Annotated in this window: 177 protein-coding genes, 1 rRNA gene and 1 pseudogene; 77 read left to right on the forward strand and 102 right to left on the reverse strand. The window is 71.4% G+C overall.

All coding sequences use genetic code 11. From position 1 onward, the window contains the following. Positions 1-142: 142 nt before the first annotated feature. From ACGFIB_RS03855 to ACGFIB_RS03900, 10 genes are all read right to left on the reverse strand, one after another. Positions 143-1,093: an ABC transporter substrate-binding protein gene (locus tag ACGFIB_RS03855; protein WP_142568164.1), complete on the reverse strand. Its 951-nt coding sequence runs from the start codon at positions 1,091-1,093 to the stop codon at positions 143-145. A 163-nt stretch (positions 1,094-1,256) separates the two neighbouring features. After that, entirely contained in the window at positions 1,257-2,237 is a 981-nt protein-coding gene (locus ACGFIB_RS03860) for an ABC transporter substrate-binding protein (RefSeq protein ID WP_357248649.1), read from the reverse strand. After that, on the reverse strand, positions 2,234-4,171 hold the full coding sequence (locus ACGFIB_RS03865) for an ABC transporter permease (protein ID WP_393368242.1): 1,938 nt from the start codon (positions 4,169-4,171) through the stop codon (positions 2,234-2,236). The genes ACGFIB_RS03860 and ACGFIB_RS03865 overlap by 4 nt, the downstream gene beginning before the upstream one ends. Then, complete coding sequence (locus tag ACGFIB_RS03870) at positions 4,172-5,287, reverse strand: quaternary amine ABC transporter ATP-binding protein (protein ID WP_393368244.1); 1,116 nt, start codon at positions 5,285-5,287, stop codon at positions 4,172-4,174. A 344-nt stretch (positions 5,288-5,631) separates the two neighbouring features. Further along, a complete protein-coding gene (locus ACGFIB_RS03875) occupies positions 5,632-6,393 on the reverse strand; it encodes an SDR family NAD(P)-dependent oxidoreductase (protein WP_229689956.1) in 762 nt (253 codons plus the stop codon). A gap of 69 nt (positions 6,394-6,462) precedes the next feature. Continuing rightward, a complete protein-coding gene (locus tag ACGFIB_RS03880) occupies positions 6,463-8,739 on the reverse strand; it encodes a tetratricopeptide repeat protein (protein WP_142568161.1) in 2,277 nt (758 codons plus the stop codon). Between the two features lie 74 nt (positions 8,740-8,813). Then, complete coding sequence (locus ACGFIB_RS03885) at positions 8,814-9,572, reverse strand: SCO6745 family protein (RefSeq protein WP_393368247.1); 759 nt, start codon at positions 9,570-9,572, stop codon at positions 8,814-8,816. A 72-nt stretch (positions 9,573-9,644) separates the two neighbouring features. After that, positions 9,645-10,457 (reverse strand): diaminopimelate epimerase, encoded by an 813-nt coding sequence (dapF, locus tag ACGFIB_RS03890; RefSeq protein ID WP_393368249.1) that lies wholly within the window; start codon positions 10,455-10,457, stop codon positions 9,645-9,647. Between the two features lie 9 nt (positions 10,458-10,466). Beyond that, positions 10,467-11,378, reverse strand: coding sequence for a tRNA (adenosine(37)-N6)-dimethylallyltransferase MiaA (gene miaA, locus ACGFIB_RS03895; protein ID WP_142568158.1), 912 nt, complete (start codon positions 11,376-11,378; stop codon positions 10,467-10,469). A gap of 28 nt (positions 11,379-11,406) precedes the next feature. After that, a complete protein-coding gene (locus ACGFIB_RS03900; RefSeq protein WP_142568157.1) occupies positions 11,407-11,940 on the reverse strand; it encodes a methylated-DNA--[protein]-cysteine S-methyltransferase in 534 nt (177 codons plus the stop codon). A gap of 42 nt (positions 11,941-11,982) precedes the next feature. On the opposite strand from ACGFIB_RS03900, the gene ACGFIB_RS03905 reads away from it, so the two are divergent. Continuing rightward, entirely contained in the window at positions 11,983-12,675 is a 693-nt protein-coding gene (locus ACGFIB_RS03905; protein WP_393368251.1) for a class III extradiol dioxygenase subunit B-like domain-containing protein, read from the forward strand. On the opposite strand, the gene ACGFIB_RS03910 is transcribed toward ACGFIB_RS03905, so the two are convergent. The 3 genes from ACGFIB_RS03910 to miaB all read right to left on the reverse strand — a co-directional run bounded on the left by ACGFIB_RS03910 (position 12,648) and on the right by miaB (position 16,250). Next, positions 12,648-13,598, reverse strand: a complete 951-nt coding sequence (locus tag ACGFIB_RS03910; protein ID WP_393368253.1) for a ribonuclease Z — start codon at positions 13,596-13,598, stop codon at positions 12,648-12,650. The two genes, ACGFIB_RS03905 and ACGFIB_RS03910, sit on opposite strands and share 28 nt — an antisense overlap. A 108-nt stretch (positions 13,599-13,706) precedes the next feature. Next, complete coding sequence (locus tag ACGFIB_RS03915) at positions 13,707-13,868, reverse strand: hypothetical protein (protein WP_357248622.1); 162 nt, start codon at positions 13,866-13,868, stop codon at positions 13,707-13,709. A 924-nt stretch (positions 13,869-14,792) separates the two neighbouring features. Beyond that, positions 14,793-16,250, reverse strand: a complete 1,458-nt coding sequence (miaB, locus tag ACGFIB_RS03920; protein WP_357258178.1) for a tRNA (N6-isopentenyl adenosine(37)-C2)-methylthiotransferase MiaB — start codon at positions 16,248-16,250, stop codon at positions 14,793-14,795. A gap of 401 nt (positions 16,251-16,651) precedes the next feature. Between miaB and ACGFIB_RS03925 the strand changes: the two genes are divergently transcribed. The 7 genes from ACGFIB_RS03925 (at position 16,652) to ACGFIB_RS03955 (ending at position 24,749) form a co-directional block, all read left to right on the forward strand. Next, a complete protein-coding gene (locus ACGFIB_RS03925; protein ID WP_357248619.1) occupies positions 16,652-18,067 on the forward strand; it encodes a sensor histidine kinase in 1,416 nt (471 codons plus the stop codon). A gap of 204 nt (positions 18,068-18,271) precedes the next feature. Beyond that, entirely contained in the window at positions 18,272-19,027 is a 756-nt protein-coding gene (locus ACGFIB_RS03930; RefSeq protein WP_142568151.1) for an amino acid ABC transporter ATP-binding protein, read from the forward strand. A 44-nt stretch (positions 19,028-19,071) separates the two neighbouring features. Continuing rightward, positions 19,072-19,905 (forward strand): glutamate ABC transporter substrate-binding protein, encoded by an 834-nt coding sequence (locus tag ACGFIB_RS03935; protein WP_357248616.1) that lies wholly within the window; start codon positions 19,072-19,074, stop codon positions 19,903-19,905. A 33-nt stretch (positions 19,906-19,938) separates the two neighbouring features. Continuing rightward, complete coding sequence (locus ACGFIB_RS03940) at positions 19,939-20,610, forward strand: amino acid ABC transporter permease (protein ID WP_142568149.1); 672 nt, start codon at positions 19,939-19,941, stop codon at positions 20,608-20,610. After that, the gene (locus ACGFIB_RS03945; protein ID WP_393368256.1) at positions 20,607-21,485 is read left to right on the forward strand and encodes an amino acid ABC transporter permease; all 879 of its coding nucleotides are present in this window, start codon (positions 20,607-20,609) and stop codon (positions 21,483-21,485) included. Before ACGFIB_RS03940 ends, ACGFIB_RS03945 begins: the two co-directional genes overlap by 4 nt. Before the next feature lie 85 nt (positions 21,486-21,570). Then, positions 21,571-22,308, forward strand: a complete 738-nt coding sequence (locus ACGFIB_RS03950; protein ID WP_167748119.1) for a transporter substrate-binding domain-containing protein — start codon at positions 21,571-21,573, stop codon at positions 22,306-22,308. 53 nt (positions 22,309-22,361) lie between these two features. Then, positions 22,362-24,749, forward strand: a complete 2,388-nt coding sequence (locus tag ACGFIB_RS03955) for a S9 family peptidase (RefSeq protein WP_393368259.1) — start codon at positions 22,362-22,364, stop codon at positions 24,747-24,749. 291 nt (positions 24,750-25,040) lie between these two features. On the opposite strand, the gene rny is transcribed toward ACGFIB_RS03955, so the two are convergent. From rny to recA, 3 genes are all read right to left on the reverse strand, one after another. Further along, the gene (gene rny, locus ACGFIB_RS03960) at positions 25,041-26,663 is read right to left on the reverse strand and encodes a ribonuclease Y (protein ID WP_142568146.1); all 1,623 of its coding nucleotides are present in this window, start codon (positions 26,661-26,663) and stop codon (positions 25,041-25,043) included. 280 nt (positions 26,664-26,943) lie between these two features. Further along, positions 26,944-27,585, reverse strand: coding sequence for a recombination regulator RecX (gene recX / locus ACGFIB_RS03965; RefSeq protein WP_393368454.1), 642 nt, complete (start codon positions 27,583-27,585; stop codon positions 26,944-26,946). 395 nt (positions 27,586-27,980) lie between these two features. Continuing rightward, complete coding sequence (gene recA / locus ACGFIB_RS03970) at positions 27,981-29,078, reverse strand: recombinase RecA (protein WP_142568144.1); 1,098 nt, start codon at positions 29,076-29,078, stop codon at positions 27,981-27,983. Positions 29,079-29,411: 333 nt separating this feature from the next. Here recA and ACGFIB_RS03975 point away from each other — a divergent pair, with 333 nt between their 5' ends. Next, positions 29,412-29,687 carry a hypothetical protein gene (locus ACGFIB_RS03975; protein ID WP_393368262.1) on the forward strand — a complete coding sequence of 92 codons (276 nt, stop codon included), beginning with the start codon at positions 29,412-29,414 and terminating at the stop codon, positions 29,685-29,687. A 22-nt stretch (positions 29,688-29,709) separates the two neighbouring features. Here the strand turns inward: ACGFIB_RS03975 and ACGFIB_RS03980 are convergent, their stop codons facing one another. From ACGFIB_RS03980 to ACGFIB_RS04005, 6 genes are all read right to left on the reverse strand, one after another. Beyond that, complete coding sequence (locus tag ACGFIB_RS03980) at positions 29,710-30,795, reverse strand: ABC transporter permease (protein WP_393368264.1); 1,086 nt, start codon at positions 30,793-30,795, stop codon at positions 29,710-29,712. Beyond that, positions 30,792-31,670, reverse strand: a complete 879-nt coding sequence (locus ACGFIB_RS03985) for an ABC transporter ATP-binding protein (protein WP_393368266.1) — start codon at positions 31,668-31,670, stop codon at positions 30,792-30,794. Before ACGFIB_RS03985 ends, ACGFIB_RS03980 begins: the two co-directional genes overlap by 4 nt. Further along, entirely contained in the window at positions 31,663-31,971 is a 309-nt protein-coding gene (locus tag ACGFIB_RS03990) for a winged helix-turn-helix domain-containing protein (protein WP_142568140.1), read from the reverse strand. Before ACGFIB_RS03990 ends, ACGFIB_RS03985 begins: the two co-directional genes overlap by 8 nt. Continuing rightward, positions 31,968-32,399: a hypothetical protein gene (locus ACGFIB_RS03995; protein WP_357248602.1), complete on the reverse strand. Its 432-nt coding sequence runs from the start codon at positions 32,397-32,399 to the stop codon at positions 31,968-31,970. The genes ACGFIB_RS03990 and ACGFIB_RS03995 overlap by 4 nt, the downstream gene beginning before the upstream one ends. 159 nt (positions 32,400-32,558) lie before the next feature. Continuing rightward, positions 32,559-32,753 carry a DUF3046 domain-containing protein gene (locus tag ACGFIB_RS04000; protein ID WP_142568138.1) on the reverse strand — a complete coding sequence of 65 codons (195 nt, stop codon included), beginning with the start codon at positions 32,751-32,753 and terminating at the stop codon, positions 32,559-32,561. Between the two features lie 80 nt (positions 32,754-32,833). Next, a complete protein-coding gene (locus tag ACGFIB_RS04005; protein ID WP_142568137.1) occupies positions 32,834-33,322 on the reverse strand; it encodes a VOC family protein in 489 nt (162 codons plus the stop codon). A gap of 197 nt (positions 33,323-33,519) precedes the next feature. Between ACGFIB_RS04005 and ACGFIB_RS04010 the strand changes: the two genes are divergently transcribed. Further along, positions 33,520-38,640 (forward strand): Lhr family helicase, encoded by a 5,121-nt coding sequence (locus tag ACGFIB_RS04010; RefSeq protein ID WP_393368269.1) that lies wholly within the window; start codon positions 33,520-33,522, stop codon positions 38,638-38,640. Positions 38,641-39,312: 672 nt separating this feature from the next. Beyond that, positions 39,313-41,520, forward strand: a complete 2,208-nt coding sequence (locus tag ACGFIB_RS04015; RefSeq protein WP_393368271.1) for a cellulose binding domain-containing protein — start codon at positions 39,313-39,315, stop codon at positions 41,518-41,520. 72 nt (positions 41,521-41,592) lie between these two features. Here the strand turns inward: ACGFIB_RS04015 and ACGFIB_RS04020 are convergent, their stop codons facing one another. Then, a complete protein-coding gene (locus tag ACGFIB_RS04020) occupies positions 41,593-42,276 on the reverse strand; it encodes a M15 family metallopeptidase (RefSeq protein WP_357248590.1) in 684 nt (227 codons plus the stop codon). Positions 42,277-42,292: 16 nt separating this feature from the next. Beyond that, positions 42,293-43,468: an ROK family transcriptional regulator gene (locus ACGFIB_RS04025; protein WP_142575246.1), complete on the reverse strand. Its 1,176-nt coding sequence runs from the start codon at positions 43,466-43,468 to the stop codon at positions 42,293-42,295. 111 nt (positions 43,469-43,579) lie between these two features. Between ACGFIB_RS04025 and ACGFIB_RS04030 the strand changes: the two genes are divergently transcribed. The 4 genes from ACGFIB_RS04030 to ACGFIB_RS04045 all read left to right on the forward strand — a co-directional run bounded on the left by ACGFIB_RS04030 (position 43,580) and on the right by ACGFIB_RS04045 (position 48,539). After that, positions 43,580-45,016: a sugar ABC transporter substrate-binding protein gene (locus ACGFIB_RS04030; RefSeq protein WP_357165204.1), complete on the forward strand. Its 1,437-nt coding sequence runs from the start codon at positions 43,580-43,582 to the stop codon at positions 45,014-45,016. A gap of 3 nt (positions 45,017-45,019) precedes the next feature. After that, positions 45,020-46,039 carry a carbohydrate ABC transporter permease gene (locus ACGFIB_RS04035; RefSeq protein WP_357248587.1) on the forward strand — a complete coding sequence of 340 codons (1,020 nt, stop codon included), beginning with the start codon at positions 45,020-45,022 and terminating at the stop codon, positions 46,037-46,039. Further along, positions 46,036-46,887 carry a carbohydrate ABC transporter permease gene (locus tag ACGFIB_RS04040; protein WP_191051881.1) on the forward strand — a complete coding sequence of 284 codons (852 nt, stop codon included), beginning with the start codon at positions 46,036-46,038 and terminating at the stop codon, positions 46,885-46,887. Before ACGFIB_RS04035 ends, ACGFIB_RS04040 begins: the two co-directional genes overlap by 4 nt. Before the next feature lie 122 nt (positions 46,888-47,009). Then, positions 47,010-48,539: a glycoside hydrolase family 3 protein gene (locus tag ACGFIB_RS04045; protein ID WP_393368275.1), complete on the forward strand. Its 1,530-nt coding sequence runs from the start codon at positions 47,010-47,012 to the stop codon at positions 48,537-48,539. Between the two features lie 92 nt (positions 48,540-48,631). Here ACGFIB_RS04045 and ACGFIB_RS04050 read toward each other — a convergent pair whose 3' ends face one another. Continuing rightward, a complete protein-coding gene (locus ACGFIB_RS04050; protein ID WP_393368277.1) occupies positions 48,632-49,912 on the reverse strand; it encodes an OmpL47-type beta-barrel domain-containing protein in 1,281 nt (426 codons plus the stop codon). Between the two features lie 764 nt (positions 49,913-50,676). Here ACGFIB_RS04050 and ACGFIB_RS04055 point away from each other — a divergent pair. Together ACGFIB_RS04055 and ACGFIB_RS04060 are read left to right on the forward strand one after the other, a co-directional pair. Beyond that, complete coding sequence (locus ACGFIB_RS04055; RefSeq protein ID WP_393368279.1) at positions 50,677-51,912, forward strand: multicopper oxidase domain-containing protein; 1,236 nt, start codon at positions 50,677-50,679, stop codon at positions 51,910-51,912. A 159-nt stretch (positions 51,913-52,071) separates the two neighbouring features. Continuing rightward, positions 52,072-53,133, forward strand: a complete 1,062-nt coding sequence (locus tag ACGFIB_RS04060; protein WP_393368281.1) for a multicopper oxidase domain-containing protein — start codon at positions 52,072-52,074, stop codon at positions 53,131-53,133. Positions 53,134-53,181: 48 nt separating this feature from the next. Here the strand turns inward: ACGFIB_RS04060 and ACGFIB_RS04065 are convergent, their stop codons facing one another. Continuing rightward, complete coding sequence (locus ACGFIB_RS04065) at positions 53,182-54,360, reverse strand: ROK family transcriptional regulator (protein ID WP_357248572.1); 1,179 nt, start codon at positions 54,358-54,360, stop codon at positions 53,182-53,184. A gap of 232 nt (positions 54,361-54,592) precedes the next feature. On the opposite strand from ACGFIB_RS04065, the gene ACGFIB_RS04070 reads away from it, so the two are divergent. The 4 genes from ACGFIB_RS04070 (at position 54,593) to ACGFIB_RS04085 (ending at position 58,384) form a co-directional block, all read left to right on the forward strand. Beyond that, positions 54,593-56,680 (forward strand): endonuclease/exonuclease/phosphatase family protein, encoded by a 2,088-nt coding sequence (locus ACGFIB_RS04070; RefSeq protein WP_393368284.1) that lies wholly within the window; start codon positions 54,593-54,595, stop codon positions 56,678-56,680. Positions 56,681-56,746: 66 nt separating this feature from the next. Then, a complete protein-coding gene (locus tag ACGFIB_RS04075) occupies positions 56,747-57,211 on the forward strand; it encodes an RrF2 family transcriptional regulator (protein WP_142575256.1) in 465 nt (154 codons plus the stop codon). Between the two features lie 34 nt (positions 57,212-57,245). Continuing rightward, positions 57,246-58,031 carry an Fpg/Nei family DNA glycosylase gene (locus ACGFIB_RS04080; RefSeq protein WP_191051874.1) on the forward strand — a complete coding sequence of 262 codons (786 nt, stop codon included), beginning with the start codon at positions 57,246-57,248 and terminating at the stop codon, positions 58,029-58,031. 65 nt (positions 58,032-58,096) lie between these two features. Next, positions 58,097-58,384, forward strand: coding sequence for a VOC family protein (locus tag ACGFIB_RS04085; protein ID WP_189105091.1), 288 nt, complete (start codon positions 58,097-58,099; stop codon positions 58,382-58,384). A gap of 361 nt (positions 58,385-58,745) precedes the next feature. On the opposite strand, the gene ACGFIB_RS04090 is transcribed toward ACGFIB_RS04085, so the two are convergent. The 7 genes from ACGFIB_RS04090 to ACGFIB_RS04120 all read right to left on the reverse strand — a co-directional run bounded on the left by ACGFIB_RS04090 (position 58,746) and on the right by ACGFIB_RS04120 (position 66,496). Next, the gene (locus ACGFIB_RS04090; protein WP_139576123.1) at positions 58,746-59,102 is read right to left on the reverse strand and encodes a helix-turn-helix domain-containing protein; all 357 of its coding nucleotides are present in this window, start codon (positions 59,100-59,102) and stop codon (positions 58,746-58,748) included. 253 nt (positions 59,103-59,355) lie between these two features. Further along, positions 59,356-59,850: a CinA family protein gene (locus ACGFIB_RS04095; protein WP_142575259.1), complete on the reverse strand. Its 495-nt coding sequence runs from the start codon at positions 59,848-59,850 to the stop codon at positions 59,356-59,358. Further along, positions 59,847-60,521: a CDP-diacylglycerol--glycerol-3-phosphate 3-phosphatidyltransferase gene (pgsA, locus tag ACGFIB_RS04100; RefSeq protein WP_393368286.1), complete on the reverse strand. Its 675-nt coding sequence runs from the start codon at positions 60,519-60,521 to the stop codon at positions 59,847-59,849. The genes ACGFIB_RS04095 and pgsA overlap by 4 nt, the downstream gene beginning before the upstream one ends. Beyond that, entirely contained in the window at positions 60,518-61,930 is a 1,413-nt protein-coding gene (gene rimO / locus ACGFIB_RS04105; RefSeq protein WP_142575261.1) for a 30S ribosomal protein S12 methylthiotransferase RimO, read from the reverse strand. The genes pgsA and rimO overlap by 4 nt, the downstream gene beginning before the upstream one ends. Before the next feature lie 30 nt (positions 61,931-61,960). Then, positions 61,961-62,674: a helix-turn-helix domain-containing protein gene (locus ACGFIB_RS04110; RefSeq protein WP_191051872.1), complete on the reverse strand. Its 714-nt coding sequence runs from the start codon at positions 62,672-62,674 to the stop codon at positions 61,961-61,963. A gap of 218 nt (positions 62,675-62,892) precedes the next feature. Next, positions 62,893-65,430 carry a DNA translocase FtsK gene (locus tag ACGFIB_RS04115; protein ID WP_357248559.1) on the reverse strand — a complete coding sequence of 846 codons (2,538 nt, stop codon included), beginning with the start codon at positions 65,428-65,430 and terminating at the stop codon, positions 62,893-62,895. 10 nt (positions 65,431-65,440) lie between these two features. Next, positions 65,441-66,496, reverse strand: coding sequence for a helix-turn-helix transcriptional regulator (locus ACGFIB_RS04120; RefSeq protein WP_357248557.1), 1,056 nt, complete (start codon positions 66,494-66,496; stop codon positions 65,441-65,443). Between the two features lie 32 nt (positions 66,497-66,528). Between ACGFIB_RS04120 and ACGFIB_RS04125 the strand changes: the two genes are divergently transcribed. After that, positions 66,529-67,404 (forward strand): NmrA/HSCARG family protein, encoded by an 876-nt coding sequence (locus ACGFIB_RS04125; protein ID WP_393368289.1) that lies wholly within the window; start codon positions 66,529-66,531, stop codon positions 67,402-67,404. 11 nt (positions 67,405-67,415) lie between these two features. Continuing rightward, positions 67,416-67,916 carry a cupin domain-containing protein gene (locus tag ACGFIB_RS04130; RefSeq protein ID WP_357248552.1) on the forward strand — a complete coding sequence of 167 codons (501 nt, stop codon included), beginning with the start codon at positions 67,416-67,418 and terminating at the stop codon, positions 67,914-67,916. Between the two features lie 107 nt (positions 67,917-68,023). Here ACGFIB_RS04130 and ACGFIB_RS04135 read toward each other — a convergent pair whose 3' ends face one another. From ACGFIB_RS04135 to ACGFIB_RS04170, 8 genes are all read right to left on the reverse strand, one after another. Then, complete coding sequence (locus ACGFIB_RS04135; protein ID WP_357248549.1) at positions 68,024-69,250, reverse strand: hypothetical protein; 1,227 nt, start codon at positions 69,248-69,250, stop codon at positions 68,024-68,026. Next, positions 69,247-69,813 carry a DUF6879 family protein gene (locus ACGFIB_RS04140; RefSeq protein ID WP_393368292.1) on the reverse strand — a complete coding sequence of 189 codons (567 nt, stop codon included), beginning with the start codon at positions 69,811-69,813 and terminating at the stop codon, positions 69,247-69,249. The genes ACGFIB_RS04135 and ACGFIB_RS04140 overlap by 4 nt, the downstream gene beginning before the upstream one ends. A 296-nt stretch (positions 69,814-70,109) precedes the next feature. Beyond that, positions 70,110-71,234, reverse strand: coding sequence for a HesA/MoeB/ThiF family protein (locus tag ACGFIB_RS04145; protein WP_393368294.1), 1,125 nt, complete (start codon positions 71,232-71,234; stop codon positions 70,110-70,112). 244 nt (positions 71,235-71,478) lie between these two features. Next, positions 71,479-72,252, reverse strand: a complete 774-nt coding sequence (locus ACGFIB_RS04150; protein WP_142575270.1) for an IclR family transcriptional regulator — start codon at positions 72,250-72,252, stop codon at positions 71,479-71,481. A gap of 34 nt (positions 72,253-72,286) precedes the next feature. Beyond that, positions 72,287-73,450, reverse strand: coding sequence for an enolase C-terminal domain-like protein (locus ACGFIB_RS04155; protein ID WP_357248541.1), 1,164 nt, complete (start codon positions 73,448-73,450; stop codon positions 72,287-72,289). Positions 73,451-73,541: 91 nt separating this feature from the next. Beyond that, positions 73,542-74,831 carry an ABC transporter substrate-binding protein gene (locus ACGFIB_RS04160; protein WP_357248538.1) on the reverse strand — a complete coding sequence of 430 codons (1,290 nt, stop codon included), beginning with the start codon at positions 74,829-74,831 and terminating at the stop codon, positions 73,542-73,544. Between the two features lie 48 nt (positions 74,832-74,879). After that, a complete protein-coding gene (locus tag ACGFIB_RS04165) occupies positions 74,880-75,758 on the reverse strand; it encodes a carbohydrate ABC transporter permease (RefSeq protein ID WP_357248535.1) in 879 nt (292 codons plus the stop codon). Between the two features lie 19 nt (positions 75,759-75,777). Continuing rightward, positions 75,778-76,635 (reverse strand): carbohydrate ABC transporter permease, encoded by an 858-nt coding sequence (locus ACGFIB_RS04170; protein ID WP_357248655.1) that lies wholly within the window; start codon positions 76,633-76,635, stop codon positions 75,778-75,780. 271 nt (positions 76,636-76,906) lie between these two features. Between ACGFIB_RS04170 and ACGFIB_RS04175 the strand changes: the two genes are divergently transcribed. Both ACGFIB_RS04175 and ACGFIB_RS04180 read left to right on the forward strand, forming a co-directional pair. Next, a complete protein-coding gene (locus ACGFIB_RS04175) occupies positions 76,907-77,824 on the forward strand; it encodes a 5-dehydro-4-deoxyglucarate dehydratase (RefSeq protein WP_357248532.1) in 918 nt (305 codons plus the stop codon). Between the two features lie 58 nt (positions 77,825-77,882). Continuing rightward, positions 77,883-79,169, forward strand: a complete 1,287-nt coding sequence (locus tag ACGFIB_RS04180) for a pectate lyase family protein (protein WP_357248529.1) — start codon at positions 77,883-77,885, stop codon at positions 79,167-79,169. A gap of 47 nt (positions 79,170-79,216) precedes the next feature. On the opposite strand, the gene ACGFIB_RS04185 is transcribed toward ACGFIB_RS04180, so the two are convergent. The 3 genes from ACGFIB_RS04185 to ACGFIB_RS04195 form a co-directional block, all read right to left on the reverse strand. Beyond that, a complete protein-coding gene (locus ACGFIB_RS04185) occupies positions 79,217-79,645 on the reverse strand; it encodes an ester cyclase (RefSeq protein ID WP_393368298.1) in 429 nt (142 codons plus the stop codon). Between the two features lie 136 nt (positions 79,646-79,781). Continuing rightward, complete coding sequence (locus ACGFIB_RS04190; protein WP_393368300.1) at positions 79,782-81,185, reverse strand: aldehyde dehydrogenase (NADP(+)); 1,404 nt, start codon at positions 81,183-81,185, stop codon at positions 79,782-79,784. 13 nt (positions 81,186-81,198) lie between these two features. Continuing rightward, positions 81,199-82,002, reverse strand: coding sequence for an NAD-dependent epimerase/dehydratase family protein (locus ACGFIB_RS04195; protein ID WP_393368302.1), 804 nt, complete (start codon positions 82,000-82,002; stop codon positions 81,199-81,201). A 310-nt stretch (positions 82,003-82,312) separates the two neighbouring features. On the opposite strand from ACGFIB_RS04195, the gene ACGFIB_RS04200 reads away from it, so the two are divergent. Genes ACGFIB_RS04200 through ACGFIB_RS04220 form a run of 5 tightly spaced genes read left to right on the forward strand, consistent with a single transcriptional unit; the run spans position 82,313 to position 90,583 of the window. After that, positions 82,313-83,215 carry a 5-dehydro-4-deoxyglucarate dehydratase gene (locus tag ACGFIB_RS04200; RefSeq protein WP_142575279.1) on the forward strand — a complete coding sequence of 301 codons (903 nt, stop codon included), beginning with the start codon at positions 82,313-82,315 and terminating at the stop codon, positions 83,213-83,215. An 8-nt stretch (positions 83,216-83,223) separates the two neighbouring features. After that, a complete protein-coding gene (locus tag ACGFIB_RS04205; protein WP_393368304.1) occupies positions 83,224-84,498 on the forward strand; it encodes a glucarate dehydratase family protein in 1,275 nt (424 codons plus the stop codon). Continuing rightward, positions 84,495-85,616, forward strand: a complete 1,122-nt coding sequence (locus ACGFIB_RS04210) for a hypothetical protein (RefSeq protein ID WP_393368306.1) — start codon at positions 84,495-84,497, stop codon at positions 85,614-85,616. Before ACGFIB_RS04205 ends, ACGFIB_RS04210 begins: the two co-directional genes overlap by 4 nt. A 52-nt stretch (positions 85,617-85,668) precedes the next feature. Then, positions 85,669-88,989 carry a BTAD domain-containing putative transcriptional regulator gene (locus ACGFIB_RS04215; protein ID WP_393368308.1) on the forward strand — a complete coding sequence of 1,107 codons (3,321 nt, stop codon included), beginning with the start codon at positions 85,669-85,671 and terminating at the stop codon, positions 88,987-88,989. 31 nt (positions 88,990-89,020) lie between these two features. After that, positions 89,021-90,583 (forward strand): DHA2 family efflux MFS transporter permease subunit, encoded by a 1,563-nt coding sequence (locus ACGFIB_RS04220; protein ID WP_393368310.1) that lies wholly within the window; start codon positions 89,021-89,023, stop codon positions 90,581-90,583. A gap of 66 nt (positions 90,584-90,649) precedes the next feature. On the opposite strand, the gene ACGFIB_RS04225 is transcribed toward ACGFIB_RS04220, so the two are convergent. The 4 genes from ACGFIB_RS04225 to ACGFIB_RS04240 all read right to left on the reverse strand — a co-directional run bounded on the left by ACGFIB_RS04225 (position 90,650) and on the right by ACGFIB_RS04240 (position 94,367). Then, on the reverse strand, positions 90,650-91,147 hold the full coding sequence (locus tag ACGFIB_RS04225; RefSeq protein ID WP_393368313.1) for a DUF402 domain-containing protein: 498 nt from the start codon (positions 91,145-91,147) through the stop codon (positions 90,650-90,652). Positions 91,148-91,196: 49 nt separating this feature from the next. Further along, positions 91,197-92,882, reverse strand: coding sequence for a ribonuclease J (locus ACGFIB_RS04230; protein ID WP_142575284.1), 1,686 nt, complete (start codon positions 92,880-92,882; stop codon positions 91,197-91,199). Between the two features lie 101 nt (positions 92,883-92,983). Continuing rightward, on the reverse strand, positions 92,984-93,898 hold the full coding sequence (gene dapA / locus ACGFIB_RS04235) for a 4-hydroxy-tetrahydrodipicolinate synthase (RefSeq protein WP_357248499.1): 915 nt from the start codon (positions 93,896-93,898) through the stop codon (positions 92,984-92,986). 256 nt (positions 93,899-94,154) lie between these two features. Continuing rightward, positions 94,155-94,367 carry a hypothetical protein gene (locus ACGFIB_RS04240; protein ID WP_223854196.1) on the reverse strand — a complete coding sequence of 71 codons (213 nt, stop codon included), beginning with the start codon at positions 94,365-94,367 and terminating at the stop codon, positions 94,155-94,157. Positions 94,368-94,588: 221 nt separating this feature from the next. Between ACGFIB_RS04240 and ACGFIB_RS04245 the strand changes: the two genes are divergently transcribed. The 5 genes and pseudogenes from ACGFIB_RS04245 to ACGFIB_RS04265 form a co-directional block, all read left to right on the forward strand. Beyond that, positions 94,589-95,326 (forward strand): GntR family transcriptional regulator, encoded by a 738-nt coding sequence (locus ACGFIB_RS04245; protein WP_142575286.1) that lies wholly within the window; start codon positions 94,589-94,591, stop codon positions 95,324-95,326. Positions 95,327-95,378: 52 nt separating this feature from the next. Next, positions 95,379-96,041, forward strand: a complete 663-nt coding sequence (locus ACGFIB_RS04250) for a JAB domain-containing protein (RefSeq protein ID WP_191051849.1) — start codon at positions 95,379-95,381, stop codon at positions 96,039-96,041. Between the two features lie 86 nt (positions 96,042-96,127). Next, entirely contained in the window at positions 96,128-96,634 is a 507-nt protein-coding gene (locus ACGFIB_RS04255) for a GntR family transcriptional regulator (RefSeq protein ID WP_393368316.1), read from the forward strand. A gap of 146 nt (positions 96,635-96,780) precedes the next feature. Beyond that, positions 96,781-97,170: a hypothetical protein gene (locus ACGFIB_RS04260; protein ID WP_357257513.1), complete on the forward strand. Its 390-nt coding sequence runs from the start codon at positions 96,781-96,783 to the stop codon at positions 97,168-97,170. A 193-nt stretch (positions 97,171-97,363) separates the two neighbouring features. Next, a pseudogene (locus tag ACGFIB_RS04265) lies at positions 97,364-97,699 on the forward strand (DUF2306 domain-containing protein); the annotation flags it as partial. A gap of 46 nt (positions 97,700-97,745) precedes the next feature. On the opposite strand, the gene ACGFIB_RS04270 reads toward ACGFIB_RS04265, so the two are convergent. After that, complete coding sequence (locus ACGFIB_RS04270) at positions 97,746-98,369, reverse strand: DJ-1/PfpI family protein (RefSeq protein ID WP_357257511.1); 624 nt, start codon at positions 98,367-98,369, stop codon at positions 97,746-97,748. Continuing rightward, positions 98,366-99,340: a GlxA family transcriptional regulator gene (locus tag ACGFIB_RS04275; RefSeq protein ID WP_393368319.1), complete on the reverse strand. Its 975-nt coding sequence runs from the start codon at positions 99,338-99,340 to the stop codon at positions 98,366-98,368. The genes ACGFIB_RS04270 and ACGFIB_RS04275 overlap by 4 nt, the downstream gene beginning before the upstream one ends. Before the next feature lie 174 nt (positions 99,341-99,514). On the opposite strand from ACGFIB_RS04275, the gene ACGFIB_RS04280 reads away from it, so the two are divergent. Further along, the gene (locus tag ACGFIB_RS04280) at positions 99,515-99,949 is read left to right on the forward strand and encodes an ester cyclase (RefSeq protein WP_142575292.1); all 435 of its coding nucleotides are present in this window, start codon (positions 99,515-99,517) and stop codon (positions 99,947-99,949) included. Positions 99,950-100,014: 65 nt separating this feature from the next. On the opposite strand, the gene ACGFIB_RS04285 is transcribed toward ACGFIB_RS04280, so the two are convergent. From ACGFIB_RS04285 to ACGFIB_RS04305, 5 genes are all read right to left on the reverse strand, one after another. Next, positions 100,015-100,380 (reverse strand): ClpX C4-type zinc finger protein, encoded by a 366-nt coding sequence (locus ACGFIB_RS04285; RefSeq protein WP_142575293.1) that lies wholly within the window; start codon positions 100,378-100,380, stop codon positions 100,015-100,017. 123 nt (positions 100,381-100,503) lie between these two features. Beyond that, a complete protein-coding gene (locus tag ACGFIB_RS04290) occupies positions 100,504-100,788 on the reverse strand; it encodes a hypothetical protein (protein ID WP_393368322.1) in 285 nt (94 codons plus the stop codon). A 205-nt stretch (positions 100,789-100,993) separates the two neighbouring features. Continuing rightward, positions 100,994-102,439, reverse strand: coding sequence for an MFS transporter (locus ACGFIB_RS04295; protein ID WP_393368324.1), 1,446 nt, complete (start codon positions 102,437-102,439; stop codon positions 100,994-100,996). A gap of 76 nt (positions 102,440-102,515) precedes the next feature. Next, positions 102,516-103,001, reverse strand: coding sequence for a MarR family winged helix-turn-helix transcriptional regulator (locus ACGFIB_RS04300; RefSeq protein WP_357248470.1), 486 nt, complete (start codon positions 102,999-103,001; stop codon positions 102,516-102,518). Between the two features lie 53 nt (positions 103,002-103,054). Continuing rightward, positions 103,055-103,921 carry a 4-hydroxy-tetrahydrodipicolinate synthase family protein gene (locus ACGFIB_RS04305; protein WP_393368327.1) on the reverse strand — a complete coding sequence of 289 codons (867 nt, stop codon included), beginning with the start codon at positions 103,919-103,921 and terminating at the stop codon, positions 103,055-103,057. A gap of 71 nt (positions 103,922-103,992) precedes the next feature. Between ACGFIB_RS04305 and ACGFIB_RS04310 the strand changes: the two genes are divergently transcribed. Next, a complete protein-coding gene (locus ACGFIB_RS04310) occupies positions 103,993-104,892 on the forward strand; it encodes a LysR family transcriptional regulator (protein WP_393368329.1) in 900 nt (299 codons plus the stop codon). Between the two features lie 26 nt (positions 104,893-104,918). On the opposite strand, the gene ACGFIB_RS04315 is transcribed toward ACGFIB_RS04310, so the two are convergent. Both ACGFIB_RS04315 and ACGFIB_RS04320 read right to left on the reverse strand, forming a co-directional pair. Next, positions 104,919-105,941 carry a hypothetical protein gene (locus ACGFIB_RS04315; RefSeq protein WP_357257503.1) on the reverse strand — a complete coding sequence of 341 codons (1,023 nt, stop codon included), beginning with the start codon at positions 105,939-105,941 and terminating at the stop codon, positions 104,919-104,921. 107 nt (positions 105,942-106,048) lie between these two features. Then, complete coding sequence (locus ACGFIB_RS04320; protein WP_393368332.1) at positions 106,049-107,002, reverse strand: DMT family transporter; 954 nt, start codon at positions 107,000-107,002, stop codon at positions 106,049-106,051. Here ACGFIB_RS04320 and ACGFIB_RS04325 point away from each other — a divergent pair. From ACGFIB_RS04325 to ACGFIB_RS04345, 5 genes are all read left to right on the forward strand, one after another. Further along, a complete protein-coding gene (locus ACGFIB_RS04325) occupies positions 107,001-108,416 on the forward strand; it encodes an aminotransferase-like domain-containing protein (RefSeq protein ID WP_393368334.1) in 1,416 nt (471 codons plus the stop codon). The genes ACGFIB_RS04320 and ACGFIB_RS04325 overlap by 2 nt on opposite strands. Before the next feature lie 63 nt (positions 108,417-108,479). Further along, complete coding sequence (locus ACGFIB_RS04330; RefSeq protein ID WP_393368336.1) at positions 108,480-109,268, forward strand: hypothetical protein; 789 nt, start codon at positions 108,480-108,482, stop codon at positions 109,266-109,268. 112 nt (positions 109,269-109,380) lie between these two features. After that, a complete protein-coding gene (locus ACGFIB_RS04335) occupies positions 109,381-109,926 on the forward strand; it encodes a CGNR zinc finger domain-containing protein (protein WP_393368338.1) in 546 nt (181 codons plus the stop codon). 38 nt (positions 109,927-109,964) lie between these two features. Continuing rightward, a complete protein-coding gene (locus ACGFIB_RS04340) occupies positions 109,965-110,567 on the forward strand; it encodes a GNAT family N-acetyltransferase (RefSeq protein WP_142575304.1) in 603 nt (200 codons plus the stop codon). A 143-nt stretch (positions 110,568-110,710) separates the two neighbouring features. Continuing rightward, the gene (locus ACGFIB_RS04345) at positions 110,711-111,583 is read left to right on the forward strand and encodes a 1,4-dihydroxy-2-naphthoate polyprenyltransferase (RefSeq protein WP_191051832.1); all 873 of its coding nucleotides are present in this window, start codon (positions 110,711-110,713) and stop codon (positions 111,581-111,583) included. Positions 111,584-111,762: 179 nt separating this feature from the next. On the opposite strand, the gene dapB is transcribed toward ACGFIB_RS04345, so the two are convergent. The 13 genes from dapB to rimP all read right to left on the reverse strand — a co-directional run bounded on the left by dapB (position 111,763) and on the right by rimP (position 126,095). Then, positions 111,763-112,503 carry a 4-hydroxy-tetrahydrodipicolinate reductase gene (dapB, locus tag ACGFIB_RS04350; protein WP_357024335.1) on the reverse strand — a complete coding sequence of 247 codons (741 nt, stop codon included), beginning with the start codon at positions 112,501-112,503 and terminating at the stop codon, positions 111,763-111,765. Between the two features lie 175 nt (positions 112,504-112,678). Beyond that, entirely contained in the window at positions 112,679-113,989 is a 1,311-nt protein-coding gene (locus ACGFIB_RS04355) for a M16 family metallopeptidase (RefSeq protein ID WP_142575307.1), read from the reverse strand. After that, complete coding sequence (locus tag ACGFIB_RS04360; RefSeq protein WP_142575308.1) at positions 113,986-116,319, reverse strand: polyribonucleotide nucleotidyltransferase; 2,334 nt, start codon at positions 116,317-116,319, stop codon at positions 113,986-113,988. The genes ACGFIB_RS04355 and ACGFIB_RS04360 overlap by 4 nt, the downstream gene beginning before the upstream one ends. Positions 116,320-116,601: 282 nt before the next feature. After that, the gene (gene rpsO, locus ACGFIB_RS04365; protein ID WP_142575309.1) at positions 116,602-116,871 is read right to left on the reverse strand and encodes a 30S ribosomal protein S15; all 270 of its coding nucleotides are present in this window, start codon (positions 116,869-116,871) and stop codon (positions 116,602-116,604) included. 167 nt (positions 116,872-117,038) lie between these two features. Then, positions 117,039-117,983: a bifunctional riboflavin kinase/FAD synthetase gene (locus ACGFIB_RS04370; RefSeq protein ID WP_357024344.1), complete on the reverse strand. Its 945-nt coding sequence runs from the start codon at positions 117,981-117,983 to the stop codon at positions 117,039-117,041. A 126-nt stretch (positions 117,984-118,109) separates the two neighbouring features. Continuing rightward, positions 118,110-119,024 (reverse strand): tRNA pseudouridine(55) synthase TruB, encoded by a 915-nt coding sequence (gene truB / locus ACGFIB_RS04375; RefSeq protein ID WP_393368342.1) that lies wholly within the window; start codon positions 119,022-119,024, stop codon positions 118,110-118,112. Then, positions 119,021-120,034, reverse strand: coding sequence for a DHH family phosphoesterase (locus ACGFIB_RS04380; protein WP_393368344.1), 1,014 nt, complete (start codon positions 120,032-120,034; stop codon positions 119,021-119,023). Before ACGFIB_RS04380 ends, truB begins: the two co-directional genes overlap by 4 nt. Further along, positions 120,031-120,546 (reverse strand): 30S ribosome-binding factor RbfA, encoded by a 516-nt coding sequence (gene rbfA, locus ACGFIB_RS04385; RefSeq protein WP_142575313.1) that lies wholly within the window; start codon positions 120,544-120,546, stop codon positions 120,031-120,033. Before rbfA ends, ACGFIB_RS04380 begins: the two co-directional genes overlap by 4 nt. 48 nt (positions 120,547-120,594) lie before the next feature. After that, positions 120,595-120,894: a DUF503 domain-containing protein gene (locus ACGFIB_RS04390; protein WP_142575314.1), complete on the reverse strand. Its 300-nt coding sequence runs from the start codon at positions 120,892-120,894 to the stop codon at positions 120,595-120,597. Positions 120,895-120,962: 68 nt separating this feature from the next. Next, complete coding sequence (gene infB, locus ACGFIB_RS04395) at positions 120,963-124,082, reverse strand: translation initiation factor IF-2 (protein ID WP_357248437.1); 3,120 nt, start codon at positions 124,080-124,082, stop codon at positions 120,963-120,965. Positions 124,083-124,269: 187 nt separating this feature from the next. Next, positions 124,270-124,572, reverse strand: coding sequence for a YlxR family protein (locus ACGFIB_RS04400; RefSeq protein WP_142575316.1), 303 nt, complete (start codon positions 124,570-124,572; stop codon positions 124,270-124,272). Continuing rightward, on the reverse strand, positions 124,556-125,545 hold the full coding sequence (nusA, locus tag ACGFIB_RS04405; protein ID WP_208762480.1) for a transcription termination factor NusA: 990 nt from the start codon (positions 125,543-125,545) through the stop codon (positions 124,556-124,558). Before nusA ends, ACGFIB_RS04400 begins: the two co-directional genes overlap by 17 nt. A gap of 22 nt (positions 125,546-125,567) precedes the next feature. After that, positions 125,568-126,095 (reverse strand): ribosome maturation factor RimP, encoded by a 528-nt coding sequence (gene rimP / locus ACGFIB_RS04410; protein ID WP_142575318.1) that lies wholly within the window; start codon positions 126,093-126,095, stop codon positions 125,568-125,570. A gap of 174 nt (positions 126,096-126,269) precedes the next feature. On the opposite strand from rimP, the gene ACGFIB_RS04415 reads away from it, so the two are divergent. Beyond that, positions 126,270-126,821: a hypothetical protein gene (locus tag ACGFIB_RS04415; RefSeq protein WP_208762481.1), complete on the forward strand. Its 552-nt coding sequence runs from the start codon at positions 126,270-126,272 to the stop codon at positions 126,819-126,821. After that, positions 126,814-127,407: a ferritin-like domain-containing protein gene (locus tag ACGFIB_RS04420; RefSeq protein ID WP_393368349.1), complete on the forward strand. Its 594-nt coding sequence runs from the start codon at positions 126,814-126,816 to the stop codon at positions 127,405-127,407. The genes ACGFIB_RS04415 and ACGFIB_RS04420 overlap by 8 nt, the downstream gene beginning before the upstream one ends. A gap of 16 nt (positions 127,408-127,423) precedes the next feature. Here the strand turns inward: ACGFIB_RS04420 and ACGFIB_RS04425 are convergent, their stop codons facing one another. Both ACGFIB_RS04425 and ACGFIB_RS04430 read right to left on the reverse strand, forming a co-directional pair. After that, a complete protein-coding gene (locus ACGFIB_RS04425; protein WP_393368351.1) occupies positions 127,424-129,166 on the reverse strand; it encodes a proline--tRNA ligase in 1,743 nt (580 codons plus the stop codon). 188 nt (positions 129,167-129,354) lie between these two features. Then, positions 129,355-129,885 carry a hypothetical protein gene (locus ACGFIB_RS04430; RefSeq protein WP_189105086.1) on the reverse strand — a complete coding sequence of 177 codons (531 nt, stop codon included), beginning with the start codon at positions 129,883-129,885 and terminating at the stop codon, positions 129,355-129,357. 224 nt (positions 129,886-130,109) lie between these two features. Between ACGFIB_RS04430 and ACGFIB_RS04435 the strand changes: the two genes are divergently transcribed. Next, positions 130,110-131,432 carry an FAD-dependent oxidoreductase gene (locus ACGFIB_RS04435; protein ID WP_357024379.1) on the forward strand — a complete coding sequence of 441 codons (1,323 nt, stop codon included), beginning with the start codon at positions 130,110-130,112 and terminating at the stop codon, positions 131,430-131,432. Positions 131,433-131,444: 12 nt separating this feature from the next. Here the strand turns inward: ACGFIB_RS04435 and ACGFIB_RS04440 are convergent, their stop codons facing one another. Then, entirely contained in the window at positions 131,445-132,089 is a 645-nt protein-coding gene (locus tag ACGFIB_RS04440; RefSeq protein ID WP_167748462.1) for an NYN domain-containing protein, read from the reverse strand. 198 nt (positions 132,090-132,287) lie between these two features. Between ACGFIB_RS04440 and ACGFIB_RS04445 the strand changes: the two genes are divergently transcribed. Both ACGFIB_RS04445 and ACGFIB_RS04450 read left to right on the forward strand, forming a co-directional pair. Further along, a complete protein-coding gene (locus ACGFIB_RS04445; RefSeq protein ID WP_393368354.1) occupies positions 132,288-133,469 on the forward strand; it encodes a DUF6986 family protein in 1,182 nt (393 codons plus the stop codon). Positions 133,470-133,576: 107 nt separating this feature from the next. After that, on the forward strand, positions 133,577-135,166 hold the full coding sequence (locus ACGFIB_RS04450) for an FAD-dependent oxidoreductase (RefSeq protein ID WP_393368356.1): 1,590 nt from the start codon (positions 133,577-133,579) through the stop codon (positions 135,164-135,166). 48 nt (positions 135,167-135,214) lie between these two features. Here the strand turns inward: ACGFIB_RS04450 and ACGFIB_RS04455 are convergent, their stop codons facing one another. From ACGFIB_RS04455 to ACGFIB_RS04465, 3 genes are all read right to left on the reverse strand, one after another. Further along, on the reverse strand, positions 135,215-135,895 hold the full coding sequence (locus tag ACGFIB_RS04455; protein WP_142575324.1) for a copper homeostasis protein CutC: 681 nt from the start codon (positions 135,893-135,895) through the stop codon (positions 135,215-135,217). A 51-nt stretch (positions 135,896-135,946) separates the two neighbouring features. Next, positions 135,947-136,609, reverse strand: coding sequence for a GNAT family N-acetyltransferase (locus ACGFIB_RS04460; RefSeq protein ID WP_393368358.1), 663 nt, complete (start codon positions 136,607-136,609; stop codon positions 135,947-135,949). 215 nt (positions 136,610-136,824) lie between these two features. After that, positions 136,825-137,577 (reverse strand): GntR family transcriptional regulator, encoded by a 753-nt coding sequence (locus tag ACGFIB_RS04465; protein ID WP_142558329.1) that lies wholly within the window; start codon positions 137,575-137,577, stop codon positions 136,825-136,827. A gap of 534 nt (positions 137,578-138,111) precedes the next feature. Here ACGFIB_RS04465 and ACGFIB_RS04470 point away from each other — a divergent pair. From ACGFIB_RS04470 to ACGFIB_RS04480, 3 genes are all read left to right on the forward strand, one after another. Then, positions 138,112-138,645: a flavin reductase family protein gene (locus ACGFIB_RS04470; RefSeq protein ID WP_357248418.1), complete on the forward strand. Its 534-nt coding sequence runs from the start codon at positions 138,112-138,114 to the stop codon at positions 138,643-138,645. 77 nt (positions 138,646-138,722) lie between these two features. Continuing rightward, positions 138,723-139,484 (forward strand): SDR family oxidoreductase, encoded by a 762-nt coding sequence (locus ACGFIB_RS04475; RefSeq protein WP_142575327.1) that lies wholly within the window; start codon positions 138,723-138,725, stop codon positions 139,482-139,484. Between the two features lie 9 nt (positions 139,485-139,493). Further along, on the forward strand, positions 139,494-140,003 hold the full coding sequence (locus ACGFIB_RS04480) for a TIGR00725 family protein (protein ID WP_393368361.1): 510 nt from the start codon (positions 139,494-139,496) through the stop codon (positions 140,001-140,003). Here ACGFIB_RS04480 and ACGFIB_RS04485 read toward each other — a convergent pair. The 3 genes from ACGFIB_RS04485 to ACGFIB_RS04495 all read right to left on the reverse strand — a co-directional run bounded on the left by ACGFIB_RS04485 (position 139,993) and on the right by ACGFIB_RS04495 (position 143,833). Continuing rightward, on the reverse strand, positions 139,993-140,829 hold the full coding sequence (locus ACGFIB_RS04485) for an ATP-grasp domain-containing protein (protein WP_393368363.1): 837 nt from the start codon (positions 140,827-140,829) through the stop codon (positions 139,993-139,995). The genes ACGFIB_RS04480 and ACGFIB_RS04485 overlap by 11 nt on opposite strands. Before the next feature lie 46 nt (positions 140,830-140,875). Beyond that, entirely contained in the window at positions 140,876-142,360 is a 1,485-nt protein-coding gene (locus ACGFIB_RS04490; RefSeq protein ID WP_393368365.1) for a glycoside hydrolase family 3 protein, read from the reverse strand. A gap of 96 nt (positions 142,361-142,456) precedes the next feature. Further along, on the reverse strand, positions 142,457-143,833 hold the full coding sequence (locus tag ACGFIB_RS04495; protein ID WP_393368367.1) for an alkaline phosphatase D family protein: 1,377 nt from the start codon (positions 143,831-143,833) through the stop codon (positions 142,457-142,459). 86 nt (positions 143,834-143,919) lie between these two features. Between ACGFIB_RS04495 and ACGFIB_RS04500 the strand changes: the two genes are divergently transcribed. Next, a complete protein-coding gene (locus ACGFIB_RS04500; protein WP_142575332.1) occupies positions 143,920-144,600 on the forward strand; it encodes a TetR/AcrR family transcriptional regulator in 681 nt (226 codons plus the stop codon). Next, positions 144,597-145,280 (forward strand): DNA alkylation repair protein, encoded by a 684-nt coding sequence (locus ACGFIB_RS04505; RefSeq protein WP_357248401.1) that lies wholly within the window; start codon positions 144,597-144,599, stop codon positions 145,278-145,280. The genes ACGFIB_RS04500 and ACGFIB_RS04505 overlap by 4 nt, the downstream gene beginning before the upstream one ends. An 8-nt stretch (positions 145,281-145,288) precedes the next feature. Here ACGFIB_RS04505 and ACGFIB_RS04510 read toward each other — a convergent pair whose 3' ends face one another. Further along, entirely contained in the window at positions 145,289-145,945 is a 657-nt protein-coding gene (locus ACGFIB_RS04510; protein ID WP_393368369.1) for a ThuA domain-containing protein, read from the reverse strand. A gap of 226 nt (positions 145,946-146,171) precedes the next feature. Here ACGFIB_RS04510 and ACGFIB_RS04515 point away from each other — a divergent pair, with 226 nt between their 5' ends. The 7 genes from ACGFIB_RS04515 (at position 146,172) to ACGFIB_RS04545 (ending at position 159,140) form a co-directional block, all read left to right on the forward strand. Beyond that, positions 146,172-148,427, forward strand: a complete 2,256-nt coding sequence (locus tag ACGFIB_RS04515) for a serine/threonine-protein kinase (protein ID WP_393368371.1) — start codon at positions 146,172-146,174, stop codon at positions 148,425-148,427. A gap of 240 nt (positions 148,428-148,667) precedes the next feature. Further along, a complete protein-coding gene (locus ACGFIB_RS04520; protein WP_393368373.1) occupies positions 148,668-150,002 on the forward strand; it encodes a cellulose binding domain-containing protein in 1,335 nt (444 codons plus the stop codon). A 398-nt stretch (positions 150,003-150,400) separates the two neighbouring features. After that, positions 150,401-153,007: an ATP-binding protein gene (locus ACGFIB_RS04525; protein ID WP_393368375.1), complete on the forward strand. Its 2,607-nt coding sequence runs from the start codon at positions 150,401-150,403 to the stop codon at positions 153,005-153,007. Between the two features lie 495 nt (positions 153,008-153,502). Next, on the forward strand, positions 153,503-156,400 hold the full coding sequence (locus ACGFIB_RS04530) for a DUF222 domain-containing protein (RefSeq protein WP_393368377.1): 2,898 nt from the start codon (positions 153,503-153,505) through the stop codon (positions 156,398-156,400). Positions 156,401-156,512: 112 nt separating this feature from the next. Further along, entirely contained in the window at positions 156,513-157,835 is a 1,323-nt protein-coding gene (locus ACGFIB_RS04535; protein ID WP_142575960.1) for an alkyl sulfatase dimerization domain-containing protein, read from the forward strand. A gap of 67 nt (positions 157,836-157,902) precedes the next feature. After that, the gene (locus ACGFIB_RS04540) at positions 157,903-158,742 is read left to right on the forward strand and encodes a HipA family kinase (RefSeq protein ID WP_357170617.1); all 840 of its coding nucleotides are present in this window, start codon (positions 157,903-157,905) and stop codon (positions 158,740-158,742) included. Next, positions 158,739-159,140: a DUF3037 domain-containing protein gene (locus tag ACGFIB_RS04545; protein ID WP_142575964.1), complete on the forward strand. Its 402-nt coding sequence runs from the start codon at positions 158,739-158,741 to the stop codon at positions 159,138-159,140. Before ACGFIB_RS04540 ends, ACGFIB_RS04545 begins: the two co-directional genes overlap by 4 nt. A 66-nt stretch (positions 159,141-159,206) precedes the next feature. Here the strand turns inward: ACGFIB_RS04545 and ACGFIB_RS04550 are convergent, their stop codons facing one another. From ACGFIB_RS04550 to ispG, 3 genes are all read right to left on the reverse strand, one after another. Further along, a complete protein-coding gene (locus ACGFIB_RS04550; RefSeq protein WP_142576020.1) occupies positions 159,207-160,049 on the reverse strand; it encodes a GNAT family N-acetyltransferase in 843 nt (280 codons plus the stop codon). Positions 160,050-160,105: 56 nt separating this feature from the next. Next, positions 160,106-161,776, reverse strand: coding sequence for an alpha/beta hydrolase (locus ACGFIB_RS04555; RefSeq protein WP_393368380.1), 1,671 nt, complete (start codon positions 161,774-161,776; stop codon positions 160,106-160,108). Positions 161,777-161,900: 124 nt separating this feature from the next. Then, a complete protein-coding gene (gene ispG, locus ACGFIB_RS04560) occupies positions 161,901-163,067 on the reverse strand; it encodes a flavodoxin-dependent (E)-4-hydroxy-3-methylbut-2-enyl-diphosphate synthase (RefSeq protein WP_357252674.1) in 1,167 nt (388 codons plus the stop codon). Between the two features lie 335 nt (positions 163,068-163,402). Here ispG and ACGFIB_RS04565 point away from each other — a divergent pair, with 335 nt between their 5' ends. Next, positions 163,403-164,554 carry a lytic polysaccharide monooxygenase gene (locus ACGFIB_RS04565; protein ID WP_357252671.1) on the forward strand — a complete coding sequence of 384 codons (1,152 nt, stop codon included), beginning with the start codon at positions 163,403-163,405 and terminating at the stop codon, positions 164,552-164,554. A gap of 51 nt (positions 164,555-164,605) precedes the next feature. Here ACGFIB_RS04565 and dxr read toward each other — a convergent pair whose 3' ends face one another. Next, positions 164,606-165,793, reverse strand: a complete 1,188-nt coding sequence (dxr, locus tag ACGFIB_RS04570) for a 1-deoxy-D-xylulose-5-phosphate reductoisomerase (protein ID WP_357170611.1) — start codon at positions 165,791-165,793, stop codon at positions 164,606-164,608. Positions 165,794-166,035: 242 nt separating this feature from the next. On the opposite strand from dxr, the gene ACGFIB_RS04575 reads away from it, so the two are divergent. Both ACGFIB_RS04575 and ACGFIB_RS04580 read left to right on the forward strand, forming a co-directional pair. Continuing rightward, positions 166,036-167,229 carry a trypsin-like serine peptidase gene (locus ACGFIB_RS04575; protein WP_393368383.1) on the forward strand — a complete coding sequence of 398 codons (1,194 nt, stop codon included), beginning with the start codon at positions 166,036-166,038 and terminating at the stop codon, positions 167,227-167,229. 51 nt (positions 167,230-167,280) lie between these two features. After that, positions 167,281-168,396 (forward strand): hypothetical protein, encoded by a 1,116-nt coding sequence (locus ACGFIB_RS04580; RefSeq protein WP_393368385.1) that lies wholly within the window; start codon positions 167,281-167,283, stop codon positions 168,394-168,396. Positions 168,397-168,417: 21 nt separating this feature from the next. Here ACGFIB_RS04580 and ACGFIB_RS04585 read toward each other — a convergent pair whose 3' ends face one another. Both ACGFIB_RS04585 and ACGFIB_RS04590 read right to left on the reverse strand, forming a co-directional pair. Continuing rightward, positions 168,418-169,359, reverse strand: a complete 942-nt coding sequence (locus tag ACGFIB_RS04585) for a cytochrome d ubiquinol oxidase subunit II (protein WP_393368387.1) — start codon at positions 169,357-169,359, stop codon at positions 168,418-168,420. 25 nt (positions 169,360-169,384) lie between these two features. Further along, on the reverse strand, positions 169,385-170,593 hold the full coding sequence (locus tag ACGFIB_RS04590; protein ID WP_393368389.1) for a cytochrome ubiquinol oxidase subunit I: 1,209 nt from the start codon (positions 170,591-170,593) through the stop codon (positions 169,385-169,387). Between the two features lie 197 nt (positions 170,594-170,790). Here ACGFIB_RS04590 and ACGFIB_RS04595 point away from each other — a divergent pair, with 197 nt between their 5' ends. Together ACGFIB_RS04595 and ACGFIB_RS04600 are read left to right on the forward strand one after the other, a co-directional pair. Next, a complete protein-coding gene (locus tag ACGFIB_RS04595; protein WP_393368391.1) occupies positions 170,791-171,933 on the forward strand; it encodes a sensor histidine kinase in 1,143 nt (380 codons plus the stop codon). Next, a complete protein-coding gene (locus tag ACGFIB_RS04600) occupies positions 171,930-172,598 on the forward strand; it encodes a response regulator (protein WP_393368393.1) in 669 nt (222 codons plus the stop codon). Before ACGFIB_RS04595 ends, ACGFIB_RS04600 begins: the two co-directional genes overlap by 4 nt. Before the next feature lie 4 nt (positions 172,599-172,602). On the opposite strand, the gene ppk2 is transcribed toward ACGFIB_RS04600, so the two are convergent. Next, positions 172,603-173,520: a polyphosphate kinase 2 gene (gene ppk2, locus ACGFIB_RS04605; protein WP_229689984.1), complete on the reverse strand. Its 918-nt coding sequence runs from the start codon at positions 173,518-173,520 to the stop codon at positions 172,603-172,605. Between the two features lie 116 nt (positions 173,521-173,636). Next, positions 173,637-174,602 carry an aldo/keto reductase gene (locus ACGFIB_RS04610; protein WP_393368396.1) on the reverse strand — a complete coding sequence of 322 codons (966 nt, stop codon included), beginning with the start codon at positions 174,600-174,602 and terminating at the stop codon, positions 173,637-173,639. A gap of 89 nt (positions 174,603-174,691) precedes the next feature. Here ACGFIB_RS04610 and ACGFIB_RS04615 point away from each other — a divergent pair, with 89 nt between their 5' ends. Continuing rightward, positions 174,692-175,258, forward strand: a complete 567-nt coding sequence (locus tag ACGFIB_RS04615; RefSeq protein WP_393368398.1) for a TetR/AcrR family transcriptional regulator — start codon at positions 174,692-174,694, stop codon at positions 175,256-175,258. A gap of 57 nt (positions 175,259-175,315) precedes the next feature. Here ACGFIB_RS04615 and ACGFIB_RS04620 read toward each other — a convergent pair whose 3' ends face one another. Beyond that, complete coding sequence (locus ACGFIB_RS04620) at positions 175,316-176,407, reverse strand: HAMP domain-containing sensor histidine kinase (RefSeq protein ID WP_393368400.1); 1,092 nt, start codon at positions 176,405-176,407, stop codon at positions 175,316-175,318. Then, positions 176,404-177,057 carry a response regulator transcription factor gene (locus ACGFIB_RS04625; protein WP_357252651.1) on the reverse strand — a complete coding sequence of 218 codons (654 nt, stop codon included), beginning with the start codon at positions 177,055-177,057 and terminating at the stop codon, positions 176,404-176,406. The genes ACGFIB_RS04620 and ACGFIB_RS04625 overlap by 4 nt, the downstream gene beginning before the upstream one ends. 87 nt (positions 177,058-177,144) lie before the next feature. On the opposite strand from ACGFIB_RS04625, the gene ACGFIB_RS04630 reads away from it, so the two are divergent. Beyond that, positions 177,145-178,467, forward strand: a complete 1,323-nt coding sequence (locus tag ACGFIB_RS04630; RefSeq protein WP_393368403.1) for a S41 family peptidase — start codon at positions 177,145-177,147, stop codon at positions 178,465-178,467. Positions 178,468-178,537: 70 nt separating this feature from the next. On the opposite strand, the gene ACGFIB_RS04635 is transcribed toward ACGFIB_RS04630, so the two are convergent. Further along, positions 178,538-179,983 (reverse strand): aldehyde dehydrogenase family protein, encoded by a 1,446-nt coding sequence (locus ACGFIB_RS04635; RefSeq protein ID WP_393368405.1) that lies wholly within the window; start codon positions 179,981-179,983, stop codon positions 178,538-178,540. Positions 179,984-180,201: 218 nt separating this feature from the next. On the opposite strand from ACGFIB_RS04635, the gene ACGFIB_RS04640 reads away from it, so the two are divergent. After that, complete coding sequence (locus ACGFIB_RS04640) at positions 180,202-180,831, forward strand: TetR/AcrR family transcriptional regulator (protein WP_142575988.1); 630 nt, start codon at positions 180,202-180,204, stop codon at positions 180,829-180,831. Between the two features lie 6 nt (positions 180,832-180,837). Here ACGFIB_RS04640 and ACGFIB_RS04645 read toward each other — a convergent pair whose 3' ends face one another. Next, positions 180,838-182,499 (reverse strand): PucR family transcriptional regulator, encoded by a 1,662-nt coding sequence (locus tag ACGFIB_RS04645; RefSeq protein ID WP_393368407.1) that lies wholly within the window; start codon positions 182,497-182,499, stop codon positions 180,838-180,840. A gap of 123 nt (positions 182,500-182,622) precedes the next feature. Here ACGFIB_RS04645 and gabT point away from each other — a divergent pair, with 123 nt between their 5' ends. Both gabT and ACGFIB_RS04655 read left to right on the forward strand, forming a co-directional pair. After that, positions 182,623-183,972 (forward strand): 4-aminobutyrate--2-oxoglutarate transaminase, encoded by a 1,350-nt coding sequence (gene gabT, locus ACGFIB_RS04650; protein ID WP_142576034.1) that lies wholly within the window; start codon positions 182,623-182,625, stop codon positions 183,970-183,972. A 170-nt stretch (positions 183,973-184,142) separates the two neighbouring features. After that, positions 184,143-184,391: a hypothetical protein gene (locus ACGFIB_RS04655; RefSeq protein WP_079318901.1), complete on the forward strand. Its 249-nt coding sequence runs from the start codon at positions 184,143-184,145 to the stop codon at positions 184,389-184,391. 94 nt (positions 184,392-184,485) lie between these two features. On the opposite strand, the gene ACGFIB_RS04660 is transcribed toward ACGFIB_RS04655, so the two are convergent. Together ACGFIB_RS04660 and ACGFIB_RS04665 are read right to left on the reverse strand one after the other, a co-directional pair. Beyond that, entirely contained in the window at positions 184,486-184,671 is a 186-nt protein-coding gene (locus tag ACGFIB_RS04660) for a hypothetical protein (RefSeq protein WP_357030940.1), read from the reverse strand. 557 nt (positions 184,672-185,228) lie between these two features. Further along, positions 185,229-185,372 carry a hypothetical protein gene (locus ACGFIB_RS04665; RefSeq protein ID WP_357266721.1) on the reverse strand — a complete coding sequence of 48 codons (144 nt, stop codon included), beginning with the start codon at positions 185,370-185,372 and terminating at the stop codon, positions 185,229-185,231. A gap of 147 nt (positions 185,373-185,519) precedes the next feature. Between ACGFIB_RS04665 and ACGFIB_RS04670 the strand changes: the two genes are divergently transcribed. Further along, positions 185,520-186,323 (forward strand): SEL1-like repeat protein, encoded by an 804-nt coding sequence (locus ACGFIB_RS04670; protein WP_357266718.1) that lies wholly within the window; start codon positions 185,520-185,522, stop codon positions 186,321-186,323. Between the two features lie 297 nt (positions 186,324-186,620). On the opposite strand, the gene ACGFIB_RS04675 is transcribed toward ACGFIB_RS04670, so the two are convergent. The 4 genes from ACGFIB_RS04675 to ACGFIB_RS04690 all read right to left on the reverse strand — a co-directional run bounded on the left by ACGFIB_RS04675 (position 186,621) and on the right by ACGFIB_RS04690 (position 192,205). After that, entirely contained in the window at positions 186,621-187,817 is a 1,197-nt protein-coding gene (locus tag ACGFIB_RS04675) for an extracellular solute-binding protein (protein ID WP_393368410.1), read from the reverse strand. Between the two features lie 73 nt (positions 187,818-187,890). Next, complete coding sequence (locus ACGFIB_RS04680; protein WP_393368412.1) at positions 187,891-189,384, reverse strand: CoA-acylating methylmalonate-semialdehyde dehydrogenase; 1,494 nt, start codon at positions 189,382-189,384, stop codon at positions 187,891-187,893. Further along, on the reverse strand, positions 189,371-190,666 hold the full coding sequence (locus ACGFIB_RS04685; protein ID WP_393368414.1) for an aspartate aminotransferase family protein: 1,296 nt from the start codon (positions 190,664-190,666) through the stop codon (positions 189,371-189,373). Before ACGFIB_RS04685 ends, ACGFIB_RS04680 begins: the two co-directional genes overlap by 14 nt. Positions 190,667-190,735: 69 nt before the next feature. Next, on the reverse strand, positions 190,736-192,205 hold the full coding sequence (locus ACGFIB_RS04690) for an MFS transporter (RefSeq protein WP_142575999.1): 1,470 nt from the start codon (positions 192,203-192,205) through the stop codon (positions 190,736-190,738). Between the two features lie 81 nt (positions 192,206-192,286). Between ACGFIB_RS04690 and ACGFIB_RS04695 the strand changes: the two genes are divergently transcribed. From ACGFIB_RS04695 to ACGFIB_RS04710, 4 genes are all read left to right on the forward strand, one after another. Beyond that, positions 192,287-192,997: a TetR/AcrR family transcriptional regulator C-terminal domain-containing protein gene (locus tag ACGFIB_RS04695; RefSeq protein ID WP_357266709.1), complete on the forward strand. Its 711-nt coding sequence runs from the start codon at positions 192,287-192,289 to the stop codon at positions 192,995-192,997. A 74-nt stretch (positions 192,998-193,071) separates the two neighbouring features. After that, complete coding sequence (locus tag ACGFIB_RS04700) at positions 193,072-194,682, forward strand: PucR family transcriptional regulator (RefSeq protein ID WP_142576003.1); 1,611 nt, start codon at positions 193,072-193,074, stop codon at positions 194,680-194,682. A 205-nt stretch (positions 194,683-194,887) separates the two neighbouring features. Beyond that, on the forward strand, positions 194,888-195,091 hold the full coding sequence (locus ACGFIB_RS04705; protein ID WP_142576005.1) for a hypothetical protein: 204 nt from the start codon (positions 194,888-194,890) through the stop codon (positions 195,089-195,091). Between the two features lie 132 nt (positions 195,092-195,223). After that, on the forward strand, positions 195,224-196,693 hold the full coding sequence (locus ACGFIB_RS04710) for a phosphodiester glycosidase family protein (protein ID WP_393368417.1): 1,470 nt from the start codon (positions 195,224-195,226) through the stop codon (positions 196,691-196,693). Positions 196,694-196,711: 18 nt separating this feature from the next. Here the strand turns inward: ACGFIB_RS04710 and ACGFIB_RS04715 are convergent, their stop codons facing one another. Continuing rightward, on the reverse strand, positions 196,712-197,572 hold the full coding sequence (locus ACGFIB_RS04715; RefSeq protein WP_357252620.1) for a phenylalanine 4-monooxygenase: 861 nt from the start codon (positions 197,570-197,572) through the stop codon (positions 196,712-196,714). 161 nt (positions 197,573-197,733) lie between these two features. Between ACGFIB_RS04715 and ACGFIB_RS04720 the strand changes: the two genes are divergently transcribed. After that, the gene (locus ACGFIB_RS04720; protein ID WP_142576011.1) at positions 197,734-198,207 is read left to right on the forward strand and encodes an Lrp/AsnC family transcriptional regulator; all 474 of its coding nucleotides are present in this window, start codon (positions 197,734-197,736) and stop codon (positions 198,205-198,207) included. A gap of 68 nt (positions 198,208-198,275) precedes the next feature. Here ACGFIB_RS04720 and ACGFIB_RS04725 read toward each other — a convergent pair whose 3' ends face one another. Continuing rightward, the gene (locus ACGFIB_RS04725; protein WP_393368420.1) at positions 198,276-199,349 is read right to left on the reverse strand and encodes a sensor histidine kinase; all 1,074 of its coding nucleotides are present in this window, start codon (positions 199,347-199,349) and stop codon (positions 198,276-198,278) included. Positions 199,350-199,359: 10 nt separating this feature from the next. Beyond that, positions 199,360-200,055, reverse strand: coding sequence for a response regulator transcription factor (locus tag ACGFIB_RS04730; RefSeq protein WP_142576015.1), 696 nt, complete (start codon positions 200,053-200,055; stop codon positions 199,360-199,362). A gap of 87 nt (positions 200,056-200,142) precedes the next feature. On the opposite strand from ACGFIB_RS04730, the gene ACGFIB_RS04735 reads away from it, so the two are divergent. Both ACGFIB_RS04735 and ACGFIB_RS04740 read left to right on the forward strand, forming a co-directional pair. After that, positions 200,143-200,871, forward strand: a complete 729-nt coding sequence (locus ACGFIB_RS04735) for an ABC transporter ATP-binding protein (RefSeq protein WP_357252612.1) — start codon at positions 200,143-200,145, stop codon at positions 200,869-200,871. After that, positions 200,871-203,282, forward strand: coding sequence for an ABC transporter permease (locus tag ACGFIB_RS04740; RefSeq protein WP_393368423.1), 2,412 nt, complete (start codon positions 200,871-200,873; stop codon positions 203,280-203,282). The genes ACGFIB_RS04735 and ACGFIB_RS04740 overlap by 1 nt, the downstream gene beginning before the upstream one ends. Before the next feature lie 228 nt (positions 203,283-203,510). Here the strand turns inward: ACGFIB_RS04740 and rrf are convergent. Further along, positions 203,511-203,627, reverse strand: a 5S ribosomal RNA gene (gene rrf, locus ACGFIB_RS04745). Positions 203,628-203,729 lie beyond the last annotated feature (102 nt).

The following is a 203,729-nucleotide window of genomic DNA, read 5'->3' on the forward strand; positions in this document are numbered from 1 at the left end:
TAATATTTAAAAATGAGGCCTAGGGGGGGGGGGGGGGGTGGGGGGCCCCCCCCCGGGGGGGCCCCCCCCCCCGGGGCCCCCGCCCCTCGAACGCGCCCGATGACGGGCCTGATCAACGGCCCGATGGATCAGATCCGGTGGATCAGGACGGGATCCAGTCCTGCCACACGATCTTGTTGGCGTCGACCCACTTCTTCGCGGCCGCCTCGGCGCTCATCTTGTTCACCGCCATGTCGTAGGCCACGGCGTTCTGGTCGTCGTTGGTCCACGTCCAGTTCTTGATGAACTCGTACGCCTTGCCACCGGTCTTGGAGAACTTCACGCTGACGATCTTGTCGAGCAGGTACGGCGGATAGTCGCACTTGATCGTCTTGACATCGCCGTCACACCCGATGGCGTACGGCGGAAGGTTGATCTTGACGAGCTTGAGCTGGTTGAACAGCCACTGCGGCTCGTAGAAGTACATCAGCAGCGGGGTCTCGTTCTCTGTGGCCTTGCGAGCCGCCGCGATCAGCGCGTCCTCGCTGCCGGAGTAGACCACCTTGTAGGGCAGGTTCAGGTTCTGGATGAGCGCCTCGTCGTTGGTGACGAAGGACTTGTCGCCGGCGAGGAACTGACCCAGGCCCTCACTCTTGTCGGTCTTGAACAGGTCCTTGTACTTGGGCAGGTTGTGCCAGTCCGTGATGTCCGGATATTTCTGGACCATCCACTCGGGGACATACCACCCGATGACGCCCTTGTTGCCGTCCTCGCCCGCAGTCATCGCGACCTTCTTGTCGTCGATGTACTCCTTCTTGAGCTCCGGGTGGCTCCAGTTCTCGAGGACGGCGTCGACCGTGCCCTTCTCGAAGCCCTTCCAGGAGTCCGCCTCGGCGCTCTCGATCGTCTCGACCTTGTAGCCGAGCTCGTGCTCGAGGAGATAGGCGACGACCGCGGCGCTGGCCTCGTAGCCGATCCAGGGGTTGATCGCGAGTCGTACGGTCTTCGTGCCGCCCCCGGCGCCTGCTCCGGCGGCGTCATCCGAACTCCCGCCACTGCAGGCGGTCATGGCCAGCGCGAGCGTCAGCACGCCGGCAAGGAGACGGATCCTCATATCTAGCCTCATCTGATGTCGTACGGGGCGGCGAACGCGAGCGGCGGGGCCGCCGCGACACCGGCAGAGTATTCCACAACAAGCGGGATCGGCCGCGATCACGGGGATCGCGGCCGACGAGTGCTCACGCCCAGGCGGGGCGCACGGCGTCGTGATCCTCAGATCACTTGGGCATCCAGGCCTGCCACTTGGCGGTGTTGGCCTCGATCCACTTCTTGGCCGCGTCCTCGGCCGACATTCCGTTGTTGGTGATGTCGTCGGCGACCGCGTTCTGGTCGTCGTTCGTCCACTGGAAGGCCTTGATCAGCTCGTACGCCTTGCCGCCGGTGTCGGCGAACTTCTTGCTCACGATCTTGTCAAGGTCGTACGGCGGGTAGTCGCAGTCGACCTTCTTGGGGTCGCTGTCGCAGCCCTCCGTGTACGCGGGGAGGTTGATCTTGACCAGCTTGACCTGGTTGAACAGCCACTGCGGCTCGTAGAAGTACATGAGCAGCGGCTTCTTCTGGTCGGTCGCCTGCTTGGCGGCCTTGATCAGCGCGGCCTCGCTGCCGGCGTAGACGACCTTGTAGTCCAGCTTCAGGTTCTTGACCAGCGCCTCGTCGTTGGTGACGAAGGACGGGTCGCCGTCGAGCATCTGGCCCTTGCCGTCCGACTCGGACGTCTTGAACAGGTCGGCGTACTTGTTGAGGTTCTTGTAGTCGGTGATGTCGGGGTACTTCTGGGCCATCCACTCGGGCACATACCAGCCGATGACGCCCTTGTTTCCGGTGCTGCCCGCCTCGACGGCGACGTTCTTCTCCTCGATGTACTTCTTCTTGAGGTCCGGGTGGCCCCAGTTCTCGAGCACGACGTCGACGTCGCCCGACTCCATGCCCTGCCAGGACGGCTCCTCGGCGAGCGTCACCTTCTCGACCTTGTAGCCGAGCTCGTGCTCCAGGAGGTACGACACGACCGCGGCGTCGGCCTCGTAGCCGACCCAGCCGTTGATGGCTATCTTGACCGTGCCCCCGGCGGACGCGGCCGCGGAGCCCGCGGCGCTCGCGCTGGGCGCCGCCGCGGAGTCGTCCTCTACCTTGGCGCCTCCGCAGGCGGCCGCACTCAGGCCGAGAACGAGAATCCCTGCGATTAGGCGTAACTTCTTCATGCGTTCCTCTTCTTGTGGGGAGAGCGGCGCCCGTTGGCGCCTTGCGTGATCCGGTCGAGCATGACTCCGAGCAGGACCAGGGCGACGCCGGCCGCGAGGCCCTTGCCGTAGTCCTCCTGCTGCGCGAAACCGGCCACGACGTCGTATCCGAGAGCTCCAGCGCCGACCAGCGCGCCGATCACCACCATTGCCAGCGTCATGACGATGCCCTGGTTCGCCGCCAGGAGCAGCGAGCCGCGGGCCATCGGCAGCTGCACCTTCCACAGCAGCTGCCGGTCCGTGGAGCCCGTCGACCTCGCCGCCTCCATGACGGTGCCGGGGACCGCCCGCAGGCCGTCCTCGACCACGCGCGCGACCACCGGCACCGCGTAGATGAACGCGGCCATGATCGCGGTGAAGCGGCCGTTGCCGAACAGCGCCACGGCGGGCAGCAGGTAGGAGAACGACGGCATCGTCTGCGCGGCGTCCAGGAGCGGCCGCAGCACGGCGGCGAACCATCGGGACCGCGCCGCCGCCACGCCCAGCGCGAGCCCGGCCGCGATCGTGATCACCGAGCCGACCAGCACCATCGTCAGCGTCTCCATGCCGTGCTCCCACAGGCCGAGCGCGGCGACGCCCAGAAGGCAGACGGCGGCCACCAGACCGGCCGCCGGCCCGCTCACCCGCCAGGCGAACACCAAAACCGCCACCGTGACCAGCCACCAGGGAGCGCTGGTCAGCAGGTCCTGCAGCGGGTTGAGGAAGCCGTACGCGACGGTGTCGTTGAGGAAGCCGGTGAAGGTGTACCAGTGCGCCTCGATCCAGTCGGCCACGTCGTTGATGGGCCTGATGACCTGCACCTGCCACTGCTCGGGAAACTCCTGCGCCAGCACGGGGGTCAGGGCGAGCCCGGCGGCCGTGAGGACGGCGAAGCCGCCCCAGCGGACGGTCCGCGCCCGGCTCCCGCCGTCGCGCCGCTGCGCCGCCGCCCGCGTCATGCGGTCCAGCACGATGGCGATCAGCACGATCGCGATCCCGGGCACGAGCGCGGCGCCCACGTTGACCCGGGCGAGCGCCCGGAGCAGGTCCTCGCCGAGGCCCGGCGCCGCGATCAGCGCCGTCAGCGGCACCATCGACAGAGCCGCGGCGATCGTCTGGTTGACGCCCAGCATGATCGTGTTCAGCGCCAGCGGCAGGCGGACCTTGCGCAGCGTCTGCCACCCGGTCGCGCCCAGCGACTCCGACGCCTCCACCGTCACACCGGAGACCCGCTCGATGGCCAGCGCGGTGATCCTGATGGCCGGCGGCATCGCGTAGATCATCGTCGCGATCGTCGACGACGCCGACCCGATGAGGAACAGCAGCACCATCGGCGACAGGTACGAGAACGTCGGCATGATCTGCATGACGTCGAGCACCGGCGTCACGATCCGCCGGACGCGGGGCGAGCGACCGGCCCAGATCCCCAGCGGGATGCCGAACAGCAGCGACAGCACCACCGCGGACAGCGTCAGCGCGAGCGTCTCGACGCTCGCCTCCCAGAACCCGAGCACGCCGAGGCCGGCGAAGCCCACGAGCGAGACGAGCGCGATCCGCCAGCCGCCCGCCAGCCAGCCGAGGCCGGCGGCCAGGCCGACGAGCCCCGGCCATCCCAGCGCGACCAGGGCGCCCTGAATGAGCGCGAAGACCTCCGAGGCGCCAAGGCGGAGGTAGTTGACGACGTACAGGAAGATCGGGTTGCTGTTGCGGTTGGCGTCGACCCAGTCGCGGGCGTCGTTGAGCCAGTGGAACAGGGTGGCGTCGTCGTCGTGCGGCAGCACGGCCCTGCCGCGGAAGAGCACGTAGAGGGCCACCCCCGCGACCACTCCGGCGACCGGCACAACCCATCGGGGCAGGCGCCGGGCCCGCGCCGGGGCCTGCACGGGCGGCGCCGCCTGAACGGGCGCGCTCACCATCTACGCCTCCCCTGACGCGCCGGCCGAGGCGACCGCCGCGCCCCCGCGAGTCCTCGCCTCTGCCGTCTCGGCGGGGGCGGTGACGACCACGCGCTCGGTTTCGGGCCGTACGGCGCCGAGGAGGTCGACGCGGCTCACCACGCCGACCAGTTCGCCGTCGGCGACGACCCGGATGGGCCGGTCGGACGCCATCGCGGCCGGGACCGCGTCGTGGATCACGGTGCCGGCCGGGAGTTCGGGACCGTCGAGCGGCTCGCCGGGCTCGGGGGCGCGGGAGATCCAGCGCAGCGACAGCACCTGCGCCCGGGGAACGTCCCGCACGAAGTCGGCCACGTACTCGTCGGCGGGCGCCCCGACCAGCTCCTCGGGGGTGCCCACCTGCACGATCGCGCCCGCACGCATGATCGCGATGCGCTCGCCGAGCTTGAGCGCCTCGGACAGGTCGTGGGTGATGAAGACCATGGTCTTGCCGACCTCTCGGTGCAGCCGGATGACCTCGGCCTGCATGTCGCGGCGGATCAGCGGGTCGAGCGCGCTGAACGGCTCGTCGAACAGCAGCACCTCGGGGTCGACGGCGAGAGCCCTGGCCAGCCCCACCCGCTGCTGCATGCCGCCCGACAGCTGCTCGGGATAGGAGTCCTCATGGCCCTCCAGCCCGACCAGCGACAGGATGCGCCGGGCCTTCTCGTGCCGCTCGGCCTTTCCGACGCCCTGGATCTCCAGGCCGTAGGCGATGTTGTCCACGACCTTCCGGTGCGGCAGCAGCCCGAAGTGCTGGAAGACCATGCTCACCCGGTGGCGGCGAAGCTCGCGCAGTTGCTTGGCCGACATGGCGCGCACGTCCTGGCCGTCGATGCGCAGCTCTCCCGCCGTCGGTTCGATCAGCCGGGTGAGACAGCGCACCAGCGTCGACTTGCCGCTGCCCGAAAGGCCCATGACGACGAAGACCTCGCCCGGGCGTACCTCGAAGCTGACGTCCCTGACGGCGGCGGTGCACCCCGTCTTCGCCCGCAGTTGCGCGGGCTCGAGCTCGGCGTCGGGGCTGCCGATGATCCGGTCGGCCTTGGGACCGAAGATCTTCCAGAGCCCGCGAACCTCGATCGCGGCTGTGCCCACTCTGATTCCCCTCACTTGGCGCTCGCCCGCGAGGCGGCGTGGACGCCCGGAAACGCCAAAGCACGGCGCGAGGGCTGCCGCTCGAACGCCGTGAATGAAGAGCGGGGGGCCAACGACTCCTCAGGGCACACGCACAGGCGTTGCGCTACGCGCAACACGGATCCTGTTTTGACAACAGGTCTGAGGCTAGGGCCCTGCTGCCCCTCATATGGTGAAAAATGCCACCTAAACTCCATATCGTGATCGTCCGGTGATCTTTCGCTCCGCGGGCAATACCGGGCGGTGAGGGCGCGGCGGCGCGGTGTGAGGACCGACTCCCGGGCGTGGTGGCAGCCGGGCCGGGATCAGGTGGCGAGAATGCCTCCGTCGACCGGGAGCACCGCCCCGGTGACGTACGAACCGGCGTCGGAGGCGAGGAAGACCGCGGCGGCGACGAGCTCCTCCGGATCGCCCGAGCGCTTCATCAGGACCCGCTGCTCCCGCACGCGGTCGAGGTAGCCGTCGGGATACTGCGCGGTCATCTCCGAGTCGAAGAAACCCGGCTCCAGGCAGTTGACCCGGATGCCCCGGCGCGAGGTCCACTGCTGGGCGAGGTCGCGGGTGAGGCCGGCGACGGCGGCCTTCGACGCGCTGTAGGCCGCCTGTGGCAGCCCGGCCGTGGTCTCGCCGAGCACGCTGCCGATGTTGACGATCGACGATCCCGGCCGCATGACCCGGGCGCAGGCCTGCGCCATCCAGTAGGTGCCGTTCAGGTTGACGTCGATCACGCGGCGGAACTCGCCGGGAGTCTCCCGCAGGGCGGGCACGGCTGTGCCGACGCCCGCGTTGTTGATCAGCACGTCGATCCGGCCGAACTCGCCCATGGCCGCGTCGGCGAGGGCCTGACACTCCTCGGGGTCCGACACGTCGGTCGGGACCGCCAGGCAGCGGCGGCCGGTCTCCTCGACCAGCCGCCGGGTCCGCTCCAGGCCCTCGGGACGGCGGGCCCCGATCACCACGTCGGCGCCCGCCTCCGCCAGGCCCCCGGCGAAGGCGACGCCGAGCCCCGACGAGGCCCCCGTCACGATGGCCACCTTGCCGTCAAGACGGAACCGGTCCAGGATCACGCCGCCTCCTCGCCCAAGAATCGAACCCGACTCTAGAGCAAGGTTTTGCCAGGGTGCGGGACGGGTGGATCAGAGGCCGTACTCCTTGGAGATCCGCTCGTGCCGCTCGGCCTCGATGCCGACCTCACGGGCGAGGTCGAGCCACGCCAGCGGGTGGGACCACTGCTCGGTGACGTCGTCGAGGACGGCGTCCAGCTCCGCCGGCCGCGCGGCGGGCGGGATCGCGATCCAGCCGAACACGCCGGGCAACTGCTCGCCGGTGGCCGGGTGGGTGACGCGGTAGTTCTCGTCGCTGTAGACCCACATCGGCCAGCCGCGCTCGGCGAGGACCTCGTTGAACTCGGCCCACTCGTCCTCCGACGGCGCCGCGCCGTCGAAGAACCAGCTCGTGTAGCCGCCCGGGCGCAGCATCGTCACCCCGGCGAACGGGATGACGAAGCTCTCCCGCTCCTGCTCGTTTTCGGGAATCGGCTCCAGCGGCCGGGGGTCGATCACGACGACGTCGCCCGCGTTGTAGTCCATGCCGCGGGGCTGCGGGATCGCCAGGCGCGCGGTGGCCGGGCCGGTCCGCACGGCGAGCACCTCCCGCTGGCTGCCGTCGGGGGCGGGGAGGATCACCCGGACCAGGTGCCACTCCTCCTCGATCGGGCCCTCGCCCGGCTCGATCGGCATGCCGAGCTTGGTGCCCGCGGCGCGGACGGTCGCCCAGTCCTCCACGGCGGTGGACAGGACGATGATCCGCCAGACGTCCTCCTCCTCGCCCTCGCCGGAGTCGAGCAGCGGCTTGAGGATCTCGGCCGCCTTGACGTTGTCGCCGAGCTGCTGCACGGCGCCCGACCACAGGCGGAGCGCCTCCAGCCCGCCCTCGTTGGCGGCCGCCTGCTCGGCCTCGGCCGCCGTCTCCTCCCAGCGCTCGCGCGCGCGGTGGAGCCGGGCGAGCGCGAGGTGCGAACGCGTCTGCGGCAGCCGGGCCGCCAGGGTCTCCACCCGCTCGTCCTGCCCGGCCTCGATGAGCAGGCCGGTGAGGTAGGAGATGTCCTCGTCGCCGGCGGCGGCCGGGTCGCCGTCCTCGACGACCGTCTTCCAGTAGACGTCGGCGCCCACCGGGGCGTAGCCGAGGAACCCGAGCGTCGTGGTGTGGCGCCGGGTGGCCTCGAGGTCGGTGCCGGACAACGGCCACAGCCAGCCCACCCACCGCTCGGGGTCGGCCGTGCGGCCGTCGGCGGCGTCGAAGTAGGCCACCAGCTCGTCGCGGGGGCCGGGCGGCGGAAGCTCCTTGGCGTCGTCCGCCGCGGCGCGCAGCTCGGCCACCCGCTCGGCGAGTCCCTCGGTGGCGCGCAGATCGGCGATCACGGCCTCGGCGTAGTCGGCCAGCAGGCGGGCCTGCCACAGACCCTGCCGGGCGACCGCCAGGTGCCCGGCCGTCAGGGCCAGCTCGAACCGGGCGCGGTGGCCGCCCACGCTTTCGAAGTAGGCCATCCACTGCCGCAGGATGCGGCCGAGCTGCCAGGTGTTGGCGATGCCCTCGGTGAGCATGCGGACCGTGCGGGCCCACTCCACCCATTCGCGCGCGTGGTCGCCCACCACGTCGAGGTCGGGCAGCGCGTCCACGGCCTCCTGCACACGGCCGAGGGTGGCCAGCACCTGCGACCTGAGCAGGGTCTCGCGGCGGCCCTTCGCGACCGGGTCGTCCGGCTTGAAGCCGGTCGAGGCGTCGAGCGCGGCCAGGGCGTCGTCCGGGCGGCCGGCGGCGAGCAGGGCCCGCACGGAGGCGGCGCCCAGCTCCCAGCTCGCCTCGCGCTCCTCGCCGCGCAGGCGCTCGACCGCCGCCTCGGCGTACGCGACGGCCTCGGCCGCCTGGCCCGCGTCGAGCAGGGCGGCGACGTACTGCGTGGCCAGGCCGGAGAAGGCGAGGGAGTCGGGGCCGACGCTGTTGAGGGCCGCGCCCAGGGTCGCCAGCCGGGTCTCGGCGTAGCCGGGGCCGTCGGTGTTGGCCTGGGTCATCGCCAGGACTTCCACGGCGCCGGGGGCGGCGGGACAGTCGCGGACGTCGTCACGCTGGGCGAAGTCCGCCAGTGCCACGGCGTCGTCGAGCGCGACCGCGCCGATCGCCCGGTCACCCGCCCGGCCGACCAGGTGCCAGTAGCGCGCGAAGAACTCCAGCCACGGCTTCTCCAGCGTCTCGGCGTGCTGCGCGATCGCCGGCGCCACGACGTCGAGCTGGGTGAAACGGCCCTCCAGCGCCTGCCCGGGCACGTCACCCAGCGCCATGGCCAGCCCCGTGTTGCCCGCCTCGTGCAGTTCACGCTGGGTGCTACCGACCCAGGCCCAGATGTCCACGTCCATGGGCAGTCAGTCTGCCAGGTCGCCGACCATGACCCAAACGAACGCGGCCTTATGCTCACCGGCGCGTCAGCGCGTCAGCGCACCCGGGACGCCTCCCGGAGGAGGGCGCAGAGTTCGGCGAGCTCCGCCGGGCCGAGCGCCGCGTACGCACGGGCGACGAGGTCGTCGGTCAGCTCCTCCACCCCGGCCCTGCGCTCCGCCGTCTCCGCCGACGGCTCCGGGTAGGGCTCGGGCCAGGCGAGGAAACGGGCGACGTCGGAGGCGCGGTCGTACGGGATCGGAGTCCCGGTGCCGTCCGCGCCCACGAGGGTGGCATCCAGCGGGTCGAGTCCGTGCGCCACCACGGCGGTCGCGTGCCGGCCGCCGCGCAGTTCCCGCACGACGTGCAGCAGGTGGGCCGCCAGAGCAGGCCCGCCGCCGGGCCGCGGCATGGCCCGCCATCCGGCGAACAGCGGCGCGCAGAACGGGTCGGCGCCGTCGGCGACGGCGGCGAGCAGCTCCGCCAGCCGGTCGGCGTTCCCGAGCCCGGCGAGCCGGCGCCGTCCCCAGTCGTGGCAGGCGCCGGCGTAGAGCGAGGCGGCCTCCTCGGCCGGGAGCTTGCGCCCGCCCTCCCACGACTCGCGGACGTGCCCGGCCGGGAAGAAGACGACCGCCGCGAGCACGACATCGGCGTCCACCTCGCCGAGGACGCCGCACCTGCCGCGGAAGTACATCTCCCGTGGGCCGAGGCCGTGACGCTCGCACAGCGCCTTGACCTCCCGCGAGATCATGAAGCCCCCGCCGAGGGCCCCGATCGCCGCCTTCGTCTCCACCACCGCGTCACGCGGATCCATGCGCCCTCCTCGATCCAATCTTCAGACCCAGGGTGGGGGGTTAGAACAATGTTCCGCAAGTCCCTTGGACGATCAGAGGACGGCGGGCCACTCCCCCGAGGCGACGAGGACGGCCGGCCCCGACAGGTAGCTCGTGTCCTCCTCCAGCGTGACGGTGACCGTGCCGCCGAGCACCCGGATCTCCCAGGTGCCGGTGGTCTCCCCGGCGGCGTGAGCGGCGGCGACGGCCGTCGCGACCGCCCCGGTGCCGCACGAGCGCGTCTCCCCCGAACCCCGCTCGTGCACCCGCATGGTCACCCTGTGGTCGCCCACGGTGTTGAAGATCTCGACGTTGACGCCCTCCGGGTAGTCCGCGCGGTCGAAGTCCGGCTCGCGGCCGAGGTCGAACCCGGCCACCGGCTCCTCCACGGCGCACGCCAGGTGGGGGTTGCCCATGTTCACGTTCACGCCGCGGCACTCGCGCCCGTCGACGACCGCGCGGCTGTCCCCCAGCACCCGCGGCCTGCCCATGTCCACGGTCACGTCGCCCGTCACCCCGAGCCGTACGCGCTTGAGGCCCCCGCGGGTGGCGAGGGCGAACTCGCCGGGCGCCGCGAGGCCCGCGTCGACCAGGTAGCGGGCGAAGACCCGGACACCGTTGCCGCACATCTCGGCGATGCTGCCGTCCGCGTTGCGGTAGTCCATGAACCACTCGGCCTCGCCGGCCGGCCCGGCCGCCTCGGGGCAGAGCTTGGTGCGCACGACGCGCAGCACCCCGTCGGCGCCGATGCCGGCGCGCCGGTCGCACAGCGCCGCGACGTCCGCCGCGGACAGGTCCAGCGTGGCGTCGGCGTCCGGCAGGATGACGAAGTCGTTCTCGGTGCCGTGGCCCTTCACAAAACGCATGGCAGCAGTCTAGGAGGCGCCGGTGATCACGGCGATCGCGCGACCGGCCAGGTCAGGCGCGTCGAACGGCAGCCACACCACGCGAGGGTCGCGGCGGAACCACGACTCCTGCCGCCGGGCGAACCTGCGGGTGGCCCGCACCGTCTCCTCCCGCGCCTGCTCCTCGGTCCACTCCCCCGACAGGAAGCGCAGCACCTGCGCGTACCCGAGCGCCCGGCCGGCGGTCCTGCCCTCCGCCAGGCCGCGCGCGGCGAGCGCGCGCACCTCGTCCACCAGCCCGGCCTCCCACATGAGGGCGACCCTGCGCTCGATCCGCTCGTCGAGAACCGGCCGCGGCACCTCGACGCCGATCTGCACGCTGTCGTAGACCGCGTCGTACGACGGCATCGTGGCGGAGAACGGCCGCCCGGACAGCTCGATGACCTCCAGGGCGCGGACGATCCTGCGGCCGTTGCTCGGCAGGATGTTCTCCGCGGCCACCGGGTCGAGGCCCTTGAGCCGCTCGTACAGGGGCGCCGGGCCGGTCGCGGCGAGCTCCTTGTCCAGCCGGGCGCGCACGTCCGGGTCGGTCCCCGGGAACTCCAGGTCGTCGATCGCGGCGCGCACGTAGAGCCCGGAGCCGCCCGCCAGCACGGGCACCCGGCCGCGGGAGCGCAGGCCCTCGATCAGGGGGCGGGCGAGCCGCTGGTATTCGGCCACGCTCGCGGTCCGCGTCACCGGCCAGATGTCCAGCAGGTGGTGGGGGACGCCGCGCCGCTCCTCCCGGGTCAGCTTGGCCGTGCCGATGTCCATGCCCTCGTAGAGCTGCATGGAGTCGGTGTTGATCACCTCGCCGTTCAGGCGGAGCGCGAGCTCGACGGCCAGATCGGACTTTCCCGCCGCGGTCGCGCCCACGACGGCGATCACAGGTAGCTGCCCCACACCCTCCAGTGTCCCAGCGGCGGGGAGGTCAGATGTCCCAGTCGAGAGTGGGAGGCAGGTGGCCTTCGAGGGTGAGCAGCCACCGCTTGGACTCCACTCCCTCGCCGCCGCTGAAGCCGCCGAGCCCGTTGCTCGCGACGACCCGGTGGCACGGCACGATGATCGGGATCGGGTTGGCGCCCATGATCGAGCCGATGGCCCGCGCCGGGACCCCTGTGCCGCTCCGCGCCGCCAGCTCCCCGTACGTCACCACCTCGCCGTACGGGACCGTGGCGGACAACGTGCCGAGGACCTGCCGCTGCAGTAGCGACATGAGCCGCCAGTCCACCGGCACGCGGAACTCCTTCAGCTCACCCCGGAAGTACGCCGCCAGTTCCTCGCCGGCCGCGGCCGTCCGGACCCGGTCGTCGGCGACGGCCATGCCGAGGCGATCGGCGATGCGCTCCCTGACCAGGGGGCCGTCCTGGAAATGCGTCGCGGCGACCCCGTCCTCGGTGACGGCGGCGAGCACGTCGCCCAGCCTGGTCGGTACGGTCGCGAACGCCACCGTGCTGCTGTCCATACATCCCATTCTGCGCGTGGTGCAGCGGGGTAGGGTGATCGGGTGCTGGTCGCCGCGGCCGTCTGCCCGCATCCTCCGCTGCTCGTCCCGCAGGTCGCCGGGGCCGCCGCGCCCGAACTCGACGACCTGCGCGTGGCCTGCGCCGCGGCGGCCGGGTCGCTCCTGGACGCCCGCCCCGACGTGCTGGCCGTGGTCGGCGGCGCGGAGACCACCGCGTCCTTCCCCGGGAACGCCGCGGGGACGCTGCGCCCGTGGGGCCCCGACGTCCGGGTCGGCCCGGGGGATCTCGTCCTGCCGCTGTCGCTCACCATCGGCCGCTGGCTGCTGGAGGGGACGGGGACGCTTCCCGTCCTGCGGTTCGAGGCGGTGGGCTTCGACGCGCCACCGGACGAGTGCGCCGCGCTGGGCCGCCGCCTGGCGACGTCGGCGCCGCGGGTGGCGCTGCTGGTCATGGGCGACGGCTCGGCCAGGCGCACCGAGAAGGCGCCGGGGTACATCCATCCCGGCGCCGTGCCGTACGACGAGACGCTCGCCGGCGCGCTCGCCTCGGGCGACGCCGGCCGGCTGCTCGGCCTCGACCCGGACGAGGCGCGGGAACAGTGGGCGGCGGGCCGGGCGGCCTTCCAGGTCCTCGGCGGCGCGGCGGAGGGAGCGCCCCCGCCGGCCGCCTCCGAGCTGCTGTACGACGACGCGCCGTACGGCGTGGGCTACTTCGCCGCCCGCTGGGCCTGGTAGTCCGCGCGCTTCGGCACGGGGACGCGCATGAGGTCGCGGGCCGTCACGACCTCCCCCGCGTAGGACGTGCGCACCTCGTCCACGAAGCGCGGCTCGTCGGCCGTGGTGTACCGCTCGGAGAAGTGGGTGAGCACCAGCCGCCGCACCCCGCAGTCGGCCGCGATCCGGCCCGCCTGGGCCGCCGTCAGGTGCCCGTACTGCGCGGCCAGCGCGCTCTCGTCCGACAGGAACGTCGACTCGATCACCAGCAGGTCGACGCCGTCGGCCAGGGCGAACGCCCCGTCGCACACCCGCGTGTCCATCACGAAGGCCGCGCTCTGCCCCGGCTTGGGGACGCTGCACTCCTCCAGCGTGACCGTCGAGCCGTCCGGCATCGTCAGCGAGCCGTGCCGCTGGAGCTCCCCGATCATCGGCCCGCGCACGCCCCGCCTGGCCAGCTCCCCGGGCAGCATGCGGCGCCCGCCCGGCTCGTCCACGCGATAGCCGTACGACTGGACGGGGTGCGACAGCGGCCGCGCGGTCAGCGTCACGGGCCCCGACGGCCACCGGACCACCTCGCCGGAGACCGGGCGAGGTGTGATCACATCGGTGTCGGCGAAGGCCGACGCGTTGCGCAGCCTCCCCCAGTACGTCTCGCCGCTCGCGGGGTAGGCCGCCCGCACCTCGTGGTTCACCCCGTCCCTGGCGATGCGCTGGACCACGCCGGGCACCCCCAGGCAGTGGTCGCCGTGAAAGTGGGTGACGCAGATCCAGGTGATGTCGTGCGCGCTCACCCCTGCGTGCAGCATCTGCCGCTGGGTGCCCTCTCCCGGATCGAACAGGAACCCCTCGCCATCCCAGCGGAGCAGGTAACCGTTGTGGTTGCGGTGACGGGTGGGCACCGCACTCGACGTGCCGAGGACGACCAGTTCACGAACGGACACACCGCGATGGTAGGACGTGTCCGGCGATCGGGCGCCGCCGCGCCGCGGCGCAAGCACCGCCATGGCGGCCTTTCACCTACCGTGGCGCAACTCAGCCAATATTCGCCATCATTCGGGATATTTCTCCGAATAATGGCCGGGCGGCGTATTTGGAGTTCCCGGAAATCGCCGGAACCGCCGCTGGAATTCGCGCGTGGCGGGCAGACTGAGAAATCCGATACGACCGACCGCCGCATGGAAGAATACGACCTTGCCGGATTTCTCCCCCATCCCTCGGCACCGGCGCGACGGCCATCCCGTCCTCGCCCTGACGGGTGTGGTCGGCGTGGCCGCGATCGCCGGACTCGGCGTCGTCCTGGCCGTCCTGCCCACGCGCGACCCCGCGCCCTCCACCGCCCGGCCGGCGGCCGCCGATCTGGGCGCCGCGGCCTCTCCTGCACGTCCGGCGCCGGGATTTCCCGCCGCCGGCCCTTTCTTCTCGCCGGCGCCCTCCCCATGGAAAACCGGATCCGGGCGACCGGAAACGGAACCGGAACGCGCGGCGGAGCACCGGAAGGAGGCGGAGGAAACGGCGCCGCGAGACACCACAGAAAGCCCAGAAAGCGGACAATCGGCGCGAGAATTAACAAAGGACGAACCGGCGGCACATCGACGCGACGCGCTGCCGCCCGGTCACGATGTCGGAGCGTCACGGTCGCCCGGGCACCCTCCCCGGACGGCGAACCCCTCCTCCCGGTCCCGACCGCCCTCGCCCGTCTCGTCGTCCCGGAGCGGCGCGGGCGGCACGAGCGGCTCCACCGGCACGTCAGGCCGCGCCGGGACGGAGGAGGCGCGCCAACCCCGGCCCGCCCGCATCGCTTCTCCGCACGCCTCGAAGCCGGCCGTTCGGAGCTCCGCGACCCGCGAATCGGCGGCAGAGGACACAGCGGCCAGGGACACAGCGGGCAAGGACGCGACGGCACGGAACTCCGCGACCCCGAGATCAGCCGGGGCGGACGGGGCGGACGGCGCGGCGCGCACCCGGATCCAGGACCCCTGCCTGCGATTCGACGACGACCTGCGCCGCGCCTACTGCTACGAGGTCCTGCGCCGCCTCAGTCAGTGACCTGGACCTCGCGGTCAGTGGCCCGGACGTCGCGGTCAGTAACCCGGACGCCTTGGGTCAGAGGCCTGGACGTCGCGGGGGCCGGCGCGTCAGACGGCCGAGCAGGCGGACGGTTCCACGGGCGGCGGAGCGGGACGGCCAACGGTGGGCATCCCCAAGCTGACCGCGCTGCCCCGCTGCGGGGCGGCCTGCCGGGCCTCCCACGCGTCGCCCGCGCGGGTCCGCCGCACGGACAGGACCTTGTCGGCCACCAGGTGGTGCGGCGCGGCGTAGGTCACCTCGACGGTGACCATGTCGCCGGGGCGCGCCTCGGCGGCGCCGGCGGCGGCGAGGTGGACGAGGCGGTTGTCGGCCGCGCGGCCGGACAGGCGGTGGGTGGCGTCGTCCTTGCGGCCCTCGCCCTCGGCGACCAGCACCTCCAGAGTGCGCCCGACCTGCTTCTTGTTCTCCTCCCAGGAGATCTCCTCCTGGAGGGCGACCAGGCGCTCGTACCGCTCCTGGACGACGGCCTTGGGCACCTGGTCCTCCATGGTCGCGGCCGGGGTGCCGGGGCGGATGGAGTACTGGAACGTGAACGCGTTGGCGAAGCGCGACTGCCGTACGACGTCGAGCGTCTCCTGGAAGTCCTCCTCGGTCTCGCCGGGGAAGCCCACGATGATGTCGGTCGAGATCGCGGCGTCCGGCATGGCCGCCCGGACCCGCTCGATGATCCCGAGGTAGCGCTCGGACCGGTACGACCGGCGCATGGCCTTGAGGACGCGGTCGGAGCCGGACTGCAGCGGCATGTGCAACTGGTGCATCACGTTCGGCGTCTCGGCCATGGCGGCGATCACGTCGTCGGTGAAGGCCGCCGGGTGGGGCGAGGTGAAGCGGACTCGCTCCAGGCCCTCGATGTCCCCGCAGGCCCGCAGCAGCTTGCCGAACGCGAGCCGGTCGCCGAACTCCACGCCGTAGGTGTTGACGTTCTGGCCCAGCAGGGTGATCTCCAGGACGCCCTGGTCGACCAGCGTGCGCACCTCGCCGAGGATGTCGCCGGGACGGCGGTCCTTCTCCTTGCCGCGCAGCGACGGCACGATGCAGAACGTGCAGGTGTTGTTGCACCCGACCGAGATCGCCACCCACGCCGCGTAGGCCGACTCGCGGCGGCTCGGCAACGTGGAGGGGAAGGTCTCCAGGGACTCCTTGATCTCGACCTGCGCCTCCTGCGCGATCCTGGCTCGCTCGAGCAGCACCGGCAGCGACCCGACGTTGTGGGTGCCGAAGACCACGTCCACCCAGGGGGCCCGGCGGACGATCTCGCCCTGGTCCTTCTGCGCCAGGCACCCGCCGACCGCGATCTGCATGCCCTCACGGGCCATCTTGATCGGCCGCAGGTGGCCCAGGTTGCCGTAGAGCCGGTTGTCGGCGTTCTCGCGTACGGCGCAGGTGTTGAACACGACGACGTCCGGCGTGTCCCCCTCGGCCGCGCGGACGTATCCCGCGTCCTCCAGCAGCCCGGACAGCCGCTCGGAGTCGTGCACGTTCATCTGGCAGCCGTAGGTCCGCACCTCGTAGGTCCGGGCCGCGCCCTCGGTGCCCGCCTGTATCGTCGTCACGCTTTCGGCGCCCTGGGTCGTCACAGTCTGTGTGGTCGCAGTCATCGCCCTACAAGGGTAGGCGCTTTCCCGCCCTCGCCCGTACCGGAACGTCGCGCACCCGATCGCCGGCACGGCCGGCCAGGCCGGCTCGCGGCCTCGGCCGCGGGGCCACGCACAGCGTCGCCGCCGCACGCCGCGCCCTCCCGGCGCGGACCGGATCGGGGGCGCGGATCCCGCTGTCATGACCAGGGCTCGCATCTGTCATTACCCAGGCTTGTGAAAAGCGAAAATATCGTTTTATTGAATCATTCATCTCTATGTGATGCCCTTGTGAGTGCATGGACCACGCTCCCCACGGATTGGCCAGAACCATGGTGAACTGGAAGCGATCATCCGTTCTCATCCGCAGGACGGTTGGTTACTCCACCGTCGCCGCATTGGTGTGCACCGGGGTCAGTCTGCTCTTCCTCGTCGTCGTCGGCAGCAAGGACGACGAGTCGTCCCGGGCTCGAGTCACCGGGGCGTGGGACCGAGTGGTGCCCCTCATCAGAGAGGGGTTCCTCCCCCCCGTGCTGCCGGCGGGCAAGGACATGGCGATCCAGGTCCTGAACACGCGGAACGAGGTCGTCGCGGCGACGCCGCAACTCGCCCACAAGCCCCCGATGGCCACCTTCCGCGCGGCCAGCGCGAGCGTGCACGCCGAACGGGTGCTGTGCCCTCCGGCCGGGCTGAAAGGCTGCATGACCGTCTTCTCCTACAAGGTCTATCAGCCGGACGGGCCCTGGCTCCTCTACGTCTCGGCGCCCACCATCCCCTGGTACGGGAACACGGCGGCGCTGTCCTTCGCGATCGGCATGTCCCTGCTGATGACCGCGATGACGGCGGCCGGAACCTTCCATGTGGCCAAGAGGGACATGACCGCGGTGGACGCCATCCGCACGGAACTGGCGGAGATCACCGCCACCCATCTCCACCGCCGGGTCCCGGTGGCGCACAACAACCAGGAAGAGATCAAGCTCCTGGCCGGAACGGTGAACGACACCCTGGACCGGCTCGAAGGCGCGTACAAGCAACTGCGGCAGTTCACCTCGGACGCCTCGCACGACCTGCGCAGCCCCCTCACCGCCATGCGGACCCAGCTCGAAGAGGCCCTCATGCATCCGGACGACACCCACTGGCCCACGATGACGGCGGCGGTGCTCTCCGGAGTGGACCGGCTTCAGGCGATCGTGACCGATCTGCTGACCCTGGCCAGGCTGGACGCCCGTGCCCCCCTCGATCTCAGTCCGACCGACCTCGGCCGGCTGCTCGGCGGCGAGCTCGACCGCCGCACCTACCGAATGAAGATCGTGAAAGATCTCCGGCAGAACGTCTTCGTCGACTGCGACCGGCTGCGGATCACCCGGCTCCTGGTGAACCTGCTCGACAACGCCGAACGGCACGCCACCTCGCAGATCACCGTCAGCGTGCGGGCCGACGGGCCGACGGCGACGCTGGAGGTCCTCGACGACGGCGCCGGAGTCGCCCCGGAGCACCGGGAGATCGTCTTCGACCGCTTCACCCGGCTGGACGCCTCCCGCGACCGGGACTCAGGGGGCACCGGGTTGGGTCTGGCGATCGCGCGGGAGATCGCGGAAGCGCATCAGGGCACCTTGACCATCCAGGACAGCGAACGGGGAGCACGGTTCGTCCTGCGCCTCCCCATCCGCGAAGCGCCTCATACCGCCGGCCGAAGCGAGCATCTTGCCGGTCACGCCGGATTTTTCAGTATGCCGGTCCCACGATGAGCCGTTTTCCGGCTCGGGATTTTTGTGTATCCGCGCTCCTGCGCGGCGCGAGGCCGGCCTGAGCCGACCGGGACCGCGTCCCGGGCCGCATGGGCCGGGACGTACGGACAAACCGGGACTGATGTCCTGAGCAGCCGGGATGTGATCTATTCGGTACCGGCCTGTTAGTGACTCGGCGACGTTGACCCCCCTACGTTGTTGACCATGACGGAGATCAGTGGTTCCGACCCGCTTGTCAGGCTGGAGGGAGTCAACAAGCATTTCGGTCCCCTGCATGTGCTCAAGGACATCGGCCTGAGCGTGGGCCGGGGCGAGGTGGTCGTCGTCATCGGCCCGTCCGGCAGCGGCAAGTCGACGCTGTGCCGGGTGATCAATCGTCTGGAGACGACCGACACCGGAACCATCGTCTTCGACGGGCGGGAGCTGCCCGCGGAGGGCAGGGCTCTGGCCCGCCTGCGATCCGAGGTCGGGATGGTGTTCCAGTCCTTCAACCTCTTCTCCCACAAGACGATCCTGGAGAACGTCACGCTCGGTCCGACCAGGGTGCGGAAGATCTCCCGGCAGCAGGCCGAGCAGCGGGGCATGGAACTGCTTGAACGGGTCGGCATCACCTCTCAGGCGGGCAAGTATCCCGCCCAGTTGTCCGGCGGCCAGCAGCAGCGCGCGGCCATCGCCCGCGCGCTGGCCATGGACCCCAAGATGATCCTTTTCGACGAGCCCACCTCGGCCCTCGACCCCGAGATGGTCCAGGAAGTGCTCGACGTGATGACCGGCCTGGCCAAGGACGGCATGACGATGATGGTCGTCACCCACGAGATGGGTTTCGCCCGCCGGGCGGCCAACCGGATCGTGTTCATGGCCGACGGCCAGATCGTCGAGGAGGGGTCGCCCTCGGAGTTCTTCACCCAGCCGAGCACCGAGCGCGCCCGCGACTTCCTCTCCAAGATCCTCACTCATTGATCCCAGCTCACGACAAGCTCCACAAGAAGCGAAAGGTGACGCGGATGCGATTCGGAGCCGGCCTGCTCGCGCTGGCCGCCCTGGCTACCGGCCTGACGGCCTGCGGCAACTCCGGGGCGGACTCGATCGCCGACAAGGCGAAGAACGACAAGAAGCTCGTCGTCGGCATCAAGATCGACCAGCCGGGCTGGGGCCTGAAGAAGCCCGACGGCACCTACGGCGGGTTCGACGTGGACGTGGCCAGGTACGTCGCCAAGGAACTCGGCGTGCCGGAGAGCGGGATCACCTTCAAGGAGGCCCAGTCGGCCAACCGGGAGCCGTTCATCCAGCAGGGCCAGGTGGACATGGTCGTCGCGACCTACTCCATCACCGACGAGCGCAAGAAGAAGATCTCCTTCGCCGGGCCGTACCTGATCACCGGCCAGGACATCCTCGTCCGCGCCGACGACACCTCGATCACCGGGGTCGAGTCCCTCAAGGACAAGAAGGTCTGCGGCGCGCAGGGCTCGTCGTCGCCGAAGCGGCTCGCCGACAAGTTCGGGGCCGAGTGGGAGTCCAAGAACCTCACTCAGCAGCAGGGGTACGGCGCGTGCCTGCCGCTGCTGGAGAACCAGCAGGTCGACGCGATCTCCACGGACGCAACGATCCTCGCCGGGTTCGCCGCCCAGTTCCCCGGCAAGTTCAAGCTGATCGGCCAGCCGTTCAGCGAGGAGAAGTACGGCATCGGCATCAAGATGGACGACAAGTCCGGCCGCGACGCGATCAACAACGCCATCGAGAAGTTCTTCAACGACGGCAGCTGGCGCAAGGCCCTCGACGCCAACCTCGGCGAGTTCGGCAAGTACTTCACCACGCCGCCGTCCGTCGAGCGGTACTAGGGCACCGATAGCGGCACTGGAAGGAGGCCGGCGGTGGAGGCCGTCGTCGACGAGCTTCCCGTCATCCTCGGCGCGTTCTGGCTGACGGTGAAGCTCACGGTGGTCAGCGGGGTGATCTCGCTGATCTGGGGGATCGTGCTGGCGGCCATGCGCGTCAGTCCGCTTCCGGTGCTGCGAGGGGCGGGTGCGCTGTACGTCAACGTGCTGCGCAATACGCCCCTCACACTGATCATCGTGTTCTGCGGCCTCGGCCTGGGCACGGTGATGAACGTCCAGTTCTCCCGGGACGACCTGTCGCTCAACAGCTTCTGGCTGTCGATCATCGGGTTGTCCGCCTACACCGCCGCCTTCGTGTGCGAGGTCGTGCGGTCGGGGATCAACACCGTGCCGCTCGGGCAGGCGGAGGCCGCCCGGGCGATCGGGCTGACGTTCCTGCAGACGCTCCGCCTGGTGATCCTCCCCCAGGCGGTGCGCACGGTCATCGCGCCGCTCGGGAGCCTGCTGAACGCGCTGGTCAAGAACACGACGGTCGCGGCCGCGATCGGCGTCATGGAGGCGGCGCTGCGGATGAAGAACCTGTTCGACGCCCACGGAGACGCGATCATCCCCATCTTCCTCGGCTTCGCCGCCGGGTTCGTCGTGCTGACCCTTCCCATGAACCTGCTGTCCGGCCGGCTGGCCCGCCGCCTGGCGGTGGTCCGATGACCGGGCGCGGCGCCGGCGTCCTCTACGACGTCCCGGGCCCGCGCGCCCGCCTGCGCAACAACGTGCTGACCCTCGCGTCCGGCCTCGTCCTGCTGCTCGTGGCGTACTTCGTCTGGACGAAGTTCGACGAGAAGGGCCAGTGGGACGGCAAGCTGTGGCAGCCGTTCCTGCGGGCCGAGACCTGGACCGAGCTGATCCTGCCCGGACTGCTCAACACGCTGACCGCCGCCGCGGTCGCCGCGGTGCTCGCGCTGCTGTTCGGGGCCGTGTTCGGCATCGCCCGCCTGTCGGACCACCGCTGGGTGCGGATCCCGGCCGCGGTGGTCGTCGAGGCCTTCCGCGCGGTCCCGGTGCTCATGCTGATCTTCTTCGCCCAGTACGGCGGGAGCCTGGCCGGGCTGGTCGTGACCGAGTTCGCGGCCGTGGTCTTCGGTCTCACGGTCTACAACGGGTCGGTCCTCGCGGAGATCGTGCGCGCGGGCATCCTCGCCGTGCCGCGGGGCCAGGCCGAGGCGGGATCCGCGATCGGCCTGCGCAAGAACCAGGTGATGCGGCTGATCCTGCTGCCGCAGGCGGTGACCGCGATGATGCCCGCGATCATCAGCCAGCTCGTGGTGCTGCTCAAGGACACCGCGCTCGGGTTCGTCGTGGCGTACGCCGACCTGCTGAACGCGGGCGCCCGCGTGGTGCCGGCCAACTACGCCAACCTGATCCCCTCGGTCATCGTCATCGCGGTGGTCTACATCGCGATCAACCTGGCGCTCGGCTACCTCGCCACCTGGCTGGAACGGCGCAGCAGGCACAGCCGGAAGATCACGGCCGACCCGGCCGCCGCCGAGGTGGCCGCGGGCGGCGAGGTCGCGCTGATGAGCTGACCCCTCCCTCCGCACGGCTCGGGTCAAGGGATCTTTGCCGTGTCGCTGCTGGCGGGCAGACGCACGCGACCTCGATATTGATCGCGTGTGGCGTGGCGTTGCCGTGGTCGGCGTCCTGGCGGCCACGTTCCTGACCGGTGGATGCGGGAACGGCGGCACGCTGGTGGTCGGCGTGCGTCCCGGGCAGCCGGGCCTGGTCACCAGGCTTCCCGACGGGCGCTACAGCGGCTTCGACATCGAGGTCGCGCAATACGTCGCCCGGGCGCTCGGCTACCGCGACGACCAGGTCGTCTACACGCTCGACACCGCGCGGGCCGATCTCGTCGTCGGCGCCACCGGCCCGCCCGGCTCCCGGTATGTCGCCGGCCCCTACCTCGTCACCAGCACCGACATCCTCGTCCGGGCCCACGACCTGTCCATCCGCCGGCCGCGCGACCTCGCCCGCAAACGCGTCTGCGCCACCCGGGAGTCCGCCGAGCCGCTCGTGCGGAAATTCGGCACCCGCTGGCGGCAGTTCTTCCTCGCGGAGGCGAACCTGCCCGCGGCCTGCGCCCCGCTGCTGGCCTCCGGCAGGACCGACGCGATCGTGGCCGACGCCCCCGTGCTCGCCGGGCTGTCGGCGCAGTATCCCGGCAGGTTCCGCTTCAGCGGCAAGGGGCTGTCCACCGAGAGGTACGGCATCGCCACCGGGACGGCCGCACTGCGCGATCAGGTCGAAGAGGCGCTGCGCCGGATGTTCGAGGACGGCACCTGGAAACGGACGGTCATCGACCAGCTCGGCGCGCTCGCCACCCGCTACACCACTCCTCCGTCCCTGGACTGATGCGTTGCCGCATTCGCCCTCCCGGGAGCGGGCTCGTCGGGCAGGATGCGGTCATGCCCCCCACGCCCGGCCCGAGGCCGTTCTCGCCACGGCCGTCGCCCATCTCCACGACCGACGTGGCACGTGCCGGTCGGCGGCTCGGGTTCCCGACCGTACTGGGCGGGGAGGCGTGGTGGGAGGAGGACCGCCCCGCCGAGGGCGGCCGCCGTACGGTCGTCCACCGGGCCGCCGACGGCACCCTCACCGACCTGCTTCCCGCGCCCTGGGACGCCCGTACGCGCGTCCACGAGTACGGCGGGCGGTCCTATGTCGTGGTCCCCGGTCACGGCCTCGTCTTCGCGCACCACCCCGACCAGCGGCTCTACCTCGCCCGGGCCCACGCCGGCGGCGAGCCGGGCACGGACCGGCCCCGCCCGGTCACCCCGGAGCCCGGCGAGCCGGGCGCACTGCGCTACGCCGACCTCCGCTACGCCGACCTGCGTTACGCCGACCTGCGGGTCCAGGACGGCCCGGATGGCGCAGGCAGCGCAGGCGGCCTCGGTGGCGCGGGGGGCCCCGGTGGCCCGGGTGGTGCGCGTGGCGTAGGTGGTGCAGGTGGCCCGGGTGGTGCGGGTGGTGCGGGTGGCGCGGGTGGCCCGGGGAGCGCGGGCGGGCCGCGGGTGTGGTGTGTCCGGGAACGCCACGACCAGGATGCCAAGGTCACCCGTTCGATCGTGGCCGTGGAGTTGACCGGGACCGGCGAGATCGCCGAACTGGTCACCGGCAGCGACTTCTACGCCTCTCCCACGCCGTCCCCCGACGGCCGGCACCTCGCCTACATCTGCTGGAATCACCCGAACATGCCCTGGACCGGCACCGAGCTGCGGGTCACGCGACTGTCCGACGGCGCCACGTGGACGGTGATGGGCGGGCCTGCCGAGTCTGTCCTCGCGCCGCTGTGGTCCGACGAGCGGCGCCTGTACGCGATCTCCGACCGGTCCGGCTGGTGGAATCTCTACCGAGCCGACATCTCCGGATCGTCGTGCGAGCCTGTCTTCCCGGCGGAGGAGGAGTTCGCCGGGCCGCTGTGGCAGCTCGGCGGCCTGCCTTACGCCATGCTGGGCGACGGGCGGCTCGCCGTGCTGCACGGGCGCGGCGACCTGCGCCTGGGCGTCCTCGACCCGGAGGCGGGCACGCTGACCGACCTCGACGTCCCCTTCGTGGGGTGGGCGCCCGTGCTGGACGCGGACGGCGACGTGCTCATCGGCCTCGGCTACCGGGAGGGCGCGCCGCGTTCGGTCGTCCGGATCCACGCCGCCGACACCGCCACCACCGCCGACACCGCCGACACCGCCGCCGACGACGCCATCGGACCCGGCCCCGGCCACGCCCTCGGCCCCGGTCAGGCTGACCGCAGGGGTCACGCCGGTCACGCAGGTCACGCAGGTCACGCAGGTCGCAGCCGTCAGGCCGGACGCTCCGATCGCGCCAGTCACGCCGATCGCGCCGATGAACTGCGGCGGGAGGTGGAGGGCGTCGCCGCCGGCGTCCTCCCGGCGCCCCGGGCCGTGCAGTTCGAGGCCGTGCAGTTCGAGGCCGTGGCGTCCGAGGCCGTGGCGTCCGAGGCCGTGGAGTTCGAGGCCATGCAGCAGGAGGCCATGAAGTTTGGGGCTGGGGGCTTCGGGGCCGGGGAGTTAGGAGCCGGGGAGTTAGGGGCCGGGGGGTTCGGTGCCGCGCCCGGCACGCGCCGCGTCCACGCGTACCTGCATCCACCGGAGCAGGCGGACGAGGGCGGCGCGCCCTACGTCGTCTTCGTGCACGGCGGGCCGACCGGACACGCGACGAGCGAGTTCAGCCTGGAGAAGGCGTTCTTCACCAGCCGCGGCATCGGCGTGATCGACGTCAACTACGGCGGATCCAGCGGGTACGGCCGGGCCTACCGGGAGCGCCTGCGCGGCCGGTGGGGTGTGACCGACGTGGCGGACGTGATCGCCGCGGCGAAGTGGCTGGTCGCCGAGGGCCTCGCCGACCCCGCCCGGATCGCCGTACGCGGGGCGAGCGCGGGCGGGTGGACGGTCATGGCCGCCTGCGCCGCGTCGGACGTCTTCGCGGGCGGCGTCTCCGTGGCGGGCGTCAGCACGCTCGGGCCGCTCGTCGCGGCCACCCACGACTTCGAGTCACGGTACGTGGAGTGGCTGGTCGGTCCCGAGGACCGGTACGGCGAGCGTGAGCCGCTGGCCCGGGCCGACCGGGTGAACTGTCCCATGCTGCTCATGCAGGGGCTCGCCGACCCGGTCGTGCCGCCGGCCCAGTCGCGGGCGTTCGCCGAGCGCCTGCTGGCGCGCGGCGTGCCCTGCACCTACCTGGCGTTCGAGGGCGAGGCCCACGGGTTCCGGCGGCTGGAGACCAGGGCGGCGGCCCTCGCCGCCGAGTTGTCGTTCTACCTGCAGATCTTCCGGTGAGCCGGACCGGTCGCCCGTCCGCCTCGACGAGTGGCGTGCGCATCCGGTCGATGCGATGCGCTGGTCCGCAGCGACGTGGGTGACGAACCGGACGGCGTGACGAAGGCGCTCGGCCTTGCCCCCTGATCTGATCAGGAGGCGTCCCACCGGGCGTCCTCGGACGGCCGAGTGCCCCCGCCCAGCAACGGACGGGGGCACTCGGCCGTGGCGGCCGGGCCGGCGTCGTACGCGAGACGCGGGGGCCGAGGCTCACCAGGCGAGACTCACCGGGCGAGGCTCATCGGCCGGGGCTTACCGGGCGAACTCCGTGGCGCGGGACTCGCGGACCACGGTGATCCGGATCTGGCCGGGGTAGGTCAGCTCCTCCTCGACCTGCTTGGCGACGTCCCTGGCGATGACCTGGGCCTGGATGTCGTCCACGTTCTCGGGCCTGACCATTACCCGGATCTCCCGGCCCGCCTGCATGGCGAAGACCTTGTCGACGCCGTCGTACGACTGGGCGATCTCCTCCAGGCGCTCCAGCCGCTTGACGTAGGCCTCCAGGGACTCGCGCCGGGCACCGGGGCGGCTGCCGCTGATCGCGTCCGCGGCCTGGGTGAGGACCGCCTCGACGGTCTTGACCTCCACCTCGTTGTGGTGCGCCTCGATGGCGTGGACGACGTCCTCGTGCTCGCCGTACCGCCGGGCGATCTCCGCGCCGATCATCGCGTGGCTGCCCTCCACCTCGTGGGTGAGCGCCTTGCCGATGTCGTGCAGCAGCGCACAGCGCTTGACGAGGTCACGGTCGAGCCGCAGCTCGGAGGCCATGATCCCGGCGATGTGCGCCGACTCGATCAGGTGCTTGAGCACGTTCTGGCCGTAGGAGGTGCGATAGCGGAGCTGGCCCAGCAGCGTGACCAGCTCGGGGTGCATCTCGGTGATGCCCAGCTCGACCAGCGCGTCCTCTCCCGCCCGCACGCACAGATCCCGCACCTCGGCCTTGCTGCGCTCGTACGCCTCCTCGATCCGCTGGGGATGGATCCGGCCGTCGAGCACCAGCTTCTCCAGCGTCAGCCTGGCCGTCTCCCGCCTGACCGGGTCGAAACACGACAGCAGCACCGCCTCCGGCGTGTCGTCGATGATCAGATTGACCCCGGTGGTGGACTCGAAAGCCCTGATGTTGCGGCCCTCGCGGCCGATGATGCGGCCCTTCATCTCGTCGCCTGGCAGGTGGAGGACGCTCACCACCGACTCGGCCGTCTGCTCGGTGGCGACCCGTTGGACGGCCAGCGTCACGATCTTGCAGGCGCGCTTCTCGCCCTCCTTCCGGGCCTCGCCCTCGATCTCCCGGACGATCAGCGCGGCCTCGCGCTTGGCCTGATTCTCGATCTCCTTGACCAGCTCCGTCTTGGCCTGCTCGGCAGTCAGTCCGGCGACCCGCTCCAGGATCTCCTGCCGCCGCTCGGCCACCCGCTCCAGCTCCTCGCGGCGGTCGGCCAGCTCGGTCTCGGTCTCGGCCAGCTTGCGGGCCCGCTCGGTCTGCCTGCGCGCCTCCTCGTCGAGCCGCTGCTCGCGCTCGGCCAGCCGGTTCTCGCGGCGTTCGAGGTCGGAGCGCAGCTCCTTGAGCTCCGTTTTGAGGATCCGCGTCTCCTCCTCGACCTCCTTGCGCATCAGCGCAGCGCTCTCGGCGAATGTCTCCGACTTCTTGAGAATCTCCCCTGCGTCATGCTCCGCTTTCGTGCGGATCTCCTCGGCCTCGCGTCTGGCGCGTTCGAGTTCCTCGTTGACCTCGGCCTTCACCCCGGCGAGCTGCTCGGGTGAGGGGCCAGGCGGTGCGACGGTTCCGGTGCGGCGCATGACTATGACGAGGGCGGCGATCATCACGAGAGCCAGCAGCACTACCGCAACCGCAAGAACGATCACGATCGTGTCCATGCGCGCTCACCCCTCACGACAACTCTTGGCAGGGGTCGCACGCGCAGCACGGCAGCGCCCGGTGGCGTCACCAGGACAAATATCGTCGCAATGCCCAGGCGCCCCGAGGGGCGACCCATATGGCCCGAGGGCCGGTCAATGTCTCTCGTCCGTCGTGGTTCACCGTTATGGCAATCCGCGCTGCGCGGAGCAACTCCTCACTGCGGTCGAGATTAAGCGTCAGAGAGGTAACGAGCAAGCAAAGATGCCCTGTCAAGTGACTTTTGCGTGGTGCTATGGCTCACTCGAAGGTATCCGGAAGTTCATCTGACGGGCTGCCCTCGGCCTCGATCGCCTCTCGGACCACACGGAAGGCCAGCCCCGGCGAGTAGCCCTTGCGGGCCAGCATGCCGGCCAATCTCCGCATGCGCGCCCGCGGCTCCACCCCGCGGGTGGCGGCCAGTTTCCGGTCCACCAGCCTGCGTGCGGTCTCGGCCTCCTCGTCCGGATCGAGCCGCCCGACGGCGTCCTTGACCGTCTCCTCGGCCACGCCGCGCTGCCGCAACTCCTGGGCGAGCGCGCGGCGGGCGAGCCCGCGACCGGTGTGCCGGGAGCTCACCCACGCGGCGGCGAACGCCTCGTCGTCGATGAGCCCGACCTCGGAGAACCGCTCCAGCACGGCGTTCGCCGCCTTCTCGGGCACGTCCCGCTTGCGCAGGGCCTCCGCGAGCTGGGCCCGGGTCTTGGGGGCCATCGTCAGCAGCCGCAGACAGATGGCTCTGGCCACCGCCTCGGGGTCGGCCGGTGGTCCCTCGCTTGCCGCCGTGCCCTCCTGCGGCCCGTCGGGAAGCCACCCGCCGGACCTCTCCCGCCTTCCCCGGCTCCGCGGCGCTCCACGTCCTCCCTGGCCCGCCCGGTTTCCCGGAGCCGCCCGTTCCCACAGGCCCGCCCGATCTTCCGGAGCTTCGTGTTCTCCCAGAGCTTGGTCTTCCGGAGCGTGTTCTCCCGGAGCGTGGTGTTCTCCCGGAGCGTGTTCTCCCAGGCCTGCCCGTGTACTCAGGCCGGCCCGTTCTCCCCGCCGGCCGCCACGTCCCTGACGGCGGCGTCCGGCCCGGCCGGCCTCCTGCCCGTTCTCCGCACGCCCGTTCTCCGCATGCCCGAATTCCGCATGCCCTGCCTCCGCACGCAGAATCTCCGCACGCAGAGCGGCGATCGTCGCGGAGGCGTCCTCAGCCGATCCGGGTAGATCTTCGGCCGGCCCCCAGGGTCCCGAGTTCCAGTCCCCCGGCCCGATCTCGTCGTACGGGCCGGAGGGCTCGTCGCGCCTCATGCCTGCGCTCAGACGTCACCCGGCTTGGGCGCACTGGCCGCCTTGCTGCCCCGGCCCGACGTGGGGGCCGGCGCCGCCGGGGCGGCGGGGGGCTCGCTCGGCGTGTCAAGCCGCGGCCCGACACCGAGCTTCTCCTTGATCTTCTTCTCGATCTCGTTGGCGATGTCGGGGTTGTTCTTCAGGAAGTTGCGGGCGTTCTCCTTGCCCTGCCCGAGCTGGTCGCCCTCGTACGTGTACCAGGCGCCGGCCTTGCGCACGAACCCGTGCTCGACGCCCATGTCGATCAGCCCGCCCTCGCGGGAGATGCCGATGCCGTACAGGATGTCGAAGTCGGCCTGGCGGAAGGGCGGGGCCATCTTGTTCTTGACGACCTTCACCCGGGTCCGGTTACCGACCGGCTCGGTGCCGTCCTTGAGCGTCTCGATCCTGCGCGCGTCCAGCCGCACCGACGCGTAGAACTTCAGCGCCTTGCCACCTGTGGTGGTCTCGGGGCTTCCGAACATGACGCCGATCTTCTCGCGGAGCTGGTTGATGAAGATGGCGGTGGTCCGGGTCTGGTTCAGCGCTCCGGCGATCTTGCGCAGTGCCTGCGACATGAGGCGGGCCTGGAGACCGACGTGGCTGTCGCCCATCTCGCCCTCGATCTCGGCCTTCGGCACGAGGGCCGCCACCGAGTCGATCACGATGATGTCGACGGCGCCGGAGCGGATCAGCATGTCCGCGATCTCCAGCGCCTGCTCACCGGTGTCCGGCTGGGAGACGAGCAACGCGTCGACGTCGACGCCCAGCTTCTTGGCGTACTCGGGGTCGAGGGCGTGCTCGGCGTCGATGAACGCCGCGATGCCGCCGCCCTTCTGGGCGTTGGCCACGGCGTGCAGGGCGACCGTCGTCTTACCGGAGGACTCGGGGCCGTACACCTCGACGATTCGGCCGCGGGGATAGCCACCGATGCCGAGGGCGACGTCGAGAGCGATGGAACCGGTGGGGATGACCTCGATCGGGGCACGCGCGTCGTCTCCGAGGCGCATGACGCTGCCCTTGCCGAACTGCCGCTCGATTTGTGCGAGGGCGGTCTCAAGGGCCTTCTCGCGGTCGTTGATTGCCATTGGGTGCCCCCTGAAGGGTGGTCGTCTGCTCGGTCACCGAAAAGCTACGGGGTGCCACCGACATTTTCCGGAGCTTCCCGCAGCCCGCCCCACGGAGGGCGGACCGGGAGCCTGTCGCGCCCCGGCGACCTGACGGCGCGCACCCCGGCGGCGACCAGTCCAATATAGCCGAACGACTGTTCGATCACATGCCAGAACCGCCACCGAGTCCGGGGACGAACGGTATCCCGACCGCACCGTTACATTCCCGGGCGTTACTCTGCCATGGTTGCCAGCGCGTTGACCTGGGACGATCCTTGTAGCAAAGCTGAATCTCCCCGCTGGAGGGGCCACGTGACGGGCACCGGCGACTACAGCGGACAGCGCCTGGCCCGGCTTGAGGCGCTCGCGGCGCGGCTCCGCGAGCACGGCATGTCCGCGCAACTGCTCGGGACGGACGATCCGGTCCTGTCCGTCCGGCACCCGGGCACCGGCAGGCAGACGGTCGTCTTCGCGACGCCTGCCAGGGAAGGCTGGATGTTCCTGTGGGCACCGGGCGGCCAGGAGAGCGCCGACGACCCCGGGCGTGCGGCCGAACTGATCGGCCGCACGCTCTCACCGCACCCCTGATCCTGCGCCGGCGCCCCCGCCGTCAGCGGACGACCTCACCCAGCCTGACCCGGGCGCCGGTGCGGAGCACCGCCCGCCGGTAGACCCGGGCCGCGCCCAGCAGGACGGCCACCACGGCCACGGCCATGAGCGCTCCGGCGACGAGGATCTCCCCGAGCGGCACGTCGACGGCCGCCGTGCGTACAGGCATGACCATCGAGGAGAACGGCGGCACGAACGACAGCACGCGCGCGACCGTGCCCGCCGGTTCGACGGCGGCGAAGTAGGCCGTCAGGTAGGTGAACATCATCAGCATGGTCATCGGCGTCAGGACGGTGTTGAGCTCCTCCTGCCGCGACACCAGCGAGCCGAAGGCGGCGGCGAGCGCCGAGAAGAAGGCGTAGCCCAGCACGAACCAGATGACCGCGCTGACCACGATTCCCCCCATTCCAGGCGGCAGGTCGGCCGTGAAGCCGGTCGCGGACGACGCCGCCAGGCCGGCGGCGATGACCACGACGAGGTTGACCAGCCCCAGCGCGCCCAGCCCGACGATCTTGCCGCCCAGGAGCTGCCAGGGGCGCACCGAGGTGAGCAGGATCTCCACGATGCGGCTGCCCTTCTCCTCCACCACACCCATGGCGACGAACATCGCGGAGTAGATGAGCAGGAAGAACAGCACCATCACGATCAGCGTGGCGATGCCGGTGCGCACGCCCTCGTAGCGGGCGTCGGCGCCGACCGACTCCACCGTCAGCGGCGTGATCGTGAGACCGGCCGCCCTGATCTGGGCGTCGCGGTGGACGCTCTCCAGGATCAGCCCCAGCCGCTGGTCGAGTTCGCCGTTCGCGAGGACCTTGTCCCCGTTGACGAGGGCCGCGTCGACGTCCCCGTCGACCACGGCCTTTCGGGCGGCCGCCTCGTCCGGCAGCCGGGAGTAGGCGAGCTGGGCCGCGGGCGGGGGCGCCTGGCCCACCACGCCGACGTCGTAGCTGTCGTCGCCGCCCAGGACCTTGGGCAGGAACGCGAGCGCGGCCACCAGGACCGCGCTGACCGCCAGGCTGATCAGGTAGGACTTCGTCCTGATGCGGGTGCGGATCTCCCGCTGGGCCACCAGCCACAGGCCGTTCATGCCACCGCCTCCCTGAAGATCTCCGCCAGCGTCGGCTGCCTGCGGCCGAAGTGCTCCACCTTGCCCGCGCCGATCGCCGTACGCAGGATGTCCTGATCGTCGCCCTCCTCGCACAGCAGCACGTCGCGGTCGCCCTCACGGGTGAGCTCGCCGGGCAGGCCGTTGGCCCAGCCGGGCGCGGCGTCCCTGACCACGACCCGCAGCGTCCCGCGGCCCTCCCGCTCGCGTAGCTCGCCGACCGGTCCGTACGCCACCATGCGGCCCGCCGAGATGATGCCGACCGAGTCGCAGAGCCGTTCGACCAGGTCGAGCTGGTGGCTGGAGAAGATCACCGGGACACCCTTGGCGGCGCGGTCCTTGAGCACCTCCGCGAGCGCGTCGACCGCCAGCGGGTCGAGGCCCGAGAACGGCTCGTCGAGGATCAGGACCGCCGGCTCGTGGACGAGCGCGACGGCGAGCTGCACCCGCTGCTGGTTGCCGAGCGACAGCGCCTCCACCGCGTCGCCGCTCCGCTCGACCAGGCCGAGCCGCTCGATCAGGGCGGCGGTGGCCGAGCGCGCGGCGGCCGGGGCGAGCCCGTGAAGCCGCCCGAAGTATTCGATCTGCTCGGCGACCTTCATCTTCTGGTAGAGGCCGCGCTCCTCCGGCATGTAGCCGAACGTGCGGCGGTCGTCGTACGTCACCGGGCGCCCGCCCAGGCGCACCTCGCCGGAGTCGGCGTCGAGCACGCCCATGACGATCCGCATCGTCGTCGTCTTGCCCGCGCCGTTGGCGCCGACGAACCCGAACATCTCGCCCGGCCGTACGGTGAGACCCACCCCGTCGAGGGCGGTCTTGTCTCCATAGCGTTTGCGTAGGCCATCGATCTCAAGCACGGGGGGTTGCCTCCACAATTCGTCGCAGAACGTCCATATATGTCTCGAAGGCCGTACGCCCCTGATCGGTCAGCGAGAGCCAGGTGCGACCACGCTTGCCGACGAAGGTCTTCTCCACCCGGACGTATCCGGCCTCTTCGAGCGTGAGGATGTGCTTGCTGAGCAGCGAGTCGCTGACCTCGATGGTGTCGCGGAGGAAGCGGAAGTCCGCCTTGTCCGCCGCGGCCAGGGCGCCCATGATCGACAGCCGCACCGGCGCGTGGATGGTCTCGTCGAGCTCGTGGCGCGGGTGGGCCGTCATCGGTTCCTCATCAGGCGGAGCCCGCCGTACACCAGGGGCAGCCCGGCGAGCACCGACAGCGCGGCGAGCGCCGCCGTCCAGCCCGCGGTGGGCCGATCGGGCATCAGCCAGACGCCGACGACGAACGGCACCATCATCGTCACCACGTACGCCGCCGAGACCGGCCCGTTGATGCGCTTCATCAGCCGGTCGTGCACCCGCAGCCGGGCCCAGTACACGCACAGGGCGACCGTGAGGACGATCCACCCGAGCCCGGCGAGCAACGGCAACGGATAACCGCCGAGGAACATCGCCGGCCAGTAGACCATCGTGGCCAGTCCCACGAACAGGTACGCCCGCCCGGGCCCGTGCGAGGAATGGCGGACCCGCCGCCCAACGCGCCCGATCTCCTGGAGAGCCTCATCGGGAGTGAAGTGATCTCTGGCCATGCGCTTCCTCCGTGTTCATCTGCTCAACACGCTAGCAAGCACTCAACTACCGTTCAAGTGGTTGCCGAAGACGACTTACGCCATGGGTCATGGACGGAGCGGCGCGCGACAGGATCAGCCCGCCGCGGTCACAGGATGGGTGGGTGGAAAGAGGGTCGGTCAGCGGAGCCTGGAGTCCACGTCGACCTCCTGACAGACGGCCTGCCAGATCTGCTTGGCCGCCACGCCCTCCGCGAGGGCCTGCTCGACCGTGCGCCCGCCGAGCCCGGCGATCACGTAGTCCTTCGCCCACGACTCCGCGTACGCCTCCCCGAAGTGGCGGCGCATCCTGTTCCAGAAGTCTGTGAGGCGCATGCGTTCAGTATGACGCCGCGGCCCGGATGTCCCGTCCCGGCCGCGGCGTCCGATCACCTGCCCACCGGCAGGAGACGGCGTCACATGACGCGGGTGCCGTACATCTCGCCGAGCGGGTCGGCGAGCAGCTCAAGGCGGGCGCCGTCCGGGTCCTGGAAGTAGATCGAGCTGCCGCTCTCCACCTGGTGGGGGACGCCGGCGGCGTCGAGCTTGCCGCGCAGACGCTCCCACGTCGCCGGCTCCACCGAGATCGCGATGTGGTGGAGCCCGCCGAGGACCTCCTTGTACGGCTCCAGGTCGAGGCCGGGGAGGTCGAAGAAGGCCAGCAGGTTGCCGTTGCCGATGTCGAAGAAGAAGTGGTTGGACCCGCGGTAGTCGCGGTTCTCGAATATCTCGGTCAACGGGAACTCGAGGAGCTCGTGGTAGAAGCGGATCGTCCGCTCGACGTCAGACGAGATCAGCGCGAAGTGGTGCAGGCCCCTCGCGCTGCTTGCGGCACGGCGCTCGCTCAGGTAGCGCTCACGGATCCGCGCGCGCTCCGCCTCGATGGCCGCGTAGTCGATTTCCATACTGAGGATGATTGTCCCGACGCCGGCATCTCATGCCACCGGGGGCCGGTGAGCAGCCGTCTTCCGTGTCGTACGGGATCAGCCCGCCTGGGCCGGCAGGCGTCCGGCCCGCCGCCCCCAGGCTCGCCCCGCACCTGCCCGGCACCTGCCTCACCTGGTGACGGGATGGCGGCGCGGCGTTTTCTGTCGGTGGGGAGATGCATGATGGGCAGGTGGGTGCGCTCGACGGCTTCAGCTCTGTGACCAGGGAGTGGTTCACCGGCGCCTTCGCGACGCCGACCGCGGCGCAGGAGGGCGCGTGGTCGTCGATCGCGCGGGGTGAGAACACGCTCGTGGTCGCTCCCACCGGGTCCGGCAAGACGCTCGCGGCCTTCCTGTGGGCCATCGATCGCCTCGCCGTCGAGCACACGACGCGCCCGGCCTCGCCGGGAGCCGAGGTGGAACGGCCCGGCGGCCGCCGCGGTGGGCGACGCGGCCGGAAGGACGACGGGGAGCCGCCCCGGCCCTGCCGGGTCGTGTACGTCTCCCCTCTGAAGGCCCTCGCGGTGGACGTCGAGCGGAACCTGCGGGCCCCGCTCACGGGCGTCCGGCAGACGGCGCTGCGGATGGGCCTGCCCGCGCCCGGCATATCGGTGGCGATCCGTTCGGGGGACACCGCGGCCGAGGAGCGGCGCCGTTTCGCCACCCGGCCCTCCGACATCCTGATCACGACGCCCGAGTCCCTGTTCCTGATCCTCACCTCGCAGGCGCGCGAGGCGCTGCGCGGCGTCGAGACCGTGATCGTGGACGAGGTCCACGCCGTCGCGGGGACCAAGCGCGGGGCGCACCTCGCGCTGACGCTGGAGCGGCTCGACGCCCTGCTGCCCGCCCCGGCCCAGCGCATCGGACTGTCGGCGACCGTGCGGCCGGTCGAGGAGGTGGCGACGTTCCTCGGCGGGTCCCGCCCGGCCACGGTCGTGCAGCCGCCCTCCGAGAAGGTCATCGAGGTCGACGTCGTGGTGCCGGTGGAGGACATGACCGAGCTGGCGCCGCCCCCGCCCGGCGCTGACGGCGGGTCGCCGGAGCACCGCAGGAGCATCTGGCCGCATGTCGAGGAGCACCTGCTCGACCTGATCGAAGCCCATCGGTCCACGATCGTCTTCGCCAACTCGCGACGTCTGTCGGAGCGCCTGTGCGCCCGGCTCAACGAGCTCGCCTGGGAACGGCGGACCGCGCCGCCGCCAGGCGAGGGCGCGAGCCCCGGCCCGGGAGATCCGGCCCACTGGTCGGATGCCTTCGAGGAGTTGCACGCGCAGTGGTCCGACCGGCACGAAGAACCTGACGCCGAACGCGCGGACAGCGCATACGGCGACAGCCCGCACTCAGACAGCCCACACTCAAACAGCGCACTCGGCGACATCGCGCACCGAGACGGCGGGTGGGCGGATGCCCTACGGCCTGATGTCCAGCGCGGTGATACCCGGCGGACCGGCCCGGCGGCCATGCCGGCGGAGATGACGGCCCAGGCGGGAGTCTCGGGCGGCGCGATCCCCGAGGTGGTGCGGGCGCATCACGGCTCCGTCTCCAAGGAGGAGCGGTCCCAGATCGAGGAGGCGCTGAAGTCGGGCCGCCTGCCCGCGGTGGTCGCCACCTCCAGCCTGGAGCTGGGCATCGACATGGGGTCGGTCGACCTGGTCGCCTGTGTCGAGGCGCCGCCCAGCGTGGCGAGCGGCCTGCAGCGCATCGGCCGCGCCGGGCACCAGGTCGGGGCCGTCTCCCGTGGCGTGATCTTCCCCAAGTATCGGGGCGACCTCGTTCAGACGGCCGTCGTGGCCGAGCGCATGCGTACGGGACAGATCGAGGCGCTCCGCTATCCGCGCAACCCCCTCGACGTGCTGGCCCAGCAGATCGTCGCGATGACCGCGCTCGACGAGTGGACGGTCGACGCGCTGGAGACGCTGGTTCGCCGTGCCGCGCCGTACGCCACGCTGCCGCGCAGCGCGCTGGAGGCGACGCTCGACATGCTCGCCGGGCGCTACCCGAGCGAGGAGTTCGCCGAACTGCGGCCGCGCATCGTCTGGGACCGGGTGACGGGCACCCTCCAGGGCCGTCCCGGGGCCCAGCGCCTGGCGGTGACCAACGGGGGCACCATCCCCGACCGCGGGCTGTTCGGCGTGTTCCTCGTGGGCGACAAGGCGTCGCGCGTGGGCGAGCTGGACGAGGAGATGGTCTACGAGTCCCGGGTCGGCGACGTGTTCGTGCTGGGCGCGACCTCGTGGCGGATCGAGGACATCACCGCCGACCGGGTCCTGGTCTCCCCCGCCCCCGGGCAGCCGGGCAAGCTGCCGTTCTGGCACGGAGACGCGCCGGGCCGGCCCGCCGAGCTCGGCCGGGCGATCGGCGCGTTCGTCCGTGAGCTGTCGGCCGCGGGGGCGGGTGGCCGGGGCGACACGGCGCCGGCGCGCGAGCGGATTCGCGCGGCGGGGCTCGACGACTACGCCGTCGGCAACCTGCTCGCCTATCTGACCGAGCAGCGGGAGGCCACGGGCTATGTGCCCGACGACCGCACGCTCGTGGTCGAGCGGTTCCACGACGAGCTGGGCGACTGGCGCGTGGTGATCCACTCCCCCTTCGGCGCGCGGGTCCACGCCCCCTGGGCGCTCGCCATCGGACGGCGGCTGCGCGAGCGGTACGGCGTCGACGTCCAGGCCATCCACTCCGACGACGGCATCGTGCTGCGCGTGCCCGACACCTTCGAGGACGCGCCCACCGACGTCGCGGTGTTCGACGCCGAGGAGATCGAGCAGGTCGTCATCGAGGAGCTGGGGGGCTCCACCCTGTTCGCCTCCCGGTTCCGGGAGTGCGCCGGGCGCTCCCTCCTGCTGCCCCGCCGCTCCCCCGGCAGGCGCACCCCCCTGTGGCAGCAGCGCCAGCGGGCGGCCCACCTGCTCGGCGTCGCGAGCAAGTACGCCGGGTTCCCGGTGGTGCTGGAGACGATGCGCGAGTGCCTGCAGGACGTCTTCGACGTGCCGGGCCTGGTGGATCTCATGCGGAACGTCGCCGCCCGCCGGGTGCGGGTGGTCGAGGTGGAGACCACCCAGGCGTCCCCGTTCGCGGCGTCGCTGCTGTTCGCCTACATCGGCGCGTTCATGTACGAGGGTGACGCGCCGATGGCCGAGCGGCGGGCGCAGGCGCTCGCCCTCGACACCGCGCTCCTCGCCGAGCTCATGGGGCAGGCCGACCTGCGGGAGCTGCTCGATCCGGATGTCGTCGCCGAGACCGAGCGGGAGCTGGCGCGGCTGGACAGGCCGTTGCGCGACGCCGAGGACCTCGCCGACCTGCTGCGCTCGCACGGCCCGCTGCTCGCCCAGGACGTCTCGATCCGCGAAGGAGACCCGGGCTGGCTCGCCGACCTGGAACGGGCACGCCGGGCCATCCGGGTGCGTGTGGCGGGCCACGAGCAGTGGGCCGCGGTGGAGGACGCCTGGCGCCTGCGCGACGCGCTCGGGGCGCCGTTGCCGGTGGGCGTCCCGCACGAGTTCCTCGAAGCGCCCCTCGCCGGTGGGTCCGGCGGGCCGGGCCGGGCCGCCGTCCCCGATCCGCTCGGTGACCTGGTCGCGCGGCACGCCCGCACCCGCGGGCCGTTCTCCTCCGGCACGGCCGCCGCGCGATTCGGCATGGGCGTCGCGGTGGTGGACGAGGCGCTGCGCCGTCTCGCGGCGGCGGGCAGGGTGGTCGCGGGCGAGTTCCGCCCGGGGGCCCGGGGCGAGGAGTGGTGCGACGCCGGGGTGCTGCGGCTGCTGCGGCGCCGGTCGCTGGCGCGGCTCCGCAAGGAGGTCGAACCGGTCCCCCCGGAGACGCTGGCGGCGTTCCTGCCCGCCTGGCACGGCATCGTCCCGCAGGGCGGCACGCCGACCGGCGGGGAGCAGGGCGGGAACGCCGGCCGGACCGGGCTCTCGGCGCTCGGCACCCAGAGCGGACAGGGCACCCAGAGCGGACAGGGCCACGGCCCGGCGCGGGCCATGGACGCTCTGATCACGGCGATCGAACGATTGCAGGGAGCAGCCGTCCCCGCTTCCGCGTTGGAGTCGCTGGTGCTCCCCGCCCGAGTGCCCGGATACTCCCCCGCCCTGCTCGACGAGCTGACCTCGTCCGGGGAGGTCGTCTGGGTGGGCCAGGGTTCCCTGCCCGGCGGCGACGGGTGGGTCGGTCTCTACTTCGCCGACACCGCACCCCTGCTGCTTCCCGCGCCGTCGGAGATCACCATGACGCCGCTGCACGAGCAGGTCCTGGAGATCCTGAGCGGGGGCGGCGCGCTGTTCTTCCGCGAGTTGTCCAACCGGATCGCGGCGGCGGCGCTCGGCGAGCAGGCGCCGCCCGATTCCGGCCAGGACGCCGCCTCGGCCCGCCGGGCCAGGATCCTCGGCCGCGCCCCGGATGAGGCGGCGGGTGCCGCGCGGGCGAGCGCGGTGCCGGACGACACGACACTCGCGGCAGCTTTGTGGGACCTCGTCTGGGCGGGCCGGGTCACCGGTGACACGCTCGCCCCGCTTCGCTCGACTCTGGGCACCGGGCGGCCCGCCCACCGGCCGGCGGCGACCAGGCGCCGCCGCGCGGTGCTGCCGACGAGAAGCGGCCCGCCGACCGTGAGCGGCCGATGGTGGCTGCTGCCCTCGCCGGCGGCCGACGGCACCCAGCGGGCCCACGCGCAGGCCGAAGTTCTGCTGGAGCGGCACGGCGTGCTGACGCGGGGCGGCATCTCGGCCGAGCGCCTGCCCGGTGGTTTCTCCGCCGTCTACCAGGTGCTGCGCGCCTTCGAGGAGAGCGGCCGGTGCCGCCGGGGCTACTTCGTCGAAGGTCTGGGCGGCGCCCAGTTCGCCCTGCCGGGCGCGGTCGACCGCATGCGCGCCCTGTCCTCCACGCGTCCCGCTCCGGCCGAGGACCTGTGGTCGATCCCCGCCCCGCCGCCGCCTCGCCGTGCGGTCGTGCTCGCGGCGACCGACCCGGCCAACCCCTACGGTGCGGCCCTGTCCTGGCCGGACCGCACCGACGACGTGACCCACAAGCCGGGCCGCAAGGCCGGTGCGCTGGTGGTGCTGGTGGAGGGTGCGCTGATCCTCTACGTGGAGCGCGGCGGCAAGACCCTGCTCTCGTTCGGGCCCGAGGAGGACCTGCGGTCCGCCGTGCTGGCCCTGGCGGTCGCCGTGAAGCGGGGAGCCCTGGGGAAGCTGACGGTCGAGCGCGCCGACGGCACCGCCATCGCCGACTCTCCGCTCGCGGCGGCGCTCGAAGCCGCGGGCTTCCACCCCACCCCCCGCGGTTTGCGCATCCGCGCCTGAGTCCTCCCTCCGCCCCCCGCGGCCTGCGCATCCGTGCCTGAATGCTCCCTCCGCCCCCGCTCAGCACGGGCGAGTCCCCCTCCCCGGCTGTCTTCCCCGGACATGTAATTTTCAGCCGATCCTGTGATCGCTCGAAGGCGCGACACCTCCCGTGGGCGGCACAGGAGCGGTGCCATACCGACAGTCCGGCCGCCCACCGCGGACGTGTCCGTTGACGCTTGACCCGCCCTCTGCGTACGGTCCGCCGGGAAACGCCCATTTTCCGAGAAGGAAATCGTTTGTCGGATTTACCGGGAGCGGCGGTGGCAGCGAGCACGGCAGGTGAAGTGCTTGAGAGCACACATGTCCGGCCTCCTGCCTTCTCATCGGCAACTGTCCGGCAATCGATGTCCCAGCCGTTGCCGACCCCGTCGGAGCCGCCCCGGCGGGTACCGTCCCGGCAGGCACCGGCGGAGCGGTCGGCGCCGGCACGCGTGCGAGCCGACCGCGGACGGCAGCCCGGCCGATCGCCTCCCGCCGACCTCGATCGCCGCCTCGCCCGGCGGCGTCGACCTCCGGACCAGAACGGCCGCTCAGCCGTGTCAGGCCACGGCCGTTCTCTGCTTCACGTCAGCGGCTCTCGCATGGGCTCCCTTCTCCCCCTCAATCCGCCCCCCGTCTCCGAGGACACAGATGCGACTCTTCTCCCACCGGTTAGGAGCGGCGCTGGCCGCCGTCGTCTGCGCCGGGACCGTAGGCGCCGTCACGCCGGCCCTGACCGCCCAGGCCGCGACCGGCTGTCAGGTCACCTACACGATCACCAATCAGTGGCCGGGCGGCTTCGGCGCGAATGTTAACGTTAACAACATCGGTGATCCAGTGAACGGCTGGACGTTGACCTGGTCATTCACCGCCGGGCAGACCATCACCCAGCTCTGGAACGGCAGCCACACGCAGTCGGGAGCGCAGGTCACCGTCACCGACGCCGGCTACAACGGCTCCATCCCCACCAACGGCACGGCCGGCTTCGGCTTCAACGGCTCCTGGGACGGTTCCAACCCCGTTCCCACCGATTTCACCCTGAACGGCACCCCGTGCACCGGCACCGTCGCCAGCCCGTCGGCGAGCCCGTCACCAAGCCCGTCACCAAGCCCGTCACCAAGCCCGTCCGCGAGCCCCTCAGCGAGCCCCTCAGCGAGCCCCTCAGCGAGCCCCTCGGTGAGCCCGTCGCCGTCCCCTTCGGCCAGCCCCTCCGGCGCCACGCCACCGACGAACCCCGTGGGGAAAGTGCTCACCGTCGCAGTCGGCTCCCCGTTCCGGCCGGTCACGCACGTCGCGGCCGGCGGCCTGTACGGCCTGGCGGAAAACAGCCGCCCGGCCGACTCCGCGCTGCTGCCGCTGAAGGTCAACTCGCTGACGCAGCCCGCCCCGGGCGTGGGGCAGCGGCCCAACGGCCAGCCGCCCGGCGGTGACTCGCTGCTGGTGGCCCCGCAGGCCACCCGGGTGGGGGCCGGGGAGTACGTCCGGATGCCGGACATCTACCCCAACTTCCCCTACCGGTGGGTGAGCTGGACCGACTGGCTGGCCAAGGTGAACACGATGGTCACCGCCCGCCGCAACGCGACCTCGGTGACCAACGTCATCGGCTGGGAGCTGTGGAACGAGCCCGACTGGACCTGGAACACCTCCGCCGCCGGGTCCTTCAACGACGGCTGGACGCGCACCTTCCGGGCCGTGCGGGCGCTGGACACCACGACGCCGATCGTCGGCCCGAGCATCTCCTACTACAACCGCTCCTGGTTGTCGTCGTTCCTGAGCAGCGCCAAGGCCGCGGGCACGCTGCCCGACGTCATCTGCTGGCACGAGCTGGGCGGCGACCCCAGTGGCATCGCCGCGCACATCGCCGACTACCGCGCGCTGGAGTCCTCGCTCGGCATCAGCCCCCGCCGCATCTCGATCAACGAGTACGCCGCGACCAGTGAGGTCGACGTCCCGGGCCGGATCGCCAGCTATGTGGCCAAGCTCGAACGCGGCGGGGTCGAGACGGCGCACCGGGCGTTCTGGTACGAATACGGCACCATGAACGGGCTTGTCGTCAACAACAGCCAGCCCACCGGCACCTGGTGGCTGTACAAGTGGTACGGCGACATGGCCGGCCGCATGGTCACCACCACCCCGCCCGCCCAGACCGGGCTGGACGGCTTCGCCTCCTACGACGCCACCCGCAAGATCGTCAACGTGGTCCTCGGCAACGAGTCCGGCACCAACACCGTCCGCGTCACCGGCATCGGCGCGCTGGGCTCCTCGGTCCGGGTCACGCTGGAGTCCACGCACACGCCGAACCGCTTCACCTCGGTTCCGGCGGCCACCGCCGTCTCCGACATCGTCTACCGGGTGACCGGCGATCAGCTACTGGTGACGGTGCCGAACATGGCCGCCTCGGACGCCTACCACGTGATCGTCCAGCCGGCCGGCGGGGTGCCGTCCTACCAGCAGCGCTACGAGGCGGAGAACGCGTCGGTCTTCCGCGCCCAGCGGCTGACCGGCTCCAGCGCGTCCGAGGGCGGCTACGTGGGCCGCATCGACAACAGCAACGGTGATCACAGCACCGACAGCTACGTCGACTTCGTGGTGAACGTGCCTGCCGCCCGGACCTACACGATGACCATCGGCTACGCCAACGGCACCGGCGCCACCGCCACCCAGGGCCTGGCCGTGAACGGCGGGTCGTGGAGCACCGTCGGCTACCCGGCCACTTCCGGGTGGGGCCAGTTCGGCGCCACGGTCAGCACCACCGTGAACCTGCGGGCGGGCTACAACGTCATCCGCCTGGCCAAGGGCTCCCCCGGCTTCTCCGGTGGCACCGGCTACGCCGAGCTGGACCACATCCAGCTCACCTGAGCCACGCCGCATCACACCCCCCGCGCCGAACCCGCCCGCACCGGCACCCCGGCGCGGGCGGCCGGGCCGTCCCTACAGCTCGACGGGGCCGTAAACGGCGGCGGGGGCGTGGCGGGTCATGGCCCAGTAGCGGTCGCCGTAGGACCAGTGCCACCACTCGGTCGGGTAGTTGACCAGCCCGGCCGCCTCCAGGGCGGCCCGCAGCACGTCGCGGTTGCGCCGCGCCTCGGCTCCCACGGGGGCGGCGGTGTAGCACGCGCCGCCGCTCTGCTCGGGGGTCGCGTTGACGGCCGTCCCCATGTCGAGCTCCACCCCGTCGCCGTCGCACAGCGTGAGGTCGACGGCCGCGCCCGCCGTGTGCGGGGCCACCTCGATCGGCGAGACGTACCGGCTCGCGGCGACGTGCAGCTCCGCGTCCGACAGCAGGGGGAACGTGGTGCGCAACTCGTCCTTGTAGTCCTCGAAGTACTTCGTCTGCAGCGCCGGCGGGCGGTAACCCTCGACCACCACCAGGTTGCATCCGGCGGGCAGCCGCTCCTGCGCCTCCTCCAGACGGGCGAGCAGGCCCTCGCGCAGGTGGGCGTAGGCCCCGGCGGGGTCGGCGAGCCGCCCGTCCACCCGCAGCCGCCCCCGTACGTCGCTCAGCTTCTCCCCGCACTCGCGCACGCCGATCGCGGTCACACGGGGGTCGGAGATGAGCACCGGACCTTCGGCGAGGCCGGGTACGGCGAAGCGATCATGTAGAGGTTCGGGCACGTGGATCAATTTACCGTCAAACAGTGTCCGAAAAGACCTCTTCGCGCGCTTGGTCCAGTGCCGCGACGATCGCACCCATGAGAACTGGATTGCCCTCCACGCTGGTCGCCACCACCGTGGGACTACTCGGGCACACCCTGGCCACCGCCTCCTCGACGCGCTCCGCGAGGTGAGCGCCGCCGGCCCTGCCCACGTCACCGCTGAGCACGACGAGCCCCGGGTCGAGGACCACGGAGACCGCCGCGACGCCGACCGCGAGCCGCCCGGCCAGGTCCTCGACGAAATCCTCGTTGCCGGCGTCGATGGCCGTACGGACCAGGTCGGCCACCTCGGCGTCCCGCATGTCCGGGGTGGCGAGGCCGTGCGAGCGGGCAAGGTTGCGCAGCGCCTCTCCTCCGACGAGGCGCTGGAAGGAACCGGTCTGCGGCGCGGTGACCGCGCTCGGCAACGGTTCCCCGGGGACGGGCAGCCAGCCGATCTCGCCCGCGCCGCCGGTGATGCCCCGGTGCAGCCTGCCGCCGAGCATGACGCCGAGGCCCTGGCCGACGCCGGTCCACAGGATCACGAAATCGTCGGCGCCCCGGGCGGCGCCGTACGTCTGCTCGGCGAGGGCCGCCAGGTTGACGTCGTTCTCGATGATCACGCATTCGCCGAGCAGGGTGCGCAGCCCGGCCAGGATGCCGACGTGCCAGGTGGGCAGGTCGACGGAGTAGCGCACGTCGCCGGTGAGCGGATCGACCACTCCGCGCGTGCCGATGACGAAGCAGCGCAGCCGGGCGAGTTCGATCCCGGCCGTCTCGCAGGCCCGCTGGACGGCCTCGTGGACGATGCCCACGGGATCGCGGGCCTCGCTCGGGTCCACGGTCACCTGGGCGACGACCGTGCCGGCGATGTCGGCGACGGCGGCCGTGACGCTGTCCGGCAGCACCTCCAGCCCGGCGACGTACGCGCTGGAGGGGTTGACCCCGTACAGCGCGGCGTTGGGGCCGCGGCCTCCGGAGCGCTCCCCCGCGGCCGTCACCAGCCCGCGCGTCTCCAGACGGGCCAGGAGCTGGCCGGATGTGACCTTGGACAGCCCGGTAAGCTCTCCCAACTCGGCTCTGGTCAGCGGGCCTCTGGAGATGAGGAGTTCCAATGCCGCGCGATCGTTGATCTGCCGAAGCAGCCGAGGCGTACCCGGTCGTTGAGCCACCGGCAGGTTCCCCTCTCGTCACGATCCGCTAACGCGGTCTTTTTTATAAGAAAGTTTCTTGTTAGTTTAGCGCCAGCCAGCCCGGAGGCAACCGATCAGCCTCGGGACGCCATGAGCGCCGACCGAAAGGAGAGCGCCTTCCAGCAGGTGAGCGGCCCGCCGACACCCCCCACGAGGCGCACCCCCGACGCGAAGCCGGGAAGGGAGAGACCCATCGTGAAGATCGTGAAGATCGCCGTCGCGACTACCGCGACCGCTGCCCTGGCCCTGGGACTCGCCGCTTGCGGAAGCGACGACTCCGGAAGCACGACCGCCCCGACGGCCTCCGCCGCCGCGAACGGTCCGAAGTTCGCCGGTCAGACTCTTACCGTGTGGCGACTCGGTGCCCCCACCGACGTCTTCACCAAATACATGGACGACCTGAACGCCAAGTTCAAGGAGCAGACAGGCGCCGAAGCGAAGGTCCAGTGGGTCCCCTGGCCCGACGCCCAGAAGAAGTGGACCACCGCGCTCGCCGGCGGCGAGGGCCCGGACGTCACCGAGTTCGGCAACGACCAGGTCGCCGCCTGGGTGGCGCAGGACGCGCTCGCCGACATCACCGACGCCGCGAAGGGCGACCCCGAGCTCCAGCAGATCCCGCAGAACCTGTGGAGCTACGAGACCATCGACGGCAAGATCTACGCCTTGCCGTGGGGAGGCGGCACCCGCGCCGTGCTCTACCGCAAGGACTGGTTCGACAAGCTCGGCATCGAGGTCCCCAAGACCTGGGACGACCTGGTCGCGGCGGCCAAGACGATCGTGGACAAGCAGGGCAAGGACGTCGACGGCTTCGCCTTCAACGGCGGCTCCGACGCGAACATGTCGCTGTCGCCGTTCGTCTGGTCCGCCGGTGGTGACTTCGCCACATTCGAAGGCGGCAAGTGGGTGGGCCAGCTCACCCAGCCGGCCTTCAAGGAGGGCTTCCAGTTCTACACGGACCTGGTCGCCAAGGACGGCGTGTCCGGCAAGGGCCGCCTGACGCAAAACTCCGTCGACATCGCCCAGCGCTTCGCCGCCGGCAAGGTCGGCATGTACGTCACCGGCGGCTGGGACATCGCCGCCATCAAGGAGCAGAGCAAGGGCAAGGTCGACGAGTCGAAGATGGGCTTCTTCTCGCTGCCCGCCAAGGACGGCTCCGGCCCGGCCCCGGCCTTCCAGGGCGGCAACGACATCGCCGTCTGGAAGGACAGCAAGAACCCCGAGCTCGCCCTCGAGTACGTCAAGCTCGCCGCGGGCAAGGAGTTCGGCGTCCGGTACGCCAAGGAGGGCGGCCTGCTCCCGCTCTACCCCGACGCGCTCGCGGAGATGGGCGGCGACCCCGCCCAGAAGCCGTTCACGGAGACCTTCAAGGTCGCCAAGGGCTTCCCGGCCAGCCCCAACTGGGCCGAGGCCAACGACACCAAGGCCGTGCTGCAGAACGCGGCGCGCGAGGTGATCGAGGGCAAGAAGAGCGTCGACCAGGCTCTGACGGACGCGAACACCGAGCTTGAGACGATTCTCAACCAGTAGATCATGACTGACACGTCAACCCTCGCCCGGGGCGGAGCCGACACCTCCGCCCCGTCGCGGCGCGGTCGCAAGCGGGCGCGCGGATCGGGGCTCCCCCCGAAGGCCGTCCCCTACGTCCTGCTCCTGCCGGGCTTCCTGGTCATCGCGGTGCTGCTGCTCTACCCGATGTACCAGATGGTCGAGATGTCCTTTCACAAGGTCGGACTCCGCCAGATCAAGGCCGTCAACCCCGCGCCGGCCGACTTCATCGGCGTGGACAACTACGAGAGCGTCCTGTCCTCGCCCCTGTTCTGGTCGTCGCTGCGCAACACGGTGGTCTTCGCCCTCGTCACCGTCGCGCTGACGCTCCTCCTCGGGACCCTGGTCGGCCTGCTGCTCAACAAGCTCGGCCCGAAGATGTCGACCTTCGTGGTCGTCGGCATCATGGCCGCGTGGGCGACCCCGCCCACCGCGCAGGCCATCGTGTGGAAGTGGCTGTTCGACTCCGACGCCGGCGTCGCCAACTGGATGCTGAACCTGCTGCCCGACGGGCTGTCGCGGCTGCTGTTCGGTCATTCGGACTGGAGCGGCCAGCCCTGGTTCAACGACACCTCCACGCTCTACTTCGTGCTGATCCTCGCCGTGGTGTGGGCGTCGTTCCCGTTCATCGCGGTGTCGGTGCTCGCCGGTCTGAAGAGCATCCCGTCGGAGCTGTACGAGGCGGCGAAGATGGACGGCTCGGGCGCGGTCACCACGTTCAGGAGGATCACCTTCCCGCTGCTCAAGCCGGTGTTCTCGGTGCTGGTCGTGCTGTCGATCATCTGGGACTTCAAGGTCTTCACCCAGCTCTACCTGCTGGCGGGCGGCACCACGAACCGGGACGCGTTCAACCTCTCGCTGTGGAGCTACGCCGAGGCGTTCGGCGGCAGCTCGCCGAAGCTGGGGCTCGGCGCCGCCATCGCGGTCGTGCTGACCGTGATCCTGCTGCTGATCACCCTCGTCTACGTCCGGCAGATCGTGAAGACGGAGGACGACATCCGATGAACCCGCTGGCGCGCAGGAGACTCGGACGGATCGCGCTGAACGCGGCCGGCGTCGCGGTGTTCCTCTTCGCGGTCTTCCCCGTCTACTGGATGGTCGCCACGGCCTTCAAGCCGAACGACCAGATCTTCACCACGAGTTTCATCCCCTTCCCCAGCCCGCCGTCGCTGGACCACGTGCAGCGGGTCTTCACCAAGGGCGTGGGCGAGCTCCCCATCTGGCAGTACCTGCTCAACAGCACGCTCGTGGCACTCAGCGCCGTCGTGCTCGGCGCGGTCTTCGCGCTGCTCGCGGCGACCGCGGTGGCCCGGTTCCGCTTCCGCTTCCGCACCTCGTTCCTGATCCTGCTGCTGATCGTGCAGATGGTGCCGGCGGAGGCGCTGCTGATCCCGCTGTTCACCATGGTCAAGCGGATCGGCCTGTACGACCAGCTGCTCGGCCTGATCGTCGTCAACGTCGGCCTGACGCTGCCGTTCTCCGTCTGGATGCTGCGCACGTTCGTCGCGGCCGTGCCCAAGGAGCTGGAGGAGGCGGCCTGGATCGACGGCGCCGGCCGGTTCACCACCTTCTGGCGGGTGCTGTTCCCGCTGGTCGCGCCGGGTCTGGTGGCGACGAGCATCTTCGCCTTCATCACCACCTGGAACGAGTTCGTCTTCGCCCTCACCCTGATCAACGACCAGGGCAAGTACACGATGCCGGTCGCCCTGAAGTTCTTCGTCGGCCAGCGGTCGACCGACTGGGGCGGCATCATGGCCGCCTCCACCCTGATGACCATCCCGGTCCTCGTCTTCTTCCTGCTGGTCCAGCGGCGGATGGTCTCCGGCCTCGTCGCGGGCGCGGTCAAGGGATAACCCCACCGCCACCGGCACCTCCCCCTCGAACGGCCACCCTCGTACGGCCACCGCGCCAGGTGGCCGTACGGGTCCTGCCCGCGCGCCCTCACTCCCACTGTCACCTAAGGAGCGCAGACACCATGTCCGCCAAACGCGACCCCCTGGCGGGGGGCGCCGACCTGTCCACGCGTACCGGCGACCCGGGCCTGCACCGGCTCGCGGCGGGCGCACTGCTGATCTCGTTCCGGGGCACCACCGCGCCGGACTGGGTCCTGCGCGGCCTGGAGGGCGGTCTGGGCGGCGTCTGCCTGTTCGGGTTCAACGTCGCGGGCGGCGAACAGGTCGCCGCGCTCAGCGCCCGCCTGAACGAGGCGGGCCGCCCCGTCGTCTCCCTGGACGAGGAGGGCGGGGACGTCACCCGGCTGGCCTACCACACCGGGAGCGCCTATCCGGGCAACGCCGCGCTCGGCGCGGTGGACGACGTGGCCCTCACCGAGCGGGTCTACCACGCGATGGCGGCGGACCTGGCGCGGTGCGGGGTGAACCTCGACATGGGCCCGGTGGCCGACGTCAACACCGCGGACGACAACCCGATCATCGGCACCCGGTCGTTCGGCCCGTCGCCGGACCTCGTGGCACGGCACACGGTCGCGGCCGTACGCGGCCTGCAGTCGGCGGGGATCGCCGCCTGCGTCAAGCACTTCCCCGGCCACGGCGCCACCCATCAGGACTCCCACCTGGAGATCCCGATCGTGGACGCCTCGCTCGACCTGCTGAGAGAGCGTGAGCTGGTCCCCTTCCTCGCGGCGATCGAGGCCGGAGCGAAGTCGATCATGACGGCGCACGTGGCCGTTCCCGAGCTGACCGGCGACCTGCCCGCCACGCTCAGCGCCCGGGCGCTCACCTGGCTGCTGCGCCGCGAGCTGGACTACGACGGCGTCGTGCTCACCGACGCCCTCGACATGCACGCGATCAGCGAGAACGTGGGGCTGGCGGAGGGCGCGGTGCTGGCCCTGGCCGCGGGCGCCGACCTGCTGTGCCTCGGGCCGCTGCCCACGGCGGAGGACGTACGGGGCATGGTGGACCACATCGTGGACGCCGTCGCCGAGGGCAGACTCCCGGCCGAGCGGCTGGAAGAGGCCGCCGGGCGGGTGGAGCGGCTGCGCGACTGGTTCGCCGGCGCGCACCTGTCGTCGGGGAACGGGCCGGCCGGAGAGGTCGCGGAGGGCGACGTCGTCGGCCTCCGCGCCGCCCGGCGCGCCGTGTCGCTGACGGGCTCGGCGGGGCCGCTGGCCGACCCGTTCGTGGTCGAGATCGACACACCGCCGACGATCGCGGTGGGCGAGGTGCCCTGGGGGGTCGCGCCGTGGCTGCCGGAGGCCGAGATCGTCCGGGTCAGGCCGGCGGAGGCCGACGCCGGGGCGCTGCTCGGCCGGGCCCGGGAGCGTTCGCTGATCGTGGTGGTCAAGGACGCCCACCGCCACCCGGGCAGCCGCCGGCTGATCTCGGAGCTGCTCGCCGCCCGCCCGGACGCCGTCGTGATGGAGATGGGCCTGCCGATCTGGCGGCCGGAGGCGGGGGCCTACATCGCGACGTACGGCGCGGCCCGCCCCAACGCCCAGGCCGCGGTGGAGCTGCTGAGCGATGGCCCCTCGGTGGCGGGGCTGTAGAAGACGGGGCCGACCGGCCCATCGGCCGGTCGGCCCCTGTTCACTACGGTGGCGTCACCGGTACACACACCGTGATCGCCACGCGGCCCCGGTCAGCCGCAACTGGTCGCGGTGTAGCCGGCCTCGTAGGACGTGGTGACCTTCTCGCCGTCGATGAGCGAGGTGCCCGTGACGGTGGCCTCGCCCGCGCCGATCTGCTTGGCCCGCGCGTTGAAGGACTGGTAGGCCTGCTTGCCCGGGGCCACGTCGGCCACGGTCTTGGAGCCGTACGGGGTGGTCAGCGTCACCGTCGCCGGCACGTCGCCGTCGTTGACGGCCGTGACCGCGACGTACACCGACGAGCCCACGCAGCGGGACGAGGCGGTGACGGTCAGCGGCGTCTCGGCGGGCGGCGGCGCCATGACGATCGTGAAGTCGGTGGTGGCGACGTCGGAGGTGTTGCCGGCCTTGTCGGTCGCCCGGTAGCTCACAGTGTGCGCCCCCGGCTGGTCGATCACGAGCGCCTTCGTGTACGACGCGAACGCCTGACCGTCGACCGAGTACTCCACCGTGTCCACACCGGACTCGGTGTCGGTCGCGGAGATGGTCACCGTGGCGGACTCCACGTAGTCGCCATCGGCGTTCTTGTCGCCCGACACATCCGCCGCCACCGTCGGCGGCGTGGTGTCCTTCGGCTGCGGGGCCACCACTGTGAACGTCACCGACTGCACCTCAGAGGTGTTGCCGGCCTTGTCGGTCGCCCGATAGCTCACGGTGTGCTCGCCGACCTGGTTCACCGGCACCGGAGCCGTGTAGGCCTGGAACGCGCCAGCGTCCAGGGCGTACTCCACCGTGTCCACACCGGACTCGGTGTCGGTCGCGGAGACGGTCACCGCGGCGGACTCCACGTAGTCGCCATCGGCGTTCTTCTCGCCCGACACATCCGCCGCCACCGTCGGCGGCGTCGTGTCGGCGCTGGTGACCACGAGCTCGCCGACCATTCCCGAGTGACCGGGGATCGCGCAGTAGAAGCGGTACGTTCCGGGGGTGAGGTTCACCTGAACCTCGTGCCTGCCCCCGCTCGCGTCGAAGGGGCTGGCGACGAAGTTGACGTTGACGTCGTGGTTGTAGCCGGGGCTGGAGACGTCGAACGTCAGCGTGTGCGTCAGCCCGGAGGTGTTGCCGGTCGACGCGTTGGTCTCGAAGACGATCGTCGTAAGGCCGGCCTTCGCCGTGGTCGGCGCGGACTTGTACTGGGTGTAACTGTTGTCGGCGGTCCAGACGAGCGTCTGCTCCGCCGCCTGGACGGCCTGCTGACCCTGGTCCTGCGCCGCGGCTCCGACTCCCGACAGCCACACCGTCGGCAGTGCCACTGCCGCGATCACCAGGACCATGCGTCCGAGCGTGGCAGGGGTTCTGAGCGCCCTCCGCAAATCACCGAGGAAGCCCGACAAAGATCTGATGCGCATATACCGTGTACCTCTCATGATCTGATGCGCCGGCCGGCGGACATCATGCTTTGGCCGACGTCACTCCGAGGGCGTGCCGGGCGGGAGTGCTCGCGCACGCGGGCGTCGCGAAACTCGGCCAGGCGGTGTCGGCCTCGGAGCGGTGGTAGGTCTGGCGGCCATAACGGGCGGCGTCGCCACGCCCAGAGTCAGGGCGACGTTCCCCTTATGATCACGGCGCGGCGCCAGGCGGGTGGCCGGGGTATGCGAAGAGGTCTCTTCGGCCCATCGTCCGCTCCTTCGGTTGTGGGGGGGCAACAGCAACCTTCGGAAGAACTACCTGATCGGCCGCAGTGGTCACTGGGCTCGCCGGCGACGACATCGGTGCCGTGACGTCCTCCATCCCTTCAGAGGCTGGTGGCCGCTCTTCAGGCGCTTCGGCTGGAAAACGTAACATTCTGGCTGCATTTAGTCCACAACCATTACTAAGTTGACTCGTTCGTTACCATACTTACTGAAGAAATCAGCAAAAGACCCCGTACGCATCGAGGAAAGTGCCCTCACACCTGCCCGAATTCCACCTCCGGATCGACACGGCCGACGCTCCGCGGACCGGCCTCGGGTCCCGACCCTCACGTCGTATCCGCCGGCATCACGGACCACCCCCCCGCTCGCCGCGCCCAGGCGAGCGCCGTCCTTGATTGGGAACCATGACCGAGAAAAGCACTGATGTGACGCGACACCTGCTGTCCCGTCGCGCCTTCGCCACCACCGCGGCGACAGCCGCCGCGATCGCGCCGTTCGCCGTGTCGAGTCAGGCCACCGCGGCGCCTGCGGACAAGACAGCGGGCAGGACCGCGGGCGAGCCGGGCGACGTCCGCCGCATCACCCTCTACGTGGACAACCTGCCGAACGGTCAGCTGGGCTACGGCCTGGAGCCCGGCAAGCCCACGATCCCCGGCCCCCTCATCGAGATGATCGAGGGCGAGACCCTCGAGATCGAGCTCGTCAACAACGCCGACGTGACCGCCAGCCTGCATGTGCACGGAGTGGATTACGAATGGGACAGTGACGGCACGCGGATGAACAGCAGCGTGGTGGAGCCGGGAGGCCGGTACGTCTACACCTGGCGCACCCACGCCCAGATCGACCGGACGGACGGCACCGTCGCACCGGGCAGCGCGGGCTACTGGCACTACCACGACCACGTCGTGGGAACCGACCACGGCACGGGCGGCATCCTGCGCGGACTCTACGGGCCGGTCGTGGTACGCCGCACAGGCGACACACTCCCGGACAAGACCTTCACCATCGTCTTCAACGACATGACGACCAACAACCTCACGCCCGCGCCCGACTTCACCGCCGGACTCGGCGAACGGGTGGAGTTCATCGTCATCGCCCACGGAAACGTCTTCCACACCTTCCACATCCACGGACACCGCTGGGCCGACAACCGCACCGGCATGATCGAGGACCCGGAGGACCCGAGCCGGATCATCGACACAAAGACCACAGGACCCGCCGAGTCGTTCGGCTTCCAGGTCATCGCCGGCGAACGCGTCGGCCCCGGGAAGTGGATGTACCTCTCCCACGTACAGGACTATTCCGACAAGGGGCTGGCCGGGACGTTCACGGTGACCGGCGCGAGCGAGAGCGTGCCGCTGACCGTCACCGCCTCGTCCCGCTGCGTGGGCTCGTCGGTGTACGTCGCGGTCACCGCCGTCAACGACGGCGACGTGCCGGCGACCGTGACGCTGACCACCCCGTACGGCACCAAGACCGTGGCCGACGTGGCCCCGGGCAAGCAGGCCTACCAGTCCTTCAACGCGCGGGCCAAGCAGATCGACGCGGGCAAGGCCACCGTCACGGGCACCTCGCTCATCAACGGCAAGAAGGTCACCACGTCCTACGAGGCCGGCTACACCGCGACCAGCTGCGGCTGACCCGGCTTCGAAATTCCCTCTTTCCTTCGCGAATTCCTCCGGATCGGCACGGCCGCGCCTCGACCCGACCCCCAGGTCGCATCCGCTGGCTCGCCGTCGGCATCACGGACCACCCCCCGCTCGCCTCGCCCAGGCGAGCGCCGTCCTCGATTGGGAATCATGACCGAGAAAAGCACTGATGTGACGCGACGCCTGCTCTCCCGGCGCCTCTTCGCCACCACCGCGGCGACAGCCGCGGCGATCGCGCCGTTCGCCGTGGCGAGCCAGGCAACCGCGCAATCACCCGAGAAGACCACAGCCAAGGCCGCCGGCAGGACCGCGGGCGAGCCGGGCGACGTCCGCCGCATCACCCTCTACGTGGACAACCTGCCGAACGGTCAGCTGGGCTACGGCCTGGAGCCCGGCAAGCCCACGATCCCCGGCCCCCTCATCGAGATGATCGAGGGCGAGACCCTCGAGATCGAGCTCGTCAACAACGCCGACGTCACCGCCAGCCTGCACGTGCACGGAGTCGACTACGAGACGACCAGCGACGGCACGCGGATGAACAGCAGCGTGGTGGAGCCGGGAGACCGGTACGTCTACACCTGGCGCACCCACGCCCCGACCGACCGCCCGGACGGCACCATCGAACCCGGCAGCGCGGGCTACTGGCACTACCACGACCACGTGGTGGGAACCGACCACGGCACGGGCGGCATCCTGCGCGGGCTCTACGGGCCGGTCGTGGTACGCCGCACAGGCGACACACTCCCCGACAAGACCTTCACCGTCGTCTTCAACGACATGACGACCAACAACCTCACCCCGGCGCCCGACTTCACCGCCGAACTCGGCGAACGGGTGGAGTTCGTCGTCATCGCCCACGGAAACTTCTTCCACACCTTCCACATCCACGGACACCGCTGGGCCGACAACCGCACCGGCCTGCTGAAAGGCCCGCAGGACCCGAGCCGGATCATCGACACCAAGACCACAGGACCCGCCGAGTCGTTCGGCTTCCAGGTCATCGCCGGCGAACGCGTCGGCCCCGGAATGTGGATGTACCACTGCCACGTACAGAGCCACTCCGACATGGGAATGGCCGGGATGTTCACGGTGACCGACGCGGACGGGAACGTGCCGGGCCACTCCATGGACGACATGCCGGGCCACTCGATGGACGACATGTCCGGCCACTCGATGGACGACATGCCGGGCCACTCCATGGGCGGCTCGTAACGGCGACGCCCCATCCGTCCGAATCGGGGCTTCGGCTGGGAGCACTCCCTATGCCGTGAAGATCTCTTCCCTGGCCTGGTCGAGCGCGGCGAGGACGGCGCCGCGCAACACCGGGTTGCCCTCCACCTGGCCCGTGACGACCTGCGGCGGGACCGGGCAGATGCGCGCGACCGCCTCTTCCACGCGGGTGGTCAGCGCCGCCCCGCCGGCCCGGCAGACCTCTCCGTCCAGCACCACGAGACCGGGGTCGAGCACCACGCACACCGACGCGACGCCGAGGGCGAGCCGCGAGGCGACCTCGTCGAGCAGGGGCTCGCCCGCGGTCCCGGCGGCGACGGCCGCGGTCACGCAGTCGGCGGCGGTGTTCCCGGCGAAGCCGTGCCCGCGGGCCAGTTCGGTGACGGCCTCGGAGCTGACCAGCGACTGCAGGCCGCCGCCGAGCGACGGCAGGCGCCCGGGCACCGCCCTGACGTCGTCCGCGAGCGGCACGCCGGGCACCGGGAGGTAGCCGATCTCCCCCGCGCTGCCCGACCGGCCCCGGTGCAGCCGTCCGCCCAGCACGACGGCCAGGCCGATGCCCCGGCCCACCCACACGAGCACGAAGTCGTCCACCTCCCGGGCGGACCCCTTCGCCCGTTCGGCGATCGCGGCGAGATTGACGTCGTTCTCGATCGTGACGTCCCGGCGCAGGTCGCGTGCCAGCGCCTCGTGGATGCCCTCGTGCCACTGCGGCAGGTCGAAGGAGAACCGCACATCGCCGGTGCGGGGGTCGACGACGCCGGGCGTCCCGATGACCACGCCGCGCAGCCGCGACAGCGCCACCTTCGCGCTCCTGCACGCCTTCATCACGGCCGCGTGCACCAGCGACACCGGGTCGTCCCGCCCCTCGGGGGAGGCCGTCACCTCGGCCACCACGTCGCCGTTGATGTCGGCGATCGCCGCCGACACCCGGTCGGGTCCCACCTCGAGCCCCGCGACGTACGCGCAGGAGGCGATCACGCCGTACAGGGCGGCGTTGGGCCCCCGATTGCCCGCCTGCTCCCCCACGACCTCCACCAGGCCGCGCTCCTCCAGACGGGCCAGCGTCTGGGACGCGGTGACCTTGGACAGGCCGGTGAGCTCCCCGATCTGGCCACGCGTCAGGGGACCCGAGGCGAGCAGCAACTCCAGGGCGGACCGGTCGTTGATCTCCCGGAGCAGCCGGGGCACGCCAGGACGTCGCTCCATGCTCCTGCTTCCCATCGTCTGAGTCTCCGGCTCGCCGTCGGTGCGCCCACCCATGCCCCTCCGGTTCGCCCGGCCCCCGGCGGCGCTTCGACCATGTGCGCCCATGAATGAACAACAAGGTTTCCAGCAAGCTTAGCGACCCGGCAAAGGCGGAGAACGCCCCAGGTCGAACGTGTTGGTAACGCTCCCACTCTTCATGAGGATGGCTCATATGAGCCCCGAAGGGAGTGCCATGACCGAGACGGCCGGGCAACCGCACACCACACCGGCCCGCGGCCTTCCCGCTCCCCCGTGGCCACTGGTCATGCTCGTGACGGGCGCCGCGCTCCTGTTCGACGTGGTGCGGGTGTTCCTGCCGTCCCTCATCACCCTGTACGGCAGAGCGGGCGAGACCGACCCCGCGAGCATGGGGATGTACGCCGCGCTGTGGTTCGTCCTGCCGTTCGCCGCCGTCCCCGTGGCGCGGCTCACCTCGCCCCGTATCGTCAGGACGGCGGGCGCGGTCGCACTCGTCGCGGCCCGGCTCGGCCTGCAGGCCGCGGACGGGGGCACGCCCCAGCTTCTGCTCGCCTCCGCCGGGGTCACGGCGGGCCTGGTCTTCCTCTACGGCTGCGCGCGGACGGTGGCGGGCACGTGGGTGCCGGCCGGGCTCGTCGGCGGCCTGGCCGGCGCGTCGATCCTCCACCTGGCCCTCGACCGGGTGGACCTCGTCTGGCGGGGAGGGCCGCTCCCCTGGCTCGCCGTCGCCGCGCTCTGCGCCGCCTTCCTCTGCGCCGCCTTCCTGCGGCCCGTACGGCTGTCGCCCGCGTCGCCCGTCCCCGCCCCGGCGGCCGTGTGGTTCGCCTTCGGCCCGATGCTCATGCTCGCGGGCATGTACTGCGGCGGCGCGGCCACGCTCGCGCAGGACACCGGCCAGCACAGCGGGCAGCACGGCGCGCCCTTCACCGCCCTGGCGGTCGTGCTGCAGGTCGCCGCGCTGTGCGCCGCCGTCGTCTGTGCCTGGACGACATCGTGGGGCGTGAGGACGCGGCGGAGCCGGTGGGCGTCGTGGGATCTGGCGGCCGGGCTCTTCCTCGTCGCCGGGGTGGCGGCGGCCGAGATCGGCGTGCAGGGCCTGCCCGCCCTCGTGACGACGGTCGCCCTCGGGGCCTGCGCCGGCGCCGCCGCGGAGAGCGCAGACGGGCACCCGGGCGTCGCGGAGAGCGCAGGCGGGCACGCGGGCGTCGCGGAGAGCGCAGACGGGCACGCGGCTGTTACGCGCACGGGCGGGCGCGAGGACACAGGCCGGCGCGGGGGCGTCGCGGCGCTGGGCGGGATGCTCGTGTTCCTGGTCGGGGCGTTCCTCTACTACGCGGCCTTCGACACGGATCTGGGCTTCCCCAACGCGCTGGTGCCGGTGGCCGTGGCCGTCCTGGTCGCCGTCCTGGTCGCCGTCGTGGCCGTGCGCGCGGGCCGGCGGCACCGGACCGCCGGGATCGACGCACAGGCTGCCCGGCGGGCGCCACGCCGATGGGTGTTGATCGCGCTGTCCCTGGCCCTGTCGCCCGCCCTCCTGACCGGCATCCTCACCTGGCAGTCGCCGCCCGCGACGAAAGCGATCACCGGGAACGAGTTCACGCTCGTGGCGTACAACATCCGGATGGGCTTCGGGCTCGGCGGGCGGCTCGACCTCGACCGCATCGCCGCCTGGGCCGCGACGCGGCGTCCCGACGTGGTGCTGCTCAGCGAGGTGGACCGGGGCTGGCTGCTCAACGGCGGACACGACGACCTGGCGAGGATCGCCCGCGGCCTGGGCATGCGCTACTACTTCGCCCCCGCCGCGGACCGGCTCTGGGGCGACGCGCTGCTCACGAACCTGCCCGTCGCAGAGATCGGCTCGACCCGGCTCGGCCGGCACGGATACCCGACGGGCGCGCAGGCCCAGTCGATCGTGCTGGACGTCGGCGGCCACGAGGTGGGCATCGTGAACACGCACCTGCAGGAACCGCGCGGGCAGGCGCCCGAGGTGGCGGCGATGGCCCGGCGGCTCGCCGCGAACACGCAGTCATCCGGCGCCGGCGAGGCCGGTACGCGACCGGTGATCGTGGCGGGAGACCTCAACACGACGCCGTCCGATCCCCAGATGCGCGTGCTGGAGGCCGCAGGCCTGTCCGACCCCCTGCGGGCGCTCGGCGACCCGCCGACCTCGCCCGCCGACGCCCCCGTGCGGCGCATCGACCACGTGCTGATCTCCGCAGGGCTCACCGCGGTGGCGGCCGTCGCGCCCCGGGTGCGGTTCTCCGACCACCTCCCGCTCGTCGTACGGCTCCGGCTGGATTAGGCCCGGACGGACCGTGTCGGCGGGCGGGCGTCCTACCGATGCCAACCAGGCGGGATAATCGACTACATGCGACTTTCTGCCCGTGTCGACTACGCCCTCCGTGCCGCCGCCGAACTCGCCGCGGCGGGTGAGGGACCCACCACGGTGGGCGAGCTGGCCAAGGAGCAGGAGATGCCCCCCAAATATCTGGAGAACATCCTGCTGCAGATGCGCCGCGCCGGACTGGTGCGCGGACAGCGCGGCCCAGAGGGGGGCTATGTCCTGGCACGCCCGGCCAGTCAGATCTCACTCGCCGACGTGATCCGCGCGGTGGACGGGCCGCTGGCCAACGTGCGCGGCGAGCGGCCAGAGCACGTCGGCTACCAGGGCGCCGCCCAGGCCCTGCAGCAGGTGTGGATCGCGCTGCGGGCGAGTGAGCGGGCCATTCTCGAAGAGGTCACCCTGGAGCAGATCGCCAAGGGCGAGCTGCCGCCCCGGGTGACCGATCTCGCCGCCGACCCGGCGGCGTGGAACTCGCACACGCCGGTGTGAGCCGCCTGAACCAGATCCTCCCGGGAGGAGAGCCGTGCCGGAGGGTGACGCCGTCTACCGGACCGCCAAGCGGCTCAGGCAGGCCCTCGACGGCCGCAGGCTGATCCGCAGCGACTTCCGGGTGCCCCGGTACGCCACCGCCGATCTGCGCGGCCGGACCGTGCTGACGACGGTCTCACGCGGCAAGCACCTCCTGACCCGGGTCGAGGGCGGGCTCACCGTCCACACCCACCTGCGCATGGAGGGAAGCTGGCGGGTGGACCCGGCGGGCCGTCCGGCTCCGCGCGGCGACGTGGTCCGACTGATCCTCGCCAACATCCAGTGGCAGGCGGTCGGCACGCGGCTGGGGATGGTCGATCTCGTGCCGACCGACCGTGAGGTACGGGTCGTGGGACACCTCGGCCCGGACCTGCTCGGGCCGGACTGGGACGCCGCCCTCGCCGTACGGAACCTGCTGCGCGCTCCGGCACGGACGATCGGGGAAGCCCTGCTCGACCAGCGCGACCTGGCGGGCCTCGGCACGATCTGGCGGGCCGAGACCCTGTACGCCGCGCGGATGTCCCCCTGGCGTCCGGTGGGCTCGATCCCGCAGGACGAGCTGGAGGCGCTGGTCGCGGTCGCCCATCGTCTGATCGACGCGAGCAAGGACGCGCCGCTCCCGGTGACGACGGGCGATCCGCGCCCCGGGCGGTCCCTGCTCGTCTACGGCAGGGCACGCCGCCCGTGCCGCCGCTGCGGCAGCCCGATCAGCGGCGGGGAGATGGGAGCGCAGCCGGCCGAGCGGCTGATCTACTGGTGCCCCGCCTGCCAGCAGAGCTGAGAGCCGACAATAGGGCGATACGTCGACACGAAGGGAATGCCGTGCCGCCCACCGCCGCCCGCGTCATGCTGCTCGTCCTGTACACCGATCGGCTGGAGGAGTGCCGTGCCTTCTACGGCGCGCTCGGCGTCGAATTCACCCGGGAGCGGCACGGCGAGGGCCCGCGGCACTACGCCGCCGTCCTGGCCGACGGCACCGTGTTCGAGCTGTACCCGGCGACCGCCGAGCGCAGAACCGGAGCCGTGCGGCTCGGTCTCCACCTGGACGGCGCCACCGCCGAGCCGCGGATGGAACCCGGCCGGCACCTCCTGACCGACCCTGACGGCAGGGTGGTCGAGATCCAGGCATCGTGACCGCCGCGGTCGGCGGCAGGGGCGGCCCCGGCGGGGAAGCCGGGGACGGGCCGCGACGAGACGGCCGCACAGAGACGAGGGGTGCCACGCGACCGAGGGGCGTGAGGACGCCACGGGACGGCGGCGCGGAAGAGACTCGGGTCATATAGACACGGAAACGGGCCTGCGGGGGCCAGGCGCCCACCCGTGGGATCGGGACAGGCACCCGGGTCCGGGTCCACCCGGACTGCGGGCGCGGAGCCACGCCTGACTTCTTCTCGCCGGGCGTGTCCTGACGAGCCGGTGTTATGGGGTCGTGGGAACGGTCAGGCGAAGTCGCGCAGACGCCGACCGCGGGCGAAGCGGGACGTCCAGGCGCCACCTAGGCGGCGACCATGTCCTTGACCTCGGGGAAACCCTCGAATTCCGGCCCTGCGGGGACGGTCTCCGGGATGGGCAGGCGCTCGTGCTCAGGCACCTCTGCCAGCACGGGGGCGGCCTGCAGTTCGGCCAGCGCGAACTGGTCGGACACCTCACGCAACACCTGGGACAGCGGGACCCCGAGTGCCCCGCAGATCGAGGCGAGCAGTTCGGAGGAGGCTTCCTTCTGACCGCGCTCGACCTCGGACAGATAGCCGAGTGAGACACGCGCCAGAGTGGAGACCTCGCGAAGGGTGCGATTCTGCCGCACCCTCAGCCGCCGCAGCACGTCACCGAGCAGCTGACGCAGCAGGATCATCTGTCGCTCCCTCCCCAAGGGTGGCGCCTTCACGACGCCTCTCACGGTGGGCTCATGTCGCCCCTTCTTCATCTGCCCTTCGTACATACGCCTCGCCGTCATCATGGGTTCGCTCGGCCCCTTCGCCGGGCGTGCGCCTGTCTTGCTCCTCGCCTTTGGCTCACGGACCTCACTCACAGCTCCACCGTACCTGTAGAGGGCAACACCGCGGCAGACCGAGGCGAGCATGTTCGCTGGGGACGTAACGCGGTAATCACCCCGGATGTTCCCCCAATTTTGCCTTCAGCACACCTTCCAGCAAGCTCAGCGCCTCCTGGCAGGTGGCAGTTCTAATACCGTCCCTGTCTCCGGTCAACCGCAGGTCGCGGTGCCAGAGCCGCTCTCCCGGTCCCGCCAGCGCGATGTGGACCGTGCCGACCGGCTTGCCGTCCTGGGGATCGGGGCCGGCGACCCCGGTCACCGCCAGGCCGTAGTCGGAGTCGGAGAGCTTGCGCACTCCCGTGGCCATGGCCGCGGCCACGCCGGGGTGCACCGCTCCCTCCCTGTCGAGGAGGTCGGACGGCACGCCGAGGACGCTCGCCTTGAGATCCGTGGCGTAGGCGATCACTCCGCCCCGGAAGGCGGCCGAGGCCCCCATCGGACCGGTCATCGCCGCCCCGATCAGGCCGCCCGTGAGCGACTCCGCCACGGCGACCGTCGCGCCCTGGCGAACCAGCAGCGACAGCACCTCGCTCGCCACGCCCATCATCGGCTTCGCGCGCTCCTCGCCACCTGCCGCAGCCGCACCGCCCGGACCACGTAGTCGGCGCCGGTCCCCACCGTGACCACCAGGGCGAGGCCCATGGCCACCCACCTGATCAGGTCAGGCACCCCCGGCACGATGTAGAGCGCGATGGCCACGATCTGCAGCACGGTCTTCACCTTGCCGCCGTAACTGGCCGGGATGACCCCGTGCCGGATCACGAGGAAGCGCAGCAGCGTCACCCCCGCCTCGCGGGCGATGATCACCACGGTGACCCACCACGGGACCTCACCGAGGTAGGAAAGGCTGAGCAGCGCGGCGCCGATCAGCGCCTTGTCCGCGATCGGATCGGCGATCTTGCCGAAGTCGGTGACCAGCGCGTACTTCCTGGCGAGCCAGCCGTCGAGCTGGTCGGTGAGGGACGCGAGCAGGAAGACGCCGAGGGCCGCCAGGCGCCAGCCCTCCCCCTCGACGAACAGGAAGACGATGAAGACGGGGACGATCGCCAGCCGGGCGATGGTCAGGACGTTCGCGATGTTCCAGGTGCTGACGTGGCGGATAGCGCCGTCTCCGGTGCCGTCCACGGCGGGCACGGCGGCGACCGGCGGCGCCGCGGGCTCCGGTGTCACCTCTCCCGGGCCCGCCACGTCCACCGGCGGCTCACCGCGCTCCGTCATGTGCCTGCCTTGATCCGGGCGATGAGGTCGACCCCCTCGGAGTCGACGGCGACCGCTTGGACGATCTGGCCGGGAACCAGCCCGATCCCCTGGACCGTGACCGCACCGTCCACCTCGGGGCCCTGGTGGGCCGCCCGGCCCTCGTATCCGCCGTCCCCGAGGTCCTCCTCGATCAGGACCTCCAGCTCGGTGCCGATGCGCTCCTCGGCCCGCTGGGCGGTCAGCTCCTCGGCGAGCTCGGTCAGCGTCGCGACCCGCTCGTCGATCACGTCCTGACCGAGCTTGCCCTCGAAGCCGTACGCGTCGGTGCCCTCCTCGTCGGAGTAGCCGAAGACGCCGATGACGTCCAGCCTGGCCTCCTCCAGGAAGCCCACCAGCTCGTCGAACTCCTCCTGGGTCTCCCCCGGGAATCCGACGATGAAGTTGGACCTGACGCCCGCCTCGGGCGCGCGGTCGCGGATCTGCGCGAGCAGGTCGAGGAACCGCTTGGGGTCGCCGAAGCGCCGCATCCGCCGCAGCACGGTCCCGCTGGCGTGCTGGAAGGACAGGTCGAAGTAGGGCACGACCCCCTCGGTGGAGGCGATCACGTCGAGCAGCCCGGGCCGCAGCTCGGCGGGCTGCAGGTAGCTGACCCGCACCCGCTCGATGCCCTCGGTCGCGGCGAGCGGGGGCAGCAGCTTCTCCAGCGCGCGCAGGTCGCCCAGGTCCTTGCCGTACGACGTGGAGTTCTCGCTGACCAGCACGAGCTCCCTGACGCCCTGTCCGGCCAGCCAGGCGGCCTCGGCGAGCAGGTCCTCCGGGCGGCGCGAGACGTACGAGCCGCGGAAGGCCGGGATCGCGCAGAACGTGCAGCGCCGGTCACAGCCGGACGCGAGCTTCATCGAGGCCACCGGCCCCGAGCCGAGCCGCTTGCGCAGCGTGCGCGGGCCGCTGGCGGGGGCGACGCCCTCCGGCAGCGGGTCCTCCTGGGCGTGACCGGGAATGTGGGCCCGGGCGGCCGCGCGCTCCACCGGTGTGATCGGCAGGAGCGTGCGGCGGTCCCGCGGCGAGTGCGGGACCAGCGGCCTGCCCGCGAGGACGTCGTCGAGACGCTCCCCGATCGCGGCGTAGTCGTCGAAGGAGATCACGGTCGCCTCGGGCAGGGCGCCGGCGAGCTGCGCGCCGTACCGTTCGGCCATGCAGCCCGCCGCCACCACCTTCGCGCCCGAGTCGGCCGCGGCGAGCAGGGTGTCGATGGAGTCCTTCTTCGCCGAATCGATGAAGCCACACGTGTTGACGACGACGACGTCGGGATCGTCGTCATCGGTGTGCCAGCCGGCGGCCTCCAGCCGCGCGGCCAGCTCCTCGGAGTCGACCTCGTTGCGGGCGCAGCCCAGCGTGATCAGCGATACGGTTCGGCGAGAAGACATGATGCGAACTACGGTATCGGCAGTCGGCGATTAACGGGGACTCGGGCCACCCGCGTCGAAGGTCCGGCGGATCATCTGGCCGTCCTTGCCGGGCGTGCCGAGGTCCCTTCCGTTGACCTCCAGCCGCACCGCCCCCGCGTCGCCGATGGTCACCTTCATCCGGTCCTTGGCCGAATAGGTCGTGGTCTTGCCCTCGGGCAGCGTTCCCTGAAAGATCTCCTTGCCCTTGGCGTCCTTGACGCTGAGGTAGGACTGCTTGCGCGCGGTGACCTTCACCACCACGACGCCGGGCGCGAGGGCCTCCTCGACGGTCTTCTTCTCGTGGCCCTTGTCGTGACGCGCGTGCGGCGCGGTCACCGGGAGCTGGGCGGCCGTCGGGCCCGTCTTCCCGCCGGAGCCCCCGAGCATCCGCGCGATGACGACGACCGCGACGATGGCCAGGGCCACCGCGACGGCCATCGTCCAGTTGGGGGCCCTGCGGGCCCGCTCCCCCACGTCGCCCCTGAACACCGCCGACGCCTTGACCGGTGACGCGATGTCGGCGTTCTCCTGCTCGTACTGCCGCAGGATCTCGTCCGGGTCCAGACCGAGGTCGGAGGCGATGGTCCGGATGTGCCCCCGCGCGTAGAAGTCGCCCACCGAGAAGTCGTCGCGCTCGAAGCGTTCGATGACGGTCTCACGCACCCGCGTGCGCTCGCTGAGCTGACGCACGGTCAGTCCGGCGCGCTCACGGGCTTCGGCCAAAACAGCACCAACGCTCATCGTTCCGCCCCCCTGTCTCCAACCGCACCGTCTTCCAGCTCGCCCCACGATGCGTAGTTAGTCACATTCAATCAGTAACTAACTACGGAGGGTACCCATGAGTGGACGCGGAGCAACTCTCCTGTCACTTCCGCAACGGTTTCAGGGCAAGACGAGAGGGACGCGGCCGCCGACCGGCACGCGTCGTGAGCGACGGGCTCTCAGCCGGTCTCCCCGCGCATCTCGGCGAGCAGGCCGGGCAGGTCGTCGGGCTTGGCGAGCACCTCGCGGGCCTTGGACCCCTCGCTCGGGCCGACCACGTTGCGGCTCTCCAGCAGGTCCATCAGCCGACCGGCCTTGGCGAAGCCCACGCGCAGCTTGCGCTGGAGCATGGACGTGGAGCCGAACTGGGTCGACACGATCAGCTCGGTGGCCTGGATCAGCAGGTCGAGGTCGTCGCCGATCTCCTCGTCGACCTCCCGCTTGGCGGCGGCGGGCGCGGCGACGTCCTCCCGATACTCGGCCTGCATCTGGGCCTTGCAGTGGGCGACGATGTCCGCGATCTCCTTCTCGGAGACGAACGCGTTCTGCAGCCGCATCGGCTTGCTCGCGCCCATGGGCAGGAACAGCGCGTCGCCCTGCCCGACGAGCTTCTCGGCTCCCGGCTGGTCGAGGATGACCCGCGAGTCGGCCAGCGAGGAGGTGGCGAACGCCAGCCGCGAGGGCACGTTCGCCTTGATCAGACCGGTGACGACGTCCACGGACGGCCGCTGGGTGGCGATGACCAGGTGGATGCCGGCGGCCCGGGCGAGCTGTGTGATGCGGACGATCGAGTCCTCCACGTCGCGCGGCGCGACCATCATCAGGTCGGCCAGCTCGTCCACGATCACCAGCAGGTACGGGTACGGCTGGTAGACGCGCTCGCTGCCCGGCGGCGGCACCAGCTTGCCCGCGCGCACGGCCTTGTTGAAGTCGTCCACGTGCCGGAAGCCGCTGGCCGCGAGGTCGTCGTACCGCCGGTCCATCTCGCCCACCACCCATTCGAGGGCCTCGGCGGCCTTCTTCGGGTTGGTGATGATGGGCGTGATGAGGTGCGGGATGCCCTCGTACGAGGTGAGCTCGACCCGCTTGGGGTCGACCAGCACCATGCGGACCTCGTCGGGCGTGGCCCGCAGAAGGATCGAAGAGATCAGCCCGTTGATGCAGGTCGACTTGCCCGCGCCGGTGGCGCCCGCGATGAGGATGTGCGGCATCTTGGCCAGGTTGGCCACGATGGTGCGCCCCTCGACGTCCTTGCCGAGCCCGACGATCATCGGGTGGTGGTCGGCCTGGGCCACCCGCGAGCGCAGCACGTCGCCGAGCGACACGAGGTCCTTGTCGACGTTGGGGATCTCCACGCCGATCGCCGACTTGCCGGGGATGGGAGACAGGATCCGGACGTCCGCGGACTTGACGGCGTAGGCGATGTTCTTGGTGAGCGCGGTGACCTTCTCCACCTTGACGGCCGGGCCCAGCTCGATCTCGTACCTGGTCACCGTCGGGCCCCGGGTGAAGCCGACCACCTGCGCGTCGATGGCGAACTGCTCCAGCACGCTGGTCAGCGCGTTCACGACCGTCCGGTTGGCCTTGGTCTCCTGCTTGGGCGCGCTGCCCGGGCGCAGCGTCGTGAGGTCCGGCAGCGTGTACGGCCCCTCCTGGCTGGACAGGACGAGCTGCTCCACCTTGCGCGGCGCGGGGGTCGGCAGCGGAGGCTGAGGCACCGGCTTGGGTATCTCCGGCTCGGTCGGCTCGGCCGACTCCGCGACGTCGTCCATGAGGCCGGGGACGATCTCCGGCGAGTGCTCCTTGTCCGACAGCACGGGCGTGTCGTACGGCTTGACGCCGTCGCCGCCCTCGGCGTCGCGCCTGCCGCCCTGCTGCTTGCGCGTGCGCCTCCTGGCCGGTGCGGGGGTCTTGCGGGGCTCCCCGGTCTCCTCCGGCCGGTGGAAGAGCATGTGCTGGATCTCGGCGAGGCGCTCGGGGACGCGGTGGACCGGAGTCGCGGTGATCACCAGCAGGCCGAAGCCGGACAGCATCACCAGCAGCGGGATCGTGATGAACGCCGGCAGGATGCTCGACGGCGGAGCCGAGACGATGAAGCCGATCATGCCGCCCGCCGCCGACACGTTGTCCATGCCGTCGTTGGGCCCCCCGGAGGGGTACGGCGTGCCGTGGGCGACGTGCACGATCCCCAGGATCCCGGCCAGCAGCGCGGTCCAGCCGATGCCCATCCTGCCGGTCTCGGCGTTCTGGTCGGGGTGGCGCAGCAGCCGCCAGGCGAGCAGCGCGAGCAGCACGGGCACCGCCCAGGCGAGCGATCCCACCGTCCCGCGCACCACGGCGTCGACGAACTCGGCGAATCCCGTCTTGGTTTCCCGCCAGGTCAGGGCGGCGAGCACGATGGCGCCCGCGAGCACCGACAGCCCCTGCCCGTCGCGGCGGTGCGCGGGGTCGAGGTCGCGGGCTCCCTGCCCGAGCGCCCGCGCCGCCATGCCCACGCCGTTCGCCACCAGCATCCACATGCCGATGACGAGCTTGCCGATCACGAGGAAGAACCAGCTGATCGGGTCCTGTCCGGTGGCGACCGGCCGCTTGGGCGCGGGCCGGGGCGCCGCCCTGCCTCGGGAGCCCGCAGGGGATCGCTTCGCGGAAGCCGTACGGGATCCGGAGCGCGAGGCGGGGCGCTTGCCGGACCCCTGTCCGGACGTACGGGTGGCCATGATGCCGAAGTTACCCCGGATGCGAGCGATTACCGGGGCGGCGCGCCGGAAGGCCGCCCCGCGAGGCGCTGCCGTCCGGGGCGCCGCCGGGGTCCCCGCCGGGGTCGCCGTCTGGGGTGCCGTCTGGGGCGCTCCGCCCGTCGAGGAGCGCGGTCACCCGCCTGCGACCGTCCTCGTCCGCCGGCACCTGCAGCACCAGCAGGAGATCGGGGTGCTCCGCCGGGCGCAGCTGGAACATCTCCAGATCCAGCCGCCCGATCTCCGGGTGGTCGATCGCGACCGTCGCGGGCCTGAACCTGCGGACCGGGTAGTCCGCCCACCACTCCCGGAACTCCGGGCTGGCCTCGCTCAGCTCCGCCACCAGCGCCGTGAAGGCGGGGTCTCCCTGCCGGTGTCCCATCGCGGCGCGGAACTGGCTGATCAGGGCGCGGGCGGCGGGTTCCCAACGGACCATCCGGGCGCGGTTGCCAGCGTCGGTGAACATCATCCACAGCAGGTTCCGCCTGCCCGGCGGGAGCGTCAGCGGATCGTGGCGGAGCAGGGTGTAAGGGGTGTTCCAGGCCAGATAGTCGAAGCGCGCGTCGTACACGGAGGCGGCGTTCGGGGCGGCGGCGTCCACCAGGCGCCGCAGCCGGTCCCGCGGCCGCTCCGCCTCGCCGGACGGTGTGTCCGGCGTGTCCGGCGTGTCCGGTGGGGCCAGCCCGGCCAGGTCGCGCAGGTGGCGGTGTTCGTCGGGATCGAGCAGCAGCGCACGGGCCAGCGCGTCGATCACCTGCGCCGACGCCGAGATGTCCCGTCCCTGTTCCAGGTAGGTGTACCAGGTGACGCCGACACCCGAGAGCTCGGCGATCTCCTCGCGGCGCAGGCCGGGGGTGCGGCGCAGGGCCGGATCGCCTTCCGGCAGGCCGACGTCGGCCGGATGCAGGCGGGCCCGCCGGGCGCGGAGGAACGCTCCGAGCTCGGCCCTGCGGCCCGACGCCCTGGCGCGGCGGCCGGGCGCGTTACTGGCAGCACGAGTGCCAGGACCGCCGGACGCCGTCTCGTTATCGTGACGTCCATGATCCATCACACCGCGAGTCTGCCACGGAGGTAGGCGCCATGAGCGATCCCGTACTAGTGGTCGGCGCAACGGGCCAGCAGGGCGGCGCGACCGCGCGCCGACTGCTCGCCCGCGGCCGGAGCGTACGCGCCCTGGTGCGCGACCCGGGCGGTTCCGCCGCGAGGGCCCTGGAGGAGTCGGGGGCGGAACTCGCCGTGGGCGACCTCGACGACGAGGGGTCGCTGCGCCGCGCGATGGGGGGCGTTGACGGGGTCTTCCTGGCGCTGACCATGATGCAGGGCCCCAAGATCACCGTCGAGGGCGCCGCCGCCGAGGAGCGGCGGGGCCTGACGGTGGCCCGGCTGGCGGCCGAGATCGGCACGGGCCACCTGGTGTACAGCTCGGTCCCCGGCACGGACCACCCTTCCGGAATCCCCCACATCGAGAGCAAGGCACGGATCGAGCGCGAGATCCACGCGCTCGGGCTGCCGGCGACGATCCTGCGCCCGGTCTCCTTCATGGAGAACTTCACGACCTACAACCGGCCGGTGCTGGAGGACGGCACGCTGGTCGTGCGGCTCCCCGCGCAGCCCGGCACCCCGATGCAGCTGATCGGCGTCGAGGACATCGGGGTGTTCGCCGCCCTCGCCTTCGAGCGCCCCGGACGCTTCCTCGGCCGTACGGTCGACCTGGGCGGCGACGAGCTCACCCCGCCTGAGATCGCCGCCACGTTCGGCCGGGTGTGCGGCCTCCCGGCCCGCTTCGAACGGACGCCAATCGAGCAGGTGCGCGCGTTCGACCAGTGGGTGGCCCGGATGTTCGAGTTCTTCGAGGAGCGACCGCCCGCACAGGTCGAGCTGCGGGCCCTGCGCTCCGAGCACCCGGGCCTGATGACCTTGGAAACGTGGCTGCGCGCCACCGGCTGGAAAGCGTGAGGGTCAAGGACATGACCGACGGACTGCTGCTGCCGCCGGGAGGCGGCGACACGATTCAGGCGATGACGCTGAAGGTCGGCGCGGAGCAGACGGCGGGGTGGTCGGTCTTCGAGGCCGTGGTCGCCCCCGGTTTCGACGTCGGGGCGCATCTGCATCACGAGGCGGAGGAGATGTTCTACGTCATCGACGGCGAGCTCGACCTCCTCGCCTTCCATCCGGCCGGCGCGGCGGGCTCCGACTGGCGGTCCTGGCGGTCGGACAGCGGCGCCGAGGTGCTGCGGGGCGGGCCCGGGAGCTTCATGCACGTGCCGGCCGGCTGCCCCCACGCGTTCTTCAACCCCGGCCAGGAACCGGCCCGGATGCTGTTCGTCGTGACCCCGGCGGGTCACGAGACCTACCTGCGGGAGCTCACCCGGATGCTGGCCGCGGGGCCGCCGGACCAGGCAGAGATCACGGCGCTGCGCGCCCGGCACGACATCCAGCAGCTGACCCCGCTCACGAACCGCGCCTGACCGCGACTCCCCCGGCGGGCGGTGGCGCACCCGGCTGGACCGCGCCGTCTCGGGAACCCGCCGGGGCTTCCTTCTTCGCGGAATGATGCCAAGCCGTGATGCCGACGTCAGTCGCGAGGCGGGGAGACACCCCGCAAGCCGGCGGAACGAGCCGGGCGCGTCAGTCTCGCGACGAGCCGCCTCACCCGTGGTCCGTGCCTGCGGAGCCAGGCCCTCACCCACACCCCCTGGTAGCCGGCGACGACTCCCAGCGTCACCAGTGCGTCGACGACACCGAGCACGTCGTCGTGCCGGGAGAGCCCGTCGATGGACCGGGCGACCAGCGCGACGGTGAAGGGGACGGAGATCAGGAGAAAGACGCCGAGGCAGAGCCCCGTTCCGGCGACGAGGAGCGCGCTGTAGAGCCTGACGAACCGGCGTTGCCGGCGCTCCAGCCCGGCGAGCGGGTCCGAGGTGGACGCCCGAGCGACCCGGCGAAGCAGATGCAGGACGAAGGCGGTGGCGTCTGCGTAGAGGTTGCGGCACCCCGCCAGATCCTGGACCAGGAAATACAGGTCGGTGCGCATGAAGACGAAGAACTGCAACGCCAGCCCTGTCATCTCGGTGAGAGCGATGACGGACAGCAGCACGTTGCCGCCGAACAGTGCCATCCCCAGCAGGCAGCCGGCCAGGACGCTCGCGTCCACCGCTATCCCCGCCAGGTAGACGGTCAGGCGGATCCGCCGCTCGGCGAGCCAGATGCCGGAGACATCGGTCTGCGCGGCCAGGAACTGAAGCCGTGTGTCCACCCGGATGCGTCCCGGGACTCCCGCGGCCCGCGCGGTGAGGAGGTGGGCGAGCTCGTGGAGTGAGACCAGCACCGCCACCAGGGCGACTTCACTCAGCACGATCAGTGTGCCGTGGTCGCTCCAGAGCAAGGAGTGCCACCGGGGAACGACCTCGGGCCGGAGCACCGCGGCGACGAATCCGCTGAACACGAGCAGGCCGAGTGCGGCGTGCAGCACCGGGCTCAGCGTCCATCGCACCATCCGCCCGGTTATCCGGGGAAGCGACGGCGCAGGGGTTCCGGCGTCGGCGAAAACTCGATCGCCGATCGACTCCACCATCCCCACGGCCGCCAGGTCGTCCACGAACGCGGACACGTCGAGCTCCGCCCTCAGCTCGGTTCTGAGCTCCTCGCGGGTCTCGGGGATCGTCCGCCCGCTGTCGAGCAGTTCGATCGCACGCTTCCCGGCATGGGGCACCGCGATGCACACGCCGGTCTCCACCCGCCCGACGACCCACCCGTCCCCGTCCTCGCGAAATCCCAGGGGGCGCAGCCGGACACGCGTCATCGCGCTGGTACGCCGATCCGGGGCGGGGCCAGCGGCATCACCCGCTTGTCCACGTACGCCAGCAGGTCTTCACCGCGGTCGTACAGGGAGGACACGATGGAACCCCACGTACGGACGGCTTCGTCGTCGTCTATCCTCCGCGCGCCGCGACACGCGCCGCCCTGCTCGTACTGAACGTGGTACATCCGCCTGCCGGGAAACACGACGAGCTCCGGAAGGGGGCCGTCCATCTCGATGGCGGCCACCTCGCGGGCGTCCAGAACCCTGCCGCGCTCTCCCAGGCGCATGCGCAGGGCGAGGAGGTGCAGTTCCCACTGCAGGTACGCGGTGAGGGGCGTCTCGACGACCCGCACGCGCCGCAGTTCTCCCTTGGCGGGAAGATCCGCGGCGATCGTTGCCCGGGCCTCGTCCAGCAACTCGAGGGACCGCCGCCAGTCTCCCTCTCGCATCGCGTTCCAGCTCGGGTTCGGCCCTTCGTCGAAGGACTGGGCGCGCTCCAGTTTCCAGATCACACCGTCGACGTCGTGAAAGATTTCCAGGAAATCCGCCGCATACTCCTCCATGGGCAGCATCGTGCCCGGTACGGCCTCCAGTCGGGGTATTTTCATGCCTCACCAGTATTCATTCTCACAAACCGATGGCCCGGATGGCGATCGGAAGATCGACCGTCCGGACCATCGCCGGTCAGCTGTTCGAGTTCCCGCTGTAGGTTTGCGTGGTCTCGATTCTGTCAAGCAGCCGGATTGATATCTTTCCAACCACGTCATCGATCTCGGCAGGCTCCTGCACCGCCGGCTCCTGTCGCTCCATTTCCTACCTCCTCCTGTCGCGGTTGCTTTTCACGGTAGGCCGGGTCATATTAGGCGTCAATACCGCCGTTGGGGTTCCCGCGCTGTCGTGTGGCGCAGCCGGCGCATTCCGGAGAAGCTCCGTGGAGCGTGTAGACATGCTGTTCGGGAGCGACCAGATTTATTCCGGTAACGTGGCTGCGCAGTGTCGCCGGAATGCCCGCCAGCATTGAGATGACAGCCTGCGCGGTGAGATGACCGGAAATACCGGCGGAGGGTGCCAGCACTCCCGGCCCCCCGAGGTCGACGTGGACTCCGGGCGTGGTCGTCGCCTCGATCGTCGCGGTGAGGCACTCGTAGCACGGCCCGTCGGCGGTGAAGACCCCGACGCTGACGAGAGGACCGCGATACCCCCCGACCGCCCAGGGCACCCCGGCCGTCAGGCACGCCCGGTTGGCCCAGATCCGGATGCCGTCCCGGCCGCGAGGTTCGTCCGCGCACAGGGCGAGCGCGTCGAACCCGGTCAGCAGTGCGGACAGATCCGCCACGCTCTCGACGGCCCGGGTCTGTCCGGTCACGTGGACATTCGAGTTGACCCGGCCGAGGCGGTCCACCACCACGTCGGCCTTCGGTTTGCCGAGGTCCGCCTCGGTGAACAGCGCCTGACGGGTGAGGTTCGACAGCTCCACCACATCACGGTCGACGCAGTGGATCGTCCCGACGCCCGCGGCGGCCAGCGCCCAGGCGGCGTGGCTACCGGTGCCGCCGAGTCCCAGGACCAGCACGCGTGCGCGCTTCAGCGCGACCTGCGCCTCCCACCCGTGTGCCCGGGGCACGAGATCCACCCAGCGGAAGAACGCGAGGTTCCGAGAATATCGCTCCATCTCCGCCGCGCTGAGATCACTCGGCGGCCGGGCCGCCGCGTCCTCCAAGTAGCCGGATCGCAGCAGCAGGTCCACGACGCCGGTCGCGTGCGCTCTCCGCAGGCCGGGAAACAGTACGCACAGGTGATCGGCGACGTCGGAGGGCGTGCGGGTTCCGTCCATCGCGGACAGCGCGGCCCATGCATGACCGTTCGGATCCGATATCTCCCCGGCGATCCCGTAGATGGAGCCGCCGATGCGAATCCTGTCGTGCCCTAATCGGTAGGGCCGATGCTCGGCCTTAACTCTCGGCAACCGCAAGCCGACCTCCACGACCGGAGGAGACGATCACGACACCGGGAACTTATCAATTCGAATTGCGCTCGGTCAATGTCTGTTCACAAATGCGCCGAACGCGCGATCCCGCACCGCGGGAAATAGCCGAAGACCGGAAAGAGGCCGGCCGTTATGCATGTGCGGGACAGGCCGCCGAGCCGGCCGGCCCATAGAATCGCCGCGCCCGGATGATTTCTAGATTTCTTCTGGACGCGGCGGGTGCGGCAGGGCGGCGGGCGCGTCAGTAGGCGCGGCGCTGCCGCATGGCGGAGCGTTCGATGCGCTCGCGCGCCTCCAGGAGGCAGGAGGCGATCTCCTTCTCCCGCTCGGGTGTGAGGCGCGGGATCGGCACCGAGCAGCTGATGGCGTCGCGCGGCGGGTCGCTGATGTGCAGCGCGACGCCGAAGCACCGCAGCCCCTCGGTGTTCTCCTCGCGGTCCACCGCGTAGCCCTGCTTGCGCACCCGGTGCAGGTCGACGAGCAGCTCCTCGGCGTCCACGATCGTATGGGCCGTCAGCGACGGCAGCTCGGCGGGCAGCATCGCGCGCACCTCGCCCTCGTCCCTGCTCGCCAGGATCGCCTTGCCGAGCGACGTGGTGCTCGCGGGCAGGCGCCGGCCCACCCGCGAGAACGGCCGCAGGTAGTGCCGCGAGGCGCGCGTGGCGAGGTACACGATGTCGAAGTGGTCGAGACGGGCGAGGTGCACCGTCTCGCCCGTGACCTCGGCCAGCCAGTCCAGCGCGTCGTGCGCGAGCTGGACCACCGGATCGCCGTCGATGTACGTCGCCCCGACCAGCAGAGCCCGCATGCCGATCCGGTAGAGCGTGCCGGTGACGTCGGTCTCGATCCAGCCGAGGTCGACCAGCGTGCGCAGCAGAGCGTGCAGGCTGCTCTTGGGGTAGCCCAGCTTGCCCTGTAGGTCGGTGAGGCTGTGCAGTCCGGGATACTGCGCGAAGAAGTCGAGCAGCTCGACCGTCCGGAGTGCCGACTTCACGTGCGGCACGGGTTCCGCCATGTGTTGTAACCTCCCTGACCCGCCTGTCCGCCTCCTATTGTGAGCCGGTTCCCCAGGAGGCGACCGTCCGGGAGGCGATGTAGTCCGTATCCAGATCATCCCCTAGTCCGGGAGTGTCCGGCATCCGCACCTTTCCGCCGGCGAGCGGGTCGACGATCGAGCGCAGGTGCGGGGCGGGCGTGTCGTAGTCCGAGTGCGGGTGCAGCAGGCCCCGTTCGTACCACTGCCCGCACAGCGTGGCGCCGATCACGGCGAGGGCGCCGGAGCCGTTCCCGTGGATCTCGCAGTCCATGCCGAACGACTCGGCCAGGTGGACCGCCTTGATCGCCGGGATGATGCCGCCGGAGCCGACCACGCCGACCCTGAGGATGTCACAGGCCCCCGCGGCCACCCACTCGGCCCGCGCCATGTGCTTGCCCCAGGAGGTCTCCGGCCCGAGGATCGGCGTCCTGAGCTGGTCGGCGAGCCATCGGTACGACTGCACCGAGGCCTCCTCCATGGGCTCCTCGTACCACGCGAAGTTCAGCTCGTCGAGGGCCCTGCCGAGGGTCAGGGCCTCGGAGCGGGAGTACCAGTGGTTGCTGTCGAGCATGAGCGCGACGTCCGGGCCGACCGCCTCCCGGACCGCGGCGCACGCCTCGATGTCGCGGTCCACGCCGTACGGCATGGGCGGCATCCAGGTGTGCAACTTGATACCGCGGTAGCCCCGGGAGACGAGTTCCTTGGCGAAGGCGGCGTAGTCCTCGGGGGTGGCCAGGCCGCCGGGGATGTCGTCGCCGCACATCGTGCTCGCGTAGGCGGGCACCTCGGATCGGGCGCCGCCGAGGAGCTTCCAGACCGGCAGGCCGAGCCTGCGCCCGGCGAGATCCCACAGGGCCTGGTCGGCCGCGCTGAGCGCGCGGTCGGACAGGTTGCCCTGGGCGCCCCGCTGACGGCGGGCGACGCGGTGCCACAGCCGCTCCCGGTCGAGGCTGTCCTGACCGATCAGCGCCGGCCCGATGTGGCCGGTGATCACCGTCTCCCTGACGGTGTCCGGCGCGGCCAGGCAGTGTCCGGTCGCGCCGTCGCTGTCGGTGACGGTCAGCAGCGCCTCCCGCACCTCCCGCGGCGGGCCGGGATGCCGGTGGCCGTGCCCGTCCACCACGGACCTGGTGACCGTGGTGAAGACCGTGACGATGACGCGTTCGACGACCGCCATGACTCTTCCCTCTCTCGACGATTCCGGAGGAGGGCCGGTGCGGGGTCAGGGACGCACCGGCCCGGTCCCGGGGGCAGGCCGGGCGGCTTCGTCAGCCGCCGGTCGCCTTCTTCCACTCGGCCTGGGCGTCGGTCAGCTTCTGCGCCAGGGTGTCGAGGAACTCCTGGGGTTGCATCTGGCCGAGCAGCACCTTCTGGAAGAGGGGCTCGGTGTCGGCCTTGGTGATGGAGGAGAACTGCGGCAGGTAGTAGGGCGGCGACACGACTTGGGTGTTCGGGTCGTTCAGCGTGTCGACGGCCGTCTTCAGGTGCTCAAGGCCCTGCAGCCAGGAGTCGCCCTGCGCCTCGGTGTTGGCCGGGATCTGGCCCGTCTGCTGGTTCCAGTAGCTGTTGCCCTCGTGGGAGACCAGGAACTCCACGAACTTCCAGGCGGCGTCCTTGTGCTCGCTGCCCTTGAACACCGCGAAGCCGTCCACGGGGTTGGCGACGACGGTCCGCCTGCCGCCGGGGCCGGTCGGCAGTGCGAAGGCGCCGATCTTGTCCTTGCCGTGCGCCTTGACGTGGTCGTTGTAGGAGCCCAGGTTGTGGTGCATCATCGCGATCTTCCCGGTGCCGAACGCGGCGACCATCTTCGGGAAGTCGTTGGTGACGTCGGCCTCGGGGGTGTCCTTCTTGTACAGCCCGGCCATCTTGGTGAGAAACTCGACGTTCTTCGGGTCGTTGACCGTGCTCTTGCCGGAGGCGTCGAAGAACTCGCTCACGCCCGAGTAGGAGTACATCTCGGCCAGGATCTGGAAGATCGAGCCGGCGCCGCCGCGGATGGTGTAGCCGTACGCGTCGGGCTTCTTGGTCAGCTCGTCGGCGTCGGCGAAGAACTCGTCCCAGGTGCCCGGCGCCTGCTGGAGCCTGTCCTTCAGGTACCACACCACGTCCATGTTGGAGGTGCCCGGCACCAGGTAGAGCTTGCCGTCGGGCACGGTCTTGCGGACCGAGTCGAGCATCGGCGCGGCCAGCTTGCCGTTCACCGCACTCGTGGTCAGCCATTCGTCCGCCGGCTCCAGCGCCTGCTGGCCGGTCAGGTTGGCCAGGTACGACGTGGTGACGCCGCCGACGTCGGGGGTGTCCCCGCCCGCGATGGCGGTGTCGTACTTCTGCTGGACGGAGGCGATGGGGATGCCGACGTACTCGACGTGGATCGAGGGGTTGGCCGCCTCGAACCGCTTGATCAGCTCCTGGTAGATGGGGGTGCGGGCGCCCCCGTTGTTGTCCCAGAACGTGATGGTCGTCTTGCCGGAGCCCTCGCCGGAACCCGAGTCCGACCCGCACCCGGTGGCGGTGACGGCGAGGACGGCGAGCGCCGCCCAGGCCACTTTCATCTTCATGGTTCCTCCTGCGTACGACAGGCTGCTCTCGACAGTTCTCTGGGGGTGCTATCCCTTGACCGCGCCGGCGCTGATGCCGTGCACGAGATAGCGCTGGACCACTGCGAACACGCAGACCACCGGCAGGGCGGCGACGACGCCTCCTGCCGCCAGGGCCCCGAAGTCGGCGCTGTACTCCCCGATCGTGTAGCTGAGCCCGACGGGGATCGTGAAGCTGTCCTGCTTGCTGACGAACATCAGCGCGAACAGGAAGTTGTTCCACGTGTGGATGAAGGCGAACGACCCCACGGCGATCAGGCCGGGTCGCAGCTGCGGCAGCACGATCGCGAGGAAGCCGCGGAACCGGCTGCAGCCGTCGACCATCGCGGCCTCCTCGACCGTGAACGGCACGGCCGAGACGAACCCGCTCATCAGGATGATCGACAAGGGCAGGTTGAAGACGGTGTCGGCGACGATGAGGCTGGCCAGGCTGTTGATCAGGCCGAGTGACTTGAAGATGGAGAACAGCGGGATCAGCATCATCGCGCCGGGAATGAACTGGGTGCACAGCAGCACGACCATGAACAGGCCCCGGCCGCGGAACCGGTAGCGCGACAGCGCGTATCCGCCCATGACCGCGATGACCGTGGTGACCAGCAGCGACCAGACCCCGACGATCACGCTGTTCTTGAAGAACACCGCGTAGCCGATGTCGTTCCAGACGGTCTCGAAGTGCTCGAACGTGATCGGCCAGGGCACCGGGTCGGTCGATCCGGCCGGCCGCAGGGCGAACACGAGCATCCAGTAAAAGGGCACGAGGGTGAAGACCAGATACATCCCGAGGGGGACGTAGAGCCGCAGCACGCGGCCGGGATCGCGTCTCCTCCGCCGGCGGGTCCCCGCGGGCACCGCTCGCGTGCCCGGGCGGATCATGACGTCGGCGCTCATCGTGAAACCCCTCGCCTCTTCATCGTTCCTCGCCGAACCGGCTGAGCCGGAGGTAGAGGAGGGAGCAGAACAGCAGGATCACGAAGCCCGCCATCGTGAGCGCCGAGCCGTACCCGAAGTCCTTGGAGTCGACGGCTCGCTGTGCGACGTACAGCGGCAGCGTGGTCGTGACCTGCGCCGGCCCGCCGCCGGTGAGCGTGAAGAGCAGGTCGACGTTGTTGAACTCCCAGACTCCCCGCAGCAGTGTGGCCAGCACGATCGCTTCCCGCAGGTGCGGCAGCGTGACGTGGAGGAAGCGCCTGATCCGCCCGGCGCCGTCCACCGCCGCCGCCTCGTAGAGCTCGCCCGGGATCCCCTGCAGGCCGGCGAGCAGGAGGATCGCGAAGAACGGCACGCCGCGCCACAGCTCGGTCACCACCACGGCCGGGAAGACCGTGTCGGGGTTGCCGAGGACCGCCGCCTCGGGCTGCCCGAGGAAGCGCAGCACCCCGGTGCTCGGCGTGTAGAGCAGGATCCAGATGCCCGTCGTCAGCACCCCGGAGACGGCCCAGGGCGAGAAGACGAGCGAGCGGGCGAGCCCCCTGCCGATGAAGCTTTCATTGACGATCAGGGCCAGGGCCAGCCCGAGGATCAGCTGGAGGCCGATCTCGGCGACCACCCATTTCGCGGTGAAGCCCAGGCTGTGCCAGAAGACCTCGTCCTCGAACAGCATCTGCCGGAAGTTGCCGAGACCGGCGAAGCCGTCCGCCCATGGCCGGGTGAGGTTGCGGTGCTGCAGGCTGTAGTACGCGACGCTGGCGATCGGGTAGACGAGAAACACGGCGATGAGCGCGACCGTCGGTGAGATCAGCAGGTACGGCACGGCCCTGCGGCGCATCGTCGTCACCGGCGCATCTCCTCTGCGGCTTTTCCCGAACCAGGCTCAAGACATATTCCTGAACGTAGTTCACAAACGTGGACGGATCAACGGTGATGTCGCGCCTTGGTCCTGTCAAGAACTCGTGTCCTATTCGAGACATTCGCCGTTTGGGGGCCCGCGTCTTGACCGCGCGCCGTGCGCGCCGTACGGTCCCGGTGTTCATGCATATGAATCAGGTTCAGATGGATGTCGAATGACTGACAGTTCAGGAGAATGACGGAGGAAGCCGGTGACATTCGACGGCCTGCTGTTCTTCCCGGTCACCCCGTGCGACGAGGAGGAGCGGCTCGACCTCGAGGTGTTCCGCCGGCACGTGCGGCAGGGCGTCGAGGCGGGGTGCGGCGCGGTGTTCGCCTGCTGCGGCACCGGCGAGTTCCCCTCGCTCAGTCTGCGCGACTACACCGCCTGCGTGGCCGCGGCGGTCGAGGAGGCGGCCGGGCGCGTCCCGGTGGTCGCCGGGACCGGCTACGGCACCGCGATGGCCCTGGAGTTCTCCAAAGCGGCGCGGGACGGCGGGGCCTCGGCCCTGCTCGCGCTGCCGCCGTACCTCGTGCAGGCGGGTCAGGACGGCCTGCGCCGCCACTATGAGGCGATCGCGGACGGCACCCGGCTGCCGGTCATCCTCTACCAGCGGGACAACGCCGTCTTCGAGCCGGAGACGGTCGCGGCGCTCGCGGAGCACCCGGGCGTCATCGGGCTCAAGGACGGCCACGGCGACCTCGGCCTCATGCGCCGGATCATGGAGGCCGCCCCGCCCGGAATGCTCTACTTCAACGGCCTGCCGACGGCGGAGCTGTCCCAGCGCGGTTACCGGGACCTCGGGGTGGTCCGCTACTCCTCCGCCGTCTTCTGTTTCCTCCCGGGCCTCGCGCTCGCCTGCTACCGGGCGCTGCGGGACGGCCGCGACGACGTCGCGAACCGTCTGATCGAAGGCTTCTACCGTCCCCTGGTCGACCTCCGCGGCCAGGGCCCGGGGTATGCCGTCTCGCTCATCAAGGCGGGTGTGCGCCTGCGTGGTCTGGACGTGGGACCCGTCCGCCGGCCGTTGTCCGATCCCAGCCCCGAGCACCTCGGCAGGCTCGCCGCGCTGATCGACCGCGGTCTCGCCCTTCTCGAAGAACTGGAGCGGTCGCCCGATCCGGCCTGAGCGCCGGTGACACGTACGGACTCGTCCCCGGGGGAGCGACCGCGGAACGGAGACAGTCATGCCCGGAAGATCCCTACTCCTGTCGGCCGCCCTCGCGATCACGGCCGCCGTCCCCGTGCTGACGGCCGCCCCCGCCGCGGCCGGGAAGCCGGCCGATCTCGGGCGGCAGACGCTGCCCGCGGGCGACGGCTGGGCCTCGGCCGGCACCGGCACCACCGGCGGCGCGGCGGCCCCCGCGCCGAACGTCCACGTGGTCACCGACCGCGCGGGCCTGGCCGCGGCCCTCGCCTCTCCCGGCCCCCGCATCATCTACGTCAAGGGCGTCGTCGACGTCGACAGGACCTGCGCGGACTTCGCCACCGGCGGCTACACCCTGGCCGGCTACCTCGCGGCGTACGACCCGGCGGTGTGGGGCCGCGACACCGAGCCGTCCGGGCCGGTGGAGGACGCGCGGGCGGCCTCCGCCGCGGCGCAGACGAAATACATCAAGCTCAAGGTGCCGTCCGACACCACGATCGTTGGCCTGCCGGGAGCGACCATCCGGCACATCAACCTGCACGTGGACAAGGCGGACAACGTCATCATCCGCAACATCCGGTTCGAGGACACCGCCGACTGCTTCCCCCAGTGGGACCCCACCGACGGCGCCGAGGGCAACTGGAACTCCCTCTACGACAACATCTCGGTCACCGGCTCGACCCACGTCTGGATCGACCACAACACGTTCACCGACGGGGACAACCCCGACGCGAACCAGCCGGTCTACTTCGGCCGGCCCTACCAGGTGCACGACGGGCAGTCGGACATCACCAGCGCGTCCGACTTCGTGACCGTGTCGTGGAACTCGTTCTCCGACCACGACAAGACGATGCTGATCGGCTCGACCAACAACCCCGCCACCGACCGGGGCAAGCTCAGCGTCACCGTGCACCACAACGAGTTCTCCGGCAACCTTCAGCGGCTGCCCCGCGTGCGGTTCGGCAAGGTGCACGTCTACAACAACTACTACCAGGTGCCCGACGCCGAGCCCTTCGAGTACGCGCTGGGCGTGGGCGTGGAGTCCCAGATCTACGCCGAGAACAACTACTTCCGGCTGAGCCGGAGCGTGGACCCGGGCGACCTGCTCTACGACTGGGGCGGCACGACGCTGACGGCCAGGGGCAACCTGCTGCGGGTCGGCGGCAAGGAGCGGCCCATCGACCTGATCGCCGCCTACAACGCGAACCACGATCCCGACCTCGGCGCGGACGCGGGCTGGACACCGGCCCTGCACACGGGGATCGACCCCGCCGAGACCGTACGCAGAGAGGTCTCCCGGCACGCGGGAGCCGGCGAGATCCACTGACGGGCGGCGGCGCGCGGCCCCTGTGCGTGCGCGGGGGCCGCGCACCCTCAGCCCGGCGGACCGAGGCGGGACAGCGGAAGCCCGAGCTGGAGATACAGCTCCAGTTGGTCGTAGAAGATCTGCTGGTTGACGATCACGTCCTCCTGCAGGGCGAAGAACCAGCAGCACCGCACGCTGATGTACCGCCCGGTGCTCTGGAGCACGTCACCCGTGGTGAGCGCGAACGGCCCGGTGTGCCTGCCGGTCGCCACCGCGGTGACCGCCGTGGCCGCGCCGTCCACGACCTTCCGCAGCACCGTGAAGTGCATGTCCGGGAACGCCTGCCAGGTCCGGGTGTAATAGGACGCTATCTCCGAGCGTCCCTCCACCGGGCCGCCCGGCCCCACCGTGACGGGCTTGGAGCAGTAGCAGTCCATGATCGCGCCCAGATCGTGGGCGTTGAACGCGCTGACATATCGGTCCACCACCTCGTCCACCGCGAGACCCCCGATTCCCGCCGCCAGAAGTCCAGGCTATCGAGACGCGGCTTTCGCCCTCTTCATCCGGGTCCGAGCATGGAGGCGCCGCTCCCCCCGAGGGGAGAGCGGCGCGGATACGCGGGGGGGGGCGGCCTCAGGCGCGCAGGCGGCCGTCCACACGTTGCGGCACGCCGAGGGGGTTGTCGTCGCGCAGCTCCGGCGGCAGCAGGTCCGCCGGCCAGTCCTGGTACGCCACGGGGGTCGTCCAGCGCCTGATCGAGGCCGCGCCGACGGAGGTGTGCGCCGGGGCCGTGGAGGCGGGCCACGGGCCGCCGTGGTGCATCGCCCAGCTGACGGCGACACCGGTGGGCCAGCCGTTCCAGATGAGCCGCCCGGCCAGCCGGTTGAGCACCGGCACGAGGTCGCGGGCCTCCTGCGGGCCGGCCGCGTGAACGGTCGCGGTCAGCGATCCGGGCAGCCGGCGCAGCACGGCGGGCAGGTCGGCGGGGTCGCGGTAGCGGACGACGATCGCCGACGGGCCGAAGCACTCCTCCCCCAGCTCGGGCAGCCCCTCCGCGAACGCTTCCAGGTCGGCGGCGAAGACCTGCGGGGTGATGCCGTCCACCGCGCCCCCGCTCGCCAGCACGGTGAGCCGCCCGGCCAGCCGGCCGGACGCCCGCAGGTAGCCCTCGCGGATCTTGGCGGTCAGCATGGGACCGCCGGAGGTGGCGGCGACCGCCTCGGCGACGGCCTGCTCGAACCCTCCCTCCGCCGGGACGAACACCAGGCCGGGGTTGGTGCAGAACTGCCCCACGCCCAGCGTCAGCGAGGCCGCGAAGCCGGAGGCCACCTCGGCGGGGTCGGCCGAGGGCAGCACGACGACCGGATTGACGCTGCCCAGCTCGCCGTAGAACGGGATGGGGTCGGGCCGCTCGTCGATCAGCTTCTGGATGGCCGTCCCGCCCCCGAGCGAGCCGGTGAAGCCGACCGCCGTGACGAGCGGGTGCTGCACCAGCGGGGCCCCGGTCTCGAACCCGTGCACGAGCCCGAGCAGGTCGGGGTCGGGCAGTGCCTGCCGTACGACGGAGGCGGTCAGGTCGGAGGTGCGGGGGTGCCCCTCGTGGGCCTTGACCACGACCGGACAGCCGGCCGCGAGCGCCGACACCGTGTCGCCGCCCGCCACCGAGAACGCGAAGGGGAAGTTGCTGGCCGCGAAGACGGCCACGACACCGAGCGGGTGGTTCATCCGGCGCAGGTCGGGACACGGCGGAGTGGCGCCGGGGTCGGGGTGGTCGATCACCGCCTCGACCCAGCCTCCGTCCCGCAGGACGCCGGCGAACAGCCGGAACTGCGCGGCCGTACGGGCGATCTCGCCGCGCAGCCGCGCCTCGGGCAGCCGGGTCTCCTCCGCCGCGGCCGGCCACAGCTCCTCGGCGTGCTTGAGCAGGGCGTCGGAAACGCCTTCGAGCACGGTGGCGCGCTCGGCCGGGGGCGTCGCCCGCCACGCCTCGCCCGCCGCGGCGGCCCGCTCGACCGCCGTCCGGACGGCATCGTTCACCTGGTCGGACACCTCATCCCCTCACCGTAAGATTCTCGACATCGTAGCGGGGGCCGCAGAACGCCCCGCCGACCAGTGCATGCGGCAGCTCGCCGAGATCGGGCTCGCCGTGCTCGGCGATCAGCTCGGCGGCGAAGACCTCCGAGTCGTCCCCGGGCTCGAAGCCGATGGCCCGGCCCTCCTCCAGCGACCACCAGCGGCGGGTGTTGGCCGACACGCCCCACACCACGTGGAAGCCGTCGGCCGCCAGCGACGCCTCGGCCAGCCGGGCGCAGTCGTCCGGGGACAGCCAGGTCGACAGCATGCGCACGTCCCTGGGCCGCTCGAAGCACGAGCCGATGCGCAGGCACGTCACGTGCAGGCCGTAACGGTCGTGGTAGAGCGAGCCGAGCGCCTCCTTGGTCACCTTGCTCACGCCGTAGAAGGTGTCGGGGCGCGGGAACACGTAGTCGGGCGCCTCACCGGCGCCGCGCGGGAAGAACCCGACCGCGTGGTTGCTGCTGGCCAGCACGACGTGGCGCACTCCCGCCCGCCGCGCGGCCTCCAGCACCACATAGGTGCCGTGGATGTTGACCTGCAGGATGTCCGCCCACGGCTGTTCGACGCTGTGGCCGCCCAGGTGCAGCACCGCGTCCACGCCGTCCATCGCCGCGTCCATCGCCTCGGGGTCGGTGATGTCGGCGGTCACCGCCTCCTCGCCCGGCCCCGCCTCCAGCGGGACGACGTCGAGCAGGCGCAGCACACGCCCCTTCCTGGCCAGCCGGGGTCGCAGCAGGGTGCCGACACCGCCCGCCGCGCCGGTCATGAGAACTCGCATCTGCCTCCTGTCGGATCGGCCCCGCAGGAGAGCGCGGCGCTCCGCGAGCGTCCGCGCGATCTACGGACCGTGTCACTGCCAAACGGCGCAAGTCTCGCAGCAATTCCCAACCGTTCACAAGCACGGGCACAATTCACATATATGACCCGCCAATCATCGCGCTTCAGGCCTTTACTGCGGCGGTTCACGCGCGGGCTGACCAGCACCGCGGTCAGGGCCGGCCAGTTGACTTCCATCCGATCATCCGGCTAGCTTCGTGGACATATTGAAGAACTTTGTCCATATATATGGACATCTAGGGAGTGGGCGGATGCAGCTCGACGGCGTTCTCTTCTTTCCGGTCACACCGTTCGGCCCGGACGGTGAGCTGGCCGAGGACGTGCTGGCCAAGCACGTGACCCGAGGGGTGACCGAGGGCGCGGGCGGGGTGTTCGCCGCCTGCGGCACGGGCGAGTTCAACGCGCTGGGCATCGACGAGTACGCGCGGGTGGTGCGGATCGCCGTCGAGTCGGCGGGCGGGCGGGTTCCCGTCCTGTCGGGCGCCGGCGGCTCGCTCCCGTTCGCCCGCGAGTGCGCGCGCAGGGCCGCCGACGCGGGCGCGGACGGTTTGCTGCTGCTGCCGCCCTACCTGGTCAGCGCGCCCGCCGAGGGGCTGGTGCGCTACGTCCGCGAGGTCGCCGCGGCCACCGATCTGCCGATCATCGTCTACCAGCGGGCCAACGCCCGCTTCACGGCCGCCGCCGCGGCGGCGCTGACCGAGATCCCCAGCGTCGTCGGGTTCAAGGACGGCCTCGGCGACGTCGACGCGATGCAGCGGATCGTGCTCGCCGTGCGGGAGGCGACCGACCGCGACTTCACCTTCTTCAACGGGCTGCCGACGGCCGAGATGACCGTGCTCGCCTATCGGGGGATCGGCGTGAGCCTGTACTCCTCCGCCGTGTTCTGCTTCGTCCCGGAGGTGGCGCTCGCCTTCCACAAGGCCGTGAACACCGGGGACGACGACCTCGTACGGCGCCTGCTCACCGGTTTCTACCGCCCCCTGGTCGAGCTGCGCGACCTCGTGCCCGGCTACGCCGTCTCGCTCGTCAAGGCGGGCGTCGCCCTGCGCGGCCTCGACGTGGGCCGGGTGCGTCCGCCGCTGGTCGACGCGGCCCCCGAGCACGTCGCCCGCCTGGAGAAGCTGATCGCGGCCGGACTGGACATCGTCGGATGAGGAGCTCGATGAGGATTCGCGAGATCAACGTCACCCCGGTCGCCTTCCGCGACCCGCCGCTGCTCAACGCCGCCGGCGTGCACGAGCCCTGGGCGCTGCGCACGATCATCGAGATCGTCACCGACGAGGGACTGACCGGCCTCGGGGAGACCTACGGCGACCTCGACCACCTCGTGCGGGTGCGCGACGCCGCCGGGGCGCTGATCGGCCACGACGTCTACGGCCACAACGCGATGTACGCCACCGTCGCCGGCCTCGTCGGGGCCGACGTCGTCACCGACCTGCACGGCCTGACCGGCACCTCCTCGCGGGCCAAGACCGTCGACCGGATCTTCTCCCCCTTCGAGGTCGCCTGCCTGGACATCCGCGGCAAGGCGGTGGGGCGGCCCGTCGTCGACCTGCTCGGCGGCCGGGTGCGCGACGCCGTGCCGTACAGCGCCTATCTGTTCTACAAGTGGGCGGGCCATCCGGGCGCGCCGGAGGACGGCTTCGGCGCCGCGCTCGACCCCGACGGGGTGGTCGAGCAGGCCCGCCTGCTGATCGGCCGGTACGGCTTCCGCTCGATCAAGCTCAAGGGCGGGGTGTTCCCGCCCGAGCAGGAGGTCGAGGCGGTCCACGCGCTGCGTGAGGCGTTCCCCGAGCACCCGCTGCGCCTCGACCCCAACGCCGTCTGGAGCGTGGAGACCTCGATCCGGGTGGGCCGCGAGCTCGACGGCGTGCTCGAATACCTGGAGGACCCGGCCGAGGGCATCGAGAACATGGCGCGGGTCGCCGCCGAGGTGCCGATGCCCCTCGCCACGAACATGTGCGTCGTCACCCCCGAGCACATCCCGCCGGCCGTCCGCCAGGGAGCCATCGGCGTGCTGCTGACCGACCACCACTACTGGGGCGGTCTGGTGCGCTCGGCGCACATCGCCACACTGTGCGAGACCTTCGGCATCGAGCTGTCCATGCACTCCAACTCCCATCTCGGCATCAGCCTCGCCGCGATGACCCACCTGGCCGCCGCCACCCCCGCGGTCACGCACGCCTGCGACACCCACACCCCCTGGCAGGACGGTCAGGACGTGGTCGCCCCATCTTCGGGCGGTAAGGGCGCGCTGCGGTTCGTGAACGGCGCGGTCCAGGTGCCGGACGGCCCCGGGCTCGGGGTGGAACTCGACCGCGACGCCCTCGCAATCATGAACGAGCAGTATGAGAAGTGCGGGGTCCGCTCCCGCGACGACACGACGTACATGAGGTCGGTCGACCCGTCCTTCTCCGCACGGAGGCCACGCTGGTGAACGTCATCTACGCCTACCCCTGGGACATCGTCGGCGACCCCGGCGCCGCCGCGCGGCTCAAGGCGCTCGGCGTCGACGCGGTGGCGCTCGCCGCGTCCTACCACACCACCCGCGCCGCGACCCCCGCCCATCCGGCGCACCGGCTGGTCGAGGCGCGGCACGCGGCCTGCTACGTCCCCGTACGCGAGGAGGCGTGGAAGGGCAACCGGCTCGTGCCCGGCGCCCCGTCGTGGGTGGACTCGGCCGACCCGTTCGGGGAGGCCAGGGACGCCCTGCGCGCCGCCGGCCTGCCGGTGCGGGCGTGGACCGTGCTGACCCACAACACGCTGCTCGGCTCGGCCAACCCCGACCTGGTCGTCACCAACGCCTTCGGCGAGATCTATCCGTACGCGCTGTGCCCGGCGGCGTCCGACGTGCGCGACTACTGCCGGACGCTGGTCCGCGAGGTCGTCGAGGCGGGCGACCCCGACGCGCTGATCCTCGAGGCGTGCGGCGCGCTCGGCTTCCGCCACGGCGGCCACCACGAGAAGACCGACGGCGCGGACTGGTCGCCCGCGCAGGTCGCGCTGCTGTCGCTGTGCTTCTGCGCGGCCTGCGTGCGCCGCTACGAGGCGGCCGGACTGGACGTCGCCGAGGTCCGCGCGCGGGTGCGGGCGGGCGTGGACGGCGCGCCGCGCTCGGTCGAGGACGCGCTCGGCGACCTGGCCGGCGCGATGCGCGACCTGCGCACGGGGCTCGCGGGCGAACTGCGCGACCTGCTGCTGGCCGAGGCCAGGGCCGTGCGGCCGGATCTGGGCATCGCCCTGCACGCCAGCGCCGACCCGTGGGCGACCGGCCCGTTCGCGACCGTGCCCGCGGGGGTGGACGCCGACCTGCTCGTCGGCAACTGCTGGAACGCCGCCGAGGTGGACGAGGCCGGGCTGCGCGCCCTGAGCCGGCTCGGCCCCCGCGTGGGCGCGTACGTGCTGGCCCTGCCTCCGCGCCCGGCGGACGGCGCGGCGCTGTCGTTCCTGGCCGACGCCTACACGGCGGCAGGCGCCGCCGAGATCCACTGGTACCACGGCGGCCTCGCCTCCGCGGCGCGGCTGAAGGCGATCGCGGAGGCCGTCCGCCGCTGAACCGCACCGCACCCCACCACACAGAGCCGGACGATGCGGAACAATCGACGGCATGCGGTTCGGCATCCTCGGCCCCACGGAGGCGCGGCCCGACGGCGACCGCCCGGTGCCGGTCGGCGGGCCGGGGCTGCGGGCGCTGCTCGGCCTGCTGCTCCTCAACGCGGGCCGGGTGGTCACCACCGACCGCCTGATCGACGGCCTGTACGGCGCCGAGCCTCCGTCCGGGGCGGACAACGCGCTGCAGGCGCAGGTGTCGCGGCTGCGCCGGCACCTCGCCGGCCTTGGCGACCTGGGCGACCTGGTCGTGCGGGAACCCGCGGGCTACCGGCTGGCGGTGGACCCGGACGACGTGGACGCATCGCGCTTCGAACGGCTGGCGGCCGAGGGGCGGCGGGCGCTCGACGCGGGCGACCCCGGCCGGGCCGCCGCCCTGCTCGGCCAGGCCCTCGGGCTGTGGCGCGGCCCGGCGCTCGCGGACGTGCCCGACGCGCCGTTCGCACCCGCCCAGGCGGTCCGGCTGGAGGAGCTGCGCCTGTCGGCGGCCGAGGACCTCACCGAGGCGGGCCTGGCCCTCGGACGGCACCGCGACCTGCTCCCCGAGCTGCAGGAGCGGGTCGCCGAGCACCCGCTGCGGGAGCGCTCGCGCGGGCAGCTCATGCGCGCGCTGTACGCCGCGGGCCGCCCGGCGGAGGCGCTGGCCGCCTACGACGACGCCCGGCGGATCCTCGCCGACGAGCTGGGCGCCGACCCGTCGGCCGAGCTGTCCGCGATCCACCTCGCGGTGCTGCGCTCCGATCCGGCCCTCACCCCCGCCTCCGCCCCCGCCTCCGCCGGGCTCGGCGGGCGGCCGGTGCCGCTCACCTCACTCGTGGGCCGCGCCGCCGAGCTGGAGCGCATCGACGCGCTGCTCGCCGAGGCGCGGCTGGTGACGCTCACCGGCCCGGGCGGCACCGGGAAGACCCGGCTGGCACTCGAAGCGGCCACCCGGTGGCCCGGCGAGGTCTGCCTCGTGGAGCTGGCCCCGCTCACCGACGGCGCCGACGTGCCGCAGGCCGTGCTCGGCGCGCTCGGGCTGCGCGAGAGCGCCCTGGCCATCCCCACTCCCGGGACCCGGCAGGGCGCCGCCGATCCCCTCGCCCGCCTGGTGGCGGCCCTGACACTGCGGCCGGTGCTGCTCGTGCTCGACAACTGTGAGCACGTCGTGGAGGAGGCGGCCCGGCTCGCCGACCGGCTGCTCGCGGCCTGCCCCGCCCTGCGCGTGCTGGCCACCGGCAGGGAGGCGCTCGGCATCACCGGCGAGCGCCTGTGCCCGGTTCCCCCGCTGCGGGTCCCCCCGCCCCCTGCCGGTGAATCCGCCGACGAGCTCACCGTCGAGGACGCGCTCGCCTATCCGGCCGTAGGGCTGTTCGTCGAGCGGGCGGCCGCCGTACGGCCCGGCTTCGTCCTCGCGCCCGGCGACGTCGAGCACGTGCTGCGGATCTGCCGGGCGCTGGACGGGCTGCCGCTGGCCGTCGAGCTGGCCGCGGCGCGGCTGCGCTCGCTGCCCCTGGCCCAGATCGCCGCCCGGCTCGGGACCGGCGACGGCACAGCCGGCATGGGACCGGAGGGCGACGCCCCGCGCTTCGCGCTGCTGTCACGCGGCAGCCGTACGGCGCAGCCACGCCACCGGACGCTGCGCGCGGTCGTCGAGTGGAGCTGGGACCTGCTCGACGAGCCGGAGCGCGCGCTCGCGCGGCGCCTGACGGTCTTCGCGGGCGGTGCGACGCTGGAGGCGGCCGAGCGGGTGTGCGGCCTGCCCGACACCGACGGCGTGCTCGCCTCCCTGGTGGACAAGTCACTCGTCGAGGTGGTGGACGACCGCTATCGGATGCTGGAGACGATCCGGGCGTTCTGCGCCGAACGGCTGGCCGAGGCCGGCGAGAGCGAGCCCATGCGCGAGGCCCACCTCGCGTACGTCCTGGACCTCGCCACCACGGCGGACCCGCACCTGCGCGGGCCGGACCAGATCGAGTGGCTGCGCCGGCTGGACGGCGAGCGCGACGACCTGCAGGCCGCGCTGCGCCGCGCCGTACGCGCCGGCGACGTGACGCCCGCGCTGCGGCTGCTGTCGGCCGCGAGCGGCTACTGGCTGCTGCGCGGACTGCGCGGCGAGGCCGCCCGGCTCGCCGCCGAACTGCTCGGCAGGCTCGGCGCCACGCCGCCGGACGGGCTGGAGGAGGAGCACGTGGTGTGCGCCTGCCTCGTGGCCTGGGGCGGGACGAGCGGCCCCGTCGTGGACGCGCTCGTGGCCGAGGTCGTCCGCCGGACCTACACGCTGCCCATGCCGCCTCGCCAGCCGTTCCTCCTCGTGCTGCACGCGATGATCAGCGGTCCTCCCGCCAGGGAGGAACTCCACCGGCTGGAGGACCTGTTCCGTGTGCTCGACCGTGACCCGTGGACGCGGATGCTCAGCCGGTTCAGCCTCTCCTATCTCAAGACGTTCGACGGCCGGCTCGACGAGGCCGAGCAGGAGCTCACCGGCGCGCTCCAGGACGCCCGCGCCGCCGGGGACGTATGGCTTCGGGTGATGGTGTTGTCCGCGATGTCCGACGTCGCCGACCGGCGGGGACATTTCGAACGGGTCGAGGCGCTGACCAACGAGGCGCTCGACCTGGCCGAGCGGCTGGGCGCCACGGCGGACCTCGCCGAGACCCTCTGCCGGCGCGCCTGGGCTCGGATGCGTTCCGGAGACACGGACTCCGCGAGGGCCGACTTCGAGCGGGCCGCCGAGCTGTCCCGGCGGACCGGCGCCCCGGAGGCCCTCGCGACGGCGCTCCTCGGGCTCGGCGAGCTCGCCCGGCTCGGCGGTGACCTGCCCGAGGCCCGGCGGTGGTACGAGACGGCCCTGGCGGAATGCACGGCCGAGTGGTTCAACGCCGAGGAGACGCGCTCGCACGTCTACCTCGCGCTCGGCTGGGCCGCGCAGATGTCGGGCGAGACCGCAGAGGCACTGGCGTGGCACCGCCGCGCCCTCACCACCGGCCTCGGCACTCGCAGCCTCACCATGACCGCCGCGGTCGCAGAGGGCGTCGCCGGCGTCGCGGTGCTGGAGGAGGCCCCCGAGCGGGCCGCCTGGCTGCTGGGCGTCGGCGCCGCGCTGCGCGGGGCTCCCGCCGCCCGCGACCCGGACGTCGCCCGGATCGAGGCACGCTGCCGGGCCGCCCTCGGCGACGACGCCTTCGACCGGGCGTACGCCGAGGCCGAGGCGTTCACCCGGCAGCGGATGCCGGTCACGGCGGGCAGCGCGGGGGGCAGCGCGGGGGGCAGCGCGGGGGGCACGGAGACCGCGGCGCTGACCGTCATCGAAGGGCACCTGTCAGCGCTCGGTGGGTGAGTCGTCAGCGCCCCGGCGCACGCTGACGGCCATGAACGACACCTCCCGCAAGTGGGGCACGCTGGTCATCGCCTGCATGGCCATGCTCCTGCTGTCCCTCGACCTCACCGTGCTGCACCTCGCCCTGCCGAAGCTCGGCGAGGACCTGGCGCCCTCGGCCATCCAGCTGCTATGGATCGCCGACATCTACGGCTTCGCGCTGGCCGCACTGCTCGTCACCATGGGCAACCTCGGCGACCGGATCGGGCGCAGGCGGCTGCTGCTCGTCGGCCTGGCCGCCTTCGGCGCCACCTCGGTGCTGACGGCGTACGCGCCGAACGCCCCGCTGCTGATCGCCGCCCGCGCGCTCCTCGGCGTGGCCGGCGCGACGATCATGCCCTCGACGCTGTCGCTGATCCGCAACGTGTTTCCCGACCCGAAGGAGCGGACCACCGCGGTCGGCGTCTGGAGCAGCGTGGGCGCGGTCGGGTTCGCCCTCGGGCCCATCGTCGGCGGCCTGCTGCTCGACCGCTTCTGGTGGGGCTCGGTCTTCCTGATCAACGTGCCCGTCGTCGCGGCCGTCCTGGTCGCCGGGTTCGTCGTGCTGCCCGAGTCGCGCAACCCCCGCCCCGGCAGCCTCGACCTCGTCAGCGTCCCGCTGTCGGCCGTGGGCGTGCTCGGCCTGATCTACGCGATGAAGGAGGCCACGACCGGGGGCGTCACCCAGCCGTCCGTGATCGCCGCGGCGGTGATCGCGGTCGCCGCGCTGGTCGTGTTCGTCCGCAGGCAGACCCGGCTGGCCGAACCGCTGATCGACATCTCACTGTTCCGGCGGCGCGCGTTCGCGGCCATGGTCGGCGCCGAACTGGTCGCGGTCTTCGCGATGCTCGCCATGTCGGTGGTCTTCGCGCAGTACTTCCAGCTCGTCATGGGCTGGTCGCCGCTGACGGCCGGGCTCGCCGGCATGCCGGGCGGCCTCGCCGGGGGCGTCGGCGGCGCGCTGTCCGGAGTGCTCGTGCACCGGTGGGGCCGCGGGCCGGTCGTCAGCCTCGGGCTGGCGCTGACCGCGATCGGGTTCTTCCTGTTCAGCCGGATCGACATGGAGACGCCCTACCTCTACATGCTGGTCGCCATGATCATCCAGGGCGTCGGGATGGGCTTCACGTTCGCGGTGACCGGCGACACGCTGCTCGCCTCGGTGCCCAAGGAGCGGGCCGGCGCGGCGAGCGCGATTTCGGAGACGGCCCACGAGATGGGCGGCGCGCTTGGCATCGCCGTGCTCGGCACCGTGCTGACCAGCGTCTACCGGAACGGCCTGGTGCTTCCGCCCGGCCTGCCCGACGGACCCGCGGCCGAGGCCCGCGACACGCTCGCCGGCGCGCTGAAGGCCGCCGCCGCGCTCCCGGGCGACGCCGCGGGGGCCGTCGCCCAGGCCGCGCGCCAGGCGTTCGTCGAGGGCCTCCAGGTCACCGTGCTGACCGGCGCGGGCATCCTGCTCGTGCTCGCGGCCGCCGTGCCGTTCGCGCTGCGCGGCGTGCCCAAGGTGATCCCCGAGACCGGGGAAGAGGAGACCGGCGGGCAGGAGCCCGCCGAGGGCGCGGTCACGGCCCGCTGAGGCGCGGGCCGCACACGGCGGGGCGTCCCCGTCCTGGTCAGGCGTGCCCCCGCCGGGCGCATCCGATCACGTCACAAGGGACAGCCAGCGGTCGTGGGCGCCGTCGAAGGGGCCGGTCCGGCCGCCCACGGCCTTCATCAGCCAGGCGGCCGACCGCTCCGCCTGGCGGACGATCTCCTCCGGGTACCCGTACCGCACCTGGTGCTCGGCGAACTCGTCCTCGTCGTCCAGGATCAGCCGGCCGTCCCGCATCCGCAGCACGTCGAGGTCGAGATCGGCCATCGTGATCCGGCCGTCGCCGTGGACGGGCACCGTGGTGACGTCGCAGTAGATCGCGCACCTGTTCGGCCGGGCGTTGAACGTGGCCGTCCACCACGAGTGGCGGGGGAACAGCATCACGAAGGCATCCGGCCAGACCACCGGCGGCTCGCTCCCCCGGCGGCCGGTGGTGCCCGCGGGACAGCCGGTCCAGACACCGTGCTCGTCCTCGCCCAGCACCCGCGCGTGCTGGTGCCAGTGCAGCGAACCGCCGTACTTGCGGTAGATGATCCTCACCTCGGACACGGGCGGGACACTATGCCACGCCCGTCTCCGAGTACAACGGGATAACCGGCTAGACCTCGACGACCACCGGGATGATCATCGGGCGGCGGCGGTAGGTGTCGCTGACCCAGCGGCCCACCGTGCGCCGGATGGTCCGGCGGATCTGCATCTCGTCGGCCACGCCGGACGCGGCGACCTCCTGCAGCGCGGCCTCGATCTGCGGGACGACCGCGTCGAACGCGTCGGGGTCGATGCCCGAGCCGCGCGCGGTGATCTCCGGCCCGCCGGTGAGCTTCCCGGTGGTGGAGTCCACGACGACGACGATGGAGATGAACCCCTCGTCTCCCAGGATGCGCCGATCCTTGAGCGCCACGTCGGTGATGTCGCCCACGGAGGTGCCGTCCACGAAGACGTACCCGCACGGGACCGCGCCGGTGATCCTCGCCTGGCCGTCGACGAGGTCGACGACCACGCCGTCCTCGGCGATCACGATGTTCTCCCGGGGGACGCCGGTCAGCTCGGCCAGCTGGGCGTGCGCCCGCAGGTGCCGCCACTCCCCGTGCACCGGCATGAAGTTGGACGGCTTGGTGAGGTTGAGCACGTACAGCAGCTCGCCCGCGGCCGCGTGGCCGGAGACGTGCACCCGCGCGTTGCCCTTGTGGATCACGCGCGCGCCCCAGCGGTTGAGGCCGTTGATGACCTTACTGACCGCCGTCTCGTTGCCCGGCACGAGCGACGAGGCGAGCAGGACGGTGTCGCCCTCGGCGATCCTGATCGGGTGGTCGCGGTTGGCCATGCGCGACAGCGCCGCCATCGGCTCGCCCTGGGAGCCGGTGCAGATCAGCACCACGTCCTCCGGCGGCCACTCCTCGATCTCCCGGGAGTCCACGAGCAGACCCGCGGGCACCTTCAGGTAGCCGAGTTCGCGTGCCACGCCCATGTTGCGGACCATCGACCTGCCGATGAGCGCGACCTTGCGGCCGTGCTTCTCGGCCGCGTCCATGATCTGCTGGACGCGGTGGATGTGCGAGGCGAAGCTCGCCACGATGATCCGCTTGGACGCGCCGCGGAAGACGCCGTCGATGACCGGCGCGATCTCCCGCTCGCTGGTGACGAAGCCCGGCACCTCCGAGTTGGTGGAGTCGGACATCAGCAGGTCGACGCCCTCGCCCCCGAGCCGGGCGAACGCCCCGAGATCGGTCAGCCGCCCGTCCAGCGGGAGCTGGTCCATCTTGAAGTCGCCGGTGTGCAGGACGAGACCCGCCGGGGTGCGGACCGCCACGGCCAGCGCGTCGGGGATCGAGTGGTTGACCGAGACGAACTCGCACTCGAACGGCCCGAACGAACGCCGCTCGCCCTCGATCACCTCGACCTTGACCGGCTGTATGCGGTGCTCGTTCAGCTTGCTCTCGATGAGCCCGAGCGTCAGCCGCGAGCCGACGAGCGGGATGTCGCGCCGCTCCCGCAGCAGGTACGGCACCGCGCCGATGTGGTCCTCGTGGGCGTGCGTGAGCACGAGCGCCTCGATGTCGTCGAGCCGCCCCCGTATGTAGTCGAAGTCGGGCAGGATGAGATCGACGCCCGGCTGGTCGGGCTCGGGGAACAGCACGCCGCAGTCCACCACGAGCAGACGGCCGTCGTACTCGAAGACCGCCATGTTGCGGCCGATCTCGCCGAGCCCGCCCAGCGCGACGATGCGCAGGCCGTTTTCCGGCAGCGGCGGAGGCGGCCCGAGTTCGGGATGCGGATGACTCATCGCGCGCCCTCCGCCCCGCGCCCCGCGCCGTACGCGCTCACGCGCGGTTCCCTGTTTTCATTTCTTCTGGTCAAGTCGCTCATTCGGCTCCATCTGCTGATCTAATCCACAAGCTTGAGGCCCCCCGTGATGAGGTCCTCCCGAAGCGCCGTGATCTGCTCCTCCGTGGCGTCCACGAGCGGCGGCCGGACGCACCCGGCGTCCTGCCCCACCAGCTTCAGCGCCGCCTTGACCATGATCGCCCCTTGGGTGCGTGTCATGATCGCCGAGACCACCGGGAGGAGCTGACGGTGGACGGCCAGTGCGTTCTCGACGTCGCCGGACCGGTAGGCGTCGGCCATCGAGGCCAGCTCGGCGCCCACCACGTGGCCCACCACGCTGACGTACCCCGCCGCGCCGACCGAGAGCCATGGCAGGTTCAGCAGGTCGTCGCCGGAGTAGAAGACGAGGTCGGTCGAGGCCATGACCTGCGAGCCCGCGAACAGGTCGCCCTTGGCGTCCTTGACGGCGGCGATGCGCGGGTGCTCGGCCAGCCGGAACAGGGTCTCGATCGTGATGGGCACCCCGGCGCGGCCGGGGATGTCGTACAGCATCACCGGAAGGCCGGTCGCGTCCGCGACGGCCGTGAAGTGCCGGAGCAGACCCTCCTGCGGCGGTTTGTTGTAGTACGGCGTCACCACCAGGAGACCGTGCGCCCCCGCGCGCTCCGCGGCCTCGGCCAGCTCGACGCTGTGCCGCGTGTCGTTCGTGCCGGCGCCGGCCACGACGGTGGCGCGGTCGCCCACGGCCTCGACGACCGCGCGGAGGATCCGGGCCTTCTCCTCGTCGGAGGTGGTGGGGGACTCCCCCGTGGTGCCGTTGACGACCAGGCCGTCGTTGCGCTGCTCGTCCACCAGATAGGCGGCGAGCCGCTGGGCGCCCTCGTAGTCGACGGCGCCATCAGAGGCGAACGGCGTGACCATCGCGGTCAGCGCGCGGCCGAAGGGGGCGTCGGAGGTTCCGGTAGGCGATGCCATAGACCGAACGGTACCCGGATCCGCAGGAGTGATGGACCTCGCCACCCCGTTATGTCCAGTAGCGCCCCGCGCGCGCCTCCAGTATGGCCCCGCGGGCGCCGCCGACAGCGGAAGAGGCCGCCGATATGTGCTCGGGGGTACACACATCAGCGACCTCTAACCGGGAATCGCCGCGCCTTACGCGGACGTTACACACCACGGCGAAATTTTTCCGGAAGGTCGCGAACGGCGGCTTCTGCGCCCCTGGGGCGGCGGATCAGTGAACCTCCCCCGACAGGAGCCTCACCCACAGCTCCTCCATCCGCGGGGCGATGAGCCGCTCGGTTTCGCGGATCTCCAGCTTCTTGCCCCGCGTCGTCCGCCGGATGAACAGCAGCCCGCCCGCCGCACACAACTCGTAGATCGTCGCCTTGCACTCACACGTGTGGCGGCGCACCCGTACGCGATCGCTGCGATTGGTGGGCTTCATCCAGCTAATTCTCTTATGCCCGTCTCTGGGAGGGCTGGCATGGATGCCGTGATAGGGCAGAGGGAGGGGAATATCAGCACCTGGCCGCTTAGCGGCACAATCACCCATTAGCAGCCCTTTCACCAGGCAAAGTTGGAGTCACAGGCCATTCCCGTCACTCTCGGTCGCCCGGCGAATACGCCAAGATTTGGAGGACCCGTCACCCCCTCAGGGATGGATTGATGGCAAACTCTGATCCGGTCTACCTGCGCGTAGTCGAGGACATTCGCCGCCAGATCGTCGACGGCACGCTTCCCCCGGGCGCACCGATCCCCTCGCGGCACCAGATCACCCGGAAGTACAGCGTCGGTGAGACGGCCGCCCGCCACGCGCTGCGCGTGCTCGCCCAGGAGGGCCTCATCATCGGCCGCGTGGGCTCCGGGCACCGGGTGCGGGAGAAACCGATCCTGCTCCCGCTCCACCGCAGCCGCCTCCCCGAACCGCACGCCGCCTTCGCCAACGACATGCAGGCGGGCGGACGACAACCCAGCTGGAACTGGCGCAGCGAGCTCGCCGACGCCCCTCCCGACATCGCCCACCGGCTGCGCGTCGGGGAGTGCAGCCCGGTGATCAGGACCCGCTATGTCTTCCGCGGCGACGGCCGCCCGGCACAGTTGCTCACCTCGTACGAGCCGGTCGAGCCGGGCCAGAGCCAGGCGCCCGAGGAGGGCACGTACGAACGCAGGAGCGCGGCCTTCCGGCTCGCGGCGAGCGGGCGGCCCCTCACCGAGATCAGCGAGACCGTGCTCATCCGCGTCCCCCAGCCCACCGAGAGCGACCTGCTCGAACTGCCCGCCGGCGTCCAGGTGCTCCAGATCGAGCGCACATACTGGGCCGGGGAGCATCCGGTGGAGACCAGCGACGCCGTGGTGCCCGGCGACAGATTCCGCCTGGTCTACGGCATTCCCAGCCCCCTCTGACTGTCGGTGCCCACTGGTACAACCGATCCGGATCCCCCATCCGGAGGTGCCGATGCGCGTCAAGGACATGCCCCCGACCGACCAGCCGCGTGAGCGGCTGCTGGCCTCGGGAGCCGCCGCGCTCGCCGACAGGGAGCTGCTCGCCCTGCTGCTCGGATCGGGCGGCAGGGGCGTGAGTGCCGTCGAGCTCGCCTCCCAGCTCATCGCCCACTGCGGCGACCTCGGCGAGCTGGCCCGCTCCGAGGCCCATCGGCTGCTCGCCGTCCCTGGTGTGGGCCCCGCCAAGGCCGCCCGCGTGGCGGCCGCGTTCCAACTCGTACGGCGGGCCCAGGCGGAGCCGGAGCGAAGCCGGATCACCTGCTCGGCCGACATCGCTTCGGCCGCCGCTCCCCTGCTGCACGGACAGCCGCGCGAGCGGCTGGTCGTGGTCGTGTGCGACGGCCGCGGCGCCGTGCTGCGCCGGACCGTGGTCACCGAGGGCGGCAGCGACCACACTCCCGCGCCCGTCCGCGACATCGTCACGACCGTCCTCCTCTCCGGCGGGGCCGCCTTCGGCCTCGCCCACAACCACCCGAGCGGATCGCTCGACCCCAGCCCCGCCGACGTCGAGGTCACGGCCCGCCTCCACGAGGCCGCCGACACCGTCGGCCTCCGCTTCCTCGACCACGTGATCGTCACCGACACCGCCTGGCGCCGAGTGCCCCACGATGAGTAGCAGGATCGTCACTATAAGTTCTACCGTTACCGCCGGTCTACAGCCCGTATCTGCCAGGGCCTTAAGATGTTGCATTTTGTGCAGTGATGTCTGTTTCGGTCTATGGTTTGATCGTGCTCGACCGAGATGGACCCGTACCTGTCTATAAGCAGATCGCCGAGATCCTGCGAGAACGCATCGACAGCGGCGAGCTGGCCCCGGGCAATCCGATGCCGAGCGAGGCGCAACTCGAGGCCGAGTACGGCATAGCGAGGACGACGGCACGCCGGGTCGCTCGGGAGCTACGCGAGCAGGGTCTCGTCTATACGGTTCAGGGCGAGGGCACCTTCGTCGGCGATCAGGCCGCTCCGCGTGCGCGCCGCAAGAAACCCCTCTACCAGGAGATCGCCGAAGAGGTCGCGCAGCGCATCCGACGGCAGGAATTCAAGCCGAACCGCGCCATCCCCAGCGAGAAGGCGCTCATGGAGCAGTACGGCGTGGCCAAGGTGACCGTGCGACTGGCCGTCGGATTCCTCCGGGACCAGGGCTACGTCTTCACCGTCCCCCATCGCGGCACTTATGTGTCATCTCCGGACAGCTGGCCGCGGGACTGACCACCAGGTACGAGGAGGCGCGTCAGGCCGGCCGACCAGCCCAGCATGCCGAACCGCGACAGGCAGAGCCGAGCGGCAGGATCCGGACGCACCGAGAGCGCGATTTCACCGTGCGTGATCACCTTGGCATCCCTATCCTGTCGGGCATGCCACAGACCGAGGAACGCGTCGACGCCATAGAGCGGGAAATCACCGGTATCAGGAGCGATGTCCGGCTTCAGAATCACATGCTGATGAAGTGCGGTGAGCAGATGAGCGACCTGCGCACGGGTCAGCACGAGCTTCAGAAGGGACAGGAGGAGCTCCGCACCATCACGGCTGAACTACGCATCGGCCAGGACGAGCTCCGCAAGGGGCAGGACGAGCTGCGCGAGACTACGAACCAGCTCCGCGCCACCACAGCCGAGCTGAGGACAGGACAGGAGGAGATCCGCGAGACGTTGGAGGAGTTCCGCAGCGCTTTCGCCGTCGTGCTGGACGAGGTCCGGCAGCAGAAGGCCTGGCGGGAGGAGTTCTCCGACAAGTCGCTCGCGTGATCGCCAAGAGCGAGGGCCTCGACGCGTAGCCGCCAACGTCAGGCGACTCCCCGATCCCCCTCCGCGCTTCCTCGGGCATGAGGGGAGTCGCCTGACGAGGCCCCCGTTCCTCCGACGACAGCCGCCTCGATGCGCGTGACAGCCTGCACTATCACGTTGATGCCCACGGTGCGGGCGCGCGGGCCGATGGGGGTTCATAGCCGCGGCCGTCCTGTGGCTGATCACCGGCGGCCTCGCGTACCGGACCGCCCGCCGGCGCGACTTCGACAGTCACCGCAACTGGATGATGCGCAACTACGCCCTGACGTTCCTCGCGGTCACCGCGCGCGTCCTCGTTCCCTTGCTCCTGCTGGTCCAGCTCCCCTTCCGCGGGGCCGACCCGGGATCGATGGGAGAGCTCGCGACCTCGCTGATCCCGATCGGTCAGACGTTGGGCTGGGTCGTCAACCTGGTCGTGGTCGAGACCGTCATCAGGCGGCGCGGCGCGGGCTATGCCGGGCCGGTCAGCGCATCGGCGAGCCAGTCGTAGACCTGCGCGGAGGCCTGCCCGAAAACTGACCTACCTACCGGCAGGCTCAGTTGATGAGAGCCATCGCCTTGTCGCTCAGGCCGGCCGGGGCGGTCTTGGGGTTGCCCGCCGCGAACGGCGGTCGCGGGTCGTACTCGATCGCGAGCTGCACGGCCTGCGCCGTCTCCTCGTCGCGCATCGCGGCCAGCAGGGTCAGGGCCATGTCGATGCCGGAGGACACACCCGCCGCCGTCACGACCTTGCCGTCGATCACCACGCGCTCGCTGACCGGCTCGGCGCCGAATCCGGCGAGCTGGTCGAGCCATCCCCAGTGGGTCGTAGCCTTGCGACCCTTCAGCAGCCCCGCCGCGCCCAGCAGGAACGAGCCGCTGCACACCGAGGTCGTCCAACGCGTCCGCTCGTGGGCCCGCGCGATCCAGCCCAGCAGCTCCGCGTCGGACAGCGCCTCGATCGTCCCGGGCCCTCCGGGCACGACGACCACGTCCGGCGCGGGCAGGTCCTCGTACGACGCGGTGGCCGCGAGGCTCAGGCTCCCCCGGTCGTCGAGCACGGGCCCGGGCTCGGCCGCCACGAACGTGACCGTGCAGCCCGGGGCGAAGGCGAGCACCGTGTACGGCCCGACGGCGTCGAGCGCGGTGAACCGGGGATAGAGGGGGATGGCGATGTTCATGATCTGCTGCTTTCCTTCGATCGGAACCGGCGGCGGTAGTCGCCGGGTGAGACGCGCCAGTGGCGGCGGAAGACCCGGTAGAGGGTCTCGGCAACGCCGAGTCCCGACTCCCTGGCCACTCTGTCCAGGGAGTGGCCGGTGGTCTCCAGCAGCCGCCGGGCGGCGTCGGCCCTGCTGCGTTCGACATACCTGCCGGGCGAGACCCCGGTCTGCTCGGTGAAGACGCGGGAGAAGTGCCGCTCGCTCATCCCAGCCCGGCGGGCGAGCGAGGGCACGCTCAGGTCCTCGGCCGGGTTGGCGTCGATGAACGCCTGGACTTCGCGCAACGGCTCGGCGCGCGGGACGGCGGCCCGCATGGGGGCGCTGAACTGGCTCTGCCCGCCCGGACGGTGCAGGTACACCACGAGCCCGCGGGCGACGTTCCGGGCGAGCGTGTGGCCGTGGTCGCCGGCCACGAGCGCCAGGGCGAGATCCACCCCCGAGCTGACCCCGGCCGAGGTCCAGACGTTCCCGTCGCGGATGTAGATGGGATCGGCGTCCACCTCGACGTCCGGGTAGCGGTCGGCCATCTCCCCCGCCACCAGCCAGTGGGTGGTCGCGCGCCTGCCGCCCAGCAACCCGGCCTCCGCGAGGAGGAAGCTGCCGTTGCATACGGAGGTGACCCGCCGGGCTCCGGACGCCAGCCGGGCGACGCCCCCGATCAGCTCCCGATCGCGCAGGTGTTCCGGCACGGACAGCCCGCCCACGACGAGCAGCGTGTCGATCGGCCCCGCGACCTCGCCCAGCGCGGTCTCCGCGAGCGTCGTGATCCCGTTCTGCGCGGGCACGGCCCCGGCGCGCACGGCCGCCACCTCGACCCGGTAGCCAGGCTCCGGAGCGAGCAGGTTCGCCGTGGCGAAGACGTCGGCCGGACCGGCGAGGTCGAACATCTGGAAGCCATCGAAGATCACGATGACCACGCGTCGCTGCATGCCCTCCATGCTCGCGAGCAGGGCATTATGGCGTCAACGACACAGATATTGCAGATTACGCCATCAACGCGAACGTCAACCGGGCCGAAACAGCCGGTAACGAAGCGCTTGTTACATTGGAAGAAGCCCCCCGGCGCCGCCAGATGCCGAAGCGTCGAGGAGATGGCCCGGACGATGCCGAGCGCTCGAGAACTCAAGGACAGGCTCTTCACGGCGATCAACCGCCACGACCTCTACGACGTGCTGGACTGTTACGCGCCCGACGCCGTGTACGTCGGCCCCACCGGCGTCGCGGAGGGCCGTGGGCAGATCGCCTGGATCTATGAGGGACTCTGCAAGGTCTTCCCCGACATTTGCTACACCGCCTGGTACAAGGCCCCCTGTGTGGACCCCGCCTTCACCGAGTACGCGATGACCGGCACGCACATGGGCCCGCTCCTGCTCCCGGACGGCCGGGTGGCGGCCCCGACGGGCCGTCGCATAACGGTGCGGGGCAGTTGTGCCTGCGCGGTCGAGCACGGAAAGATCATTACGGATCGGGACTACTACGACCAGCTGGAGCTCTACTCCCAGCTCGGCATCAGCCTCGAACCGCCGCCGGGATCCTGACGGGCGCGGCATGGACCGACCGCCACCACCTCGCAGCCCCGCGACAGCCTGGGTTTGAGCGAGCCTCACTCCTCGCCGGAGAACCGCTCCCACGCGGACTGCCGGGTCATGCCGAGCGCGGCGCCGATCCTGGCCCAGGTGGCGCCCCGGTCGCGCGCCCGCTGCACCCAGACCCGCAGGTTGTCCTCGACCTGCGCGCTCACCTCGGCGATCCGCGGAAGGAACTCCAGGATCTGCTCGACGGTCATGCTCTCGGTGTAGGAGATCTCCGGCGTCTCGACGGTCTGGGCCGCCAGGATCTCGGCACAGAGCCCGACGCATTCGTTGCAGATGTGGACGCCGGCACCGGCGATCATCTTGGCCACGTCGGTCTTCGGCTTGGAGCAGAACGAGCAGCGGATGTCCTGTTCCGCCAGAGAAGGAGCCGGCATGTCGCCTCCAAGGGGATAACGTGTCAGGCCGTTCCTGACGCCTGGCCTGAGACTAGGGCGTCAGGAGCAGCCTGACAATGGATCATCCGGAAAGCGACGTTTCCCGAACGGACCTCCCCCGGCTCAGCTCTTGGGACCGAAGGCGTGCGGGACCTCTCCCTTGCGTCCGCAGCGCGGGCAGGGCCGGTAGCGCCCGGACCACCAGGTGGCCTTGAGCGTGCCGCTGCCCTTGCACTTGGGGCATTTGGCCAGGTAGTTGCGTACGTAGTCGGAGACGAGCCAGATGCCGAAGAAGGCTCCGGCGAGGACGAGAAAGGCCTGGGAATCCACGGTGGCTCCGTAGTCGGGGGACGGACCGGCGACGAACGCGCCGCCGTACGGAAGCCGGTCGCGCGGGGGCGCGGTCACCGTCGCTCACCGGCCGGGCGAACAGTGCCGGAGGCGGGCGCGGATCCTCACCCGCACCACAGGTGCGCGCATGGCCTGCGAGGGAACACGCATCGCCGCCTCCGTGGACACTGGTCGCACGGGAGAGGACGCCGCACGGCCCGCGGCCGGTGACAGCCGGGCGCCCTTTCGTTGGAGTCACAGGGCCCTGGGCGGCGGCGGCCCCTCAGACCCGCTCGGGCTGGAGCTCCACCGCCTGCTCCGCGCCCGCCCGGGGCCGTCGCAGGACGACGTACGCGGCCACGAAGGCGCCGACCAGCAGGACGAGGGAGACCGTGAAGGCCAGCCGGTAGCCGCCGGTCAGCGCGACCGCCTCGCTCGCCCCGCCCGCCAGCAGCCCCTCCGTGCGAGAGGCGGCCAGCGTGGACAGCAGCGCGACGCCGACGGCCATCCCGACCTGCTGGGTCGTGTTGAAGAACCCCGAGACCAGGCCCGCGTCGTCGGAACGGGCGCCGGACATGCCGAGCGCGGTCAGGGCCGGGAGCACCAGGCCGCCGCCCATGATGAGCACCATCACGGGGAGCAGGTCGGTCACGTAGCGGGCATCGACAGGGACGCGGGTGAGCCAGGCCATCGCGCCGATCAGGAGCACCAGCCCGCCCAGCAGCACGGCACGCGCGCCGAAGCGGGTGGTCAGCCGCGGGGACACGAACAGCGACACCCCCGCGATGGCCACCGCCGCCGGGAGCATGGCCAGGCCGGTGTCGAGCGCGCCATACCGGAGCACCTGCTGCATGAACAGCGCCACCATGATCTGGAAGGCGAACATCGCGCCCAGCGTCAGGACCTGCACCAGGTTGGCCCCGGCGACGGCGCGCGAGCGGAGAATCCGCAGCGGCATGAGCGGAGTACGGGCGGTCGCCTGGCGGACGAGGAACGCGGCCAGCAGCACGAGCGACACCGCGCCGAACCACAGGGAGCGCAGGCCATACCGCTCGATCTGGACAGCGCCGATCTCAACCACGGCGTAGATGCCCAGCATGAGACCGGCCGTGACCAGCAGGGCGCCGACGGCGTCCGCGCCGGCCGACAGACCGAGCCCCCGCTCGGCCGGCAGCGCCCGGACCGCCAGCGCGATCGTGACCACGCCGATCGGCACGTTGACGAGGAAGATGTAGTTCCAGCCCAGTGTGTCGGTGAGGACCCCGCCGAGCACCTGGCCCAGCGACGCCCCGGCGGCGCCGGTGAAGCTGAAGACGCCGATGGCCTTCGCCCGCTCCCCCGCGTCCGTGAAGGTCGTCACCAGGATGCCGAGCACGACCGCCGAGGCCATGGCGCTGCCGACGCCCTGGAGAAACCGGGCGCCGATCAACATCCCCGGCCCGGTGGCCGCTCCGGCCAGCAGGGAGGCGGCGGCGAAGACGGCGTTGCCCGCCAGGAACACGGCCCGGCGGCCGATCAGGTCGCCCAGCCGGCCCGCCAGCAGGAGCAGTCCGCCGTACGCGATGAGGTAGGCGTTGACGGTCCAGCTCAGCTCGGCGGGCGCGAAGCCGAGATCCCGCTGGATGGCGGGCATGGCCACGGTCACGATGCTGCCGTCGAGCACCGTCATCAGCATCGTGGCGGACAGCACGCCCAGCACCAGCCACCGGGATCGGGATATGCGCGACATGGGTCGCCTCCTGTTCATGAGGAACAGGAAGAACCGTAACAGATAGTTTTGTTGTAGACGATCCCCAATGGACCGATTAGGCGCGGTGGCGCGCCCGCCTGACCGGCTGCGGCACCTCCACCGCAGTGGCCAGATGCCCGGTGACCAGCCGGTTGAGCGCACGCACGAGCACCTCCGCCTCCTCCTCGGGCAGCGACCCGAGGGCGGCCCGATGAACCCTGTCGACGATCTCCTGGCTGCGCTTGGCCACCTGCGCGCCCTGCTCCGTCACCGCGACGATCCGGGCGCGCCGGTCGATGCTGGACGGACGGCGCTCGGCGAGGCCGGCCTTCTCCAGCGCGTCGAGGGTGACCACCATCGTGGTCTTGTCCATGTCGCCGAGCTCGGCGAGCTGGATCTGCGTGCGCTCCTCCTCCATGGCATGGACGAGCACGCAGTGCATGCGTGCCGTCAGGCCGATCTCGGCGAGGGCCGCCGCCATCTGCGTTCGCAGCACGTGGCCGGCATGGTCGAGCAGGAAGGACAGGTCGGGCTCGTCACGAGAGGGCGCCATGGCGGTCATGCGCCCAGGCTATCAATTCGTCCGATTGCGGATTATCTCCAAGGGACCTGCCGTCAGAGCATCCGCAGGGCCGCCTCGACCGACGCCCGGCTCGCGGGGACGAGCGGGAGCCGTACGTCGGCGGTGGGGATGCGGCCCTGCGCGTGCAGGACGCCCTTCAGGACGGTCGGGTTGGGCTCGGCGAACATGGCCGCCGACATGAGCGACAGCCGGTGGCCGAGGGCGCGGGCGTGCTCGACCTCTCCGGCCCGCCAGGCTCGGAAGAGCTCGGCGAATTCGCCGGTGCGCAGGTGGGCGGAGGCGAGGATGCCGCCGGATGCGCCCAGAGCGAGCAGCGCGGACAGGAACGGGTCGTCCCCGGCGAGCACCGCGAAGCCCTCCGGCGGGTCGGCGAGCAGGGCGACCGTGTCGAGGTCGACGCCGCCGACCGCGTGCTTGACCCCGGCCACCATGGGCAGCTCGCCCAGCCGGCGCAGCGTGGCCGCGCCCACCGACTGCCCGGTCCGATACGGGATGTTGTAGACGACCAGCGGCACCGGGGTCTGCTCGGCCAGCGCAGTGAAGTGGGCGAGCACGCCGGCCTCGGACGGGCGGACGAACGCCGGAACCGTCACCAGCGCCGCGTCCGCCTCCCCCTTGAGGGTGCGCAGCGCCTCGGCCGTGCTCCGCGTGTCGGCCGACCCCGCGCCGACGGTGAGCGTGGCGCCCCGCTCGCGGCAGACCCGGCCGCAGATCTCGATCACCGCGCGCCGTTCCTCCTCGGCCAGCGTGGCGACCTCCGCGGTGGTGCCGAGCGCGACGAGCCCGGACGCGCCGTCGTCGAGCGCGGCGCGGGCCAGGTCTTCGAGCGCGTCGAACGCGATCTCGCCGTCCGCGGCGAACGGGGTGATCAGCGGGACGTGGATGCCGGAAAGAGTCATACCGCGATCCTTCCGGCGGGCAACCGTGTAGGTCCAGTTCGCCTTTCTGTCGAAACCATTAAGCTGAACTGATGCTCGATGTCCGCAGACTCCGCCTGCTTCGTGAGCTCGCCCACCGGGGCACGATCGCGGCCGTGGCCGAGGCGCTGACGTTCACCCCCTCGGCCATCTCCCAGCAGCTCACGGCGCTGGAACGCGAAGCGGGGGTCGCTCTGCTGGAGCGCACCGGGCGCCGGGTCGTGCTCACCCCCGCCGGGGTGGCGCTGGTGCGGCACGCGGAGGCTGTGCTCGAACGGCTGGAGCAGGCGGCGGCGGAACTCGCCGCGTCGAGAACCGATCTGTTCGGAACCGGCCTGGCCGGGACCGTGCGGATCGGCGCCTTTCCCACGGCGACCCGCGCCATCCTCCCCTCGGCCCTGGCGGCGCTCGCCCGCAGTCACCCGGGCCTGGATCCGATGGTGGACGAGGTCGATCCGGTCGAGGTCGCGCCGCGGCTGCGCGCCGGTGAGCTCGACGTCGCCCTGGTCCACGAGTACGACTTCGTCCCGGCCGAGCCCGACCTCGCCCTGGACGCCGTCCCCCTCCTCGACGAACCCATGTACCTGGCCACCGTCCACCCCCTCAGCGGAGAGGGGGACGCGGCCACGCTCCTCACCTGCCGGGACGCGCCCTGGATCGCCTCCACCCCCGGCACGCTCTGCCATGCGATGACGGTGCGTGCCTGCCAGGCGGCCGGTTTCTCCCCTCGCATACGCCACCACATCGACGACTTCGCCACGGTCCTGGCGATGGTCGCCGTCGGGCAGGGCGTGGCGCTCGTGCCGGAGCTGGGAGCCGCCGACCCGCCCGAAGGCGTCACGCTGACCGCGCTGTCGATGCACCGCCGCACCCGCGTCGCCTTCCGGCGCGGCGCCGGCGGTCACCCCGCCGTCGTCGCGCTGATCGCGGCCCTGCGTTCCGCCATCCGATAGGGCGCCCGACAGGGCGTCCGACAGGCTCAGAACACCGGGATGATGTCCTCCGGGTCGATGACGTCGACGTTCACGCCGTCGATGTCGAGCTCCGGGATCGCGGGGAACTCGATCCCCCACCGCTCGACGATCGCGCGTACGCGGGCCATCGCCAGCCGCCAGTTGTCGGCCTGCTCCTCGTACGACAGCACGCCGAGACCAGCCTCCCGCGCGTGGTCCATCAGCACGCGGTGGTTGTGCAGGAAGTACGGCGGCAGCTCCCAGAAGCCCTCGGGCGGCTCCCAGAGGATCATCGACAGGAACACGAACCCGGCACGCAGCTGCCGGGTGATCAGGCCGCGGACGTCGTCGGTGAGCCCGGGCCACTCGTTCTCCAGGATCGTCATGCAGATCTGGAGGTGCCGCGACTCGTCCCGGCCGATCTTGTGGAACATGTCCGAGAACAGGGGGTGCTCGGTGCCTGAGGCCATCCCCCGGAACAGCGTGGAGGCCGCCATCTCCCCCATCATGAAGCTCGTGAACAGCACGGCGAGCGAGTACTTGCCCACGGCCGAGTTGTAGCCGTTCCAGTAGCGCCCGCCGTTGTGGTAAAGCCAGCCGATGTTGTTGTGCGCCGCCCGCTCCAGGTCGGTGGAGGGCTGCCAGTCGAGCGGGCCGCCGGGCCACAGCCGCGCGATCGCGCGCTGGCAGCACTCCTCGTGGTTCATCTCGTCACGGGTGATGGAGAAGAAGCACTTGCGTACGGGATCCTCCTCGTGCTTCTCGAACGCCTGGATGGTGGCGCGGGCGAAGACGGCCGGGCCCGAGGCGTCGAAGTTGGCCAGCACGGAGAACCAGTACATGATCCCCAGCCGCTGCTCGGCCGTGAACTCGCCGGGGTCGAGCAGGTTCCACGGCAGGTCGGCGGGGTTCCAGACCATCCGCTTGGACTTCTCGTAGATCGCCGCGAGCTTCGCGGTCTCCACCCGCCACTCCATCGGGTAGATGTTGGGCTGCGGGATCTCGGGCGCCGGCCAGAAACCACCGTCAGGAACCACGACGTCCGGCATCACGTCACCATCCCGCGCGCTTGTGATCGATTCGCCTGGTTACCCCATTTGCGTAACCCTGCTTTGTAACACTGTCAGCCTCATCCTGCGCCGTTCCGTCACAGCAATCAAGTGCCCGCTCCGCGCCGGCCGCGGCTGACCTGCGTGACCGCCACGCACACGAGCACGGCCAGGGCCGCCGCGATCGTCGCGACGCCGATCTCCTCGCGCAGCAGCAGCCAGGCCCACACCAGCGTGATCAGTGGCTGGGCGAGCTGGATCTGCCCGGCACGGGCGATCCCGCCCATCGCGAGCCCGGCGTACCACGGGATGAACCCGAGGAACATGGACACCAGCCCGACGTACGCGAATCCGGCCAGCGACTCAGCCGAGGGCTCCATGGGCGTGGTGATCGCCAGCACCGCCGTCACGGGCACGGTGAGCGGGGCCGCGACTACCAGGGCGTAGGAGATGACCCGCCAGCCGGGTGTCTCCCGCGCGAGGCGTCCGCCCTCGGTGTAGCCGACGGCGGCCGACAGCAGGGCGAGCACGAGCAGCACGTCGGCCCCGGCGAAGCGGCCGGTCCCCCGGGTCAGGGTGAACACGGTGATCGACAGCGCGCCGGCCGCGCAGGCCGCCCAGAACAGGGGTCTCGGCCGCTCCCCCGCCCGCAGCACGGCGAACGCGGCCGTGGCGGCGGGGAGCAGGCCGATGACGACGGCCGAGTGGGCCGTGCTCGCGCCGCCGTCCAGGGCGAGGCCGCTGAACAGCGGGAAACCGAGGACCACGCCCAGCACGATCATCGCGTACGACCGCAGATGGGCACGGGGCGGCAGGAGCGGCGCCCCGGCGGCCTTCAGGCAGATCACCGCGGCGAGCGCCGCGAGCGCGGCCCGCCCGATCGCGACGAGGTACGGATCGAACCCCCGCATCGCGAACACGGTCGCGGGAAACGACCCCGAGAACGACAGGACGCCCGCGCCCGCCAGGAGGCTGCCCCGCCATGCCGGGCGGCGAGGGGCGTTCGCGGCGGGAACGTCCGCTATCGGAAGGACATCAATAGCGCTATCGTCAGCTTTCATGAACGACGATAGCAGTATCGCCCGTCTCGCCGCGATGCTCCGGGAGGAGACGGAGCGGTCGCGTCCGGGCGAGCGGCTGCCGTCCAGCAGAGAGATCATGCGCCGTCACGGCGTGGGCCCGGTGACGGTCTCGCGGGCGATCGCGCAGCTCGCGGCGGAGGGCCGGGTCGTCACCCGTCCCGGCGCGGGCGTGTTCGTGGCGGCGGCCCGGCGGCCGGTCGCGGAGGCGCCCGACCTGTCGTGGCAGACCGTGGCCCTGGGCGACCGGGTCGTGGACGACACGGCGACGGCGAGCCTGCTGGCCCAGCCCGCCGACGGCGTCGTGCCGCTCACGGGCGGCTATCTCAATCCGGAGCTGCGCCCGGTGCAGGCGCTGGCCGCGGCGGCCGCGCGAGCCGTACGCCGGCCGGAGGCGTGGAGCATTCCCCCGCTGAGCGGCCTGCCGGAGCTGCGCCGATGGTTTGCCGCGGAGGCCGGCGGCGCCGTGACGCAGAACGACGTGCTCGTGGTGAGCGGCGGGCAGTCGGCGCTCACCCTCGCGTTCCGCGCGCTGGCGGCTCCCGGCTCGCCGATCCTCGTCGAGACCCCCACCTACCCGGGCGCGCTCGCGGCCGCCAGGGCCGCCGGACTGCGCGCGAGCGCGGTGCCGCTCGACGAGGACGGCGTGCGGCCCGACCTCCTGGCGGAGGCGTTCTCGATGACGGGGGCGCGGGTGTTCTACTGCCAGCCGACGCTGCACAACCCCACGGGGGCGACGCTGACCCGCGAGCGCAGGGAGCAGGTGCTCGCCGTGGCGCGCGCGGCGGGGGCGTTCGTGATCGAGGACGACTACGCGCGATATCTGGCCGACGGCCCGGTTCCGCCGCCCATGGTGACCATGGACGCCCACGGCACCGTGGTCCACATCCTGTCACTGAGCAAGATCACTTCACCCAGTCTGCGGGTGGCGGGCCTGACCGCGCGGGGCCCGGCCGCGCACCGGCTGCGGGCCTGCCAGGTGGTGGAGTCGTTCTTCGTCGCCCGGCCCCTGCAGGAGACGGCCGTGGAGTTCGTGGGCTCCACCGCCTGGCGGCGTCACCTCGGCGCCGTCCGGCAGGAGATCGGCGTACGGCAGGCCACGCTGCTGGCCGGGCTCGCCCGCCACGCGCCCGCCGCCGAGGTGCACCTCGCGCCGCACGGCGGCCTGCACGTCTGGGTGCGGTTGCCGCCCGGCACCGACGAGGCGGAAGTGGTCGAGGCGGCGCAGGCACGGGGCGTGCTGGTGAGCCCGGGTCGCATCTACTACCCGGCCGAGCCGCCGGGGCCGCGGCTGCGGCTGACCCACACGGCCGCGAGCGGCCTGCCCGAACTGGAAGAGGGCATCCGCCGCCTCGCCCCGGTCCTGTCCCAGGGGTCACATCGGTCCCAGTGGTGAACCTTTGCCCCGGTTGAGTCGTCTCTTCTCTGTCGCCCTTCACCCCCTCACAGAGGAGACATCGTGCGCTTCCGCTCTCTGGTGATCGCGTTATGCGCCGTGCTCGCGTCAGCCGGCCTGCTCGTCGTCCCGTTCGCCGCCCAGGCCGCCCCCGCCGGGACGTCCTCCGCCTCGGCGGGCTGCTACCGCCAGGTCGGGGATCACTGGGAATGCGTCACGCCCGGCGCGTTCTGCCCGGCGGCGGCGCACGGCAGGAACGGAACCGCGCAGGACGGCGACTCCTACCGGTGTGTGCAGGACGGCTCCTACTGGCGCTGGAAGCCGGCCGGCGCCTCAGGCGGCACGGCCCCGAAGCCCAAGCCGACTGTGAAGCCCAAGCCGGCCCCGAAGCCAAAGCCGACCGCGAAGCCGGCGAGGCCGAAGTGCTCCCAGAAGTACCTGCCGTTGCCGGACCCGAAGTGCCAGCCGGGGACGCGCAACCCCGCCGTCACCCAGCGGACGATCAAGTCCACGATCTGCGCCCCCGGCTACAGCAGGAAGGCCGCGCCTCCGGCGAGCTACACCAACGCGCTGCGCGTCACGCAGATCGCGCAGTACGGCTACGCGGACAGGAAGCCGTCGCACTACAAGGAGGACCACCTCATCCCGCTGTCCCTGGGCGGGTCGCCCAAGAGCGTCAAGAACCTGTGGCCCGAGCCGGTTCACGCGGGCAAGGGCAAGACCCCGGCCGCGAAGGACGCGGTCGAGCTCACGCTGTGGAGGGCCGTGTGCCACGGCAGGGTGCCGCTCGCCAAGGCGCAGCAGGCGATCGCCAAGAACTGGCGGACCGCGGTGCGGCGGCTCGGACTCTAGATCCCGCCGTCGTTCCTCCGGTAGGTGCGACAACACCACCGAACGACTTTCGGTGGTGTTGGTATTTCGCGACCTCCGACTGTCGTACAGTGGTCACGAGGGGTGATCGATCATGACTGGCCCGGCGGAGCTGCTCCGCGACTTCGTGAACACCTACGACGTCGAGGGAGACGCCGACGAGCTGGCCTCGCCGGCCGAGCTGTCCGTCTGGCTGCGCGAACGGGGGCTGATCGGCGACGACGACCGCGCCGCCGACGAGGACCTCACAGTGGCGACCCAGCTGCGCGAAGGACTGCGGGTCGCGCTGCGCGGCAACCACGAGGGGGGTCCGTACGAGGTTCCAGCGGGGCTGGCCACGGCGCTGACGGGACTGCCGGTTCGCGTCACGCTCTCGGCGGGAACGCCGGCGCTCGAACCCGTGAGGTCCGGAGTGGCGGGCGGTCTCGCGCGGCTCGCGGCACTGATCCCCGCCGCCCACGCCGACGGCACCTGGCCACGGCTCAAGGTCTGCGCCGAGAGCACCTGCCAATGGGCCTTCATCGACTCCTCGAAAAACCGGTCTCGCTCCTGGTGCTCCATGCGCGTCTGCGGAAACCGCACAAAAACCCGGGCATATCGGGCGCGACGCCAGGCGGAAGGTACGCCGAGGCCCTCCTGACCAGTACGGTGTTACAGGCTAAGAAAGGAGCCCGCCGAATGGGTGTCAGAGCTGCCCGCCTCGAGGACGTCGACGCGGTGACCAGCACCCAGATCCGGGCGTGGAAGGCGGTTTATCGCGACTTCCTGCCACCGATCCCGCTGGAGCAGATGACCGGGCCGGCGGCGGAGAAGATGTGGCGCCGCCAGTGGGAGGAGGCGATCCTCTCACCGCCCACGCCCCGCCACCGTCTACTCGTCGCCGTCGAGCGGGTCGTGCCCGACACCGACGCGTTCACCGCGCTCGGGCCCGGCGGCATCCTCGCGACCGCCGCGCAGCGTGCGTCCGACCGGGTCGTGGGGCTGGCGTCGCACGGACCCGCCGAGGACCCCGACCTGCACCCGGCCACGACGGCCGAGTTGATGACGTTGCTCGTCGATCCCAACCACATCAGGCGCGGGCACGGCAGCAGGCTGCTCAACGCCACCGTCGACCACCTGCGCGAGGACGGCTACAACACGGTCGTCACCTGGGTCTTCGCCGACAACCACCCGATGCTCGGCTTCCTTGAGTCGACGGGCTGGGGCGAGGACGAGGCCGAGCGTGTCCTCGACATGGGCCGCCCGATCAGGATGATCCGCCTCACCACCGACATCAGCTGAGTGACCTCCCTTTCCGCCCGTTCGTTACGGCTTCCGCCCCCGGCGGCGTCGCCTCCGCCAACCCCGCTGTCACGACATGACGGGGGATTGGCCAGACTAGGTACGCCTTTACCGGCTACGCACAGGTAGGAAAAGGGAGTCACGTGGCCACCCCAGCTCAATGGTTAGCGGGCGCACGCCCCCGTACGCTGCCCGCCGCCGTCGTCCCGGTCGCCGTCGGCACCGGAGTCGCCGTCGCGGAGGACGGCGCGGTCTGGTGGCGCGCCCTGCTCGCGCTGTTCGTCGCGCTGGCTCTGCAGGTCGGGGTCAACTACGCCAACGACTACAGCGACGGCGTGAAGGGCACCGACAAGGACCGCGTGGGTCCCCTACGGCTGGTCGGCTCGGGGGTCGCGGCCCCGAAGCAGGTGCTCACCGCCGCCCTCGGCTGCTTCCTCGCCGCCGCGGTCGCCGGGCTCGTCCTCGTGGTGGCCACCCAGGCCTGGTGGCTGCTGCTCGTCGGCCTCGCCTCCATCCTGGCCGCCTGGTTCTACACCGGAGGCTCCCGCCCGTACGGCTACCGCGCGCTCGGCGAGATCTCTGTCTTCGTGTTCTTCGGCATCGTGGCCGTCGCCGGGACGACGTACGTCCAGGTGGAGCGGCTGACCTGGCTCTCGCTGGCCGCCGCCGTGCCCGTGGGGCTGCTCGCCTGCGCGCTCCTCGTGGTCAACAACCTGCGCGACATCGTGACCGACGGCCCCTCCGGCAAGCGCACGCTGGCCGTGGTGCTGGGTGACAGCCGCACGCGCCTGGCCTACTCGGCGACCCTGGTGCTGCCGTTCGTGTTCGCGCTCGCCCTGGTGCCGGTGCGGCCCTTCGCCGCGCTGACCGTGCTGGCGCTCCCCCTCGTGGTGACCCCGATCAAGACGGTCCGCGCGGGGGCGACCGGTCCGGCGCTCATCGCGACGCTCCAGCAGACCGGCCGCCTGCAACTCGTCTTCGGCGCCCTGTTCACCCTCGGCCTGGCCCTGTTCTGACGGATGCCTCTCGCAGCGTCACCGCTCGCCGGCCTCGCGGTGCGATGCATCGGTCCTGAGCAGGTCCTGAGCCGACCGTTCGAGGGGCGGCAAGGGGCCGCCCGCGCCTGTCCGGCACCGCGTGTTCCGCCTGACACGGCGATCACACCGGCGCGACGACAGGCCGGGCGGCGGGCGGACTACTGCAGGTCGAGGAGGCGCTCCAGGCCCACGGTGAGGCCGTCGAGCTCCTGCACGCGGCGTACGCCCAGCAGGACGCCCGGCGTGAACGACGCCCGGTTCATCGTGTCGTGCCGGATCGTGAGGGTCTCCCCCTCGCCGCCCAGGATGACCTCCTGATGAGCGATCAGCCCGGCGAGCCGTACGGCGTGCACGTGGACACCGTCGACCTCCGCGCCCCTGGCGCCGTCGAGCGCGGTGGTGGTCGCGTCGGGAGAGGGGCCGAGACCGGCCTCGCGCCGTGCCTGCGCCACCAGCTCCGCCGTACGGCGGGCGGTGCCCGAGGGGGCGTCGGCCTTGTGCGGGTGGTGCAGTTCGACGATCTCGACCGACTCGAAGTGCTTGGCCGCCTGCGCGGCGAAGTGCATCATCAGCACGGCCGCGATGCCGAAGTTGGGGGCGATGAGCGAGTTCGTGCCGGGGTTGGCGGCCAGCCAGCCCCGCACGGTCTCCAGCCGTCCGGCGTCGAAACCGGTCGTGCCCACGACCGTGTGGATGCCGTGGGAGACACACCACTCGAGGTTGCCCATGACGATGTCGGGGTGGGTGAAGTCCACCACCACCTCTGCCCCGGTCAGCGCGTCGAGCGAGTCGTCCTTGTCCACCTCCGCCACGAGCTCCAGGTCATCGGCCGCCGCGACGGCCTTGCACACTTCCACACCCACGCGCCCGCGGGCGCCCAGAACACCGACCTTAATCACGCGCCCAAGGCTATACGTGACGGCGGGGGGCGGGACGGCGAGGAGCGGACCGGCGCGCCCGAGTCCCGTGCGGCGGGAGGCGCCGCCCCCGGCGAGAGCCGTAGGAGATGAACGGGGATGAACGACGAGGCCGCGCCGGCGCGTAAGAGCACCGGCGCGGCCGTCGAAGGCACGGTCAGGCGATGGCGGAGCCGAAGTCCTTGTCGCTGTAGGGACCGATCACCGCGAGCGTCAGCGGCCGGTTGAGGATGTCCGCGGCGACCGAGGCGATCTCCGCGGGGGTGACCGCCTCGATCCGCCCGAGCACCTCGTCGACCGTCATGAGCCGCTCGTACACGAGCTCGCTCTTGCCGATCCTGGACATGCGCGAGCCGGTGTCCTCCAGGCCGAGCACGAGTCCGCCGCGCATCTGGCCCTTGCCGCGCGCGATCTCCTCCTCGGTGATCCTCTCGGCCACGACCCTGGCCACCTCGTCACGGCAGATCTTCAGCACGTCGTCCACCTTCGAGGGCAGGCAGCCCACGTAGATGCCGAACTGGCCGGTGTCGGCGTACTGCGAGGTGTAGCTGTAGGCGCTGTAGGCCAGGCCGCGCTTCTCCCGGATCTCCTGGAACAGGCGCGACGACATCCCGCCGCCGAGCGCGGCGTTCAGCACGCCGAGGGCGAAGCGCCGGTCGTCGTTGCGGTCGAAGGCGGTCATGCCGAGGACCAGGTTGGCCTGCTCGGTGGGCCGGTCGACCACGCGGACCCCGGTCCTGACGTCGACGCCGGGGCCGCCGATGCGCGGGGGCGCCGGCGCGGCGGAGCCGCCCAGCGCGCCCGCCCGTTCGTACGCCGCCGCGACCAGCGCGACCACCCGCTCGTGGTCGACGTTGCCCGCCACGGACACCACGGTGCGGGGCGGGATGTAAAACCGCTGGTAGTACTCGTGGATGCGGTCACGGGTGAGCGTGTTGATCGACTCCTCGTTGCCGAGGATCGGGCGGCCGATCGGCGTGTCGCCGTACAGCTCGGCGGAGAACTGCTCGTGCACCACGTCGGAGGGATCGTCGTCGTGCATGGCGATCTCCTCAAGGATCACGCCGCGCTCCGACTCCACGTCCTCCTCGGTGATCAGCGAGGAGGTCACCACGTCGGCGAGCACGTCGATCGCCACCGGCAGGTCCTCGTCGAGCACCCGGGCGTAGTAGCAGGTGTACTCCTTGGCGGTGAACGCGTTGATCTCACCGCCGATGCCCTCGATGGACGCCGAGATCTCCATGGCGTCGCGCGTGGGCGTGCCCTTGAAGAGCAGGTGCTCCAGGAAGTGGGTGGCCCCCATGTGCTCGGGGGCCTCGTCCCGCGACCCGATGCCCACCCACAGGCCTACCGCCACACTGCGTACGGTCGGCATCGTCTCCGTCACGACCCGCAGGCCGCCGGGCAGGACGGTGCGGCGGATGACCCCCGCACCGTCCTTACCCGGAAACAGTGTCTCGGTCGTCACGAGTTGCGCTCGTCCCGTCCGCCCCGGGTCCGGCTGCGGCTGCGGCGCGGAGCCCGCGGCTGCTCGTCTCCCTCGGCCGGCGCGGCGGCGGCCTCCGCCGGAGCGGACGCGGCCTCGCCGTTCTCGCCGTTCTCGCCCGCGGCGTCCTTCTCGGCGGCCTCCTTCTCGACCACCTCGACCGGGATCAGCGAGAGCTTGCCGCGCGAGTCGATCTCGGCGATCTCCACCTGGATCTTCTCGCCGACGTTCATGACGTCCTCGACGTTCTCGATCCGGCGGCCGCCGTGCAGCTTGCGGATCTGCGAGACGTGCAGCAGGCCGTCCTTGCCCGGCAGCAGCGAGACGAACGCGCCGAAGGCGGCGATCTTGACGACCGTGCCCAGGTAACGCTCGCCGACCTCCGGCATGTGCGGGTTCGCGATGCCGTTGATCAGCGTACGGGCGGCCTCGGCGGACGGGCCGTCGGTGGCGCCGATGTAGATCGTGCCGTCGTCCTCGATGGTGATCTCGGCGCCCGTGTCGTCCTGGATCTGGTTGATCATCTTGCCCTTGGGGCCGATGACCTCGCCGATCTTGTCGACCGGAACCTTGATCGTGATGATGCGCGGCGCGGTCGGGTTCATCTCCGCCGGAGCGTCGATGGCCTCCTGCATCACGTCGAGGATCGCCAGCCGGGCGCCCCTCGCCTGCTTCAGCGCCGCGGCCAGCACGTGGGCCGGGATGCCGTCCAGCTTGGTGTCGAGCTGGAGCGCGGTGATCACGTCCTTGGTGCCGGCGACCTTGAAGTCCATGTCGCCCATGGCGTCCTCGGCGCCGAGGATGTCGGTCAGCGTGACGAAGGTGTCGCCCTCGCCGATCAGGCCCATCGCGATGCCGGCGACCATCTCCCTGAGCGGGACACCCGCGTCGAGCAGGGCCATCGTGGAGGCGCAGACCGACCCCATGGAGGTCGAGCCGTTCGACCCGAGCGCCTCCGACACCTGGCGGATGGCGTACGGGAACTCCTCGCGCGACGGCAGCACGGGGATCAGCGCCCGCTCGGCCAGCGCGCCGTGGCCGATCTCACGGCGCTTCGGCGAACCGACGCGGCCCGTCTCGCCCGTGGAGTACGGCGGGAAGTTGTAGTTGTGCATGTAGCGCTTGGTCCGCTCGGGATTGAGCGTGTCGATCATCTGCTCCATGCGCAGCATGTTCAGGGTCGTGACGCCGAGGATCTGCGTCTCGCCCCGCTCGAACAGGGCCGACCCGTGCACCCGCGGCACCACGTGGACCTCGGCGTTGAGCTGCCGGATGTCCTTCGGGCCACGGCCGTCGATGCGGACGCCCTCGCCGACGACGCGCTCGCGCATCAGCTTCTTGGTGAGCGACCGGAACGCGGCGCCGATCTCCTTCTCACGGCCCTCGAAGTCGGGCAGCAGCTTCTCGGCCGCCAGCATCTTGGCGCGCTCGATCTCCAGCTCGCGCTCCTGCTTGCCCGCGATCGTCAGCGCCGAGGCGAGCTCGTTCTTGACGGCGGCGGTCACGGCCTCCAGGACGTCGTCCTGGTAGTCGAGGAAGATCGGATACTCGGCGGTCGGCTTGGCGGCGACCTGGGCCAGCTTCGACTGGGCCTCGCAGAGCACCTTGATGAACGGCTTGGCGGCCTCCAGGCCCTGGGCCACGGTCTCCTCGGTCGGGGCGACCGCGCCCTCGGCGACCAGCTTGAGCGTGTCGCGGGTCGACTCGGCCTCGACCATCATGATCGCGACGTCGCCGTCGGCCAGGACGCGCCCGGCGACGACCATGTCGAACGTGGCGCGCTCCAGCTCGGTGTGGGTCGGGAACGCCACCCACTGGCCGTCGATCAGCGCGACGCGCACGCCGCCGATCGGGCCGGAGAACGGCAGCCCGGCGAGCTGCGTGGACATGCTCGCGGCGTTGATCGCGATCACGTCGTACAGGTGCTCGGGCTGCAGGGCCATGATCGTCGCGACGATCTGGATCTCGTTGCGCAGGCCCTTCACGAACGACGGGCGCAGCGGCCGGTCGATGAGACGGCAGGTGAGGATCGCGTCCTCGGACGGCCTGCCCTCCCGGCGGAAGAACGAGCCGGGAATGCGGCCGGCCGCGTACATCCGCTCCTCGACGTCTACCGTCAGCGGAAAGAAGTCCAGGTTCTCCTTGGGATGCTTGGACGCGGTGGTCGCGGACAGGATCATCGTCTCGTCGTCCAGGTACGCGACGGCGCTGCCCGCCGCCTGCCGGGCCAGCCGCCCGGTCTCGAACCTGATCGTGCGCGTGCCGAAGGGACCGTTGTCGATAACGGCCTCTGTGCTGTGGACACCCTCCACGGGGGACCTCCTCTTTGGGTCGGTCTCCCGCGTCCTGCGTCGCCGGGCTCCCCGTTCAGGTGCAGTGCCGGTCTTCGATCGAAGCGCCCGGTCCGTCCACACGGCTGTCGCCGTGCCGACCGGGGGCCACTACCGAGGACCGGCCCTCTCACGCCGCGGGATCGCGCTGCGGCTTGCTTGCGGACGCGGGGCACTTGGTCTCGGCTGTTCAGTTGTTGTGCTCAGGCCATTGTGGCCCGTTATGGAAAAGGAGCGGCGAAGAATCGCCGCTCCTTCCTCACCTTATCGGCGAAGGCCCAGCCGCTCAATGAGCGAGCGGTAGCGGGTGATGTCCTTGGCCTGCAGGTACTTCAGCAGCCGGCGCCGGCGGCCCACCAGCAGGAGCAGACCACGACGGCTGTGGTGGTCGTGCTTGTGGGTCTTCAGGTGCTCGGTAAGGTCGCTGATCCGCTTGCTCAGAAGCGCGATCTGGACCTCCGGCGACCCGGTGTCACCCTCGCTGGTGCCGTACTCGCCGATGATGGACTTGGTGATAGCGGCGTCAAGCGACACTGCTTCTCCGTTCTGGTGAAATGGCACGCGCAACGATTCCCATCCCGCGAACGACCGTGCGTACCTACAGTCGCCGTGACAGGACAGCCGGGGTGGTTTACACCACCTGAGCATGGCTGACATACCACCTTACCAGCCCGTAGGACACGGCGTGTCACACCAGCTCTTCAGGACGTGAGCTCCCGGGCCCGGGCCACGTCGTCGTGCATCTGCTCGATCAGCGCCTCGATCGAGTCGAACCTGAGCGTGTCGCGCAGCCGCTCGCCGAAGTCCACGGCCACGTGCGCGCCGTACAGGTCCAGGTCGTCGCGGTCCAGCGCGTACGCCTCGACCGTGCGCTCCACCCCGTCGAACGTGGGGTTGGTCCCGATCGAGATCGCGGCCGGCCAGCGCTCCCCCTCGTACGGCGAGGGGCTCTGGGTGCACTGCAGCCATCCCGCGTAGACGCCCTCCGCGGGGATGGCGGTGTGGTGCGGCGACTCGACGTTGGCGGTGGGGAAACCGAGCGCACGCCCACGCTGGTGGCCGCGGACCACCACGCCCTCGACCCGGTGCGGGCGGCCCAGCAGGACGGCCGCGCCCGTCACGTCACCCACGGCCAGCCGCTCCCGGATCACCGTGGAGGAGATGGCGTCGCCGTCGCTGACCAGGGGCACGCCCTCGGCCTGGAAGTCGTACTTCTCCCCCAGTGTCCGCAGCGTCTCCAGGTCGCCCGACGCCTTGTGGCCGAAGCGGAAGTTCTCCCCCACCACGACCCCCGCGGCGTGCAGCCGGTCGACCAGAGCCGTCTGGACGAACTCGTCCGGAGACATCCGGGAGAACTCCAGCGTGAACGGCAGGACGCACACCGCGTCCACCCCCAGCGCGAAGAGCAACTCGGCCCGCCGGTCGGTGGTGGTGAGCCGCGGCGGGTGACTGCCGGGCCGCACCACCTCGTCGGGGTGCGGGTCGAAGGTGACGGCCACCGCGGGCAGCCCCAGGTCGCGGGCCATCTCCACCGCGCGGGCCACCATCCGCTGATGACCGAGATGCACGCCGTCGAACACGCCGATCGTGACGACGGACCTGCCCCAGTCCAGTGGGACCTCGTCCAGCCCGTGCCAGCTCTGCACCTCGACCTCGCTTCTGTGTCCGATTGCCCTGCCTTCGGCAAGGCGGCTGAGTTGCCTCGCCTGGGGAAGCGCGCAGTAGACAAGACTGCCATGCCCCCCGGGGTGCCGGGGAACCAGCCCCCGGCGTCAGGAGGCGAAGACCACCAGAGGCCTGGCGGTCCCGCCGCGCTCCTCGGCGAGCGCGAGCAGCGCGCCGTCCGGCCCGAAGACGCCGATCGGGCCCGCCCCGAGGCCCGCCGCGCGCAGCCTCCCGCCGTGCGCGACCAGCCGCGCCTCGTCCTCGCTCACGTCCCTGCGGGGGAAGGCCGCCGCCACCGCGTCGGCCATGGGCATGATCACGCACTCCCTGGCGAGGTCTTCGATCGTGCGCGCCGCCTCGATGCCGTACGGCCCGACCCGGGTGCGGCGCAGCCGGGTGAGATGGCCGCCGACGCCGAGCGACGCGCCGAGGTCGCGGGCCAGCGCCCGGATGTAGGTGCCGCTGGAGCAGGTGATCACGGCGTCCAGGTCCACCGTCTCCGGTGTCCGCCGGATCTCCCCGACCTCGAACGCGTGGATCGTGACCGGCCGGGCGGCCAGGGCCACCTCCTCGCCGGCGCGGGCAAGCTTGTAGGCCCGCTGCCCGTCGACCTTGATGGCGCTCACCTGCGGCGGCACCTGCATGATCTCGCCGGTGAGCGCGGCGACGCCCTTGCGCACCTGCTCGTCGGCGATGTGCCCGGCGGGGGTGGTGGCGAGCGTCTCGCCCTCGGCGTCGTCGGTGTTCGTCGTCACGCCGAGGCGGATCGTCGCCTCGTAGACCTTCTCGGTCAGCGCGAGGTGCCCGAGGAGGCGGGTCGCCTTCTCCACCCCGATCACCAGCACGCCGGTGGCCATCGGGTCGAGCGTGCCCGCGTGGCCGACCTTGCGGGTCCCCGCGACGCCGCGCATCTTGCCGACGACGTCGTGCGACGTCCAGTCGGCGGGCTTGTCCACGATGATCAGACCGCTCGGCGGCGGGGTCCTTCTGGGCTGTGTCCTTTTCGGCTGGGCCGTGCTCACGACCGGCTCCCTTCCGGGGCGAGGAGGGGCCGCAGGGCGGCCATGGTGTCCGCCACGGACAGCGCCGAGGAGAATCCGGCGGCACGCGAGTGACCGCCGCCGCCGAGCGCGGCGCAGGCGCGGGCCACGTCCACGGCGCCCTTCGACCGGGTGGAGACGTTCCAGCCGCCCTCGTCGTCCTCCTTGAGGACGACCGCGACCTCCGCCTCGTCGACCCGGCGCACGACGTCGATCATGCCTTCCACCTCGTCGTACGGCAGGCCCTCGGCAGCGCGGTCGGCGCGGGTCACGTAGGTCCACACCAGCCCCAGGCCGCCCATGGCGTCCGGCTCCAGGGTGGCCCGTCCGAGCGCCGTGCCGAGCACCCGCAGGTACGCGAACGGCGAGCGGTCCCACAGTTCTCTGGCGATCTCCTCCGGGCGCAGCCCCGTCGCCAGCAGCCGGCCGGCCATGGCGTGCGCGGCCGGGGTGGTGATGGAGTGCCGGAAGGAGCCGGTGTCGGTCACCAGCCCCGCGTACAGGCAGGTGGCGACCTCCCGATCGATCGGGAGGCCGAGCCGGTTGACGAGCTCGTCGACGACCATCGTGGTCGAGGCGGCACCGGGATCCACGAGGTGGACCGTCCCGAAGCGGGTGTTCGACACGTGATGGTCGATCACGACGAGTTCGCCGGCCTTGCCCGCGTGCGGCGCGAGCAGGCCCAGCCGCTCCATCGTGGAGGCGTCGAAGGTGATCATCAGGTCGGGCTCGGCGGGGTAGGCCGAGGGCTCAACCAGCAGGCTCTGCCCCGGCAGGAACCGCAGCAGCCGGGGCACCGCGAAGACCCGGTCGCCGAAGGACGCCACGACCTTCTTGCCGGTGCGCGCGAGTGCCAGCCCGAGGCCGAGCATCGAGCCGAGGGCGTCCCCGTCCGGGGACACGTGACAGGCGAGCGCCACCGTGCCGGCCGAGCGGATCAGTTCGGTCGCGCGCCGCCAGTCCGCCTCGCGGGCGGCTTCGTTCGTGGTCACCGGACGGGGCGGCCGGCCTGGCCGGTGGGCTCGTCCTCGCCCGCCCCCTCGGCCTCCCCGGCTGCCTCGGCCACCTCGGCCGCCTCGGCGGCGAGGTCCTCCTCGAAGCGATAGGGGTCGGCCTCCCCGGCGAACTCCGCGCCCTCCGCCTGGCGGGCGATCTCCTCGTCCTTCGCCCTGGCCAGCGCGAACAGGTCGTTCATGTGGCGGGCGTTGTCCGGGAGCGGGTCGTGCACGAACGTGAGGCCGGGAGTGTGCCGCAGGCCGGTCTGCCGGCCGACCTCCGACCGGATGACGCCCTTCGCGCTCTCCAGGGCGGCGGCCGTGTCGGCGCGCTCCGCCTCGGAGCCGAAAACCGTGTAGTAGACGGTCGCGTCGCTCAGGTCCGGGGTGACCCTCGCGTCTGTCACCGTCACGAAACCCAGCCGTGGATCCTTGATCCGCCGCTCCAGCATCTCCGCGACCACCTGCTGGATGCGATCGGCCAGCTTCCTGGCACGCGCTGCGTCCATGCTCACGCTCCCTCGTATCTGTACGGCTGACGCGCGGGCCCCGGCCGTCTATTCCTCGTGGTCGTTGAAGAGCCGCCGCCTCGCGGACAGCAACTCGATCTCGGGGTGGTAGGCGATGAGGCGTTCGCAGGCGTCCAGCACCTCATCGCAGTTCGCCGCGGACGCCGATATGACGGCGACGCCGATCTCGGCGCGCCGATGCAGGTCGAGGTGGCCCGCCTCGGCGACGGCGACGGCGGGATACTTGCGCTGGATCTCGGCGACGATCGGCCGGACCACCGAGCGCTTCTGCTTCAGCGAACGGACGTCGCCCAGCAGGATGTCAAGAGTAAGAGCACCGATGAACATAGTTCGTCACCACGTCACGGACACCCGACCGCCGCCCCCGCGCGTGGCGGGGGCGGCGGGACGGAGCGTCAGACGCGCGGCTTCTCCTGCATCTCGAACGTCTCGATGACGTCCTCGATCTTGATGTCGCTGTAACCGACACCGATACCGCACTCGAAGCCCTCGCGGACCTCGGTCGCGTCGTCCTTGAAGCGACGCAGCGACGAGACGGTGAGGTTGTCGGCCACCACGACGCCGTCGCGGATGATCCGGGCCTTGCTGTTGCGGGTGATCACGCCCGAGCGGACGATCGAACCGGCGACATTGCCGATCTTGGGAACCTTGAAGACCTCGCGGATCTCGGCGGTGCCGGTCCTGACCTCCTCGAACTCCGGCTTGAGCATGCCCTTGAGGGCCGCTTCAATCTCCTCGATCGCCTGGTAGATGACCGAGTAGTACCGGATGTCCACGCCCTCGCGCTCGGCCAGATCGCGCGCCCGCACCTCGGGCCGCACGTTGAAGCCGATGATGACGGCGTTGTCGTCGCCCATCGCCAGGTTGACGTCGTGCTCGGTGATGGCGCCGACCGCGCGGTGGAGCACCCGCAGGCGCACCTCCTCGCCGACGTCGATCTTGAGCAGCGCGTCCTCCAGGGCCTCAACGGAACCGGAGACGTCACCCTTGATGATGAGCTTGAGCTCGTCGACCTGGCCCTTCTCGAGGTCCTTGAACAGCTCCTCGAGAGTGCGGCGGCGACCGGACTTCGCCATGTCGGCGATCCGCTGCCTGGCCGCCCGCTGCTGGGCGATCTGGCGGGCCATCCGGTCGTCGGTGACGACGATGAAGTTGTCGCCGGCGCGCGGGACGGCCGTCAGACCGAGGACCAGGACCGGACGCGACGGGTCGGCCTCGTCGACCGTCTCGCCGTTGTCGTCCAGCATGGCGCGGACGCGGCCGAACGCCTCACCACAGACGATCGAGTCGCCCACCCGGAGCGTGCCGCGCTGCACGAGCACGGTCGCGACCGGGCCGCGGCCCTTGTCGAGGTGCGCCTCGATCGCGAGGCCCTGGGCGTCCATCTCCGGGTTGGCCCGCAGGTCGAGCTCGGCGTCCGCGGTCAGCAGGATGGCCTCGAGCAGGTTGTCGATGCCGACGCCCTGCTTGGCGGAGATGTCCACGAACAGGGTGGAGCCGCCGAACTCCTCGGCCACCAGGCCGTACTCGGTGAGCTGGGCCCGCACCTTGGTCGGGTCCGCGCCCTCCTTGTCGATCTTGTTGACCGCCACCACGACCGGGACGTTCGCCGCCTGGGCGTGATTCAGCGCCTCGATGGTCTGCGGCTTCACACCGTCGTCGGCCGCGACCACCAGCACCGCGATGTCGGTGGCCTGCGCACCACGGGCACGCATGGCGGTGAACGCCTCGTGACCCGGGGTGTCGATGAAGGTGATCTTCCGCTGCTCACCCTCGTGCGTCGTCCCCACCTGGTAGGCGCCGATGTGCTGGGTGATGCCGCCGGCCTCGCGGGCCACCACGTTGGTGTGGCGGATCGCGTCGAGCAGCTTCGTCTTACCGTGGTCGACGTGACCCATGACGGTCACGACCGGCGGGCGCGGCGCGAGGTCGGCCTCGTCGCCCTCGTCCTCACCGAACTCGATCTTGAAGGACTCGAGGAGCTCGCGGTCCTCCTCCTCCGGGCTGACGACCTGGACGTTGTAGTCCAGCTCGGCGCCGAGAAGCTGCAGCGTCTCCTCGTTGACCGACTGGGTCGCCGTCACCATCTCGCCGAGGTGCAGCATGATCTGCACGAGCGAGGCGGGGTTGGCGCCGATCCGGTCGGCGAAGTCCGACAGGGACGCGCCACGCGGGAGGCGGATGGTCTGGCCGCCGCCACGCGGAACCTGCACGCCGCCGATCGCCGGGGCCTGCATGTTGTCGAACTCCTGGCGCCTCTGGCGCTTGGACTTGCGGCCACGGGTCGGACGGCCACCCGGACGCCCGAACGCGCCCGCCGTGCCGCCACCGCGGCCACGGCCGCCGCCACCACCGGGACGACCGGCGAAACCGCCGCCGCCACCACCGGGACCGCCACCGGGACCACCGGGGCGACCGGTGCCCGTGGCACCGGGACGCGGACCGCCGAAGCCCCCGCCGGGACGACCGCCGCCACCACCCGGACGGCCACCGCCGCCGGGACCACCGGGACGGCCACCGCCGCCGCCGGGACGCGGGCCACCGCCGCCCGGCGCGGCCGGACGGCCCTGCGGCATCATCATCGGGTTGGGACGCGGACCACCCGGACGCGGACCACCTGCGCCCGGAGCGCCGGAACGCGGACCGCCCATGCCCGGGCCGGGACGCGGACCACCTGCGCCGGGGCCGGGACGCGGACCGCCGGCGCCCGGGGCGCCGGAACGCGCGCCCGGCGGACGCGGCATGCCTCCATCGCGCGCGCCGTCACGACGCGGCTCGCGAGGAGCGCCGTCGCCACGCTCGGGACGGTCCCCGCGGTCGGGACGACCGCCGTCGCGGCCACCGGGCCGCGCGGGACGCTGGCCCATGCCGCTCGCGGTCGAGGAGAACGGGTTGTTGCCCGGACGCGGGCCACGCGGACCCGGCTTCGGGCCGCCGGAACGCGGACCGCCGCCCGCGGGCGCGCCGGGACCGGCGGGTGCGCCACTCGGGCGCGGGGCCGGGGCCGGCCTCGGGCCCGGCTTGGGCGCACCGGCGCCGGGAGCACCGGCACCGGGAGCAGCCTGCCTCGGACCGGCGGCCGCGGGACGCGCGACATCCGGGCGAGGCGTCTGCGGACGGGCGGCCTCGGGGCGCGCCGCCTCCGGCTGCGCCACCGGCTGTGCCACCGGCGGGTGAGGCATCGGAACCGGACGCGGAGCGGGCCGCGGGCCGGGCTTCGGGCCCGGCTTGGCCATCGCTCCGGTGGACTGGGAAACGGGCGCCTGTGGGGCGCCCCCGTTGGCCTGGCTGTCTGCCGGCCTCGGCGCAGGCTTCGGCTGCGCCGGACGGGCGGGCTTACCCCCGCCCCTGGAGACGTCACCCTTGAACGCCTCAGTCAGTTTACGGACGACCGGCGCCTCTATCGTCGAGGACGCCGACCTCACGAACTCGCCCATTTCGGTGAGCTTGGCCATCACGACCTTGCTCTCAACCCCGAACTCCTTGGCGAGCTCGTATACGCGGACCTTCGCCACTGCACTCCCTAACTCGGCCCGGGAGGCTCGCAGTGCCGCCGGACCGTCGCTACCTGTACGTACTCATCGCCGCGTGCTCATCAGGCGCTCATAGCAATCTGACTCCGCCCATCAACTCGGCGTCCTACATGACAATTTCGTCGTTCCCTGGTTCCCGGAGCCGATACCGGGGGCCAGCGGTAACCATTCACCCGGACCGCCCCGGCGTCAACCCCTCCACGTGAGCTTGCAAGAGCGACGTGTCAAGCGATCCCTCCGCGCGGAAAGCGCGTGGGAACGCCCGGCGACGCTCTGCGAGCTCCAGACAGCGCGGGGACGGATGCAACGAGGCACCGCGTCCCGGGAGCCGTCCTCGCGTATCGGGGACGATCACGCCCTCGACCACGACCAGGCGGAGCAACTCGGACTTTACCGTGCGAACCCGGCAGCCCACACACGTTCTCAGCGGGGCTGCCTGGTAACCATATTCCAGCTTACCTTGCCGACGCATCAGCGGGATCAGCAGGTGCCTGCTCGGTGTCCGGCCGGATGTCGATCCGCCAGCCCGTCAGGCGGTTGGCGAGGCGGGCGTTCTGGCCCTCCTTGCCGATCGCCAGGGACAACTGGTAGTCGGGCACGATCACACGCGCGGTGCGGTTGTCGGCGTCGACCACGTCGACACGGGAAACACGCGCGGGCGACAGGGCATTCCCGACGAACTCGGCCGGGTCCTCCGACCAGTCGATGATGTCGATCTTCTCGCCGTGCAGCTCCGTCATGACGTTGCGCACGCGCGAGCCCATCGGGCCGATGCAGGCGCCCTTGGCGTTGACGCCGGGCTTGCGCGACCTCACCGCGATCTTGGTGCGGTGGCCGGCCTCGCGGGCGATGGCCGCGATCTCCACCGTGCCGTCGGCGATCTCCGGCACCTCCAGCGCGAACAGCTTCTTCACGAGGTTGGGGTGCGTGCGCGACAGGGAGACGGACGGCCCCTTGGGCCCCTTCTTCACCTGCACCACGTAGCAGCGGATGCGCTCGCCGTGCGCGTACTCCTCGCCCGGGACCTGCTCGTTGTGCGGCAGGATCGCCTCGATCTTGCCGAGGTCGACCAGCACCACCCGCGGGTCCTTGCCCTGCTGGATGACGCCCGCGACCAGCTCACCCTCGCGGCTGGCGAACTCGCCGAAGTTGACTTCGTCCTCGGCGTCGCGGAGCTGCTGGAGGATCACCTGCTTCGCCGTGGTGGCGGCGATCCGGCTGAAGTTGGACGGGGTGTCGTCGTACTCCCGCGCGACCTCGCCGCTCTCGTCCAGCTCGGCGGCCCAAATGATCACATGGCCCGTGCCGCGGTCCAGCTCGGCCCGCGCCTTCTGCGCCGCGCCCTCCGTGCGGAAGTACGCGATGAGCAATGCGTCCTCGATCGCCTTGACGACCAGGTCGAAGGAGATGTCCTTCTCCCGCTCAAGGCTGCGCAGGACGCTCATGTCAATGTCCACAAGGCTCCCCCTAGCCCTCGTCGTCGGCGTCGTCGATGTCTTCGTCGACATCGAGGCCCTCATCAAGTTCGTCGTCGAGCCCGGCGTCGCGCCGGTTGAACTCGACCTGCACCCGGCCGCGCACCAGATCGGCGTACGCGATGCGGCGCGCGCCGTCCAGCTCCACGCCGGTCTCGTCGGCCTCGGTCACGCGGCCCTCCGCGGAGGCGCCGTCACTCAGCTCCGCCTGCACCAGCCGCCCGCGCGCCCGGCGCCAGTGGCGCGGCTCGGTGAGCGGCCTGTCCACTCCGGGAGAGGTGACCTCGAGAACGTACGCGCTGCCGCCGAGGACGTCCTCCTCGTCCAGCCGCTTGGAGACGGACTGGCTCACGTCGGCCACGTCGTCCAGGCTCACGCCGCCGTCCCTGTCCACCACAACGCGCACCAGCCGCCGCCGGCCCGCCGGTGTGACCGTGACGTCCTCCAGGTCGAATCCCTCGGCGGCGACCACCGGGCCGAGCAGCTCAACCAGGCGGCCGCGTCGAGCGTCGCTGCCCATGCCGACCTCCCAATGACCGTGTGGCTGTGCCGTATGCCTAGCCCGATGTGCCAACAGCCTATCGACACCGGGAGGTGGAAACAGCGCCACACCCGAGCGGCGATCCGACACGTGCCCGATCATCAGGGTCACGGGGCGATGATCAGTGGGCGCCGCGCCGTACGATGCTGTGTCGTGAGACACAGCGGCGGGGCACAGGTGACGAGACGCGCGTTGCTGGGCTCCGCCGCCGCGGCCGGTCTGGCCGCGGCGGGCTGCTCCTCCGCCCCGACCAAACCCGCCGCGCCGGCCTCTCCGGATCCGCAGACCGTGCTGCTCACCTCGCTGATCGCGGGCAAGGAGCACCTGGTGTCGCTCTACGAGCGCGCGGCCGCCGCCCTGCCCGGCCGGGCCGCGGCGCTGGAACCGTTCCGCCAGCGTCACGCGGCCCATCTGCAGGCCCTGCGCGCGCTGCTGCCCGCGGGGAGCGGCACGGGAACGTTCCCCGCGAGCCCCGCGCCGCCGAATGCCCCCGCTTCCGCGTCCCCCTCCGCGCCTCCCTCGGTGTCCCCCTCGGAGAGCCCGTCCGCGGTCTCCGTCGGGGAGCTCAGGGACGCCGAGCGGCGCGCGGCGTCGGCGCGACCGGCGCAGATGGCCACGGCCTCCCCGGCGCTGTCCCAGCTCCTCGCGAGCATCGGTGCGTGCGAGGCCGTCCACGTCGTCGCCCTGGGGAGGGTGCGTGGCTGAGACCCCGACCGAACCCGCCCGATCATCGCTCCGATCATCGGCCGCACCGCCGTCCGGGGCGCCGAGCGGCGGCGCGCTCGAACGAGCCCTGTCCGCCGAGCACGCCGCCGTGTACGCGTACGGGGTGATCGGCGGGAAGACGAGCGGCGCGCTGCTCAAGCGCGCCACCGCGGGGTTCGACGCCCACCGGGCACGCCGCGACCAGCTCCGCACGCTCATCACTCGGCGGGGCGGCACGCCCGCCGAGCCCGGCCCCACCTATCTCCTGCCCTTCGAGGTGCGCGGACCGGCCGACGCGGTGCGCCTGGCCCTGCTGGTGGAGCAGCGGGTGACCACCGCCTATCTGGAACTCGCCGCCGACCGCGACCCGGCCCTGCGGCGGATCGCCGCGCTGGCCGCGCAGGAGTGCGCGACCCGGGCGTACGGCTGGCAGCCGAAGCTCGGCCCCTTCCCGGGCATGGACCGGGAAGAGGCCGGCGTCGACGTCACCGTCCCCACCTCGGGGTCCGAGTCCCCGCCGGCGGACTCCGCCGGCACACCCGGCCAGGAGGCCCAGCCGGAGTCGTCCGCGCCGGACGGCCAGTAGGCCCCGGTGCCGGCGATCAGTCCCGGCAGGCGGCCAGCACCCGCTCGACGGCCTCGTCCAGCGGGATCTCCTCCTTGGTCCCGGTGACCCGGTCGCGCAGCTCGACCACGCCGTTGGCCAGGCCCCGGCCGACGATCAGCACCGTGGGCAGGCCGAGCAGCTCGGAGTCCTTGAACTTGACGCCGGGCGACACACCGGGGCGGTCGTCCACGAGCACCCGCAGCCCCCGCGCCTCAAGGGTCTCCGCGAGCGTGCTCGCGACCTCGATCTGGTTCTCCTTGCCGGTGCCGACGATGTGCACGTCGGCGGGCGCGATCTCCCTGGGCCACACCAGGCCCAGCTGGTCGTGGCGCTGCTCGGCGACCACGGCCACCGCCCGGGACACCCCGACGCCGTACGAGCCCATGGTGATGCGGATGGGCTTGCCGTCGGGCCCGAGCGCGTCGAGCTGGGCGGCGTCGGCGTACTTGCGGCCGAGCTGGAAGATGTGGCCGATCTCGATGCCCCGGTCGATCGACAGCGGGTGCGCGCAGCGCGGGCAGGAGTCGCCCGCCCGCACCTCGGCGGCCTCGATCGTGCCGTCGGGCTGGAAGTCGCGGCCCGCGACCACGTGCGCGGCGTGCTTGCCCGGCTCGTTGGCGCCTGTCACCCAGGCCGAGCCGTCCACCACGCGCGGGTCGACCAGGTAGGTGATCCCCAGGTCCTTGAGCACCTGCGGACCGATGTAGCCGCGCACCAGGCCGGGGTGGCGGGCGAAGTCCTCGGCCTCGAAGATCTCCGGCACGCCGGGTGAGAGCGCCGCCTCCAGGCGCTTGAAGTCGACCTCGCGGTCGCCGGGCACGCCGATGATCACGGCCTTGATCTCGTCGGAGCCCGGCGTGCGGACCTTGACGACGAGGTTCTTCAGCGTGTCGGCGGCGGTGACGCCGAGGCCGTGGTGCTCGTTGACGTACGAGACGAGCGACTCGATCGTCGGGGTGTCGGGCGTGTCGAGCACCTTCATGGGCGGCTGCGTGGCGGTGACGGCGGGCGGCGCGGGCGTGACGACGGCCTCGGCGTTGGCCGCGTAGCCGCAGTTGTGGCAGGCCACGAAGGTGTCCTCACCGGTCGAGCAGGGGGCGAGGAACTCCTCGGAGGCCGACCCGCCCATCGCTCCCGACATCGCGAAGCAGATCCGGTAGTCGATGCCGAGACGCTCGAAGATGCGGATGTACGCCTCGCGGTGCATCTCGTAGGACCGCTTCAGGCCGTCGTCGTCGAGGTCGAAGGAGTAGGAGTCCTTCATGACGAACTCGCGGCCCCGCAGGATGCCCGCCCGGGGCCGGGCCTCGTCGCGGTACTTGGTCTGGATCTGGTACAGCGTGACGGGATAGTCCTTGTAGGAGGAGTACTCCCCCTTCACCATGTCGGTGAACATCTCCTCGTGGGTCGGCCCGAGGAGGTAGTCGGCGCCCTTGCGGTCCTTCAGCCGGAACAGCGTGTCGCCGTACTCGGTCCAGCGGCCCGTGGGCTCGTAGAAGTCGCGGGGCAGCAGCGCGGGGAACAGCACCTCCTGCGCGCCCATCCGGTCCATCTCCTCGCGCACGACCCGCGCGACGTTCTCCAGCACGATCTTGCCGAGCGGCAGCCAGGAGTAGATGCCGGGCGCGACGCGGCGGATGTAGCCGGCGCGGACGAGCAGCTTGTGGCTCGGCACTTCCGCGTCCGCCGGATCCTCACGCAGGGTGCGCAGGAACAGGGTCGACATACGCAGCAGCACGGCTACTCCTCGGTCATGAGAGGTCTCGCCCGCGGTGCCTCCTCGGGGAGCGCGATGCGGATCTCCTCGCGGATCCTCGGAGACGACCGGAAAGACGAGACGAAGACGATGTGCTCCCAAGGCTATCGACTCCGGGGGCCCCACCGCCTCACGTAAACGACGGGCGAGCCGATATCGGCCCGCCGGCGTCAGCCGCCGAGCAGCTCCTCCCAGTGCTGCCGGGACCGCCCGCCCGCGCCGATCGGGCCTGCCGGGCCGTCCAGTGCCGCCGACAGCCGCCACAGGCCGCGACTGGTCCGCAACCGTTCCATCCCGAACGGGTCGATCGCCCGCAGCACGAAGGTGACGCCCATCACGTTCAGCATCGCCGTCGACGGGGTCGCCGGGCCCGCGGGCGCCGCGCGCACGGCGTCCGGCCCCGGCTCGCCGATCAATTCCAGGAGCAGCGCCGCCACCTCGGCGGCGTACGGGCCGTCGCGCCACTCGATGTGCCAGGAGCGGTCGGTGCCCCGCCACCATGTGAGGTCGCGGCACGCTTCCAGCGTCTCCGCCTCGCCGGACAGGGCCGCCATGACCCGCCCCAGCGCCTCGTACCTGAGCCCGTCCGGCCCCGAGCCGTGCGGCGGCGGAGCGTCGCCGTCGTCGTGACCGTTCTGCGGGCCGTACGCCGTGGCCGGTGAGGCCCCGGGCTCGTCCCGCCCCCCGCGCAGTCCCCTCATGTCAGGGAGGGTGCCACCGCCCGGCCTTCTCGTCCGCGGGTTTCCCCGTCTTTTAGCCCCACTGCCCACGGGCTTCACTTTGATCGCGGCCGGCTGCTCCCCGCAACCCCGCGTACCATCACAAGACGGATGACAATCCGGTGCACGGCACGGCGTTCCACTGGCAGTGGGACCGGCGGTGATAAAGAATCATCGACAGGGAGCGTCCGCCGCTGCTGGAGGCCATGGTGACACTGCGCGTTGCGATCGTCGGGTCGGGCCCGGCCGGCATCTACACGGCCGAGGCGCTGGTCAAACAGTCGCACGACCCCGTCGAGGTGGACGTCCTCGAACGCCTGCCGACGCCGTACGGGCTCGTCCGGTACGGCGTGGCCCCCGACCACACGTCGATCAAGTCGATCGCCGGCTACCTGCGAAGGGTGCTGGAGACTCCGGGAGTGCGCTTCCTCGGCGGCGTCGAGCTGGGCGCGGACTTCTCGGTGGACGACCTGCTGTCCTGCTATGACGCCGTCGTCTACTGCACGGGGGCGATGGTCGACAGGCACCTCGGCGTCCCGGGCGAGGACCTGCCGGGCAGCGTCGCAGCGACCGACTTCGTCAACTGGTACTGCGGCCATCCCGACGTCCCGCCGGACGCCTTCTCCCTCGACGCGGAGGAGGTCGTCGTCATCGGCGTCGGCAACGTCGCCGTGGACGTGGTGCGGATCATGGCCAAGACGGCCGACGAGCTGCGCGGCACCGACGTGCCCGAGGAGGTGCTCGACCGGCTGGCTGCCTCCAAGGTGAAGCGGATCCACATGGTCGGCAGGCGCGGCCCCGAGCACGCCAAGTTCACCCTGAAGGAGCTGCGCGAGCTCGGCGAGCTGCTGAACGCCGACGTCCTCACCTTCCCCGACGAGGTCGCGGTCGCCGACCTGGCCCCGCTGTCGCGCCAGGTCAGGGGCAACGTGGACGTGCTGCGATCGTGGTCGGAGCGCAAGCCGGCCGACCGGCCCCGCCGTCTTGAGGTGCGCTTCTGGCTGCGCCCCGTGGAGATCCTCGGCGTCTCCCGGGTCGAGGGCGTGCGGCTGGAGCGGACCCGGCTGGAGAACGGGCGGGTCGTCGGGACCGGTGACTTCGAGACGATCCCCGCGGACATGGTGATGCGCTCGGTGGGCTACCAGAGCGTGGCGCTGCCCGGGGTGCCGTTCGACCCGGGGTCGATGACGGTGCCGAACGTCGCGGGCAAGGCGTCGGACCGGCAGTACGTCGCGGGCTGGCTCAAGCGGGGCCCGACGGGCGTGATCGGGACCAACAAGTCCGACGCCGCCGAGACCGCGCGCACGCTGCTCGCCGAAGCGGTGCCGGGAACCGCGACCGCCCGGCTGGACGACCTGCTCGCCGCGCGCGGGCTGAGCCCGGTGACGTACGAGGACTGGCTGGCGATCGAGGCCGCGGAGGCCTCGCTGGCCGGCAGTCTGAGAAGGGGCGAGCGGGTGAAGCTGGTGGGCAGGGACGCGATGCTGGGCGCCTGCGGCCGGCTCGCCCGGCCGGGAGGCGCGTCCTGACGGATCTCACGGTCAGGACCAGTGGGCCGGCCGGTGGTAGAGCGCGTCGTCGCGGCCGGGCACGAGGTCGGGCAGCTGCGACTGCCGGATGAGCGCGTCGCCGAGGGGAAACCAGGCGTCGCTCGCGAGACGCAGGCCGTCCGAGCGCCTGCCGGGCGGGAAGACGGTGACGACCCGGGTCTTGCCGCCGCGCCGGGCGTCCATCTGGCGCACCGCCTCGACGGCGGCGCACAGGTCGGAGTCCGCCGACAGCAGCAGCACCATGTCGACCAGGTCGAGCGCGACGTCGCGGACCATCGCGGCGGCCAGGGCGACGTCGGACTGCTTTTCCTCGTAGGTCCGCCAGGAGACGCCGCAGGCCCGGCACGAGGCCCGCTGCTCCTGGAAACGCCCGAGCACCACATCGACGCCCAGTGCCTCCAGGGCCGCCTGATAGGTCTGCTGGCGGGCGAGGGCACGGGCGTCGCCCCGGACGGGAGCGGTGAAGTAGCGGACGGCGGCCAGCGTCTGCCCGGTCCTCAGCAGCCGCAGGGACAGCGCCCGCAGATCGAGCCAGAGATGGCGCCGCCCCCGCAGCGAGCGCAGCCCGTAGTAGAGATTGAACCCGTCGACGTAGACCCCGACACGCACGACTTGGGGAACGCGGTTGTCGCGCACCGCCATCATCTCCTAACATGGAGTCACCGCGCCCGCGGCTACGTCCCCGGGCTCTACGGCCCCCGACAGGGGGCCGTTTCTTTTTCGCTCACCTGTTCGATCGGTTGTTCGAGGAAAAGAATAGCCAACGCTCCGTCCTCATGCAGCGACGTTGCGTGATTGCCCTCGCCGTGGCGGGACTCTGCGAGGATCGCCCCCATGGAGACGACGCTGACCGGCGTTCCTGACGGACTATTGGACGACTTCGCCGCCGCCCATCGCGAGCAGCTCGCCCGCTTTCCCGTACGGGAACCCGCGTGGCAGCCGGTGCACACCGTCTACGTGCCCGCGGACCGGGTGACCGCGGACATCGTCCAGCAGTGGCGGCAGGCCGCGACCGACCTCCTCCACCGGCTCCTGTTCACCCCCACCGAGCTGGCCGCATTGTTCGAGCTCGACGCCGAGCTGGCCCAGCCCGTGCACGACCGCGTACGCAGGAAACTGCACGCCGAGCCGATCGAGGACCTGCGGGTCGACTTCGAGGACGGCTACGGCCCGCGCTCCCCCGACGAGGAGGACCGGCACGCCGAGTCGGCGGCGGCGGCCGTGGCCGCGATGCACGAGGCGGGCACGCTGCCCCGCAGGTGGGGCCTGCGGGTCAAGTCGTTCGCCGACGGCGACCCGCTGCGCTCGGTCCGCACGCTCGACGGGTTCCTGACCGGGGTCGTGCGGCGGACCGGCCGGCTCCCGGACGGGTTCACGGTGACCTTCCCCAAGGTCCTGATGGAGGACTACCTGCGGCAGTTCGCCGGCTGCCTGGAGGCGCTGGAGCGCGCGCTGCTCCTGCCCTCGGGCACGCTGCGCTTCGAGATGCAGGTGGAGGCCCCGCAGACCGTGCTCATGCTCCAGCGGTCGGCCGGCCTGGTGCCCTCGCTGGGCGGGCGGCTGGCGGCCGCCCACTTCGGGGTGTTCGACTACACGGCCGCGCTCGGGCTGCCGCCGGACGAGCAGCGGCTCGACCACCCGGCCTGCGACCACGCGCGGCACGTAATGCAGACGGCGCTGTCGGGGACGGGGGTGGAGCTGTCGGACGGCTCACTGGCCGCGACCCCGGCCTCGGCCGCGGCGGCCGACGTGCACGCCCTGCTGCGACGGCACTCGGCGCTGGTGTCGCACTCGCTGGCGCACGGCTTCTACCAGGGCTGGGACATGCACCCCTCGCACCTCGTCAGCCGCTTCACGACCGTGTACGCCTTCCACCTCGCCTGCTACGAGAAGTACGCCGACCGGGTGCGCGCCTGGCAGGAACGGCGCGAGGCCGCGGGGGGCGTGCTGGACGAGCCGGCGACGATCAGGACATTGGTCGCCGCACTGGCCCGGGCCGACCGCGCCCTCTGCTGAGGTTTGCCATATCGGCAAGGTTGCTTGCCACTCCCGCCGCCTGTGCCGCACTGTTCCGACAGCAGCGTCCGAAGCGGGCGTCTGAGACTCCGACACGGGAGGCACGGGTGGACGAGAACAAGACATACGACGTGGTCGTGGTGGGCGGTGGCGCCGCGGGGCTCAGCGGCGCCCTGGCGCTGGCGCGGGCCCGCCGATCGGTGCTGGTGGTGGACGCCGGACAGCCGCGCAACGCGCCGGCCGCGCACATGCACAACTACCTCGGCCGGGACGGCACGCCGCCCGCCGAGTTGCGGGCGGCCGGGCGCGAGGAAGTGATCGGGTACGGCGGCGAGGTCGTCGCCGGGCGGGCCGAGTCCGCGACGCGGGAGGGCGGCGACTTCGTCGTGACGCTGGACGGCGGCCGCGCCGTCCGGGCCCGCCGCCTGCTGGTGGCGACCGGGGCCGTGGACGAGTTGCCGGACGTGCCGGGCCTGGCCGAGCGGTGGGGCCGCGACGTTCTGCACTGCCCCTACTGCCACGGGTGGGAGGTCCGCGACCGGCGCATCGGCGTGCTGGCCACCGGGCCGCTCGCCGTCGAGCAGGCCCTGCTGTGGCGGCAGTGGAGCGAGGACGTGGTGTTCCTGGCCCACCACTGCCCCGCGCCGTCCGAGGAGGACGCCGAGCGGCTCGCCGCGCGCCGGATCCCCGTCGCCGACGGCCCGGTCGCGGGGATCGAGGTGACCGGCGACGCGCTCACCGGGGTGCGGCTGGCCTCCGGCGAGGTCGTCGCACTCGACGCGCTCGTCGTCGGCGCGCCGCTCGCCGCCCGGTCCGGGGTGCTGGAGTCGCTCGGGCTCAAGCCGGTCGAGGTGGAGATCGGCGGTCACGTGGCGGGCACGCGCATCGCCGCGGACCCGACCGGAGCGACCGCCGTGCCCGGTGTCTGGGTGGCGGGGAACGTGACGGACGTACGCGCCGTGGTGATCGCGTCCGCCGCGGCGGGCCTGGCCGCCGGTGCGGCGATCAACATGGATCTCATCGCCGAGGAGACCCGGGCGGCCGTCGACGCCTACCGGACCCAGGTGCGCACTCTGTTGGAGGAGGCGGCCTGGGAGGAGCGCTACCGCTCCCGGCCGGCGGTCTGGAGCGGCCGCCCGAACCCGCAGCTCGTCGCCGAGGCCGCGCAGCTGCCCCCGGGCCGGGCCCTCGACGTCGGCAGCGGCGAGGGCGCCGACGCCGTCTGGCTCGCCGCGAGGGGCTGGCGGGTGACGGGAGCCGACATCTCCGCCACGGCGCTGGAGCGGGCCGCCGCCCACGCCGCCGACGCGGGCGCGGACGTCGCGGCGCGCACCGAGTGGGTGCAGGCGGACCTGCGCGACCACACCCTTCCCGAGGGCGCCTACGACCTGGTGTCGGCGCAGTACATGCACCTGCCCGGCGAGGCCAGGCGGACGCTGTTCGCCTCGCTGGCCGCCGCGACGGCTCCCGGAGGCACCCTGCTGATCGTCGGGCACCACCCGTCGGACCTGCTGACCAAGGCCCGGCGGATGCACTTCCCGCAGATGATGTTCACCGCCGAGGAGGTCGCGGCGTCGCTCGATCCGGCCGAATGGGAGGTCGTCGCGGCCGAGGCCCGGCCGCGCACCGCGGTGGACCCGGAGGGCGGCGAGATCACCATCCGCGACGCCGTCCTGGTCGCCCGCCGCCGCGCCTGAACGGGCCGCCTGAACCGGCCGCCTGAGCCGGCCGCCTGAGCCGGGCGGTCACAACCGGTCGACGATGCGGCGCCAGTGCCGGACGCGGTCCGGGTCTACCGGCTCGCGCCACGAGCCCCGCACGGCGCTGCCCACGTGGAAGGCGCGGACGCCGTAGTCGAGCAGCACCGGCACGTGCTCCTCGCGCAGGCCGCCGCCGGCGAGCACGAGCGAGGCGTCCCCCGCCTCGGCCCGCGCGCGTAACACGCCGAGGCCGCTGCCGACGCCCTCGGGCGAACCGGACGTGAGCACGGTCGCCAGGTTCGGCAGCAGCCGTACGGCGCGCCAGGCGGCCCGCACGTCGGCGGCGCGGTCCACGGCGCGGTGGAAGGTCCAGGGCAGCGGCGAGACCGCGTGGATCAGCGCCTCCGTCGCCTCCCTGTCGACCGACCCGTCCTCGGACAGGAAGCCGAAGACGAAGCCCGCCGCGCCGGCCTCGGCGAGCTCCTTGACGTGGCCGCGCAGCCGGTCGAGCTCCTCCCGGGTCGCGGTGAACCCGGCGTTGCAGCGGAGCATGGCCATCTGCGGCAGCCCGCACTCGCGCGCGATCGCGGCGACGAGGTCCGCCGAGGGGGTGAGCCCGTCCGCGCTCATGTCGGACACGATCTCCAGGCGGTCCGCTCCGCCCTCCTCGGCGGCCACGGCGTCACGCAGGTCGAGCGCGATCACTTCAAGGAGGGATCCCGTCATGATGTGAACAGTATCCGGTCCCTTTGCGGCGCCTCACGGCATCCGCCCTGTTCAGCACTCGATCAACTCGTTGTGTGCAGTGATGTCAAGAACTCTCCAGGCTTGCACCGCATGTCCCGAGCGCTGGGCCGGCACCGCCGGCGTGCGGCGATAGGACAGCGCGGCCGGGATCGCGGCGCTGGCGTCCCGCTCGAACAGCGCACCGGAGGCGCGGTGCGGCAGGTCGACGGTGCGGACGTGCCGGAAGCCTGACTTCCGGTAGTACGACTGCAGGCGGGCGTTGTCCTTGGCGCAGTCCAGCCGCACGTACGGCCGGTCGTGGGCGGCGGCCCGCAGGGCGGCCCAGTCGAGCAGCACCTCCCCCAGGCCCCGGCCCGAGTAGGTCCTGCTCACGGCGAGCTTGTGGACGTAGAGCGCGTCTCCGGGGCGGTCGGCGGTGGTCCAGAACTCCGGGTCGGCATGGCCGTCCACGGCGATCGTGGCGGCCGGCCCCCGCCCGGCCTCGTCGCCGGCGTCCAGGAGGTACATGACTCCCTCGCCGATCAGCGGTTCGATGCGCTCGGCGGGGAAGCCCGCGGCGGGCCACTGCCGTACGCCGAGACCGTTGAGCCACCCGGCGGTGCGCGCCAGCAGGGCAATGACCCCCTGCAGATCGGCCGGGGTGGCGCGACGCAGCGTGAGTTCCGTAACAAGATCCAGGGTGTTCGCGGGCATGCCTGATTCCTTTCGTGCCGACGGCGGCGATTTGATCACTGAGAGTGACGGCGGGATGCCGCAAGCGTCCGTCCGTAGACGGCGGGTCCCGCTAGGGCGCGCGGGCGCGGCGCGGCCCCCTGCCGGGGTCGGGTTGGGAATCACGGAAGCGGCCCTCCGGAGGAGGGCCCGTCGGCCGGGGGCGCCCGCTCAGGCCAGGGGGCGTCCGGGCCTCGTCAATGACGTTCCAGCTCGTATCGGATCAGATGCTTGTCGGCCGGCAGCACGGACACGGCGACGCGGACGGGCGTGTCGTCGGCGTCGTAGCCGACCCGGGTGTGGACGACGACCGGGGTGCCGGGCTCCAGCTGGAGCCGCGACGACTCGTCGGAGGTCGGCATGCGGGCCGACAGGTCGTCGATCACACGGACCTGGAGATGGCCCAGCTCCTCCAGCACCCTGTTGGCCCCGCGCGTGATGTCGCCGGGCCGGGCGATCTCGGAGCCCCCCACGATCTCCAGAGGGAAGTACGAGTCCAGCGTGTTGTACGGCTGGCCGTCCACGAAGCGCAGCCGGCGGCGCACGACGGCCAGGGCGCCGTCGGCGAGGGCGAGACGGGTGGCCACGTCCTCGGGCGGCTCGACGATCGAGACCTCGATCCTCTGGTCCGCCGTACGGCCCTCGGAGCGGACCGCGTGGACGAACGTGTCGAACCGCCGCCCCTCGTGGTCGTACGGGAGGAACTCGTCCTGGGGGCGCATGAGGAGGGGACGGCGCTCCCGTACGAACGTTCCACGCCGACGCATCCGCAGGATGAGACCCTCGTTCTCCAGCTCGCCGAGGGCCAGCCGTACGGTGTTGCGGCTGACGCCGTGCGCCTCCATGAGGTCGGCCTCGGTCGGGATCTGGTCGCCCGGCGCGAGTTCGCCCGCGTAGATGGCCCTGCGTACCTCGGCGGCCACCTGCTGGTAGAGCGACGATCGTGCCATCTTTCCTCAATCCACCCTTTTGTTCCAACAAATCTAGAGGATCTCGGTCTACCGGGAAACAACCCCTTGACCAGAGCCCACCCAGCCGCGCATTATCCAAACGTTGGTACAAATCCATCCAATGGAGGTGGGCCCGTGCGGGCGGTCGGTGCGAGAACGCCGAAGTCGCCCTGGCGCGCGCTCAGACCTACCGGAGCCCAGACCTATCAGAGCGACGGGAACGACATGTCAGAGCTGTCGGTATCCACCGGCATGACCGCCTTGCGCGGATATGGCGTGGCGTGCCCGAACGCGCGGTACCACTGCACACCGGAGCGGCCGGACGACAACGGCCGATCCCCACGGACTCCGTGCGAATGAACGAGGCCTCGACCCCAACCCTCGCCGGGGTCGAGGTCTCGCGCCGGGGCGGAGCGCGTCCTGGCGGGTCCCCCACGCCCGCCAGGACGCGCCACCGTTAATCACCGCACAGGGAATGCATCGACTCCGGCCCTCCTTGACTCCATGGGAGGCGACCGAGGAGGCACGTGTGCGATGGGCATCCCTGTGTCCCGGAGGGTCGGCCATGACGGCGCCAGGAGGATTCCGGCCGTCAATCCCCAGCACTTCAGGAACGTCCTCGGCAGGTACGCCACCGGCGTCGTGGCCGTCACCGCGATCGACCCGGAGACCGGGGAGCCGCGCGGCCTGGCCGTCAACTCCTTCACGTCCGTGAGCCTCGATCCGCCGCTGGTGTCGTTCTGCGTCGCGCGGACCAGCACGAGCTGGCCGCGCCTGAAGGCCGCGACGACCCTGTGCGTCAACGTGCTCGCCGACCACCAGCGGCAGGTGTGCGATCGGCTCGCCGCGAAGGGCGGGGACAAGTTCGGCGGCCTGTCGTGGGCCCTGTCCCCCGGCGGCGCGCCCGTGCTGGACGGCGCGCTCGCCTGGATCGACTGCACGGTGGACCAGGAGCACCCGGCCGGCGACCACGTGATCGTCGTCGCCCGGGTCACGGGGCTCGACCGGCACGACGACGGCGGCCCGCTGGTGTTCTTCCGCGGAGCTTACGGGGGCTTCCATGCCTGAGGACATGCCTGAGGACGCTTGAGGACATGCCTGAGGACATGCCTGACCCGGAACCGACCGGTCGGTATGCTGCCCCCATGACTCTGTTCTCGGTGGAAGGCAAGACGGTCGTCGTCACGGGCGGGTCCCGGGGCATCGGGAAGATGATCGCGCGGGGGTTCCTCGACGCGGGCGCCACCGTCTACATCTCCTCACGGAAGAAGGACGAGCTGGAGGCCACGGCCGCCGAGCTGGGCTGCCACGCCGTACAGGCGGACCTGTCCACTCCCGACGGCGTCGAGGCGCTGGCGCAGGCGGTGTCGCAGCGGGAGAGCCGGCTCGACGTGCTCGTCAACAACGCGGGGGCGAGCTGGGGCGCGCCGCTGGAGGAGTATCCGGAGCACGCCTTCGACAAGCTCTGGAACATCAACGTCAAGGGCGTCTTCTTCCTCACCCGCCGCTTCCTGCCGCTGCTGCGCGCCGCCGCGTCGCCCGGCGACCCTGCCCGCGTGATCAACATCGGGTCGATCGACGGGCTTCGGGTGCCGTTCATGGAGAACTACGCGTATTCGGCGGCCAAGGCGGGCGTCCACATGCTGACCCGGCACCTCGCCCACCAGCTCGCCCGGGAGCAGATCACGGTCAACGCGATCGCGCCCGGGCCGTTCGAGTCGAAGATGATGGCCTTCGCGCTCGACGACCCCCAGATGCGCGGCGCGATCGAGGGCAACGTCCCGCTGGGCCGCATCGGCAGGCCCGACGACATGGCGGGCGCGGCCATCTTCCTGGCCTCACGGGCCGGGTCGTACCTGACCGGCGCGGTGATCCCGGTGGACGGCGGGATCTCCACCCACGGGTAGGGGACGGGCATGTGGCAGGTTGCGGTGTGCGGGCCGGGCGAGTGCACCCCGCAGGAGGCCGAGGCGGCCCGCGACGTGGGCCGCCTGCTGGCGGGGCGCGGCGTGGTCGTGCTGTGCGGCGGGTACGGCGGGGTGATGGCCGCCGCGGCGGCGGGCGCGAGGGAGGCCGGAGGCGTCGTGGTCGGCGTCCTGTCCGGCCGGGACCGCGCCGGGGCGAGCTCCGACCTCACCGTGGCCCTCCCCACCGGCCTCGGCGAGGCCCGCAACGCGCTGATCGTGCGCGCCGCCGACGCGGTCGTCGTCGTGGGCGGCTCCTGGGGCACGCTCTCGGAGCTGGCGCTCGCCCGGCGGGGCGGCACGCCCGTGATCACTCTCGGAGGCTGGCGGATCCTCGACGCCGAGGGCCGTCCCGTGCCCGGTCCGGTGGCCGCCGCCGGCCCGGCCGAGGCCGTACGGCTGGCGCTCGCCGCCGCCGAGCGGGCCCGCCCGCTCAGCGGCGGCGAGCGTCTCAGGCCTTGAGCATCTCGGCGAGAGTCTCGGCGAACAGGTCGGGCGCGGCCAGCTCCTCCCGCAGGAACAGGTAGGGCTCGGTGAGCTCCAGCTCGATCAGGACCGGCTCACCGTCCGGCATCCGCACCAGGTCCACCCGGGCGTACAGCAGGTTCTCCGGCACGGCGGCCAGGACCCGCTCGGCGAGGGCGAACTGGTCGTCGTCCGGGTCGCGCAGCGTGGCGCGGTTCTCCGCGGTCTCCGCCACCCCGGTGAGCATCGGGTGCCGCCGTACGGCGTGGCTGAACCGGCCGCCGAAATACAGCAGCGACAGCTCCCCCTCCTGCTCGACGGACGGGATGTACGGCTGCACCATGACCGTGCGGCCCGCGGCGAGCAGCGTCGCCGCGTGGCCCGCGGCGGCGCCCCGGTCGGCGGTGCGGACGGTGTCGCGGGCCCCCGCCGAGACGGCGGGCTTGACCACGAACTCGTCCCAGCCGGGCAGGTCCGCCCCTGGGTCGCCGCCCTGCGTGGGCCAGTGCGTGGGGACGGTGGGCACGCCGAGCGTGCGCAGGTAGGTCTTGTCGGTGTTCCACTCGATCACCGGCGCGGGATTGAACAGCCGCGTCACCGACTCCACCCGGTGGGCCCAGGCGACGAACTCGTCACGGCGGTCGATGTAGTCCCACGGGGACCGCACGACCGCCGCGTCGAACTCCGACCAGTCGACGCGGGGGTCGTGCCAGTTCACCGGCGAGCCCTCGATGCCGGCCCCGAGCCAGGCGGTGAGCGCGATCTCCCGCTCGTCGTCGTGCTCGGCGGCCGGATGGTCCGTGGTGACGTAGGCGACCCTCATGACGCTCCCTTCCGCTTGTCAGCGGTGACCAATGCTATGGGCAGTGTCAGGCGAGGCCGGCCAGCACCTCCGCCGCGGCCTGGCCGCAGACTCGCGCGGCGCCGTGCGTGGCGATGTGCACCGCCCCCAGGTCCGTACGGCCCGGCAGCCCCATCTCGACCACGACGCCGTCCGGCCGGGCTGCCAGCAGGCGCTCCAGGAGGTCGGTCTGCCAGGGGTGCCGGTGGGCGTCGCGCACCACGATGACGAGCGGCCGGTCGGCGGCCTGGCCCAGCATCGCGCCGGCGACGCCGTTGTGGACGTCGCCCTGCCGCAGCCGGGCGACCGTGGTGCCGGGCAGCAGCTTGCCCAGCGGCTCCCCCGCGCCCCACGGCATGTTCCTGTCGATCGCGAGGTTGGTCTCCGGCGACAGCTCCACGACGTGCGGGGCGGCGGCCAGCGGCAGCACGCCGGCCCCGCGCCGGGTCACGCGCACGGCCCGGCGGGCGGCGACCAGCCCGATCTCGTCCCGGCGGTCGTCCACGGGCGGGGCCTGCGCCTGCCAGGCGGTCAGGGCGCGCACCCGCGCGGCGGCGTCCGCGAGCCGCTCCTCCGGCAGCCTGCCCTCGGTGACCGCGTCGGCGACGGCGTCGCGGATGTGCTCGTGGGTCGCCTCGTCGGCGTTCTCTCCGCCCACGCAGACCGCGTCGGCACCCGCCGCCACGGCCATCGCGCTCGCGCCGCCCAGGCCGTACCGGCCCGAGACGGCGGCCATCTCGATGCCGTCGGTGACGATCAGGCCGTCGAAGCCCAGCTCCTCCCGCAGCAGGCCGGTGAGGACGCGGGGGCTGAGCGTCGCCGGCAGGTCCTCGTCGTACGCCGTGACCAGCAGGTGACCGGTCATGATCGAGCGCACGCCCTCGTCGATGGCCACCCGGAAGGGCTCCAGCTCGACCTCGGCCAGGTCCTTCCGGGAGGCCGTGACGCGCGGGACGCCGTGGTGGGAGTCGACAGACGTGTCGCCGTGCCCCGGGAAGTGCTTGGCGCAGGCCGCCACGCCGGTGGACTGCAGGCCGCGGATCCAGGCGGCCGTGTGCCGCGCGACGAGCGGCGGATCGGCGCCGAACGACCGCAGGCCGATGACCGGATTGTCCGGGTTGGAGTTGACGTCGGCGGCCGGGGCGAAGTCGATGTTCACCCCCGCGGCCCGCAGGTCCCGCCCGATGTCGCGGGCCACCCGCTCGGTCAGCTCCACGTCGTCCACGACGCCCAGGGCGTAGTTGCCCGGCCGCGAGCTGCCTGTGCGGGCCTCAAGCCTGGTCACCTCCCCGGCCTCCTCGTCGATGCCGATGAGGATCTCGGGGCTGTCCGCGCGCAGGGCCGAGGTGAGCGCGGCGAGCTGGGCCGGGGTGTCGACGTTCCGGGAGAACAGCACCACACCGGCGAGCCCGCCGGCTAGCCGCCGCCGCACCCAGTCGGGGACGGTGGTCCCGGTGAAGCCGGGCAACAGGACCGCGTCGGCCAGACGGAGCAGGTCAGGGCTTCGCTTCATGCTGCGCCCGCAGGGCATCGCTCAGACATGCCCGCAATCTAATAGGAAAGTTTCCTATTTGCCAGGGGACAGGCCTGGGTCGTCACCCTTTCCTGATCACACGTCGGTGCGGTGGAGCCGGTTCTCCTTCACCTCGAAGCCGGCGATCGTCGTCAGCGGCGCGCCGGGACGGTCCACGAAGGCCACGGCCCGGTAGTCCGCGCGGAAGTTCTCCATGTCCGCGACGCAGGACACGTAGCCGTGGCGGCTGTCGAAGAACGCGATGTGCGGGTTCAGTTCGAGGATCGCGCTCGCGTCGGTGATGCCCGGCGCGCTCGTCACCGACGGCCCGACGAACTCGACCCCGAGGGCGCGGGAGGCCGGATCCGCCCAGTCGGCGCGCACGTCGCAGGCGTACGCGCTGTGCACGTCGCCGCTCAGCACGACCAGCCCGTCGGGGGCGGCGGCGAGCACGCGGGCGCGCGAGTCGGGATAGCCGTCCCAGGCGTCGGCGCTGACGGGTTCGAGCGGGAACCTCCGCTGGGAGAAGAACACCGCCTGCGCGAGCACCTTCCACCGGGCCGCCGATCCGTGCAGCCGGTCCTTCAGCCACTTCTCCTGCTCGGCGCCGAGCATGTCGCGCCCCTCGCGATACTGCCTCGTGTCGGCGAGCAGGAAGTCGGCCACCCGGCCCCACGGCCGCCAGCGGTAGTTCTGCAGGGCGGACCCCGACGGATGGACGCGCAGCGGCTGGTGCTCGTAGTACGCCTTGAACGCGGCGGCCCTGCGCTTGAGAAAGGCGGCGGGGCTGCCGCCGTCACCGGGCAGCGCGCCCGCCCAGTTGTCGCGGACCTCGTGGTCGTCGGGGATCGCGACCCACGGCGCGGCGGCGTGGGCGGCCTGCAGGTCCGGGTCCATCTTGTAGCGGGCGTAGCGGTCGCGGTAGGCGCCGAGCGTCGTGCACTCGGCCGTCGACTCGAGCGGGCGCACATAGCGGCCCGGCTTGGGGTTCTTCGGCTTGCCGTACTCGTAGATGTAGTCGCCGAGGTGGAGGACCAGGTCGGGCCGCTCGGCGGCGAGGTGGCGCAGCGCCGTGAAGTGGCCGTGCTCGTAGCGCTGGCAGGAGACGAAGCAGAACCGGACGGGGGCGGTCGAATCCGGGCCGGGCGCCGTCCTGGTGCGGCCCACCCGGCTGACGTGACCCTCGATGGAGAAGCGGTAGAAGTAGTCGGCCGCGGGTCGCAGCCCGGCCACCCGCACGTGCACACTGTGCGCCCAGTCCGGCTGCGCGGGCGCGGTGCCCGACTGGACCACCTTCGTGAACGCCTCGTCCTCGGCGAGCTCCCACCGTACGGTCATCGCCCGGTTGGGCATGCCGCCGGGCTGTGTCGGATGCAGCGGATCGGGGGCCAGACGGGTCCACAGGATCACGCCGTCGGATAACGGCTCTCCTGAAGCCACCCCCAAGGTGAACGGATAGCCCATTTTCGCCATGGGTTCGATCCTGCCTTACCGATCCCGCCCGTGCGGGGAGGTCGGGCGAGGCGGGAATGTGAACAAGCTCTTGCTCGACGGCCATAATGGGAGCCGTGAACCAGCGTAAGGACTCCGGCGGCACGGCCGCGCCGGTCAGGGCGAAGCGGGGGGCGGCCGGTTCGGCGTCCGAACGGCGCGACCACCTCGTCAAGCTCGCCGCCGAGTTGTTCGCGCGCAAGGGCTTCCAGGCCACCACCGTGCGGGAGATCGCGTTGGAGGCCGGGATCCTGTCCGGCAGCCTCTACCATCACTTCGACTCCAAGGAGTCGATCGTCGACGAGGTGCTGCGCACCTTCCTCGAGGATCTGATCAACCGCTACCGCTCGGTGCTGGGGACGCACGCCGACCCGCGTTCGGTGCTAGCGGAGATGGTGCGCATCGGCTTCGGCACGCTGGAGGACCACCGGGCGGCCATCACGGTCATGCAGAACGACTGGAACTACCTGCGCTCACTGCCCGGCGACCGGTTCGACTACCTGGTGCGGGCCGAGGACGAGGCCGAGCGCATGTGGCTGGAGCAGATCACGAGCGGCCAGGCCGCCGGCCAGTTCCGCCCCGACGTCGATCCCAAGCTCACCTATCGGATGATCCGCGACACGATCTGGGTGACCGTGCGCTGGTTCCGCCCCGGCGGCAGGCTCGACACCGACGCCCTGGCCGACCACTTCGTCAAGCTGCTGTTCGACGGCCTGGCGACCGGCGAGCGGGCGAGCCGGCCGTCATGACGCTACTCAAGGCCGTACGGCTCGCGCTGACCGAGCTGGCCGACCCCGCGCGCGCCGAGGGCATGCGGTCGTACATGAAGTCGGAGATGCCCTTCCTCGGGGTGACGGCCGTGCCGCGGCGGGCCGCGCTGCGCAGGGTCTTCGCCGAGCACCGGCTGGACAGCGCCCCAGAATGGCGCAGGGCGGTGCTGGCGCTGTGGCGCGAGGCGGAGTACCGCGAGGAGCGCTACGCCGCCATCGAGCTGTCCGCGCACCGCTTCTACCGGTCCTGGCAGACGCTCTACACGATCCCGATGTACGAGGAGATGATCGTCACCGGGGCGTGGTGGGACCTGGTGGACGACATCGCCGTGCACCGGATCGGCACGCTGCTGCGGCTGTATCCGGAGAGCATGCGCCGCCTGGCGCTGGAGTGGGCGCACGACCCCGACCTGTGGAAGCGGCGCACCGCCATCCTGTGCCAGAACTCCTTCAAGGACCGCACCGACGTCCACCTGCTCTACGCCTGCATCGAGCCGAGCCTGTCGGACACCGACTTCTTCGCCCGCAAGGCGATCGGCTGGGCGCTGCGGGAGTACGCGAAGACCAACCCGCAGGAGGTGCTCCGCTACGTGAAGCACCAGGGCATCAGCGGCCTGAGCCGCCGCGAGGCGCTGCGCAACGTCCCCGGCGACGTGTAATCGGCGGGTCAGTCTCCGAGGAGCCACCGCGCCGCACGCCGCAGCAGTGTGCGGCGCACCGGGTTCTCGTAGGACCGGGTGTCGTGGCCGAGCGCGTCGTACACGACCCGGCCGCCCGCCACGGTTCTCGCCCACAACAGGGGCTGGTCTCCGGAGTACGCCAGCGGCTCCACGTCCGGGAGGACGTCGAGGTCGGTGTAGACCTCGTCGGTCACCTCGAAGTCGGTCAGGCCGTCGACGATCGGATGACCGGCGCAGAGCCGGACCTTCGCCGGGCCGATCGGCGGGTGGTACGACGTGCCCCACCTCCAGGCGCCGCCCAGGATCCAGGCCCACTCGGGCCAGTCGTCGAAGCAGAGCGTGGCGGCGTGCACGGCCAGCAGCCCGCCGCCCCTCGCGAGGTGATCGAGCAACGCCCGCCTGACGGAGTCCGGCGTCTCGAAACGCCAGCGGTCCCGCTCCTCCGCGAAGTCGCCGCCGTCCATCCTCCATCGGAGCGCGTTGACCGTGATCAGGCCGGTCGGCGCGGGCTCGGCCAGGGCCCCGGCGACGTCCTCGGTGATCTCCGACTTGATGCCGATCCCGGCGAGCACGTCCGCGAGGGCGGCCGAGGTGGCCGGGAAGTCATGGGCCACTCCCCCGGAAAGGATGAGATTGCGCGGCATGAGAGCACCTTAGGCTCCCGGCCGGACCGGGCTCCGCCCGGGAGCCGTGAGCCCGCGACCTCGCCGTACGCGCGGCCCCGCACGTGAGCACGCGCGCCGGGACTACATCCGCAAGGTGACTTTTTTGCTCCGGTGACAACCGCCCTTTCGGGTGAGACCTTGAGTCAGGGCCACATGCGGCACGGCTGAACTGGTCGAAGACGACCTGATCCGAGGGGGCGGCGTCATGAACGCCTGGTCGGTCCCGGGCTACCGGGAGGTGCGCGAACTCGGCGCGGGTGGCGCCGGGCGCGTCGTGCTGGCGACCTACATGACCACCGGCGCCTACGTCGCGATCAAGTACCTGCGCGAGGAACTGCGGCGGGATCGACGTTTCCTCGCCGGGTTCCGGCACGAGGCCCGGATCATGGTGGAGCTGAACGATCCGAACATCGTGCGCCTGTACGAGTACGTCGAGGCGCGCGACGGCGCGGCCATCGTCATGGAACTCGTCGACGGGGTCTCGCTTCGCAGGATCCTCGGCGAGCACGGCTCGACCAGCCCGGAGGCGGCGCTGGTCGTGCTGAAGGGCTCGCTGGCGGGCCTGTCGGCCGCGCACGCCACGGGCATCGTCCACCGGGACTACAAACCGGAGAACGTGCTGATCCAGGCCGACGGCAACAGCAAGCTGTCGGACTTCGGCATCGCGACGCCGAGCGGCTCTCCGGAGACCTCCGCGGGCACGCCGCCCTACATGGCCCCCGAGCAGTGGTACGGCGGGCCCGCCGGCCCGGCCGCCGACGTCTACGCCGCCACCTGCGTCTTCTACGAGTGCCTCACCGGGCGCCGGCCGTACCGGGCCGACGACCTGACGGCGCTGCGCATGCTGCACCGCAGCGCCCCCATCCCCGCGGCGGACGTGCCGGGCTCGGTGCGGGGCCTGGTGACGCGCGGCATGGCCAAGAACCCGGCGGACCGGCCGCCCACGGCACGCGCGTTCATCACCGACCTGGAGACCGCCGCGACCGCCGCGTACGGGTCCGACTGGGAGCAGCGGGGCCGCCGGCACCTGGCCGAACTCGCGACCCTGCTGGCGCTGACGTTTCCTCTGGCCGCTCCGGCCGAGCCGGTCGAGGCGTCCACGTCCCTCGCCCGGACCGTGCTGTCCGAGCGGCTCGCGCGCTTCGCGCCCCGGTTCGCCATCGGCGCCGCCGTGCTGTCGGCCGTCGTGATCGCGGCGGTGGTCGCGGCCAACCGGCAGACCCCGGTCGCGCGGGACACCCTGCTAACCCCGCCACCGCACAGCGCCCCGGCGGCGCTTCCCCCGGCCCCGGACTCGGCCGGGACGGCCGCGCCGGCCGCGCCCGATGAGACGGTGCCGGGCGAGACTGTGCCCGATGGGACAGTGCCCGGCGAGACGGTGCCGGACGAGACCTCGGAGGCCGCCACAGGACCCGCTGATGCGGGGCCGGACGAGAACGCCGGGACGACGCCGCCCGACCTGTCCGGCACGCCGGTGGCGTCGGTGTCCACCGGACCGGCCACCCCGCCGGGACCTTCCGGGTCACAGGACCCTTCCGGGCCGCAGGGGAGCGCCACCCCCTCCCACATGGGGGCGACCGCGTCGCCCGCGCCGGCGCGGGTGACCGATCTCGGCATCGCGGCGTTCGACGGCCAGGCGGTCACGGTCGACGTGCGGGCGAGCACTGCGGCCCGGGTCCAGCTCACCGCGCGTTTCGCCTCCGGGCCGTCGCCGGACGCGCTCGCCGCCGCGCCCTCGCAGACGGTCGGGCTGCGGGGTGCGACGTCCTACCACATCGGGCTGCAGCAGCCCTTCCCCTCCCCTGCCTGCGGAACCACCGTCTACCGGCGGGTCGAGGTGTCCACGGTCCCCGCCGCGCGGGGAGGAATCCGTACGCGCACGCGGAAACTGACCGGACCGGCCTGCCCGGCCCCCGCGGTGGAGGGTGTGGCGATCGATGATTGGGACGGCAAGAGGGCGGCCGTGACGGTGCGGACCTCGGGCAAGGGCCCGGTCGGGGTCTCCAGCGTCTTCACGCGCGACGGCCGCGCGGCGGCGTCCGACACTCGCACGCTCTCGGGCCACACGTCCTACTCGTTCACGGTGCCCGCCGGCCTCGGCGCCGTGGAGTGCGGCAGGAGGGCCGTGTTCGGGGTGCGCGTCACGACCGATCCGGCCGATCCCGGCGGGCCGCGCCAGGCCGAGGTGCGGGTCGCCGGCCCCCGGTGCCCGAAGTCGCAGGAGTCGCCCTCGGGGCCCGCGAAGGAGAGTCCGGGGCCGGCGAAAGACCCCAGCCCGGCGACGAGCCCGACGACGAGCCCCGCGCCACCCGAGTCCCACAGCTCCGAACCGCGCAGTCCTGAACCGCGCAGTGCTGAACCGCGCAGTCCTGAACCGCGCAGTCCTGAACCGAAGAGTTCGGAACAGCTAGACCGGGGACAGCGGAGTCCGGATCCCCAGGACAGCTTGCGCCTCCAATGATTTCCTGACCGGCGACGTCGAGCAGAAGGCGTGAAATATTCACCGCCGTCCTCACGGCCGGCCTTTCACACGCGTCCCCGAAGCACCTGCTCAGCAAAGCCTTTACGTCGCGAGACGAAGCAGCCTTCATATCAAGTTACTTGACTCGCTCATTTGTGCCCGGATTGACTCGCGCTCCAGGAGCTCACCACCCGTCGACATCGGCGTCCTGAATCGTCAATCTCGGAGAGGGAAAAGTCCGTGCGAATCGACAGCTCTTTCCGCCGGCGGCCGAGGCTGTCCGCTGCCGCCGCCGCGCTGCTGACGGCCGGCGTCACGGTGACCGCGGCCCACGTCGCGTCGGCGGCCACGACCGGATGCGAGGTCGGCTACACGGTGACCAGCCAGTGGCCCGGCGGCTTCGGCGCCAGCGTCAGCGTTCGCAACCTCGGCGACCCGATCAACGGCTGGAGGCTGACCTGGTCGTTCCCGGCCGGGCAGACCATCACACAACTGTGGAACGGCTCCCCCGCCCAGTCCGGCTCGCAGGTCACCGTCACCAACGCCTCCTACAACGGCGCCGTCCCCAGCGGAGGCAGTGCCGACTTCGGGTTCAACGGGAGCTGGAACGGCTCCAACCCGGTGCCGTCCGACTTCGCCCTGAATGGCGTCACCTGCACCGGCGACGTCACCTCCCCGTCGCCTACTCCATCTCCCACCCCGTCGCTCACCCCGTCCCCCACCCCGTCGCTCACTCCCTCGCCGTCGCCCTCCCCCACGGCTTCGCCCTCGCCAAGCGCCAGTCCCACGCCGCCGAGCCAGCCGGCCATCGACAACAACTTCCCGGTCACCCGGGAGGGCGCGTACGGCACCAACCGCTACACGGTGTTCCGGCCGACGAACCCCTCCGCCGTCGGTCGCCCCATGCCCGTACTGGTCTTCGGCAACGGGGCGTGCGCGCACACCAACGGGAGCGAGGTGATCCAGGCGCTGACGTTCATCGCGTCCCGCGGGTTCGTCGTGGTGGACACCGCATCAGTGGACGGCTCGTCGAACGGGGTGCAGAGCGGGTCCCCGATTCCGTCGCTGCTGACCGACGGGATCAGTTGGGCCGAGCGGGAGAACGCCCGCACCGCCTCGCCGCTCTACCAGCGCCTCGATCTGTCCAGGGTCGCCGCCGCCGGCCACTCCTGCGGGGGGCTGGAAGCGCTGGTCGCCGCCCAGGACCGGCGGGTCAAGAGCGTCGTCTCGCTGGACAGCGGGTTCTTCGCCGACGGTTCGTTCGGATATCCACGCTCGGAGCTGTCCAAGCTGCACACTCCGGTGATGTTCATGGACGGCGGGTCCTCCGACATCGCCTATGACAACACCCGGGCCAACTACGACCTCGCCCAGATGCCGGCCGTGCTGGCCGAGCAATCGCAGGCCGGTCACGTCGGGTTCATCACCGGCGCCCAGATGAGCGAAGGCATGACCGCTGTGGTCCAGTTCCTGGACATGACTCTCAACGGCAACGCCACGGCGCGGTCGTACATCCTGGGCTCCTCGGGCCTGGCGGCCAGGGCCTCCTGGACGGTCCGCAGCAAGAACTTCTGATCCCGTACGCCGATCGAGTGACCGCGTCCGGCGCGGGCGCGGCCGGCGCAGGCGCGGCCGGGGTGATGACGCGGCCGGTAGACCGCGATCCCTCCACCACCGCGCCCCGGTCGCCCCCGCTGCGCGAACGGCCCGCCGGACGGAGGTCGGCAGGAAGACCTCGTGGACTGTCAACAGACCGACATCACGGCGGCGGTCGGCCCGCCCAAGACGGTGGCCGAGATCGTCGCCCCTCAGGAGACGCCAACCGCCGCCGCCGTGGCCATGTTCGAATCTTGATACACAGATCCCCTTGCGATCACTCTCTGAGCGCGTCACATTTCGTGTGAACGTTCAACATTTCCGCCGCGTCCTACCTAAGACCAGCGGGACGGATGCGAAGGGAGTGACGGCCAGCCGTGGACGTACCGGCCGTCGGGGAGGGCCGCGCGGGCGCGCTCGGCCGGGTGGTCTCGGCCCTGTCGAAGACGCCGCGGACCGTCCTCGTCCTCGGCGAGGCGGGCATCGGCAAGACCCATCTGCTCGGTGAGGCCGCCGCACGGCTGAAGGGGTTTCGCGTACTGCGCGGCCAGGCCCGCGAACTGGACGGCGGGCGCGCCTACGCCCCACTCGTCGAAGCGTTCGGGGCGGTGGGCGGCGAGGCCGCCGACGTCCTGTCCGGTCTGCTCGACGCGGTCGACCAGGCCGCGCTCGGACACCCCGCCGCGGCGCCCGGCGCGATGGCCGCCCGGCTGCTGGAGTCACTGCCGGGCCCCACCCTGCTCGCCATCGACGACCTGCACCTGGCCGACGCCGACACGCTGAGCGTGCTGCGGGCCCTGCCACGCCGCCACGACGCCGTCGCGATCCTCGGCACCGCCCGCCACCCTCCCCCGCTCGACGTGGACCTGTCGATCCGCCTCCAGCCGCTGACGATGGCCGAGGTCGCCGAGCTGGTCACCACGCTGCTCGGCCGCAGGCCGAGCGACACCGTCCTGCGCCGGATCCACGTCGCGAGCCGGGGCAATCCGTGGTTCGCACAGGAGGCCGTGCTGGCCCTGGTGCAGGGCGGCGCCGTACGCTCGACGGATCCGGGGGCGCGGCGCGGCGCGATCCTCAGCCGGCTGTTCCAGCGTGACCGGGGCGGACGCGACCTCGCCCGCGTGCTGGCCGCGCTGTCGCGTACGAGGGAGGCCGCCGATCTCCCCGCGCTCGCCGAACTGGCCGGGCTCGACCCGGATCAGGCCGAGCGCGCCTTCGACGCGCTGGTCAGGGACGGCGTGGTCGCCAGGAACGGCGACAGCTACGCGCTGGCGCACCCGCTGGTGGCCGAGGCGCTCTACGACGACCTCGGCGCCTCCGGCCGGCGCGAGGTGCACCGCCGCATCGCCGACATGCTCGATCGTGAGGGGCTGACCGGGACCAGGCGGGTCCTGGAGTGGGCCACCCACATGGCCGAGGCCGGGCCGCCCGCCGAGGCCCTGCCCGCGGTGCTGCGCGCCGCCGAGCTGACCCGCTGGACCGCGCCGCTGTCGGCCGCGCACTGGTACGGCAAGGCCGCCGAGCTGTCCCCGCAGCCCGGTGAGCTGCTGGCCAGGCAGGCTCTCGCGTACTGGAAGGGGTCGCGGCCCGCGTTGGCGCTCAACTCGGCGCAGCGGGCTCTCGCCGTGCTGCCCGCCGGCCGCCGGCGCACCCGCGCCGCGTACACCGCGGTCGGCGCGGCCCACGTGATGGGCTGGTACGAGGTGGCCCTCGACGTGGCCCGCCGCCAGATCCCGAAGGCCGACGACGCCTCGGCGCTGCTCGCGCAGCAGGCGGTGGTCAGCGCGGAGATGGGCCGTCCCAGCCGGGAGTCCGCCCGGCGGGCCTGGGAGGGCCTGTCCGACTGCCCCCCGCAGGACCGCGCGATCACGGTCGGCTATCTGGCCATCCACGCGCTCGTGCGGGGTGACTGGGCCGAAACGCAGCGGGCGGTCGACGACCTGCTCACCTTCGCCGCCGCTCTGCCGCCGGGCGCCCGGCTCGCGTCGCTGGAGTCGGCGGCGCACGTGCTGGCGATCGCCGGGCTGCGTTCCCGTGCCGTCGAGGTCCTCGACCAGGCCGAGCAGATCCACCGCGGCCTCGGCTGGCACGACATCGCCGGACAGCACGTACGGACCATGGCCGTGATCCGGCGGATGGGCGGCGAATGGGCGCGGGCACTGGAGGAGATCGCGGTCGCGGGCCGCGCACTGGCCGAGGCGGGCCTGCTGGAGAACCTCGCCCTGCTGCGCAACATGGAGATGGACATCCTGCTCGACCAGGGCAGGCTGGACCAGGCCGCCCGGGTGCTCGCCGACCCACCGCCCGGCTCCGCGCTGCAGCAGGGCATGCGATGCGTGCTCCGCGCGCGCCTGGCGCTCGGACGGGGCGACATCGCCGCCGCGCGGCGCGAACTCGCCCACGCCCTCGCGTACGAGGTGCCCGAGGTCGTGCACCGAGCCCTGGCGGTCAAGGTGCTGGTGACGGGAGCGGCGGGCGACGACGCCGGCTGCCGGACGGCGGCCTCCCGGCTGGACGAGCGGTCGGCGAACGGCACCCCCCGCGCCCGGCTCGCCGCCGACCTGGCCATGGGCTGGGCGTTCCGGGATCGCACGCGGACGGGCGCGGCGCTGGAGCAGGCCCGCGCCGACGGCCTGCCGTTCGAGGAGGCCCAGGCCCGGCTGACCTTCGGCATGCTCGGTGACACGACGCAGTTCCCTCGCGCGCACGCGATCTTCAACCGGCTCGGCGCGGCCCCCTGGGCGGCGCTGTCCGAACGCCGCCTGCGGGAGGCCGGAATGGTCCCCGAACCGGCGGGGCGTCTCACTCCCGTGGAGCGCCGCGTCATCGAGCTGGTCGCCGACGGGCTGAGCAACCCTCAGATCGCAGAGGAACTGCACTACAGCCGCAAGACCGTGGAGGTCTATCTCACCCGGGTCTACGCGAAGACCGGCCTGCGGTCGCGCGTCGAACTCGCCCTGGCCGTCGAACGCGGCGAACTGTGACGCGGGACCGGCTGTGACTCCACGTTTGTGCTGGTGGGGGGTTGGAGTCGATAGTGCGTTCGAGATAGGGTGAGGGCAGCCGTTACAGGTGAGCCTAGTGGGCGGGCCCTTGGTGGCCGTACGCCGTGTGTTGAGCCGAGTCTGTGTGAGGGAAGTCCCGGTCCGGGCGGCCGGGAGCCGTTCAGTCGCCTTCGTCTCCGCTCCCGGGGGTCCCGCACCGTGTCCGCGCCTTCATCCGCACCCGTGTCCACGTCTGTGTCCACGCCCGTGTGCGCTCCTGGATCCACGTCTGGATCTGGGCCTGGGTCCGCGCCTTCGTCCGCTCCCGTGTCCGCTCCTGGGTCCGGGCCTGGGTCTGCGTCTTTGTGCGCTCCTGGGTCCGCGTCTGTATCCGGGCCTGGGTCCGCGTCTGTGTCTGCGCCCGTGTCTGCGTCTGGGTGCGGGCCGGGTTTGTCGTCTGCTGGCGCGGGGTCGTCTTGGTGTGGGGTGGGTGGGGTGCCGGTGGCGATTCCCGCAGGGCTGGCGGTGATGCCGCCGGGGGCCGGGCTGGCCCGGGTGCTGGCGGGGATCGATGTGGAGCGGGTGTCGGGGTTCGACACGGTGGAGGTGCTCAAGGCCGCCTACCGGCAGTCCTGTCATGAGCGGGCGCGTTTCCTGCACGCGCTGCTGGAGGTCGGACTGCGCGAGCAGTTCACCGGCGACAGCGTGGTCCGCCTGCACGTGCCTGATGAGTTCGCTCCTGATGAGGCGCGGGCGGCGCTGGTGTGGTCGCGCCGCCGGGCGGACTCGGCGTTCGATCTGGCGTGGAACCTGCACCGCCGTCTTCCGGTTCTCGGCGAGGCCATGCTGGCGGGAGAGCTGGACGAGCCGCGGGCGGCGGCCTTCATCTGCTGGACGGGCGGTTTGACCGACGCCCAGGCCGTCTGGGTCTGCGAGCGCCTGATCAGCCGCGCCCCGGCCTGGACGGTGGGACAGCTGATCGAGCATATCCAGCGTCTGGTGCTGGCCATCGACCCTGATTGGGCGGAGAAGCGCTACCGGGAGGCGGTGCGCAGGCGCCGCGTGGTCGGGACGCGCACCGAGGAGGGCACCGCGACGGTCTCAGGGCTGGATCTGCCGCTTGATCGGGCGGTGGCCGGCTGCGAGCGCATCGACGAGCTGGCCCGTGCCTGCAAACGCGCGGGAGACCGCCGCCCCGTCGACCACATCCGTGCCGACCTCTTCCTCGGCAGCCTGGACGGCAGTTTCGAGAGCCTGTCCGACTCCGAGATCGTCACCCACGTCCGCACCCACCCCTTCCTGGACGCCACCCCCTCCGACACCTCAGCCGACACCCCCGACCTCCAGCCCGCAGACAACACCACCACCACCAAGCCCGACACCGACACCGAGCCCGCCGCCACGGCCACCGACACCGACACCGACACCGCCACGGAGCCCACCGCCGCGTCTGGTGACACGGCTACCAACACAACCGCCGAGCCCACCGCCGCGTCCGGTGACACGGCCGCCGACACCGCCACGGAACCCGCCGCCGAAACCGCCGCCAAGCCCGGCAGCGCGCGGAGCTCTGGAACCCCCAGCCGGACACGTCCTGAAGCCCGCAGCGGGACCGGCTCGACCGGCACCGCAATCCACGGGCAGGCGCGCGATGGAGATCTCACGCAGGATCGCCCCGGCAGCCACACCGGCGACCACACCGTTCATGCTGGCGATCCTGCCGGTGTCCCTGTCCGCGCCCCTGACGGCAGGGCCGATGACACGAGCGACGGCGAGACCCGTGACCACCACGAGAGCGCCCCCGCTGACACCAGCAACGATTCTCCCCGACAGGAGGGCGTCGACGGCCACGCCGATGACCGCACCCGCGACATCGCCGACAAGGCCGCCGACGAGACCGCCGGCAAGACTGCCGATAAGGCCGTCGGCAAAGCCGCTGACAGGGCTGCCGACGAGGCCGTTGACAAGGCCATTGCCGAGGTCGTTGACGAGGCCGCCGACAACGGTGAAACCGCACTCGCTGACCCGCGTGCCGGTGGCGGGGACAGTGACGACAGCGCCAAGCCCAGCCCGGTGTCACCGCTCCCAGCAGACGCATGGCCGACGCAGACCCGCCCGACGCAGACGCGGCCGGTGCAGACGCGGCCGGTGCAGGCATGGTCGGTGCATGCATGGTCGGTGCATGCATGGTCGGTGCGGGAGATACGGGTGGAGCTGACCACCCTGCTCGGCCTCGATGAACACCCGGCCCATCTGCCCGGCTGGGGCATGGTCCACGCCGCTCAGGCCCGCCGGATCGTCGCCTCCATGCTCACCGGGCAATGGCGCTTTGCCGTCTGCACCGACAACGGGCATCTGCTGCTGACGGGCATCACCGGCCGCCGCCCCTGCCCACCCGCGCAACAGCCCGCACGCGATACACGACGCGGCGGCATCGTCGAGCTCCAAATCACCCTCACCCGACTCCGTGAACTGGCCGCCACTCCCACCGCCACCGGCGCCTGGGCCCCCCTGATCGCCGACCTGGCCCGCCACGCCCAGCACGCCGAGACCAGACAACCGCAAAACGCCCGCCCCCACACTCATCCACCCGACGCAGCCCAACCCACCCCATCCGGTGAGTCCGGTAAGTCCGGTGAGTCCGCACAGTCTGCCCAGTCCGGTGAGTCCACCGATTCCAAGTCCGGCGGGTCCGGCGGGTCCGCGCAGTCTGCCGAGTCCGGGTCCACCAAATCCGAGTCCACCGAGTCCGAGTCCGAGTCCGAGTCCGGTGAGTCCGCCGGTCGGCGGCATGCCGGTGCGGCCTTACGCCGCTATGTCCAGATTCGGGGCCGGGTCTGCTCCTGGCCGGGCTGCCGCATGCCCGCCACCCGGACCGACCAGGACCACATCCACCCCTGGGCCGACAACGGCGCCACCACCGCCGACAACCTGCACCTGGCCTGCCGCCACGACCACCGCGCCCGGCACATCGGCGGCTGGCGGGTCACCTCGGCCGGCCCCCAACTGATCGTCTGGACCAGCCCACTCGGACACGCCTACCCCAGCCCACTCCCGAAGATCATCCAACCCGCCCCCGACCCCCAGCCCCGCAACTGGCCCGACGCCCCGCCCGGACACCTGCCCGCCAACCCCGCCGGAACACCGGACACCATCATGACTCCATCCCGACCTCAGACAACTCCCAGCAGCAGCGGCGGACGTCACGACACGACCAGTGGCGAGGCGGACAGCGAAACCAGACAGGGCGCCAGAAGCGGCACCAGAAGCGGTGCCGGACACAGCGCCAGACAGGGCGCCAGGCACGGTGCCGGACACGGCGCCAGTGAGCTAGCCGACGCCGAAACCGGAGGCGCTTCCTTCAAGGACGATCGCGAGGTGCCGCCGTTTTAGACGCCACTTGTCCTTGGCACCGCTTGGCACCGCGCATCAGGACAGCGGTGTCGCTGGACATTAGGGATCTCCCTACTGTGCACCGTCCGCGCGGAGGATCAGGCTCTTGACCATGGAATCACCGATCCTGTCGTACGCCGACGAGGTCTGGCGTGGTTCGGTGCGCCCCGAGGACGTGCCCTACGCGGAGCTGCGCCGCGACGGCGTGCAGGAGATCGCCTACGGCGTGGCGATGTGGCCCGCGTGCGGCAACGTGTACGTCGTCCGTGGCGAGGACGGGCTGGGTCTCTTCGATACGGGCGACGCCCACGAGGCCGAGCAGTCGTACCGCGCGATCAGGAAGTGGTCGGCCGAATCGCTCAAATACGCGATCTTCTCCCGCAGCCGGGCCGACCGGCTGGCCGGGATGGAGGAGTTCGACGCCGAGCCGGGCCCCCGCCCGCTGGTAGTGGCGCAGGAGGGGCTGGCCCACGGTCTCGCCCAGCGGGGCAGGGCGGCCGGCTACAACGCGGTCGTCGACCTGCGTGAGCAGGGCTTCCCCCGCGTGGTCTGGCCGCCGCCGCAGCGGCTCCCCGACCTGACCTACCGCGACCGGCTGTCCCTGTCACTGGGAGACGTCACCTTCCAGCTCACCCATGCCCGCGGCGACACCGACGACGCCACCTGGGCGTTCCTGCCCGAGCGGGGAGTGCTGCTGACCGGCGACCTGTTCGCCTGGACGGTCCCCGGGGCGGGCGACCCACAGCGGATCCAGCGCTATCCGGACGACTGGGCGGTGGCGCTGCGGGCCATGGCCGCACTCGACGCCGATCTGCTGCTCCCCGGAAGAGGGCTGCCGATTCGCGGGCCCGCACGGGTGCGCCGGGCGCTCATCGACACGGCCGACTATCTCGACAGCCTGGTGGAGCAGACGCTCGACCTGATGAACGCCGGCGCCCGCCTGGACGAGGTCCTGCACTCGGTCAAGCCGCCGCCGGCGCTCGCCGGGCGGCCCTACCTGCGCGAGCGTCACGACGAGCCCGAGTTCATCGTGCGCAACATTTGGCGGCTGCACGGCGGCTGGCACGACGGCAACCCCGCCAATCTCAAGCCCGCACCGGACGCCGTGTTCGCCCGCGCGGTCGCCGAGCTGTCGGCGGGGGCGGCGTCGGTCGCGGGCCGGGCCGTCGCCGCGGCGGCCGACGGCGACCTGCGCCTGGCCTGCCAGCTCGCCGAGCTCGCGGCGCAGGCCGAGCCGGAGAACCGGAGGGTGCACGAGATCAGGGCCCTCGTCTACGCGCTGCGGGTCCAGCAGGAGCGCGGCTCGATCGCACGCGGCGTGTACGCCTGGGCCGCCGCCGAGTCACGGAGCAAGACCACCGGCATGGATCTGCTCGACGTCTACCACGACGTCGCCGAGGGCCGGATGTGGTGGTTGCCGAGCCAGGCCCACTGAGTCGGCCGAACGGCCGGCGGGCGCGTGGAGGGGAGCGCCCGCCGGTCCTGCCGGTAGCCTTCCTCTCGTGCTCGAACAGATCACGGCGACCCGGTACGTCGCGCCCCTGCGCGAGGGCGGGTCGCTGCCCGGAGTCGTCGAAGCCGACGACCTCGGCACATACGTCGTGAAGTTCCGCGGTGCCGGGCAGGGCCGGCGGGTGCTGGTCGCCGAAATCATCTGCGCCGAGCTCGCCAGGCGGCTCGGCTTCGCCACGCCGGAGCTCAAGGTCATCGACCTCGACCCGCAGCTCGGCGTCCGCGAGCCCGACGAGGAGATCCAGGATCTGCTCACGGCGAGCGCCGGGCACAACCTCGCGATCGACTTCCTGCCCGGAGCACTCGGCTTCGACCCGCTCGCCTGGGAGCCCGACGCCGAGTTCGCCTCCCGGGTGCTGTGGTTCGACGCGTTCGTCCACAACGTCGACCGGAGCTGGCGCAACCCCAACCTGCTCGTCTGGCACGGCGGGGTATGGCTGATCGACCACGGCGCGGCCCTGTGGTTCCACCACAACTGGCCGACGGCCGACCCCCGCCGCCGGTTCGACGGTCGCGACCACGTGCTCGCGCCGTTCGCGACGGAGCTGGGGCAGGCCGACGCGGACCTGGCCGGGCTCGTCACCCGCCCGCTGCTCGACGAGGTGACCGCGTTGGTGCCGGACGAGTGGCTGGAGGGCGAGCCGGGCTTCGCGGACGCGCAGGCCGTGCGGCGGGCCTACGCCGAGCACCTGCTCGCCCGGGTCGCCGGGCCCCGCGACTGGCTGCCCGACGCCGCCAGTAACACCGCCGCCGCTCCCGCGCCGCGCCGCGGTGAGCGGAGCGCGACGATCGGCGGTTTCTGGCGTGCGGCGCGAGAGGGTGGCCGATGAGCGATCTGGACGTCTACGAGTACGCGGTCATCCGCGTCGTGCCCAGCGTGGAGCGGGGCGAACTCGTCAACGCGGGGGTCATCCTCTACTGCCAGCCGCGCGGCTACCTGTGTGCGCGGGTGGAGCTGGACGAGGCCCGGCTGCTGGCGCTGAGCGTGCCGATCGATCTTCCCGGCGTACGGCTGGCGCTCGCCGCCTACGAACGGGCGTGTGGCGAGGAGGCGGGGCCCCTGCGCGGGGAGCCGCTGGGCGCCCGGTTCCGCTGGCTCACCGCGCCCCGCAGCACGGTCGTGCAGACCGGGCCGGTGCACGCGGGGCTGACCGGCGACCCGGCGGCCGAGCTGGACCACCTGCTGACCCGGCTGGTGCGACCGGCGCAGGCGGGTCTCAGCGCCTGAAGCTCACAGGTTAAACCAGCACGACCAGAGCGGCCCAGTTCAAACGACGCAGTCAGAACAGCCCGATCAGAACAGCACGGACATGAACGTGTCGACCTCCTGGAAGCCCACCTTGCGGTAGACGGCCCTGGCCGGGAGGTTGAAGTCGTTCACGTAGAGGGTGACGACCGGGGCGAGGTACTTCAGCGCCTGCTCGACCACGGCGGCCATGCCCGCCGCGGCGTGGCCGCGCCCGCGCAGGTCGGGGTGGACCCACACGCCCTGGATCTGGCACACCTGCGGCGTCACCGCGCCGATCTCGGCCTTGAAGACCACCTGGCCGTCGTCGATGCGCGCGTACGACCGCCCGATGCGGATGAGCTCCGCGACCCTGGACCGGTAGAGCGCTCCGCCGTCGCCGTTGTCCGGCGAGACGCCCACCTCCTCGGTGAACATCGCCACGCAGGCGGGCAGCAGGATGCCGAACTCCTCGGGGCGGACTCTCCGCACGAGCGGGTCCGGCTCGACGGCGGGCGCGGAACTCGTGGCCATGACCGGCTGTGCCCACCGGATCGCCCGGGCACCGCCCCAGTGTGGTTCCAGCCGCTCCCAGAGCTGTTCCACGGCGCCGGCCGGGCCGACGATCGACGAGCAGCGACGGCCCTGCTTGCGCGCCCGGTCGGCGAAGGCGTGCACGGCCTCGCGGGTGGCGTTCACGGGCACCAGGTTGGCGCCCGCGTAGCACAGGGACACCAGCCCTCCGCGCGGGCCGTAACCCCACATCTGGCCACCGAGCCGTGCAGGGCTGAGGCCGACAGCCCTGACCCGGGCCGCTACGAACACATTGGCGACCGGATCGGTGTCGAGGAGCGCCAGCACCTCGTCACGATCGCTGTCGTCGAGCACGCGCGACGCCGATGTTCGCAGCATCACGGGCTTAGCCTACGCGAACGCTTCGCGTTTGGGAGGTATCGGCCCGGCCGTGCTCACCGCCGTACGGCGGAGACGTGGGACGCCGTTCCCGGCGCACCCGCCACGACCTTCATCAGCGCGGCCCGCGGCTCCGGCGCGCCCGGGCACGTCGCGTCGGCGCCCCGTTTGCCCTTGCGCTGCGGCAACAGCGCCGCGTCGCGCAGGTAGGCCGCCAGTTGCCGGTCCACGCACGCGTTCCCGGCGAGCGACACGCCGTGGTTGCCGCCGCCCGAGGTGAGCAGGCGCGCGGTCGGGAACAGGCGGCGCATGCGCACCGCCCCCTCGTACGGCGTGGCGGCGTCGCGCTCGGCCTGGATCAGCAGGACCGACGGCAGGTGCGACGTGCCCACCTTGACCGGCGTGCCGCCCTTCTCCGGCCAGAACGCGCACGGCGCGTTGTAGACGGCGTTGGGCCAGGCCATGAACGGCGCCTGGGCGTGCGCCCGGCGCGTGTCGGCCCGCCAGCGGTCCCAGGATCGGGGCCAGGCCGCGTCGCGGCACTCCACGCCCAGGTAGACCGCGTAGGAGTTCTCCTCCTCCGCGTCGATCTCGGCCTCCACATGGAACAGTTTCACCAGGACCGAGGGGTCGCCGTTGCGGACGTAGGACGAGAAGGCGGCGCCCAGGTACGGCCAGAGCCGGTCGCTGTAGGCGCCGTTGGAGAAGACGTCGTCCAGTTCGCTCGGGCCCACGACCCCGCCCGCGGGCCTGTCGCGCAGGCGGGAGCGCATGGAGTACCACGCGAAGGACACCGCCGCCTGCGTCGCGCCGAGCTTGTAGACGTCGTCGTGTTCGGCCACCCAGGCGAGGAAGTCGCGGTGCCGCCGGTCGAAGCTGTGGTCCTGGGCGATGTTGGCCTGATACCAGACGCCGTCGGGGTCGACCACGCTGTCGAGCACGAGGCGGCGCACCCGCTGCGGGAACAGGGTGGCGTAGACCGCACCCAGGTAGGTGCCGTACGAGTAGCCGAGGTAGCTGATCTTCTCCTCGCCGAGCGCCGCGCGCACGGCGTCCATGTCCCGGGCGGAGTTCTCCGTGGTCAGGTAGGGCAGGAACCAGGCCCAGCGGTTGCCGCAGCCCTCGGCGTACTGCCTGGCCCGGCCGACCAGCACCTGCTCCTCGGCGTCGTTCTTCGGCACGTTGTCCGGCCGGGGCGCCGCGTAGAAGCGGGCCGGGTCCACGCACGACATGGCGGGCTGACTGGGCGCCACCCCGCGCGGGGCGAAGCCGACGACGTCGAACCGCGCCGCGACGTCCTTGGGCAGCCGTGTCGCGACGTACCTGGCCAGGCTGAGCCCCTCGCCACCCGGTCCACCGGGGTTCACCAGCAGCGCGCCGAGGTGGTTGCCGTCACGCGAGACGGTGCCCTTGATCCGGTTGAGCGCCAGCGTGATCTGCTGACCGTACGGCTCGTGGTAGTCGAGCGGGACGCGCAGCTCCGCGCACTCCTGCACCGGCTCCCGCCGGTCGCCGCGGCGGGCCGGCCACAGCGGCCGGGCCGAGCCGAAGCCCAGCAGGCCGCCGGAGGCCGACTTGGTCTCCGGCGGGCACTGCTTCCATTCGAGCGGACGCTGCGGCGGCCCCCAGTGCCCCGGCCGGTCCGATCCGGCGGCCACCCCTTCCGGACCGACCAGCCCGGCGACCAGCGCCGCCACGCCCGCGATCACACCAACGACCCGCTTCACCGGCATTGCTCCTCTGCTTCCGAACAGCAGAGGACAGCTTCGCGATGCGATCGGCCGCGTACGCTCCGTACTACCCGATCATTGCCATTGTGTAGTCAGAGCATTGCGAACTGTAATGCCGGGGTCAGCTGACGACGACCTCCGGACCGGCGGCCTCGTCGTCGTCGAGGTCGACGTCGACGCCCATCTCCTCGGCGATGCGCAGGGCCTCTTCGATGAGGGTCTCGACGATCTGCGACTCGGGGACGGTCTTGACGACCTCGCCCTTCACGAAGATCTGGCCCTTGCCGTTGCCGGAGGCGACGCCGAGGTCGGCCTCTCTGGCCTCGCCGGGGCCGTTGACCACACAGCCCATCACGGCCACGCGCAGCGGCGCCTTGAGCCCGGTCAGCCCGGCCTGCACCTGCTCGGCGAGGGTGTAGACGTCCACCTGGGCACGGCCGCAGGACGGGCAGGACACGATCTCCAGGCCGCGCTCGCGCAGGCCCAGCGACTCGAGGATCTGCGTGCCGACCTTGACCTCCTCGACCGGAGGCGCCGACAGCGACACCCGGATGGTGTCGCCGATCCCTTCGGCCAGCAGCGCGCCGAACGCCACCGCGGACTTGATCGTGCCCTGGAAGGCCGGCCCCGCCTCGGTCACGCCGAGGTGCAGCGGGTAGTCGCAGCGCGCGGCGAGCAGCCGGTAGGCCTGGATCATGACGACCGGGTCGTTGTGCTTGACCGAGATCTTGATGTCGCGGAAGCCGTGCTCCTCGAACAGTGAGCACTCCCACAGCGCCGACTCGACCAGGGCCTCCGGGGTGGCCTTGCCGTACTTCTGCAGCAGGCGCGGGTCGAGCGAGCCGGCGTTGACGCCGATCCTGATCGGCACCCCGGCGTCGGAGGCCGCGCGGGCGATCTCGCCGACCTTGTCGTCGAACTTCTTGATGTTCCCGGGGTTAACCCGGACGGCCGCGCACCCCGCCTCGATCGCCGCGAAGACGTATTTGGGCTGAAAATGGATGTCGGCGATGACCGGAATCTGGGACTTCCTCGCGATGGCCGGCAGCGCGTCGGCGTCGTCCTGGGAGGGGACCGCGACGCGGACGATCTGGCAGCCGGAGGCGGTGAGCTCGGCGATCTGCTGCAGGGTGGCATTGACGTCGGCGGTCAGCGTGGTGGTCATGGACTGCACCGAGACCGGCGCGTCCCCACCGACGGGGACCGAGCCGACCATGATCTGACGTGACACCCGCCGGTTGGCGATCGGCTGGGTCCGTACGGCGGGAATCCCGAGATCAACAGACATTTCTGCACCTTGTTGTAATAGGCGATGCCCGATAGGGGCCCTCCCAGTCTAAGGAGTGCCGCGACGCCGGGCGGCCCGAAACCTTTTCACGAGGAATGAAGGTTTCATGACCCGCGGTCGCAAGAAGAGCCGCCACCTGCGAGGACGGGCGCAGTGGCCCTCACGCGGGTGGGCAGGCGGCAGAAGCCGACCTAGAGTCCGAATCGCGAGAGCGCTCTACGCACCACCTGGTTGGCAAGTCAACGGCTGTCTCCCCGGGCCGACGTGCTCCCGCCGTCGGCGGTGCCGTGCTGCACCACGAGTGCGGCAGCCATGACCACGCGAAAGGGTAGCCCGTGGGTAGACCACGAAGAAAACTGTCGAAAGCGACGATCGGGCTGATCGTCGCAGCGCTGTCCGCCCTCGTCTCCGCCGTCGTGCTCGCCGCCCCGGCGTCCGCGCACGGCGCCCCGATGATGCCCGGCAGCCGCACCTACCTGTGCTGGAAGGACGGCACGACCTCGAGCGGAGCCATCCAGCCGAAGAACCCCGCCTGCGCGGCCGCGGTCGCCAAGGGCGGGACCAACGCGCTGTACAACTGGTTCGCCGTGCTGCGCTCGGACGGCGCCGGCCGGATGTCCGGCTTCATCCCGGACGGGCAGCTGTGCAGCGGCGGCGCGGTCGTCTACGACTTCAGCGGATTCGACCTCGCCCGCAACGACTGGCCGGTCACCCACCTGACGTCCGGGTCGACCATCCAGTTCAAGTACAACAAGTGGGCCGCGCACCCCGGCACGTTCCGGTCGTACATCACCAAGGACTCCTGGAGCCCGACCCGCTCGCTGGCCTGGAGCGACCTGGAGTCGACGCCGTTCGACAGCGTCACCAACCCGCCGAGCGTCGGCTCGGTGGGCACCGAGGACGGCCACTACTACTGGGACGCCCACCTGCCGTCGGGTAAGAGCGGCCGCCACATCATCTACACCGTGTGGCAGCGCTCGGACAGCAACGAGACGTTCTACAGCTGCTCCGACGTCGTCTTCGACGGCGGCAACGGCCAGGTGACCGGTGTCGGAGACTCGGGCAACCCGAGCCCCAGCCCCTCTCCCACCCGGCCCGCCTCCCCGTCGCCGTCCCCCGTCACCACGCCCAACACCTCGCCGAGCCCGCGGGTCAGCCCGTCGCCCAGCCCGTCGCCGAACCCCGGCGGCGGCGGCGCCTGCTCGGCCACCTACAAGGTCGTCAGCTCGTGGGGAGGCGGATACCAGGGTGAGGTGACGGTGAAGGCCGGCTCCTCGTCCATCAGCAGCTGGACCGCCAGTTGGACTCAACCGAGCGGCTCCACGATCACGCAGGTCTGGAACGGCACGCTCAGCCAATCCGGCAGCAACGTCAGCGTGACGAACGTGAACTACAACGGCAGTCTGGGCGCCGGCGCCTCGACCACGTTCGGCTTCCTGGCCAACGGGTCGAGCGGCAGCACCCCGACGCTGTCCTGCTCGGCCTGACCCCGTCGGCCCGCGGCGCGGCCCGCCTGACCCGGGTCGCGCCACGGGCTCCTAGCTCGTCAGTTCGGCCGCCCGCGCCCTCGCCCACGCGTCCGCCGCGAGGACCTCCTCCACGGACGCCGCCGGGCCGGGGGTGTGGGCGGCCACCACGCTCTCCACCGTGTCCACGATGCCGAGGAACGGCAGGGCGCCCTTCAGGAACGCCTCCACGCACACCTCGTTCGCCGCGTTGTAGACCGCCGGCGCCGTGCCCCCCAGGGCGCCCACGTGACGGGCCAGCGCGACCGACGGGAACGCCTCGTCGTCGAGCGGCTCGAAGGTCCAGGTGTGGGCGGTGGTCCAGTCGACCGCCCGGGCCGCGCCGGGCACCCGGTCGGGGTAGGCCAGCGCGAGCGAGATCGGCAGCCGCATGTCGGGCGGGCTCGCCTGCGCGATCGTCGAGCCGTCGGCGAACTCCACCATCGAGTGGATGATCGACTGCGGGTGGACCACCACCTCGATCCGGTCGAACCCGATGTCGAACAGCAGATGGGCCTCGATCACCTCCAGGCCCTTGTTGACGAGCGTCGCCGAGTTCACCGTGATGACCGGGCCCATGCTCCAGGTCGGGTGGTTCAGCGCCATCTCCGGGGTGACGTCCGTCAGCTCGGCCCGCCTCCTGCCCCGGAACGGGCCGCCGCTCGCCGTCACCACCAGCCGCCGTACGGCCGCAGGGTCGGCCCCGCCCGGCCCGGCCGCCCACAGACACTGGGCGAGCGCGGAGTGCTCGGAGTCCACGGGAATCATCTGCCCCGGCCCGGCCAGGCGCTTGACCAGCGGGCCGCCCACGATCAGCGACTCCTTGTTGGCCAGTGCGAGCGTCCGGCCCGCCTCCAACGCGGCGAGTGTGGAGGTCAGCCCCAGGGCCCCGGTGATGCCGTTGAGCACGATGTCGCAGGGCGACGCCGCGACCTCCGCCACCCCCTCCGGGCCCGCCAGCACCCTCGCCCGCGCGCCCGCCGCCGACAGCGCCTCGCGCAGCGCCGGTACGGCCGCCGGGTCGGCGACCGCCACCGCCTCGGCCCCGAAGTCGGCCGCCTGCCTCGCCAGCAGGTCGACCCGGCCGCCGCCCGCGGCGAGCGCGGTCACGCGGAACCGTCCGGGGGCGTTGGCGACGACGTCGAGAGCCTGGGTGCCGATGGAGCCGGTCGAACCCAGCACGACGACAGACCGGGGCTGCGGCAGGGATTGGGAGCTCATTCCCTCATTGTCTCCGAGACGGCCCGCCGGCCCGCAACGGCACGCGCCGTACGCGGAACCGCCGGAGCTGACGCGGAAGGTGCTGCGCAGAAAGGTGCAGGGGAGAAAGCAGCACATATATGCCCGAATCTGCCTATAACCGTATTGGCAGATTGCGCGAAACCAGGGGGTAGGCGTCGCTACTTTCCCACGTCAGGACATCTCGCCTCGTCTCAGGCATCCCGACATGGAGGTAGCCAGGCATGCACCCCAGGGCACGACGTCTCGCCGTTCTCGCGGTCCCCGCCCTCGCCGCGGCGGGGGCGATGCTCCCCGCCGCACACGGCGCCGCGGCCACCGGGACGGGAACCGTCACGCGGTCGGCCGCCGCCGGTCCCCGGCCCGCCGTACACGAGGCGGCCGACACGGCGACGGAGCAGCGCACGGTCAAAAAGTTCTGGACCGTCGCGCGGATGGAGACCGCGAAGCCGCTCGACGCCCCCGGCGCCGGCGACCGGCACTTCGCGGCGGCCGGTTCCACGGGCGGCTCCACGGGCGGCTCCACGGGCGGCTCCACGACCGGCTCCACGGGCGGCTCCACGGGCGGCTCCACGACCGGCTCCACGGGCGGCTCGGCCCGCTCAGCGCCAGCCGAGGTGCCCGCCGGGGTGCCCGCCGGGGTGTCCGCCGACGCCTCCGCGGCGCGGCCCGCCACCGTCGCCCCGTCGCTGACCGCCGCGGCCCGTGTCTCCTCGCTGACCTCCGGCTCGTCCTGGACGGCGGGCGGGACGGTGGCGAAGACCACGGGAAGGGTGTTCTTCACGGTCACGGCCGGATCGGACGCCGGGCGGAACGCCTCCTGCTCGGGCACCGCCGTCACCAGCGCCAACAAGAGCGTGGTCATCACCGCGGGCCACTGCGTGAAGCTGAACGGCGCCTTCCACGCCAACTGGGTCTTCGTCCCGGGCTACGACCAGGGCGACAGGCCCGACGGCACCTGGCCGGCGATCACCCTGCTCACCACCGCGCAGTGGAACTCCAGCGAGAACATGAACTACGACGTCGCCGCCGCCGTCGTCGCGCCGCAGGGCGGCAAGAGCCTCACCGACGTCGTCGGGGGGCAGGGCGTCGCGTTCAACCAGCCGCGCGGGCGCCAGACGTACGCCTTCGGCTACCCCGCGGGCGGGCCCTACGACGGGTCGAAACTGGTCTACTGCAGCGGGCGGACCTTCGACGACTACCTCAGCTCACAGGACCAGGGGCTGAGCTGCGGCATGACCGGCGGCGCCAGCGGCGGCCCGTGGTTTCTCAACTTCAGCGAGCGCACCGGCGGGGGCCTGCTCAACTCGGTGAACAGCTTCAAGTACAACTTCGCGTCCTACTGGATGTTCGGCCCCTACTTCGGCCCGGAGGCCGAGGCGGTCTACAACACGGCCCAGAAGGCGGCCCTCGCCTGATTCACCGAAAGTAACCACGAGAGCACTTCTCGTGGTCCACACTCGGGAGCCATGACTCCGAGCCTCCCCTTGCTTGCCGTCGCCGCCCTCGTCACCGGACTCCTGGGAGCCCCCGGCCGGGAGGTCTCCCCGGTGGGAGACGTCGTGGAGCACGTGGCCGGGCACGCCTCCGGAACCTACTGGACGCCGCAGCGGATGGCGCGGGCGGTCCCGATCGGGCTGCTGGGGGGCCTACAGAAGATCACGACTAGCGGGCCCGGCGCCCCGTCGGTACTGCCGCCGGCCGCTCCCTCGGGATCGGTGCTGCCGCCTGTCGCCAGGACCGCCCTGCCGCCCGTCGCTCACGCCGCCCTACTGCCGGCCGCGGGAGCGGTCCTCGCCCCCGGCCAGGCGGCGCGCAGGTCCACCAGAACGGCCGGGACGAGCACAACAAAGACGAGCAGGACGGCCAGGACACGGCAGGCGGCGGCGATGCCCCCGGCGACGACGAGCGGCACGCGCTGGGCGGCGGGCGGCTCGGTGACGAGGACGACCGGCAGGGTCTTCCTCACGCTGAACGAGGTGGACTTCTCCTGCTCCGCCAGCGCCGTGCACGGCGCGAACAGGGACCTGGTCGTCACCGCGGGACACTGCGTCAAGGACGGCGCCGGGGACTGGGCGGAGAACTGGACCTTCGTCCCCGGATACGACGAAGGGCGGCAGCCGTACGGCGCCTTCCCGGCACGGCGGATGTTCGTGGCCGGGCCCTGGTCGCGGTCCGGGAACGACGACTACGACGTGGGCATGGTCGCCGTGGACGACCGGGACGGGCGGCACCTGACCGACCTGGTGGGCGGACAGCCCATCGCCTTCGACCCGCCCCGAAGCCGCCGGACCTACGGGTTCGGGTTCCCCGCGGATCCCCCGTACGACGGCGAGCGGCTGCTGTACTGCGCGGGCGTCCCCCACGGCGACCCGCAGGGGCAGACCCGCGATCAGGGCCTGCGTTGCAACCTCACGGCGGGGGCCAGCGGCGGGCCCTGGCTCAGCGGCTTCGACCCGGTCTCGGGCCGGGGCACGCTGACGTCCGTCAGCAGCTTCAAGTACAGCAACGACCACCGCACGATGTACGGCCCCTACTTCGGCTCCGCCGTACGCGATCTTTACCGCACCGCCGAGCGGGCGTGACGGACGAGGAGAAGAGACGCGCTAGAAGAAGACAGGGGTTCGCGCGTCGATCCGCCGGAGGAAGGCCCACCAGGTCCACGCCTGAACCGCGAGCACGAGCGGGATCACCACCACGAGGAACCCGGCCAGCGCGTCCAGGGCGGGCGCGGCGGCGAGTGAACGCGCGGCGACCGGCTCAAGGCTGAGGCCGACGAGCACCGCCGGGGCGGCCGCCGCGAGCGCGGTCAAGGCCAGCGCGATGCGAGGCCGGGCCGCCACGATCCTGGCCGAAACGGCCAGTGCCACCATGGCCGTCGCCCCGGCGGCGACCGCCGGCGCTCCCTGCGAGGGCACTCGCGTGAGCAGACCGGCCCCGACCACGACGGCATACGACGCGGCGGCCGGCAGGGCCAGGCGGCGGACCACCCGCAGCGGGCCTCCGGCGAGGTCCCCGGGCAGGCGCACGACGAGAAACACGGCGCCGTGGACGAGAAGGACGACGGGCACGGTCAGCGCCCAGAGCAACGGATACCAGCCGAAAGGCATCCGGACCGGATCCGACCCCGGCGTCGTTGTCAGCACGTTACCGACCAGGAGCCCGAGCGCCATCGCGAAGGCCCCGCTCACCCCGGTGAGCACGCGGTCCCACCCACGCCGCCACCCCGGCCTCTCCAGCCGGCTCCGGAACCATACGGCGGCGTCCCTGACCGTCCAGAGCACCAGCACGGCCGCGACGAGGTGGTAGTGGGTGCGCAACAGCGACTCCTCCAACCGGGGCAGCACGGCAGAGAACGTCGCCAGCGCGACCACCAGCCACACCTCGTTTCCGAGGAAGAACGGGCCGAACGCGGTGACGGTGGCGCGTCGCGCCCGCTCGCCGGGCCCGCCGGCGCGCAGCAGCATGCCGGCGCCGATGACCGTGCCGTCCAGCATCAGATAGACGCCGAACAGCGCCCCCAGCAGGCCGTACCAGAATGCGTCCACACGTACTCCCGGGTGCTCGACGCCGTCAGATCATGGCCGTGCCGACAGGTTCGGCCTGGCCGAGGGGCGTGCCGAAGGCGCCGTCCTCCGGTCCCCTCCGGGCGAGGCGGGCGATCAGCCGGCAGGCGGCGATCGCGAGCACCGACATCATTCCGGCCGTCGTGAGGAAGGTCGTGAGAACGACGTTCGCGGACATGGACGTCACCGCCTGCTCGGTGGTGAGCAGGCCGTAGACCGTCCAGGGCTGGCGGCCCACCTCCCGCACCAGCCAGCCGGTCACGACCAGGCCGAACGGCACCGGGATCACCGCGACCAGCACGCAGAGAGGCACGCGTAGCCCGATGATCCAGTCGCGGAAGAGCAACGCCACCAGAGCCACGGACAGGAGCACCAGCCCGAATCCGGTCCGCAGCATGACCTGATAGGCGACGCCGACCCATTCCGGCGGCGCGTAGTCGCCTGTGCCGGTCATCTCCAGCACCGCGAGCTTCATCGGCTGAGTGTCCTGGATGACGACGAGTTGCAGCATCCCCCAGTGGACGGTGGCGAGCGTCCCGACGGGGAGGATCGCGACGGCCATGCGCAGCGAACGCCGGAAGAACGCCGCTTCACCGGTGCGCCTGAGGAGATGCCAGGCGCTCACGCCTGCCACGAACACCGAGCCGGCGATCAACGAGGCGAACACCACGTGCAGCAGGGCGTCCCGAAGGGTGGGGTTGCGCAGCAGCGCTCCGAACCCGGCGAGATGGCGGCCGCCTGCGTCCGTCGCTCCGACCGGGTGCTGGAGAAACGCGTTGGCGGCGAGAATCCACAGCACGGACACGTAGGCGGAGATCCCGACCAGCCAGATGAGAACCAGGTGCGTTTTCCTGCCGAGCACACCCCAGCCGAAAATCCAGGCGCCGAGAAGCGTCGACTCGACGAAGAAAGCGGTCAGGGTCTCCAATGCAAGAGCGCCGCCGAACGCGTCACCGAACCCCTTCGTCAAGGTGCTCCAGTTCAGCGCGAACTGCAGCTCGACGACGATGCCGCCGATGATGCCCGCACCGTAGTTGACGACGTAGAGCCGACCCCAGAACTTCGTCATACGCTCGAACATCACGTTGCCTGTGACGACGTACGCGGTCTCCATGGCGATCAGGAAGACGACGAGGCCGAGCGACAGCGTGACGAAAAGGAAATGGATCGAGGCGGTGGTCGCGAACTGCAGGCGGGCGATCGTCGTCACATTCATGATTCCTCCGGCGACGAGCCTGCCGCGCGCCCGGCCGCGTGTCATCGCACCGCGGTCGCCCGGCGCGTACAACCTGAGGCAGGAATTCACGCCCCTGCGATGTCCGGCAGCGGTACGGCGGATAATCCCGCGGAATGATTCGCCGGCGCTTACGACGTCATACGGTGAGTCAGGTGGGTCGCGACAGCTTGCGCCGGATGCCCAGACCGTTCGTCATCGACTGCGCCCTGTCATTCGCGGTCGCCGTCTCCACCGTCCTCACCAGCGTCATAGCCGGGGGCCAGGCGGAGCAGAGCCCGCCGGACTGGGTCGGTTACCTGCTGCTGACGGTGGCCGCCGCGTTCCTTGTGGCGCGACGCCGGTTCCCGCCGCTGGTGATGGTCCTCACCATGCTGGTGTCGCTTCTCTATTTCGGCCTCGGATTCGGAACCGGCGCCTTCACCGTCGCGCCGGCCCTGGCCGTCTACACCGCGATCACCGCCAAGCACAGGATCGCCGGATCCGCGGGCGCCGCCGGCTATCTCGCCGTCGTGCTGCTGGCCGACCGCGTCGGCGGACAGCGGGACGTCTCCGAGGGGAACGTCTGGATGGTCATCTGGATTCTGGTGATCGTCGTTGTGGGCGAGGTGTCGCGGGGCAGGGCCGAACACCTGCGAGCGGTCGCGGAACAGGCGGCGCGAGCCGAGCTCACCCGTGAGCTGGAGGCACAGCGGCGGGCCGATCAGGAGCGCCTGCGCATCGCGCGTGAACTGCACGACGTGCTGGCGCACAACATCTCGGTGATCAGCATCCAGGCGGGCGTGGCCGAACATCTCATGCACAGGGATCCCGACAAGGCCCATGCCGCGGTGGCGACGATCAGACAGGTGACCAAGGACGTGCTGGTCGAGCTGCGCTCGATCCTCGACGTGCTCCGCCGCGTCGACGAAGCCGGTGAGATCTTCCCCCCGTCCGGTGTCGAGGGCATCGAGCGGCTGGCGGGCCGGGCCGCGGCCGGCGGCATCGCGGTCGATCTCGACGTCCGTGGCCGTGCGAGCGAGGTGCCGGCGGACGTCGGCCTGGTCGCCTACCGTGTCGTCCAGGAGTCGCTGACCAACGTGATCAGGCATTCCCGCGCGGCGCACGCGAGTGTCGTCGTCAACGTCGACGACACGGAGGTGCTGGTGCGCGTTCGTGATGACGGACGGGGCGTCCCAGGGGACGATGTCCGCGCCGGAAACGGAATAGCGGGGATGACGGAGAGGGTGGAAGCGATGTCCGGAACGATCACGGCCGCGCCCGCCGACGGACGCGGCTTCGTCGTGGAGGCGCGGTTGCCGTTGCGGCGACCCGAGCCATGATCCGCGTCCTGCTGGCCGACGACCAGCCACTCGTGCGCATGGGACTGCGCGTGCTGCTCGACTCCGAAGACGACATCGAGGTGGTGGGGGAGGCGAGCCGGGGCGACCAGGCGGTCGAGATGGCAGTGTCGCTCCGGCCGCACGTCGTCCTCATGGACGTCCGCATGCCGGGGGTCGACGGCATCGAGGCCACCCGCAGGATCGCCGGGGACTCGCGTCTCGACCATGTCCGTGTCGTCATCCTCACCACGTTCGAGAACGACGAGTACATCTTCCGGGGGTTGCGCGCGGGCGCCGTCGGGTTCCTGGTGAAGGACGTAGAGCCGACCGGCCTGCTGGAGGCGGTGCGGGTGGTGGCGGCGGGCGACGCCCTGCTGTCCCCCGCCGTGACCCGGCGGCTGATCGAGGAGTACGTCGACCGCAGCGGCGACCCCGTCCGCTTCCCGGAGCTGGAGCACCTCACCGAGCGGGAGCGCGAGGTGCTCGTGCTGGTCGCACGTGGGCTGTCCAACAGCGAAGTGGCCGGCTCCCTCCGGTGCAGCCCCGCGACCGCCAAGACGCACGTCAGCAGGATCATGACGAAACTCGCCGCCCGGGACCGGGTCAGGCTCGTCGTCATCGCGTACGAGTCGGGGCTGGTCCGCCCGGGGTGGAAGGTCGGCTGAGGGGTCAGAACGGCGACAGCGGCTCGGCGTTGTCCTCCTCCACGATGTCGGCGGCGGACCGGACGATCAGGGGGTCGGGCTCGCCCACAACGGAGGCGTCCTTGTCGTCGTAGTCGTACAGGGACAGGACGTAGCGCATCGCCTCCAGCCTGCCACGCTTCTTGTCGTTGCTCTTGATGATCGTCCAGGGGGCGTCCTCGGTGTCGGTGTTGAGGAACATGTCCTCCTTGGCCCGGGTGTACTCGTTCCACCGGTCCAGCGAGGCGAGGTCCATCGGCGACAGCTTCCACTGCCGCACGGGGTCCACCTGGCGGATGACGAACCGGGTGCGCTGCTCGGCCCGCGACACCGAGAACCACAGCTTGACCAGGCGGATGCCGTCGCGCACGAGCATCCGCTCGAACAGCGGAGCCTGGTACATGAACTCCATGTACTCCTCCGGAGTGCAGAAGCCCATGACCCGCTCGACTCCGGCCCGGTTGTACCAGGACCGGTCGAACAGCACGATCTCCCCCGCGGCCGGGAGGTGCTCGACGTACCGCTGGAAGTACCACTGGCCGCGCTCGCGCTCGCTGGGCTTCTCCAGCGCCACCACGGTCGCGCCGCGGGGGTTGAGGTGCTCCATGAAGCGCTTGATGGTGCCGCCCTTGCCGGCCGCGTCCCGTCCTTCGAACAGGAGGACCAGGCGGCCGCCGGTGTCCTTGAGCCAGTACTGCAGCTTCAGCAGCTCGATCTGCAGCAGCCGCTTGTGCCGGTCGTACTCCTGCCGGGAGATGCGGTGGTCGTACGGGTAGTGTTCGCGCCAGGTGTCCACCGGGCCGCCGTCGGCGCGTACGAGGACGGGATCGTCGTCATCGTCGTCCAGCACCTTCATCCCCGGCGTATGGCGCAGCAGCTCGACCCCGTCGGGATGCTCTTCCACCTGCTGTGATACTTCCGGCATTTCAGGCGTCCCGTTCCCTTGGCCAGCATGTCCGCGGACGTCCTGCTGCCCTACGCCGGGTGTCGTACACCACGGCGACCGCTGTTCACACTCCGTCAGCGGGAGATCTTGTCGAGGTGATCGGCGACCTCGGGCGGCAGGGCGAGGTCGAGCCCGGCGAGGTTGCCGCGCAACTGGTCGAGCGTGCGCGGGCCGACGATGACCGAGGTCACCTCCGGCCTGCTCCGCACCCAGGCCAGCGCCACGGCCGCCGGGGCGACGCCGAGCTCCGCGGCGGCCTCGGCGACGTGCCCGGCGATCGCGAGGTTGGGCTCGTTCAGAAAGCCCTCGGCCCAGGTACGGGCCGCGGGGATGGGCGACGCCATGAGCCGCCCCAGCCGGGTGTCGGCTCCGGGGGCCTCGCCGGGGCGGTAGCGGCCGGTGAGCACGCCGCCGCCGAGGGGCGACCAGACGAGCGTGCCGAGCCCGTGCCGCCGGCAGGCGGGCAGGATCTCCGCCTCGATGCCCCTGGCCACCAGCGAGTACTCCGGCTGGAGGCTGACGAACGGCGTCCCGCCCGCCCGCTGCGCGGCCCACTGGGCCTCCACGATCTGGGCCGCGGTGAAGTTCGAACAGCCGATGTACCGCACCTTGCCCGACCGTACGAATCCGTCCAGAGTCGCCATGGTCTCCTCGATCGGGGTCGAGTCGTCCCAATGGTGGCACTGGTAGAGGTCGATGTGGTCGGTGCCGAGCCGGCGCAGGCTGGCCTCAAGCGCCCTGGTGAGGTGGGCCCGGGACAGCCCGCGGTCGTTGGGACCCGGGCCCTGCGGCAGGAACGCCTTGGTGGCGAGCACCACCGAGTCCCGCCTGCCCCGCACGGCCCGCCCCACGATCCGCTCCGCCTCGCCGCCGTTGTAGCCGTCGGCGGTGTCGATGACGTTCCCGCCCGCCTCCAGGAAGGCGTCCACGATGCCGACGGCCTCCGTCTCGTCGCAGCTTCCGGGGGCGCCGAAGTTCATCGTGCCGAGGCAGGCCGTGGAGACCCGCAGTCCCGAACGGCCGAGCGTGGCGTACTCCATCACGTATCCTCCCGTAGTATCAGGAACATCTGTTCCGTTTGGACGATACGGAACACGTGTTCCGGCTGTCAAACGCGACGAGGAGGACGATGAGCGGCGAAGTCAGGCCCCGGCGGGCCGACGCGCAGCGCAACCGGGAGCGCATCCTGGAGGCGGCCGAAGCCGTGCTGGCCCGCGAAGGGACGTCCGCGTCGGTGCGCGCGGTCGCCGGGGAGGCGGGGGTGGGGCTCGGCACGATCTACCGGCACTTCCCCACCCAGGAGGCGCTCTACCAAGCGGTGATCATCGACCGTACGCGACGGCTCCTGGCGGAGGCGGACCTGCCGTCGCCGGATCCGGGTACGGCCTTCTTCACGTTCCTCGATCGGATCGTGGTGCACGCGGCCCAGAAGAAGACCGCCGCCGACCTGCTCGCCGGGGCCGGCGTCGATCCCAAGGCCGGGACGGCCGACGTCAGCCGCGACATGCGGCAGGTGATCGGGCGGCTGCTCACGGCCGCGCAGGAGGCGGACGCGCTGCGGGCCGACCTCCGGATGCCCGAACTGCTGGCCCTGCTGTGCGGGGTGTGCCTGGCGGCCGAACGCGACCAGTGGAGCGACGAACTGCGCCGTCGTACGCTCGACGTCCTGTTCGACGGCCTGCGCCCCCGCGGCTGACCACGCCCCTTGCCCTGGGGCGACGGTCCTGGGGCGACGGTCCTGGGGCGACCGCTGTTATGGGACGCCCGCCGGGAACGTCACCGCGACCTCCAGGCCGCCACCCGGATTCGGGCGCGCCCGGACGTCGGCCCCGTGCGCCGTCGCGATCGACGCGACGATCGACAGCCCGAGCCCCGCGCCCTGTCCTCGCGTCGTGTGCAGGCGCCGGAAGGGCGCGAAGAGGTCGCCGAAGCGTTCGGGCGGCACCTCGGGACCGGTGTTTCGGACCGTCAGCACGCCCCCGGCGAGCGTCACCTCGACCGCGCCGCCGGGGTGGTTGTAGCGCACGGCGTTGTCGACGAGGTTGGTGACGAGCCGGTTGAGCAGAACCGGGTCGCCGTGGACGGTGAACGGTTCGATCCGCGCCGTGACGGTCACCTCACCGCGGTCCGCCTCCGCCAGGACCAGCCGTACGACCTCGTCCAGGGCCACCCGGCTCCGCCTCTCCAGGCCGTGCTCGGCCTGGGAGAGGACCAGCAGGGCGTCGATGAGGCCCTCGATGCGGTGGTTGTGGAGCAGGAGCGTGGCGCGGATCTCTCCGACGTCCTCGGGCAGGCCGATCTCGATCGCCGTCCGCTGCACGGCCAGTGGGGTCCGCAGCTCGTGGGAGGCGTTCGCGATGAAGCGGCGCTGCCCCTCGACGGAGCGCTCCAGCCGGTCGAGCATGGCGTCGAACGTGTCCGCCAGTTCCTTCAGCTCGTCTCGCGGCCCGCCGAGGGCGATCCGCTCGTGCAGGGTGGACAGGGACAGCCGCTGCGCGGTGGCGGTGATCCGGTGGAGAGGCCGCAGGATCCGCCCCGCGATCACCCATCCCACGGCCACCGACACCAGGGTCAGGACCCCGATCGCCAGCGCGCTCATGTCCCACTGATAGTGGATCACGTCCCGCGCCAGCTCGGACAGCGGCGGGAGCCGCTCCACCGCCGATCCGGGGAGCGGGGCGGCCGGGGCCGCAGGGGCCTCTCCCATGGGAGACGGGAAAAAGCGCTCGATCCGCGAGTGCAGCGCCACGCGCAACAGCGTGTTGACGATGACCAGCAGCACGACGGAGGTGAGCAGGAAAAGCCCCGAGTAGATCAGCGTGAGCCGTACCCGCACCGTCGTCACAGCAGGTATCCGGCGCCGGGGACGGTCTGGATGCACGGCGGGTCGCCCAGCTTCGCGCGCAGGCGGCTGACCACGACCCGCACCACGGTCGTGAAGGGGTCGGCGTTCTCGTCCCACGCCTCCTCCAGGAGCCGCTCGGCGCTCACCACCGCGCCCTCCGCCCGCATCAGCACCTCCAGGACGGCGAACTCCTTGAGTGACAGGTGCAGGTGACGGCCGTCCCTGGACGCCTGGAGCCGGTGCGTGTCGAGCGCGATCCCGTGCCGGGTCAGCACCGGAGGCACCTGGTCCCGGCTGCGCCGTCCCAGCGCCCGCACCCGCGCGACCAGTTCGATGAAATCGAACGGCTTGGGCAGGTAGTCGTCGGCTCCCATGCCGAGGCCGGCGACCCGCTCCGGCACCGACGACGCCGCCGTCATCATCAGGATCCGCGTACGGCTCCCGCGCGCCACCAGCTCGCGGCACACGAGATCGCCGTGCAGCCCGGGCAGGTCGCGGTCCAGCACGAGGACGTCGTAGTCGCTGACCGCCAGCCGCTCGGCCGCGGCGGCGCCGTCGTACACGACGTCGACCGCCATGGCCTGGCGGCGCAGTCCCATCGCGACGAGGTCGGCCAGATCGCGCTCGTCTTCGGCCACAAGAACCCGCATGCCTCGTTCGTACCTCAGGTGCGGTAACAGCGGCGTTAACGGTGCCGTTCACGGCCGTGCAACCCGCCGGCGGCCACGCTGACGGACATGATCAGAACTGTCTGCGCCGCCGTGCTGCTCACCGCCGCCACCCTGCACACCACCGCCGTACATGCCACCACGGACGGCGGGTGTGCCCGGATAACCGCGCCGCCGCCCGAGTCCGCGCCGCCGACGTCGGTGAACACGCTCCGGCAGGCGTACGAGTGCGTGCTGGACAACTACTACAGCGGGCCCGTGCTGGATTCGAAGGTCCTGCTGCGGGACGCCCTCGCCGCGTACACCCAGGAGCTGATGCGTCGCGGGGCCGACAAGGCCGGTCTCCGCCTGCCCGCGCTGACGGGGAACCGTGACGCCGACTGGGCCGCGTTCGCCGGCATGATCGGCACCGGCGACCCGGCCGCGCTGCGCGCCGCGATCACCGGCATGGTCGCGGGGCTCCACGACGACCACGCCCGGGTGGAAAGGATCGCTCCCCCGTCGGAGGACGGACCGGTGGGGACGGGCATCGCCGGTCTGTCGGCCGCGCAGGGCCCGCGATTGGACCCCTCAGCCCGGCCGCCCCTGTTCGTCACCCGCGTCCTGCCCGGCAGCCCGGCGGACACGGCCGGCATCCGGCCCGGCGACATCGTCGAGAAGGTCGACGGCATACCGGCGTTCATCGGGGACAAGGTGAACCAGAGCCTCGTCGACGCGTTCGCCTCCGCCACCGTACGGCTCACGCTGAAGCGGCCCACCACGGGACGCGTCCGGACCGTGCAGCTCACGGAGGGTCCCCTCGAAGAGCAGGAGCCGGCGGTGACGTCGAAGACGCTCCCCGGCGGCGTCACCTACGTCAAGGTGCCCGGCTTCTTCCAGGGCGCGGCCGGCCAGGTCATCGCCAAGCTCAAGGGCGCCTCGAAGGCCGCGGTCGTCGACCTGCGCGGCAACGGCGGCGGGTCGCCGCAGGAGGTGAACCGGCTGCTCGGCGCGTTCGCGCACGGCAAGATCACCGGCTACTTCTGCCCCCTCACAGGCGAGTGCACGGCCAATCGCACCGACGACTCGGTCCCGCTGCTCGGGCTGCGCCTGGTCGTGCTCACCGACCGCGCGTGCGCGTCGGCCTGCGAGCACTTCAGCGCGGCCGTGAAGGACAACGGCTTGGGCGCCCTCGTCGGGACCCGGACCGCGGGGGCCGTCTCCGGGCCGGCCGAGGCCTACCTTCTCGACGACAACAGCGTGCTGCTGCTGCCCAGGGTCCGGCATCTCGGCCCCGCCCGGGAGATCATCGACACCGTCGGCGTGCCCGCCGACCACCACGCCCCCATGACCGCGCTCGACCTGGCCACGGGCCGCGACCCCGGCCTCGCCAAGGCGCTGGGTCTCCTCTGACGGCGCCGGGTCTCCCTCACGACGAGGGCGCGGGGGACGGTGGTCCCCCGGGCCCTTCCGACGCGTGGTTCTACAGCGTGAGGCCGGTGAGCACCATGACCTTCTCGTAGGTGAAGTCCTCCATCGCCGAGTGCAGCCCCTCGCGGCCCACGCCCGACTCCTTCACTCCGCCGTACGGCATCTGGTCGGCCCGGTAGGACGGCACGTCGCCGATGATGACGCCGCCGACCTCCAGCTCGCGGTTGGCCCGGAAGGCGACGTCCAGGCTGCGGGTGAAGACCCCGGCCTGCAGGCCGTACCGGGAGTCGTTGACCGCGGCGAACGCCTCGTCGACCGAGGTGACCCGTTGCACGATCATGACGGGGCCGAAGACCTCCTCGCAGGCCACCTTGGCGTCGACGGGCACGTCGGCCAGCACGGTGGGGGCGACGGTCGCGCCGTCCCTGGTGCCGCCCGCCAGCAGGCGCGCACCGGCCGAGACGGCCTCGTTGACCCAGCTCTCGACGCGGACCGCGGCGTCCTCGCTGACGAGGGGTCCCACCTGCGTCTTGTCGTCCGCGGGGTCGCCGGTCACGAGCGCGCCGACGGCGGCGACGAGCTTGGCGGTGAACGCGTCGGCGACCGCGTCCTCCACGATCACGCGCTGCACCGCGATGCAGCTCTGGCCCGCCTGGTAGTTGGAGAACAGCGCCACGCGGCTCGCCGCCCAGTCGAGGTCGGCGTCGGCCAGCACGACCGCGGCGGCGTTGCCGCCGAGTTCGAGCGTGACGTGCTTGCGCGGCACGCTGTCCATGATCGAGTAGCCGACCGGGCCCGAGCCGGTGAAGGAGATGACCGGCAGCCGCGGGTCCTCCACCAGGGACGACGCGCGGTCGTTGGGCACCGGCAGCACGGAGAACATGCCCTCCGGCAGGTCGGTCTCGGCCAGGATCTCGCCGAGGACGAGCGACGACAGCGGAGTCGTCGGCGCGGGCTTGACCACGATGGGCGCGCCCACGGCGATGGCGGGAGCGACCTTGTGGGCCACCAGGTTGAGCGGGAAGTTGAACGGCGTGATCGCCAGCACCGGTCCGTGCGGCACGCGCGAGACGTAGGCGAGCCGTCCCTGCGCGGCGGGCTCGGTGTCGAGCCGCTGCACCGCGCCGCTGAAGCGGCGGGCCTCCTCGGCGGCGAAGCGGAACGTGGAGATCGCGCGGCCCACCTCGCCGCGCGCCCAGAAGATCGGCTTGCCGTTCTCCTCGCTGATCAGGCGGGCGATCTCCTCGGCGCGCTCGGTCAGCCGCCGGGCCACGTGGGCCAGCGCCTCGGCGCGTACGTGGACGGGCAGCGCGGCGGCCTGCTTGCGCACGGCGTCCGCGGCGGCCACGGCCTGCTCGACCTGCTCCGGGGTCGGCACCGAGTGGACGCCGACGACCCGGCCGTCGTGCGGGTTGGTCACGGCCTGCTCGGCGTCCCCCGTCGCGGGGCGCCCGGCGAGCCAGAAGGGGCGGGGTTCGGAAGTGCGGCCTACGTCCATGTCTTCACGCTATGCCACCTGATGGAAGCCGGTCCTTACTCCGGACGGGCCAATCAGCGTCCCCCGTCGCACCATCATGGACAACTTCTCACATGTCACAGATGCGCGGCAATTTCATGATGTTTTCTGTTTCGCTGCGGTTTGAAAGCCGAGCAGCATGGTTAAGTCATCATCCGGGTCTGTCGCGGGACCCCCAATATGAGAAGGGCTCGTCGCTGATGGGTACGCCGGCGCCGCTCGGTCTTCAGGGTGCCTACGCACGCGGCCATCGAAGCAACTATGACGAGTTACGCACCCGTCTCCTCGACGTCGCCAACGACCTGCTCGCCGCGGCCGGACCGGAGAGCCTCACCGTACGCAGGATCGCCGCCGAGGCCGGCTGCTCCACCCAGGTCATCTACACGATGTTCGGCAGCAAGGAAGGCCTGGCCGAGGCGCTCTACCTGGAGGGCTTCGAGCGGTTCCGGCGCAGGCTGGAGGCCGTGCCGCAGCGCAGCGACCCACTGGAGCACCTGAGCCTGCTCGGTCCGGCCTACCGGGAGGCGGCGCTGGCCGAGCCCGGCTACTACAGCCTCATGTTCGAGCGGGCCATCCCCGGCTTCGTGCCGAGCGAGCGCGCTCGCACGCTGGCGAGGGCCGCGCTCAACATCGTCGACCGGGTGATCGCCGACTGCATCTCCGCCGGTCACCTCGTGCCCACCCAGCCGAGGAAGATCGCCGACGCGCTGTGGGCCGCGGCCCAGGGCGCGCTCAGTCTGGAACGTGCCGGGCATCTTCCCGACGGCAAGACGTACGAGATCGTCACCGACGCCGCCGTACGCGCCTTCCGCGTGCGGCCCCCGGCCTGACCGGCGTCACAGGCACACCGCGATCCACAGCTCGGCCCGGACCGCGGGATCGTCCAGGTCGCGCCCGAGCAGCTCGCTCACCCGCTTCATCCGGTAACGCAGTGTGTGCCGGTGCACGCCCAGGCGCTGCGCCGCGGCGTCCCAGTGGCCGTTGCTGGCCAGGTAGGCGCGCAGCGACTCGACCAGGTCGGCGCGTGAGCCGTACTCGCGGAGCGGCGCCAGGATCGCCGCCGCGAACGACGCGGCGGCGGCGGGATCGAGCAGCGACAGCAGCCCGCGCCCGGCCAGCTCGCTGAAGCGCGCCACCGGCGAGGCCGAGACCAGCGCCCGCCGCGCCTGGTCGACGGCCCGGTCGAGGTCGTGCTCGTAGCCACGGTCGAGCCCGGTGTCGAGGTGTGGGCGGCTCGCGCTCCGGGTCACCGATCCGGCCGCTCCGGCCGCGGGGGGTTCGCGGCCCTCCATACGGCCGTCCACGCGGCCCTCGGATCGGGCGATCTCCACCCCGGGCGCGCTGACACCCACCCGGCCGTGCTGTGCGGCCAGCGCGACGAGCTCGTCGGCACCCGCGTCCGGGGCCAGCACGACGAGCAGCCCCTCCCAGGGCGCGGTGAACGTTCCAACGCCCGCGAAGGCGCCCCGCGGGCCGGGCACCGCGCCGGTCAGCGCCTCGGTCAGCGCCTCCGGATCGGGCGTGTCGCAGGCGAGGACCGTCACCGGCTCCTCCGGCAGCCGCATGCCCAGGGCCGCGAGCGTCTCCGCGGCCGCCCGCACCTCGCCCGCCAGCAGCAGCCGGAGCACCGCGGACCGCACCTGCGCCGCCGCCGACCGTTGCTCCCTGCCCTGTTCCAGAGCCAGCGTCAGCAGGGAGCCGGCCGCGTTGACGATCGTGTACGCGATGGGCGAGAACGGCCGCGGCGACCCCACCGCGAAAAATCCCCTCCGGCCCAGCGGCTGGACCACGACGTGCTCGTCCGGGGTGGACAGGGCGAGGCTCGACAGGGACGGCGCGCTCCGCAGCCGAGCGATCTCGGGCTCCAGCGACCGGGCCGTCTCCCGCGCCCAGTCCCCCGCCACGCCGCGCTTGTCATCCGTACCGGCGTGCAGGCCGGCCGCGCGACGGCCGGTCGTCCCGGCGGCATGCCACAGGGCGCCCGCGGGGTCGAGCAGCAGCGCCCAGCCGCCGATCTCCCGGGCCAGCCGGTCCACCACGGCCACCGGCCCCTCCCGCTGGAGTGCGGCCCGGGTGAGCCTGCCCTGCGCGGCGAAGGCGCGGCTGATCTCCTCGTACTGCTCCCCTGCCAGCAGATCGCTGACGGCCTTGCCGATCGCGATGAAGGGCGTGTCCCTCGGCACCTCGACCAGCGGCAGCCCGGCGGCCTCGGCCGCCTCGGCGAAGGCGGGCGGCACGGCGTCGTGACTCAGCCCCACCCCGAACCCCAGCCCGGCGACTCCCCGGGCCACGAGCCGGGAGATGTACGGCTCGGCGTCGCCGGCGGACAGGCGCATGCCGGTCGTGAGCACCAGCTCGCCGCCCTCGAGGAACGGTGTGGGGTCCTCCAGCTCGCTGACCGCGACCCAGCGGACGGGGCGGTCGAGGCCGTTCCACCCGGCGAGAACCTCCAGGTGGAGCGGTACGATCGCGGTGATCCGGCGCAGCGCTGGTGCCACTGCTCTTCCCCCCGAACTCCCGGCTTGTCCTCACCGGCCAAAAGTACGTTCACATTCTGACATAGCGGCATATCGGCTGGTGGAGGCGACGGCCGTACCGTCAGAGATATGAGCGTCGGAGATATGAGCACTGCCACCACGCACGGCGGCCCGCGGCTCCCGCAGGAGCGCCGCCTCGTCACCGAGATCCCCGGCCCGCGGTCGCGCGAACTGCTCGCGCGCAAGCAGTCCGCCGTGCCTCCGGGCATCGGCACCACGCTGCCCGTCTTCGTGACCCGTGCGGGCGGCGGTGTGATCGTCGACGTGGACGGCAACTCGCTGATCGACTTCGGCTCCGGCATCGCCGTGACCAACGTCGGCAACGCCGCCCCCCGGGTCGTCGAGCGCGTGCAGAAGCAGGTCGCCGACTTCACCCACACCTGTTTCATGGTCGCCCCGTACGAGTCGTACGTCGCGGTGTGCGAGAAGCTCAACGCGCTCACGCCCGGCGACCACGAGAAGCGGACGTTCCTGGTCAACAGCGGCGCGGAGGCCGTCGAGAACGCGATCAAGGTCGCCCGCCACGCCACCGGGCGGCAGGCGGTCGTCGTCTTCGACCACGGCTACCACGGCCGCACGCTGCTGACGATGACGCTGACGGCCAAGAGCATGCCGTACAAGCACGGGTTCGGGCCGTTCGCGCCCGAGGTGTACCGGGTGCCGCTCGCCTACCCGTTCCGCTGGCCGACCGGCCCGGACAACTGCGCCGAGGAGGCCGCGGCCCAGGCGATCGACATGATCAACAAGCAGATCGGCGCGGAGAACGTCGCGGCGGTGCTCATCGAGCCGATCGCGGGCGAGGGCGGCTTCATCGAGCCGGCCCGGGGCTTCCTGCCGAAGATCGTGGAGTATTGCCGCGCCAACGGCATCGTCTTCATCGCCGACGAGGTGCAGACGGGCTTCGCCCGCACCGGCCACATGTTCGCCTGCGAGGACGAGGGCATCGTCCCGGACATCATCACCACCGCGAAGGGCATCGCCGGCGGCCTTCCGCTGGCGGCCGTGACCGGCAGGGCCGACCTGCTCGACCACGTCCACAGCGGCGGTCTCGGCGGCACGTACGGCGGCAACCCGCTCGCCTGCGAGGCGGCCCTGGGCGTGCTGGAGACCATCGAGCAGGACGGGCTCGTCGAGCGCGCCCGGCACATCGGCGAGATCATGCTGCCCCGCCTGCGCGCCCTTCAAGAGCACAACCCGATCATCGGAGACGTGCGCGGGCGCGGCGCGATGATCGCCGTCGAGCTCGTGGTGCCCGGCACCAAGGAGCCCTACCCGGCCGCCGAGATCGCGCGCAGGTGCCACGAGCAGGGCCTGCTCGTGCTCACCGCGGGAACGTACGGCAACGTGCTGCGCTTCCTGCCGCCGCTGGTGATCCCGGATCACCTGCTCGAAGAGGGTCTCTCCATCCTGGAAAAGGCGCTCAACGTGGACTAGACAGTTTGAACAACATCAAAAGGGGCACCCGGTCTGTTCCAGGGTGTCCCTTTTGATGTTGTACGGCTTGCGTTATGCCTCGATTTAACCATCGCTTGGCCCGACTCGCGCCGATCACGAAGGGTAACCGCGTTATAACGGTTCCGATAGGCGATCGAGGGGGGACTTTGATGGGCTGGAACCCGAACGGCGCCGAGCGGCTCATGCTGACGTTCGACCCTGCCGGCCTGACCACCACGCAGCGCGACGGCGACGCCTGTGTCGTCTGCCACAAGAAGTGGCCCCGCCCCCGCGTGAAGGTCGGAACACTGCCCGACAACGCCCCCGTCCACGCCTGCGACGACTGCGCCGAGGCCCTGCTGCCCGCCCCCGAGGGCAAGGTTCCGCTGCCCCGCCGCTCCCGGGCGGCCATGTCCTGACCACCCGTTTCGCCAACGGAGAGCCGCCACCGACGATTACCGAAGGCGCGCCGGTGATGGACGGGACAGTCGAGAACGCCTCCGCCGCAGGTACCTACTCGTCGCAGTCACGGCGATCCTCCAGCAGGCGCGGCAGGATGCCCAGCACGCCACCCCCTGCGGCGCCGCCCCCGAGCAGCGCGGTAGGCCAGGGGGCGCCGGCAGCCAGGGCCAGCGCGCAGGCGATCGCCGCCACCAGCGCGGCGCAGACAAGCAGGACGAGCAGGGGCAGAGGGATCATGTCTGTCGCTCCTGAGGCGGATTCAGGGTGCCGGCGGTGTGGTCGTCGGCCCAGAACTCGATGAGTTCCGCGCTGGACAGCTCGCAGGGCGGCCGGTCGGGCGGGATACGCCCAGTGGCCAGCACCCAAGTCGACACCAGCAAGATGAGCAATTGCCGCTCATCACACCGACCCCGGTCAGGTCGAGGGCCGGGCCGTACGCCGGCACAGCGCGTAGATGCGTTCGGTGCGGCAGGCGACATGGGCTCGACTTTCACTTGGGGAAATGGACGGGCACCACATTGAACCGACTGGACCGGGGGCACCACCGCTTTGGCACTGTCCGGACAACTCCGGATCATCTGGGCGCCACACGGCCGCCGCCGGCATGCCGCCGCCGGTTCACCCCCTCGCGCAGGTGAGCCCGTCCCATCCCGTTCGACATCATCCACCCTCGTCCTGTCTCATCCCGAGCCGCCCGGAATCGTCCGGCGGCGTTCGGGACCGTCCGGGTTTTCCCTACGAGACAGGCCCAACAGGATTTCCGGATGAGGTGGGATATGCCAATCATGCGAACATCAGTCCCGCCTCGATGCCACCATGACCATCAGCAAGCGCTTGAGTAACCTGTGGATCTCTTCTCCCTTTCGGCTGAGGCGATGACCGAAGAAGCTCGCGTCGCGGCGTGCCGCGCCTTCCTCGCGCAGCTGAAAACGCTGCACGACCAGGCAGGCTCTCCCACGATGTCTGAATTACAAAAGCTGTCGAGCGGTACCCGCGATGACGGACACCGACCCCGACCTCTGGCCAGGAGCACCACCCACGACATATTGCGCGGAAGGCGGAAGGGGGTCCCCAACTGGCCATGGGTGGCCTCGTTCGTGACCGCCTGCCACGCCGCGGCAAAGCAGACCGGGCTGCCCACCGAGACGATGGGCACGCTGATGGACTGGCACGCCCGCTGGTGCGCCGCCCGGGCCGACCAGTCGGCCGTCGACGGCGAGCCGTCGACAGAACCGTCGAGGGAGCCGATGCCGCCCACGCCCCCGTCGCCCGGCCCCGCGGCCGACGACAAGCCCCCACTGCCCGCCGAGGACGTGGGACAGCCGGACGAACACGCCCAGCGCATGCTGGAGGTCTACGGCAGGACGGGGGTGCGACTGATGAAGGACTGCCCGTTCGACGTAAAGGTCGGAGTGAGCTTGGCAGTGACCGCGTTGCTGCGCGGACACGCCCAGGAGGGCGTCCAGCGACTCACGGAGGCCGCCCAAGCCGGCCACGGCGACGCCTTGGAACTGCTGTCGCATCCACGCCGACACCAGATGGCCGCCGACTACGCCTACCGATGCGGCCGCGGCTATCAGCGTGCCGACCGGGTCGATGTCGCGATGTTCTTCTACCGGATGGCCGCCGGCCCGGGAGGCCATCCGGAAGCCGCCTACCAACTGGCGCTCATCCACCAGGACAAGGGGGAGGGCTGGTCGGCCGCCTACTGGTTCCGTATCGCGGCCGCCAGGGGCCATCACCTGGCGACTGCTGCCTTCGATGGAATCTTCGAACAGCTCAGCCACGCCCATCCCGGTGAGAGCTGGATGCTGCCAGCCGAAATGGTCGATTCGGCCCAGCCGCCGTCTCCGTTCCTGACCGGCGACCCGCCCGCACCGTTGATGTGACGCCCGACACGGCGGCTGTACCCGCCCGGCACCTCCGGGTGGAGCGAGCGGCGCGGCCCCGGGACCGCGCCGCCCTGGATCTCTTCTCTCGCCCATTTCTATCGGTAGTGAACTGATCACTTCCAGTGAATAGCGAATTTCGCGGTTCGCCCTGACACGCCTGGTGCTCACTCAGGTCGCCAGATCCTCAGGTGGGCGGCCGGCACGGCGCTCACGCGGTCCGGCGGCGTCGACTCCGGCCGGGCCAGGACGTGAATGGTCAGGCCGTCGATGACGAGCGTGCAGCCGCGCCGCCCGTCAGGACACGATCCGCGACCAGCGCTCCACCCATTTGTCGTACGCCTCGGGACGCACCGCGAAGTAGACGCCCTGGAACGCCCGGGATGTGCCGACGCGGTAGTCCGCGCAGATCCGGCGGGCCGCACCGGTGCACCCCTCGGGGTTGGCCGGGGCGAGGCCCATCCAGGCGGACACCTTGCGCTGCACGTCCGCCGACATCGTGAAGTCGAGCCACTTGTACGCGCACGAGGGATGCGGGGCCTGGGCCGACATCATCCACGCGTCGGCCCATCCGGTCACCGGCCGGGCCGTCAGCGCCCTGACCGGCTTGTTCCCCCGCCTGAGCACGTCCAAGTGGTAGGGCGTGGCCTGCGCGAGCCGTACGGACCTGGTCGCGAAGCCCTGGACGACCTCGACGGGATCGCGCCAGAAGGTGCGGCGGCCGTCCTCGCCGGAGGTGAACAGCTGGGCGGCGGCGTCGAGCTGGGCGTCGGTGAGGTCGAACGGGTTCTTGATGTCCGCGCCGACGTCCGTGCCCTGGGCCTTGAGCACCAGCGCGGCGTCGGCCAGCGACAGCGGACGGTCCCGGAACATCACGGGGCCCTTGTCCGTGAAGAGCGACTCCGGGCCGTCGGGGCTGACCTTGCCGGCGTCGTAGAGGATCTCGTTGGTCGCCCACACGTACGGCACGCCGTACACCCGATCGTCCCGGGTGACCGACGGCAGCGTACGCAGCCGCTTGGGGATCTTGTCGTAGCCGTCCAGCAGAGCGGTGTTGAGCGGCGCGGCCTTGCCGTCGTCCATCAGGCGGCCGCCCACCTCGGGCGTCGCGGAGATCACGTCGAACGACGACGGCGGGAAGTCGCCCGGCTTCTCCTCCTGGCGCGGGTCGTAGAAGCGCAGGCTGACCTTGCAGCCCGTCTCCTTCTCGAACGTGCCGACCCACCTGACCTTGGGGTCGACGCCGCCCCACTCGGCGTACCCGTCGATCGCGACCACGCTGACCGTTCCCTCCCCCGGCCCGGCGGACGCGACCGGGGTGGGCGTGGGGCCGCCGGACGACGGGCTGGGGCCGGCGCCGCCGGAGGCCGTCGCCGCCGCGGCCGGCGAGGTGCCCGGCGTGGCCACGTGCGTCGCGGGCGCGGGCCGGCCGGCGCAGGCGGCGGCGAGCAGTCCCACGGCCGCGACCGTCGCGACCAGGTGTGTACGGCGCACGCACGACCCCCATGAGAAAGACGGACGTCCCGAGCCTACTGGGCCCCACCGGCCGGGGACGTCGTCTGCGACGTCAGGCGTTGGTCGGGAAGCCCAGGTTCACGCCGCCGTGGGAGGGATCGAGCCACCGCGAGGTGACGACCTTGCCCCTGGTGTAGAAGTGGACCCCCTCGGTGCCGTGCACGTGGGTGTCGCCGAACAGCGAGGCCTTCCAGCCGCCGAAGCTGTAGAAGGCCATCGGCACCGGGATCGGCACGTTGACGCCGATCATGCCGACCTCGACCTCGTTCTGGAAGCGCCGGGCCGCGCCGCCGTCGTTGGTGAAGATCGCCGTGCCGTTGCCGTACTCGCCGGTGTTGATCAGCTCCAGGCCCTCCTCGTACGAGCGGACGCGCACGATCGACAGCACCGGGCCGAAGATCTCCTCCCGGTGGACGCGGGAGTTCGGCGGGACGTGGTCGAGGACGGTCGGGCCGAGCCAGAAGCCGTTCCCCCGATTTCCGCGCACCGGGGTCTCCCGGCCGTCGACCACGAGCTTGGCCCCCTCCTCGACGCCGAGGTCGAGGTAGGACGCCACCTTGTCGCGGTGGGCGGCGGTGACGAGCGGGCCCATCTGCGACTCGGGGTCGTTTCCGGGGCCGACCTGGAGATCGCGCACCCGCGACACGATCTTCTCGACCAGCTCGTCGCCGATCGGGTCGACCGCGAGCACCACGGAGATCGCCATGCACCGCTCCCCCGCCGAGCCGAAGCCCGCCGAGACGGCCGAGTCGGCGACCAGGTCGAGGTCAGCGTCGGGCAGCACGAGCATGTGGTTCTTGGCCCCGCCGAGCGCCTGCACCCGCTTGCCGTGGGCCGTGCCGGTCTCGTACACGTACCGCGCGATGGGCGTGGAGCCGACGAACGACACGGCCCGTACGGCCGGGTGCTCCAGCAGCCGGTCCACCGCCGCCTTGTCGCCCTGGACGACGTTGAACACGCCGTCGGGCAGGCCGGCCCGCCGCCACAGCTCCGCGATCAGCAGGGACGCGGAGGGGTCGCGCTCGGAGGGCTTGAGCACGAACGTGTTCCCGCAGGCGATGGCCACCGGGAACATCCACATCGGGACCATCGCCGGGAAGTTGAACGGCGTGATCCCCGCCACCACGCCGAGCGGCTGGCGGATCGAGTAGGAGTCGACGCGGGTGGAGACGTTCTCCGAGTAGCCGCCCTTGAGCAGGTGGGGGATGCCGCAGGCGAACTCCACGACCTCCAGGCCGCGGGCCACCTCGCCCAGCGCGTCGGAGTGCACCTTGCCGTGCTCGGCCGTGATGAGCTCGGCCAGGTCGTCGCGGTGCGCGTCGAGCAGCTCGCGGAACCGGAACAGGATCTGGGTGCGCTTGGTCAGCGAGGCGTCGCGCCAGGCGGGGAAGGCCAGCGCGGCCGCCTCCACCGCCGCGTCGACATCCTCGGCCGAGGCCAGCGACACCCGGCCGCTCACCTCGCCGGTCGCCGGGTCGAACAGATCGGCCGTACGGCCGGCGCCCTCGACGATCTCGCCGCCGATCCAGTGGTTAACGTGCTTCATCGTTGACGGCCTCCAGAGCGGTGACGAGGATGCCCAGGCCCTCGCGGGCCTCGTCCTCGGTGAGGGTGAGCGGCGGCGCCATGCGCAGCGCGTTGCCGTACAACCCGCCCTTGCCGACGAGCAGGCCGAGCCTCTTGGTCTCCTCCAGGAAGCGGGCGGCGAGCGCCGGGGCGGGTGCCTTGGTGGCGGGATCGACCAGTTCGACGGCGAACATCAGCCCCTTGCCGCGTACGTCGCCGACCACGGGCAGCCGGAGGGCCGCCTCGCGCAGCCCGCTGATGATGATCTCGCCGGTCCTCGCGGCGTTGGCCTGCAGGTCGTGGTCGAGCACGTAGTCGAGGGTGGCGTTGGCCGCCGCCATCGCGATCGGGTTGCCACCGAACGTGGCCACACCGGCGGCGTGCGGCCCGTCCATGAGGTCGCCGCGCGCCACGACGCCGCCGACCGCGAAGCCGTTGCCGAGCCCCTTGGCGAAGGTCATCATGTCGGGCGTCACGCCGTGGTTCTGGATTCCGAAGAACGCCGAGCCCGTACGGCCCCAGCCGGTCTGCACCTCGTCGGAGACGAACAGGACGCCCTCCTCGTCGAGGACCTCCTTGTAGGCGGCGAACAGCCCGTCGGGGGCCATGGTGAAGCCGCCCACGCCCTGGATCGGCTCGGCGATCAGCGCGGCGACGTCCTTGGAGACCGCCGTGGCGAGCACGTGGCGCAGGTCGTCCACGCAGGCGGCGATGTAGTCGGCGTCCGACATGCCGCGGAACTGCGCCAGGTGCCTGTCGGCGCCGTGCAGGAAGTGCACGTTGAGCGGCGACAGCGAGTTGTTCTTCCACGACCGGTTGGAGGTCACGCTGATCGCGCCGAACGACCGGCCGTGGTAGCTCTGCCGCATGGCGAGCACCTGGTCGGAACCCCGGGCGTAGGTGGCCAGCAGCAGGGCGGTCTCGTTGGCCTCGGTGCCGGAGTTGGTGAAGAAGACCTTGGCGTCCGGGATGCCCGACAGCCGGGCGATCTTCTCGGCCAGCTCGACCTGGCCGCGGATGAGGTACAGCGTCGAGGTGTGGACGACGCCGCTGGCGAGCCGGCTCTCGACGGCCTCCCGCACCTCGGGCACGTCGTACCCGATCATGTTGGTCAGGATCCCGGCGAAGAAGTCCAGGTAGCTCTTCCCGTTCGCGTCGACGACGCGGTTCCCCTTGCCTCCGACGATTTCGATGGGCTCGTTGTAGTAGAGGGCCATCCAGTTCGGCATGACCGCGCGATGGCGTGCGAGAAGGTCCGACATGTTCCGAGTATCCCGGCTGACGGGTGACCGCCTCACCCGTCAGCCTGTCTGGGATGCCGCGAATTTCACTTACACAGTGCTGGGCGCCGCGGGCTCCGGCACGGGAGCCGTCCCGGCGGCCTTCCGGCGCAGGACCAGCAGCGCGACCAGGGCGGCCGCGAGCGAGCAGCCCGCGCCCACCCACGTGCCGACGGACATCGCCGACACGAAGGCCTCACGCCCGGCGGCGGCCACGGCGGAATCGCCCAGGCTCACCGCGACGCCGATCGACTCGCGCGCCGCAGGCGGCGCCGACTCCGGCATCGCCGCGGTGTACGCGCCGGCGAGCACGCTGCCGAGGACGGCCACGCTCAGCGCCATACCGACCTGCTGCACGGTGTCGTTCAGCGCGGAGCCGACGCCGGCGCGCTCGGGCGGCACCGCGCCCATCAGCGTCGCGTACGCCGCGGGACCGGCCAGGCCGCCGCCCACCCCCATGACCATCAGGCCGGCGATCAGCGTGCCGTAGCCGCCGGTGAGCGTGGACAGCAGGACGAACCCGGCGGCCATGACGAGCAGGCCGGAGACGATGAGCACCCGGTTGCTCACCTTCTTGCCCAGCGCCGCGCCCAGGCCGTTGAACACCATCGCGGCCACCACGTAGGGCAGCAGGGCGAAGCCGGCCTTCAGCGGGTCGTAGCCCAGGACGAACTGCAGATACTGCGTGATGGCCAGCATCAGCGCGCCCGCGCCGAACGACAGCAGCACGATGGAGAAGCACGCCCCGCTGAACGAACGGTCCCGGAACAGGCCGAGCGGCAGCATCGAGTGGGGGGTGCGGCGCTCCCACAGCACGAACGCCAGCAGCGCGGCCGCCGAGACCGCCACCGCGAGGGGGTTGAAGTGCCCGCCGGGCGCCGAGATGACGGCCCAGACCAGCCCGCCCATCCCGGCCGTGGACAGGACCACGCCCACCGGGTCGGCCCGCCGCGTCTCGCCGTACGTCTCGGGCATGAGCGCGAAGGCCGCGACGATCGCCAGCACCGCGATCGGCACGTTGAGCAGGAAGACCGACCCCCAGTAGTAGTGCTGGAGCAGGAACCCGCCGACCGTCGGACCGGCGATGACGCCGACCATGGCGACCGAGCTCCACGCGGCGATGGCCTTGCGCCGCTCGCTCTCGTCGAACACCGTGATCAGGATCGACAGCGTCGACGGCATCACGCAGGAGCCTCCGACGCCCATCAACCCTCGGGCGGCGATGAGCTGCCAGGGCTCGGTGGCGAGCGTGGCCGCCAGCGACGCCCCGCCGAAGAACGCCAGACCGATCACGAGCATCCGCCGCCTGCCGAACCGGTCGGACAGGCTGCCGGCGGTGAGCAGCAGCCCCGCGAAGACCAGGACGTAGGCGTCGATGACCCACTGGACATCGGACGGCGTGGCGCCGAGGTCGCGCATGAGCGACGGGATCGCCAGGTTGAGGACGGTGTTGTCCACGACCAGAGTCAGCAGGCTCAGACAGAGGACGCCGAGGATCCACCAGCGGCGGGGATGGGACATGAGTCACCTCGAACAGTGTGCGAGTAGTCTCGGACACTGTACGACTCCATCGAACACTGTGCGAGCGAATATTGTGAAGCCGTGTCAGCGAAGCCGTTCTCCTCGGTCTGGACCCGCGAGCGCAGAGGAGGGCGCGAGCAGGGCCTCAGCCGCGACCAGATCGTCCGGGCGGCCGTGGAGCTGCTCGACGCCGAGGGCCTCGACGCGCTCAGCATGCGCAAGCTCGGCGCCCGGCTCGGCGCGGGCGCGACCAGCCTCTACTGGCACGTCGCCAACAAGGACGAGCTGATCGAGCTCGTGATGGACGAGGTCTACGCGACCGTGGTGCTGCCCGAGGCCGCCGACTGGCGGGAGGCGACGCGGGTGTTCGCCTACGGCATGCGCCATGCGGTCTTCGAGCATCCCTGGAGCGCGAGCCTCATCGGCGTGGTCCCCGCGCTCGGGCCGAACGCGCTCACCGCGTCCGACCGGCTGATGGGCGCCTTCGTCCGCGCCGGGTTCGAGGGCATCGACGTGGACTACGCCATGACGGCCGTCGTGTCGTACACGCTGGGCGCCACAATTCCCGAGGTCGCCTTCATCAGCTCGCTGAAGGCGAGCGGCACGAGCATGACGGAGCTGCAGGCCGCGGTGGACCCGGTCGTGACGAAGCTGGCCTCCGACCGGCCCAACCTGCTGGAGCGCTACCGGTCCTACGCGGACCAGGACTTCGACCCCCTCGTCGCCCGCAGGCTCGCCTTCGAATTCGGGTTGACGGCCCTCCTCGACGGTCTCGGCGCCCGCCTGCGCTGAGTGTCCTTTTCGGGCTCGCACACTGTCAGCTACTGGCTGGTCATCCTTACATGGTGATCAGGTAGCCTCGGAACATGCTCCCCACGGTCGCCGACGTGCTGGCACTGGACACGGTCCGGCGTGGCAGTCCCCGGGTGGTGGCGGGTGGCGACCGGCTCGACACCCGGGTCCGGTGGGTTCATGTCGGCGAGGTCCACGACATCGCGCACCTGTTGCGCGGCGGCGAGCTGGTCCTCACGACCGGAGTGGCGCTGCCGAGCGAGCCCGGCAAGCTGGCCGACTACATCGGCGAGCTGGCCGCCGTCGGCGCCTCGGGCCTGATCGTGGAACTCGGCCGCCGGTTCGTCCGCGAGCTGCCGGCAGCGGTGGTCGAGGCCGCGGAGGAGCACGGGCTCCCCCTGATCACGCTGGCCCGCGAGACGCCCTTCGTGCAGATCACCGAGTCCGTCCACGCGCGGATCATCGACATCCAGCTGCAGGAGCTGCGGGCCTCGGAACAGTTGCACGAGGTGTTCACCGAGCTGTCGGTCGAGGGCGCGTCCCCGGCCGAGGTGCTCAACCAGGTCACCCGCTTCTCCGGCCTCCCGGTGCTGCTGGAGAACCTGGCCCACCAGGTCCTGGCGTGCGACGCCGCCGGTGGCGACACGGGGAGCCTTTTAGCCAACTGGGAGACCAGGTCGCGCGCCGTCATGCCTTCCGAGCGGACCGCCTACGACGCGGCCGCCGGGTGGCTGGTGACCATGGTGGGCGCCCGCGGCCAGGACTGGGGACGGCTCATCCTGCTGCACGACGGACCGCCCAGCCCCCGCGACATCGTGCTCGCCGAACGCGCGGCGACCACGCTCGCGCTGAGCCGCCTGCTGGAGCGGCATCAGGAGTCCCTGGAGCGGCAGGCACACGGGACCATACTGACCGGCATCCTCACCCACGCGTACGCCGACCCCGACGAGGCCGCCGCCCGCGCCCGCGCCGTCGGGGTCCCGCTCACCGGCCGCAGGCTCGTCAGCGTCGTCATCCGGCTGACAGCGCCCGTCGGCACCGCGCTGGGCGAGCAGGCCAGGCTGGGCGAGCTCGCCGAGGCCGGCGCCGCCGCCTGCCGCGAGGCCAAGCTGCCCGCCCTGGTCGGGGCGCTGGACCAGAGCCGCGTGGGAGTGCTGCTGCCGCTGCCGCCCCGCACGACCGCCGAGACCGCGCTCGGCGCGCTGGCCGAGCGTCTGCGGGCGAGCTTCGCCACGCCGTTCGTGCTGGCGGCCGGCTCGGTCGTGGAGTCGATCAAGGACGTACGGCGCAGCTTCCTGGAGGCGGAGCAGGTGGCGGAGGTGGCGGTGCGCCAGCCCGACGGGCGGCCGTTCTACCGCCTGCCCGACCTGCGGCTGCGCGGCCTGCTCCACCTGCTGCGCGACGACGCCCGGCTGCAGACCTTCGCCGAGCGCGAGCTGGGGGCCCTGCTGGCCTACGACGCCCAGCGGCACGGCGACCTGACCAGGATCCTGCGCATCTACCTCGACGCCGGACGCAACAAGGCGGTGGCCGCGCAGAGGGCCCATCTGTCCCGCCCCGCGTTCTACGACCGCCTGCGGCGGCTGGAGCGGGTCCTCGACACCGACCTCGACGACGTCGAGTCGTGCCTGTCGCTGCACGTCGCACTGCTGGCCCTGGAGACCTTCCGCCGCGAGAGCACCTGATCGGGAAGGGGCTGTCGTGTACCCGGTCGTCGAGGCGAGCGAGGACTTTTGACCCGTTACAGGGCTCGGTGGGCGGCTCTTTGCGGAGATGCTGACACCCGGAAAGTAGGTATGTCGTCCAGGGTGTAAGTCCTATCGCACCCGACTACTTTCCGTATACTCGCGCTCACTGGGTGAATCGTGCTTACCTCGAAACGTGCCCACGATGAGCGAACCCAAAATCAGCCCGACGGTCGTGGTGCGGGCCCTGTCCGCACGCTTCCCCAAATGGACCATCTGGTGGGGCCAGGCCACCGCGCACTACTGGGGCATGTCCCGGCGGCGCGACGGGCTGCTCGTCCACATCGAGGCCCGATCCGCCCAGGAGTTCGTCCAGCGGGCCCGGGCGATCGACGCCGACACCCCCTGACCTTCATGCACTTATGTCCCCAAACGACTGATTCTCCGTCGGGAATTTCATGCCATTTGCGCGTTTCCGTCGTCTCCGTACGTGAATGTCGCCACGATGGTCCCGCAAGGATCACCAATGGGGAGTAATCGCATGAGACGCCGCCTTGTCGTCGGGGCCGCCGTACTGGCCCTGACGACGACCATCCCTTCGGCACCGGTCGCCGCCGAGCCCGTCGCCGGACTGCCGACGACGAGCTTCCCTCTCGGCGAGCCCGGGATACCGAAGTCGGCGGCCAAGAGCCTGGCCCCCGGAGTCGGCTACTTCACCCTTCACCACGGCACGCCACAGGACGGGTACACGGTCAGCGTCGTGGTCAAGGGCAAGGACTTCATGTCCGAGGCCAAGGCGCAGGCCCAGGCGACGGCCGTGCAGATGGCCGGTCTCGAGCCCCTCATCGTGAAGTTCACCCGACCGGCCGTCGCGGACCACCCCGCCGGCGACTACTTCATGGTCCGGGTGGGCAGCTGGCCGCTCGACGGAAAGGCCGAGGCCGCCGAGGTCGTCAAGCAGCTCAAGGACGCCGGGGTGACCGCGAAGGTCGACTTCGAGGGCGACGACGGCTTCGTCACCACCGGCCCCTGGAGCGTGCGGGTCATCGTCGTCGACCCGCGTACGTTCCGCGGCTCCTACCAGGCCTCTGTGGGCACGAGCGTCGCCAAGAGGGAGACGGTCTCGGCCATGGCCTCCGCCGCCAAGGCGCTCGCCGCCGTGAACGGCGGCTTCTTCGACATCCACACGCTGCCCGCCTTCCGCGGCGACCCCACCGGCATCTCCGTCGTCGGAGGCAAGCTGCTCAGCGAGGCCGTCGCCGGCCGTGTGGGCCTGGTCCTGCGGGGGCGCACGGCCCGCGTCACCGAGTTGTCGTCCTCGGTCGCCGCCCGTGCCGCCGACGGGACCACGGCGGAGGTGACCGGCCTCAATCGGGTGCCGAAGCCGGACGAGCTGGTGATGTACACCGAGGAACTCGGGCGGGACACCCCGCAGGACGGCGGGACCGAGGTCGTCCTCGACGAATCCGGCAGGGTCACCGCCGTCCGTCAGTCCGGCGGCGCCGTGAAGCGCGGCACGCGCGTGCTGCACGGGGTCGGAGCCGCCGCCGACTGGCTGTCGCAGCACGCCGGTGACGGCACGACCGTCACGGTCACGACCCGGGTCACCGACCTGCGGACGAACAAGGCCATCCCGCTGACCCCGGAGACCAACATCATCGGGGGCGCGATCGGCCTGGTCCGGAACGGCACGACCTCCATCACCGCCTCGCGGGACGGCATGGCCAACACCAACATGATCCTGCGGCGCCACCCGCGCACGCTCGCCGGCGTCACCCGCGACGGCAAGCTCGTCATCGCGGTCGTCGACGGCCGCGCGCCGGGCAGCACGATCGGCGCGTCGTTCTTCGAGGCGGCCGAGCTCATGCGCTGGCTCGGCGCACGCGACGCGATCAACCTGGACGGCGGCGGGTCGACCACCATGGTCATCGGCAAGAAGCCGGCCAACCGTCCCTCCGACGGCGCCGAGCGGGGAGTCGGCGACGCCCTGCTGATCGTCGGCGCGCGCTGAGCCTGCTCCTGGGTCTGCTCACACCGGAGACGCCGCGAGCAGACGAGCGACAGTGTCGTCGTCGCAGGTGTCCCAGAACGCACCGACCGTGTCTTCGAGGTGGTCGAACGAGGCCGCCTCGAAGAGCACCTCCTGATACTTCGTGATGTCGTAGTGGGTGGTCCCCATCGCGGCGAGGTCGAGCGGGCGGATGTCCATCCCGCGGAACTCCTCGATCTCGCCGTACGAGCTGAGAATCCCCGCGCCGTACGCCCTGGGCTCGCCGTCCTCCCGCATGACGCCGAACTCCAGGGTGAACCAGAACACCTTGGACACGAACTCCAGCGCCTCATCGGTCTCCACCTGGCGCGCCGCCCTGCCCGCGGCCCGGTACAGCGCGGCGAAACGAGGCGAAGCCAGGGTGTTCGCGTGCCCGATCACCTCGTGGACGACGTCCGGCTCGGGGGTGTAGAGGGGCACGGAATGGTGCCGGATGTACTGGGTGGAGTGGAACAGGCCGTCCGCCAGGACGCCGTAGAACTCACGGAGCGGGACCAGCCCCGCCGCCGGCAGGTAGCGGAATCCGGTCAGCGGCTCAAGAAGGTCGCCGACCTCCTGGAGCTGCGGGATGCGGTCCTTGGGCAGGCCGAGCCGTCCGGTCGCGTCGAGGAACTCGCGCACCGCGTACTTCCGATGCTTGACCGCCAGTTCCTTGGTGACGAGCGCCCACACCTGGTGCTCCTCGTCGGTGTACTCGGCCGTCGGGATGGGATCACCAGGAGTGTGACCGAGCGCCAGCGCCGCGATCGCGTTGCGCCGCTGACGGTAGACGGCGTCCGCGAAACCGGGATGGCTCGTGGCCAACTCGACGACGACGGATCCGTCATCCTTCGTCGCCACCGGAGCGAAATACTGCGCTTCTTCAAACATACTCCCATATGACAGCAAGTAACCGCTTCGCTGGCAAGAGTGACCAGTCAGAGTGTGCGAAACGCTCAAAACCGCGCAATCGCGGCCGGTCGCACTGGTCGATTCGCTCAGTCGAGGCGTAGCCTCGGCGCATGCTCGACGCGCTCGACAGCCGCCTGCTGACCACCATGCGGGCCAACCCCCGGATCGGGCTCACCGAACTGGCCCGCCTGCTCGGCGTGGCTCGCGGCACCGTCCAGGCACGACTCGACAAGCTCATCGCGCGCGGCGTCATCAGCGACTTCGGCCCGACGATCACGACAGAGCAGATCGGCTACCCCATCCTCGCCTTCGCGTCCCTGCAGATCGCGCAGGGCCGGCTGACCGAGGCCGTGCGGTGGCTGGCCGACGTCCCGGAGATCCTCGAGGTGTACGGCACCAGCGGCCAGGCCGACCTGCTGTGCCGTGTGGCCGCCCGCAGCACCCCGCACCTCCAGGAGATCATCGCCCGCATCCTCGCCTCACCCGCCATCCAGCGGACCGACACGACGATCGCCCTGTCGACCCAGATCCCCTTCCGCATCGAACCCCTGCTGCAGGCCGCGGTCACGCCGCCCACACCGTAACGACCGCGCTCCGGCGGACCGGGTTAACACGGAACGGGCTCAGACACCGGCTCGGGCCGTTTCGGTACCTAGCCGACTGCATTCGGTGGTGGTGTGGGCAGCTCGACGACGACACGGAGTCCGCCCGCAGGGCAGGGGACGATGGTGAGGGATCCATAGTGCGCTTGGGCGATCCTCTTGACGATTGCCAAGCCGAGGCCGACGCCTGGATGGGCGTCGCATACTCTTCCGGTGCCGCGCTGGAACGGTTCGGTGAGTGTCGCGACCAACTCTGGAGACAGCGTCTCGCCGCTGTTTTCGACAGTGAGCACCACGGTCTCGGGACGGACGCTGGTCGTGACCCGCACGGTGCCGCGTCCGGGCAGGTTATGCACGATCGCGTTGTGCACCAGGTTCGTCGTCATCTGCAGCAGGAGCGTGTGCGACCCCAAAACCGCGGTGATCTCACCGGAGGTCTCGATGGTGACACCGCGCTTCTCGGCGAGCGGGAGCAGTGTCTCGGCGGCCTCTTCCACGAGTAGGGACAGGTCGGCGGGCTCTCGGGTGAAGGACCTCTGGTCAGCACGGCTGAGCAGGAGTAGCGCCTCAGTGAGGTCGATCGCGCGAGCGTTGACAGCGTGGAGGCGGGCGAGGAGTTCGCCATGGTCGTGTTTCGGGTCCTTGCGAGCCACGTCGAGAATCGACTGCGAGATCGCCAGCGGGGTGCGCAGTTCATGCGAGGCGTTGATTGCGAATCTCTGGTGTTCGGCGACGTGTGCTTCGAGCCGGGCGAGCATGGCGTCGAAGGCGTCGGCGAGTTCGCGGAACTCGTCTCTGCGGCCTTCCAGCCGGATGCGGTGCGAGAGCGACCCGCTCGCGGCCACGCGTGTCGCGTCCGTGATGCGGGTCAGCGGAGCGAGCATGCGGCCGGCGAGAATCCACCCTCCCACGAGGCCGAACACTAGAAGGAAGACCAACACGATGGCCGCGGCCGGCGCGAAGGTAGCCAGCAGGAGGTACCGGTTGGGTGCTATGCCGAGAAGGCCGGGCCAACCATCAGGTACGTAGCGGAGCAGGAACATCCACACGGCAGCGAGCAGCAAGGCGCCGGCAAGCATGAGGAACCCGGCGTAGCTGAGGGTGAGTTTGATGCGAACGCTCAACCCAGGCGCCCTATCCACGGTCCCGTTCCTCACGCCCGGCGTCGGGTTTCGTGTGGATGCGGTAGCCGACGCCGGGCACGGTGACGATGATCTCGGGTGCGCCGAGTCGTTTCCGCAGGGCGGAAACGGTGATGCGGACGGCGTTGGTGAAGGGGTCGGCATTCTCGTCCCACGCCCGCTCCAAGAGCTCTTCGGCGCTGACGACACCGCCTTCGGCGGCCACGAGGACTTCGAGCACGGCGAACTGTTTCCGGGTGAGCGCGACGTAGCGGCCGTCGCGGAAGACCTCGCGACGGAACGGATCCAGACGCAGGCCTGCGATCTCTCGTACAGGTGGCCTGTTGTACGCGCGCCTGCGGTCGAGTGCTCTGAGCCGGAGCACGAGTTCTTTGAGTGCGAAGGGTTTCGTGAGGTAGTCGTCGGCGCCGAGCCCGAATCCGGAGGCCTTGTCGTCGAGCCGGTCGGCAGCGGTGAGCATGAGGATGGGCATGCCACTGCCGGAGGCGACGATACGCTTGGCGATCTCGTCCCCGGAGGGGCCGGGGACATCGCGGTCGAGGACGGCGATGTCGTAGGCGTTGATGGTCAGCAGTTCCAGAGCGGTGTCACCGTCACCGGCGATGTCGGCGGCGATCGCTTCCAGGCGCAGGCCATCGCGGACGGCTTCCGCCAGGTAGGGCTCGTCCTCGACGATCAACACACGCATACTCTCGAGGCTACGAGCCGGAACATATCCTCGGCATATCGAAAACCGCATAGGCCCTGACAACACCATGCTGCCTTGACTGCAGGCATGACCTGCAGCGAACCGGCGCGAACAGCACCCCGCCACCCAGCCCAGACCCGGGACTCGGTTGCCGCCAGCGCGCGGAACCTGACCAAGACCTACGGCCAAGGCGACACCAAGGTGCATGCCCTGCGTGGCGCCGACCTCGACCTCCCGCGAGGCAGGTTCACCGCGATCATGGGCCCAAGCGGATCGGGCAAGTCCACGCTGATGCACTGCCTGGCCGGACTCGACCAACCCAGCGGCGGCACCGTCACCGTCGCCGGCACCGACCTCGGATCACTCGACGACGACGCGCTCACGATCTTCCGCCGCGAGCACATCGGCTTCGTTTTCCAGTCGTTCAACCTGCTGCCGATGCTCACCGCGGGCGAGAACATCGTGCTCCCCCTTGAGCTGGGCGGTCGCCGAGTCGACGACGCGGCGCGGGAGCGCGCGCGCATGCTCGCCGACATCCTCGGCGTGGCCGGCAGGCTCGGCCACCGGCCCGCGGAGCTGTCCGGCGGTCAGCAGCAGCGAGTCGCGATCGCCAGGGCGCTGATCACCCAGCCGGATCTGCTGTTCGCCGACGAGCCCACGGGAAGCCTGGACAGCACCACGTCGGCGGAGGTGCTGGATCACCTGCGCCGGTCGTCGCGCGAGCTCGGCCAGGCCGTCGTGATGGTCACGCACGAGCGGGACGCGGCGGCGTACGCCGACTACGTGGTCACCATGCAGGACGGGCGGATCGTCTGATGCGTACCGTCCTCCTCGCGTCGCTGCGCGCCCACATCCGCAGGTATGTCGCAGCGGCCATCGCGGTCGGCGTCGCGGTCGCCTTCGTCGTCGTGGTCGGCGTGCTCACGTCCGGGGCACACAGCGGACTCTTGGACGGCCTGGGGGCGCCGTACCGCAATGCCGACCACGTGGTCTCGGCGGCGAGGTGGCCATCAAACGAGTTGGACCCGAAGGCCGCGATCGCCTACACCGAGCGACACGGTGAGAACGCGGCCGCGACCGGCCGGGCAATGCTGCCGGCGCGCGCGAACGGCCGACGGCTATCGGAAACAACCGTAGGGCCGATCGCCACCTCGGAGGATTGGCGCTGGCAGAAGCTCAGCTCGGGTCACTTCCCGGCAGGCACGGGCGAAGCGGTGGCGGACGTGTACTTCGCGCTGGCCGAGAACATCGCGGCCGGCGACCAGGTTCGGATCGGCGAGGGCGCCGCCGCGCGTGACGTACGAGTGGTCGGTCTCGTGGAGTCGCCCTCGCCTCCGGCCCAGGCCTCGATGTACGTCACCTGGCCGCAGTTGCTGCAGTGGCGCAACCAACTCCACGTGACCGCGGTGGCGGTGCGCGGGGAGGTGGGTCAGCTCCCCGAAGGCGCGAAGGCGCAGTCGCCGGACGCGTTCGCCGCGGAGCGGCTGACCTATGTCCAGAACCGGGTGGACAGCCTGTCAGTGATGCTGCTGTTGTTCGCCGGCACCGCGATCTTCGTCTCGGTCCTGGTCATCGCGAACACGTTCTCCATCCTGTTCGCGCAACGACTCCGCGACTTCGCGCTGCTGCGGTGCATCGGCGCGACGCGGCGGCAGGTGGTGCGTTCGGTACGCCGCGAGGCAGCCGTCGTCGGGGTGCTCGCGTCACTGACCGGGACACTGGTCGGTATCGGTCTCGGCTATGGGCTGATCGTCCTGATCAACGCCTTCACGCCCGCCATCCCGATGGGCGCCGCCGGGGTGCCCACGCCCTGGCTGCTCGGAGGTTTCGCCGTCGGCCTGGTGGTCACCATGGTCGCGTCCTGGTTGCCGACTCGACGTGTGGTGCAGGTGAGCCCTCTGGCGGCGCTGCGCCCGGATGCCCCGGTGGGCGTGCGGACGGTTACCGGCCTGGTGCGGCTGGCGCTCGCGGCGATCCTCCTGCTCACCGGGCTGACCCTGCTCGGGGTGGCGATGGCCCAAGGCAGTACGCCGGTCATGGTGGCAGGCGGCGGAGCGGTGTTCGCCGGCGTGCTCATCTTCGGACCGGTGCTCGTTCCCCGCCTGGTTCGGATCATCGGCGCGCTGCTCGGCCCCGCCGGGCGGCTGGCGACCAAGAACGCTGTGCGCAATCCGCGACGGACCGCCACCACCACTGCCTCCCTGCTGGTCGGCGTCACCTTGACGACCGCCGTACTCACCGGGATGGCCACCTGGCGTTCGTCGTTGGACGAGCAGATCGGCAGGGACCACCCCATCGATGTCGCGCTCACCTCGCCCAAGGAGCCGGTCACCACCGACCTCCTCGTCCGGGTACGTCACACGCCCGGTGTGGAGCAGGCCATTGCGGTGGACGGCGCCGTGGCCCGAGTGGCCGGGCTCGACAAACCGATCCCGGTTGTCGCCGCGCCGGCCGCGGCGCAGGTGGCCCGCGACGGCGGGGCGTTCGCCCGCGTCGAACCGGGGCAGATCAGAATGGATTCCGGGGCCTTCGGCAAGAACCTGGGTTTCCGGCCCGGTGACCGGGTCACCGTGCGCGTCGGCGAGCGGCAAGCCCAGTTGCAGGTCGCCGTCGGCACCGGCTGGGGCCCGGTGGGCGTGGTCGCGCCCGAGACGCTGGCGACACTCACCGACGCCGCCCAGCCGCGCGCCATCTGGATCCGCGCCTCCTCCCAGGCCGACCCTGCTCGGCTCGGCATCTACCTGGACGAGCTCGCGGATCCGGTCGGCGCGACCATCGAGAACGGGTTGCGGACCTGGGAATCGCTGGACCAGCAGCTGGGGATCTACACCTGGTCAGCGCTCGGCCTGCTCGGCATCGCCGTCGTGATCGCCCTGATCGGGATCGCCAACACCCTGGGCCTCTCCGTGCTCGAACGCGCCCGCGAACACGCGATGCTCCGCGCGCTCGGGCTCACCCGTAGACAATTGCGACGGATGCTGGCGACCGAGGCAGTGCTGCTGTCAGGGGTGGCCACCCTGCTCGGCACCGTGATCGGTGTCGGGTTCGCCTGGGTCGGCTACGAGACCATCGTGAAGCGGGCTCTCAGCGACGCCGTCATGCAAATCCCCTGGCCGTCTATCAGCGCCGTCGTCCTCATCACCGCCCTTGCCGGACTCCTCGCCGCTGTCCTCCCGGCACGCCGGGCCGCCCGGGTCACTCCAGCGGCAGGGCTGTCCCTCGAATGATTCCTTCGTCAATCGCTTGGCCGATTGGCTGCTGAGGAGCCGGGGCGGCCCTGCACCACAATCTCAGCCGACGTTTCCATCCGGTGCCGGCCGGCAACCCCGGACATGCGAAAGCCCCGGCCAACCACAGCCGGGGCAACCCACAACAGCACAAACAAAAAAGGGGGGTGATGAACACCCCCAAATGCGGAAGGGCCACCCCAACAGGGGCGGCCCTTCACAAAGATTGTCCGGCGGCGTCCTACTCTCCCACACCGTCCCCGGTGCAGTACCATCGGCGCTGGCAGGCTTAACTTCCGGGTTCGGAATGTAACCGGGTGTTTCCCTGCCGCTATAACCGCCGTAACCCCACGAAACACACAACCAACTCAACTACAAGCGGTTGCTGTCTCTGAGATCACATAGTGAACGCGAGCACATCATGGTCAAGTCCTCGGCCTATTAGTA

The sequence above is a fragment of the Microbispora bryophytorum genome, assembly GCF_043197435.1.
Classification (GTDB): Bacteria; Actinomycetota; Actinomycetes; order Streptosporangiales; family Streptosporangiaceae; genus Microbispora; species Microbispora bryophytorum.

Bases quoted from the DNA above. Each gene is read 5' to 3' on its own strand.
- ACGFIB_RS03855 (WP_142568164.1), bottom strand. From the start codon at position 1,093: ATGAGGATCCGTCTCCTTGCCGGCGTGCTGACGCTCGCGCTGGCCATG.
- ACGFIB_RS03860 (WP_357248649.1), bottom strand. From the start codon at position 2,237: ATGAAGAAGTTACGCCTAATCGCAGGGATTCTCGTTCTCGGCCTGAGT.
- ACGFIB_RS03865 (WP_393368242.1), bottom strand. From the start codon at position 4,171: ATGGTGAGCGCGCCCGTTCAGGCGGCGCCGCCCGTGCAGGCCCCGGCG.
- ACGFIB_RS03880 (WP_142568161.1), bottom strand. From the start codon at position 8,739: ATGGACGTGGACATCTGGGCCTGGGTCGGTAGCACCCAGCGTGAACTG.
- ACGFIB_RS03885 (WP_393368247.1), bottom strand. From the start codon at position 9,572: ATGGATCCGCGTGACGCGGTGGTGGAGACGAAGGCGGCGATCGGGGCC.
- dapF (WP_393368249.1), bottom strand. From the start codon at position 10,457: ATGCGTTTTGTGAAGGGCCACGGCACCGAGAACGACTTCGTCATCCTG.
- ACGFIB_RS03900 (WP_142568157.1), bottom strand. From the start codon at position 11,940: ATGGACAGCAGCACGGTGGCGTTCGCGACCGTACCGACCAGGCTGGGC.
- ACGFIB_RS03915 (WP_357248622.1), bottom strand. From the start codon at position 13,868: ATGGGGGAGAAATCCGGCAAGGTCGTATTCTTCCATGCGGCGGTCGGT.
- ACGFIB_RS03925 (WP_357248619.1), top strand. From the start codon at position 16,652: ATGGTGAACTGGAAGCGATCATCCGTTCTCATCCGCAGGACGGTTGGT.
- ACGFIB_RS03930 (WP_142568151.1), top strand. From the start codon at position 18,272: ATGACGGAGATCAGTGGTTCCGACCCGCTTGTCAGGCTGGAGGGAGTC.
- ACGFIB_RS03935 (WP_357248616.1), top strand. From the start codon at position 19,072: ATGCGATTCGGAGCCGGCCTGCTCGCGCTGGCCGCCCTGGCTACCGGC.
- ACGFIB_RS03945 (WP_393368256.1), top strand. From the start codon at position 20,607: ATGACCGGGCGCGGCGCCGGCGTCCTCTACGACGTCCCGGGCCCGCGC.
- ACGFIB_RS03955 (WP_393368259.1), top strand. From the start codon at position 22,362: ATGCCCCCCACGCCCGGCCCGAGGCCGTTCTCGCCACGGCCGTCGCCC.
- rny (WP_142568146.1), bottom strand. From the start codon at position 26,663: ATGGACACGATCGTGATCGTTCTTGCGGTTGCGGTAGTGCTGCTGGCT.
- recA (WP_142568144.1), bottom strand. From the start codon at position 29,078: ATGGCAATCAACGACCGCGAGAAGGCCCTTGAGACCGCCCTCGCACAA.
- ACGFIB_RS03980 (WP_393368264.1), bottom strand. From the start codon at position 30,795: ATGAACGGCCTGTGGCTGGTGGCCCAGCGGGAGATCCGCACCCGCATC.
- ACGFIB_RS03990 (WP_142568140.1), bottom strand. From the start codon at position 31,971: ATGACGGCCCACCCGCGCCACGAGCTCGACGAGACCATCCACGCGCCG.
- ACGFIB_RS03995 (WP_357248602.1), bottom strand. From the start codon at position 32,399: ATGGCCAGAGATCACTTCACTCCCGATGAGGCTCTCCAGGAGATCGGG.
- ACGFIB_RS04000 (WP_142568138.1), bottom strand. From the start codon at position 32,753: ATGCGCCTCACAGACTTCTGGAACAGGATGCGCCGCCACTTCGGGGAG.
- ACGFIB_RS04005 (WP_142568137.1), bottom strand. From the start codon at position 33,322: ATGGAAATCGACTACGCGGCCATCGAGGCGGAGCGCGCGCGGATCCGT.
- ACGFIB_RS04010 (WP_393368269.1), top strand. From the start codon at position 33,520: ATGCATGATGGGCAGGTGGGTGCGCTCGACGGCTTCAGCTCTGTGACC.
- ACGFIB_RS04015 (WP_393368271.1), top strand. From the start codon at position 39,313: ATGCGACTCTTCTCCCACCGGTTAGGAGCGGCGCTGGCCGCCGTCGTC.
- ACGFIB_RS04030 (WP_357165204.1), top strand. From the start codon at position 43,580: ATGAGCGCCGACCGAAAGGAGAGCGCCTTCCAGCAGGTGAGCGGCCCG.
- ACGFIB_RS04035 (WP_357248587.1), top strand. From the start codon at position 45,020: ATGACTGACACGTCAACCCTCGCCCGGGGCGGAGCCGACACCTCCGCC.
- ACGFIB_RS04040 (WP_191051881.1), top strand. From the start codon at position 46,036: ATGAACCCGCTGGCGCGCAGGAGACTCGGACGGATCGCGCTGAACGCG.
- ACGFIB_RS04045 (WP_393368275.1), top strand. From the start codon at position 47,010: ATGTCCGCCAAACGCGACCCCCTGGCGGGGGGCGCCGACCTGTCCACG.
- ACGFIB_RS04050 (WP_393368277.1), bottom strand. From the start codon at position 49,912: ATGGTCCTGGTGATCGCGGCAGTGGCACTGCCGACGGTGTGGCTGTCG.
- ACGFIB_RS04055 (WP_393368279.1), top strand. From the start codon at position 50,677: ATGACCGAGAAAAGCACTGATGTGACGCGACACCTGCTGTCCCGTCGC.
- ACGFIB_RS04060 (WP_393368281.1), top strand. From the start codon at position 52,072: ATGACCGAGAAAAGCACTGATGTGACGCGACGCCTGCTCTCCCGGCGC.
- ACGFIB_RS04065 (WP_357248572.1), bottom strand. From the start codon at position 54,360: ATGGAGCGACGTCCTGGCGTGCCCCGGCTGCTCCGGGAGATCAACGAC.
- ACGFIB_RS04070 (WP_393368284.1), top strand. From the start codon at position 54,593: ATGACCGAGACGGCCGGGCAACCGCACACCACACCGGCCCGCGGCCTT.
- ACGFIB_RS04075 (WP_142575256.1), top strand. From the start codon at position 56,747: ATGCGACTTTCTGCCCGTGTCGACTACGCCCTCCGTGCCGCCGCCGAA.
- ACGFIB_RS04085 (WP_189105091.1), top strand. From the start codon at position 58,097: ATGCTGCTCGTCCTGTACACCGATCGGCTGGAGGAGTGCCGTGCCTTC.
- ACGFIB_RS04090 (WP_139576123.1), bottom strand. From the start codon at position 59,102: ATGATCCTGCTGCGTCAGCTGCTCGGTGACGTGCTGCGGCGGCTGAGG.
- ACGFIB_RS04095 (WP_142575259.1), bottom strand. From the start codon at position 59,850: ATGATGGGCGTGGCGAGCGAGGTGCTGTCGCTGCTGGTTCGCCAGGGC.
- pgsA (WP_393368286.1), bottom strand. From the start codon at position 60,521: ATGACGGAGCGCGGTGAGCCGCCGGTGGACGTGGCGGGCCCGGGAGAG.
- rimO (WP_142575261.1), bottom strand. From the start codon at position 61,930: ATGTCTTCTCGCCGAACCGTATCGCTGATCACGCTGGGCTGCGCCCGC.
- ACGFIB_RS04115 (WP_357248559.1), bottom strand. From the start codon at position 65,430: ATGGCCACCCGTACGTCCGGACAGGGGTCCGGCAAGCGCCCCGCCTCG.
- ACGFIB_RS04120 (WP_357248557.1), bottom strand. From the start codon at position 66,496: ATGGATCATGGACGTCACGATAACGAGACGGCGTCCGGCGGTCCTGGC.
- ACGFIB_RS04125 (WP_393368289.1), top strand. From the start codon at position 66,529: ATGAGCGATCCCGTACTAGTGGTCGGCGCAACGGGCCAGCAGGGCGGC.
- ACGFIB_RS04130 (WP_357248552.1), top strand. From the start codon at position 67,416: ATGACCGACGGACTGCTGCTGCCGCCGGGAGGCGGCGACACGATTCAG.
- ACGFIB_RS04135 (WP_357248549.1), bottom strand. From the start codon at position 69,250: ATGACGCGTGTCCGGCTGCGCCCCCTGGGATTTCGCGAGGACGGGGAC.
- ACGFIB_RS04140 (WP_393368292.1), bottom strand. From the start codon at position 69,813: ATGGAGGAGTATGCGGCGGATTTCCTGGAAATCTTTCACGACGTCGAC.
- ACGFIB_RS04150 (WP_142575270.1), bottom strand. From the start codon at position 72,252: ATGGCGGAACCCGTGCCGCACGTGAAGTCGGCACTCCGGACGGTCGAG.
- ACGFIB_RS04155 (WP_357248541.1), bottom strand. From the start codon at position 73,450: ATGGCGGTCGTCGAACGCGTCATCGTCACGGTCTTCACCACGGTCACC.
- ACGFIB_RS04160 (WP_357248538.1), bottom strand. From the start codon at position 74,831: ATGAAGATGAAAGTGGCCTGGGCGGCGCTCGCCGTCCTCGCCGTCACC.
- ACGFIB_RS04165 (WP_357248535.1), bottom strand. From the start codon at position 75,758: ATGAGCGCCGACGTCATGATCCGCCCGGGCACGCGAGCGGTGCCCGCG.
- ACGFIB_RS04170 (WP_357248655.1), bottom strand. From the start codon at position 76,635: ATGCGCCGCAGGGCCGTGCCGTACCTGCTGATCTCACCGACGGTCGCG.
- ACGFIB_RS04180 (WP_357248529.1), top strand. From the start codon at position 77,883: ATGCCCGGAAGATCCCTACTCCTGTCGGCCGCCCTCGCGATCACGGCC.
- ACGFIB_RS04195 (WP_393368302.1), bottom strand. From the start codon at position 82,002: ATGCGAGTTCTCATGACCGGCGCGGCGGGCGGTGTCGGCACCCTGCTG.
- ACGFIB_RS04200 (WP_142575279.1), top strand. From the start codon at position 82,313: ATGCAGCTCGACGGCGTTCTCTTCTTTCCGGTCACACCGTTCGGCCCG.
- ACGFIB_RS04205 (WP_393368304.1), top strand. From the start codon at position 83,224: ATGAGGATTCGCGAGATCAACGTCACCCCGGTCGCCTTCCGCGACCCG.
- ACGFIB_RS04215 (WP_393368308.1), top strand. From the start codon at position 85,669: ATGCGGTTCGGCATCCTCGGCCCCACGGAGGCGCGGCCCGACGGCGAC.
- ACGFIB_RS04220 (WP_393368310.1), top strand. From the start codon at position 89,021: ATGAACGACACCTCCCGCAAGTGGGGCACGCTGGTCATCGCCTGCATG.
- ACGFIB_RS04230 (WP_142575284.1), bottom strand. From the start codon at position 92,882: ATGAGTCATCCGCATCCCGAACTCGGGCCGCCTCCGCCGCTGCCGGAA.
- dapA (WP_357248499.1), bottom strand. From the start codon at position 93,898: ATGGCATCGCCTACCGGAACCTCCGACGCCCCCTTCGGCCGCGCGCTG.
- ACGFIB_RS04240 (WP_223854196.1), bottom strand. From the start codon at position 94,367: ATGAAGCCCACCAATCGCAGCGATCGCGTACGGGTGCGCCGCCACACG.
- ACGFIB_RS04245 (WP_142575286.1), top strand. From the start codon at position 94,589: ATGGCAAACTCTGATCCGGTCTACCTGCGCGTAGTCGAGGACATTCGC.
- ACGFIB_RS04250 (WP_191051849.1), top strand. From the start codon at position 95,379: ATGCGCGTCAAGGACATGCCCCCGACCGACCAGCCGCGTGAGCGGCTG.
- ACGFIB_RS04255 (WP_393368316.1), top strand. From the start codon at position 96,128: ATGTCTGTTTCGGTCTATGGTTTGATCGTGCTCGACCGAGATGGACCC.
- ACGFIB_RS04260 (WP_357257513.1), top strand. From the start codon at position 96,781: ATGCCACAGACCGAGGAACGCGTCGACGCCATAGAGCGGGAAATCACC.
- ACGFIB_RS04270 (WP_357257511.1), bottom strand. From the start codon at position 98,369: ATGAACATCGCCATCCCCCTCTATCCCCGGTTCACCGCGCTCGACGCC.
- ACGFIB_RS04275 (WP_393368319.1), bottom strand. From the start codon at position 99,340: ATGCAGCGACGCGTGGTCATCGTGATCTTCGATGGCTTCCAGATGTTC.
- ACGFIB_RS04280 (WP_142575292.1), top strand. From the start codon at position 99,515: ATGCCGAGCGCTCGAGAACTCAAGGACAGGCTCTTCACGGCGATCAAC.
- ACGFIB_RS04285 (WP_142575293.1), bottom strand. From the start codon at position 100,380: ATGCCGGCTCCTTCTCTGGCGGAACAGGACATCCGCTGCTCGTTCTGC.
- ACGFIB_RS04295 (WP_393368324.1), bottom strand. From the start codon at position 102,439: ATGTCGCGCATATCCCGATCCCGGTGGCTGGTGCTGGGCGTGCTGTCC.
- ACGFIB_RS04300 (WP_357248470.1), bottom strand. From the start codon at position 103,001: ATGACCGCCATGGCGCCCTCTCGTGACGAGCCCGACCTGTCCTTCCTG.
- ACGFIB_RS04305 (WP_393368327.1), bottom strand. From the start codon at position 103,921: ATGACTCTTTCCGGCATCCACGTCCCGCTGATCACCCCGTTCGCCGCG.
- ACGFIB_RS04310 (WP_393368329.1), top strand. From the start codon at position 103,993: ATGCTCGATGTCCGCAGACTCCGCCTGCTTCGTGAGCTCGCCCACCGG.
- ACGFIB_RS04315 (WP_357257503.1), bottom strand. From the start codon at position 105,941: ATGCCGGACGTCGTGGTTCCTGACGGTGGTTTCTGGCCGGCGCCCGAG.
- ACGFIB_RS04325 (WP_393368334.1), top strand. From the start codon at position 107,001: ATGAACGACGATAGCAGTATCGCCCGTCTCGCCGCGATGCTCCGGGAG.
- ACGFIB_RS04320 (WP_393368332.1), bottom strand. From the start codon at position 107,002: ATGAAAGCTGACGATAGCGCTATTGATGTCCTTCCGATAGCGGACGTT.
- ACGFIB_RS04335 (WP_393368338.1), top strand. From the start codon at position 109,381: ATGACTGGCCCGGCGGAGCTGCTCCGCGACTTCGTGAACACCTACGAC.
- ACGFIB_RS04340 (WP_142575304.1), top strand. From the start codon at position 109,965: ATGGGTGTCAGAGCTGCCCGCCTCGAGGACGTCGACGCGGTGACCAGC.
- rbfA (WP_142575313.1), bottom strand. From the start codon at position 120,546: ATGGACGCAGCGCGTGCCAGGAAGCTGGCCGATCGCATCCAGCAGGTG.
- ACGFIB_RS04390 (WP_142575314.1), bottom strand. From the start codon at position 120,894: ATGTTCATCGGTGCTCTTACTCTTGACATCCTGCTGGGCGACGTCCGT.
- ACGFIB_RS04400 (WP_142575316.1), bottom strand. From the start codon at position 124,572: ATGCGTCGGCAAGGTAAGCTGGAATATGGTTACCAGGCAGCCCCGCTG.
- nusA (WP_208762480.1), bottom strand. From the start codon at position 125,545: ATGAGCGTCCTGCGCAGCCTTGAGCGGGAGAAGGACATCTCCTTCGAC.
- rimP (WP_142575318.1), bottom strand. From the start codon at position 126,095: ATGGGCAGCGACGCTCGACGCGGCCGCCTGGTTGAGCTGCTCGGCCCG.
- ACGFIB_RS04430 (WP_189105086.1), bottom strand. From the start codon at position 129,885: ATGAGGGGACTGCGCGGGGGGCGGGACGAGCCCGGGGCCTCACCGGCC.
- ACGFIB_RS04435 (WP_357024379.1), top strand. From the start codon at position 130,110: ATGGTGACACTGCGCGTTGCGATCGTCGGGTCGGGCCCGGCCGGCATC.
- ACGFIB_RS04445 (WP_393368354.1), top strand. From the start codon at position 132,288: ATGGAGACGACGCTGACCGGCGTTCCTGACGGACTATTGGACGACTTC.
- ACGFIB_RS04455 (WP_142575324.1), bottom strand. From the start codon at position 135,895: ATGACGGGATCCCTCCTTGAAGTGATCGCGCTCGACCTGCGTGACGCC.
- ACGFIB_RS04460 (WP_393368358.1), bottom strand. From the start codon at position 136,609: ATGCCCGCGAACACCCTGGATCTTGTTACGGAACTCACGCTGCGTCGC.
- ACGFIB_RS04465 (WP_142558329.1), bottom strand. From the start codon at position 137,577: ATGGCACGATCGTCGCTCTACCAGCAGGTGGCCGCCGAGGTACGCAGG.
- ACGFIB_RS04470 (WP_357248418.1), top strand. From the start codon at position 138,112: ATGGGCATCCCTGTGTCCCGGAGGGTCGGCCATGACGGCGCCAGGAGG.
- ACGFIB_RS04475 (WP_142575327.1), top strand. From the start codon at position 138,723: ATGACTCTGTTCTCGGTGGAAGGCAAGACGGTCGTCGTCACGGGCGGG.
- ACGFIB_RS04480 (WP_393368361.1), top strand. From the start codon at position 139,494: ATGTGGCAGGTTGCGGTGTGCGGGCCGGGCGAGTGCACCCCGCAGGAG.
- ACGFIB_RS04485 (WP_393368363.1), bottom strand. From the start codon at position 140,829: ATGAGGGTCGCCTACGTCACCACGGACCATCCGGCCGCCGAGCACGAC.
- ACGFIB_RS04490 (WP_393368365.1), bottom strand. From the start codon at position 142,360: ATGAAGCGAAGCCCTGACCTGCTCCGTCTGGCCGACGCGGTCCTGTTG.
- ACGFIB_RS04495 (WP_393368367.1), bottom strand. From the start codon at position 143,833: ATGGCGAAAATGGGCTATCCGTTCACCTTGGGGGTGGCTTCAGGAGAG.
- ACGFIB_RS04500 (WP_142575332.1), top strand. From the start codon at position 143,920: ATGGGAGCCGTGAACCAGCGTAAGGACTCCGGCGGCACGGCCGCGCCG.
- ACGFIB_RS04505 (WP_357248401.1), top strand. From the start codon at position 144,597: ATGACGCTACTCAAGGCCGTACGGCTCGCGCTGACCGAGCTGGCCGAC.
- ACGFIB_RS04510 (WP_393368369.1), bottom strand. From the start codon at position 145,945: ATGCCGCGCAATCTCATCCTTTCCGGGGGAGTGGCCCATGACTTCCCG.
- ACGFIB_RS04515 (WP_393368371.1), top strand. From the start codon at position 146,172: ATGAACGCCTGGTCGGTCCCGGGCTACCGGGAGGTGCGCGAACTCGGC.
- ACGFIB_RS04535 (WP_142575960.1), top strand. From the start codon at position 156,513: ATGGAATCACCGATCCTGTCGTACGCCGACGAGGTCTGGCGTGGTTCG.
- ACGFIB_RS04545 (WP_142575964.1), top strand. From the start codon at position 158,739: ATGAGCGATCTGGACGTCTACGAGTACGCGGTCATCCGCGTCGTGCCC.
- ACGFIB_RS04550 (WP_142576020.1), bottom strand. From the start codon at position 160,049: ATGCTGCGAACATCGGCGTCGCGCGTGCTCGACGACAGCGATCGTGAC.
- ispG (WP_357252674.1), bottom strand. From the start codon at position 163,067: ATGTCTGTTGATCTCGGGATTCCCGCCGTACGGACCCAGCCGATCGCC.
- dxr (WP_357170611.1), bottom strand. From the start codon at position 165,793: ATGAGCTCCCAATCCCTGCCGCAGCCCCGGTCTGTCGTCGTGCTGGGT.
- ACGFIB_RS04575 (WP_393368383.1), top strand. From the start codon at position 166,036: ATGCACCCCAGGGCACGACGTCTCGCCGTTCTCGCGGTCCCCGCCCTC.
- ACGFIB_RS04580 (WP_393368385.1), top strand. From the start codon at position 167,281: ATGACTCCGAGCCTCCCCTTGCTTGCCGTCGCCGCCCTCGTCACCGGA.
- ACGFIB_RS04590 (WP_393368389.1), bottom strand. From the start codon at position 170,593: ATGAATGTGACGACGATCGCCCGCCTGCAGTTCGCGACCACCGCCTCG.
- ACGFIB_RS04595 (WP_393368391.1), top strand. From the start codon at position 170,791: ATGCCCAGACCGTTCGTCATCGACTGCGCCCTGTCATTCGCGGTCGCC.
- ACGFIB_RS04600 (WP_393368393.1), top strand. From the start codon at position 171,930: ATGATCCGCGTCCTGCTGGCCGACGACCAGCCACTCGTGCGCATGGGA.
- ACGFIB_RS04610 (WP_393368396.1), bottom strand. From the start codon at position 174,602: ATGGAGTACGCCACGCTCGGCCGTTCGGGACTGCGGGTCTCCACGGCC.
- ACGFIB_RS04615 (WP_393368398.1), top strand. From the start codon at position 174,692: ATGAGCGGCGAAGTCAGGCCCCGGCGGGCCGACGCGCAGCGCAACCGG.
- ACGFIB_RS04625 (WP_357252651.1), bottom strand. From the start codon at position 177,057: ATGCGGGTTCTTGTGGCCGAAGACGAGCGCGATCTGGCCGACCTCGTC.
- ACGFIB_RS04630 (WP_393368403.1), top strand. From the start codon at position 177,145: ATGATCAGAACTGTCTGCGCCGCCGTGCTGCTCACCGCCGCCACCCTG.
- ACGFIB_RS04635 (WP_393368405.1), bottom strand. From the start codon at position 179,983: ATGGACGTAGGCCGCACTTCCGAACCCCGCCCCTTCTGGCTCGCCGGG.
- ACGFIB_RS04640 (WP_142575988.1), top strand. From the start codon at position 180,202: ATGGGTACGCCGGCGCCGCTCGGTCTTCAGGGTGCCTACGCACGCGGC.
- gabT (WP_142576034.1), top strand. From the start codon at position 182,623: ATGAGCACTGCCACCACGCACGGCGGCCCGCGGCTCCCGCAGGAGCGC.
- ACGFIB_RS04655 (WP_079318901.1), top strand. From the start codon at position 184,143: ATGGGCTGGAACCCGAACGGCGCCGAGCGGCTCATGCTGACGTTCGAC.
- ACGFIB_RS04660 (WP_357030940.1), bottom strand. From the start codon at position 184,671: ATGATCCCTCTGCCCCTGCTCGTCCTGCTTGTCTGCGCCGCGCTGGTG.
- ACGFIB_RS04680 (WP_393368412.1), bottom strand. From the start codon at position 189,384: ATGAAGCACGTTAACCACTGGATCGGCGGCGAGATCGTCGAGGGCGCC.
- ACGFIB_RS04685 (WP_393368414.1), bottom strand. From the start codon at position 190,666: ATGTCGGACCTTCTCGCACGCCATCGCGCGGTCATGCCGAACTGGATG.
- ACGFIB_RS04690 (WP_142575999.1), bottom strand. From the start codon at position 192,205: ATGTCCCATCCCCGCCGCTGGTGGATCCTCGGCGTCCTCTGTCTGAGC.
- ACGFIB_RS04700 (WP_142576003.1), top strand. From the start codon at position 193,072: ATGCTCCCCACGGTCGCCGACGTGCTGGCACTGGACACGGTCCGGCGT.
- ACGFIB_RS04705 (WP_142576005.1), top strand. From the start codon at position 194,888: ATGAGCGAACCCAAAATCAGCCCGACGGTCGTGGTGCGGGCCCTGTCC.
- ACGFIB_RS04710 (WP_393368417.1), top strand. From the start codon at position 195,224: ATGAGACGCCGCCTTGTCGTCGGGGCCGCCGTACTGGCCCTGACGACG.
- ACGFIB_RS04720 (WP_142576011.1), top strand. From the start codon at position 197,734: ATGCTCGACGCGCTCGACAGCCGCCTGCTGACCACCATGCGGGCCAAC.
- ACGFIB_RS04730 (WP_142576015.1), bottom strand. From the start codon at position 200,055: ATGCGTGTGTTGATCGTCGAGGACGAGCCCTACCTGGCGGAAGCCGTC.
- ACGFIB_RS04735 (WP_357252612.1), top strand. From the start codon at position 200,143: ATGACCTGCAGCGAACCGGCGCGAACAGCACCCCGCCACCCAGCCCAG.
- ACGFIB_RS04740 (WP_393368423.1), top strand. From the start codon at position 200,871: ATGCGTACCGTCCTCCTCGCGTCGCTGCGCGCCCACATCCGCAGGTAT.